The organism is Micromonospora sp. NPDC050276 (assembly GCF_044459545.1).
Lineage (GTDB): Bacteria > Actinomycetota > Actinomycetes > Mycobacteriales > Micromonosporaceae > Micromonospora.
Genome location: NZ_JBITJA010000002.1, coordinates 114,782 through 345,467, shown reverse-complemented (window position 1 = coordinate 345,467; position 230,686 = coordinate 114,782). Strand labels below are relative to the sequence as shown.

Sequence of the window (230,686 nt, the reverse complement as noted above, 5' to 3'; positions counted from 1 at the left end):
GTGCTCGCGCACATCCGTTCGCGCCGCGGCCCCGCCGACCGCAGGATGGGCGCATGTCAATGACCCTCGCCGTGCCGGTGACCGTCTCCATCGCCCGCCGCGTCGACCCCGGCCGGGCCAGCGAGATGGTGGCCTGGATGCGGGCCGGCACCGCGCTGGCCGAGGCGTTCCCCGGGTTCCTGGGCGCCGGCTGGGTGCAGAGCGGCCCCGGGTCGCCGGAGTGGCACATGCTGTACCGCTTCGCCGACGCCGAGACGCTGCGCCAGTGGGAGGAGTCGCCCCAGCGACACTGGTGGCTCAGTTCGGCGCAGGGCATCGTCGAGCACACCCGCATCGAGCGGCGGACCGGGATCGAGGGCTGGTTCGACAGGCCGCTGGAGCACTCGGTGGACCCGGTGGAGCCGGCCGGGCCCGCGTCGCCGCCCAGGTGGAAGCAGGCGGTGACCATCTGGCTGGCGTTCTTCCCGCTGAGCCTGACCGCCACCCTGCTGACCAGTCACTTCCTCGACGCGGTGCCGCTGGCGGCCCGGGTGCTGCTGATGACGCTGTGCCTGACCCCGCTGATGACCTATCTGGTGCTGCCCCGGATCACCCGGGCGTTGCACTGGTGGCTGCACGGCCAGCCGGCGCCCTGGCGGGGCCTATAGCACTCTGAGGGCGCTGGCGTCGGCGCTCTGCCACATACCCGACAGCAACTTCCCGGCAAACCAGGTCCTGCGCATAGAGTTACCGCGCTGTCGCTCTGTGCTGCGGAAACGGGAGACGTCATGCCTCGACGCTGGGTCGCCGCCCTGGCCTGTCTCGCGGCGCTGGTCGCGCTGGCCTGTGAGGGCGGCAACTCCGCGACACCCCGCCCCACCACCAGCGCCCCGCCATCGAGCGGGCCCGGCGGCATCGCCGCGCTCGGCGACTCGATCAGCACCGGCTTCGCCTCCTGCCTGGTGCTCACCTCCTGCGAACGCAACTCCTGGTCGACCGGGGACGGGCTGCGGGTGCAGAGCCACTACCGGCGGCTGCTCGAGCAGAATTCGGCGATCCGCGACCGCAGGTACAACCACGCCCGTCCCGGCGCCCGCGCGGACGCTCTCGCTGGTCAGGCCCAGGCGGCGGTACGCGATCGCCCCGACTACGTCACGGTGCTGATCGGCGCCAACGACGTCTGCCGGGGCGGGGTGGACGCGATGACGCCAGTGGCGCAGTTCCGGGCCGATGTCGACCGAGGGCTGCAGGTCCTGCGGACCGGCCGGCCGAAGGCCCGGGTGCTGGTGGTGAGCATTCCCGACCTGTACCGGCTCTGGGAGGTCGGGCACGACGACGCTCGGGCGACCCGGGCGTGGCGGCGGGGCATCTGCCCGGCCCTGCTGGCCGAGGCCACCTCGGACGCGCCGGCCGACCGGGCGCGCCGGGCCGCCGTCCGGGACCGGATCGACGCGTACAACGCCGAGTTGAAGGCCGCCTGCCGGGCGTACGGGTCACGGTGCCGGCACGACGGCGGCGCGTTGCACAAGGTCCGGTTCACCCTGGACCTGCTCAACCCGCTGGACTGGTTCCACCCCAACGCCACCGGCCAGGGCCGCATCGCCGAGGTGACCTGGCGCTCCTCCGGCCTGGCCAGCTGAGTTGCTGGGCGGGCCGGACCAGGACCCACTAGTGTGCGGACCCCGGACCGGTCGTCATGGCTGGCGTGGCTCTGGGACGGTGCTGCCGCGGGAACGGTAGAGGGCCCGGGACCGCTGGGCGAGATCCTTTGTGGCTGACGAGTTGGCCCAGGTGCCGAGCACGATGGCGGCACCGGGGACGATCTTGGCGACCATCCGCTTGGCGGCGCGGACGCCCGCCATCTGGGCCAGCCGGATGCCGAGTTGCAGCATGACCCGACCGAGCGGACGCTGGCCGCCGAGGCCGAAGAGCGCGTCGGCGCGTTCCCGGCCGGCGGCCACGCCGAGCGCCAGCCGGGCGCTCTCGGCGACCTTGTGCACCCGCTGGAGCACCAGCAGGTCGGTGGCTCGATCGTGGTGCAGGGGATCGACGTCGTACGCGGCGGCGATGTGCAGCACCATCCGCGCCTGGGTCCAGGCCAGCACGCCCACGTCGATCACCGCGCCGGGCAGCCCGGCCGCGCCGGAGACCGCGCCGGAGAGCCGGGCCAGATTGACGAACTTACGGGCCGCCTGGTCGGCCAGCACATCGGCGGAAACCCCGGGCTGCTCGGCCCGGGCGCGGCTGACCCACTGCGCGGCTTCGGGCCCGAGGCGGCGCACCGCCTCCAGGGCAAGGTGCTCCGGGGCGTACTGCGGGTCGTCCCGCATCCGGTCCCAAAGCCGGGCCGGCGGACCCTCGGGGGCGTCCACCGGCCCGGCCGGCAGGTCGACGGACGGCTCAGGAGTAGGGACGGCGGGCTGGCCGCCGGTGGGCGGGGTGTCGGTCACCAGGTCTCCCCAGGGGTGGGAACGGTGGACAGGGCGGCCGATGCGGCGATCAGCGTCGGCGGTTGGACAGCCGCGCCGCCAACCCCTTCAGCTTCTGCTGGTTGCCCGGCTTGGCCATCTCTCGACGACCTCGCTCGACCAACTGCTGCCCCTTCGGCGATCTCAGGAACGTGGTGATCCGCTGCATCAGTGACATGGCGTCCTCCTGTCGTTGATCCCGTAGTCATGTGTACCCCGAACCCGCAACACATGTACCCGGGATGCGACAGCCTCAACCCTGACCGTCCATTGTGGTCGGTAGGTTACCGCCCCGCCGGCACGATGGCGTCGACGACCCGGGTGGCCCGCCACTCGTGCTGCTGGTAGTGCTCGGGGTACGCGGAGACCTGCACCGCCTGAGCGGCATCGGTGAGCCGCATCTGCTGCCAGCCGGGCACCTGCTCCAGCGCGGTGAGGAACTGCCGGGTGGCGAACTCGGGGTCCATCAGTCGTCCCACCGGACCCCAGCCGCTGCTGGAACGCTGCTGGAACAACCCGACCGAGTCATGGTCCCAACCGACGCCCTGGTGCGGATAGTCCTGCGACTCGGGCAGCACGCCGCTGGCCACGTTGTAGAGGTTGCTCTCCTGCATGGCGGTGGCCACCGCGATCACCAGGCCCCGGCGCGGCACCCCCATCTTGCGGCCGGTGCGGACGATAACCTCGGCGTTCTCCATCTGGTCCTCGTCCAGTCCGGCGACGGGGGCCGGATCGGTCGGACGGGTCGGGGCGACCTTGCGGGCCGGCGCCGTGGTGTCCGGGTCGGCGGGGCTCGCCGTGGGGGCGGCGGACGTGCTCGGGGCAGCCGTGCGGTCGAGGGCACGGGAGGCCCGCTGCTGCTCGGCGCGCTGCGCCAGCTCGGAGTTGGAGAGCGATCCACTCCGGGTCGCCGCGTCGGCGCCCTCGTTGCGCACCTGGGCGACGGCGGCCAGACCGAGGCAGCACACCACACCGGTGGCTAGCGCGACCTGCGCCCGGCGTCGACCGGTCAGGTCCCGGGCGTACGCCCGGAGCCGGCTCGCGGCGGTTGTCCGTTCGGTTGAGGTGCCATCCTCCGTTTCGGCAGTGGGGCTGCTCGGGGCGTACGGGTCGTCGAGGGTGCCGTCGTCACGCATCAGCCGAGGCTAGGCAGATGAAAACCCCGATCACGCACAGTGATCACGTGGTCCTCGCCACAGATCGGACCCCATCTGGTGGACGACCCGGGCCGGTCGACCCGCCCGGGGAACGCACCTCGCGTACCGGATGAAGCCGGCGGCGCACGCGGACCGGGATGATCGACCACAGGGTCGGACATTCGACAGCCGAGACTGACATGATCGACAAACTCGGCCTTTGGTCCGAATCGCCCATGGGCCGATCGGCCAAGCGGACCGACCTGGCGGCGTAAACAGACGATTAGTCCGGTCACGCCCACCACCCGGCCAACGGATCGCCCGGCGCAGGAATGCACCAGGATGGCGGGTACGTTGCCCGAACGGGTGCCCTCCGTCGCGACGGCGCCCCGCAGGCACATTTCAGGGAGGTCCGCACCGGTGCTCGACCCACACGAGCTCTACCAGCTCACCGACGATCTGCCCGACCTCGGGCAGCCGGTCCTGATCCAGGCCCTCACCGGGTTCGTGGACGCCGGAAACGCCAGCCGGCTGGCGCGTGAGCAGCTGCTCACCTCGCTGGAGGGTCGGCCGATCGCCACCTTCGACGTCGACCAGCTCTTCGACTACCGATCGCGACGACCGGTGATGACCTTCGTCGAGGACCACTGGGAGAGCGTCGACTCGCCCAAGCTGGAGCTGCACCTGCTGCACGACGACGACGAGACCCCGTTCCTGCTGCTCACCGGCCCCGAACCGGACCTACAGTGGGAGCGTTTCGTGGCCGCCGTCGCCGGGCTCGCCGCCCGACTGGACGTCCGGCTCACCGTGGGGCTCAACTCGATCCCGATGGCGGTCCCGCACACCCGCCCGACCGGGGTCACCGCGCACGCCACCCGCCCCGAGCTGATCGGCGGCTACGAGCCCTGGCTGCAACGTGTCCAGGTGCCCGGCAGCGTCGGTCATCTGCTGGAGTTCCGCCTCGGCGAGCAGGGTCGCGACGCGCTGGGCTTCGCCGCCCACGTGCCGCACTACGTGGCGCAGACCGAATACCCGGCCGCCGCCGAGGTGCTGCTCACCTCGGTGTCGCGCAGCACCGGGCTGCTGCTGCCCGGCGACGGGCTGCGCTCGGCCGCCGAGATGGTCCGGGTCGAGATCGACCGGCAGGTCGCGCAGACCGAGGACGCCGCGGCCCTGGTCCAGGCCCTGGAGGAGCAGTACGACGCGTTCGCCCGAGGTCGGGGCGAGAAGAGCCTGCTCGCCCCGGACGCCGGCCCGCTGCCCACGGCCGACGAACTCGGCGCGGAACTGGAACGGTTCCTCGCCGAACAGACCCGTCCCGGCGACACCCCGGGCAGCTGACCCGGCGTCGCGGGGGCGGATACGGCAGGCTGGGGGCATGCGCCTGGCGACCTGGAACGTCAACTCGGTGAAGGCCCGGCTACCCCGGCTGCTGCAGTGGCTGGCCGACACCGGGCCGGACGTCGTCTGCCTGCAGGAGACCAAGTGCCCGGACGGCGCGTTCCCGGCCACCGAGGTGGGCGAGTTGGGCTACACCGTGGCCAGCCACAGCGACGGCCGGTGGAACGGGGTGGCCATCCTGTCCCGGGTCGGGCTGGACGACGTCCGGGTCGGGTTCACCGACGAGCCCGGTTTTCCCGAGCCGGAGGCCCGGGCCATCTCCGCCACCTGCGCCGGGGTGCGGGTCTGGTCGGTGTACGTGCCCAACGGCCGCACACCCGACGACCCGCACTACGCGTACAAGTTGGCCTGGTTCGCGGCGCTGCGCGACGCGCTGGAGACCGAGCTGGTCGGCGGGCTGCCGCTGGCGGTCTGCGGTGACTTCAACGTCGCCCCGACCGACGCCGACGTCTGGGACCCGGTGCTCTTCACCCACTCCACGCACGTCACCCCGGCCGAGCGGGCGGCCCTCGCGGCGCTGCGCGACCTGGGCCTCAGCGACGTGGTCCCCACCCCGATGAAGGGCCCGCACCCCTTCACCTACTGGGACTACCGGGCCGGCATGTTCCACCAGAACAAGGGCATGAGAATCGACCTGGTGTACGCGTCCGCACCGTTCGCCCGGGCGGTCCGCGCCGCGTACGTGGACCGCGAGGCCCGCAAGGGCAAAGGCCCCTCCGACCACGCCCCGATCGTGGTCGACGCGGACCTGGTCCCGGCGGTCGAGGCGTTCTGAGTGGCTAGGGTGGGCAGATGGCAGTCGTGAAGATCAACGCAATCGAGGTCCCGCCCGGTGGCGGCGCGGAGTTGGAGAAGCGGTTCGCCGCGCGGGCCGGCACGGTGGAGAACTCCCCCGGTTTCCTCGGCTTCGAGCTGCTCCGCCCGGTTGGCGGCGAGACCCGCTACTTCGTCTATACGAGGTGGGAGAGCGAGGAGGCCTACCAGGCCTGGGCTGCCGGCCCGTCGCGCGCCGCCCACGCCAGCGCCCCCGGCGAGAAGCCACGACCCCCGGTCTCCACCGGTGCCAGCCTGCTCGAGTTCGAGGTGGCGCTGCACGTCCCCCAGCCGTAGGGCCGGCACCGCCGGCAATCGGGCCAGGGCGGAGGGTTTCCGTTGATAGCGTCGAAGCGGCCCGAGCGGTAGCCGGGGCACCAGTACGCCCCCGCCCGCCGACGCCGGCCGCTCGCGGCGGCCGGTCCCAGGAAGGCGCGGGGGTTCCGGCATGTTCGACGGGTTCGAGGAATTCGATATCGACACGCCCGGCGCGACGATCCACGGACGCCGAGGCGGAAGCGGTCCACCCGTTCTGCTGCTGCACGGCATCCCCGAGACGCATCTCATGTGGCACCGGGTCGCGCCCCGGCTCGCCGAGAACTTCACCGTCGTCGCCACCGACCTGCGCGGCTGGGGCGAGAGTGGGAAACCGCCGAGCACCGCGGATCACGAGCCGTACGGCATGCGGGCCATCGCCCGCGACCAGATCACGGTGATGCGGAGTCTGGGCCACGAGCGGTTCGGACTCGTTGGCCACGATCGTGGGGCCCGCTGCGCGTACCGTCTCGCGTTGGACGAACCGGACGCCGTCACCCGGCTGGCGGTGATGGACGTGGTGCCCATCGGCGACGTCTACAACCGCGCCGACCGGACGTTCAGCCTCTCCTACTGGGTCTGGTCGTTCCTGGCCGCACCGGCACCGGTGCCTGAGCAGTTCATCAAGGCGGCGCCGGCGGTGCTCGTCGACTTCATGCTCGACACCTGGCCCGAGGTGAAGGATGCCTTCCCCGCCGAGGTACGGGCGGCGTACGTCAAGCAGTTCAGCGACCCGGCCACGGCGCACGCGATCTGCGAGGAGTTCCGGGCCGCCGCGACCCTGGATTACCAGCAGGACGAGGCCGATCGAGGACGTCGGAAGATCGCCTGCCCGGTGCTGTTCCTGTGGAGCCAACACGGCCAGGTCGCGAAGCTCTACGACGACCCGCTGGCGATCTGGCGGGAGTGGGCCGACGATGTTCGTGGCGAGCCCGTGCCGGTGGGGCACTTCATTCCGGAAGAGGCACCCGAGCAGACCGCGCGCCGACTCCTCGACTTCCTGAGCTGACACCGGGCCGACCTGCGAGCCCTGAGGCCGCGCAACCGCCCTCCAAGCCACCCACCCAGCGCTTGATCGACTCGGGTTCTTTGATGTCGGGGTGTCTGGGCGACTCGGTCACCCCGACTTCCGTGAAGGCGAGTGGATCGAGCGCCTCAGCGCGCGGTTACTGCTTGCGGGAGGACTGGAGGGTGGCGAAGGCGATGACGTTGTCGGCGTAGCCGGTACGGCCGCCGATGAACTGCCCGCCGCAGGTGATCAACCGCAGCCCCGGCGGCCCGTCGTGGCCGTAGATCCGCTCGGCGGGCAACTGGTCCTTCGGAAAGTGCTCGACGGTGTCGACCCGGAACACCACCACCGACTCATCCGCCCGGGCCACCTCGATCAGGTCGCCGGGATGCAGCTTGCCCAGGTCATAGAAGACCGACGGGCCGCTCTTCGTGTCCACATGTCCGACGATCACCGCCGGCCCGGGCTCACCGGGCGTGGGCCCCCGGTCGTACCAGCCGGTCTCGTTGTGCCGTTCCAACGGCGGTACGGCGATCGAGCCGTCCCGTGCCTGCCCGACGGGCGCCACCGGCGCGGTCACCTTGATCGCCGGCACCGAGAGGCGCACCGGGCGACTGGCCGACAAGCCAACCGACTCACTGCGGGCCGGCCGGTCACCGCCGGTCGGAACCAGATCGAACGGGCCCACCGAGCGGCCCAGCCCCGCCCCGGTGGCGAAGACCCCGGCCAGCACCAGCACCACGGCCAACGGTACCGACCAGGGGCTGCGGCCGGACGGACGACTACGCCGAGGGGCGACGGCGGTCGGCGGACGCGCGGCCACCGACGGGCGCTCCGGATCAGGCGCGCGGTCGGACCCCGGCCAACCGTCGTCCACGGGCGGACGCGCGTCGTCGGGCGGCGAGGCGGGGCGGCCGGCGAACGGTTGTCGAGCACCGTCGGGCGGCGAGGCGGGACGGCCGGCGAACGGTTGTCGAGCACCGTCGGGCGGCGAGGCGGGACGGCCGGCGAACGGCTGGCGGGGACCGGTCGGCGGCGGCGTGGGACGGAAGATCTCCATGGCGGCCTCAGCGACGCGCGGTTCGGGGACGGCGCAGCGCCACCACGGCGAGGATCAGCCCGGTGACGGTCAGTGCCGCGCCGGCGGGCAGCAGCAGCTTGCCGGTCATCCCGCCGGAGCTACCACCGAAGCCGGTCGCCGGACCACGGCTGGGCTGGACGGGGACTTTCTTGACCACCTGGAGCATGGTCGAGGCGGTCTCGCCGTCGCGGCACTCCAGCTTGACCCGGTAGTTGCCGGGGCGGGTGCGCTCGCGGACCATCGGCGCGGCGGTGAGCACCCCGCCCTGCGGCTGCACGCCGACCGCCCCGAAGGCGTCGGAGACCACGGTGGCGCCCACCGAGTTGTCCCGACAACTGGCCCGGATGCCGACCAGATAGCCGGGCTGCACCGTGCTGGGGCTGACCTCGACGAAGATGTCCACCGGCGACGGCGGTTGAGGCGCCCCACCGGGCGGCCCTTCGGGCTGCGGCGCGGGCGCGGCGGCAGCGGGCTGCCGCACGGCAAGCGCGCCAGCGACAGGAGCGCCGAGTACCGCAGCGACAGGCTCGGACACCGCGCGCGCGGGAGAGGCGGCAAGCGAGGGAGCGGCACCGAGCGCCGGAGGCGCAGCGAGCAGAGGGCCGGCGAGCAGGGTCAACACGGAAATGATCACGCCGCCTCGGGTCACTGTCACGATGCCCCCTCTCGACGCCGTGCGGCAGGGTCGGACAGCGGAGCACCCGACCTGCCGTACCAATGGGATCCTCTCATTTCCGGTCGCACATCACATCCGATCCGCCGGCAGCGTCGCGTACGCTCGGGTCGCTGTGACCGCCACCGACCATGACCCCGCCGTCCCGCCCGCGAGCCGGACGATCCGCACGTTCCACCCCCGCCGGGGTCGGATGAGCGACCGGCAGACCGACGCGCTGGGCCGGCTCTGGCCCGCGTACGGCCTGGATGTGCCGGACGGGCCGGTCGTGCCCGTCGACCTGGCCGACCTGTTCGGCCGCCGGGCGCCGGTGGTGCTGGAGATCGGCTCGGGCATGGGCGACACCACCGCTGCGATGGCCGCCGCCGACCCGGATCGAGATTATCTGGCGGTCGAGGTGCACACGCCGGGAATCGCCAACCTGCTCGACCTGGTGGATCGCGGTGGCCTGCGCAACGTGCGGGTGGCGCAGGGCGACGCGTTGTCACTGGTCAACGGCTTGCCCGAGGATGTGCTGGACGCCGTGCACGTCTTCTTCCCGGACCCGTGGCCGAAGTCCCGCCACCACAAGCGGCGGATCATCCAGCCGTCCCACGTGGCGCTGCTGCGTTCCCGGCTGCGGCCCGGCGGCGTGCTGCACTGCGCGACCGACTGGGCCGAGTACGCCGAGGCGATGCGGGAGACCCTGGAGGCGGACCCGGAGCTGGTGGACGCGTACGGCGGTTTCGCGTCGCGTCCGGCGCACCGGCCGGTGACGAAGTTCGAGCGGCGGGCGATCACAGCCGGTCGGCCGGTCGCGGATCTGCTGTACCGCCGCCGGTGACCGGCGAAACACCCGAACTGGAACGCCGCGGGGCGTTCGGGACGCCCGAGCGGGGGTCCGGCGGAGGTCGGGTTGGCGTAGCGGGGCATGATCCAGGCACCATGGACGGGATATGACGCTCACCGCCGCGCTGCCGACAAGCGCCGACCCCGACACCCTCTTCGACGCGTTCGCCGGCTGGGCGAAGGAACGCGGCCTCGACCTCTACCCCCATCAGGAAGAGGCGGTCATCGAGATCGTCTCCGGCGCCAACCTGATCATGAACACGCCGACCGGCTCGGGTAAGAGCCTGGTGGCGATCGCCGCGCACTTCGCGGCCCTCGCCGACAGCCGGACGACCTTCTACACGGCGCCGATCAAGGCGTTGGTGTCGGAGAAGTTCTTCGCGCTCTGCGAGGTCTTCGGCGCCGAGAACGTCGGCATGCTCACCGGTGACGCCAGCGTCAACGCCGACGCCCCGATCATCTGCTGCACGGCGGAGATCCTGGCCAACCTGGCGTTGCGCGAGGGCACGAAGGCCGACGTCGGCCAGGTGATCATGGACGAGTTCCACTTCTACGCCGAGCCCGACCGGGGCTGGGCGTGGCAGGTGCCGATCATCGAGCTGCCGCAGGCCCAGTTCATCCTGATGTCCGCCACCCTGGGGGACACCACCCGCTTCGTCGACGACCTGACCCGGCGCACCGGGCGGCCGACCGCCGTCGTGCGCTCGGCGGAGCGGCCGGTCCCGCTCATCTTCTCGTACGCGATGACGCCGCTGCACGAGACACTTGAGGAGCTGCTGGAGACCAAGCAGGCCCCGGTGTACGTGGTGCACTTCACCCAGGCCGCCGCGCTGGAACGCGCCCAGGCGCTGACCAGCGTCAACGTCTGCACCCGCGCCGAGAAGGACATGATCGCCGAGGCGATCGGCGGTTTCCGGTTCACCGCCGGTTTCGGCAAGACGCTCTCCCGGCTGGTCCGGCACGGCATCGGCGTGCACCACGCCGGCATGCTGCCCAAGTACCGCCGCCTGGTGGAGACCCTCGCCCAGGCTGGCCTGCTCAAGGTCATCTGCGGCACCGACACCCTGGGCGTCGGCATCAACGTGCCGATCCGCACCGTGCTGTTCACCGGCCTGTCCAAGTACGACGGGGTCCGAACCCGGCTGCTGAAGAACCGGGAGTTCCACCAGATCGCCGGGCGGGCGGGTCGGGCCGGCTACGACACCATCGGGCGGGTCGTGGTGCAGGCCCCGGAGCACGTCATCGACAACGAGAAGGCACTCGCCAAGGCCGGCGACGATCCGAAGAAGCGGCGCAAGGTGGTCCGCAAGAAGCCGCCGGAGGGTTCGATCGGCTGGGGCCAGCCCACCTTCGACCGGCTGGTCGACGCCGAGCCCGAGCCGCTGACCTCCAGCTTCCAGGTCAGCCACTCGATGCTGCTCAACGTCATCGGCCGGCCCGGGGACGCGTTCACCGCGATGCGGCACCTGCTCACCGACAACCACGAGGAGCCGGCCGCGCAACGCCGGCACATCCGCCGGGCGATCGCCATCTACCGGGCGCTGCGTGCCGGCGGGGTCGTCGAGGAGCTGCCCGAGCCGGACGAGACCGGCCGGCGGATCCGGCTCACCGTCGACCTCCAGCTCGACTTCGCCCTCAACCAGCCGCTGTCCCCCCTCGCCCTGGCCACCATCGAGCTGCTCGACGCCGAGTCCCCGTCGTACGCCCTCGACGTGTTGAGCGTGATCGAGTCGATCCTCGACGACCCCCGGCAGATCCTCTCCGCGCAGCAGTTCAAGGCGCGCGGCGAGGCGGTCGCCGCGATGAAGGCCGAGGGCATCGAGTACGAGGCGCGCCTCGAACTACTCGAGGAGGTGACCCACCCGAAGCCCCTGGCCGAGCTGCTGGAGGCCGCGTACGAGATGTACCGGCAGGGGCACCCCTGGGTCGCCGACCACCAGCTCTCCCCCAAGGCCGTCGTGCGCGACATGTACGAGCGGGCGATGACCTTCACCGAGTACGTGCAGTTCTACGGACTGACCCGCTCGGAGGGTCTGGTCCTGCGCTACCTGGCCGACGCGTACAAGACGCTGCGGCAGACCGTGCCCGAGGACGCCAAGACCGAGGAGCTGATCGACCTCATCGAGTGGTTGGGCGAACTGGTCCGCCAGGTCGACTCCAGTCTCATCGACGAGTGGGAGCGGCTGCGCAACCCGTCCGACGTGGCCGAGGTGGCCCAGGCGCACGCCGCCCTGACGGATCGGCCACCGGCGGTGACCCGCAACGCGCGGGCGTTCCGGGTGCTGGTGCGCAACGCGCTGTTCCGTCGCGTCGAGCTGGCCGCACTACGCCGCTGGGACCTGCTCGCCGAGTTGGACGCCGAGGACGGCTGGGACTACGACGCGTGGGCCGACGCCCTGGGGCCGTACTTCGAGGCGTACGACTCGATCGGGGTCGGGCCGGACGCCCGCGGTCCGGCGCTGCTCATGATCGAGCAGGGCCGGGAGCGGTGGACCGTACGGCAGATCTTCGACGACCCGGACGGTGACCACGACTGGGGCATCAGCGCCGAGATCGACCTGGCGGCCTCGGACGAGGTCGGCGCCGCGGTCGTGCGGATCACCGACGTCGGCCAGCTCTAGCGACCATCTCGACCAGGGGGTCGCCGGTACGCCGGCGGCCCCCTTTGTCGTGTCTTCCACGCCCCCGTTTTCGCTGGGCGATGTCAGACCCGTCGATTAGAATGTATGTACTAATCGAGTTCCTGACCTGCAGGATTACGATCGGGAGGACGCCCGTGACCGCGCCCGCCTCCACGCCCCTCACCCCCTACGCCACACTGCTCGGTTTCACCCGCTACGTCGACCGCACCGGCCCCACCAAGGCGACCTTCGTGGGCGGGCTGCGCAAGCAGCGCGCCAGCCGGTCCGGCTTCAACCCGCACGGCCAGTTCGTCAAGGCGCTCAAGGCCGACATCGCCTTCCACACCGGCGGCACCCACCTCGCCGGGGTGGCCGACATCGTCAAGCCCCGATGGCGTCCGCTCTACCAGGCGCTCGCCCCCGGCGCCACGACCTGGCTGCACTCCCTCGGCGAGCCGGCCGCCGTCGATCTCGCCCAGACCCGCGACGCCCTGGCCATGCTGGGCGACCTCCCCGTCAAGATCAACCCCCACTTCGGGGTACGCCACGCCGACGGCCGCGCAGAAGCGGTCCGCCTGCACTTCGACGAGGCCCCACCCAGCGAGGAGTCGGTGCTCGCCACGCTGCACCTGATGGCCCGACACATGGACGCGGTGCTGCCCCACGCCGAGCCGGTCCTGGTCGACGTCCGACGTGGTCAGGCCCACCGCATGCCCACCGACGCCAAGCCCGAGCAGATCGAACGATGGCTCTCCGGCGAAGCCGCCGCCTTCCGCGCCATCTGGTCCACCGCCGCCTGAGACACGCCGCCGCCCGAGCACCCTGCCGCCGCTGACCGGTCCGGCTCGGCGCTCGGGCGGCGGCCTGATATTCGAGGTAGCCCGCTACCGAGACCGGGGCGCCCCTCAGCCGAGTACGCGGTCCAGCGCCGTGGCCAGCCGTGGTGCCAGGGTCGCGGCGTAGGTGGCGGTGATGTGGTTGTTGTCGCGGTACACGAGTACCCCGCCAATGACCGGCGAGCACCGCTCACGCGGGCAGATGGCCGGGTTCAGGTCCACCAGGTACACCTTGTTGTTGTCGCGGGCGGCCGCTTCGTGGGCCGGGCCGCCGCCACCCGCGAGGACCTTGTCGCGGGGTGACGCACATCGGGTCAGGTTCTTCGGATTGGCGGACACGCACTCCGCGATGTCCCTGTCGTGGTATGGGGTGTCACGCAGCACGATCACCGGAATCCCGGCGGTCGCCATGGCGGCCCACGTCCGCCGGAGGGCGTCCGCGAAGGCGGCCTGTGCTTGGCTGGTGACCCGCTCACCGTTCTGGATCATCACATAGAAGGACGTGCTCACCACCAGCACGTTCGGACGCTCGGCCCCGGTCACCTGTGCGCGCAGCTTGTCGTTCCACTCCGTGCAACTGGGGTACGGCCGGTTGTCCAAGGCGACTTCGCCGTCGATGAACGGGCAGGAGGACTTCGTGTAGCTCTTGAGGCGCCACTTCTTCGATTCGGCCACCCTCTGCAGCGCCGGAAGCCACTGGGCGGCGTGGGAATCCCCGGCGAGAGCCACGGTGAATGATGCGTTCGGGTCCCCGTACTCGCAGGCCCTGACCGCGCTGCTGCGCTGGTCCGCATGGCATCCGTCCCGCCACGCGTCGGGGCCATCCTTGCTGGCCACCAGCGGATCCGGCACGAACGGTCCGACCCGGTCGACCGGAATCCCCGCGTCGCTGCTGGCCGGCGAGCCACCCAGAACGGAAGCGCCCAGAACGGTGGGCGAGGCAGCCACGGGGACACCGCTACCGCCCGCCGTCGGCACGGCCAGGGTGGGCGGCAACGGCGAGCTCGTTGGTGGGACGGTGAGCTGGAAGGCCAGTCCCGCCAGGAGGGCCACTCCGGTGCAGGTCGCACCGAGTTGCAGTGCCCGCACAGGTTCCCAGGTGAGGGTCGGCGACATCCGGATCGGGTTCTCGATGAACCGGTAGGTGAGGGCGGCGGGCACCACTGAGATCGCCGCAACGGCGAGGCCGGTGGCGGTGCTGAGCTCCCCGAACCGAGCCTCGGCGGCGATGAGGAGCGGCCAGTGCCAGAGGTAGAGGGAGTAGGAAATGGCTCCCACGGCGCGTACCGGCCGCAGCGCCAGCAGCATGGCGGGCCCGACGCGGCCGGCGGCCAATCCTCCGGCGATGACCGCCGCCGTGCCCAGGGTGGGGGCCAACGCCACGTACCCGGGGAAGGCGGAAGCCTCCGACAGGAGCGCGGCGGACGCCACGATCGCGGCGAGGCCGCACCAGCCGAGCGCGGCCGCTACCAGCCGGGGCAGACGCTGCAGATGCCCGGCGAGCAGGGCCAGGAAGCCGCCAAGGGCCAGCTCCCACATCCGGGTGGTGGTCACGAAGTAGGCGCGAGCGGGATTGTCCTCGGTCAGCCAGACGGACCACGCGAAGGACGGCACAGCGACCAAGGTGAGGGCGAAGAGCAGGTACCCGGTGCGGGCGTACCGCCGCCGGCCGAACCATACCGCGGCGGCCAGCAGCAGTGGCCACACCAGGTAGAACTGCTCCTCGACGCCGAGGGACCAGAAATGCTGGAGGATGCTGGGCGCCCGGTTGGCCGCCAGGTAGTCGACGGACTGTTCGGCGAGCCGCCAGTTCATGGCGTACAAACCGCTGAACACCACGTCCCACCCGGTGGCCGACCACCGGGTGCGCGGCAGGAAGGCAAACGTGAGCAGCAGGCTGGCGATGAGAACCACCACCGCGGCCGGCAGGAGCCGCTTGGCGCGCCGGGCGTAGAAGCCGATCAGCGAGAGGCGGCCCGTCCGGTTCACCTCGGCGACAAGCAGTCCGGTGATCAGGTATCCGGAAATGACGAAGAAGACGTCAACACCGACGAAGCCGCCTGGCACCAGTTGCTGGCCGGCATGTCCCGCGAGCACCAGAATCACGGCGAGGGCACGCAGCCCTTCCACGTCACCCCGGAATCCAGCCCGGGGACTGGCTTCCGGTCGCACGGCCGTTTGTGTCATTCGTTCCCCACCCCATGCCTCGTTCGCGTCGCTGGCACAACTGGGCGAAGGCGTGGGTGGTTACGATCCATATCGGGCTGGTTGGCCGTATTCCGCTTCGGCGACGGTCATCCGATCGGTCGACCACGGCCCGCTCCCCCGAACTCACCGGGAATCCGGGTACCAGGGGGTGCGTGCCAGGGAGGTAGTGGCCCCAAGCGCGAGAGGGGGCCACTACCTCGGCCCGGGCACCGGGTGGGTCAGGCGGCCGGGAGGTACTTGGCCAGGTCGTCGAGGATCTTGTTGGCGGCGCCGACGCCGATGCCCGTCATCCAGACCTCGTCGGAAACCGGGTACGCCTTGCCGGCCTTGACCGCGCCCAGGTTCTTCCACAGCGTCCCGCCGGCGACCTTGGTCTGCTCGGCGGCGGCCTTGTCGCCGTACGCGGTCACGAAGATGACGTCACCGTCGACCTCGTTGATCCGCTCGGGGCTGACCAGGTCGAAGCGCTTGTCCTCCTTGTTGGCGAGCAGCTGCCGCTCGGGGCGGCCCAGGCCGGTGTCGCCGATGACGATGCCGGAGAACGAGTCCGGGCCGTACACCCGGATGTTGCCGGGCAGGAACCGCACGATGGAGACCTTGCGGGCGGCGGCGTCGCCGAGCGTCGCGCCGAAGTCCTTGGCCCGCTTCTCGTACGCGGCGAGCAGATCCTTGGCCTGCTGCTCGCGGCCGAGCGCCTTGCCGTCGAGGAGGAAGTTGTCCTTCCAGGTGATGCCCACCTTGTCGGTGAACACGGTCGGCGCGATGGCGGCCAGCTCGTCGTAGAACTTCTCCTGGCGGAACTTGCTGCCCAGGATGAGGTCCGGCTTCAGCGCGTTGATCGCCTCCAGGTCGGGCTCGGCGAGCACCCCGACCTCCTTGATGCCGGCGAGCTTGTCCGCGCCGAAGTACGTCGGCCAGCTCTTGGCCTCGCCGGCGGTGGCAGCGCCGACGGGCGTGATGCCCAGCGAGAGCGCCGTGTCGATCTTGTCGGTGTCGAGCACGACGACGCGCTTGGGCTCGGCCGGGACCTTGGTGGTGCCCATGGCGTGGGTGATCTCCCGGGTCTCCCCGGTGGTGGAGCCGGCGACCGGGTCGCTCTCACCGCAGGCGGTGAGTCCGACGCCGAGGGCGACGGCCGCGGCGAGAGCTGCGACGAGACGACGCATCAGAGTCCTTTCGAGGGGTGCGAGCCGGCGAGCGGGTTGTCCGCGTCGCCGGTGGCGGATCGGGCGTCCGGTACGGACGCCGTCGACGAAGAGAGGTCACCCGCGCCAGCGGGGGCGACAGCCGGGCCGTCCGCGCCGCCGGGCGGGGCAGCCGGAGTGCCGGCAGCCGGGGCGGAGTTGCCGCCGGTGTACGCGGGCACCACCAGCGGCGCGCCGGTCACCGGGCAGGGCACGACCACGCAGGCCAACCCAAAGACGTCGCGGACCAGGTCGGCGGTGAGGATCTCCCGGGGCGGTCCGGCGGCGACCACGGCCCCGCCACGCATCGCGACCAGGTGGTCGGCGTAGCGGGCGGCCTGGTTCAGGTCGTGCAGCACGGCGACCACCGTGCGGCCCCGTTCCGCACGTAGCCGGTGCAGGAGATCCAGCACCTCCACCTGGTGGGCCAGGTCGAGGAAGGTGGTCGGCTCGTCCAGCAGCAGGGCGTCGGTGTCCTGGGCGAGGGTCATGGCGATCCACACCCGTTGCCGCTGACCGCCGGAGAGGCTGTCCACCGGTCGGTCGGCCAGGTCGGCGACGTCGGCGAGGGCCATCGCCTGGTTCACCGCCGCGCCGTCCTCCGCCGACCACTGCCGCCACCACCGCTGGTAGGGCTGCCGGCCGCGTCCGACCAGGTCCGCCACCGTGACGCCCTCGGGCACCAGCGGGCTCTGCGGCAGGACGCCGAGGCGGCGGGCGACCTCCCGGGTCGGCAGGTCGCGGATCGCGGTGCCGTCCAGCAGCACCGTGCCACGGCGGGGGGTGAGCAACCGGGCCATCGTGCGCAGCAGGGTGGACTTGCCGCACGCGTTGGGTCCGACGATCACGGTGAACGCGTCGGTGGGCAGGTCCAGGTCGAGCCCGTCGAGCACGGTCCGCTCGTCGTAGCCGGCGACCAGGTCGCGGGTGGAGAGCATCACACGACTCCTTGAGGCGTCACGACGACCGCCGGCGGCCGCGCAGCAGCAGGAAGATCAGGTACGGGCCGCCGATCGCGGCGGTCAGCACCCCGGCGGGTAGTTGGGTGGGTGCGAACAACCGCCGGCCGGCCAGGTCGGCCAGGACCAGCAGGAGAGCGCCGAGCAGCGCCGAGCAGACCAGCGGAGGTCGTTCGGCGCGGACCAGTCGACGGGCCACCTGCGGGGCGACCAGCGCCACGAAGTCGACGGCGCCGACCTGGGCGGTAACCATCGCGGCGACGAGTACGCCGGTGCCGGCGAGGCCGATCCGACGGGCCACCGGGCGTAGCCCGACGCCCCGGGCGGTGTCGTCGTCCAGGGCGGTGCTGTTCAACGCCCAGCCGGCCCAGGCCAGCACCGGCAGCAGCACCAGCAGCGTGCCGGCGATCCAGGCGGCCTCGGTCCAGCCCTTGCCGGCCAGGGTGCCGATCAGCCAGATCTGCGCGCGCAGCCCGTCGATCGGGTCGGCGCTGAGCATGACCACCTCGGTGAGTGCCCGGAAGCCGAACGCGACCGCCACCCCGGCGAGCACGAACCGCTGCGCGGCCAGCCCGTGCCGGGCACCGAGGGCGAACAACAGCACCGCCGCGAGCAGCCCGCCCACCAGCGCGGTGGGGGCCACCAGCACCGCGGCCATGCCGCTGGTCAGGGCCACCGTGGCGGCGAGGCCGGCACCCTGGGTGATGCCGATGACGTCCGGGCTCGCGAGAGGGTTGCGGGCCACGCTCTGGATCAGCGTGCCGGCCACGCCGAAAGCGGCGCCGGCCACGGCCGCCAGCACGATCCGCGGCAGCCGAAGATCAAAGACCACGAGGTCGTACGGGGTGCCAGCCCCGGAGAGGGCGCGCAGCACGTCGGCCGGGGCGACGTACGGGGTGCCGAGCGAGAGACTGAGCACGCCGGCCAGCAGGAGCAGCACGGTCAGCGCGACGGCCACCAGCACCGCGCGGCGGCGGATCAGCAGGCTGACCGGGCCGATCCGCAGCAGCGACCGCCCGGGCAGAGGGGCACCGGGCGCGGCGGCCGCCGGACGGTGGGTGGTGGTCACGCGGTCACCACCCGGGCGCGGCGGACCAGCACGGCCAGCAGTGGTGCGCCGATCAGCGCGGTGACGATCCCGGCCGGTATCTCACCGGGCGGGGCGACGAGTCGACCGATGATGTCGGCGGCGAGCAGCAGCGCCGGCCCGAGCAGGGCGGAGACGGCGAGGGTCCAGCGATGGTCCGCGCCGACCAGGGCGCGCGCCAGGTGCGGCACGGCCAGCCCGACGAAGGCGACCGGCCCAGCGGCGGCCACCGCCGCGCCGGTCAGCAGCACGGCGGCGAGGCCACCGCCGAGGCGGACCAGGCCGATCCGGTGGCCGAGGCCCCGGGCCACGTCGTCGCCGAGGGCCAGCGCGTCCAGACCGCGGGCGACCAGAGCGGCCAGCACCAGCCCGGCGAGCACGAAGGGCAGCACCTGCGCGGTGACCGACAGGTCCCGCCCGGCCAACCCGCCGACCACCCAGAAGCGGTACTCCTCGAAGGTGCGGGCGTCGATACTGAGCAGCGCGTACACCCCGGAGGCCAGACTGGCGTCGAGCGCCGCGCCGACCAGCGCGAGGGTGACCGGGCTGGCGCCCTCGCGGGCTCGGGTGGCGATGGCGAAGACCAGCAGCCCGGCGATCAGGGCCCCGGCGATGCCGAACCAGACGTACCCGGCGAGCGTGCCGACGCCGAAGACGGAGATCGCGAGCACCACTCCGAACGACGCGCCCGCGCTGATGCCGAGGATGCGCGGCTCGGCGAGGGGGTTGCGGGTCAGCGCCTGGAACAGCACCCCCGCGACGGCGAGCGCGAGCCCGACCGCGAGGCCGAGCGCGGTACGCGGCATCCGCAGCTCACGAACAATGGTGCTGGCGTCGCCGCCGTCCGGCGCGATGAGCGCGTGCCAGACCTGGTCGACACCGAGCTGCCGGCTGCCGAGCGCGAAGCTGGCCAGCACGGTGAGCAGCAGCACCAGCGCGGCTCCGACGGTGACGGCCACCCGGCGGCCGGTGTGGGTGCCGGACCGGTTACGGGCCGGGGTCGGCCGGGTGGCGAGGGTGGTCACGAGTCTCCTGCACGTTCACGCTTAGGTTCGCCTAACCTTAACCGAGCTGCGGAAAGAGGCCTAACCAGCGTCCGTCGATGCCGTTTTGCGGATGCGCGGACGATGGCCGGGCGGACAGATGGCAGATGACGCCCAGCAGGGGAAGATTCGCACCATAGGGTGTGACCATGCGATTCGACCAGCACACGGTCGTCCTCCTGGCTCGACCGTTGGATCCGCCGGAGCTGCCACTGGACGCGGTCGACCGGTTGCGGGACGCGCACCTGGCCCACCAGGCGGGCCTCGTGGAACAGGGGCTGGTGCTCGCGGCCGGGCCGTTCCTGCACCCCGACGACGAGCAGTTGCGGGGGTTCGTGGTGCTCTCCATCGCCCCGGACGAGGCGCGCGCCCTCTACGGCAACGACCCGGCCGTTCGTGCCGGTTGCCTGGTCGCGCGGGTGACGTCGTGGCTGCTTCCCGAGGGCAACCTGCGGTTCGAGAGCGTGCCGGTGCCCCAGTCGATGCTGGAGGCGGCCTCCGGGGACTGACCCCGGTCCTTCGATCAGCCGGCCACGCCGCTCCCGGCCTCCGCGGGCAACTCCCCGAGCGGGACCACCCGCGGGTCGTCCACCGGGCCGACGATCACGCGCAGTGCCGGGAAGTAGTCCAGCAGCACCTGCCGGCACCGGTCACACGGGGCGACGATCTCGCGGCCCCGGTCGGCGACCGTGACGATCGTCTCCAGCGCGGTGACGCCCTGGGTCGCCGCCGTCGCGATCACGACCAGCTCGGCGCAGGCCGCTGCGGCGGCGTGCTGGACGTTCACGCCCGAGAAGACCCGCCCGTCGGCGGTACGGGCCGCGGACGCGACCGTGTGGTGCTGGCTGCGGCACCGCAGCTTGGCGACCGCCGTGGCGGCCTGCACCAACGCGCGGTCGGTGTCGCGCATCTCCATCCCGGCTCCCCCAGCGCTCGACGTCGCCGCCACTCTAGGTCCCGGGTGGCGGTCGGGGGACCGGAGGTCCCGGGTGGGCCGTCGAAGGGCCGGCCGCGCGGTAACCCAGGGGCGGTACGCCGCCGGGCTGCCTATCCTTGGGCACGACATGCAGAATCCAACCGCCTCCGTCGCGACCGACCCGGTTCGCGAGCTGCACCGCCGCCTCACCCCTCTGATGTTCCGCGACCAGCGCCGGCTCCAGCGGCGGCTGGACGGTGCCCGCAAGCTGCGCGACCCGCAGCGTCGGGAGGCGGCGCTGACCGAGATCACCGCCGACCTGGTCCGGGCCGAGCAGCGGCTCGCCGCCCGCCAGGCGGCGGTGCCCGTGATCACGTACCCGGCGGGGTTGCCGGTCAGTGAGCGCAAGGACGACATCGCCGCCGCCATCCGCGATCACCAGGTGGTGATCGTGGCGGGCGAGACCGGCTCCGGCAAGACCACGCAGATCCCCAAGATCTGTCTGGAGTTGGGGCGCGGGGTGCACGGCCTGATCGGGCACACCCAGCCCCGGCGGTTGGCCGCCCGGACGGTGGCCGACCGGATCGCCGACGAGCTGGGCACCGAGTTGGGCGACCTGGTCGGTTACAAGGTGCGTTTCACCGACCAGGTCGGCGAGCGGAGCCTGGTGAAGCTGATGACCGACGGCATCCTGCTGGCCGAGTTACAGACCGACCGGATGCTGCGCCAGTACGACACGCTGATCATCGACGAGGCGCACGAGCGCAGCCTCAACATCGACTTCATCCTCGGGTACCTGCGGGAGCTGCTGCCCCGACGACCCGACCTCAAGGTGATCATCACCTCGGCGACCATCGAGACGGACCGGTTCGCCCGGCACTTCGCCGGTGCACCGACCGCCGAGGAGCCCGGCGGCGCGCCCGCGCCGGTGGTCGAGGTGTCGGGGCGTACCTACCCGGTGGAGGTGCGCTACCGGCCCCTCGTCGAGTTGGCCGAGGGCGAGGAGGACGGCGACGAGGAGAACGTCCGCGACCAGATCCAGGCGATCGGCGACGCCGTCGAGGAGCTGGCCGCCGAGGGCCCCGGCGACATCCTGGTGTTCCTCAGCGGTGAGCGGGAGATCCGGGACACCGCCGATGCGCTGGGCAAGCTGGTGCAGAAGAAGCGGTCGCTGCTCGGCACCGAGATCCTGCCCCTGTACGCGCGGCTCTCCACCGCCGAGCAGCACCGGGTGTTCGCCGCGCACTCCGCGCGCCGGGTGGTGCTCGCCACCAACGTCGCGGAGACCTCGCTGACCGTGCCCGGGATCAAGTACGTGGTGGACCCGGGCACCGCCCGGATCTCCCGCTACTCCAGCCGGCTCAAGGTGCAGCGGCTGCCGATCGAGCCGATCTCCCAGGCGTCGGCCAACCAGCGCAAGGGCCGCTGCGGGCGTACGTCGGACGGCATCTGCATCCGCCTCTACGACGAGCAGGACTTCCTTTCCCGGCCCGAGTTCACCGACCCGGAGATCCTGCGGACCAACCTGGCGTCGGTCATCCTCCAGATGACGGCCATCGGGCTCGGCGACCTCGCCGCGTTCCCGTTCATCGACCCACCAGATCGCCGCAACATCACCGACGGGGTCAACCTGCTGCACGAGTTGGGCGCGTTGGACCCGACCGAGGCCGACCCGGCGAAGCGGCTCACCGCGCTGGGCCGACGGCTGGCCCAACTGCCGGTCGACCCGCGCCTGGCCCGGATGGTGGTCGAGGGCGAACGCAACGGCTGCGCCACCGAGGTGCTGGTGATCGCCGCCGCGCTGTCGATTCAGGACCCGCGCGAGCGGCCGGCGGAGAAGCAGGCCCAGGCGGACCAGGCGCACGCCCGGTTCACCGACAAGGAGTCGGACTTCGTCGCCTTCCTCAACCTGTGGCGCTACCTGCGCGAGCAGCAGCGGGAGCTGTCCTCCAGCGCGTTCCGCCGGATGTGTAAGGCGGAGTACCTGAACTACCTGCGGGTGCGTGAGTGGCAGGACATCGTCGGTCAGCTGCGGCAGGTACTGCGTACCCCGCAGGAGGGCGACCGGCGGGGTGGGCGGCCGGCGCGCGACACCGCGGGTGACGCGGACGCCGGCCGGGGTGCGAGCCGTCGTGGTGGCGCGGACCTGCCGGAGGAGATCGACACCCCGAAGGTGCACCAGTCGCTGCTGCCCGGCCTGCTGTCGCACATCGGCCTCAAGGACGCCCAGAAACACGAGTATCTGGGGGCGCGGGGCGCGAAGTTCGCGCTGTTCCCCGGGTCGGCGCTGTTCAAGAAGCCGCCGCGTTGGGTGATGGCCGCCGAGTTGGTGGAGACCTCCCGGCTGTGGGGTCGCATCGCCGGCCGGGTCGAGCCGGAGTGGGTCGAACCGCTGGCGCAGCACCTGGTCAAGCGCAGCTACAGCGAGCCGCACTGGGAGAAGAAGCAGGCCGCGGTGATGGCCTACGAGAAGGTCACCCTGTACGGCGTCCCACTGGTCAGCTCCCGCAAGGTCAACTTCGGCCGGATCGACCCGGCGCTGAGCCGGGAGTTGTTCATCCGGCACGCCCTCGTCGAGGGCGACTGGCAGACCCACCACCAGTTCTGGGCGGACAACAAGCGGCTGCTCGCCGAGATCGAGGAGCTGGAGAGCCGGGCCCGACGCCGGGACATCCTGGTCGACGACGAGACCATCTTCGGCTTCTACGACCAGCGGATCCCCGCCGACGTGTCCTCCGGCCGGCACTTCGACAGCTGGTGGAAGAAGACCCGGCGCGAGCAACCCGACCTGCTCACCTTCACCCGCGACCTGCTGGTCAACGACGGCCGACCCGGGGTGGACGAGGACGACTACCCGGACGAGTGGCAGGCCGACGGGGTGAGCCTCCCGCTGACCTACCGGTTCGAGCCGGGCACGCCGGACGACGGCGTCACCGTGGACATCCCGCTGCCGCTGCTCAACCAGGTGCCGGCGGAGAGCTTCGACTGGCAGGTGCCGGGGCTGCGCGAGGAGACGGTGATCGCGCTGATCCGCTCGCTGCCCAAGGCGATCCGGCGCAACTTCGTCCCGGTGCCGGACTACGCCCGGGCCGCCCTGGCGGCGATCACCCCCGGCGAGGAGTCACTGCTGGACGCGCTCACCCGGCAGCTGCGCCGGATGACCGGGGTGACCGTGCCGCGCGACGCCTGGGAGCCGGGCAAGCTCCCGGCGCACCTGCGGGTGACCTTCCGGGTCCTCGGCGACGACGAGAAGCCGGTCGCCGAGGGCAAGGACCTGCCGGCCCTGCAACGCCAGCTCCGCCAGGAGGTACGCCAGGTGGTGGCGGCCGCCGCGCCGGAGGTGGCCCGTACCGGGCTGCGCGAGTGGAGCATCGGCACGCTGCCGCGGACCATCGAGCAGGTCCGCGCCGGTTACGCGGTCACCGCGTACCCGGCGCTGGTCGACGAGGGCGCCACGGTCGGGGTGAAGGTGTTCGACTCCCCGGCCGAGGCGGAGGCGGCGCACTGGGCCGGCACCCGCCGGCTGCTGCGGCTCACCGTGCCGTCGCCGGCGCGTTTCCTGCAGGGGCGGCTCACCAACGAGGCGAAGCTGGCGCTGAGCCGCAACCCGCACGGCGGCGTGCAGGAGCTGATCGAGGACGCGGCCGGCGCGGCCATCGACCGGCTGATCGGCGCGGCCGGCGGGCCAGCCTGGGACGCGGACGGGTTCGCGGCCCTGCGCGAGAAGGTCCGCGCCGACCTGGTCGACACCGTCGTCGAGGTGATGGACCGGGTCCGCAAGGTCCTCGCCGCCGCGTACGCCGTCGAGCAGCGGCTCGGCGCGACCCGCAATCTCGCCGTGGTGGCGGCGCTGGCCGACATCCGCAACCAGCTCGCCGGGCTGGTGCACGCCGGTTTCATCACCGAGACCGGGTACGCGCGCCTGCCCGACCTGCTGCGCTACCTCACCGCCATCGAGCGTCGACTGGACCGGCTGGGCGGCAACCCGCAGCGGGACCGCCAGCAGCAGGACCGGATCGCGGTCGTGCAGAAGGAGTACGCCGACCTGCTCGCCGACCTGCCGCCGGCCCGGCGGCAGGAAGCGGCCGTCCGGCAGATCCGCTGGATGATCGAGGAGCTGCGGGTGAACGTCTTCGCCCAGGCGTTGGGCACCCCGTACCCCGTCTCGGAGCAGCGGATCTACCGCGCGATGGACGACGCCGAGGGCCGCTGACGCTGCTCAGAGCGGATCCACCCCGGGCGGGAGTTCGTCGTGGTCGATGGCCGACTGGATGTAGTCGAGCAGGATGCGGCGAAGCTCCCGACCGGCGTGGGTGGGTACGACGTCGCGCCGACGGGCCACCGCGATGGTTCGCCGCACCCCGGGCGGGGCGAGCGGGGTGATCCGCACGCCCGGCCGGCGGGCCAGCACGATGCCCGGCACGAGCGCGATGCCCAGGCCCGCCTCGACGAAGCTGAGCACCGCGTCCATCTCGCCGCCGTCCACCGCGAAGGTCGGCTCGAAGCCCGCCTCCCGGCACGCCTGGATGGTCGCGTCGCGCAGGTCGTAGCCCTCCCGGAACATCACCATCGGCTGGTCCCGCAGGTCGGTGATGCGCAGCTCCCCGGTCGTCGACGCGGTCGTCACCTCCCCCACCGAGGCCACCACCAGGCTCTCCCGCAGGATCGGATCGACGCGCAACCCCGGGTCGGCCCCCTGCGCCGGCATGATGATCAGGGCCAGGTCGAGGTCGCCACGGAGCAGGTCGCGCACCAGGTCCTGGGAGCCGCCCTCCTCGACGCGCAGGTCGATGCTGGGGTGCGCGTCGCGGAAGCGGCGCAACACCGGCGGGGCGAGTGAGGTGGCCAGACTGGGGGTCGCCCCGAGCCGGACCCGGCCCCGGCGTAGCCCGACCAACTCCTGGACCTCCCGGGTCGCGGTCTCCACGTCGGCGAGGATCCGGGTGGCCAACGGCAGCAGCACCTCACCCGCCGCAGTGAGCGCGATGTTGCCCCTTACCCGCTCGAACAGCGGTGCGCCGAGGTCGGCCTCCAGAGCGTGAATTTGCTTACTGAGCGAGGGCTGCGTGATGCCCACGATGTCGGCGGCTTGGGTGAAATGTCGTACTTCGGCCACCGCGACGAAGTACCGGAGCTGATGGAGCTGCATCTAAATAGCTTACGGCTATCAACACTGCGAGTTTGATGCATTGGACGACTGATCGAAGTGCTCCTAGCGTCGGTCTCGTGGTAATCACGAAAACTCGGTCGCCCATCCGCTCGAACGTCGGCCTCAAGGCCGTCATGGCGGTGACGGGCATCCTGCTGGCGCTATTCCTGATCGCCCACATGCTCGGGAACCTGAAGGTGTTCACGGGGGAAACCTCGTTCGACCACTACGCGCACTGGCTGCGCGACATCGGCAAGCCACTGCTGCCCGGCGTCTGGTTCCTGTGGATCCTGCGCACCGTGCTGGTGGTGGCGGTCGTCGCCCACATCGTGGCCGCCACCGTGCTGGCCCGACGCGCCCGCGCCGCCCGCCCGGTCAAGTACGCGCACCGCAAGAAGGTCAACGGCAGCTACGCGGCCCGCACGATGCGCTGGGGTGGAGTGATCATCCTGCTCTTCGTGATCTACCACATCCTGGACCTGACCACCGGCACGCTGAACCCGGTCGGCGACGAGAGCAAGCCGTACGGCAACGTCGTCGCCGACTTCGCGCCGGAGCGCTGGTACGTCACGCTCTTCTACACGCTCGCCATCCTCGCGGTCGGCTTCCACCTGCGCCACGGCGCGTTCAGCGCGTTCCGCAGCCTCGGCCAGCAGACGCCACGCGGTGAGCGCCGAGCGCGTACCGCGGCTCTGGTCTTCGCCGTGCTGCTCTGCGCCGGGTACCTGGTGGTCCCGTTCGCCGTACTCACCGGATTGGTGTCCTGACATGGAACTCTTCACCGAGGGCGACCCGATCGCCGACACCAAGGCTCCCGCCGGCCCGGTCGAGAAGCGTTGGGAGACCCGGCGCTTCGAGGCCAAGCTGGTCAACCCCGCCAACCGCCGCAAGCTGACGGTGATCGTGGTCGGCACCGGCCTGGCCGGCGGCTCGGCCGCGGCGACCCTGGCCGAGCAGGGCTACCACGTCAAGTCCTACTGCTACCAGGACAGCCCGCGGCGGGCGCACTCCATCGCCGCACAGGGCGGCATCAACGCGGCGAAGAACTACCGCAACGACGGCGACTCGGTGCACCGGCTGTTCTACGACACCGTCAAGGGCGGCGACTTCCGCTCCCGGGAGTCGAACGTGCACCGGCTCGCCGAGGTCTCGGTCAACATCATCGACCAGTGCGTCGCCCAGGGCGTGCCGTTCGCCCGCGAGTACGGCGGCCTGCTGGACACCCGCTCCTTCGGTGGCGCCCAGGTACAGCGCACCTTCTACGCCCGGGGCCAGACGGGCCAGCAGCTGCTGCTCGGCGCGTACCAGGCGCTCGAACGGCAGATCGGCCTGGGCAACGTGGAAATGAACGCCCGGCACGAGATGCTGGAGCTGGTCCTCATCGACGGCAAGGCCCGGGGCATCGTCGTCCGAGACCTGGTCACCGGTGAGATCAGCACCGAGATGGCCGACGCCGTGGTACTCGCCTCCGGCGGCTACGGCAACGTCTTCTACCTCTCCACCAACGCCAAGGGCTGCAACGTCACCGCCACCTGGCGCGCGCACCGCAAGGGCGCGTACTTCGCCAACCCCTGCTACACGCAGATCCACCCGACCTGCATCCCGGTCTCCGGCGACCACCAGTCGAAGCTGACCCTGATGAGCGAGTCGCTGCGCAACGACGGCCGGGTCTGGGTGCCGAAGACCAAGGGCGACGACCGCAGCCCGAAGGACATCCCGGAGGACGAGCGGGACTACTACCTGGAGCGGATCTACCCCTCCTTCGGCAACCTGGTCCCCCGCGACATCGCCTCCCGGGCCGCCAAGAACGTGTGCGACGAGGGTCGGGGCGTCGGGCCGACCAAGCTCGGCGTCTACCTCGACTTCGCCGACGCGATCGACCGGCTGGGCCGCAAGGCCATCGAGGCCAAGTACGGCAACCTCTTCGAGATGTACGAGCGGATCACCGGCGAGGACCCGTACGAGGTGCCGATGCGCATCTACCCCGCCGTGCACTACACGATGGGCGGGCTGTGGGTCGACTACGACCTCCAGTCGAACATCCCCGGCCTGTTCGTGATCGGTGAGGCCAACTTCTCCGACCACGGCGCGAACCGGCTCGGCGCCTCGGCGCTGATGCAGGGCCTCGCCGACGGCTACTTCGTGCTGCCCACCACCATCGCCAACTACCTGGCCTCCGGCCCGCTGGAGAAGGTCGACGCCAGCCACCCGGCGGCGGTCGAGGCGCGCACCGACGTCGAGGACCGCGTCCAGCGGCTGCTCGCGGTCAACGGCGACCGGACCGTGGACTCGTTCCACCGGGAACTGGGCCAGATCATGTGGGAGCACTGCGGCATGGAGCGCAGTGAGGCCGGGCTGCGCAAGGCGATCGACGAGATCCGCGCCCTGCGCGAGCAGTTCTGGCAGCGGGTCAAGGTGTCCGGCACCGGCGAGGAACTCAACCAGTCACTGGAGAAGGCCGGCCGGGTGGCCGACTTCTTCGAACTGGCCGAGCTGATGTGCATCGACGCCCTGCACCGCGAGGAGTCCTGCGGCGGCCACTTCCGGGCCGAGCACCAGACCCCCGACGGTGAGGCGCAGCGCGACGACGACCGGTTCGCGTACGTGGCGGCCTGGGAGTTCACCGCCGACGGCGAGCCCTCGGTGCTGCACAAGGAAGACCTGAAGTTCGAATACGTCCACCCCACGCAGCGGAGCTACAAGTGAACCTGACCCTGCGCATCTGGCGCCAGAAGGGCCCTGAGGACAAGGGTCGGATGGTGACCTACCCGGTCGACGACGTGTCCCCGGACATGTCGTTCCTGGAGATGCTCGACGTACTCAACGAGCGGCTGATCCTCGCCGGCGAGGACCCGGTGGCGTTCGACCACGACTGCCGCGAGGGCATCTGCGGCATGTGCGGCCTGATGATCAACGGGGACGCGCACGGGCCGCAGCGCGGCACCACCGCGTGCCAGCTGCACATGCGGCAGTTCAAGGACGGCGAGACGATCGACATCGAGCCGTGGCGGGCCAGCGCCTTCCCGGTCGTCAAGGACCTGGTCGTCAACCGCAGCGCCTTCGACAAGATCATTGCGGCCGGTGGTTACGTCACCGCGCCGACCGGCAGCGCGCCCGAGGCCCACTCCACCCCGGTGGCCAAGGCCAACGCCGACGCCGCCTTCGAGTCGGCGGCCTGCATCGGCTGCGGTGCCTGCGTGGCGGCCTGCCCGAACGGCTCCGGCATGCTCTTCACCGCCGCCAAGCTCACCCAGCTCTCACTCCTGCCGCAGGGCCAGCCGGAGCGCTACACCCGGGTGATCGGCATGGTCGACGCGCACGACGAGGCCGGCTTCGGTGGCTGCACCAACGCCGGCGAGTGCACCCCGGCCTGCCCGAAGGGCATCCCGCTGAACACCATCGGCCGCCTCAACCGCGACTACCTCACGGCCACCGCGAAGGGCGCCAACAACACCCCCGGTTCCTGACGTTCGCGCCAGACCGCCGTATCCCGCGCTTTCCAGGGGTACGGCGGTCTGGCGTTTGACGTACTGGCCGTCTGGTCCTTGGGCTTGGGCTGGGGCGGTGGGCTTTGGGCTTCGGGCTTTGGGCTTCGGGCTCTGGGCTTCGGGCTTTGGTTGCGGTGGGGCTGGGGCGACCGTCCCCGGCTCCGGGCGGTCAGGCTTGATCCCTGCGCCGGGGACGGTCGCCCCAGCCCTGACCTTGGTCACTGCTCGTCCGCAGGTTGCGCTCCTGCTGCGGTGCCGCCGACCTTGGTGATCGTGCGGGCGAGGCCCTTGTCCGGCACGCCGGCCGGGCGCTTGGCCCGCCGCTGCACCAGGTCGAACGCCGTCAGCTCCCCACCGCCGACGCGCCATGACTTCAGCCCAGGCAAACCCACCCCGCGCCCAGCCGCACGCTGCCTTGCCCCGCCTTGCCTCACCCTTTCGCCTTGCCCTTTCGCCTTGCCCTTTCGCCTTGCCCTTTCGCCTTGCCCCGCCTTGCCCCGCCTCGCCCTTTCGCCTTGCCTCACCCTCTCGCATCGCATGATCCACTCGGGTTTCAGGAAGTCGGCCGGTCGCCGGGCCGCGGATACCGCGACTTCAAGGAACGCGAGTGGATCAACTCGATCTCAGCCTGGATGATGCGCTCCCGAGCACTATAAAGGCGGTCAAGGCACGCATATCGCCGCTCGGTGCGCGGCTCGTTGGCCCGCCCGCGTCAAGACTCACGGCCCTGGGCACGGAACGCACGGGCGGACGCCGCTCGACAAGGGCTGGGGGCGACCGTGCCCGGCGGAGGGATCAAGCCTGACCGCCCGGAGCCGGGGACGGTCGCCCCCAGCCCTCACCGCAACCATCGCGCAGCGCGAACCAAGCCCAAGGCCAGCCCGAAACCATCGCGCAGCGCGAACCAAGCCCAAGAGACCCGGGACGGTCACCCCCAGCCCTCTGCCCGCACCGCAACCATCGCAAAGCCGGCAGCAGACCCGAGGCGAGCCCGAGAGACAGGGACCGAAAGACAGGGACCGAGAGTCAGGCGGCCGGTTCAAGTGTCCGAGCCCGGGTAGCAGTCTTCCGAGACGGCAGTGAGAAGGGATGAGGGACATGAAGGCGCTCACCTGGCAGGGCAAGCGAGACGTACGGGTCGAGGAGGTCCCGGACCCCCGGATCGAGGAGCCGACCGACGCGATCGTGAAGATCACCTCGACGGCGATCTGCGGGTCGGACCTGCACCTGTACGAGGTGCTCGGGCCGTACCTGAAGCCCGGTGACGTGCTGGGTCATGAGCCGATGGGCATCGTCGAGGAGGTCGGGTCGGAGGTGACCGGGCTCAAGCCGGGCGACCGGGTGGTGGTGCCGTTCAACATCGCCTGCGGCAGCTGCTGGATGTGTACCCGTCAGCTCTACGCCCAGTGCGAGACCACCCAGGTCACCAGCGAGGGCAAGGGCGCGGCCCTGTTCGGCTACACCTCGCTCTACGGTTCGGTGCCGGGCGGGCAGGCCGAGTACCTGCGCGTCCCGCAGGCCCACTTCGGGCCGATCAAGATTCCGCAGAGCGGCGCCGACGAGCGGTACCTCTACCTGTCCGACATCCTGCCCACCGCGTGGCAGGCGGTGAAGTATGCGGACACCCCGCCGGGTGGGACCTTGGCCGTCTTCGGCCTGGGCCCGGTGGGGCAGTTCTGCGCGCGGATCGGCCGTCATCTTGGCGCGGGCCGGGTGATCGGGCTGGACCTGGTGCCCGAGCGGCTGGAGCTGGCCCGCCGGCACGGCATCGAGGTGCTCGACGTCCGCGAGCTGTCCGATGTGCCGGGCGCGTTGATCGACCTGGTCGACGGGCGCGGCCCGGACGCGGTGATCGACGCGGTCGGAATGGAGGCGCACGGCTCGCCGGTGGGGAAGCTCGCGCACGCCGCCGTCGGGTTGCTGCCGGACAAGCTGGCCCAGTCGATGACCGACCGGGCCGGCATGGACCGGCTGTCCGTCCTGCATGCCGCGGTCAAGGGGGTCCGTCGTGGTGGCACCGTGTCGGTCTCCGGGGTGTACGGCGGCGAGGCCGACCCGATGCCGCTGATGGAGATGTTCGACCGGGGCATCCAGCTGCGGATGGGCCAGTGTCACGTGCGCCGGTGGACCGACGAGATTTTGCCGCTGCTGTCCGGTGACGACGACCCGCTGGGCGTGGAGGACCTGCGTACCCACCGGTTGCCGCTGGCTCGGGCGCCGCACGCGTACGAGATGTTCCAGAAGAAGGAGGACGGCTGCATCAAGGTCGTGCTCGAACCATGAGTGCGAGGAGTGTGCCGTGAGCCGGGTGGTCGTGATCGTCGGCGCGAGCAGCGGGATCGGCCGAGCGACGGCCCGGGCGTTCGCCGAGCGCGGCGACCGTCTGGTCCTCGCCGCCCGCGCCACCACGACCCTGGCTGAGGTACGCGCCGAGTGCGCCGGCGTCGACGTGCTGACCGTGCCGACCGATGTCACCGAGGCGGACGCGTTGGAAGCGCTCGCCGGTGCGGCGATCGACCGCTTCGGCCGGATCGACGTGTGGGTGCACACGGCGGCGGTGATGGCCTACGGACGCTTCGACGAGTTGCCGGAGCAGGTCTTCGACCAGGTGGTACGCACCGACCTGCTCGGTGCCGCCAGCTCGGTGCGGGTGGCGCTGCGGCGCTTCCGGGTTGCCGGGGCCGGCACGGTGATCCTCACCGGCTCCGTCCTGGGGCACATCACCGCGCCGTACATGAGCGCGTACGTGGCCAGCAAGTGGGGGTTGCAGGGTCTGGTCCGGACGGTGCAGCAGGAGCTGCGCGACAGCCCACGGATCCGACTGTGCCTGGTCAACCCGGGCAGTGTGGACACTCCCGTGTACCAGCAGGCGGCGAACTATCTGGGCCGGATCGGGCGGCCTCCACCACCGGTCGCCAGCCCGCAGCGGGTGGCCCGAGCCATTGTGGACTGCGTGGACCGGCCTCGTCGGGAAGTCTCGGTGGGCCGGCTCAACGTGGTGCTGCGCGCCGGCTTCACGGTCCTGCCGGGGTTCTACGACGGTCTGGTCGGGCCGTTGACGCGGGCGATGGGTCTCAGTGGGCGACCGGTCGCCGCGCACGACGGTTCGGTCTTCGCGCCGAACCCGACCGGCGAGGCGGTACGTGGCGGTCACCTTCCTGACCTGCGGCAACTCGTGTGTGGACCGGTGGGTGCGGTGGGCGCCGCACTGCGTCGGCGGTTCGGCTGAGCTGTTCGGGACTGTTCGGGACTGTTCGGGGGTCGTCGTGCGTCGATCAACTCGCCTAGGGTGGTGGGCCAGCAAGCGCTCCGGCGCACCACGATGGGGGAGACGATCGACCATGCGACTGAACCGCAGAACGGCACTGGGCTTGGGCACGGTGGCCACCGCCGGCACCGTGCTGGGCGCTGCCACCCCGGCGAGCGCCACCGAGGCCGCCGAGGTGTCGCCGACCACCCCCACCCGGGCCGCCCGTCGGGTCGCCTCCGTCTTCGCCAAGCACAGCGCCGAGGCCGGCGGCAACTGGCAGGCGTACGTCAGCGTCGCCGACCCGGCCGGCGCGCCGGTGGTCGCGGTGCAGGCCGACGCGGACCGGCGGATCGAGGCGTACAGCGTCAACAAGATCGCGGTCGCCACGGCGGTGCTGGACAAGGTCGACCGGGGGCTGCTCACCCTGGACCAGCAGGTCGAGGTGAGCGCGGCGATCGTCGTGCCGGGCGGTGACGGCATCTTCAGCCTGGACGGCGCGTACCCGAGCCTGGTGACCATCGGGCACGTGCTGGCCAACCTGCTGACGGTCTCGGACGACACGGCGGTGCGGCTGTGCGGGCTGGTCGCCCCGGCCGCCGAGATCAACTCCATCCTGGTCGCCAAGGGCTTCCCGAACACCCAGGTCCAGCCGGTGGCCAACCCGAACCGGTTCTTCCTCGGCACCAGCACCCCCCGGGAGACGCACGACCTGCTGCGTGCCCTGGTCGCCGGCACGCTGCTGTCCCCCGCCTCGACGACGTACCTGTTGGGCATCCTGCGCTCCCCGGTGGCGTTCACCGACGGGATTCGGCGCACGATGTCCTCCGACGACCGGGCGCGGATCGCCACCAAGGCCGGCTGGTTCGCCGACGCCCGGCACGAGGCCGGTGTGATCTTCGACCGCTCCGGTGCGGCGGTGCTCACCTACGCGCTCTTCGCCGACGGGCAGGCCAACCCGGAGGACTTCGGCGCGACCCACCCGGCGGTGCAGGCCCGGGCCGCCATGGGCCCCAAGTTCCTGGCCGCGGTGGACCGGATCGCGGGCGTGGGCACGACGTTCCGGATCACCGCCCGACGCCCCAGCAACGGCGGCTAGCGCCGGCCCTGACGCCCCTCCCGGGTCGGTTGCCGGCAGCGGCGACCGACCCGGCGGGCGACCGCCGAGGCACGGGTCGGTCCGGGTGACTACCGTGTAGGGCGGACACGTCGGAGGGACGGCAATGGCACGAGCGCGGAGCACGGACGTCGAACGGTCACTCGGGCGGCGGATGCGGGGCGCCGCTGGCCTGGCCGCGCTGGCCGGCCTGGCCTGGGCCGCCCGGGATGTGCCGGCGGCGCTGGGTGGCCGGCTCAGCGGAGCCCGGGCCGAACGCGCGGCCCGCTCGCCCCAGTTCCGCGAGGGCACCTTCCACAACCGGGCCGGCACCCGCACCATGGTCGCCGAGCCGGGCCGCAACCTGGTCCGCGAGTTGATCTTCGGCAAGCAGAAGCGGCGTCCCACCGCTGCGGTGCCGCTGCTGCGCCCCAGCGCTGGCGCGCCGGAGGCCGCCGACACCGCCGACGAGCTCAACATCGTCTGGTACGGCCACGCCTCGACCCTGATCGAGATAGAGGGCCGACGGGTGCTGCTCGACCCGGTGTGGAGTGACAGGTGCTCCCCCTCGGGCCTGGTCGGCCCGCGCCGACTGCACGAGCCGCCGGTGCGCATCGACGAGCTGCCCCCGCTGGACGCCATCGTGATCTCGCACGACCACTACGACCACCTCGACATGGCGACCGTGCGGGCGTTGCTCGTCGGGCAGTCCGCGCCGTTCCTGGTGCCGCTCGGGGTGGGCGCGCACCTGGACCGTTGGGGCGTACCCGCCGAGCGGATCATCGAGCTGGACTGGTCCGAGTCGCACCAGGTCGCCGGCCTGGAGATCACCGCCACCGCCGCCCAGCACTTCTCCGGTCGGGGGCTGCGCCGTGACGGCACGCTCTGGAGCTCATGGGTGGTGGCCGGGGCGCGCCGCAAGGTCTTCTACACCGGCGACTCCGGTTACTTCGACGGGTACGCCGAGATCGGCGCCGAGCACGGGCCGTTCGACGTGACGCTGATGCAGATCGGCGCGTACGACCGGGCCTGGCCGACGATCCACATGTTCCCGGAGGAGGCGGTCAGCGCCCACCTCGACCTGCGCGGCGGGCTGTTCGTGCCGGTGCACTGGGCCACGTTCAACCTGGCTTTGCACGACTGGTCCGAGCCGGTCGACCGGCTGTGGGCCGAGGCGAAGGCGCGTGACGTGCGGCTCGCCGTGCCCCGCCCCGGCGAGCGGGTGGTGGTCGACGAGCCGCCCGCCGTCGACGGCTGGTGGCAGGCCATCGCCTGAGTCGCCGGTTCGGAGCGGCCTGGCCGCAGGCCGGTCAGAGCACGAACGCGTCGGTCCAGAGCGCGCCGGACCGGCCGGAGAGCGCGTCCAGCATGGCCACCGCCTGCCCGTCGGTGAGCTGCGCGACGAAGTCCACGATGGCCCGCCCCCGGGCGCGACCGATCCGGTCCGGGGTACGCGGGTGCAGCTCCGCCTCGGCCAACTCGACCAGGTCGTGCAGGCGGCGGGGCAGCCGGGACTCCTCCTCCGGGTCGAGCAGCCACTCCCAGAGCGCCTCGACCAGGGTGCCCAGCAGTCGGGCCTGGCCACGCTGGTGCAGGGCCAGATCCGGCCGGGCCAGCACGAACCGGTGGTGGACGAACTTGAGCACCTGCACCTCGTGCCACTGCGCGCAGCCCAGCAGCACGTACCCGGAGCGCACCGACGGCCGGTCGGTGACCGTGATCGCCTCGACGAAGCGGGTGGACCAGCGCGCGGAGAACCGCGCCACGTACTGCTCGGCCTCGATCGAGCCGTCGAACGGCATCGCGAGCAGCCCGTCGACCAACTCCGCACGGACGTGCTCGACGGCGGCGGCGAACGCGTCGTCGTCCGCGATCCAGGCGTCCTTGCGGTGCAGCTGCCGACGCAACCGTTCGATCGCCGCCCCGGGTCGTCGGGCCGAGGTGGCCAGCGCCGCGTCGGTGATCGCCCGGAGGTGCCCGCTCTCGCGCTGCCAGGCCATCAACTCCGCGGAGACCGAACCCTGCTGGAGCACACCGACCCGGTAGAAGTCCTCCACGTCGTGGATGGCGTACGCGATGTCGTCGGCGGTGTCCATCACGGACGCCTCCACGGTCTGCTGCCAGTCCGGGATGCGGCCGGCGAACGGCTCCCGGGCCTGCCGCAGGTCGTCCAGCTCGGTCCGGTACGCGCCGAACTTCGACGAGCCGCTGTCCGGGTCGTCCGGCGGCGGGGTCGCTCCGCGCGGCGGTGGATCCATCGTGCGGGGGTGCGGGTCGGGGTGGTCCAGGCGGGTCCACGGGTACTTCAACATCGCCGCGCGGACCGCGGCGGTCAGGTCCAACCCGGTGGTGGCCGCGCCGCGGATCTCGGTGCTGGTGACGATCCGGTACGACTGCGCGTTGCCCTCGAAACCGTCGGAGAGGCCGAGGCGCTGACGGGCCAGCCGGTCCAGCACCCGCTCCCCCAGGTGCCCGAACGGCGGGTGGCCGAGGTCGTGGGCGAGCGCCGCCGCCTCCACCACGTCGGGGTCGCAGCCGCCGAGCTTGTCCAGCAGGTCACGCCACCGCTCGTCGGCGCCGAGTCGCTCGGCGACCGCGCGGGCCACCTGGGCGACCTTGAGGCTGTGGGTGAGCCGGTTGTGCACCAGCAGCCCGGAGCCGACCGGGCTGATCACCTGGGTGACACCGCCGAGCCGGGCGAAGAACGGCGAGCCGACGATCCGGTCCCGGTCGGCGCGGAACGGGTTGGCCGTGAGGTCACCGAGGGCCCGGGCGCTGCCGCCGAAGAGCCGCCGGGCACGCGGCTCCGCAGCAGATTCCATGATCGCCACGCTAGCGCAGGCCCGGCGGGACCGCCGCCGGTCACCCCGGCTGACCACGGCGGATCAGCCTCCGGCCGGGCGCGGCGACAGCGCACCGGTCGGCCCGGCAGAATGCAGACGTACCCGCCCTTTGAAGGCGGATCGAGTCGAAGGCGGATCGAGATCGTGACCCAGTCTGTTCATCAGCGGATCGCCGACGAGCTCGGCGTGGCCGAGCGTCAGGTGCGGGCGGCCGTGGAGCTGCTCGACGGCGGCGCCACCGTGCCGTTCATCGCCCGCTACCGCAAGGAGGCCACCGGCCTGCTCGACGACACCCAGCTGCGCACCCTGGAGGAGCGGCTGCGCTACCTGCGCGAGCTGGACGAGCGACGGGCCGCCGTGCTGGAGTCGATCCGTGGCCAGGGCAAGTTGGACGAGGCCCTGGAAACGCAGATCATGGCCGCCGACTCGAAGTCCCGGCTGGAGGACATCTACCTCCCGTACAAGCCGAAGCGACGGACCCGGGCGCAGATCGCCCGCGAGGCCGGGTTGGCGCCGCTGGCCGAGACGCTGCTCGCCGACCCGAGCCAGGACCCGCGCACCACCGCAGCCGCGTTCGTCGACCCGGAGAAGGGCGTCGCCGACGCCGCCGCCGCGCTGGAGGGCGCCCGGGCGATCCTCATCGAGACCTTCGCGGAGGACGCCGACCTGATCGGCACGCTGCGCGAGCAGATGTGGTCGCGGGGCCGCCTGGTTTCCCGGGTACGCGAGGGTCAGGAGGCGGCCGGCGCCAAGTTCGCCGACTACTTCGACTTCTCCGAGCCGTACCCGAAGCTGCCCTCGCACCGGATCCTGGCGATGTTCCGGGGCGAGAAGGAGGGCATGCTCGACCTGACGATGGAGCCGGAGGAGGCCGGCGAGGCGGACGCCGTGCCGACCGGCCCGAGCCGGTACGAGGCGGTCATCGCCGGCCGGTTCGGCGTGTCCGATATGGGCCGCCCGGCCGACCGCTGGCTGACCGACACGGTCCGCTGGGCGTGGCGTACCCGGATCCTCATTCACCTCGGCGCGGACCTGCGGATGCGGTTGTGGCAGGCGGCGGAGGAGGAGGCGGTGCGGGTCTTCGCCACCAACCTGCGGGACCTGCTGCTGGCTGCGCCGGCCGGCACCCGACCGACCATGGGTCTGGACCCGGGCCTGCGGACCGGCGTGAAGGTGGCCGTGGTGGACGCCACCGGCAAGGTGGTCGCCACCGACACCATCTACCCGCACGAGCCGCGTCGGCAGTGGGACGCGTCGGTGGAAACCCTCGCGCGGCTGGCCGGGGCGCACGGGGTGGAGCTGATCGCGATCGGTAACGGCACCGCTTCCCGGGAGACCGACAAGCTCGCCGGGGATCTGATCGCCCGGCACCCGCAGCTCAACCTGACCAAGGTGATGGTCTCCGAGGCCGGCGCGTCGGTCTACTCCGCCTCCGCGTACGCCTCGCAGGAGTTGCCCGGGATGGACGTGTCGCTGCGCGGCGCGGTCTCCATCGCCCGCCGCCTGCAGGACCCCCTCGCGGAGCTGGTCAAGATCGACCCACGGTCGATCGGCGTCGGTCAGTACCAGCACGACCTGTCCGAGGTGAAGCTGTCCCGGTCGCTGGACGCGGTCGTGGAGGACTGCGTCAACGCGGTCGGGGTGGACGTCAACACCGCCTCCGCGCCGCTGCTGACCCGGGTCTCCGGGATCGGCGCCGGCCTGGCCGAAAACATCGTGTTGCACCGGGACGCCAACGGGCCGTTCCGCTCGCGTACGGAGCTGAAGAAGGTGGCCCGGCTCGGGCCGAAGGCGTTCGAGCAGTGCGCCGGCTTCCTGCGCATCCCGGACGGGGACGACCCGCTGGACTCCTCCAGCGTGCACCCCGAGGCATACCCGGTGGTGCGTCGCATCCTCTCCAGCACCGGGCAGGACCTGCGCTCGGTGATCGGTAAGAGCGGCATCCTGCGCGGGCTGCGGGCCACCGACTTCGTCGACGAGCGGTTCGGCCTGCCCACGGTCACCGACATCCTCGCCGAGTTGGAGAAGCCGGGTCGGGACCCCCGCCCGGAGTTCCGCACCGCCACCTTCGTCGAAGGGGTGGAGAAGATCAGCGACCTGACGCCGGGCATGGTGCTGGAGGGCGTGGTCACCAACGTGGCCGCGTTCGGCGCGTTCGTCGACGTCGGGGTGCACCAGGACGGCCTCGTGCACGTCTCGGCGATGTCCCGGACCTTCGTGAAGGACCCCCGCGAGGTGGTGAAGTCCGGTGACGTGGTCAAGGTCCGGGTGCTCGACGTGGACGTACCCCGCAAGCGGATCTCGCTGACCCTGCGCCTGGACGACGAACTCCCCGCCAGCGGCGGTAGCGGTGGTGGCCGGACCGGCCAGGAGGGACGCGGCCCGGCGCAGCGCGCGCCGCAGGGCGGTCGTGGCGGACAGGGCGGCCAGAGCGGTCGCGGTGGTCAGGGCGGTCGTGGCAGCGGGCCGGGTGGACAGGGCGGTCGTGGCAGCGGGCAGGGTGGTCGCGGCGGGCAGCAGCGGCAGGGTGCACCGGCGCCGGCCAATGACGCGATGGCGGAAGCCCTGCGCCGCGCCGGACTGGCCTGACCCCGCTCAGCCCGTCAACCCCGCGCCGTCTCGTCGATCATGGAGTTGTGGTGGGTGACAAACCGCCCGCACAACGCCAAGCCTGGCACCAAAACTCCATGATCGACGAAGCCGAGCTGCCCTTCTCCGCCGATCTTGCACTTTCTGCTGCGACAAAAGCCAGCATTCCGCCTATCTCGACGACCGAAACTGCAAGATCGGCGCGGGGCGGCGCGGGCGGCGCGGGCGCGGGCGCGGGCGGCGCGGGCGCGGGTGGGGGCGCGGGGAAATCCGATCGCGGGGTTGCGGGGTTTGGGTGATGATCTCGCGGTGAGGATGCACGCCGACCAGGTGGACGTGAGCGTGGACGTGGTTTCCGCGCTGGTGGCCGAGCAGTTTCCGCGGTGGCGGGGCCTGCCGATCCGGCCGCTCCCCTCGACCGGCACCGTGAACGCCCTGTTCCGGCTCGGCCCCGACGTTGTGCTGCGGTTCCCGTTGCTCCCCTCGACCGATCCCGAGCTGCGTGCCGAGCTGCGACGCGAGCAGGAGTACGCCGTGCTGCTCGCCGCGCATCTGCCGGTCGCGGTGCCCGAACCGCTCGGCCTCGGCGAGCCGGGCGACGGGTACCCCGGGCCGTGGACGGCGTACCAGTTCATTCCGGGGGAGACGGCCCAGCTCGGCCGGATCGACGACCTCGACGTCTTCGCCCGGGACCTGGCCGGCGTGGTGACGGCCCTGCGCGGCATCGACACCGGCGGGCGGATCTGGCCCGGGACCGGACGCGGCGGGCCGTTGATCGCCGGGGACGCCAACGTGCGGGCCGCACTCGCGGTCAGCGGCGCGCTCACCGACACCGCCGCGCTCGCCGAGGTGTGGGACCGGTGCCGGGACGCCCGCCGGGACGACCCCGCCGACGTGTGGATCCACGGTGACCTGATGCCGGGCAACCTGCTGGTCCGCGACGGCCGGCTGGTCGCGGTCATCGATCTGGGCTCGGTCGGCGTGGGTGACCCCGCGGTGGACCTGATGCCGGCGTGGAACATGTTCGACGTGGCTTGCCGGGAGGCGTACCGACGGGCGTTGGGCGTGGACGACGCGACCTGGGAGCGGGGGCGCGGCTGGGCGCTGGAGCAGGCGATCAACGCGCTGCCGTACTACGTCGAGACCAACCCGGTGATGGCCGGCATCGCCCGGCACACGCTGCGGGCCGTACTCGACTGAACCGGCTCGCGTACCGTCGGCGTCGTGGGTGAGCGAGACGCCCGGGAGTGGCGGGATCAGCAGCGGCAGGCGGTGCGGGCGCACGCCGACGCGGACGCGCGGCGGCGGGCCGCCGAGCACGCGGAGGCGGCGGAGCTGGTGGCCTGGTTCGTGGCCGAGGCGACCCGGCGAGGGCTGCGCACCACCCGGCTGGTTGCCCGGGGTTACGACGGGCGGGGTCGCTACCGGACCAGGCTGACCGGCTGGTACGTCGACCGGGCCGAGACGCGGGCGGTGGACGTGGGTGGCCGGTTCCACCTGCTGACCGTGCCGGGCGGTCTGCGGGCCCGGCTGTTCGGCGTCGACCCGGAGCCCAGCCCGGCACCGTTGGTCGTCGGAGCCGGTGGCCGTGACGGCGAGTCGATCCCGTTGCGGACGCTGCTCACCCGACTGCTGAACGACGGGACCTGACCAGGCCCACCACCCGGCCTGCCGCATCACGAGGATGAGCGGCCCGGCCAGCACGATCGGGCGTGGGCGGGGTAGCCACCGCCGAATCCGCCGTGGGCCCGCACCGTGGCCACCGGGATCAGCCTCCGAACCGGGGCTGCCGGACCTTCTCGACGGCAACGAGAGCGGATCGAGCTGCGCGCCGCACACCGAATATGGGGAACGGTCGTTTGTCCATAGTAGCGACCCCCTATGATTGATTCATCCCGGTATGACCGGTTCAACCCAAAGGTTCGAGTGGTGAATCTCCTGCACATTCAAGAGGATCCTCAGTGGCCGGCCTGCCGCACCGTGCCATGGCCAACGCCTGCCCGCACGACGCGCGCCCGCCACCGCTCGTCAGGAACCACGCCATGACGGCCATTCCGCTCCTCGGTGGAATCGTCCTCGCACTCGTCGTCGGCACTCTGTTACAGCCGCTGATCCTTCGCCTGCTGAGGTCGGCCGCCGTTCTCGACATACCGTCGGAGCGGTCCTCGCACAGCACACCGATCCCGCGCGGCGGCGGCGTGGGAGTCGCCGCGGCGGCGGGGCTCGCACTTCTCCTGAACGAGCACGCCCGATCCATCGCCGTACCGCTGCTCTTCTTCGCGGCGATCGGGCTCCTGGAAGACCTCCGGGGTGTCCCGATCCGCAGCCGGCTGCTTCTGCAGTTGCTGGCCGGCCTGGGCACAGCCCTGGTCCTGGTGCCCGGTGGGCAGGAGTGGTATGTCCACGTGCTTCTCGTCCTCGCCCTGGCGGCCTGGCTGACCTCGTATGTGAACGCCTTCAACTTCATGGACGGCATCAACGGCATCTCGGCCGTGCACGCGATCCTCGGCGGAGCGGTGTACGCCGTGCTCGGCGTACTCACGGACCTTCCGCTACTGACCGCGGCCGGCAGCCTGATCGCCGCCGCGTCCCTGACATTCCTGCCCTGGAACGCCTGGGTCGCGAAGGTCTTTCTCGGTGATGTCGGGTCGTACGCCCTGGGCGGTGCGCTCAGCACGATCGCCGCCTACGCCATCGTTCGCGGCACGCCGCCGGAGGCAGCCGTGGCGCCACTCGCGCTGTATGTCGCCGACACGGGCTGGACGCTCCTGCGCCGCATCAATAAGGGCGAAGCCTGGTACCGCCCGCACCGCAACCATGCCTATCAGCGGCTGACGGACGGCGGGTGGTCACATCAGCGGGTCACCGCGACGACCGCCATCGTCAGCGCGGCCGTGGCCGGCTGTCTGGTCACCGCTTCCTTCAGCGGACCACTCGCCCGGGTCGCATTGGACGCTGCGGCCGTCGCCATCCTCGCCGCCTACCTCGCTGCCCCCGCCTGGCGCACCGCCCAACGGGCCCAGCCCTCGCCGGAAGGAAGAACGATTCATGCCAGAACTGTCAGCTCAACGAGCCGGTGACCCGACCGACCGGAATCGGCCGGTCAAGAGGGTCGCGGTGCTCGGCAGCAGCGGCTTCGTCGGCCGCGCGGTTGTCGCCGAGCTGGGCAACCGGGGAGCCGAGGTCCAGCTCGTCGCCGCACCGCGCTTGTCGTGGCCGCTCGCCGAGGCGCTCCGAAGCGATTCGGTGCCGGCGGATCTCCAGCGGGACGTCGTCGACGCCCTCGCCGCCCAGCTCGACGGCGCTCACATCGTGATCAACACAGCGGGGCTACCGAACGGGTCCGCCCCGGACAGCGCGCAGTTGTACGGCGGAAACGCACTGCTTCCCACCCTGGTCGCCCGAGCCAGCGCGCTGGTCGACGCCGACCGGCTGGTCCACGTCAGTTCGGCCGCGGCGCAGGGAGCGATGGATCTCGACGAAACATCGCGCACGATGCCCTTCTCGCCGTACTCCCGCTCGAAGGCGATCGGTGAGCGCCTGCTGCGGCGCGAGGACTGCATCGACGCGGTCATCTATCGGTCGACCTGGGTCCACGACGTGGATCGGCCGAACACCCGGGCGCTCATCCGGCTCGCGCAGTCGCGGATGAGCTGCGTCGCCGGGGACGGCACCGCGCCGACGCCCCAGGTCCTCATCGGCGATGTCGCTGCGGCGATCGCCCACCTCGGGCTCGTCGACGGCCCGGTGCCGCCCATCGTGCTCCAGCCCCACAACGGCATGACGACAGGGCTCCTGCTCCGCCTTCTCGGTGGCCGCGAGCCACTGCACCTCCCAGCACGGGTGGCGCGGTACGCGACGCGCTGCCTCACCGCGTACGGGCGGACGAGTCTGAACGCCAATGCGCACGCCCGTCGGGTGGACATGCTCCTGTTCGGCAAGCGACAGACGCCGGGCTGGCTCGCCGACCAAGGGCTGGCGCCCGAGCTGCGCCCCGAGGCATGGGAGCGGCTGAGAACGGCCGGCACCCAGCCGGCACCCGCCTCGGCACCGAACGCTGACGCTGTGGCGCGGCCCCGAACAGGTGACGCGCAATCGGTCGAGACGAGCGGAGCGGACGCGGACAACCGGTCTCTGACCAAGTAACTCCGCCCCCAACAGGAAGGCTCTCCATGACTCTCGCCCCCGGGTCAGGCTCGACTGGCCTGATCGGTTCCTTGGCTGCTCCGGCTGCGGTGGCAGCGCGGTGAGAATCGGGATCATCACCCAGTGGTACGACCCGGAGGGTGGCTCCGCCGTACTTCCGGGGATCATCAGCCGGTCGCTCGTCGCGCTCGGGCACGAGGTGCACGTGCTCACCGGCTTCCCGAACTATCCGTCCGGCCGGCTGTCTCCGGGCTACCGGCTGCGCCCATACCGTTTCGAGATGATGAGCGGCGTCTCGGTGCACCGGGTGCCGTTGGTGCCCAGTCACGACCGGTCGGCGGTCAGACGGGCTGCCAACTATCTCAGCTTCGCGGCCTCCGCCGCGACCCGGCTGGACCTGCTCCGCAAGGTCGACGTGTGGCTGGTCTACTCGTCGCCGGCGACAGTGACGCTGCCCGCGATGGTGGCCCGTTGGATGCACGGACGCCCGTACGTGATTCTCATGGAGGATCTCTGGCCAGACACTCTGGCGGAGAGCGACTACGTCCGCCCTGGCCGTCGCACCGACCTGATCGTCCAGTTGCTCAACAGGTTCTGCGACGCGGCGCACCGGGGCGCGTCGTCGGTGGCGGTCATCGCCCCGGGCATGGCCGACATCCTGAGCAGCCGCGGAGTCCCCCGGGACAAGCTCTCGGTCGTCTACAACTGGGTCGACGAACGCCTCTTCCGCCCGCGAACACCTGATCCCCAGTTGGCAGCGACCCTCGGGCTGGAGGGCTTCGTCGTCATGTACGCCGGAAGCATGGGAAACCTCCAGGGGCTCGATGTCGCCGTCGACGCGCTGGAGCATCTCGCCGACATCCCGGACCTGACGCTCGTGTTCGCCGGCAGCGGCGTGGAAGAGCGCCGGCTACGCGAGTCGGCCGCACGATACGCCCCCGGCCGGGTGGTCTTCCTCGGCCAGCAGCCGATCGAGCGGATGGTCGAACTCATGCCCCTCGGGGACGTCCAGTTGATCTCCCTGCGCGATCAGCCCTTCCTCCGGTCGATCATGCCCAGCAAGGTGCAGAGCACCCTGGCGTGCGGCCGCCCCATCGTGGCCGCCCTGGCGGGTGACGCGGCCCGTCTCGTCGACGAGTCCGGCGCCGGGTTCGTCGCACCTCCCGGCGACCCCTACGCGCTGGCCGACGCGATCCGTCGGATGTACGAGTTGGGCGCCGAGAAACGTGAAGAGCTGGGCCGCAGCGGACGGCAGTTCTACCTGGAACGACTCTCGGAGCGGGTCGGCAGCGTGGCCCTCGCGAGGCATCTGGAGAAGGCGGTCCGGGACCACGTTCCGGCCGATCGGTGAGCACCGTGCCGCCGGCGGCGGTTCTGACCGGGAGAGCGGCCCGGCGCACTGGGCGGCCAATAGGATAGCCGGACGTTTGGCTCAGATAACCCGAAAACGGCCAGCAGTGCCTCTTCACCCTGTAACAAGGACAAGGAGCGCAAAGCTCCTTCTGCCTGGCGGCAGAAGTAGTCGTAAGACGGGACAGGGAGCCAGTACATGCCCCAGGACACGGAGCACACGGAGCGGACAGACCAGCGGACGCGGCGGGCCAGGGCCCGTCGCCGCGCGGTCGGATTTCTCGCTGCCGACACCACCGCCTGGGTCGGCGGTGCAGTCGCGGCCGCTTGGACCCGGTTCGAGTTCCAGCTTCCTCCGGGCCAGCTCGGCCGAGCCGCAGCGGTCGGAGCGGCCGCGGCGGTCATCCACGTGGCAGTGTCGGCGTTGCGCCGGCTCTACTCCGGACGACACCCACTGGGCAGCCTCCAGGAGGTTCAGGGCCTCGCCGGCACCACCATCACCACGGCCGCCATCATCCTGCTCGGCCTGCTGCCGTCCAGCGACCGGCCGGTTCCGGCGAGTACCCCGGTAGTCGGCGGTGCGCTCGCCCTGCTGCTCATGCTCGGCACCCGGTTCGCGTACCGGCACCGGCGCGACCTCGCCATGCGCCCCGATGTCCGGTCGTCGACGCCGGTGCTGCTGTTCGGGATGGGTGACGCGGGTCAAGGGCTGCTCCGCGCCATGCTCAGCGACCCGCGCGGCCGGTACCTGCCGGTCGGCGCGCTCGACGACGACCCGGACAAGCGTGACCTGCGCATCGGCCGGGTACGCGTGCTGGGCGGTCGCCACGATGTCGCCGCCTCGGTCCGGCGTACCGGCGCCACCACCGTCATCTTCTCGGTGGCCAACGCGGAGGCCGCGCTGATCCGCCAGATCCGTGAGGCCACCCTCGCGGCCGGCGCGGTCTTCAAGGTGCTGCCCCCGGTGCGGGACCTGGTCGACCACCGAATCACCGTCACCGACGTCCGGGACGTGCAGGTCAGCGACCTGCTCGGGCGCCGGCAGGTGGTCGGCGACCTTCCGCTGGGCACCAACAGTCTGACCGGCCGACGAATCCTGGTCACCGGCGCCGGCGGGTCGATCGGCTCCGAGCTCTGCCGTCAGGTGATGAAGGCCAACCCGGGCGAGCTGATGATGCTGGACCGGGACGAGTCGGCCCTGCACGGCCTGCAGATGTCACTCGCCGGACGGGCCATGCTGGACGGCCCCGAGCTGATCCTCGCCGACCTGCGCGACGACGAGGGCATCCGGCGGATCATCCGGGAACGCCGTCCGGAGATCATCTTTCATGCGGCGGCACTCAAACACCTGACCCTGCTGCAGCGGCACCCGGGCGAGGCGGTCAAGACCAACGTCTGGGGCACCCTCTCGGTGCTGGACGCCTGCCAGGATGTGGCGAAGTTCGTCAACATCTCGACCGACAAGGCAGCCGACCCGATCAGCGTCCTCGGCTACTCGAAACGGATCACCGAGCGACTGACCGCGCACGCCGCGTCCCGGTTCCCGGGGACCTTCCTCAGTGTTCGCTTCGGCAACGTACTGAGCAGCCGTGGCTCGGTGGTGACGGCCTTCCAGCGGCAGATCGAGGCCGGGAAGCCCCTGACCGTCACCCACCCGGACGTCACCCGCTACCTGATGACCATCCAGGAGGCCGTCCACCTCGTGCTCCAGGCCACCGAGATCGGGCAGGACGGGGAGGCGCTGGTGCTCGACATGGGCGAACCGGTCCGGATCGTCGACCTGGCCCGACAGATGGCCGACCAGGCGTCCAGCTCCGTTCCGATCGTCTACACCGGCCTTCGGCCCGGCGAGAAGCTGCACGAGGACCTTCTCGGCACCGGCGAGGTGGACACCCGGCCGTTCCATCCGCTGGTGTCGCACGTACCCGTCCCGCCGCTCGACCCGATGGAGGCCAGCGGGCTCGACCCGTACGACGACGCGGCGAAGATCGTCGAGCACCTCGCGCTGCTCTGCGCTCAGCCGGTCGGTCCGGTGGTGAAGGGCCCGCGGGCCGTACCCCTGCAGTCGCACTGATCGACCCCGCCGCCTCGGCGGCGACGAACGGGGTGACGCCGCGCGGCGTCACCCCGTTCGGTTCGCGCGCGAGCACACAGACAGACACCGGGGCTGGCGACCGCAGGTTCGTGGTCGCCAGCCCCGGTGTCGACGCTGGTCAGCGGCGGATGCCCGCCCAGTCGTGGTGTCGGCGCACGGTGGAGAGGATGAAATCCACCACCCGTCGGGAGGTGTCGGGCACCTGGTAGTCGACCGGGCAGGGCACGCCCTGCGCGGCGACCTGCGCCACCGTCACCTCGACCGCCTCGACCACGCCATGCGGGTCAAGGCCGGTCATGATGATGCCGCCGGCGTCGAGCGCCTCGGGGCGTTCGATCGACTCGCGCAGCGTTACCGCGGGGAAGTTGAGGATGGCGGCCTCCTCGCTGATCGTGCCGCTGTCCGACAGGGTGCAGTACGCCTTGGTCTGCAGGTGGACGTAGTCGAGCAGCCCGAACGGGTCGTGGAAGGCGATGCCGTCCAGTGCGGTGGCGTCCGGGGCCAGCGCCTCCAGCCGCTTACGGGTGCGCGGGTGGGTGGAGACCAGCACCGGGAAGCCCCACCGGTCGCGAACCGCGACCAGGCAGTCCAGTAACCGCTGGAGCCGGTCGGGGCGGTCCACGTTCTCCTCCCGGTGCGCGCTGACCAGGAAGTACCGGTCCCGGTCGAGTTCCAGTTGACGCAGGATGGTCGAGCTGGCGATCGGCGCCCGGTAGTGCTCCAGCACCTCCCGCATGGGCGAGCCGGTGTGCAGGATCCGGCGCGGGTGCAGGCCCTCGGCGAGCAGGTTGCGCCGGGCGTGCTCGGTGTAGACGAGGTTGAAGTCGGCCACGTGATCGACCAGCCGCCGGTTGGTCTCCTCCGGCACGTTCAGGTCGAAACACCGGTTGCCGGCCTCCATGTGGTAGACCGGCACGCGCATCCGGCGGGCCATCAGCGCGGCGATGCAGCTGTTGGTGTCGCCGAGTACCAGGACCGCGTCGGGTCGCTCCTGCGCGATCGCGGCCTCCATGCCGACGAGCACCCCGCCGAGGACCCGCCCCAGCGATGAGGTGTCGACGCGGAGGAATCGGTCCGGCTCCCGCATGCGCAACTCTTTGAAGAACACCTCCGACAGGGCGCTGTCCCAGTTCTGCCCCGTGTGCACCAGCGTGTGATCCACCGTGTCGTCGAGTCGAGCGATCACCCGGGAGAGCCTGATGATCTCGGGTCGGGTGCCGACCACAGTCATGATCCGGGTCATGCCCGTCCTCCCTCTGCTGCCGCCAGCGGCGCCGACCGGGCCGTCTCCACCGGTTCGGCCCAGGTGTCCGGCCGGTCCGGGTCGAAGAGCTCGTTGGCCCAGAACATCGTCACCAGTTCGTCCGCACCGGTGTTCACCAGCTTGTGCACCCACATGGTGGGCATGTCGATGAGCGCTGGCTCGGTGCCGCTCACCGGGAACCGCAGCACCTCACGGTCGCCGACCCGGCGCAGGCTGATCTCGGCCGAGCCGCGCAGCACCACGAACCGCTCCACCTTCGCCAGGTGGAAGTGTTCTCCCCGGGTGATCCCCGGACGGGTGGTGGAGCAGAACGTCTGCCCCGCCCCGCCGTGTGCCTTGACCGTCTCGACCAGTTCGCCACGGGCGTCGGCCCGCCGAGGCAGGGTGATCGGGTAGTGCGCCGGAAAGCAGTGCGACCGGTAGGTGTTGAACAGCCGCACCTCGTGCCGGCTCAGCAGGGACGGGATCTCCCCGGTCCGGTACGTGGCGGCCATCCCGGTGAGCCGGTCCGCCAGCGCCTGGACGCCGATGCGCAGCGCCGGCATGGTCGGATCCCACGATCCACCGTTGGGCGCGCCGATGAGACGGGCGGCAGCGTCGGTGACGTGCACCAGGCTCAGCTCACGGTCGGCGTGCACCTCGGGCCGCCCACCCTCGGCGAGCAGCCGGCAGAAGGTCGCCACCGCCGAGTTGTAGTACGGCCGGCCATGCTCGCCGTACAGGTTCGGCAGCAACACGTCGTCGAGGTCGACCCCGGTGTCCGCCAGCACCCGCGCCGCGGCGGCCTTGGCGTCGCCGTACGGTGTGCCGTTGCCGGCCTGCACCGAATTGGCGTAGACCACCCGCGCCGGCGGGTTCGCGCAGTGCTTGAGCCCATCGGCGAGCTGGGTGGCGAGCTGGACATTGCCGGCGGCGACCTCGGCCGGCTCCCCCCGGTTGACACCGGCCAGGTGCAGCAGCCGATCGTGACCGGCAACCTTCGCCGCGATCACCCCCGGATCGGCCAGGTCGACCCGGCTGAGCATGGTCGGCTCCGGCCACCCCAGCGCGCGCAGTAGCACCCGGACGTGCCAGCCGAGGAAGCCGCCGCCGCCGGTGACGGCGAGCCTCAGCACGCCAACACCGGATCCCGCAGGGCCAGCTCCGCCCGCACCTCGGGCAGCGTCTTCAGCAACTCGACGATCTCGGGTACGCCGAGCTGCGGCGCGTTCGACGAGTTGAAGTCCTCGGTCAGCCCGTCGCCGAACTCACCTTCGGAGACGTAGAGCGCGTAGTTGAGGTCGCGACCGTCGAGCGGCACCCGGAGGAAGTCCCCGAAGTCCTCGGCCTGGGCGAGTTCCTCCCGGCTGGCCAGCGTCTCGGCCTGCTTCTCGCCGTGCCGTATGCCGATCACATCGAGCTTGGCGGGCACGTCGAAGAGCTGACACACCGCCTCGGCCAGGTCTCCGACGGTGCAGGCCGCAGCCTTACGAATGAAGATGTCGCCGGGTCGCGCGTGCTGGAACGCGTGCTCGACCAGCTCGACGGAGTCGGCCAACGACATCACGAAGCGGGTCATTCCCGGGTCGGTCACGGTGGGCGCCCGGCCCGCCTTGATCTGCTCGATGAAGAGCGGAATCACGGACCCACGCGAGTACATGACATTGCCGTACCGCACGCAGGAGACCGTGGTGGCGCTGTTTGGGTTGTTCCGGGCGTGCGCCTGGACGACCTTCTCCATCATCGCCTTGCTCATGCCCATCGCGTTCACCGGGTAGACGGCCTTGTCGGTGCTGAGGACCACCACCGAGCCGACACCGTTACGCTCGGCGGCCTCAACGACATTGCTGCTGCCCAGCACGTTCGTCCGTACTGCCTCGAGTGGGAAGAACTCGCACGACGGCACCTGCTTGAGGGCGGCCGCGTGGAAGATGTAGTCGATGCCGCGGCTGGCGTTGAGCACCGAGTCGTAGTCCCGGATGTCTCCGACGTAGTAGCGGACCCGCTCGTCGCCGAGCAGCCGACGCATCGCATCCTGCTTGGCCTCATCCCGGCTGAGCACCCGAACCTCGCCGACGCCGCGGGCGAGAAGCCGGCGGACCATGGTCTGGCCGAAGGAACCGGTGCCGCCGGTGATGAGCACGCGGCGTCCGGTGGTCAAGTTGCTCACTGACGCTCCGTTCGTTCGTGGTGGCTCGCGTAGGCCGTGCTGGTCGAGGCCGTAGTGCGGCCACAACTGCCGCAACGAGCGAAACCCCGCTGGAGAAACGCCCACAAACGGGACTAACAGCACAACAGGTAAGTCAGTTCCCGACCGTCTCGGCGAATGCCGGGACGGTCACTCGCTGGGCTGGTGTAGCGCGGTCATCGGGCACGCGCCGTCGGCTGGGGACGGCGGGCAGCGGCCGGCCGGCGTTGGTCAAACAGGTGGTTCGGCGCCGCCTGCCCCGAGACCCGCCAGCCGATCACCAGGATCACCGCGGCCAGCACCAGCAGGCGAGCACCGCCACGCACCACGTAGGTGAAGCTGCCCACCCAGAGGAGGTCGAACAGACCGACCGCAGTGACGATCGCACCGGCGTAGGCGCCAATGGCGTGCGGCGTGGTGAGCGGGCTAGATGAGGCCCAGGCCAGCAGCCTGTCGATCAGTCGGACGGCAAGGCCGATCACCGGGACCATCAACCCCAGCCCCAGCAGACCGAAGTTGTACAACCATTCCCCGTGCGTGAGCGCTGCCGCGGAGTGCCCTGTGCCAACCAACTCGGGTGACAGGAACGTGACGAGGTCGGCGCCGAAGCCGATCGGTTTGCCTTCCCACACGGCGCGGGGCACGAGACCGACCGCCGCGTTGGCGAATGTCTCCCCCCAGCCCCGGGGCAGCAGCCCAGCCTCCTCCAGACGCAGGAGCTGGGCGAACGAGCGAAGCGGACTGATCGCGGACCCGAATCCATCCTGGTCGACAGTGAACGGTGAGCCCTGCGAGGCGGTGGCACGGAGCCCGGCGAGGAACAGCAGTGCCGGGGTTGCCCCACCGAGGATGAGGAGCTTTGTGTACCGCCGCTGGTCACGGTGGGCCGACATCACCAGCAGCGCGAGCGCCAAGGTGCCGACGACAATCCGTCCGAAGCCGGTGAAGAGGTAGGTGAAGTAGACAGCAAAAGCGATGAGGAGAACCACGCCCCAGAGGAACCGATGGCGCGCCACCGGCCCCCGCAACAGGCCAACGGCGAGGAGCACGACGCCAACAAAGCCGACCGGGTTGGCCACCGGCATCGAGTCCGGTGCGACTGCCGCCATGGCCACGGCGAGCACCAGCAGGAGCAGGCCCGACTTCACCGCCCATCCGGCCGTCCTGCCGTCTGCCTGCCCGGCACTCGTCGGCAGGCGATGCGGCACACCGCCGCTCCAGAACAACAACCACGTCACCACCTGGACGAAGTAGCAGATGGCGACGGCGGTGAAGAGCGGGATGCCGGGATCGAGCGTCCATGCCTTAACCGTCTGATAGAGACCGCTGAAGCCAACGAAGAATGCGAAGGCGAGGTTGTAGAGCCCCACCGCCGTGATCCGGCGACCGCCGTCTCGCCAGAAGACCCACGCGCCGAAGAGGGTCGCCAGGAGACTCATCGCGAGGTTTCCGTCCCGGTCCCACGCGGCCGAGGGGTTCTGTTGGACAAGCAGGCACGCCAGGCCCAACCCGAGCCAGGCCAGACCGAGGGCACAGCGCCAAAGACCGCTGGTCGGGCTCCGCAGGCGATCGTCGGGCACCCCCCGCGCATGCCGCGGGTAGGCGCCTCGATTCCCACCTGCCATCGCTCGCACCCCTGCCACTGACTCCATGAGAGCGGAGCATATATTCGGATATCCATTTCGGCCGCTTGTCTCACGAATTTCTGGTCGGACTCCGTCACATCACGTCGGGCCGATAGCGGCGCCGTCACCGATCCACACCGCTCATCGTTAGCCGAACGTGGCTGACACCTTCGACATCCTGCGCGACGACAGCGCCCCGACAGCCGCGAACACCATTCACAATTCTCCCGCGACTGTTTCCGACCCGCGTGACATCACACATTCCACAGACTCAGACCCGGTGCCGCCGTTCCGCGTACTGTTGACGTGCGACTTCTTCGAACCGGGGTTCCGGGCCGGCGGACCGGTCCGATCCGTTGCCCAACTGCTCGACACCACATCGCCGGCGATCGACGTGACGATGGTGACGAGAGACCGCGACCTCGGCTCGACAGAGCCGTATCCCGGCCTGTCGGGTCGCTGGGCACACCGAGGTCCGGCCCGCATCTACTACCTTGATCCGGGCCGACTCCACCAGTGGTACGCGATGCTGAGAACGCTCCGATCGAGCACATTCGACCTTCTCTACGTCAACAGCCTTTGGGCACTGTCGTCGATTTTGCCGATTCTCGCGGCGCAAACACGCATCATCCAGGTCGACCGGATACTCCTCGCGCCAAGAGGCGAGCTGGCGGCGAGCGCACTTGGAGTCAAGAGCCGGAAGAAGCGCCTGTTCCTCCGCGTTTGGCAGCCCATCCTCAAACGGCTCGAGGTCTACTGGCACGCCACCAACCCGCACGAAGCGCAGCTGATCGGAGAGCTCTTTCCCTGGGCCCGGATCGAGACGCGACGCAACGAGGTGTCACTTCCGCCAGAGCCGATCCCGCCCGAACGGCTCGGCGATTCTCCGCGTCTCGTATTCATTGGTCGCATCAACCCGATCAAGAATCTGGCGAAGGTGATCGAAGCCCTCGCGCTGGTGACGCGGCCGGTGACGTTCGATGTCTACGGTCCAGTTGAGGACAGGTCCTACTGGGCCGACTGCCAACTGCTTGCCCAGCGGCTACCGGCGTCCGTGACGTTCTCCTACCGGGGAGAGCTCGCGCCGGAAGCGGTCCGGTCCACCTTCGCCCGGTACGACACGTTCGTCTTCCCCACCCAGGGGGAGAACTTCGGCCACGTCATCGCCGAGAGCCTCTCCGCGTCATGCCCGGTGATCTGTTCGGACGAGACCCCGTGGAGCCCGGTGCTTCGGGCAGGCGGTGGCGCCGTCCTGACGGATGCCACGGTGGAGACGCTGGCTCACCAGATTGACCAGTTCGTCCAGCGCAGCCAGGAGGAACGACTCGCGGCACGCCGGGCGGCGGGGCAGGCCTATCGGTCCTGGCGGGCCGAGACGGCAGGGCCGAACATCCTCGACCGGATCAGGTTGACAGTCGCGGAACGCTGACCCCCGGGCGGTGCCCAGCCGCCGTGAAAGGACCACGATTGACTGAACGGTCGACCTCGGAGCAGACGCTCGCCGAGCCTCTCCGCTCCCAGGGAAGCCGCCGGCCGGGGGTGCGGTCCAACACCGTCGTGGCGTCGGTGTCCAGCCTGGTGAGCGGCCTGTTGAACGCCGGGATACTCGCCTACAGCGCGCGGCAGGGCCAGACCGCCGAAATCGCGGCGTACAGCGTGATGACGGCCGCGCTGACCTGGGTGGCCAACCTGGTCATGGGTGGATCGTCCCTGTTGTATGTGTCCGGCAATGACGAGGAACGCCGCGCGGCGCACAGTCAGCGACTCCTGGTGGCAGTGCCTGCCATGGCCACCGCCACCCTGCTGATCGCCGCGCTCTACGTCGATCAGGGATACGGCGGGGCGGCCCTGATCAGCGCCGGCGGCGTGATGATCTTCAACAGCCTGGCCGACCTGCGCTTCGGCGACCTCGCCCGACAGATGCGCTTCATCGCGGCCTCGGCCGCGATAACCGGCACCCGCCTGCTGTCCATGGCGCTGCTGGTCGCGGGCGCCCCGTTGACGACCGCACTGCTGGTTGGCGCCGCCGCCTACCTGTTCAGCACGGAGATGCTGGCCTGTCGGGGCGCGGACGCCCCTCCGGCGATGTGGAGAGGGCTGTCGCTGCGGGCCGCCGGACGCGCCTTTCGGTTGAGCCGGCCGCTGTTCACCTACAGTCTCGCCGAGGCGTTCACCGGCCGCGCCAGCACGATCGCTCTCTCATTGGTGGCGAGCCCTCAGGTGGTGGGCTGCTATGGCGCCCTGGTCAACATCTATCAGGCACTGGTCGCCGTGACGTTCAGCGGACTCCGGGTGCCCATGGCGCTCCGGACGCGACGGCGACACAATCTCGGTCCCAGGATGGCGATCAGCCGGGACAGCGAGATGATCGCCGTCATCGGTGCGACCGTCATCGCCGCCGGGGTCATCGCCGCCGCGCCGTGGCTCACGGCCAGCCTGCTCACCCTGCCGATACCTGAATCGGCGCTCTGGCTGCAACTGTTGGCGCTCGCCCTACCGTTCACCACCGTGAATCGCGCCTACACGCTCAACCGCATCGGCGACGGAAACTACGCCGCCGCCACCCGTCTCGCCCTGTCGATCGGTTTGCTCCTGGGCGGCGCGCTGCTCATCCAGGCGGCGACACTTGGACCGACGGGTGCCGCCGCCGCCACTACCGTCGCGGAAATGCTGGTCGCGGGGATCCTCGTGCTGGCCGCGGTATCGCGTCGATATCGACGGCGCGGATCTCATCGACGCAAGCCGATCGCCGCTGAACAGGAGCGCCACACCGCACCACCGGTCGACCTCATCGGCAGGTGAAGGCCGCAGCGCCCCCGTGGCTCAGGAAACGAACAGGGCGTGCTTGCCGGCGCGAGTGCGAGCCTGCTCGGCAACCTGGTGGAACGTTATCGACTCTGCGCGAAGGTCAGGGTGGTCCTTCCGCAACTCCCGGGCGAAGTACAGGCTCACCGCTTCGAGATCAAGCTCGTGGTCTGCCTGCACGTAGATGTGCAGGGCGTCAGGTCGCTCCTGGCGGAACTGAACACCGACGATTCCCGGAAGGGTCTTGAGGATGTGCACCGGCAGGATCGGCGACAGGTCAAGGGTCCCGCGCGCGGAGCCGACCTGCACGATCTCCTGCCGTCGGCCGAGGATCGAGCGGAGTTCGAGTGCGTTGCCATCGACGACGTCAGTTGCTTCGACCTGGTCCCCGATGGCGTAGTTGACCAGCGGGAACAGACGGTCGTCGAGGGTCGTGACCATGAGCGAAGCATCGTCGGCGACGAGGCAGATGTAGCTGTCCCAGATGACCCGGATCGACCTCGCCTGCTCACGGGACATCGCGATCAAGCCGGTCTCCGCTGCGCCGTACTCGATGACGGCCGTTACCCCGAAGACCCGTTCGATCATCGCGATATCCGCGTCACTGGCCGTCTCCGCGGTCAGGATCACGGCACGCAACCGGCTCATGTCTCCCAGGTCCAGCGTGTTGCGCTCGATGTAGCGGGCGACCTTGAAGATTGCCGAGGTGTATCCGACCAGCAACACGGGTTGCCGCGACCGGATCGCCTCGTAGTGCCCTTGAAGCGCAGGATCACTGAGGTCGTAGGCGTTCAACCGGGTGATGTTCACCAGGTGGTCGGCGACGTCACGCTTCAACCGAGCGATCCGGCTGGCCAGCCCGTCGCCGAAGAGGTGCGAGTGCCCCCAGAGCAGGACCTGCGGCTCGAACGGTTGGATTCCCCGCCACGCTCGCCCGAGATAGTTGTTCGCCCAGCGGTCGGTCGACTCGCCCCGCCCCCGAGGAAACTTGGTGGGCTGGCCGGTGCTCCCGCCGGTGCTGTATGCCTGCTTCGTCGAACCACCCGCGAAGACCTCGGCGGAGCGGCTGATCAACAGCTCCTTGTCGAGCGTCGGAAAGTAGCGCAGGTCCGACGGCCGAGAAATGCCGGTGGGCAGGCCGTGTTCCTTTCGCCAGGACCGGTAGAACGGCACCCGGGTCAGGCAGTACGCCCACATCTTGTTGAAGCGTTCGACCTGGATCCGCTCGATCTCCGCGCGAGACAGGGGCTTGTCGTAGAGGGCGACCTTCCGTTCGAGACGCCGGCGGCGTTCCGCGAACAGCCACCCGTGCTCCATCAGCCCACGCACGTCAAGTCTCCTCCTTGCTCGCTTATCAGCACCCTTTCAACGATGCGACAAAATGCCAGTTACGAGTCGAGCCATCCGCCCATCACACGCGGCACCGACATCGACACGGTCAGCAACCTCTCCCCCATCGAACTATTGACATCGATAACGCCGCACCGAAGGCTCGCGCCTACAGGTCCTTCACCCAAGGAGGCGCGATGAGACCGAGACGACTGGCGATCGCCAGCGTGGTCACCCTGCTCGGCGCACTGGCACTCACCCCACCGGCCAGCGCACGGCCACCATCTGATCCGGGCGCCCGCGACGGCCTGGAGGTCTACGTCGGCACGGTCGACGCGAAACAGCGAGATCAACTGCGCGCGGCGGGGGTCGATCTCGGCCACGACGCGAAGACGGACTCGGCCGGCCGCACGACAGTCGAGACGGTGCTCAGTCGCCGGCAGGCGAAGCGGCTGACCGACCAGGGCGTCCCGCTGTCGGTGAAGAAGGTTCGCGGCAAGGACGCGTCGCAGGCGTTGCGGGAGCAGGCCGCGGCCGGCTGGACCGCGTTCCGCCCCTATGGCGCAGCGGGTGGCCTCCGGGACGAGCTGAACGCCACTGCGGCCCGGTATCCCAAGCTGACCAAGGTGGAGACGATCGGTCGCAGCCAGCAGGGGCAGCCGATCCTCGCCGTGAAGGTCACCAAGAACGCGCGAACCGTCGAGGATGGCAAGCGGCCGGCTGTGCTCTATGCCGGCGCGCAGCACGCCCGCGAGTGGATCACACCGGAGATGACCCGGCGGCTGATGCACCACGTCCTGGACAGCTACGGCAGCGACCGGGAGATCACCCGCCTCCTGGACACGACCGAGTTGTGGTTCCTGCCCGTGGCCAACCCGGACGGCTACGACTTCACCTTCACCCCCGGCAACCGGTTGTGGCGTAAGAACCTGCGGGACAACAACGGTGACGGGCAGATCAGCTCCGGCGACGGCGTCGACCTCAACCGAAACTTCAGCTACAAGTGGGGGTACGACAACGAGGGCTCCTCACCGGAGCCGAACAGCGAAACCTACCGGGGCCCGGGCCCCAACTCCGAGCCGGAGACCAAGGCCCTGGATCGGCTGTTCAAGCGGGTCGGGTTCGAGTTCTTCGTCAACTACCACTCGGCGGCCGAGCTGCTGCTCTACGGCGTCGGCTGGCAGGTGAGCACTCCCACCCCAGACGACGTGATCTACGAGGCGATGGCCGGCGACGACGCGCACCCGGCGGTGCCCGGCTACGACCCGGACATCTCCGCCGAGCTGTACACCACCAACGGTGACACCGACAGCCACGCCACCGTCCGGTACGGCACGCTGGGCTTCACCCCGGAGATGTCCACCTGCGAGGCCGCCTCGGCGGTCGACCCCGACGACCAATGGCGGCCGGAGGACTGCGTCAGCGGCTTCATCTTCCCCGACGACGAGGCGCTGATCGCCGGCGAGGTGGGCAAGAACCTGCCGTTCGCGCTGGCCGTGGCCAAGTCGGCGGCGGACCCGGACGAGCCGGTCTCGGTGGTCGGCCGCACCACTCCGGACTTCGTGGTGGACGCCTTCGACACCTCGTACGGGCGCACCCAGCAGGTCGCCTCGATCACCCGTCGCGCCCTGAAGAACGTGCGGATGCACTACACGGTCAACGGCGGGCGGCCGAAGACGGTCGCGGTCCGCGAGTGGCGCGGCGGCGAGCGGTACGGCGACACGCACAACGACTACTACGCCGAACTACGGGGCACGGTCACCGGCACCAGGCCGGGCGACCGGGTGGAGGTCTGGTTCACCGGGAACAAGCCGCGTACCGGGGTGGTGGCGAGTGAACACTTCACCTACCGGGTGCACAGCGACGTGGGTGGTGACGTGCTGGTCCTCGCGATGGAGGACGTCACCGGCCTCAGCCCGGCGCAGACCGGCACCACCGCGAAGTACGCCGACGAGGTCGCCGCGTCGCTGAGCGCCGCCGGGCGCAGCAGCGACGTGTACGACTTCGACGCCATGGGCCGCACGGCGCCACATCCGCTCGGCGTGCTGTCGCACTACAAGGCGGTGGTCTGGGAGACCGGCGACGACGTGATCCTGCGCTCCCCCGGTCAGGTGCCCGGCACGACGGCCAGAGCGGCGCTGGACACCGAGCTGGCCGTTCGGGACTACCTGAACGAGGGCGGCAAGCTGCTGGTCAGCGGCCAGTACGCGCTGTTCGCGCAGGGTGCCAACGGGTCGTACGTCTATCACCCGGACGCGCCACCGGAGTGCACCGACGCCGAGGACGCCAGCTGCCTGCCGTTGTTGAACGACTTCCAGCAGTACTGGCTGGGGGCGCACACCTACGTCAGCGACGGCGGCACCTCCCCGGAGGGCGAGCCGTTCCCGGTCGCCGGGAACGACGCGCCGTTCACCGGCTTCAGCGGGCAACTCAACGCGCCCGGCTCGGCGGAGAACCAGGCGCACACCGCGTCGTTCCTGACCACGTCGAGCTTCCTGCCGCCGGACGAGTTCCCGCAGTTCGCCAGCTCCGCGCCGGTGGGCTGGACCCGACCGGGCGGCGCGCCGTTCGACCCGCGTACGGGCGAGTGGTACCTGCACAGCGGGCAGGCCGACGAGTCGTACAAGCGGCTCACCCGCACGGTGGACCTCAGCGGGGCGACCAGCGGAGAGCTGCGCTTCTTCACCTCGTACGAGATCGAGCAGAACTGGGACTTCCTCTTCGTCGAGGCGCACGAGGTGGGCAGCGACGACTGGACGACCCTGCCGGACGTCAACGGCAAGACCGGCACGGTCACCGGGGACAGCTGCGCCGAAGGTTGGGTGGAGCAGTTGCACCCGTTCCTCGCGCACTACCAGGGCGCGGACTGCTCCCCCACCGGGAGCACCGGCAGCTGGAACGCGGCTACCGGGTCGTCGGGAGGCTGGAAGGAGTTCGCGGTCGATCTGTCGGGCTACGCCGGTAAGCAGGTCGAGGTGTCGATCACGTACGCCTCGGACTGGGGCACCCAGGGTCTCGGTGTCTTCCTGGACGACGCCCGGGTGCTGGTTGACGGGTCGACCGTGGCGGAGACCTCGTTCGAGTCGGCCGACCTGGGTGGTTGGACGGTGGCCGGCCCACCGCCCGGCTCCGCTGGCAACGCCAACGACTGGTCGCGCAGCCAGCAGGCGTTCGAGGAGGGCTCGGTGGTGGTCACCGAGGACACGGTGTATCTGGGCTTCGGGTTGGAGGGTCTGCCTCCGGCGGCCCGCGATGACCTGGTCGCCCGCTCGCTGACCCACCTCACCGGGCAGCCCCGCCCCTGACGGCGGCGAGGTGCGCCGACGGTCCGCGGACCGTCGGCGCACCTTCGGTGTACGCCGGGTGCGGTCGCCGCCGATGTGGTGAGCTGTACGGGTGTCGGGGCTGGGACTTGTGCTGCACCCCACCCGGGATGTCACCGAGGTGGTCGGGATCATCGAGCGATGGGCGACGCGTCACCACAAGACGCTGGTGGTGCGCGAGGAGGACCAGCACCGCGTCCCGTCCTGCGTCGAACCGGTACCGGCGGACGAGGTGGCGGCCCGCGCCGACGCCCTGATCAGCATCGGCGGGGACGGCACCATGTTGGGTGCGCTGCGGTCCGCCGTCCTCGACCCGAAGCCCGTGCTCGGCGTACACCTGGGTCGTCTGGGGTTTCTCGTCGAAGTCGAGCCGCCGGAGTTGCCCGAGGCGCTGAGCCGGCTGCTGTCGAAGGACTTCACCGTCGAGTCGCACGCCTGCCTCGCCTGCGACGTGTGTGGCGACGACGTGGTGGCGTTCAACGACATCGCGCTGGTGCGCCAGCCCGGATCCGGCTTCGTCAACGCCACGCTCGCCATCGACGGTCAGCAGTACGGCTACTACCGGTGTGACGCCGTGGTGGTCAGCACCCCGATCGGCTCGACGGCGTACAGCTACGCCGCCGGCGGCCCGCTGGTCTCCCCCGCGGCGGACTCGATGGTGATCACGCCGTCGGCGCCGATGGCCGGCATCTCCCGATCGGTGGTGCTCTCCGCGACCGAGAAGATCCGGCTGGAGCTGGAGCCCGACTCGTCCCCGGTGGTGGTGGAGATGGACGGGTTGGTGTTCCGCGACCCGGCCACCGAGGGAGCGGTGGACATCAGCTACCGCCGCAACGCCGGCCTGGTGGTGCGCTTCGACCCGCTGCGCTACCAGGAACGCAACCAGTTGAAGATGACTCTGCTCGACCTGCCGTTCCTACCCGAGCAGCTGCGCGAACTGCTCCCCGAAGAGCTGCGCCACACCCGAGAAGAACTTTCCCCACCCTGCTAACTCCCGCCCCCCACCCTGCTCCCCCACCCACGCCGTCTCCGTTGATCATGAAGTTATTGCTGCGACACGCCGAGGTAGAGGACAATAACTTCATGATCAACGCGGGCGTTCGGGGCGGGGTGGGTGGGAGACTGTTAGGGGGTTAGGGCCTGGTCTACCAGGGCTTTGGCTTCTTCCTGGATCTTCTTGAGGTGGTCGGGGCCCCGGAAGGACTCGGCGTAGATCTTGTAGACGTCCTCGGTGCCGGAGGGGCGGGCGGCGAACCAGCCGGACTCGGTGCTGACCTTGAGGCCGCCGATCGCAGCGCCGTTGCCGGGGGCGGTGGTCAACGTCGCGGTGATCGGCTCACCGGCCAACTCGGTGGCGGTGACCTGCTCCGCGGAGAGCTTGCCGAGCACGGCCTTCTGCTCACGGGTGGCCGGTGCGTCGATCCGGGCGTACGCGGGCGCACCGAAACGCTCGGCCAGCTCGGCCCAGTGCTCGCTCGGGCTGCGCCCGGTGGTGGCCAGGATCTCGGAGGCCAGCAGGCAGAGCAGGATGCCGTCCTTGTCGGTGGTCCAGGTCGAGCCGTCGCGGCGCAGGAACGACGCCCCGGCGCTCTCCTCACCACCGAAGCCGACCGCGCCGTCCAGCAGGCCGGGCACGAACCACTTGAAGCCGACCGGTACCTCCAACAGCGGCCGACCCAGGTCGGCGGCGACCCGGTCGATCATCGACGAGGAGACCAGGGTCTTGCCCACCGCGGCGGCCGGACCCCACTCGGTGCGGGTGCGGAACAGGTGACGGATCGCCACCGCCAGGTAGTGGTTGGGGTTCATCAGACCGGCGTCCGGGGTGACGATGCCGTGCCGGTCGGCGTCGGCGTCGTTGCCGGTGGAGATCTGATAGTCGGCACGCGCGGCGATCAGCGACGCCATCGCGTTCGGCGAGGAGCAGTCCATCCGGATCTTGCCGTCGCCGTCCAGGGTCATGAACCGCCAGGTCGGGTCGACCGTCGGATTGACCACGGTCAGGTCCAGGCGGTGCCGCTCGGCGATCTCACCCCAGTACGCCACGCTCGCCCCGCCCAGCGGGTCCGCGCCGATCCGGATTCCCGCGTCGCGGATGGCGTCGACGTCGATCGCCGCCGGCAGGTCGTCGACGTAGTTGGCGAGGAAGTCGTACTCCCCGGTGGTGTCGGCGGCCCGCGCCCGCGCGTAGGTGATCCGGCGGACCTCCTTGAGCCCGGCGGCGAGGATGGTGTTGGCCCGGTCCTGGATCCACCGGGTCACGTCGGTGTCGGCCGGCCCGCCGTTGGTGGGGTTGTACTTGAAACCGCCGTCGTCGGGCGGGTTGTGCGACGGAGTGATGACGATGCCGTCGGCGAGCCCGCTGGTGCGCCCCCGGTTGTGCGTGAGGATCGCGTGCGACAGCGCCGGGGTCGGGGTGTAGCCGTCGCGGCTGTCCACCAGCACGGTGACCCCGTTTGCGGCGAGCACCTCCAGGGCATCCACCGCGGCCGGCGCGGAGAGCGCGTGGGTGTCCCGGGCGAGGAAGAGCGGCCCGTCCAGGCCCTGCTCCCGGCGGTAGTCGCAGAGCGCCTGGGTGACCGCCAGGATGTGGTCGGAGTTGAACGCGTTGCGCAGGCTGGAGCCGCGGTGGCCGGAGGTGCCGAACGAGACCTGCTGGGCCGGGTCCGCGGGATCCGGATGCTCGGCGTAGTAGGCGGTCACCAGGCGCGGCACGTCGACCAGGTCGGCGGGCTCGGCGGGCTGGCCGGCACGGGGGTGGGTCACTGCGGGATCCTCCTCGGGGAGTGCGGGTCGGTCACGGCACGACCTTCTGGCCCTTGCCGATCACCACGATGCCGTTGTCGGAGACGGTGTAGCGCTGCCGGTCCTTCTCCAGGTCGACGCCGATCTCGACGCCCTCCGGGACGAACACGTTCTTGTCCAGGATGGCCCGCCGGACCACCGCGTGCCGGCCGATCTCGACACCCTCCATCAGCACCGAGCCCTCGACGTGCGCCCAGGAGTGCACCCGCACCTTCGGCGAGACGATCGAGTTTTCCACCAGCGAGCCGGAGATCACCACACCGGGGGAGACCATCGAGCCGACCGCCCGGCCGACCCGCTCACCCCACTGGTGGACGAACTTCGCCGGCGGCCACGGCGGCTGCTCGGTGTAGATCGGCCAGTCGAAGTTGTACATGTTGAAGACGGGGTGCACATTGATCAGATCCATGTGCGCGTCGTAGAACGAGTCGAGCGTTCCCACGTCGCGCCAGTAGCCGCGGTCGCGGTCGGTGCTACCCGGTACCTCGTTGTCGCGGAAGTCGTAGACGTTCGCCTCGCCCCGCTCGACGAGCATGGGGATGATGCTGCCGCCCATGTCGTGCTTGCTGGTCTTGTCTTCGGCGTCGCGCTCGACCGCCTCGCAGAGCGCCCGGGTGGTGAAGACGTAGTTGCCCATCGAGGCGTAGATCTCGTCCGGTGCGTCCGGCAGACCGACCGCGTCGGTGGGCTTCTCGCGGAACGCCCGGATCTTCCGGCCGTCCTCGCCGACCTCGATGACGCCGAACTGGTCGGCGGTCGACAGCGGCTGGCGGATGCCGGCGACGGTCACCGCGGCGCCGGAGGCGATGTGGTCCTCCACCATCTGCCGCGGGTCCATCCGGTAGATGTGGTCGGCGCCGAAGACGATCACGTAGTCGGGCTGCTCGTCGTTGATCAGGTTGAAGCTCTGGTAGATGGCGTCGGCCGAGCCGGCGAACCACCACGGGCCGCGACGTTGCTGCGCGGGCACCGGGGTGACGTAGTTGCCGAGCAGCGTGGACATCCGCCACGTCTTGGTGATGTGTCGGTCGAGGGAGTGGGACTTGTACTGGGTCAGCACGACGATCTTGAGATAGCCGGCGTTGGCCAGGTTGGAGAGGACGAAGTCGACCATGCGGTACATCCCGCCGAACGGGACGGCCGGCTTGGCCCGGTCCGTGGTGAGTGGCATCAGGCGCTTGCCCTCCCCACCCGCCAGGACGATCGCGAGCACCTTGGCAGCCATGCCCCGACGCTATCCACCCGCGTCCCACTTCACCACTCGTACAGGGACTCTTCTGCACTAGGGTGCGGGGTCATGACGGAACCCACCCCGCTGCGCGTCGACCTGCTCACCCGCGAGTACCCGCCGGAGGTCTACGGCGGCGCGGGCGTGCACGTCGAGTACCTGGCCCGGGAGTTGCGCCGCCTCGCCGACGTACGCGTGCACTGCTTCGGCCTGCCCCGCACCGAGCCGGGCGTCACCGCGTACGCCGAACCGCCCGGCCTGACCGGCGCGAACGCCGCGCTGCGCACGATGGGCGTGGACCTGGAGATGGCCGCGGGCACGGCCGGCGCCGACGTGGTGCACAGCCACACCTGGTACGCGAACCTGGCCGGTCACACCGCGAAGCTGCTGCACGGGGTGCCGCACGTGGTGACCGCGCACAGCCTGGAACCGCTGCGGCCGTGGAAGGCCGAGCAGCTCGGCGGCGGTTACGCGCTCTCCTCCTGGATCGAGCGCACCGCGATGGAGGCCGCCGACGCGGTGATCGCGGTCAGCGGGGGGATGCGCACCGATGTGCTCACCGCCTACCCGCGGATCAACCCCGACCGGGTCCGGGTGGTCTACAACGGCATCGACACCATTCAGTACGCCCCGGACCAGGGCACCGACGTGCTCGACCGGCTCGGCATCGACCCGTCCCGCCCCAGCGTGGTCTACGTGGGCAGGATCACTCGGCAGAAGGGCCTGCCCTACCTGCTGCGGGCCGCCCGGGAGTTGCCGGCGGACACCCAGCTCGTGCTGCTCGCCGGTGCGCCGGACACCGCCGAGATCGCCGCCGAGGTCCAGGAGCTGGTCGCCGAGCTGCGGGCCAACCGCTCCGGGGTGGTCTGGGTGGCCGAGATGCTGCCCAAGCCCGAGGTGATCCAGGTGCTCACCCACGCCACCGTCTTCGTCTGCCCGTCGGTCTACGAGCCGATGGGCATCGTCAACCTGGAGGCGATGGCCTGCGAGACGGCAGTGGTGGCGACCGCCACCGGCGGGATCCCCGAGGTCGTCGCCGACGACGAGACGGGCCTGCTGGTGCCGATCGAGCAGGCGAGTGACGGGTCCGGCCGACCGCTGGCCCCGGAGAAGTTCGTCGCCGACCTGGCGGCGACGATCAACGCGCTGCTCGCCGACCCGGCGCGCACCGGGCGGTTCGGCCTGGCCGGCCGTCGGCGCGCGGTGCAGCACTTCTCCTGGGACGCCATCGCCCGGCAGACCCTGGAGGTCTACCGCTCCGTCGGCGCGGCCTGAGCGAGGCCCACACATGCGGTACGACGAACTCGAAGCGGCGATCCTTGCGTTGGTCGTCGCGGCCGGTGAGGCCGAGCTGCGCGTTTTCGGCCTCGAGACAGTCACTCGGCTGGTCGGCAGCGAACTGCTCGACGGCACCGTGGACGACGAGCTGACCGAGGACGCGTGGGCGGCGCTGGCCGCCGCCCGGGAGAACGTCCGGACGGCCGACGCGACGGAACTCCGCGCCCAGTTGGAGCGGATCGATGCGGGCGTCCTCACCGACGGCGACCTGGATCAGGGCATCCTGATCGTCCTCACCGCGCTCGAACACTGGACCACTTACCTGGAGGAGAACCAGCGCGGCGAGCTGTACGAGCTGGCCATCCGCTCGATCGAAGAGGTCGACTTCCAGGTCTCGGCCGACCTGGACGACGTCCTCGCCACCCCGGAGATGGCCGCCGAGTACGCGCGGATCCAGCTTCTGCTCACCACCGGGCTCAGATCGCCGTCCCCGGCGGAGACGTGAGCAACGACGGCCGGGAAGTCCGGCCTAGATCCACTCGGGTTTCAGGAAACCGGCGTGTCCGAGTCGCGTCGATACCGCGCCTTCAGTGAGCGCGTGTGGATCTCCACGGTGGCCGGGCCAAGACCCCACGCCGGTGACGCCCTGAGGCAGCAGCTTCCCCGAAAGTGCGCGGATCTTGCCGTGCGTTGCCAGGGGTGGGGCGGACCGGCGGGCTTGGCCGCGCGCGAACGGATCTCGCGCAGTAGGTTGGCGGGGTGACTGGACGGTTCCCGATCGAAGACGTCTCCCCCGTCGTCTCGTGCGGGCGATACCCGGCCAAGGCGGTGGTCGGCGAGCCGGTTCCGGTGTCGGCCCGCGCCTACCGGGAGGGGCACGACGCGCTGGGCTGCAACGTGGTGTGGGCCGGGCCGGACGGCACCCGCCGGCCGTTCACCCGGATGCGCCCCGGCGACCCCGGCCAGGACCGCTGGCACGCCACCATCGCACCGGACGCCGTCGGCTCGTGGACCTTCTTCGTCGAGGCGTTCCAGGACCCGTATCTGACCTGGCAGAACGCGGTGACCAAGAAGATCGTTGCCGGGCAGGGGCCGGAGGACCTGGCCAACGACCTGGCCGAGGGCGCGCGAGTGCTCGCCGCCGCCGGTGAACTGGTGCCGGCCGCCGACCGGCCCCGGGTCGCCGACGCGCTCACCGCGCTTGTCGACACCGACCTGCCGCTGCCGCAGCGGGTCGATCCGGCGCTGGCCCTGGCCGACCTGCTCTGGGAGCACCCGGTGCGCGAGTTGGTCACCGCCGGTGACACGTACTCCCTCTGGGTGGACCGCAAGCGCGCGCTCTACTCGGCCTGGTACGAGTTCTTCCCCCGCTCCGAAGGAGCGGTGGGGGGCCGGTCCGGCACCTTCGCCACCGCCACCGACCGGCTGCCGGGTGTGGCCGCGATGGGCTTCGACGTGCTCTACCTGCCGCCCATCCACCCGATCGGCCGGATCAACCGCAAGGGCCGCAACAACGCGCTCACCGCCGGGCCGACCGACGTGGGCTCGCCGTGGGCGATCGGCGCCGCCGAGGGCGGCCACGACACGATCCACCCCGATCTGGGTACGCCGGCGGACTTCCGGGCCTTCATCCAGGCGGCGGCGGCGCAGGGCCTGGAGGTGGCGATGGACCTGGCGTTGCAGTGCGCGCCGGATCACCCGTGGGTCACCGAGCACCCGGAGTGGTTCACCACCCGGGCCGACGGCACCATCGCGTACGCGGAGAACCCGCCGAAGAAGTACCAGGACATCTACCCGGTCAACTTCGACAACGACCCGGAGGGCATCCGGGCCGAGGTGTTGCGGGTGGTGCTGCACTGGGTCGGCGAGGGCATCCGGATCTTCCGGGTGGACAACCCGCACACCAAGCCGTTCGACTTCTGGCACTGGTTGATCGCCGAGGTCAAGGCGGTCGATGAGGACGTGCTGTTCCTGGCCGAGGCGTTCACCCGGCCGGCCATCATGCACGGCCTTGGCAAGATCGGCTTCACCCAGTCGTACACCTATTTCACCTGGCGCACGACGGCCGCCGAGATGCGGGCGTACTGCGAGGAGTTGATCGAGGCGGCCGACTACATGCGGCCGAACTTCTGGCCGAACACGCCGGACATCCTGCACGAGTCGTTGCAGCACGGCGGGCCGCCCATGTTCAAGATCCGAGCGGTGCTGGCCGCGCTGCTCTCGCCCTCCTGGGGCCTCTACGCCGGCTACGAGCTGTTCGAGCACGTGGCCCGGCCGGGCGCGGAGGAATACCTGGACAACGAGAAGTACGAGCTGCGCCCCCGGGACTGGGCCGGCGCCGAGGCGCAGGGCCGCTCGCTGGCGCCGTTCCTGGCCACCCTCAATCGGGTACGCCGCGACAACCCGGCCCTGCACCAGCTGCGCAACCTGCGCTTCCACGACATCGACAACCCGGCGCTGCTCTGCTGGTCGAAGCACGACCCGCAGACCGGCAACACGGTCATCGTGATCTGCTCGTTCGACCCGCGCGTCGTGCAGTGGGGCAACACCACGCTCGACATGCCGTCGCTCGGCTTCGACTGGCACGAGCGGTTCACCGTGTACGACGAGCTGACCGGTACCAGCTACGACTGGGGTCAGCGCAACGCGGTACGGCTCGACCCGTACCTGCAACCCGCGCACGTGTTGACCGTGCGCCGCCCGACCCCGCCGAGCGTGCCGCAGCCGGCGGGCGCCGAGCCGGCGGACCTCACCGTCGCCGACGTGCCGGACGATCTCTCCGGCGGCACCGCACCGACCGTTCCGGTGCCGACTCCGCCCCGCCGGTCGGCCCCCGTGCCGACCCCTCCGCGCCGGCCGGCCGCCCGGCCGACCGCCCCCGCACCGACCGACGCCGCCCCGAAGGACGCCCGATGGACCAGCTGATCTCCGGCGCGACGCACGACCCGCACGCGCTGCTCGGCGCGCACCCCGCCGACTCCTCGACGACGATCCGCACGATGCGTCGGGGCGCCGGCGACGCCGTGCTGCTCGTCGGCGACGAGCGGTACCCGATGAAGCGGGTGCACGACGTGGGTGTCTTCGAGGCCCAGGTCGAGGGCACCGTGCTCGACTATCGGGTGGAGGTCGACGGCACTGCGCACGACGACCCGTACCGCTACCCGCCGACCCTCGGCGAGCTGGACCTGCACCTGATCCGCGAGGGCCGGCACGAGCGGCTGTGGGAGGCGCTCGGCGCCCGGGTCTTCGACGAGGGCGTCGCGTTCAGCGTCTGGGCACCCAACGCCCGCGGCGTCCGGGTGGTCGGCGACTTCACCGGCTGGGCCCCCGACGACGGCTGGCCGATGCGGTCGCTCGGCGCCAGCGGGGTGTGGGAGCTGTTCGTCCCCAACGCCCGGGTGGGGGCCCGTTACAAGTACCGGGTGCTCGGTGCCGACGGGCAGTGGCGGGACAAGGCCGACCCCCTGGCCGCGTACGCGGAGGTGCCGCCGGCCACCGCCTCGGTGGTGCACCACTCGACGTACCGGTGGAACGACGCGGACTGGCTGGCCCGGCGGGCCGAGCGGCAGCCGCACCAGGAGCCGATGAGCGTCTACGAGGTGCACCTCGGCTCGTGGCGGCCCGGTCTGGGCTACCGCGAACTCGCCGACCAGCTCACCGCGTACGTCACCGAGCTGGGCTTCACGCACGTGGAGTTCCTGCCGGTGATGGAGCACCCGTTCGGCGGTTCCTGGGGCTACCAGGTGACCGGCTACTACGCGCCGACCTCCCGGTTCGGCGACCCGGACGAGTTCCGCCACCTCGTCGACCGGCTGCACGCGGCCGGCATCGGCGTACTCCTGGACTGGGTGCCCGCGCACTTCCCCAAGGATGAGTGGGCCCTCGCGCGCTTCGACGGCACCCCGCTCTACGAGCACTCCGACCCGCGACGCGGCGAGCACCCCGACTGGGGCACGTACGTCTTCGACTTCGGCCGCAACGAGGTGCGTAACTTCCTGGTGGCCAACGCGCTCTACTGGTGCGACCAGTTCCACGTCGACGGGCTGCGGGTCGACGCGGTCGCCTCGATGCTCTACCTGGACTACTCCCGCGAGCACGGGCAGTGGGCCCCCAACCGGTACGGCGGTCGGGAGAACCTGGAGGCCATCGCGTTCCTGCAGGAGGTGAACGCGACCGTCTACAAGCACCACGCCGGCGTCGTCATGATCGCCGAGGAGTCCACCGCCTGGCCGGGGGTCACCCGCTCCACGGCCGACGGCGGGCTGGGCTTCGGGTTCAAGTGGAACATGGGCTGGATGCACGACACCCTGCTCTACACCTCGAAGGACCCGATCTACCGTCAGCACCACCACCACCAGCTCACCTTCTCGCTGGCGTACGCCTGGAGCGAGAACTACGTGCTGCCGATCAGCCACGACGAGGTGGTGCACGGCAAGGGCTCGCTCGCCGGCAAGATGCCCGGCGACACCTGGCAGCGGCTGGCGAACGTGCGGGCGCTGCTGGCGTACATGTGGGCGCACCCCGGTAAGCAGTTGCTCTTCATGGGCTCCGAGCTGGCCGACGACCGGGAGTGGAGCGAGGAGCGCGGCCTCGACTGGTATCTCCTGCACGACCCGGCCCGCGCCGGCGTGCAGCGGCTCGTCGGTGACCTCAACCGGGTCTACCGGGACACCCCGGCGCTCTGGTCACAGGACATTGAGCCGGCCGGCTTCCGCTGGATCGCCGGTGACGACGTCGCCAACAACACCGTGTCGTTCGTCCGGATCGCCCCGGACGGCTCCACGCTGGTCTGCGTGGCGAACTTCTCCGCCCTGCCGCTGCACGACTACCGAATCGGCCTACCGGCCGGCGGCACCTGGACCGAGGTGCTCAACACCGACGCCCACCACTACGGCGGCTCCGGGGTGGGCAACCTCGGCGAGGTGCACGCCGAGGACGTGCCGTGGCACGGCATGGTGGCGTCAGCGGCTCTCCAGGTGCCGCCGCTGGGCGTCGTCTGGCTGCGCCAGGGCTGAGGCGGGATCACGGCGACGAACTGCGCGGGGTCCGCCCGCCCCTTTCCCCGCGATCTTGCACTTCCTGTCCCGACATAAAGGGGCATTCGGCGCAAATCGACGACCGAAACTGCAAGATCGGCGGGGGCGCGGGGTGGGGTGGGGCCGGTCAGACCAGGCCGGCGTCGCGGAGCAGTTGCCACAGGCCGGCGCCGTCCGGCGCGGACAGCCACTTCTGCCCCACCGGCCCCGACGACGGGCGGCCGGCCGGGGTGGGCAGGCTACCGGCCAGCACCGACTGGGTCGGGGAGAGCCGGCGGATCGCCACCCCGGCGACGTTCTCCGGGTGGGCGGCGGCGAACTCCCGGTAGATCTCCTGGTCGTGCTGGCCGTCGTCGCCGACCAGCAGCCAGCGCACGTCGGGGAACTCCCGGGCCAGCCGGGCCAGGGTGACCCGCTTGTGTTCCATGCCGCTGCGGAACCAGCGGTCGGCGGTCGGGCCCCAGTCGGTGAGCAGCAGCGGCCCGGCCGGGTAGAGGTGTCGGGACAGGAAGCGGGTCAGCGTGGGCGCCACGTTCCACGCGCCGGTGGAGAGGTAGAAGACCGGCGCCCCGGGGTGCGCGGTGACCAACCGTTCGTAGAGCACCGCCATGCCGGGCACGGCCGCACGGGCGTGCTCGTCGAGCACGAACGTGTTCCACGCGGCGAGCAACGGCCGGGGCAGCGCGGTGACCATCACCGTGTCGTCGATGTCGGAGAGGATGCCGAACTTGACGTCCGGGTCGAGGATGCGCACCGGCGCGTCGACCGGCTCGGCGTCCGGGACGCTGAGCCGGACCGTGCCCCAACCGGGCGGCAGGTCCGCCTCGACCAGCGTGTCGACGAAGCCGCTGCGGTCGGCCTGCGTCTCGTGGCGCACCCCGCCGGCCTCGATGGTCACCGTGACGTGCTTGTTGGGCAGGGTGGTGAAGCTGCGCCAGCCGCGAACCTTGTCCAACCGGCCCCGCTGGCGGGTGTCCGGACGGCCCAACAGCACCCGGCACATCACCCGTACCCAGCCCGGCGCGCCGTAGCCGGTGTACGCGACGATGTTGACCCGCCAGCCGGTGCGCCGCAGCCGACGCTGGACGAGCTGGTGCACGGCGTCCTCGATGCGCGCAGCCCGGTGCAGGTTCGGAACGGCCAGTTGGCCGGCGGGAGTGGGTGGCACGCGCCAACCCTGCCACACGTCGACATCCACGGCCACGCGAGCCAGCCCCACCTGCGCCGAGACAGCCAGCCCCGGCTGCGCCGATCCACCTCGGCGGCCCGGCCGGACGTGAAACACTCCGGTCGGGACGACGACGGGGGCGTTGGTCGTGTCGCATCCAGAGCAGCACCGTGGGCGATGGCGCCCGCGACTCGACCGGCCGGCGCTCGTCGCGCTCGTGTTCGGGCTCGCCGGCGTCGGCTACCGGCTGGTCCTGACGCTGTTCACGGTGCCGGTGTCGAACAGTGACGAGGCGACCTTCGGCCTCGCCGCGCTGCACATCAGTCAGGGTCGGGAACGCCCGGTCTTCCTCTATGGCCAGCACTACATGGGGATGCTGGAGTCGTACCTGGCCGCTCCCCTGGTGGCGCTGGCCGGGCCGAGCTGGCCGGTGCTGCGGTTGCCGATCCTCGCGCTGTACGCGGTCTTCCTCTACCTGATCTACCGGTTGACCCGCCGGCTCTGCACGCCGTGGTTCGCGGCCTTCGTGGTGGGCCTGCTGGCGCTCGGGCCGGAGCGGGTGGTGCGCGACCAGCTCACTGTCGTCGGTGGGCGGCCGGAGGTGAAGCCGGCGGTGCTGCTGATGCTGCTGATCACCGTGGGGTTGGCCGCCGGCACCGTGCACCGCCGACGGCTCGCGATCGGCCTGTTCGGGCTGCTCGTCGGGCTGGCCGCCTGGTCGGACTGGCTGATCCTGCCGTACCTCGCGGTGGCCGGGCTGGTCCTGGTGTGGGCGGTGCGGCGGGAGCTGCTCGGCTGGGCCGGTCTGCTGCTGGTGGCGGGGGTGGTCGTCGGCGTGGCCCCGATGATCGTCGACAACCTGCGGGCCGGGCCCGGTGAGGACTCGTTGTCGGTGTTCCGGGAGGTCAGCACCAAGGCCGGGCCGCTACCGCCGTGGTCGGACCGGATCCGGGGCGGCCTGTTGGAGGGGGTGCCACTGGCGCACGGGCTCTGCCCGGTGGACGGCTGCGGACGCTGGCAACAGTGGTTCGGCGTGCTGTATCCGGTGCTGCTGGTGGCCGCCGGGGCGCTCGCGGTGCTCGCGTACCGTCGCGCGGCCCCGGTGCCGGGCGGGGAGCTGGTCGAACGCGCCGGTGTCGCGTCTACGGGTGCAGAGCAAAGGCCCGGAGGGTTGCGTGCCGAGCGGGTCGGGCCGGTCGTGCAGCTCGCGCTGATCGCCGGCGCCGCGCTGACCCTGCTGTCGTACGTGCGCAGCCCGCTCGCCGCGACCAGCCCACTGGACAACGCCCGCTACCTGTCGGTGCTGCAACTGTCGCTGCCGGCGGTGCTCTGGCCGCTCTGGGTAGCGGCGCTGACCGCCTGGCGGGGCACCAGCAGCAGGCTGGGGCGGTTGACCGGCGCGCTGTCCACCGCCGTGCTGGCCGCGTTGACCGTGGCCACGCTGGTGACCACCGTGCTCTTCGCGGCCACCGGCACCGCCGCGTCGCGGACCGAGGAGCGCCAGGCGCGGGAGCTGGCCGCCGCGCTGCGCGCCGACGGACCCCATGAGGTGTACGGAGACTACTGGACCTGCAATCGGTTGATCTTCAACACGAACGAGTCGGTGGTCTGCGGGGTGCTCGACGGTGACCTGTCCCCGGGGCAGAACCGCTACCGGCCGTACTGGCGGCAGGTGGGCCGGGCCGAGCGGCCGGGCTACGTGGTGGAGGTCGACTCGCCGATGGATCGTCGGCTGCGCCGGCTGCTCGCCGACCGGGCCGACGCCGCGCTGGTGCGGGAGGTCGGCGGCTATCGCGTGTACCACCCGGACACCCCGGTGCGGCCCTGGCGGTAGGGCCTGGTCGTACGCTGGCCGGGCCGGCGCGCGGGGCGCCGTCGTTCCGCCCGTCGAGGAGACCCATGCTCATCCTGCTGCCGCCCTCGGAGGGGAAGGCCGACGCCGGCACCGGACGGCGCTGGGCCCCGGACCGGCACTCGCTGCCCGAGCTGAACCCGGCCCGCGAGCGGGTGCTGGACGCCCTGGTGGCGTTGAGCGCCGACCCGGACCAGGAGGCCGCGCGGGCGGCGCTCGGGCTCAGCGAGGGTCAGCGGGGCGAGCTGCGGCGCAACGCCCGGCTGCGGGAGGCGGCCACCGCACCGGCCGAGCGGCTCTACACCGGGGTGCTCTACGAGGCGTTGGACCTGGCCTCGTTGCCGGTCGGGGCGCAACGGGCGGCCCGCCGGGCGATCCTGATCAGCTCCGGGCTGTGGGGCGCGGTCCGCCTGACCGACCGGATCCCCCCGTACCGCTGCCCGATCGGCGCTCGCCTGCCCGACGTCGGGGCGCTGTCGGCGTACTGGCGTCGGGAGCTGACTCCGGCGGTGGACGCCGCCGCCGGCCGCGGCCCGGTGCTGGACCTGCGCTCCGGCGCGTACGCGGCCACCTGGACGCCGCGCGGAGAGCTGGCCGAGCGGACGGTCACCGTGCGGGTGCTGCACGAGCGGGAGGTCGACGGCGTGCCGGTCCGCTCGGTGGTCAGCCACTTCAACAAGGCGACCAAGGGGCGGCTGGTCCGGGACCTGCTGGTCGCGGGCGCCCGGCCGCGCACCGCCGCCGAGCTGGTGGGGACGCTGCGGGAGTTGAAGCACACCGTGCTGGAGCAGGTCACCGCGCCCGGTCGGGTGCGGCAGGTGGATGTGGTGGTCACCGACCTGTAGCGCTGGGGCAGCCGCAAGATTTGCTCAAGGCTGGGCCGGACCGGTTCCGTAACGGCGACGCAGGGGCCACGGTAGGAAAACCCAGACTCCGACAAGGGAGCCGCCGTTGACTCGCCAGCCCGCCCTGCTCGACCGGCCCCGCTCCCCGACGCCACCATCCCCGCTGGACTGGCTGACGCTGGGCGACGCGTTCGAGGCTGCCTGCCTGCTGCGCTGCACACCGCCGCCGACCGCCGCCCGGCCGCACGCGGGTTCTGCCGCGCCCACCCCGGGGGTCGAGTTCAACCGGGAGGATGCCGCGCAGCGGATGCGGCAACTGCTCGCCCGGTTGGACATCCCGGTGACCCACGAGGTGGCCGTCGGCGGCCTGCGCCGCCGCTACGAACTGCACCGGCTCTGGGTGCCTCGGGAGCACCAGGGCGCGTACACCCGGATGTTGGACGCGGGCTGGTGGCAGGGGCGGCGCGAGCTGCTCGGCGGGCCCCTGCCCGGTGCCTCGCCGGCGCGCCGGCGGCTGGTGACCCGACTGGCGGAGGCGGCGTGGCGTTCGGCGCTGTTGGCCGCCGGGCGGCACGTCCGCCGGCACATCCTCGGCGTACGGCTCACCGACCGCGAATTGGCGGCGGTGCTGATTCGGGGCGCCGCCGTGCTCGACGTGCCGGCCCGGCTCCGCCCGGGCACCGGCTGCTTCCTGGTCAGCGTTTCCGACGGCCCGGACCGGCAGCGGATCCTGAGCAGCGCGGCGCTGGAGCCGGCACGCGGCCCAGCGGCAGCGCGCGGCCCGGCCGGGTCGCCGACGCGGGGTGCGGTCGTGGCGCCGGCAGGTCGCGCGGCCTGCTGAACGGGGCGCTGACCAGGCCCGCCCGGTACGGGCTTGCGCGGACCAGTCCGACGGCGCACAGTGCACCGGGTGAGTCGTACCTCGTCCGGCCGGCCCGGCCTGCGCCGCGCCGGACCGGCCGCCCTGTTGACGGTGCTGCTGATCGCGAACCTGGCCGTCGCCAGCTGCCGGGACACCCCGACCGAGCCGACGTCGATCCGGATCGCCACCGGCAGCCCCACCGCGGTCTACTACGCGTTCGGGCAGTCCCTGGCGGCCATCCTCAACCGGGAACTCCCCGGCGTCCGGGCCAGCGTGGTGATCACCGCCGCCTCGGCGGAGAACGTTCAGCTCGTCGGGTCCGGCGGGGCCGAGCTGGGTTTCACCCAGGCCGACGTGCTGCCCACCGGGCCGGTGGGCAGCCCGACGGTCAACGCGGTCGCCCGGGTGTACGACGACCAACTGCACCTGGTCACCACGAGCGGCGGCCCGGTCCGCACGGTCGCCGACCTGCGGGGCCGGCGCGTGTCGGTCGGCGCGGCCGGATCGGGCACCGAGATCACCGCGACCCGCCTGCTGGAGGTGGCCCGTCTCGGTGGCGACGAGGTGCGCCGCGAGCGGCTCGGTCTGGACGACTCGGTGGCCGCACTGCGGACCGGGCGGATCGACGCGTTCTTCTTCTCCGGTGGGTTGCCGGTGCGGGGGATCGAGGAATTGGCCGAGGACAGCGCCATTCGGATCGTGGACCTCAGCGAGTGGACCGAGCCGTTGCGCTCCCGCTACGGGCAGGTCTACGTCTCCCGGGACATCCCCCGCTCGGTGTACGGGGTCGACGCGGTGACCACGGTGGCCGACCCGAACTACCTGATCGTCCGGGCCAACCTGCCGGAGTCGTTGGTCCGCGAGGTGACCCGGCTGCTGATGGAACGCCGGGCCGAGCTGGCCGCCGCCCATCCGGCGGCGGGACGGATGAGCCCGCGCTCGGCGATCGTCACCGCGCCGCTGTCACTGCACCCGGGAGCCGCCGCCTGGTACCGCGCGGCCAAACCGTGACGGCCGGGCCTCACCGCGCCGGGGAGGGCCGTAGGTCGGCGGCCGGTTCCTCCTCCGCCGGATCCACCGACACGGCTGGCGTCGGGAACCACAGGGCGGCGACCAGCCCCCGCGACTCCCCCGGACGCATGGTGAGCCGCCCGTCCGACGCATCCACCAGCACCGCGGCGATGGTCAGGCCGAGGCCCGCGCCGTCCACGTTCTGCGCGTCCGGCGCCCGCCAGAACCGCTCGGTCGCCTGGCCGAGCTGGCTCTCGGTCATGCCGGGACCGGAGTCGCGTACCTCCAGCGCCACCCCACCGTCGCGGCGGGCCACGGTCACCGTCACCGCCCCGCCCGCCCCGCTGAACTTCACCGCGTTGTCGATGAGCGCGTCCAGCGCCTGGTCGACGGCGGTCGGCACGGTCTGGGCGTACGCCGGGGCATCGGTGGTGGCCAGCCGCAACGCGACCGACCGGTGCCGGGCCAGCGGCGCCCACGCGGCCACCCGGGAGGCGGCCACCGCGGCGGCGTCCACGGTGACGCGCTCGTTCTCCTCCCGTTCGGCCCGGGCGAGGGTGAGCAGGGCGTCGAGCACCAACGCGAGACGGTCGGTCTCCTCCAACGCCAGCCGATGCTCGGAGCGACCGTCCGGGTCGGTGAGGCTGGGCCCCAACTCCTCCACCCGCAGCCGCAGCGCGGTGAGCGGATTGCGCAGTTGGTGGCTGGCGTGGGCGACGAAGGCGCGCTGCCGGTCCATCACGTCGGAGACCACGTCGGCCATGTGGTTGAAGCTGGCCGCGAGGCGGCGCAGCTCCGGCGGGCCCAGCCGGTGCTGCACCCGGGCGCCCCGGTCGCCCTCGGCGATCTCGTGGGTGACCGCGTCCAGTTCGGTGACCGGGCGCAACACCCAACCGGCCAGCCCGAACGCGGTGAGCACGCAGGCCAGCACGGCGAGCAGACCGGCCAGGGCGAGCAGCAGCCACCACGCCAGCACAGCCCGGCGGATCGGGCCGGACGGGGTCACGATCACCACCGCGCCGAGCACCTCACCTCCGTCGTTGATCGGCACCGCCACCACCACCGGATCGGTCGTCCAGGGCCAGACCGACTCGGGAGCGCTGCTCTGCTGCCCGGACAGCGCGATGTCCAGCACCGTCGCCGTCCCCGTGCCGGGCTGCCACCTCGGCGACGAGACCGACGTGTTCCGGTCCCGGTCGACGATCGCGGCGCCGATCGCGTACAGGTCGTCGTAGCTGGTCAGCTCCGACTCGATCGGGCCCGGCCCACCGTCGCGCAGCGCCGGACCGGCCAGCGAGGCGAACCGGGTGGCGTCGGCGAGCCGGTCGGCACGCACCCGTTCGGTCTCGCGGCTGGCCATGGTGGCGGCCAGCGGGGTCTCCAACGCGATGAGAACGAGAACCATCAGCAGCAGGTAGCTGATCACCAGTCGACGGCGCACGTCAGCTCCTCACGCGTCGCGCAGCCGGTAGCCGACGCCGCGGACGGTCTCCACCAGGCGGGCGTCACCGAGCTTGCCGCGCAGCGACCCGACGTGCACCTCGACCGTGTGCCGATCGGCCCAGGTGGTGCCCCAGGCGTCCAGCAGGATGCGATCGCGGGGCACCGCCACCCCGGGCTGACGGGCCAGCGAGAGGAGCACGTCGAACTCCTTGCGGGTCAACGTGACCGCGCGGCCGTCCACGGTCACCGTCCGCGCGGCCACGTCGATGCGGACCGACCCGGCCTCGATGAGGTGCCGCTGGGGCGCGGCGTTCGCGGCGCGGCGCAGCACCGCCTCGATGCGCGCCTGCAACTCCACCATCGAGAACGGCTTGACGACGTAGTCGTCCGCACCGAGGCGCAGACCCAGCACCCGATCACGTTCCTCACCCCGGGCGGTCACCGCGATGATGCCGAGCTGACTGCTGCGCCGACGCAGCTCCCGGCACAGGTCGGTGCCGTCCCCGTCGGGCAGCGTCAGGTCGAGCAGCACCAGGTCACACGGGGCGGCGGAGAGCGCGGCGGCGACGGTGGCCGCGTGCTCGACCTCGTACCCACGGCGGGTGAGGGCGGAGGACAGCGCAGCGGCCACCCGGCGGTCGTCCTCCACCAGCAGGATCCGCACCTGTGCCCCCGTCCCTCGCAGCGCTGTTCTGCGAATGGTGGCAGAAGCACGCGCGCATCGGGAGGCCGCCCGCCCGCGCTGGGCGGGCTACCGGCCGCAGCCGCAGGTCACAGGCCGAAGACGTCGTCGGCGGTGGCGTCCCGAACGCCGTCGGTGAACCCACGGAAGCCTGGGTCCTCGTGGCTGGCCGGCACGCTGGTGACGGTGACCCCGCTGGCCTGGGTGACCGCGTCGACCAGGGGCGGATAGTCGATCTCGGCGTCCTGGAAGGCGTCATCGTCCGCCTCGGCCAGGTTGATCACGTGCTGTACGTCGTCGGACGGGGTGTCCGGGTCCTCGGCCCACTCGCCACCGGCCCGGTAGCACTCGTCGTACAGCGCGCGCTGGCTGTCGGTCCAGTCATCGTCGTAGCTCTGCATCGCCCATCCCTCCGCGGCCCTTGACCTGAGCATGCCCGGCGAGAGGCGACGGGCGCGGCGGTACCGGCGAAAACCGGGCGAGTGCGCCGACGGGAGCCCCGTAGGCTGCCGTGGTGATCTACAAACTGCTGTCGAGCGCCGAATGGGACGACGCCCTCGCCGTCGGTGCCTTCGCCGGCTCCGCCGTGGACCGGCAGGACGGCTTCATCCACCTCTCCGGCGCCGACCAGGTGGTGGAGACGGCCCGGCGGCACTTCACCGGAACGACCGGATTGACCCTGCTCAGCGTCGACGAGGAGCGACTGGGTGACACACTGCGCTGGGAGCCGTCGCGGGGCGGGCAGCTCTTCCCGCACGTGTACGGCCCGCTGCCGGTCGCCGCGGTGGTGGCGGCGTGGGCGTTACCGGCGGACCTTCCGGCCGCCGACGCGGTGGCCGCCCTGCTGGGCTGACACCCGGTCCGGGGCGAACGGGTCGTGCCCGGTCCGACGAGGTCGGACCGGGCACGGATGCAGCAGTAGTTGGGTTCAGCGGCGGCAGAGCCGGTCGATCTCCTCCTGGAACCGGTCCATCGGGTTCGCCTCGGCGGGGCCGAGCAGGTACGTCTTCAGCTCCCGGCGGGCCTCGGCCATCGGGTCGTCACCGGCCCGGGTGACCGTCACGATCTTCTCCAGTTCGCCGCAGTCCTTGGAGAGCAGGTACGCGGCCCGAGCCGTCGGGTACTCCCGGCGGAAGTCGTCCTCGGACAGGCCTGCCGGGTTGGCCACCACGTACGGGCGCTGGCTCTGCACGAAGTCGGACACCACACTGGACACGTCGCTGATCAGCAGGTCGGTCTGGTTGAAGCAGTCGAACAGTGCCGGCGTACGGCCGGTGACCACCAGGTGCGCCGTGCCGTCCAGCGACGACGCGTCCGGGTCGCCGCCAGCGGCGCGGATCGCCGCGACGACCCGGTCGTGCACGGCCTTGGCCGCCTTGGACCGCGACCCGGTGAGCGGGTGCGGCTTGTAGATCAGACGGATCCGGGGATTCGTGGCGAGCAGCCCCTTGACGATCCGCTCACCCATCAGCACCAGCGAGGTGTGGTACGGGTCGTCGTCGAGCCAGCCCTCCCAGGTGGGCGCGTAGAGCACGGTGAACGGTCGGTCCACCGACTCGGCGCCGAAGGTGTGCACCCCGGCGAGCTGCGGCCGGCCGATCTCGACGATGTCCGAGTCGAGCACCCCCACTCCGGCCCGCGCGTAGCGCTCGCGGCCGGCCAGGCCGGCGACCCAGACCTCGTCGTACACCTTGCTGTAGGGGTTGACGCTGGCCTGCTTGTCGCTGTCGCCGTGCCCGACGAAGACGTGCTTCGTGCCGGGCTCGCGGAGCATGTGGATGTTCGCGCCGACGTTGGCGGAGTAGAGCGCCGCGCGGATGCCACCCAGGTCGAGGTTCATGAAGTCGACACCGGCCGGTACGCAGATCACCGGCAGCCGGGTGTCGGCCAGCTCCAGGAACGCCTCCCGGCTGCGCATCAGCACCACCGCGCGCTGCTGGAGCGCCTCGGTCGGGGCCAGCCACATGTTCGCCTGGTAGACATCCTTGGCCGGGCCGGCGAAGTAGAGCGCCACCTCGGGCCGGTAGTTGTCCAGCCAACGCTGGACCGCCGGCAGCAGGGGGCTCTGCCCCGCGCCCCGACCCCGCAGCCAGGTCAGCGCGATGATGGCGCCGACCAGACCGGTCGCCACCACCGCCACCGCGGCGGCGGCGAAGTACGGCGTCGGATCGTGCTGCACCGCGGCGGCCACCGCGGCCGGCACCAGCAGCAGGTTGAGCAGGGGCATCCGGTCACCGGCGACCGCTGCCGCCCAGGCGGGCGGCTGGGGGGCGCTGGACAGCGGACCCAGCTCGATGTTGCGCACCATGGCGGAGAGCGGGTTACGACGCTCGATCATGGTGGAGAGCGCCCCGGCGAATACCGACACGACCCACACCGCGGCCGGCAGCACCAGCAGCAGGGTCAGCTCGCCGCCGCTGAGCCGCACCTCGGCAACGACCAGCAACACGGCGGCGAGGTCGCGGGTGAGCTGCCGGTACGACCAGTGCAGGCCCACCTTCTCCAACAGCAGCTGCGATGGCGGTGACCAGCGGGCGACGGCGAACTCACCGAAGATGGCGGCCAAGCCGGCGACGGCGAACAGGCCGACCCAGCCGAATACACCACCGACGAGCATGACCAGGTAGGCCAGTACCAGTAGCGCACTGTGGGCGGCCACTCCGAGGCGTCCTGTCAACGTGCCGAACAAAGAGTTCGCTCCCTACGAGATTTCGTTGCGGGCGGTGCCCGTGATGGACCGACGTCACTCCCCCGTCGCGCAGCGGCTCAGTCGCGGCCGGCTGCGTGTGACTGCGACCTTAACGCGAGGGGACAGCTCGGTGTCGCTCGGGTATCCGGCACCATTTCGGGCAAAGCTCCGGTCCGGGACGCGCCCGACCCCATCACGGGGTCGGGCGTACGGTGCGGGAAGAACGCTCAGTCGCCCCGCCGGAAGCAGGTCATCGCGCCGGGGGCCTTGCGCTTGGCGAACTCCTGATAGCCCAGCTGGGGCGCGGTGTCGCGGGCGTACCGGTTGCCGTTGTAGACGCAGATGGTGCCCACGTCCAGACGGTCCAGAGCCGGTGTCAGCTCGGCCGGTGCCGGGCTGGCGGTGCCGTCGGCGAAGCCGGCGAGCAGCAGCCGGTCCTTGGCGAACTGCGAGTCGAGGTCGTACTCGACGAGGTAGAAGTCGCGGGGCAGGACGACCCGTACCTCACTGGTGACGATCGGCGTGGTGCGCATGATCGTCTTCGGGGCGAGCAGCAGACCTTCCGGGCGGTCCAGCCCCTTGATCCAGAACGCGATCGCCTGACGCTGCTGCGGAAGCTTCCAGGTGGGACGGTCGTGCACCTCGACCCAACTCTTCGACGACCACATCGGGGTGGCGAACAGCGCGAACGCGGCGACCAGCAGCACCGCGATCCCGCCGGCCGCCGCGCGGCGCAGCGCCGGACTCGGCGCCGGCACGCGCACCGTGCAGAGCAGACCGATCAGCGTCGGCAGGGCGAGCAGCCACGGCACCCGCCAGAGCACCACCGAGATGCCACTCAACGCGCTGAGCACCTCCAGCACGCCGGGCACGAACATCACGCTCAACGCCAGGGTGGCACCGGCGGCGAGCAGCGCGGGCGTGCGCCGACGGGCGAGCAGTGGACCGCACCACAGCGCCAGACCGCTGATCACGCCGACCACACCGAACAGCAGGGTCCGCCGGTAGGTGGACGCCGCGTCGAAGAAGGCGTCGTCCGCGCCGGTCGCGGTCATCCCGCCGAGCACCAGGCGGGAGACCAGCAACGAGCCGATCGGGTACGCGAGGGCGGCGACCGCCGCGACGATGGCCGCCTTCCACCGACCGACCAGCAGCATGGCGAAGCCGGCGGCGCCGACCAGCATCGGCAGGATGATCGCCGCGGTGTTCGTGAGGCCGATCGCGGTGATCGAGAGCGCCACGATGAGCAGCAGGCTGCGCCGCGACCGGGTGTCGAACCACTCGGTCAGGTAGAGCCACATCAGCGGGATGACCGCCGAGACGAACATGCCCTTGCCCTCGTGCAGCCGGGGAAGGTGGAACGTGCCCAGGGCGGCGTCCCCGCCCGCGACGAGGTACAGGTACGCGATCGCCACGGTGAAGGCGAGCATCGGACGGCGCGGGGCCCACCGGTGCGTCAACCGCCACAGCGCCAACGCCGCGAGCACCGCCATGATCGGCAGCAGCACGTACCAGAGGGCGGAGCCGGCGTGGATGCCGACGACGTTGGCGAACGCGCCGTCGAAGACCTCGATCGACGGGATCGGCGGCTGCGAGCCCATGGGCGGCAGCACGTTCTCGGAGAAGAGGAAGTCGTTGAGCGGGATCAGGTCACGCTCGGCGATCCACACCGACTTGCCGACGTAGTAGACGTCGTCCGGGGTGTTGCGGGCCATGAAGAACGAGGAGATTCCGACCAGCACCGAGACGACCAGCGCGTACGCCGACTGCGTCGCGGTGGGCATCGGGGCGGCCGGGGTGGACGCCGGGCCGCCCAGCCAGACCTGGCGCACCAGCAGGATCCCGCCGACCGCCGCGAGCAGGCCGGCCACGGCCGGGATCCACCACGAGACGCTGACGCCGGTCCCGGCCAGACCCGCGGAGACGGCCGCCACGGCGGCGGCGGCCAGCACCCCGGTCAGCAGGCGACGGTCGACGGCGGCCGGTGTCGCCGGTGCTCGGTCGGCCGGCGCGCTGCCCGGTTCGGTGTCCGCCGGGCCGGCGGCGAAGCGGCGGCGGGCGCGCAGCAGGGCCACGACCGCGAGCACCACACAGGCCACCAGCCAGATCCGGAAGGTCACCGAGGGACGCAGATCCCCTAGGAAGGCCAGGTGGTAGAGCACGGTGAAGAGCGCGAACGCGAGCACGGCACCGTCGGTGAGCAGCGCCGGGGCGAGGGCCACCAGCGCGCGTACCCGGGACAGCCCGGCGCGGCCGGCGCCGGGCCGGGCTGCCGGCTCGGACTTCGGCCTCGGATCCGGTTCGGCGGGCGCTACGGCGATGCTGTCGACGTTGGCCACGGGCGTCCTTACTCGTCAGGCGGATGAGGGGTGTCGGCACGGTGACGGCCGGGTGTCAAGGGGGCAGCGTAGCGGAATCGGACACGGCGACCGCTGCTACCAGCCGCCGAGTGTCGGGCGCTGGTCAACCCGATATCGGGGCCGCCCGGGGGCGCGGCAGCACGCTGTCGGCGCCGAGTCCGGCGGCCACGGACTCGACCAGGTTGTCGAGGTACCCGTCGGTGAGCGGAAGCCGGGCGATGGCGAGCCGCCAGTAGAGCGGGCCGACGATGAGGTCGATGGCGGCGTCCAGCTCGGTGTCGGCGGGCAGTTCGCCACGCTGCACCGCTCGGGCGACCAGACGACCGCCGATCTCCTGCTGCCGGGCGTGCAGCACCTCACGCAGGGTCGTGTCGATGCTGGGGTTGCGGGCGGCCTCGGCCAGCAGGTCCGGGATGATCTGCGACGCCAGCGGGTGCCGCAGCGCGTGCGCCACCGCCTGGAACAGCAGGGCGAGATCACCGCGCAGCGTGCCGGTGTCCAGTGCGGGCAGCTTGCCGTGCGCCGCCGCGGCGACGATCTCCAGCACCAGGTCGAGCTTCGAGCTCCACCGACGGTAGATCGCCGTCTTGCTGACGCCGGCCCGCCGCGCCACCGCCTCGATGGAGAGCCGGCCGTAACCGACCGCGGCGAGCTCCTGCATCAGCGCGCGCCGGATCGCCGTGGTGATCTCGTCGCGCAGCACCGCCGCTCCGGCCGGGGCCCGCCTCTTCTCGGTCGTCATCGAGGGCTCTTATCGCAGGTCACGCCGGACAGCGTAGCGCAACGACGGTACGGTTGCGTCCCGACGTGTTTCGGACTACTGTCCACGCAGCGACGAGGCGGCGCCCCGCGCATATTTCCCACTAGGATTCGATCGTCGCGAGCAACCCCGTCTGCACGAAAGATCGGAGCGCCATTTCCATGGCCACCACCGCGCTGGTCGACCCCGACACGGGCCTGACCCAGGCGCAGCTGGCCGCTCGGCACGGGCTACGGGTCGCCGGTGAGCGACCCAGCCTCGTCGAGTACAGCCGCCGACTATGGGCCTACCGGCACTTCATCGCCGCGTACGCCAATGCCAAGCTCGTCGCCTCGTACAGCAACGCCAAGCTGGGTCAGCTCTGGCAGGTGCTCACCCCGCTGACCAACGCGGCGGTCTACTACCTGATCTTCGGGGTGGTGCTGGCACAGAACAGCATCCCGAACTTCATCGCCTACCTGACGACCGGGCTGTTCATCTTCAACTTCACCCAGAGCGCGGTCCTGGCCGGCACCCAGTCGATCAGCAGCAACCTGGGGCTGATCCGGGCGCTGCACTTCCCCCGGGCCAGCCTGCCGCTGTCGACGACGATGACCCAGTTCCAGCAACTGCTGGCGTCGATGGTGGTGCTGATCGGCATCGTGCTGGTCACCGGCGAGCCGCTCACCTGGGAGTGGTTGCTGCTGATCCCGGCCCTGCTGCTGCAGGCGGGGTTCAACGCGGGTGTGGTGCTGCTGGTGGCCCGCCTGGGCTCCAAGTCGAGCGACCTGAAGCAGGTCATGCCGTTCATCATGCGCACCTGGATGTACGGCTCCGGTGTCCTCTACAGCGTCAGCCTCTTCGAGCGGCTGCCCGGCTGGGCCACGACGCTGGTCCAGTACAACCCGCTGCTGGTCTACATCGAGCTGGCGCGGTACACGCTGCTCGAGGAGGCACCGCTGCTCAACGAGTCGCTGACCCAGCTCTGGCTGGTCGGCGCCGGTTGGGCGCTGGTGGCCGGCATCGGCGGTTTCATCTACTTCTGGCGCGGCGAACAGGAGTACGGCCGTGGTTGAGCACTTCGACGCCGCCACCGCGGCGAGCGCGACGATGACCCGGACGCAGGAGCGCATCCCGACCGTGGTCGTGGACGACGCGCACATCATCTACCGGGTGCACCAGGGCGCCGCCGGTGGCACCACGCCGGTGGCCGCGCTGCGCCGACTGGTCAAGCGCACCCACGCGCCGAACGTCCGGGAGGTGCACGCGGTCAAGGGCGTCTCCTTCACCGCGTACCGGGGCGAGGCGATCGGGCTGATCGGCAGCAACGGCTCCGGCAAGTCCACCATCCTGCGGGCCATCGCCGGCCTGCTGCCGGTCAACCGGGGCGCCATCCACACCCAGGGCCAGCCGTCGCTGCTGGGCGTGAACGCCGCCCTGCTCAACGACCTCTCCGGGGAGCGCAACGTCGTCCTCGGGTGCCTGGCCATGGGCATGCACCCCGACGAGGTGGACAAGCAGGCCGCCGGGATCATCGACTTCTCCGGGATCAACGAGCGGGGTGACTTCGCCAGTCTGCCGATGCGGACGTACTCGTCCGGCATGGCGGCCCGGCTGCGGTTCTCCATCGCCGCCGCCAAGAAGCACGACGTGCTGCTCATCGACGAGGCGCTCGCCACCGGCGACAAGGGCTTCCGCAAGCGCAGCGAACAGCGGGTGCGGGAGCTGCGCGAGGGCGCGGGAACGGTGTTCCTGGTCAGCCACCAGCTCTCCTCCGTACGGGACACCTGCGAACGGACGATCTGGCTGGAATCGGGCGTCATCCGGATGGATGGCCCCACCGACGAGGTCATCCGGGCTTACGAGGCGTACGCGAACAGCAAGTAGAGTTCCGGCGAACGTCCGGCATCGACACGGCACCTGAGGACCGCGTCGCCCACGTTGGGGCGACGCGGTCCGCGCGTTAAGGTTCATTCCGTCGCCGCTCGGGCGGAACCTTCCGTTAACGCATCCCTGAGAGTGAGGATCCGGCAATGACGCAGGACCAGACCACTGGCCCGGACGCCGAAGCGGAGACCCCGACGCCGTGGCGGCCCGCGCGGACAGTGGCGGTGGTCCTGGCCGGCGGCACCGGGACCCGGCTGGGCCTGGGCATCCCGAAGCAGCTGCTGAAGATCGCCGGTAAGCCGATCATCGAACACACCCTGGCGGTCTTCGAGGCGGCACCGGAGATCGACGAGATCATCGTGCTGATGGCGACCGGCCACGTCGAGGACGCCCAGCAGATCGTCGAGAAGGCCGGCCTGCGCAAGGTCACCAAGGTGATCGAGGGTGGCGACACCCGCAACGCCACCACCCGGATCGCCCTGGACGCGGTCGGCCCGGAGGACTGCAACATCCTCTTCCACGACGCGGTGCGCCCGCTGCTCAGCGGCCGGATCGTGCGCGAGTGCGTGAACGCGCTCTGGACCTACGAGGCCGTGGACGTGGCCATCCCCTCCGCGGACACGATCATCCAGGTCGACGACAACGACTGCATCACCGACATCCCGGTGCGCTCCCGCCTGCGCCGGGGCCAGACCCCGCAGGCGTTCCGCTCCCCCACCATCCGGGAGGCCTACCGGATCGCCGAGGACGACCCGGACTTCGCCGCCACCGACGACTGCGGCGTGGTGCTGCGTTACCTGCCCGGCACCCCGATCAAGGTGATCGACGGCTCGGACGAGAACATCAAGGTCACCCACCCGGTCGACGTGCACCTCGCGGACAAGCTCTTCCAGCTCGCCGCTGCGCAGGCGCCCCGGCTGACCGACCACCGCAGCTACAGCGAGGAGCTGACCGGCCGCACCATCGTCGTGTTCGGCGGCAGCTACGGCATCGGCCACGAGCTGACCGAGCTGGCCCGACGCTACGGCGCCCAGGTCTTCCCGTTCAGCCGCTCGAGCACCGGCACCCACGTGGAGCGGGCCGAGGACGTCGAGGCCGCGCTGACGACCGCCTTCGAGGCCACCGGCCGGATCGACCACGTGGTGGTCACCGCCGGCATCCTGGAGAAGGGCGCCCTCGCCGAGATGGACGAGGAGACCATGGACCGGCTGCTCCAGGTCAACTTCGTCGGCCCGGTGACCATCGCCCGCCAGGCCCTTCCGTACCTTCAGCAGACCAAGGGCCAGCTGCTGCTCTACACCTCCAGCTCGTACACCCGGGGCCGGGCCCGCTATGCGCTCTACTCCGCCACCAAGGCCGCCCTGGTCAACCTCACCCAGGCGCTCGCCGACGAGTGGGCCGACGTCGGTGTCCGCGTCAACTGCATCAACCCGGAGCGCACCGCCACCCCGATGCGGACGCGGGCCTTCGGCGAGGAGCCGGAGCACACCCTGCTCGCCGCAGAGGCCGTCGCGCAGTCGTCGCTGGACGTGCTGATCTCCGACCTGACCGGTCAGGTGATCGACGTACGCCGGGCACCCGGCGACGGGTCCACGCCGAGCGTGCCGGCCCAGTCCGGGCCGGGTCGGGTCGAGGTGCCGGCCGGCGCGCCGTCCCCGAACTGACGCCGACGGCTGCGGAACCACGAACGGAGCGACATGCGCGGCGACCTGGTCCGAAAGCTGGCCGCCCGGTGCCTAACCACCGGATTGGCCGTGCTGGCCTTTGTCGTGCTGACCCTCAGCGGCGCCACCGGCTGGGGGTTGGCGCTGGCCGTCGCCGCGCTGGCCGCCGCGGCCGCCGAACAGCGGATCCGGCCCAGCGCCGACCTGGTGGCGGAAACGACGTTGATCGCCGCCGCGATCCTGGTCGGTTACTCCCGGCGGCTGGACGACGGGCTCGACCTCGCGTTGGTCGCCACCGCACTGGTCCTGCTGGGGCTCGTGCTGCTGGTGGGGCCGCTGCGCACCGCCGGCAACCTGGAGATCCGGGCGGCCAACCTGCCGGTACGCGCCTGGACGCCGCTGATCGCCGACCGGCTCGGCACGGCCCTACTCGGGTTGCTCGCCGCCGTGGCGCTCGCCGCCGCGCTCGCCCTGCCGGCCGGCGTGGCGCTGGCCGCCAGCCTGCTGGTCGGCGGGTGCGCCGGTGTGGTCGCACTGGACCTGGCCCGGCGGCGGTTCCGACCGAAAGCCGGCGGCGGGCCGGTGGCCGGTGCGCTGCGCCGACACCAGCCGGAGTTCCTGCTCTACTTCTCCGCGCCTCCCGGGTCGGAGTACCAGGTCACCATGTGGCTGCCGTATCTGGAACGGATCGGCCGGCCGTTCCTGGTGCTGGTGCGCGAGCCGGAGTTCCTGGGCCCGATCGCGGCGGCCACCGACGCGCCGGTGGTCTACTGCCCCACCCTGCGGGCGATGGACGAGGCGTTGGTGCCGAGCCTGCGGGTGGCGTTCTACGTCAACCATGGGGCGAAGAACAGCCACTGCATCCGCTTCACCCAGCTCACCCACATCCAGCTGCACCACGGCGACAGCGACAAGGCACCGAGCGCCAACCCGGTGTCGGGGATCTTCGACCGGATCTTCGTGGCCGGACAGGCCGCGATCGACCGGTACGCCCGCGCCGGGGTGCGGATCCCGGCGGACAAGTTCGTGGTGGTGGGTCGCCCGCAGGTCGAGTCGATCCAGGTACGGTCCGAACCGGCACCGGGGATGGCGCACCCGACGGTGCTGTACACCCCGACCTGGACCGGGCACCACGCCGACGCCGACTACTGCTCCCTGCCGGTGGCCGAGGGGCTGCTGCGTCGACTGCTGGAGCGCGGCGCGACGGTGATCCTGCGGGCCCACCCGTACACCGCGCAGAACCCGGCCTCGGCACGCCAGTTGGGCCGGCTGACCGAGGTACTCGTCGCCGACCGGGCCCGCACCGGTCGCCAGCACGTCGTCGGTGCGGCGGCTCGCGAGCTGAGCCTGACCGAGTGCGTGAACCGGTCGGACGCGCTGGTCTCCGACGTGTCCGGAGTGATCTCGGACTACCTCTACTCCGGCAAACCGTACGCGGTCACCGACATGGGCGACGAGGGCGACCAATTCATCGAGCGGTTCCCGCTGGCCGCGTCGGGTTACGTGCTGCGGCGGGATCTGTCCAACGTGGACGATGTGCTGACCGCGCTGCTGGACACGGACCCGCTGGCCGCGGAGCGCTGGGCCACCCGCCGCCGCTACCTGGGTGACTTCCCGGCCGACTCGTACGCGGAGGCGTTCCTGACCGCCGCCCGCCGGGAGCTCGCGCCCGCGCAGACACTGACCGCGTCCGCACCGGCATAACGTGCTCAGCGGTACGGGTCGAGCAACTCCAGCACCACCGCCGGATCCTCCACGTGCGCGTTGTGCCCGAGACCGGGCAGCGTGGCGACGGGTACGCCGTACTCCTTGAGCTGCTCGTCGGTGACCATCGGATCGTTCTCCCCGCGCGCCAGCAGCACCGGCACGTCGGTCGCCGCCAGCAGCCCGGTCAGGTCGGGCTCGCCGACGGCGAACGCGGTCGGGTCCATGGCGAGCCGCCAGCGGCCGTCGACCTGGCGCAGCCCGGCGTCCACGACCGGGTGGTCCGGCGGAACCAGGCCGGCGAGTCCGGAGACGCGCAAATAGCGGCGAGCCGCCTCGGTGCGGCTGGCGAACCAGCTCACCGGGCGGGCGGCGACCTCGGCGGCGCGGGTCAGCTCCGCGGGCGACCAGATCGCCTTGATGCCCAACCCGACCACCGCGTCCACCGGGGCTCCGGCGTCGCGGGCGGCCAACGCCAGGCCGACCACGCCACCCAGTGAGTGCCCGAGCACGACGAGCCGGTCGTCGGGGGCGAGGGCCTGCGCGATCCGCTGGGCGAAACCCGCGAAGGAGTACGACGGCAGCGGTGGCGCCCAGCCGTGGCCGGCGAGGTCCGGTGCCAGCCACCGCCCGGGCCAGTGCTGCTCAAGGTGCGGCGCCCAGGGCAACCACACGTCACCGGTCGCCCCCATGCCGTGCAGCAGCAACAGGACCGGCCTACGGCCGCCGTGACCACCCGAATTCTCCACCACGGCCGCAGTCTCCCACGGTTCACGGCCTGGTACGAGAGCCGTCATCCGCGCCACCGCCGAGACCTGGAGATCCACTGTAGAGTTCGCGCCCGGACTCGGCGGCGAAGACACCGCGGGCGCCGGCTCCTTGTGGGAGACGGCGCCCGCGGCGGTCAGCGTGCCTGGCTGGGTCAGGCGGAGTAGCCCCGGCTGGTGATCCAGTTGGCCAGGTCGATGGTGGTGATCCAGTACGACGGGTCGGCCGGGTTCGCCGAGTCGGCGATCCGCACGGTGCGACCGTTGTCCTTGTAGCCCACCACGGCGATGTAGTGCCCGCCGCCGTAGGAGTGCCAGCCGCCGTCGGTGTCGGTGGCGTCCCCGACGACGTTGGCCACCACGCCCCGGCCGTCGGTGATGGCCTTCACGACGTCGGCCTGGAGCTGGTCCATCTGCGCCGGGCTGGGCGCGCCGGGGAACATCCGGGTGCGGTACGGGGAGCCCTTCACCTCGGCGTTGAGCACCCGGGTGGTGTCCGCGGCCGAGTTGGTGCCCATCTCGGTGGTGCCGAGTTCGGCGCCGAGCTCCTCCTGGGTGCGGTCGATGCCGGCGGCGCTGAGCGCGTTGCGGGTGGCCGCCGGGCCGCAGTTGTAGTAGGTGTTCTGCGCCTCGTAGTCGTAGTCGAGCACCTTCGTCGCCGGCGGCTTCGGCCGCTCCGCCTTGCGGGTGAGGTCCGGGTTGCTGCTGGCCTTGGCGGCGGGCGAGGCGGCGCTGGTGGCCGGGGCGGCCGTGGTCGGCGCGGCGCTGGCCGAGGGGGACGCGTCCCGAACCTCGCCGCGGGAGGCGGCGACGTCGCTGCGCATCTCGGCGACCGTGGTCACGGTGCGCTGGCCGGCCGGGGCGTCATCGGCCGTGGTGAGCAGGGCGCCGGTGGTCGTGGCGATCGCGAGGGCCGCGGCGGAGGCGGCAACGATCTGATACGGGCGCTCGGTGGCGAGGCGGCGGAGCTGACGCTGCAGGGTGTGCTTCACGGGGTCCTCCACGGATCGGGGGGGAGAGCGGCACACCGGGGCCGGACCGGTATCCGGGCAGGCGCCAGCGCGCGGACCGTTGGTCCGCGGATGGTGAACCGCTCAGGGGAACGCCCGGCGCGGCCGGGCGGGAAAGGCGATGACCCGGGGGGTCAGCTCACCGTCACTGGACGAATGAGCGGGTGCACCGCCACGCCGTGGAGGCGAGGGAACAACCGAGGGGTGGAAAGGTGCTGCACGAGGGGTTGACTCCTTCCAACACCGCCTACCGGGTTAGCTGACGGATTCGGGCGGGAAGATCGCCCTACCGCGGGCCGTGGCTCGCGGATTCACCCCAGACTTACTGATGGGTCCCCGGCTCGTTGATCACGATTAAGCGGGTCGACGCGGCGTCGCCTCTTGCGATCGGTTACCGCATCGGACGGCACGACACTACTGGCGTCCGTGCGCCCTGCCAAGCCAGGTTCACCTGCGTAAACCCGAATTGGCGCGACAATTTCTGCGCGTTTTGCCGATGATGTGACTCGATGGGACAACCGGTTACGGTGACGCCTGCGGGCGACAACCGGACAGGCCGCAGAGAACGCGGCCACAATCACGGGAACAATGACGCCGCTCGCGCCGGACGTCCGATTTCACCAAGTCGTGACCGGCCTCACATCACGGATCGGGCTCAACCCACCCGGGCCGGGCGCCACCGTGCCACGACGGCGGGACGCAACGCCCCGGCCACCTTCCGGCCAGTGGGCACCGGGGTCGGGCGCAGCCGGGCTGCCGCCGCGTACGCCTCCTCGGCGAGGGTGCGCCGCGACTCGGCGGCCAGCTCCGCGTCGCGCCAGGCGGCCCGCTCACGGCTCGCGGCCACCTGGTAGTCGGCCAGCCGCGCGTCCCGGATCACCCGGCTGATCAACACCTCCTGCTGCACCGGGTGGAGGCGGGGATCCCAGCCGTGCCGGTGTCCGAACACGTCGCCAAGCTGTGCCATGGTCAGGTCACCCCGCCAGTACGCGGCCATCGCCGCGCGGTGCAGATAGCGCTCCCGGGCGGCGTACTCGGCGGGGGTGTGCGGGGTCTGCGGGGTGGGCAGCGCCCCGGCACCCGCGAAGCGACGCGCGGCGGCGTCCGCCTCGTCGTACCCGATCCAGGCCCGCTCCACCTGCTCCTGAGCGGTCAGCCAGGCGGCGCGTCGCCGCCGGGCGGTGGTGGCCGCGCCGGCCGCGGCGACGGCCACCTCCTCGGCGTAGCGGCGCAGGTCCACGGCCTCGGCAGCGGCCACCTCCCGAGCGGTGGGCGCGGTCGGGAGCGGGTCGTCCGTGCACCGGTCTCGGTCGGGGCGGGCCACCAGCACGGTGAGCAGGCCCAGGGTCAGCAGGATCAGGGTGGACCAGATGGCGGCGGCCTGCGGCACCTCGGTCACGAACTGGTAGAAGACGACGGTCTCCATGGTCGGCACCTCGAAAGGAGAGCAGTGCGATGGGAGCCGCACCGGCCAGCGGGCCACGGTGGGCCACGGGTCGGCGGGGTGCGGAGTGGGTGGGTCGACAGCGTGCGGCGACGGGACGATCGTCCCGGTGGCTCAGCGCCCGGGTGGGGCCCGAGGCGCCGGACGGCTCGCGGCGTCGCCGAGGGGCAGCCGGTCAGACTCGGTCGCACCGAGCGGCAGCGCCCCGGCCACGATGGTGCCCTGGTCGGCGAGGTGCGCCGCCGACGCGTCGACCGACGGTGCCGGAGCGGACCGCTCGGCGGACCGCTGTGGGATGACCGGGGCCGACCGGGCCGCACCTCGCACCTCGATCTGCCGGCAGGACGCCGCCACCGACCCGGCGGCGACGAGGGCCGGCACCGCGCTCGGGGTGGGGACCGGGCTCGGGGTGGGTGCGGCGGCCGTGGCCGGGCCCGCGCCGAGCGCCAGGGCCGCGACGACGGCGAGGCTGGTCAGCATCCGGGTCGCCCAGCGCGCCACCCACCACAGGGGACAGGTGAACGCGACCGGAAGCACGTCCCCACGCTACCGTCGCACCGACCCGGGCGCACCGACCACGGGCGTGTCGGAACACGCCGCGCCGACCCCGTTGACCAGGGTGGACGCTGTCAGCGCGAGTCGACGTACGGTGATCGACCGGCGGTCCGACCGACCTCGTCGGCGGGGCCGGCCTCGGCCTTTGTGTCCCGTGCGTCGTCGTTGCCGGCGCCCCGCGAGCCGGCCGTGCGTTGCCGGGGGACGGACGCCGGGCGGACCGGTCGGCGCGGCGCGAGCCGGCGCATCATCGGGGTCTCCACGAAGCGGTGCAGCAGCCCGGCGAGGGTCAGATTCACCAGCAGGAAGCCGAGCACCACGGCCGGGCCGCGCCAGCCCGGGAAGCCGGTCCCCCAGTCCCCGCTCCAGCGCAGCACGCTCGTCATCACCAACACGTGGACCAGGTAGAAGGCGAACGAGACCTCACCGAGCCACACCAGCGGCCGGGACCGCCACGGTGAGCGCCGACCCCGCACGTCCGCGTCCGCGGCGGCGGTGATCACCAGCAGGTACGCGACGGCGAGCAGGGTGGTCCACAGCTCGGCGCGGATCCACTGCGCGGCCGCCACCCAGGCGGCCAGGAAGATCCCGCTGGCCACGGCCAGGCCGGGACCTCGCCAGAGGCCCCGGCGCATCAGCTCGGCCGCCACCGCGCCCAACCAGAACTCCAGTGACCGTACCGGTGGGAAGATCTGGGTGAACCACCACCGACTCACCTCCGGCACCAGCTCCTGGGCCGGCCAGAGCGCGAGGATCAGCAGCGGCAACGCGACGATCAGCGCCCAGAGCAGCTTCGGCCGGGCCCGGCGCAGCAGCGGCAGCGCCAGTGGCAGGCAGAGGTAGAAGAAGAACTCGCAGGACAGCGACCAGCTGACGGTGTTGATGCTGTAGAACCAGCCCGGCCGGGGATCCCAGGCCTGCAACAGCAACACGTTCTCCAGCGCGGCCGCCGGTAGCACCGGGTCGGCGAACCACCAGGCGACCACCAACGCCGCCGCCCACAACACCAGGTGGTTCGGGTAGATCTTGGCGATTCGTCGCCGCCAGAAGGTACGCCGCGAGTCCCCCGCACGGGCCGACCAGACCAGCACGAAACCGCTGAGGATGAAGAAGAACTGCACCCCGGAGAGGCCGAGGGTGAACAACGCGTCGACCACGGCCTGGTAGTCCGGCTCCGCGATGATCCGCATCGTCCCCGCGTGGAAACCGAAGACCAGCAGGGCGGCGATCCAGCGCAGCCCGGTCAGCGAGGGCAGCCGGGGCGGGGCGGGTGCGGGCCGGGCGGCCGACACCGCGGCGGTACTCGTCATGCCGGGATCCCGACGCTCGGCAGGGTCACCAGCACGGTTGTATCCTCCTCGGCGCGGCGTCGGGCGGCGCGACGGCGACGCCCGCGACGGCCCAGCAGGGCCGCCCGAGGCACCCTACCGGGTCGTTAACCTTCCGCTCGGCGGGAGTTCAGCGACTCCACCACCGGCGGCAACGTCAGGTTCCGGGGCCGGCCACCCGGGTCGTCGAAGGTGGCGGGCGTGGTCAATGAGCCGACGCACGCGCCGCTGCTGAGCATCGTCGTGCCCGTGTACGGCGTCGAGGCGTACCTGTACCAGTGCCTCGAGTCGATTCGGGCCGACATCCCGGCGGGCGAGTCGGCCGCGGTCGAGTTAATCGCCGTCGACGACGCCTCCCCGGACGGCTGCGGCGACATGCTCCGCTCGTACGCGGTCGGCCGCTCCGGCGTCCGCGTGGTGCACCTGAGCAGCAACGTGGGTCTGGGGCTGGCCCGCAATGCCGGGCTCGACGTGGCCAGCGGCCGGTACGTCTGGTTCGTCGACAGCGACGACTGGTTGCCCACCGGCACGATCGCGGCGGTGCTGGACCGGCTGCGCCAGCACGAGCCCGATGTGCTGATGCTGGACCACCTGCGCGTGCACGAGGACGGCCGACGGGAGGTCGACGCGAGCAGTCACCTGCTGCGCGGGATTCCCGGCGTGACCCGCCTCGCCGACCAGCCGCAGCTGTTGCGGGTGCAGCACACCGCCTGGAACAAGGTGGTCCGCCGGGACTTCATGGACGAGCTGGGCCTGCGGTTCTTTCCCGGCTGGTACGAGGACATCCCGTTCAGCCACCCGCTGCTGATCGGGGCCGAGAAGATCTCCGTGCTGGACCGGCTCTGCTACCTGTACCGGCAGGGCCGCCAGGGCGCGATCACCTCCACCCGCAGCGGCCGGCACTTCGACGCCTTCGCCCAGTACGAGCGGTTGATGGACTGGGTCGCGCGCAAGCACCCCGATGAGCGGTTGCAGGCCGAGCTGTTCGAGCTGATGATCAGCCACTACCTGGTGGTGGTGGGCAACGACGGCCGGCTGCACCCCCACCTGCGGCGGGATTTCTTCCACCGGGCCGCCGCGCACTACCGTCGGTACCTGCCCGCAGCGGGCTACCCGCTGCCCCCGGGCGTGGCCGGGCTCAAGCACCGCCTCGTCGGGCGGGACGACTGGTTGGCGTACTCGGCGCTGCGCCAGGCCCACCGGGTCGCTGGTCGGTTGCGTCGGCCCGGCCCGGTGGGCGGCGTCGAGACCGGTTCGCTCGCCGCCGACGAGGACCCGAATCGAGCGGCGGACGCCGCGACGATGCCCGACGGCGGGCTCCTGCCGAAGCGGCGCGACGCGTTGGCCGGTGGCCGCCTGCCGTGATCGACCCCACCGCACACCACGCCGGGAGCCGGGTCGGCTCCCGGCGCCCTGGTTTTCCAGGTCGTCCGCCCGCCGGGTGGACGACGACAGCACCACCGCACCCCGGTGCGGACGTACCTGAGCAGAGGTCGGAATGACGGCGACAATCAAGATCGGACCACACGCGGTCGGTGCCGGCGAGCGACCGTTCGTGGTCGCCGAGATGTCCGGAAACCACAACGGCGATCTGTCCCGGGCGCTGGCCATCGTCGACGCGGTGGCCGACAGCGGGGCGCACGCGCTCAAGCTCCAGACGTACCGGCCGGACACGATCACCATCGACGTCGACACCCCGGCGTTCCGGATCTCCAGCGGTCACGAGCTGTGGGGCGGGGAGAACCTGTACCGCCTCTACGAGCGCGCGCACACCCCGTACGAGTGGCACGCCCCTATCTTCGAGCGGGCCCGCGAGCGTGGCCTGACCGTCTTCTCGTCGCCGTTCGACGCGACCGCCGTGGAGCTGCTGGAGTCGCTGGACGCGCCCGCGTACAAGATCGCCTCGTCGGAGCTGGTCGACCTGCCGCTGATCCGGCTGGTGGCCAGCACCGGCAAGCCGATGGTGATCTCCACCGGCATGGCGACGGTCGCCGAGATCGACGCCGCGGTACGCACCGCACGCGACGGCGGCGCGGCGGGCATCGTGCTGCTGGCCTGCACCGCGTCCTACCCGGCGCCGCCGGCCGACAGCAACCTGCGCCGGCTGCCGGTGCTGGCCGGCGCGTTCGACGTACCGGTCGGGCTCTCCGACCACACGCCCGGCATCGGGGTGGCGGTCGCCTCGGTGGCGCTCGGCGCCTGCTTCATCGAGAAGCACGTGACGCTGGACCGCGCCGACGGCGGCGTGGACTCGGACTTCTCCCTGAACCCGGCGGAACTCACGGCCCTGGTCGCCGAGTCGGGTCGCGCGTACGCGGCACTGGGCGGCACCGCGATCGGCCCGACCCCCGCCGAGCAGGAGGGGCTGCGGTTCCGCCGGTCGCTCTTCGTGGTCGAGGACGTCCGGGCCGGCGACCCGGTGACCGCGCAGAACGTCCGCTCGATCCGGCCGGCCGGCGGCCTGGCCCCGGTGGAGATCGACCGGGTCCTGGGCCGCACCTTCGCCACCGACGTCCCCCGCGGCACCCCGCTGAGCTGGAACCTCATCTAGCCCCCGCCCCGCCCCCGGCCCCGCCCCCGCCCTCGGCGATCTTGCACTTGCTGTCCCGACGAAAGGCGTACAAGCCGCGTTTCGGCGTCAGCAAGTGCAAGATCGCGGGGGTGGGAGGGTTGGGGCGAAGCCGACGGTGACCACCAGGTCGGCTATCCAGAGGGTTCGCCAGACCGCTGATCCGTCGGCCGGCGTACCCAGGCCGTGGCGACGCCACCAGGCCGCCACCGGCACGTCGGTCAACTTGCAGCAACACTCGGCCCGGGTCCACCGCGCCCAGAAGTCCTGCACGCCGAATCGCCGGGCCAGTGCCGGAGGCACCGGAGCGTTCGCGCGTTCCGCGTCGATCGCCACCCGCCACCCGGGCGTCGGCGGGCCGTACCAGCCGACGCAGCGGCCGTCGTCGAGGTGGCTGCGGGTCACCGCGTCGGCCAGCTCGGCGGGGACGCCGATGCGCAGGTGCCGCTCGGCGGCGACGAGCAGCCCCGGCACCGGGCGCGGCCGGACCATCCGGTCCAGGTCAGATGGAGGCGGCACCGTCCACCACGATGACCTGGCCGTTGATGTTGGTGTGCTCCCGCAGCAGCATCCGCACCACCGGTGTGACCTCCACCGGCTCGGTCAGGTGACCGGTCGGGGTGCGGCGCACGATCTGGTCGAGCTGGGTCGGGCCGAGCACGGCGGACATCTCCGAGGCGAAGAAGCCGGGCGCGACCGAGTTGACCAGCATCCGCCCGCCCAGCTCCCGGGCCAGCGAACGCGTGGCGGCGTCCATGCCGCCCTTGGTGGCCGAGTACGCGACGAGGCCCGGAAAGCCGCGCTGCCCGCAGATCGAGGTGATGTTGACGATCCGCCCGCGCAGCCCCTTGGCGAGCATCCGGCGGATCACCAGCCGGGTCAGTTGCAGCGGGGCGGTCAGGTTGGTCTCGATGATCCGGGCGATGTCGTCGGTGGCGGTGTGCGCGTGCAGGGAGTCCTGCCCCATGGCGGCGTTGTTGACGATGCCGTCGATCGGGCCGAGGTGCTGCTCCACCTCGCGGACGAAGCTCTGCGCGGCGCGCAGGTCGGTGACGTCCACCGAGCCGACGTGCACCCGGTCGGGGTGCTCGGCGGCGAGCTTCTCCAGCTCCGGGGTGATGGTACGGGCGAACGCGGCCACCCGTACGCCCGCGTCGAGCAGGTCGGTGACGATGGCCAGGCCCAGCCCACGGGAACCACCGGAGACGAGGACCACGGAGCTGGGCGGGACGAGCTGGGTGTCGGCGGGCTCAGACATCGCTCTTCAGGGTCTCCTTGACGGGAATGTCGGTCAGGATGCGAATGCGGCGCGGCACCGCGTGCTCGGGAAGCCGGTCGGCACACCAGCGGACCAGTGCGGCCTCGTCCGGCACACCGGTCGCGGCCGGCGTAGAGGCCGAGGCCGAGTTAGCGGCCGGGGTCGGGTCCGGAATGGGCGGCTCGGCGGGGGTGAGGACCACCTCGGCGACCACCATCCGTCCGAGCACCGGGGCGCGGCGGCCGGTCACCCGCGCCCAGGCCACCGCCGGGTGCTCGGCCAGCACGCCGCGGACCACGCCGGCGGAGACCTTGCTGCCGCCGACGTTGATCTCGTCGGAGTCCAGTCGGCCGGTGATCAACACCCGGCCGTCGAGCACCTGCACCCGGTCTCCGGTGCGGATCGGGCCGGCCAGGCCGGCGCCGTGGTACGGAGAGGTGACCACCAACTCGTCGTCGCGGACGGAGAGCGTCGGTCGGCCCGGGGTTTCCCGGTCCAGCCAGTCGACCGGAAACCCGGCCCGCCCGTCGTGCACCACAATGGACGCCCCCACCTCGGAGGACGCGTAGATCCAGGAGATCCGGGCGGTCGGGAAGACCTCCCGCAGCTGGTCCAGGATCGCCTGGTCCACCGGCTCTCCGCCGAGGGTGATCTGACGCAGCGGCACCCGGGCCAGCGCCTCCGCGTCGCGGTAGAGGGTGCGGCGCCAGAAGGTCGGGGTGCCGGACGCCGCGTCGACCCCATGCGCCGCCGCGACGGTGGGCCAGTCGTCCAGTTCGTCGGGCTCGACCACCACCAGGTGCTGACCGCGCTGGGTCAACGACAGGGTCACCACCTGCCACCAGGCGTACGTGCCGGGGGCGTACGGGCACAGCCAGGTCCGGTCGGGCTGGTCGGCCCGCACGGTGGTCAGCGTGTCGAGGGTGTGCCCGACCCGCTTCGGCCGCCCGGTCGAGCCCGAGGTCAGCAGCCAGAGCCGACCGGGCTCGGCGGCGCGCGGCCGGACCGGCGCGGTGGGGTGCACGCCGTCGTCGTCGAGGACGCTGACGGTGAACCCGGCCTCCAGCAGCTCCATGCGCATCGCCGCGTCGACCCGACTCGAGGTGCTGAGCAGCAGCTCGGTGCCGCGCGCGGCGTGCTGCCGCGCGGCGGTGAGCGCATGCAGCGCGGAGCGGGCAAGCACCGCCGCTGGATCGGGCAGTGTGGGCGTCGGCAGCGAACGCCAGGTCAGCTCGGCGCCACCGACGACGAGCCGGTTGTCGACACCGGCCGGCTCCGGGTGCGCGGCGGCCGGGTCGCGCGACGTCGCGACGGTCACTGGTGCTGAAGCTCGACGAGGAAGTCGAGCACGTCCCCAACCGTCGCGATGCGACGCAGGCCGGGGGCGTCGAAGTTGAGCTCCTCCCCCGTCTCGTCCTCCACCCGCAGGGCCAACTCGGAGAAGTCGAGCGACCGGAAGCCGATCTCCCGCAACTGCGCCGCGTCGTCCGCGGGCAGCTCCTTGTCCTGGTTCTTGAGCACCTGAGCCATGAGGTCGCGGATCTGCGCGCGACTCAATTCGTTCATGCGCCGCAGTCTACAACCCAACGAATGGATATCTGATTTCCCGGTCGGCCCGGGTAAGGTGCCGAGACCCGACGAGTTCAGCTAGGAAAGCGAGACGCACGTGCTGCGCGAAGCGACGGCGGACGACGTTCATCTGATGTTGTCCTGGCGTAATCAGGAACCCAATCGGCAGGTCAGCAAGACCAGTCACGAGATCACCACCGAGGAGCACGCCCGGTGGTGGTCGGCGGTCCGCGACGACCCGTCCCGACGGGTGCTGGTGTACGTCCACGACGACCTGCCCTGCGGTGTGGTCACCTTCTTCGACCTGCGGCTGGACGGTCCTCGTACCGGTGCGTGGGGCTTCTATCTGGACGCCGACGGGCTGGCCGGGCGGGGCGAGACACTGCCCGCCTGGCTGGGGGTCATGCGCGAGGCCGTCGAGTACGCCTTCGACGGGCTGCACCTGGACCGACTCGACGGCGAGGTGCTCGGCCACAATACCGTCGTACGACAGATGAACCGGCGTTTCCGATTCGTCGAGGGCACCCCGAGACAGGAGCTGTCAGACGGTCGGGAAATCACCGTCATCCCGATTTCCCTGGCGCGCGCGGACCGCCGCCAACGCTGATTGTCGGACATTTTTCCGCAGTGGACCGAAACCATTAACCGGCCGTGCTCCCGGTGGACATCCGCCGTTCACGAATGGCGGTGTCCACCGGGGCGTGGCGGGTCAGCCCCGCCGCCAGGCCGCCCAGTGCTGCGCCGGGTTGCCGCCGAGTCGGACGAAACCGTACGCCGCGCCGTCCCAGTCGTCAGCCTGCCCGGGTGCCCAGCGAACGAACACCACCTGCGCCGCGGCAGGCGGCTGCTCGTCGAACCACCGGACATCGGTCCAGGTCACCTGGTGGCTGAGGTTGAACCGGAGAATGAAGGGCACGCCGGTCGAGGCCCACACCCGCTCACCGGGGCGTACGCCGACGTCGGCCACCTGGGGCGTCGGCGTGGCGATCGCTACGAACGTCCGCACGATCCGTTGCTCGATCACCTGCATCGTGACGAGGTTGACCACCACGAGGGCACCGAGGATCGGCAGCCGCAGCCGGGGCATCCGGGCCGCGACGACGAGCAGCAGACAGCCGACGATGCCGACCAGCGTCCCGGTCACCGGCCGCAACTCCCGCCACCCCCCGGTCAACACCATCAACTCCGGGGCGCTGTAACCGCCGTAGCGCAGCGAGTGGCCCTGACTGGCCACGTACGCGAGCCGGACGGCGATGACCGTGCCGCCGGCGACCAGCAGGGCCACCGCCACGGCCACCCGACGCACCGCCACCCGGTGGACGGCGCTGAGCAGCACCCCCAGCCCGACCAGCAGCCAGAACGGCGCCAGCATCTGCACGTAGCGGCCGTAGATCGCGTCCAGTGGCTTGCCGGTGACGCCGGCCAGGATCACCGACGATCCGCCGGCGACCCCGACGGTCACCACCAGCCCCACGCCCATCGTCCAGCGGACGGCGTCGCCGTAGCGCGGGCGCCACAGCTCGCGGACGGCGGCGGCCCAGGCCACCCCCGCCAGCCCGAAGGTGATCACCACGAGGTACCAGAGTTGGGTGGTGACAGCCGCGCCGGCGCGGACCACGCCCCGGAAGGAGGCGACCGCCTCGATCGTGCTGCCGCCCGGGGTGTCGCCCAGCAGGTAGACCGCGCTGCCGAGGTGGCGGATGACGGCCTCGTTGACCAGCGCCAGGGCAAGCACCGGCAGCAGCGCCGCGAGCACCACGGGCGGGTTGATCCGGCGGCGGACGAACAGCAGCAGGACCAGCCCGGCGTGCACCGCCACGATCACCAGGCCGCGGGAGTGCAGCAGATGGAAGCAGCCGACCAGCAGGCCGACGGTGGCGGCGGCGAGCGCGCCGGGCCGGGCGACCCAGCGGTGCACGGCGAGCAGCCAGGCGACCACCAGCGGCGCCAACACCGCGTCGATCATGGCGACGCCCGCGTAGAAGACGGTGGCCGGCAGCGTCGCCGCCACGACCGCGCCGAGCAGTGCGTAGGACCGACGCAGGGCGAACAGCCGGCGGCCGAACAGGTACGCCAGCGGCAGCAGCGTGGAGTTCACCATCGCGTTGATCAGTTGGACCAGCCGGTAGCTGTCGGCGAAGTCCCGGTCCCCGAGGAATGCCGGCGAGATCAGCATCGGGTAGCCGACCCGGCGCAGCAGATCGTTCTCGCTGCTGAAGCCGCCCGGCCCACCGGCCAGCGCGCGGGCGGTGTTGAGGTAGCTGTCCTCGTCGGTGTGCGCGATCGGCAGCACGATGTGCCGGGACAACCACATCCGCCAGGCCACGCTGAGCACCCAACCGACGACCAGCAGCAGCGGCACCAGCCAGCGCCGGGCGGGCGGGCCGCTCGGCGTCTCGGCCACCGCCACCGGTCGGTCGATCACGTCACTACCGGGTGCCATCAACGCCTCCAGAATGCTGGCCGACCGGGCCCGCGTGGATCCGACGGGCCGGTCGACCCACGTCGGTGGCGATCGGGGCGGCCCGCTCGCACCGAGCGGAAGTGAAGGTCGGGTGAACGGCGGGAGCCGGCCGCGCGCAGGCCGCCGGGTCGTTCGCGCGGTCACTGTAACGGCCCGGTCCGGCCAGGTCAGCCCACATCCTGGCCGGTCGGAAGTGTTCGCCTACGCGGTGTCCGGCATTCACGGGAGCAGGGGTTGTGGTTCACCCACGAGCGCCGACCCGTTAACCCGCCCTGGCTAGCGTGTCACCCCGGTCGGCCGGCCCAGGGCCGCTCGTTCATCCACGAACACGGGAGCACCGCATTGAGTGAGTTGAATGGATCGTCCATTCTGATCACCGGGGGAACTGGTTCCTTCGGCAGGACGTTCCTCCGGCACATCCTCAACGAGGCCGACCCCGCCCGCGTGGTGGTGTTCTCCCGTGACGAGCTCAAGCAGTACGAGCTGCGCCAGCAGCTCGGCGACGACCCGCGGCTGCGGTGGTTCATCGGTGACATCCGGGACCGGCACCGCCTCACCCGGGCCATGCACGGCGTGGACCACGTGGTGCACGCTGCCGCGCTCAAGCAGGTGGACACCGCGGAGTACAACCCCTCGGAGTTCATCGCCACCAACATCACCGGCTCCCAGCACGTCGTCGACGCGGCGATCGAGGCCGGCGTCAAGAAGGTCATCGCGCTCTCCACCGACAAGGCGTCCAGCCCGATCAACCTGTACGGCGCGACGAAGCTGGTCGGCGACAAGCTGTTCGTCTCGGCCAACCACTACGCCGCCCAGCACCCCACCCGGTTCGCCGTGGTGCGCTACGGCAACGTGGTGGGCAGCCGCGGCTCGGTCGTCCCGCTGTTCCGCCGGCTGGCCGCCGAGGGCAAGAGCCTGCCGATCACCGACAAGCGGATGACCCGCTTCTGGATCACGCTCGACCAGGCCGTGCAGTTCGTCATGGACTCGTTCGACCAGATGCAGGGCGGTGAGCTGTTCGTGCCGCGGATCCCGAGCATGCGCATCCTCGACCTGGTCGAGGCCGTGGCCCCGGACGCCACCACCCACGAGATCGGGATCCGGCCGGGCGAGAAGCTGCACGAGGAGATGATCGCGCCCGACGACAGCCGGCGGACGCTGCGCGCCGACGGCCGGTTCATCGTCCAGCCGACCATCGCCACCTGGGGCTACCAGCCGCCGGTCGACTGCGACCCGGTGCCGGACGGCTTCGCCTACCAGTCGGACACCAACGACGAGTGGCTCACCGTCGAGCAGTTGCGCGACATGCTCGGCATCACCGCATGACGGGGATGCTCCCGTACGGTCGGCAGTCGATCAGCGAGGACGACATCGCGGCCGTCGCCGACGTGCTGCGCGGCGACTGGCTCACCACCGGGCCCCAGGTCGACGCCTTCGAGGCGGACCTGGCCCGGTGGACCGGCGGGGTCGGCGTCGCGGCCGTCTCCAACGGCACGGCGGCGCTGCACGTGGCGTACGCGGCGGCCGGGGTGGGACCGGGCGACGAGGTGGTCGTCCCGCCGATGACGTTCGTGGCGACCGCGAGCAGCGCGGTCGCCCTCGGCGCGAAGATCGTGTTCGCCGACGTCGACGACGAGACGTTCTGCCTCGACCCGGCGGCGGCCGCCGCCGCGGTCACCTCGCGGACGAAGGTCGTCGCGGCGGTCGACTACGCCGGCCACCCCGCCGACTACGACGCGCTGCGCAAGTCGGTCGAGGGCAGCGACGCGCTGCTGCTCGCCGACGCGGCGCACTCCATCGGCGGGACGTACCACGGCCGACCGGTGGGTTCACTCGCCGACCTGACCACGTTCTCGTTCTTCCCCACCAAGAACCTGACCACCGCCGAGGGCGGCGGCGTCGCGGCGCTGGACCCGGAGATCCTGAAGCGGGCCCGCCGGTTCCGCGGCGTCGGCGTGGTCCGCGAGCGTGACGACCTGCGCTTCCCGGACGAGGGCGGCTGGCACCAGGAGGTGCACGAGTTCGGGCTGAACTACCGCCTGCCGGATGTGCTCTGCGCCCTGGGCCGCAGTCAACTGCGCCGGCTTGCCGAGTTCAAGGCGAGACGGACCGCCCTGGTCGCCCGGTACGACGAGGCGCTGGCCGACCTGGACGGCGTGCTGCTGCCGAACCGCAAGTCGTGGGCCGACCCGGCCTGGCACCTCTACCCGATCCGGGTGCTCGACGGACGTCGCCGCGAGGTGTACGACCGGATGCGGGCCGCCGGCATCGGCGTGCAGGTCAACTACGTTCCGGTGCACTGGCACCCGGCCTTCGCCGACCTGGGTTACCGGCGCGGGTCCTGCCCGGTGGCCGAGTCGTTCTACTCCCAGCAGCTGTCGCTGCCGCTCTACCCGGGGCTCAGCGACGCCGACCAGGATCGCGTCATCGACGCGCTGACCGCGGCGGTGCGGGTCGGCGCGGTACGTTCCGCCGCCTGATGGGGATCTGATGCACCACGCCAACCACTTCTACGGCCACGCCCACGTGCTGGCCCGGTACGCCGGGCTCGGCGACCGGCACCCACCACGGATCAACGGGTACGTGCAGCACGGCTGGAACATCGGCGACGGGCTGGCCCCCGGCCACCCGTACGCCGAGCGCACCCCCAGCCTGCTCTGGTCGGAACAGACCCGCCGCCGGGCCTGGTCGGTGGGGCGACGCAACGTCGTCGTCATCGGCGCGCCGTTCAGCTACCTGCTGGCCATGCGACCCGAGGAACCACCGGCCGAGGAGCGGGAGGGCACCATCTGGTACCCGTTCCACGGCTGGGAGGGCCAGCACGTCAAGGGCGACCACCGGAAACTGATCGCGCTCATCCAGGACACCGAGCCCGGCCCGGTCACGGTCTGCCTCTACTGGCACGAGTACCGGATGCGCAACGTGCGCCGGCTCTACGAGCGTGCCGGGTTCCGGGTGATCTGCCACGGCTACCGGGGACACTGGTGGAAGGACACCGACCCGGAGTTCCTCGACCGGCAGCTCACCGAGCTGCGCCGCCACCGCCGGGTAGCATCCAACCGGTTGACCAGTGCGATCTTCTACGGCATCGCGGCGGGGTGCGAGCCGGCGGTCTACGGCGACCCGATGATCCTGTCCAACGAGGACCCGACCTTCGGCGGCACCGCTCGGATCCGGCGGCAGTGGCCGGAGCTGCACGGCACCACGGTCGACCTGCCCACCGCGGTGGAGATCGCCCGCGCCGAGCTGGGCACCGACCACCGCTGCACACCGGCCGAGCTGCGCGAGTTGCTCGGTTGGGCGAACCTTCCGGAAGAAGAAGAGGACGACCGTGACGACTGAGACGGCACCCGCCGACCGGATCACCCTGCCGGGCGGCGAGATGCTGGCCTGGTCGGACCTGCCGCAGGAACGGTTGGCCGACGGCGGGCCCCTCGCCGCGCTGGCCGCACGACTGGTGCCGCGCGGCTCCCGGGTCCTGGTGGCCGGTCCACACGACCCGGCTCTGCTCGACCAGCTCAGCCATGCCGAGGTGACCTGTCTGCTGCGCAGCCACCCGGACGCGGTGGCGCTGGCCCACCGGGCCGCCCGGGTGGTGGTGGGTGGCCCGGCCGGGCTGCCCGACGACGAGACGTACGACGTGGTGATCGCGCCCGCCGGGCTGGATCCGGTGGAGTCGGTGGAGGGCACCCGGCTCGGCTGGGACGGGGTGCTGGCCCGACTCGTCGCGGCGCTGCGACCGGGCGGCGCGTTGCTGCTGCGCCTGGACAACCCGCTCGGCCTGCACCGGCTGGTCGACACCACCCCCTGGTACGCACTCCGGGACGATGCCGCCTGGGTGATCGGCGGCGTGCTGGACCGCGCCCACCCGGCCAACCGGGACCAGCTGCGCGAGCGGCTCGGCGCGGCGGGGCTGCGGCCGGTCGCCTGCTGGGCCGCGTACCCCGATGTCAGCACCCCGACGGCGCTGCTCGACGCCGACCACCTCGACCGGGACACGGGCTCCGGCCTGTTCGACGCGGTGCTGCACGGCGCCTGCGCCGGCGGTTTCACCAGCGCCACCGTGCTCCAGGACCCGGCCCGGCTGGCGGTGGACGCGCTGCACGCCGGGCGCGCCGCCGACCTCGCACCGGGCTGGCTGACGCTCGCTCGCCGGCCCGCCGACGCCGCGGACCCGACCACGCCGACCGCGGACGGGGACCTGCCGGTGGCTCTGGTGCAGACCGGCCGCCCCGGGATCGGCGTACAGGAGGTGCTGCACGGCCCCTCCGGTTGGCGCTGGGGCCTCGCCCCGACCGCCGGCGCGAAGACGCCGGCCGTCGCGCCGTTCGCCAGCCGCGAGGCCGCCTACCGGGACGCGGACGCGTTGTCCGGTCCGGTGCCGTCCGGCCGGCTGCTGCGTACCCTGCTGCTCGACGCGGCCCTGCGCCGCGACCTGGCGACCCTGCGCGCGCTGCTGCACGGGTACGCGGGTTGGCTCGCCGACCAGGCCGACACCGATGGTCGGATCGCGGGCGCGGCGGCGCTGGCCGGCACCGACAACGTGGTGGTCGACGACGAACGGTACGCGATACTCGACCCGAGCTGGCGGGCCACCGCCGCGCTGCCCGCCGACGTGGTGCTCGCCCGTGGGCTGTGGCGCTTCGCGGCGACCCTGCTCACCGGCGGGTACGCCCACCCGTGGTCGTCCACCCTCGACGTCGCGGGCCTGACCGTGGTGCTCGGCGGCCTCGCCGGCCACGACCTCGACCGGGCGACCGTCAAAGAGGCGGTGGAGGCCGAGGCGGCCATCGCCGCCGCCCTGCACGGGCTGGACGCCGACGGCAGGACCGACCTCGCCGCCGAGCTGCACGCCGTCGCGCCGACCGACCCGCCGGTCGGCGGGCACAGCTACCAGCAGCTGCGCGAGGCGTGGCTGCGCCAACGCGAGGAACTCACCCGGCTGGCCGCGCTGACCGCGTGGACCGAGGAACTACTCACCTCGCGGGAACGGGCGCTGCGCCGGGCGGAGGCGACGATCGGCCTGCTCAGCGGGTCGATCAGCTACCGGGTGGGCCGTCTCGCCATCACCCCGGCCCGGCTGGCCAAGCGAGGCGCCCGCGCCGCCAAACGCCGGGCCACCGCAGCGCTCGCCCCCAAGCAGGAGGAGCAGCAGTGACCGGCGTACCGGTGCCCGAGGTCTCCCCCGCGCACGCCGCCGGGCCACGGATCGTCGGCATCGTGCAGGCACGCATGGGTTCGTCCCGGCTGCCCGGCAAGGTGCTCCGCCCACTCGCCGGACGTTCCGTGCTGGGCCGGGTGGTGCGCGCCGCCCGGGACAGCGGCGTCCTGGCCGACCTGGTGGTCGCCACCAGCACCGACGCGGTGGACGACGCGGTGGTCGCCGAATGCGAACGGCTGGACGTGCCGTGCCACCGCGGGCCGGTCGACGACGTGCTGGAGCGGTTCGTGGGGGCCCTCGCGGCGCACCCGGGCGACGCCGTCATGCGGTTCACCGCCGACTGCCCGCTGCTCGACCCGGAGATCATCACTCTGGTCGCGTCGGTGTACCGGGCGGTCCCCGGACTGGACTACGCGAGCACGTCGATCGCCCGGACCCTGCCCCGCGGGCTGGACGTGGAGATCATCCGGGCGGAGACGCTCCGCACCCTGGGCCGGCTCGCCACCGACCACCACCGGGTGCACGTGACCTCGTACGCGTACAGCCATCCGGAGCTGTTCCGGGTGCTCGGTGTGACGCTCACCCCGGACCGCTCGGCGCTGCGGCTGACCCTGGACACCGAGCAGGACTGGGCCCTGGTCAGCGCGATCATCGACCACTTCGGTGATGTCAGCGTGCCGATCGCCAAGCTCGCCGACTGGCTGGACGGCCAGCCCCGGCTGCGCGCGCTCAACGCCGACGTACGACAGAAGCAGCTGGAGGAGTCCTGAGCACCCTGAGGGTCGGGTTGCGTTGCGACGCCGGGCCACGGCGCGGCGTCGGCCACCTCGTCCGCTGCCTGGCGCTCGCCGAGGAATTCCTCGCCCGGGGCGCCGACGTCGCGGTGTTCGGCACCGTCGAACGACTCGGCTGGGCCACCGCCGAGCTGGCCGCGCGGGGCATCCCACTGCTCCCCGGCCCGGACTCGGCGGCCGAACTGGTCGAGGCAGCCCTCCGTCACGAGCTGGACGTGATGGTCCTCGACTCCTACGACCTGGACCCGGCCGGGGCGGGCGCCCTGCGCGCGGCCGGCGTGTACACCCTCGCCGTCGTCGACGGGGACAGCCGAGGCCAGGTCGCGGACCTCTACCTCGACCAGAACTTCGGCGCCGAGCTGCCGGGACCGGGTTCGGGAGCGCAGCTGCCGGGCCGGCTGCTCGCCGGCAGCGGGTACGCGTTGCTGCGCGACACCGTGATCGGCGCCCGGCCGCCGGTCGCCCCGCCCGCCGCGGCGGTCAGCCGCCCCCGGGTGCTGGCCTTCTTCGGGGGCACCGACGCGGTTGGCGCGGCCCCGGTCCTGACTCGGGTGCTGGTGGCCACCGGCCACCCGATGGATCTCACGGTCATCGTCGGCCGACCGGAGATGGAGGCGGAGATCGAGGACGTCACCCCCGGGCGGGGGCAGATCATCCGACCGGTCCCGCCCACCACCTCGCTACCGGCACTGATCGCCGAAGCCGACCTGGTGGTCAGCGCCGCCGGCACGTCCACCTGGGAACTCTGCTGCCTCGGCGCTCCCAGCGCACTGGTCTGCGTGGTGGACAACCAACGTGAGTCGTACAACCGGGTGGTGCGGCACGGCCTGGCCGCCGGCCTCGGCGAGTTGCCGGAGCTGACCGCAGCCGGGGTGGCCGGACGAGCCGCCCGTGCGACGGCGGCGCGGACCCTGCACGGACTGCTCAGCTCGCCGCAGCGACGCGCGACGCTCGCCGCTCGCGCCTGGTCCACGGTTGACGGGCAGGGCCGGGCACGGGTCGTGGACGCGGTGTTCGACGCCGTTCGCGCCACCGCCGTCGCCGGCTGACCGCCGCCGACCAAGGTCACGTTCGCAGCTAGCACGGGTGTACGAAAGTGCTGCTAGGGTGGCCTCATGACGCAGGCCGCCTATCAGCCGTCGATGCTCGACCTGACCGACGCCGGGCCGACCCTGGGGCCGCTGCCCGGACAGATCCGCCGGCACCAACTCAGCCGGGGCGCCTGGGTCGACCACCTCCCCGGCTGGGTGCGCGGCTCCGACGCGGTCCTCGACACCCTGCTCACCGAGGTGCCCTGGCGCGCCGAACGGCGCACCATGTATGACACCGAGGTCGACGTGCCCCGCCTGCTCTGCTGGTACGACGGCGCGAGGCAACTCCCCCACCCGGTGCTCACCGCCGCACGGGCCGCGCTGACCGAGCACTACGCGCCCGAGTTGGGCGAGCCCTTCGTCACCGCCGGCATGTGCCTCTACCGCTCCGGTCGCGACAGCGTGGCCTGGCACGGCGACACCATCGGCCGCTCGGCGCACACCGACACGGTCGTCGCGATCGTCTCCTTCGGAGCACCCCGACCGCTGCTGCTGCGTCCGCGCGGCGGCGGTGACAGCCTGCGCTTCCCGGTCGGCCACGGTGACCTGATCGTCATGGGCGGCTCCTGCCAACGCACCTGGGAACACGCCATCCCCAAAACCACCCGCCCCGTGGGCCCCCGGGTAAGCGTCCAGTTCCGCCCCCACAACGTCGCCTGACCCTGGGGCCGCACTAGGACGGAATCAGACGTTCGAGGCGGCTGCGGACCTCCTCGGCTGCGGGGTCGCCCACGTCCTCGTAGATCCGCGCGGCCAGGCGCCAAGCGGCAGCGGCAGCGTTCCGGTCACCCATCCCTTCCCGGGTGTCCCCGAGTCGGATGAGGGTCTCAGCTTCGTGATACCGGTCCGCGGAGTCGCGAAAGAGTTCGATTGCCTGCTCGTAGCAGTCGACCGCGCGGTCGCGTTCGCCGAGGCGGTCGTAGGCGAAGCCGAGGCTGTCCAGCGTCGCGGCCTGACCGTTGCGGTCGTCGGTCCGTCGCTGCTGGTCGAGTGCCTCGGTGCAGCTGGCAATGGCCTGGACATAATCGCCGGTGGTGGCGAGCAGCCAACCGATCGCGTTGAGCGTCCGGGCTTCGCCCGCGTGATTGCCGACCAGCCGATAGAGCCGCAGCGCCTCGCGACCGTGTGCGAGCGCCTCGTCGAGCCGGCCGTCCAGGTAGCAGAGTTCGCAGTAGTTGTGCAGCGTCTGAGCCTGGCCGATTGGGTCGCCGAGACGTTCGTGTAGCTCAAGCGCGCGCTTGAGCCGGTACTCGGCCGTTGTGCGGTCGCCCAGTCGGGTCAGCGCACGGGAGACTAACCGGTTGGCGACGGCCTGACCGGCGAGGTCGTCGATCTTCTCCGCAGCCCCCAGCGCGACCTCTTGGATGGCGAGCTGGTCCTGCCAGAGACCGCGCGGCGCCACGAAGGTGGTCAGCGCCCACGCGATCTGCCAGGCGTACGTTTCGAAGCCGTTCTCGGCGGCCTGTCGGACCACCCGCACCAACACCCGATGCTCCGCCGTGAACCAGGCGAGCGCGCCGTCGTGATCGGTCACCGGCCGCCTGGCGGGCACGGGCAGCGGCGGCACCGGCTCGATCGGGGGCCACTGCGGCTGGAGTAGCCGGGCGGCCGGATAGGCGGCGTGCAGGTAGTGGTCGTACAGGCGCTGTCGGGCTGCGACGTGTTCGTCGCCGCGCTCCGACGACTGTGCGAGCTCGGCCGCGTAGGCGCGCAACAGATCGTGGAAGGCGAACCGGCCGGGCGCGTGCTCCGCCAGCAGATGGAGCCGGGTCAGTTCCCGCAGGATCGGCGTAACGGCCGCGGCCGGCACACCGGCGAGCGCCGAGGCCGCGGCGGCGGTCAGGTCCGGGCCCGGATGCAGCCCCAGCAGGGTGAACAGCCGGGCCGCGTCCGCACCGAGGGCGAGGAACGACCACGAGAAGACGCGCCGGACGTCGCCGTCGGCCAACGCGTCCAGCCTCGCCTCGGCCGAGTGCAGTTCGGCGGCGATCGCGCTGAGCGGAAACGTGGGATGGGTCGCGACGCGTGCCGCCACTATCGACAGTGCCAGCGGAAGCCGGCCTGCGGCTTCGATGATGTTGGCCACCGCCGCCGAGTCGGAGGCGAGCCGGCTGCCCCCGAGACGTCTGGCGAGCAGGCTCATCGACTCCTCGGCCGTGAGCACGTCCAGTGTCAACGGCGTGGCACACTCGGCGGCGATCAGGCCGCCGAGCCGGTCACGGCTGGTGACCACGACCATGCAGCGGCCCGCACCGGGCAGCAAGGCGCGCACCTGGGCGGAGTCGCGAGCGTTGTCGAGCACCAGGAGCATCCGGCGGGAGGCCAGCAGGCTGCGGTAGAGACCAGTCCGGGCCTCCATGTCGGAGGGTATCCGGGTGTGGGACACGCCGAGCGCTTCGAGGAAGCCGGACAGGGCGTCGGGCGGGGACACCACGCCGGCTTCGTCGTAGCCGCGAAGATTCACATAGAGCTGGCCATCCGGGAACCGGTCGGCAACCCGGTGCGCCCAGTGCAACGCCAGGGCCGTCTTGCCGACTCCGGCCATGCCGGACACCACAGAGATGGCCACGCCCGTCGGCCCCTCGGCTCCGCCGTGCAGAAGCCCGTCGAGGCCCGCCAGCTCGACGCTGCGTCCGACGAACTCTGGCACCGCACGCGGCAGTTGCTCGGGGCGGTGAATGAGCCGCCCCACTGCCGTGTCCGGCGCCGGCCGGTCCGGCCCCGTTGGCGGTTGCGCCGCCAGTCCGGGCCGGTGATGCAGGATGTCGTCGTACAGCGTGACGAGCTCGGGTGCGGGATCGAGGCCGGTCTCCTCCGCTAGCGTCTGTCGGGCCTGCCGGAAAGCATCTAGTGCGCCGGCCACATCTCCGATGCGGTACAGGCCCACCATCAGCTGGCCCCACGCCCGCTGCCGCAGCGGGTGCCGGTCGAGCAGGCCGCGCAACCGGTGCACGACGTCGGCCGACGCGCCGAGGGCCAGCACCGCCTCGGCGTAGTCCTCCTCGACGAGCAGCCGGCGCTCCTCCAACTGCGCCACCCGCCGAGCCAGCGTCGAGCGCAGCGGCAGGTCCGACAGCGGTGCACCACGCCACAGGCGCACCGCGGCGGAGAGTTCGGCCTCGGCCCGGTCCAGATCGGAAGCGGCGAGCGCCTCACGGCCCCGCGCGGCCGCGGCGTCGAACAGGTCCAGGTCCCGTTCGCCTGGGCCCACCCGCAGCAGGTAGCCGCCGGCCGCCGCGGTTATCCCATCCCAGGTCGCCCCACCGCCCAGCGACCGCCGCAACCCGCGCACATAGGTGCGCAGGTTCGCAGCGGCCGACGCCGGCTCTTCGTCGCCCCACAGCATCGCGGCCAACTCGTTGGTACCGACGACCTCATTCGGGCGCAGCAGCAGGGTCGCCAGCAGGAGACGCTGCTTCACCGAGCCCAGCGGAACCGACCGGCCGTCGTGGTACACCCGGAACGGGCCAAGGAGTTCGAAACGCAACCAGGCACCTCACATGTGGGCACTGCCATGCGTCGCCACGCGTACAACACCCGGATAACGCGGGCAAGTAGGTGATCTATACGCCAGTTGTGCGGCGGTTGTACCGGCCCCACCGTACCGTTCTACCGTCCGCACCGCCCCATCCACGAGCACCCAACCGCCAGGCCCTGGCTGCCCGACGATGGCGCGAAGCCAAACGGCACTGATTGTCCACACCCTGCGCGCGGCCACCCTCGCCTCGTCCTGCTGGGGCACGAGTGCGTGACCGGCCACCGAACGGCCGACGTGGCCGGCTTGTCCCCTTGTCATCGTTCCGACAACCTGACTCCGATTGGATTAAAGCCAATGAATTCCAGGATTGGTGCGCTACTGACGGCTGTCGCACTGGTGTTCGCAGCAATGGTCGTGACCGCAGGTCCGGCCTCCGCCGCCACGGCCCCATGCCGCCAGTACCGCTACGGCTACGGCGGAACCGGCAACTGCGTCAAGGCCATCCAGGGAATCGCGAACGTCATCTCGATCACCAACGCGGCCCGGTCCGAGGCGGGTCCGGTCGCCCGGGATGGCATTTACGGCTCCCAGACGGAGGCCGCGATCATCAAGATCCAGCGCGCGGCCGGCGTCGGTGCCGACGGATGGGTCGGCCCGCAGACCTGGGCCGTGCTCTGCTACTACGGGGCGTTCTGGGGACACGACATGCAGGCCAAGGCCGACTACCGCTGGGCGAAGTCGTACGCCTGCTGATCCGCCCGCTGGCACGACACCCCAGCACCAACCCGGAGAAGCCCGGCCCCACCACCGTTGCCCCGAATGATTCCCAACCGAAGGAGATGCATGTCCTCGCTCCACTCCATCCGCCGCGCACTCAAAAGAGCTGCTGTCCCCGCCGTCGGCGCGGTGTTGGCCATCGGCATCAACGTCACCATCGCCACGCCGGCCGCGGCCAGCGGCTCCTACACGGGCCGGGCGTACGTCTACGGCAGCGGCGCGGTGTCTGACGACTTCGATGACGAAGGCGTCACCAACGTCACCACGCACCGCAATTCGAACGTCGCCTGTCTCTGGCAGACCATTCTCTGGGCAAATGGCTACCTGCCCTCGTCCGGGATCGACGGCGTCTTCGGCGACCAGACTGATGCCGCGACCAGGAACTTCCAGCGCGACAAGGGCCTCTCAGCGGATGGCTCCGCAGGCCGGAACAGCTGGACGAAGGCCGGCGACAAGCTGGTGCAGCACGACAACCAGAACGGGTGGCTGTACGTGGTGTACCACGGGGCGACGGGTTCCAGGAGCCCGTACGGCTCGCACCAATTCGTCCTGCAGCGTTCGCCCGACGGAAACTACCGGTTCTACCCGCCTCAGGGCAGCGGCCCCTACTGGGCCGCCTACAACTCGCGCACCTGCTGACCCGTCCAGGACCACGACGTGGCGGATGCCGGGCCGGCCCGTGCGCCATCCGGAAGAAGTTCAACGGCTACACCGGTGCCATCGACGGCATCGCCGGACCGGGAACCAAGGCGGCGTTCTGGCGCAAGGCCTACTCCAACCCGGCGGTCTGACCGGCTGAACATCGCGAGTGGCCCCAGTCGGTGACCAGCGACTCGCAAGGTAGGTCCGGACGCGGGGGGTGTCCGGAGCTACCTTGCGGTTCTGCCGCCTGATCGCCATTGCTCCAGCGGCGACCGGGCGCGTCGATGAAAGGGTGCGACGTAGTCCCGGGGTCGCGACGCCGAGTGCGATCAGGCGTCCAGGGACTCCATCGCCAAGATCCGCACAGTTTCACGGGAACAACTTCCCCGAAGTTGTGCGGATCTTGGGGCCGGGCACGTCCGGCTGGCCGGGTCAGTCGCGTTCGATGAGGTGGCCTACCACGGTCGGGCCCAGCATCACCGCGAAGCCGCTGCCGTCACGACGGGGGTCGGCCGCGGGTAGCTCCACCGGGTCGCCGGTGGCGGTCGCGCCGACCGGTCGCGGGCCCACCCAGGCAACGGCCACGTCCGTCTCACCCTTGAGGAAGCGGTGCGCGCGCACGCCGCCGGTCGCCCTCCCCTTCGCCGGGTACGCCTTGAACGGCGTCACCTTGACCGTCGCCCCGGTGGAGGTGACCACCATCGGCTCGCCATGCCCCGGGTCGTCGGTGCGTACCGCGCCGAAGAACGCCACCCGCGCCCCGGCCGGCAAGTTGATGCCGGCCATACCACCGCCCTTGAGGCCCTGCGGCCGGACCAACCCGGCGGGGAAGCGCAGCAGCGACGCCTCCGAGGTGACGAAGGTCAGCGTCTCGGTGCCGTCGGTCAGCCAGGTCGCCCCGACCACCTCGTCACCGTCGCGCAGACCGATCACCTCGAACTCGTCGGAGCGCACCGGCCACTCCGGTGCGCAGATCTTCACCGCGCCCTGTCGGGTGCCCAGCGCCAGCCCCGGGGAGCCCTCCGCCTGCCCGCCCAGCGGGGCCAGGCCGACGACGGTCTCCCCCGCCGCCAACGGCACCAGCTCGGCCGCGGACATGCCGCCACGCAGCGACACCGTGCCCGCCTGCTCGGGCAGCACCGGCAACGGCAGGACGTCGACCTTGAATGCCCGACCGGCGCTGGTCAGCAGCAACACCCGGCCACGGGCGGTGGAGTGCACGATGGCGCGTACCGTGTCGTGCTTGACCCGGCCGTTGCGCCGACGCCCCTCGGCGCTCTCCTCCGACTCGGCCGCGGTCCGGGCGACCAACCCGGTCGCGGAGAGGATCACCTGGCACGGGTCGTCGGCGACCTCCAACGGGCCGGCCGGCGCGGACGCGGCCAGCACCTCCTTCAGGTCACCGTCGACAAGCGTCGTACGCCGTTCGGTGCCGAACTGCTTGACCACGGCCGCCAGCTCGTCGGAGACCACCTTCCGGAGCACCCGCTCGTCGTCGAGGATCGTGCTCAGCTCGGCGATCTCGGCGCGCAGCCGCTCCTGCTCGGCCTCCAGCTCGATCCGGTCGAACTTGGTCAACCGGCGCAGCGGAGTGTCCAGGATGTAGGTGGCCTGGATGTCGGAGAGGCCGAACCGGCTCATCAGCCCGTCCTTCGCGGCCTGCGCGTCGTCGCTGCCCCGGATCAGCCGGACCACCTCGTCGATGTCGAGCAGCGCGATCAGCAGACCGTCGACCAGGTGCAGCCGCTCCTGCCGCTTGCGCCGGCGGTACGAGGTGCGCCGGGTGACCACCTCGTACCGGTGCGCCAGGAAGACCTCCAGCAGTGCCTTCAACCCCAGCGTGCGCGGTTGCCCGTCGACCAGGACCAGGTTGTTGACGCCGAACGACTGCTCCAGCGGGGTCAGCCGGTAGAGGTCGGCGAGCAGTGCCTGCGGGTTCACCCCGACCTTGCACTCCACGACGAGCCGGGTGCCACTCTCCCGGTCGGTGAGGTCCTTGACGTCGGCGATGCCGGTCAGCCGCTTGGTCTTGGTGACCTCGTTGGTGATCGCCGCGATGACCTTCTCCGCGCCGACGCCGTAGGGCAGCTCGACCACGGTGATCGCCTGACGACCCCGGCTGCCCTCGATCGGGCCGATCTCCACCTTGCCACGCATCCGCACCACGCCACGCCCGGTCTCGTACGCGCGGCGGACCTCGTCCAGGCCGAGCAGCACGCCACCGGTGGGCAGGTCGGGGCCGGGGACGTACTCCATGAGTTTGTCCAGGGTGGCGTCCGGGTGGTTGATCAGCCAGCGGGCCGCGGAGACGACCTCGGCCAGGTTGTGCGGGATCATGTTGGTGGCCATCCCGACCGCGATCCCGGACGCGCCGTTGACCAGCAGATTGGGGAATGCGGCCGGCAGCACGGTCGGCTGGGTCAGCGACCCGTCGTAGTTGGGCTCGACGTCGACGGTGTCCTCGCCCAGCTCACCGACGAGCAGCATGGCCTCGCGGGACATCCGCGCCTCGGTGTTGTGGTTGACGAAACCGCCAGCGAGGAAGGAGTGATCCTCGGAGGTCACCCGGACCGAGTAGACCTCTGACGGCTCGCAAGGCGTCACCTCGGTGACACGCTCGAACCGGTAGCCAGAGTCCATGATCGGGAGGATGGTCGCCAGGAGTTCCGGCTCTTTGATGCGATCGATGATGCGGAGGCGCTCAGTCTCCCACCGCTCGATGCGATCGAAGTTGTGCGTCGTCAACCACTTGCGTCCGCTGCCACGACGGTCGAAGTCCAAGCCGTCACGCACGTAAGCGGCAACGAAGGGAACGTGGTCCTTGCTCAGCCGATGCGGACGCAACGGCGCGTGTCGCAGAACCTTGTTCAGCTTTGCCTGTTTGGTGCGGAGGAAGCCCACCCGGTTGGCGAACGCCTTGATGTTTCGCAGACCGGAAATCACCAAGCGGTGCTCGACCGAGCCGCTGGGGCGTGTGTAACGGCGCCAGCAGGCGACGACGCCGAATTCGGTGAGCAGCTCCTGGACCTCCCTGGTGAGCCGCTCGCTGTAACTCGTGTACTGGATGGTGAAGCTGCTCTTGGCCACCCGCACCCCGCCGTCCCCTTCGAAAAGGGCCATGAGGAAGGCGCGCTTGACGCCCCAGCCACCGTTCCAGACGAATTGCGGAATGAACTTGTCCCGAGCTTGATGCCCGATGAACTCCGCCATCGGGCTTGCCCGGAAAGCGTCCATACCGCCGGCATGGATCTGGACATCGATTTCCTGGATGCGCTTGCGGTCGCGACGGGTCTCCCGCTCGCTGACGTAACGCTGACCACCAACCACTTGGTCATACGCGTGCAGGACCTCGTCGAAGAAGTGCTTGTCGGTGTTGTTGAACCCGGCCCTTGTCTCACTCGCGAAACCCTCGGACGCCCACGCGCCGCCGAGAATGCCCAGCGAGTATTCCCGAGCGGTCGGAATGACCTGGGCCCAGGCGTTGCGTGCCACACAGACGATCGAGCCGACCGCAAGCTCGTCAAGCCGTCGCCATTGGAAGATGGGAACGCCCATGGGCGACTCAAGACAGAGCACCAGGTGATTCTCGCTGCCTCGAAGCGAAAAGCCGGCCTCGGTGCCGATCCGGACCGTCGGATGGACGCCGGAGTTGAACACCCTGTCGACCTGGACAGCCTTACCGTCCTTGTCGAGCACCTCGAAGTCGACTTCGGCTTCGCTGTCCGCAGGGAGGCTCACCAGGTCAGCGATTCGAGGGCTGGTGCCGTCGGCAAGTCGAAGGCGGGTGTCTCCGATGACGCAGTATCTCGACGCAGCCGGGCCATCGTCCGGCGACCCAAAGTTTCCATGCCCGTCGATGAGCGGCACGTTGAGGGAGAAGTCCTGGGCGAGGCGGACCATCGCGTCGTAGATCGCCGTGTCGCCGTGCGGATGGTACTTTCCCATTGTATCCCCGACAATTCGGGCAGACTTCACGTGCCCACGGTCGGGGCGGTAGCCCTGCTCGTACATCGACCAGAGGATGCGCCGGTGCACGGGCTTGAGGCCGTCGCGGGCGTCGGGCAGGGCGCGGGAGTGGATGACCGAGAACGCGTACTCCAGGTAGGAGTCGGAGACCTCGGTGACCAGCGGGTTGTCGAAGACCCGCGCGCCGGCCTGGTCGAACGAGGAGAGGTCGACCTTGTTTTCCTTACGGCGTGCCATAACTCAGCTTTCCCCTAGAGCGCGACAGGTGCTCATGCGTCGATCGCCTCCCGGTCGACCCGGTCGGCGGAGTCGATCAGCCAGTTGCGGCGTGGCTCGACCTTCTCGCCCATCAGCAGTTCGAGGATGCGTTCGGCGGCGTCCACGTCGTCGAGGGTGATCCGGCGGACGGCCCGGGTCGCCGGGTTCATCGTGGTGTCCCACAACTCGTCGGCGTCCATCTCACCGAGACCCTTGAAGCGCGGGATGGGCGTGACGATCTGCTTGCCGGCCTTCTCCAGCTTGTGGACCGTCGCCTCCATCTCGGCCTGGGTGTAGGTGTAGGTGGTCTGCGGGCTGCGCCCCTTGGTGGTGATCTTGTGCAGGGGTGGCATCGCGGCGTAGAGCCGACCGGCCTCGATCAGCGGACGCATGTACCGGGCGAAGAGGGTGATCAGCAGGGTACGGATGTGCGCACCGTCCACGTCGGCGTCGGCCATGATCAGCACACGGCCGTAGCGCAGCGCGGAGAGGTCGAAGGTGCGCCCCGAGCCGGCGCCGAGGACCTGCACGATGGCCGCGCACTCGGCATTGTCCAGAACCTGCTGGAGGTTGGCCTTCTGCACGTTGAGGATCTTGCCGCGGATCGGCAGCAGCGCCTGGTATTCCGAGGAGCGGGCCATTCGGCTGGTCCCGAGGGCGCTGTCGCCCTCGACGATGAACAGCTCGCTGCGGTCGATGCCGGTGGCCCGGCAGTCGACCAGCTTCGGCGGCATGGACGCGCCCTCCAGGGCGGTCTTGCGCCGGGCGGCGTCCTTCTGTTGCTTCTGGGTGAGTCGCACCCGAGCCGCGTCGACGATCTTCTGCAGGACGGTGCGCGCCTCGGCCTTGGTGCGCCGGTCCTCCAGCCAGGCCTTGACGTGCGCGTCGACCAGGGACTGGAGAACCTTGGTGATGCCGGTGGTGGAGAGCTCGTCCTTGGTCTGCGAGGTGAACTGCGGCTCGGGGATCCGCACGTGCACCACCGCGGTCATCCCCTCCAGGACGTCGTCCAGGGTGGGCGGCTCCTCCTTGGCCTTGAGCAGACCGCGGGTGTTGCGGATCGCGTCGGCGAGCGCGCGGACGAGGGCACGCTCGAACCCCTTGCGGTGGGTGCCGCCGTGCGCGTTGCGGATGGTGTTGGTGAAGCACTCGACGGTGCGCTCGTAACCGGTGCCCCACCGGAACGCCACCTCGACCTCGGCGCGGCGCTGCACATTGGACTGCATGACGCCGTTGGCGTCGGCGGCGTTCTCCCGGTAGGTGCCCTCGCCGTTGACCAGCAGGATGCCGGAGACCGGCCGGTCGCCGGCCGGGGCGAGGAACTCCACCATGTCACTGAGGCCGTTGGGGTAGTGGAACCGCTCCTCGGCGGGCGTCTCGCCGGTCAGGTCGCGCAGCAGGTAGGTCACGCCGGGGACCAGGAACGCGGTGTTGCGCAGCTTCATCCGGACGGCGTCGACGTCGAGCGCCGCGCCCGTCTCGAAGTAGCGGGCGTCGTGCCACCAGCGGATCGAGGTGCCGGTGCGCTGGCCGCGCTTCATGGCGCCGATCACCTGGAGCCCGGGGCCGGCGGTGAAGGGCGCGTCCGGCCCGTCGCCGTCGAAGATGCCCGGGACGCCGTGCCGGAACGACATCGTGTGAATCTTGCCGGCGCGGCGGACGGTCACGTCGAAGCGGCGGGAGAGCGCGTTGACCGCCGACGCGCCGACGCCGTGCAGACCGCCGGAGGTCTTGTAGCCGGAGCCGCCGAACTTGCCGCCGGCGTGCAGCCGGGTCAGCACCAGCTCCACGCCGGAGATGCCGGACTTGGCGTGCACGTCGGTGGGGATGCCCCGGCCGTCGTCGTCGACCTGCACCGAGCCGTCGGCGTGCAGGATCACCTCGACGTGGCTGGCGTGACCGGCGACACCCTCGTCGGTGGAGTTGTCGAGGATCTCGTTGACGAGGTGACCCACGCCACGGCTGTCAGTGGAACCGATGTACATGCCGGGCCGCTTGCGGACAGCGTCCAGCCCCTCAAGGTGGGTGAGGTCATCGGCCCCGTACAGGGTGTCAGGCTCTGCGGTCAACTGGTCGTACTCCCCGGTCTCGGCGGTGTGCTGCCGGTCACCGGCGACATCAGCCGGCGTGGCGCGCCGCAGCGAGCCTAGCCCGAGGCTAGGACAACTACCGGAGGACCTACGCGACCCGCCGCGCGCGGCCCGTCGGACGTGAGCCAACGAACAGCTGGCGGGTGATCACGGGACCACGCAGAGACAGCGTGACCGGTACGCTGACGCATGATCGCGGCCGGTTGAGCGCGGGGTGGTGCTGGAGCGTACGCCGATCCGGGTCGTGGAGATCAGGGAGGCGGCCGAGGTGGACGAGACGACACGCGACGCCCTGCGGCGCTCCCTCCGTTCGGCGCAGCCGTGGCTCACCCCGTTCGGCAGCGTACGCAACCTGCTCTCGGGAGAGATGAGCGTGCTGCGCTGGGTGCAGTGGCTGTGCGTACTGCTGATCTGGGGTGTCGGTCTGAACGCCCTTGGCGCGGCCGTGCTGCACCGCGGCGACGACGCGACCACCCGATAGACCCGGGCGCCGACGGGCGCGTGTCTTTCATCGAACGAATCTGTTACGGGCCATTGACGCCCGTCGCACAGGGGTGATCTGATCGCGCTCTCAGAGGATCTTTCATCTTTCGATGGATGGGGGCCCCATGCCCAGGTTCCGGCGTACCGCGCTCGCCGCGGGACTAACGATCGCCATGGCCGCGCTGTCGACCGCCGTCGCGCTGCCCGCACCCGCGTCCGCCGCGCTGCCCACCGCAGCGGTGGCACTCGGAGACAGCTTCATCAGTGGCGAGGGCGCCGGGGCGTACACCCCGGTGGTCGACGTCAACGGGGTCAGCCAGGGCTTCCCCGGGTGGACGGCGGCGAACAACAACGCGTTCTTCTGCCACCGGTCGGCGAACGCCTCGCTCAACCAGGCCAACCTGCCGGGCATCCAGAACCGGTTCAACCTGGCCTGTTCCGGCGGCCAGCCCCACGACATCGCCAACGCCTCGCTGGCGCGGGCCAACGGTCGTGCCGTGACCGCGCAGCTCGACCAGTTGCGTGCCGTCGCGCAGACCCAGGACATCGACCTGGTGCTGATCGGCTTGGGTTCCAACAACAGCTCGTTCACCTTCGGCAGCGTCGCGGAGAAGTGCGCCAACCGGTTCATCGCCGACGCCTGGACCGGCTGGTGGGAGTTCTGGGCGTACCTGAACGGGCCGGTCGAGCAGAAGCCGTGCGGCGACGCCGATCTGGCCACCGCCGCGCAGCTCAGCGCCGCAACGGCGGAGACCACCGCCGCCGTACGCCAGATCCTGACCACTCTCGACCAGGTGGACGCGGACGGACAGCACCGGGTGGTGTTCCAGGACTACACGAACCCGCTGCCGCTGGACCTGAACCAGCAGTTCCACGCGGAGGACGGCCGCGACGACACCCGGGACAAGTTCCGTGACCTGGGTGCCGAGCGGTACGCGGCCGGCTGCCCGATCCACCGGGCCAGCCTGGCGCCGGGGCACCGCTTCTCCCAGGGGCTGGGCACCATCGTGAAGTCCACGAGGGACACCCTGGCCGCCGAGTTCCCGGCCGACGACCTGGTGTACCTGAACGTGCAGCAGGCCTTCAACGGCGCCCGGCTCTGCGAGCAGGCGAGCAGCCCGAGCGGCGCGTTGGCTACCCCGATCCGGCTTCAGGACGGCGCGACCGGCACCTTCGTCACCAGCCTCGCCGGCAAGGACAAGATCGCCATCCAGCGGATCGCCAACACCTGCGTCAGCTACTTCCAGACCTGCCAGGAGTCGTGGCACCCGAACGCCACCGGCCACCAGGTCCTCGGCCAGTGCCTGAGCGGCGCAGCCGCCACCAGTGCCCGGTCGGTGGCCTGCGTGCGCGCCAGCAACGGGGCGATCACGGTCTCCTGACCACAGCACCTTTCGGAGGGCTCCGCCATCGGGCGGAGCCCTCCGTCGTGTCCGGCGGCCTCCTGCTACCCGCCGGTAACCTCAGGCCGTAGGCTGGGCCGATGAACGGGGATCCGGAGTACGCGCAGGAGTTCGTCGACGTCGACGGTGGCCGGCTGGGGGTGCAGGTCTATCCGGAGCCGACCGGGACGACGACCGCGCCCATGGTGGTGATCTGGCCCGCGATGGGCGTCCGGGCCCGGTACTACCGGCCCTTCGCCACCGCGCTGCGCGCCGCCGGGCTGGCCGTGGTCGTGGCCGACCTGCGCGGCACCGGGGCGAGCACGCCCGCGCCGAGCCGGGCCGACCGGCACGGGTACGCCGAACTGGCCGACGATGTCGGCGCCGTGCTGGGCGCCCTCAAGCCACGGCTGGACGGGCGCACCCGACTGCTGCTCGGGCACTCGCTCGGCGGGCAGGCGGCGCTGCTGCACCTCGCCCTCCACGGCGGCGGCGAGGTGGACGGGTTGGCACTGATCGCGGTCGGCATCCCGTACTGGCGGAGCTATCCGGGCCGGCGCGGCCTCGGGGTGCTGCCGTACACCCAGGGGATCGCCGCCACCGCGGCGCTGCTCGGGGTCTGGCCGGGCTGGGGCTTCGGCGGTCGGCAGGCGCGCGGCGTGATCCGCGACTGGGCCCACACCGCGCGGACCGGCCGATTCCCCCAGCTCAACGGCACGGACACCGAGTCGGCAATCCGCGCGGTGCGGACCCCGGTGCTGGCCGTCAGCGTCGACGATGACCAGTACACCCCGCACGAGACCATGGACCACCTCTGCGCGAAGCTCGACGGCGCACCGGTGACCCGGCAACGGTTCACCGTGGCGGAGGCGGGCGCGACGCTGGACCACTTCACCTGGGTCCGCGCCAGCGCCCCACTGGCGCGGCGGATCGCCGGGTTCGCCGGCGACCTGCCGCCCCGCTGAGCCGTAGCGCCCCGATCAGCGGGCGACGGTCGGTTCACTCGTCCTGATCCAACGGCACCAGCTCACCGTCGCGCTCCACCTGAATCTCCGCGTGCTCCTTGCGGGGCGCGACCTCCGCGGTGTTGCGGTGTGGGTCGTTGTCGGGGTGCATGAGCACCGCGTCGGTCTTGGGGGTCTTCTCCCGGCTCTCGTCCGGCTGCGACATCGCGTTCCCCTCTCGTGGGCATCGTTCGGGATCTACCCGCCACCGGGCGAATGACTCCTGCCAGCGGCGAGCCCGACCCCCCAACGGCACGAACGTCCGGTAGCTACCCGCGACGGCGCGGATCGGGCCGCCCGGGGCTGGGTTAGCCGCCCGAGCGGCGGGTAAGCCGCAGCGCCCGACACGGCGGAAGGGGATCACATGTCCGAACGGCATACCGCACTGCGCTCGATGCACGATCTGGGCCTGGCGGCCTGGTTTGGCGGCTCCCTCATGGGTGCCTTCGGCGTCAACGGCGCAGCGGCGAAAATCAGCGACTCGACCCAGCGGCTCCCGGTCGCCTCGGCCGGCTGGTCGAAATGGACCCCGGTCAACGCGGCCGCGATCGGCGCCCACCTGGCCGGCGCCGTCGGCGAGTTGGTGACCGAGAGCCCACGGGTGGCAGCCCAGTCCGGCGTGGGCCGGGCCAGCGCCATCAAGACGGCGTTGACGATCGGCGCGCTGGCGGTCACCGGCTACAGCCGGTTGGTCGGCATGCGGTTGGAGAAGGCGGGTGGCCCGTCGGTGAGTGGCGCCACCGAGCCGAACCACCAGACCCCGGCCAGCGTGGCCTCCTCACAGCGGCAGATGAAGCTGCTCCAGTGGGCCATTCCGGCGCTGACCGGGACCCTGGTCGTGGTCACCGCGTACATGGGTGAGCAGCAGAAGCCCGGCCAGGTGTTCCGGGGGATGCTCGGTCGCGCCGGTGGCATGAAGGGCGCCTCGAAGAGCATGATCAAGATGGCGGGAATGAGCAACGGCAAGCGGCCGATGGCGATGGCCGGCCGCTGAACGTCGGGCCGGCCGGCGTCCCGCCGCCACCTCGACGGCGGGGCGCTGGCCGGCCCCGCGCGCTCAGTGCTGTGACGACGAACCGCCGGCAGCGGCGGACCGACGAGCGGGGTGGCCATGACGGCGCACAAGGGACGCAGCGGTGACAACGACCGGCAGGAACCGGAGGCGACCAAGCCGTGGGGCACCGGCGACGGCTTCGACGCCGACGCGCCCTGGGGCGCGGCCGACGATTCACCGATGGACGAGGGCAGCGAGGAGACCGCGGTGCCCGAGGGACGACGCGGCGAGCGACGAGCGGGCGCCCCGGCGGGCCGGTCGGACCCGGCGGGTCGGCACGGCTTCGGCTCGGTCGAACCGACCCGTACCACGATGGCCGGACCGGGCGCCCCGCCCGACCCCGCCCCCAGCGGCCGGACCTTTCCCGACGACGCGGACATCGGTGAGTCGACCCAGGACGCCCTGCGCAGCCGGGGACGGCGTTCCTGAGCCCACGCCCGGCCGGGGGGACAGACGGGCGACCGTCAGCCGGTCGGCGTGACGCGCGCCGAGACCGGCCCATCGTCGATCATCGTCTCGGCCAGCAACTGCGCCAGCCGGGTGGCGTCGCGCTGGGCCTGCCCGGCGCAGCAGTTGTTGAACAGCACGTGCAACTCGTCGGGGAGACCGGCGAACTCGGCCAGCAGCCTGGCCCAGTGCCGCAGCTCGTCCTCGGCGTACGCGTACCGGAACTTGTCCTGCTTGTCGCCCTCACCCCACGCGTCGCTGTGACCGTGAAACCGGACGATCGCCGGCTCCGCCGTCATGGTCAGGATCGGTGGCACCGACGACGGATGCCCCTGCGGCATGTCCACGCAGACCAGGGACAGGTCGTGGGCGCGAAGCAGGTCCAGAGTGTCCGCCGCAGCGGCGTCGGCGAACCAGGAGCCGTGCCGTAGCTCCACACCGATCCGCCACGGCCGGCAGCGCTGCGCCACCTCGACGATCCGGCGTTCGGCCGCCTGGCTGCGGGCCAGCCACGGCGGAAACTGCAGCATCACCACACCCAGCTTGCCCGCCGCCGCGATCGGGTCGAGGGCCGCGCGGAACCGGGCCCACAGCTCGTCGTACGTCCGCTCCGGCAGGTCACGGCGGCGGATCCGGCTCGGGCCGGCCGTCGGACGCAGGTCCCGGGGCAGCACGGTGACCGGGGTCGGATGGCCGGTGAAGAGGCTGAACGCCTTGACGTCGAAGGTGAAGTCGTCCGGGGTGGCGTCCACCCAGCCCTGGGTGGTCTCCGGCACCGGAATGGCGTAGTAGGACGTGTCCACTTCGACCAAAGGGAACCGGCCGGCATAGAAGCCCAGCCGACGGGCCGGGGTGCTGGCCGAGCGTGGGTACCACCCGGAGCGCAGTAGCGACTGGTCCGCCCAGGACGACGTGCCCACCCTAATCACACCCATGTCATTAAGTGGACCGCTGTCGGCGGGGATCGGCAACCGCTGGGCGGGGCTCCCGTCGACCTGGTGTGGTGCCCGGGAAGTGTCGGTACCACGTCCTACGGTGACACCGGTGGACATCGACGAAGGGTGGCAGGCATGACCAGCACTGGGCAGCTCACCGGTGAGCGCACCGATCTTCTGCAGACGCTCCGCCGGCACCGCGGTTTCCTGCTGCGGACCGTCGACGGGCTCACCGACGAGCAGGCGGCCGCCCGCCCCACCGTCAGTGGCCTCTGCCTCGGGGGTCTGATCAAGCACGTGACCGGTGTCGAGCACCGGTGGATGCTCTTCGCCGTGGGCGGCGCGGAGGCGATGGCCCGCGAGGAGGTCGACTGGGTCGGTCAGTTCCAGATGGTGCCGGGCGAGACCCTCGCCGGGCTGGTCGAGCGCTTCCAGGCGGTGGCCGCCGAGACCGACGAGTTGGTCGCCACCCTCGACCTGGACGCGGCGCACCCGTTGCCGCAGGCGCCCTGGTTCGAGCCGGGGGCGAGTTGGACGGTCCGCCGGGTGCTGCTGCACCTGATCGCCGAGACGTCCCAGCACGCCGGGCACGCCGACATCCTGCGCGAGTCGATCGACGGCGCCAAGACCATGGGCTGACCCGGCGCCCGCTGTCGTCGAAGGCGGGTGGAACGCTGGTCCCCGGCTTCAGCGCAGCCGGGGGCTGCGCCGGCACTCGCTGCTCCGGTCGCTCGCGTAGGCGTCGGAGTGGCCCCAACGCCCTGGGATGTCCAGCAGCTCCAGTCGACCGAAGCCCTCCGGCACGGCCGGGTTCACCAGCAGGTTGTCGCCGGTGGGCCGCAGCCCCAGCACGGTGCTGAGCAGCATCAGCAGCCCTCCCGACGACCACGCCTGAGGGCGTCCGCCCGACGCCAACTGGACGGGATACTTCGTCAGGCTGCGCTCGTAGCCGGCGATCACCTCCGGCACCGCCCCGGGGAGGGTATGCGCCATGTCGAAGATGCCGGCGGCGATCCGGGCCGCCTGTGCGTCGTAGCGGTAGCGGCGCAACCCGGCGGCGATCAGCGCGTTGTCCGACGGCCACACCGCGCCCAGGTGTGCGCCCACCGGGTTGTACGCACGCTGCCCGGTGGCGTAGGTGCGCACGCCCCAACCGCTGAACAGCCGCGGCCCGACGAGGTGCTCGGCGACTGCCTCCGCGCGGTCGTCCGTGACGATCCCGCTCCACAGCAGATGCCCGATGTTGGACGTCAGCGCGTCGACCGGTTCGCCGTACGGGTCGAGCGCCAACGCGTAGTACTCCTGGTGCGGCAGCCAGAAGTCCCGGTTGAAGCGGGCCTTCAGCGACGCCGCCTCCCGTTCCAACCGATCCGCGTACCCGGGGTCGCCCCAGAACTCCCGGGCCAGCCGGGCACCACGCCGCTTCGCGTCGTACGCGTAGCCCTGCAACTCACAGGTGGCACGGGGAAAGGCGGGTTGCCGACCGTGGGCGTCGACGATGGCGTCCGGGGAGTCCTTCCAACACTGGTTGACCGTGCCGTCGCGCTCGTTGCGGCGCTGGTAGCGCAGGTAGCCGTCCCCGGTCATGTCGCCGTACTCGTCGATCCAGTCCAGCGCCATTCGGGCCGGGTGACGCAACTCACGCACCAGGTCCGCGTCACCGGACCAGCGCTCGTACTCGTCGAGCAGGACGACGAAGAGCGGCGTGGTGTCGGCCGCGCCGTAGTACAGCGCGTGCGACCGGTCGCCGAACGCCGCCGTCTCCCCGTAGCGGAGATGGGCCAGGATCTTGCCCGGCTCCTCGTCCAGCGCGTCGTCGAGGTGGCCACCCTGCGTCAGGGCCAACATCCGCAGCGTCGCGGGGGCCAGTTCGGGGGTGAACGCCATCGTCTGCAGACAGGTGACGATGCTGTCCCGTCCGCGCAGTCCCATCGCCCAGGGCAGCCCCGCGATCGGCACCCGGTTCCGGTAGGACAGCGGCTTGTACCGCAGTGCCGCCAGGTCGTCCAGGTTGCTGCGGTACGTCTCCTCCAGCCCCGTGCGCTCGGCCACCAACTGCGGCGCCCGGTCCAGCCAGTCCGCCAGGTCCTCGCGCATCCCCTGCCGCACGGTCCGCTGGTGCGAGTCGAGGTCGGCGCGCAGGTCACGGCCGCACTCGCCGCCCATCGTCAGGGTGACGTGCAGGTCGGTCTCCCACTTCCCGTCGGGGGCGATCCGGATTCGAAACGTCATCCCTTCCTCGTCCACCTCGGCGGGCTCGGTGCTGCGCACGGTGGTCTGGCGGGCGAACCGCTCCCGCTGGTAGCGCAGCACGAGTTGGCTGCTCGCCGAGTCGGCGGCGACTCCGACGGACCGCTGCCCGGGCTGCCCGACCTCACTGATGTCGGTGAAGTCGCTGGCCATCTCCATCCGCACGGTGAACTCGGCGGGCTTCGACGAGTGGTTCAGCACGGTGATCTTCTCGTGGAAACAGTCGTGCACCGAGCGGTGCCTGATGATCGACACATCGGCGTCGACGTAGTGGCTCGCCGCACCGGGGACCAGGAAGAACCGGGTCTCGAAGTACGTCATGTCGTCGCGGGAGAGCGCGTTGATCCGCTCACCGTCGATCCGGAGCACCCAGTGGGACAGAAACCGGGTGTCGTACGCGAAGAGACCGATCGGCGCCTGCGGTTCGGCCTCGATGTCGCCCTGGGCGTCGCTGACCGCGAACACGTTTCCGGCGATGACGTGCACCAGTTCCTGTTTCATGACCGCTCGTCCCGTGCGGGAGTGTGGGTCCGGCCGACCAGCGCGGCACGGCCCAGCTCTCGGGGATGACGCGCCCCGGTCGGCCCGGAGAAGATCCGCCGCAGCGGCATCAGCAGTCGCATGTCGCCTTGCACGGTCAGCTCGTTGCGCAGCAGGCTCCCACCCGGATGCAACTCACCCCGGGCCATCCGGTCGAAGATCGCCCGGTCCGCCCGTATCACCAGATCGGCGTCGTCGGCCGAGCGGCTCACCCCGACGTGTTGGTCGGCGATGGTCAGGTACCAGTGATCGGTGCAGCCGCCGCTGCGGACGTCCAGCCGCACCGTGCCCGTGGTGGTCTCCGGCAGCTCGGGACGCCGACCGGCGTCCAGCTGTTGCAGGTACTGATCCACTGTCGCGCCCATCAGGTCTCCTCCTCACGCTTCCCCGCAGGATCACCCGTGCCGGGGTGAGCCCGGTTCACCCGAACCGGGTGAGGTGCCGTGCGGCGCGCGCGGACGTCGGCCCGATGGTCAGTCGGCCTCGATCAGGCCGCGCACGTAGGCGGCCTGGCCCACGTGTTGCAGGTCGTCCTCGGCGATGCTGACCAACCGGACGCCGAGGGTGACCGGCGGATCCCACGCCTCGTCGACCACCCGGTCCAGGTCCGCCGGGCTGAGGCCAGCCAGGAACGATCCGGTACGCGTCGCGACCGCCTCGTAGTAGTCGATCAACGCCTGCGCGCTCTCCGGCCGCACCGCCGCGACCTGCGCGGCCGAATGCCCGTAGCCCGTGTCATCGGGATCGGCGGTGAGCCCGAACCGCCCGGCCCAGTCGCCGCTCACCCAGAGCTGGTCGGTGTCGAGCAGGTCGGCGACGTGGTGGTCCTGCACCCGGGTGAGGTGCCAGACCAGCCAGCCGATCGAGTTGGCGCCCGGTCCGGGCTGGTGGCGCAGTTGGTCCGGGCTGAGGCCGTCGACCGCCGCCCGGACGAGGTCGGGCAGTCGGTCGTACGCCTCGGTCAGCAGGTCACTCACGTTCACGGATACGCCTTCCTGATCGGTTTCCGACCAGGTACCGCCGGACGCGGGCGGGCAAACCTCGGCCACTACGGTGATCGAATGGTCGCCGCGGTGGAGTTGTACCTGGACCCGGACGCCACTCGGCGGATCCGGGTGCTCTGGGACGCGCTGGAGGCCGAGGGTGTGCAGAGCATGCGCTCGCTGCTGGAGCAGCGCCACCGTCCGCACGTCTCGCTCATGGTGGCGCCCCGCTTCGACCCGGAGCAGGTCGCCAAGGCACTACAGGGGACGGTGGTGGCCGCCCCGTTGCGGCTCGACTTCCAGCACGCCGGCCAGTTCGTCGGTCGGGTGCTCTGGCTCGGTCCGGCGCCCACCCCGGAGTTGCTGGCGCACCACCGGCTGGTGCACGACCGGCTCGCCGCCGCCGGCATCCCCCTCGCCGAGCACTACCAGCCGGGGCGCTGGGTGCCGCACTGCACGCTCTCCATGCGGGTGCCGAACGTGCTGATGGCCGCCGCGGTACGCCGGTGCCTGGAGGTGTTGCCACTGGCCGCGACCGTGGTCGGCGCCGCGCTCACCGACCACGCGCGCGGCATCGCCCATCCGCTGCCTTGACCGCGCCTCGACCGTCGATGCGTAATGTCCGGTTTGGCGGGCGTCAGTCGGAAACCCGAAAACAAGCGGTGCGGATACGGCCGGGCGTGGGATGGTTCGGGTGGCTGTCGTACCGGTGGCGAGCTGCTCACCTGCGGTTCGCCCGGCCGGTGGCGCGGGGTTCACCCCGCGCCGCCCACGGCGGCTTCGACGAGGAGAGGCAGGGCCCATGCAGGCTCAGCGCAGGCCACCGCGCACGGAGCGGAGGCAGACCCGGGACGACCGGACCGGCGGCGGGATGACCGGGGCGGCCACGCCACTGACGATCTGGGCGGCCGCCGTACTGCTCGGCCGGATCGGTGCCGGCGACGACGATGTCGAGGACGAACGGCACATCCTGCGCGGCATCGAGTGAGGCCGGCCGCGCGGTTCAGAGCCAACCGCGCCGCTTGAAGATCACATAGAGGGTGCCGCACACCAACAGCATCAACAGCAGCGCGAACAGGTAGCCGAAGCGCCAGTTCAGCTCCGGCATGTGTACGAAGTTCATGCCGTACACGGTGCCGATAAGCGTGGGAGCGAAGAGGATCGCCGCCCAGGAGGAGACCTTCTTCAGCTCCTCGTTCTGGGTGTAGCTGGCCGCGGTGAGGCTGCGCATCTCCTCGTTCTGCTGCTGGGAGACGAGGGTGGCGTTGACGGTGAGGATGTTCTGCAACAGGTGCCGGAAGCCGTCCACCCGCTCCACCACCTGGGTCAGGTGGTCGGTCACGTCACGCAGGTAGCGGTGAAGCTCCTCGTCGGTGCTGGCGCCGCCGGCGCCGTCGGCCAGCGCGTCGAGCACGCTGAGCAGGGGCCGGGCGGCCCGCTGGAACTGGATGACCTCGCGGCTAAGGCCGTAGATGCGCCGGCTGGCGTTCGGGTCGCCGCCGAACACCTGAGTCTCGATCTCGTCGATGTCGTTCTCCAACCCGGCCACCACCGGCGCGTACCCGTCGACGACCTGGTCGAGGATCGCGTACAGGACCGCCTCCGGGCCCCGAGCGAGCATCTGCGCCTCGCTCTCCATCCGCCGCCGCACGGCGGTCAGGTCCGGTGCCTCACCGTGCCGGACGGTGACCACGAAGCCCGGCCCGATGAAGAGGTGCAGCTCGGAGAACTCCACCTCCTCGCGAAGGTCGTCGTAGCGGGCGGCGCGCAGCACCACGAACAGGGTGTGGCCGTAGCGTTCCAGCTTGGGCCGCTGGTGGGCGTTGATCGCGTCCTCGACTGCCAGGTCGTGCAGCCGAAACTCGCGGGCCAGCGAGGTGATCTGGTCGGTGTCGGGCCGGTACAACCCGATCCAGGCCATCGCGTCGTCCTGCTCCTGCAGGCAGCGGTACGTCTCGGCGAGGCCGGACGGAGAGGCGAACCGGCGCCCTCGGATGTACACCGCGCTGTCCACCAGGCCGCCGTGCGACGGGGCGGGCGGCTCCGTGGGCGGCGGCACGCCCACCCTCGTCTCGTACTCGTCGAGTTGGCGGCCGAAGCCACCCCCCGGGCGGAAGCGACGGCCGCCGACCATGCCCTGTCCCCTCCCCCCGGTGCCGTCCGGTCCAGCCCGGGGCGCTGCTTCCCCCCTGTCCTGGGCCCGAAACCGGGCGGGGCGTCGGCCGGGTTCCGCGCACCGGCGGACGGGAGCGACCCGACGGGCGGATACTGCCGACCGCACGTGCACGCCGGTTGAGCGGGGAGCGGCCAGCCCGTCGCGGACGGTGAGCGTGGTCATAACGACTGGACGATCCACCCGTGCCTGCTGCTAGCCTCGGCGCAGGTCATGAGCGCCAGCGCGAAGCCCCGGCTCGCTGGCCGGCAACCCTCCTCCGCGGTGGGGTGCCCCGGGTGAGGACCAGGCACCGGCACGAGTCGGTGCAAGCGTGGCCTGGCACCCAGGTCAGCACAGACCCGGGAGAACCATGCGCATCCTCAGCACCGCCCCACCGACCGTCGTCGTGGACGTCCACGCCGGTTGGCCCTCGCCCGCACTGACCCGGCGACGGCACGTGGACATGATGCGAATGTGCAGCGCCGCCTGTCGTCGCGGCATCGCGCTCTAGCACTCCCCTTCCCGAACTCCTTTCCACCGGTACGCCCATCGGGCGCGCCGTCGGCGGCGCACGCCCGTGCGCGGCCGGTACACCACCCTTCGGAGACACCCGTGCGATTCCTTCCTGCCCTGACCCGTGCCGCCGCCCTGGGCGCGGCCACCATCCTGGCCGCCACCGCCCTCACCGCCTGCGGCGACGACAGCTCGTCCGACGCCACCGCCAACCCGTACGGGCTGGGGCAGCCGGGCGTGCTGCGGGCCGGCACCCTGACCGACGCCCCGCCGAACGTCTACCTCAAGGACGGCAAGTTCACCGGCTTCGACAACGACCTGCTGACCGCCGTGGCCGGCAAGCTCGGCCTCAAGGTGGAGTTCGTCGGCACCGACTTCTCCGCGTTGCTCAGCCAGGTCAACAACCACAAGTTCGACGTCGGCAGCTCCTCGATCACCATCACCGAGGCGCGCAAGAAGACCGTGGACTTCGGCAACGGGTACGACTTCGGCTACTTCGGCCTGGACGTCCCGGCCGGCTCGCCGATCACCAGCTTCGACCAGCTCACCGGGAAGCGGGTCGTGGTGGTGCAGGGCACCGTCCAGGACGACTACGCCACCGGCAAGCAGCTCAACCCGGTGCGGGTGCCGGACTACAACGGCGCGATCAACCAGCTGAAGGCGGGTACCGCCGACGCGTGGATCGCCCCGGCGGAGATCGGCGAGAAGTCGGCCGCCGACAGCAACGGCAAGATCACCGTGGCGGCCAAGCAGCTCAGCCCCGCACCGACCGCCTACGCCGTGGCCAAGGGCAGCGACAAGCTGCGCGAGGCGCTGAACAAGGGCCTCGACGAGGTCATCGCCGATGGCACCTGGAGCCGGTTGCAGGCGCAGTACTACCCGGGCCGGCCGATCCCGGCGGACTTCACGCCGGGCAGCGGCACGGTGCCGGTCCCGTCGGCGTCGGCCGCCCCGTCGGCGTCGGCTTCCGCGTCGGCCGCCCCGTCGGCGTCGGCTTCGGCCGCGTCCTGAGCCGGTGACGAGCGAGCAGGGCGGTAGGGGAGGCGACCGATGGATCCGTTGAGCACGCTGTGGGAGACCTTCTTCGACGTCGACGCCATGCGCGAGGCGCTGCCCGAGATGCTGACCGTCGGGTTGCCCAACACGCTGATCCTGGCGGTCTCCGCCGCCCTGCTCGGCTCGGTCCTCGGCCTGCTGCTGGCCGTGGCCGGGATCTCCCGTAGCCGCTGGTTGCGCTGGCCGGCGCGGGTCTACACCGACGTGTTCCGGGGGCTGCCGGCCGCGGCGACGATCCTGCTGATCGGCGTCGGACTGGCCCCGCTGGGCATGCAGGTCTGGGGGCCGGATCCCTACCCGTTGGGCATCCTGGCGCTGTCCCTCATCGCCGCCGCGTACCTGGGTGAGATCTTCCGCTCGGGCATCCAGTCGGTGGAGGCCGCGCAGTTGGAGGGTGCCCGTGCCCTCGGCTTCTCCTGGGCCGACGCGATGCGGCTGGTGATCATTCCGCAGGGTATCCGGCGGGTGCTGCCGGCCTGGGTGAACCAGCTCATCGCGCTGATCAAGGACTCCAGCCTGGTGTACTTCCTCGGCCTGGTGGCCAGCCAGCGGGAACTGTTCCGAATCGGGCAGGACTACGCGGCCACCACCGGCAACGAGTCGGCGTTGCTGCTGGCGGGCCTCTTCTACCTGGCCCTCACCGTCCCGCTGACGCACGTCGTCAACTGGATCGACCGGCGGCTGCGCAACGGTCGGCCGGTAACCGCGTCGACCGAAGAGGACGACGACGACACCGCGTTGTACGCCGCCACGCAAGGAGACCGGCGATGACCACTGCCACGACGACCTCGGTCAGCCTCGACGTACGCGACGTGCACCTCGCCTTCGGACCGAACCGGGTGCTGCGCGGCGTCGACCTCGCCGTGCCGCGGGGTGCGACGGCCTGCGTCATCGGCCCGTCCGGGTCGGGCAAGTCCACCCTGCTGCGCACCATCAACCGGCTGATCGAGCCGGACCACGGCGACGTGCTGCTGGATGGGCGCAGCGTGCTGGGCGACGACCCGGACGCGCTGCGGCAGCGGGTCGGTATGGTGTTTCAGCAGTTCAACCTCTTTCCGCACATGAGCGTGCTGCGCAACGTCACGCTGGCGCTGCGCCGGCTGCGCAGGCTCGGCGAGGACGAGGCGGACGCGGTCGCCCGCGCCCAGTTGGAGCTGGTGGGGTTGGCCGGCAAGGCGAATTCCCGACCGGCGCAGCTCTCCGGTGGCCAGCAGCAGCGGGTGGCGATCGCCCGGGCGTTGGCGCTGCGGCCCGAGGTGATGCTCTTCGACGAGGCGACCTCGGCGCTCGACCCGGAGCTGGTCAAGGGTGTCCTCGGGTTGATGGCCGACCTGTCCGCCGCCGGGATGACCATGGTGGTGGTGACCCACGAGATGGGCTTCGCCCGGCAGGTCGCCGACACCGTCGCCTTCATGGACCGGGGTGTGGTGCTGGAGGCCGGCCCGCCCGAGGCGATCTTCGAGCGGGCCGAGCATCCCCGGCTTCGCCGGTTCCTCGATCAGGTGCTCTGAGCGCGGTCAGGCACCCCGCCGGGGCCGTACCGCCTGCCAGAGGAGTCGGTAGAACTCGCCGTAGGTGCGTTGTACGTGCTGGCCGTACCGTCGGGTCTCCTCGTGCCGGGCCGGTAGCTGGTTGATCGGCACGCTCATCGCCGCGTGGTGCTCGATGTGCAGGTTGTTGCCGTTGGTGAACCAGGTGCTCAGCCAGCTGCCCCGGATCGAGCGGGTGTTGCGCAGCACGTCGGTCGTGTCGGTGTCGCAGAGCAGGTGCTCGGGCAGCTCGACGAGGAAGTGCATCGGCACCGCCACCAGCAGCGGCAGCACCCACAGCCGCAGCGGATAACCGCCGTGCCCGGCCAGCGCCAGCCCGACGGCGGCCAGCACCACGCCGCCCAGCAGCAGGTGCTCGGTGACGATCCGCCGCCGCATGGCCGGGGCGATCTCGCCGTGGGCGTAGCGCCAGCGGCCGGTGGCCGCGCGCAACACGTCCAGCCCCACCCCGACGAGTCGGGGGTAGTCGAGCAGGCCGCGCACCAGCATCCCGACGGTCAGCGGCTGGCGGGTGTCGAAGCCGAAGAACTCGGTGTCCTGTGGGGTTCCCAGGTAGCGGTGGTGCTGCAGGTGCCGCACCCGGTAGTGCGAGTAGACCACGAGCAGCGGCACACCCAGCGGCACGCCGACCAGCCGGTGCGGCAGCGCACGGCGGAACGCGGAGTGGTGCAGGCACTGGTGCTGCAACTCCACGGCATGGGTGTACATCGCGGCCAGCAGCAGCACGCCCGCCGCGGTCGCCACCGGCTCGGCGCGCAGCGCCAGGGCCGCGCCGGCCGCGGTGAGCACGGCGAGCACGGCGAGTTTGCCGACGAAGATCCGCTCGTCGGTGCCGGTGACCCGGGTACGACGGAAGAGCAGGGCGGGCCCGGCGGCCGCGATGACGGGCGGTCGGGTCGGTGCGGTGATCGTCATCCGAGGCTCCTGGAGAGGGTGACCGGCTCAGCGGCCGCTGAGCAGCACGACGTGGGTGCCGGCGGACAGCCCGCCGGGCGTTTCGGCGCAGGCCAGCAGACCAGCAAGGGCGACCGCGCCGGCCGCCGTGGGGTACGCGCCGTAGCCGGCGAGCAGGTCCCGGGCACGCTGGAGCTGGTCGTCGTCGACGCCGTGCACCGCGCCGCCGGTGTCGGCGATCGCGGCCATCGCCTCCGGGCCCTGTAGCGCGTGCCAGTTGACCAAGGGCTGGTTGTGGTCGGTGGTGGTCACGCCGTCGGACGGCAGCATCCGGTACGGGCCCGGCCAACTGGTGACCACCGGGTTGTTGCCGGCCGAGCAGACGCCCTGCACGACGGTCGGCCAGCCCAACTCCCGCAGCCGGCGGTGCACCGCGATGACGGTGGTGCCATTGCCGACCGGGATCCAGAACTGCTCTGGCGGTTCGTTCAGGGCCTCCCGCAGCGCGGCGACGACCACGCCGTGTCCGGCGAACACCGACTCGACGTACGGGCCGTCCACGTTGCCGTCGACGGCGCCCGGCGCCCCGGCGAGCCGGCGGGACTCCTCGACGGCGTCCTCATAGCTGCCGGGGACCAGGTGCACCCGGGCTCCGGCGGCACGCATGAACTCCCCGCCGTCGCTCCAACCCGCGGGCAGCACGACGGTGCAGGTCATGCCGGCCGCGCGGCAGGCCATCGCCATCGCCCGGCCGTAGTTGCCGCAGGTGGCGACGACCACCTCGGTACGCCCTTCGGCGGCGGCACGGGCCACCACCGCGCGAGCGGCCGGCTCCTTGTGGCTGCCGGAGGCGTACCGGGTCTCGTCCTTGACCAGGATCCGGGCGCCGGGCACCAGGCCGGTCGCGTCGATCAGGGGGGTGCCGAAGGCGTCGGTGGGCGCGTCGACCGGCGCCAGGCTGACCGTGGACATGCTGCTCCTAGGGTGAGGGGGTGGTCGGGGTCAGGACCGTGCGGCGGTGAGCTGGGCGTCGGCGAGGCGCTGAAGGTCATCGCGGTCGCCGATCTCGGCGGGCGGCAGGGCGTCGGGCAGGTCATCCTCGATCAGCCGCAGCGTCGGGTTGAGCCAGCCCCGGATCGCCCAGCCGAGCTGGAGCAGACCGCTGAGCACGACGAGCAGGGCCAGGCCGCGACCCGGCCCGGTGCCGATGACCGCGCCGACCGTGCCGGCCAGCGCGCCGCCGGGCTCCAACAGCGGCTGGACGTAGTGGTCGGCAAGCGGCCCGACCACGAGGTAGCCCAGCGGCATGGTCAGCATCATCACGGTGATGAAGATCGACAGGACGCGGCCCTGGAGATCGAAGCCCACCTTGGTCTGGATGAGCGCGATCCAGTGCCCGTCGATCAGGGACTCGGCGAAGGTGAGGGCGAACATGCCGACCACCGCGAAGACCGGGCTGGCGCCGATGCCCACCACGGCCATCGCGAGGCTGGCCACCCCCATGAAGAGGATCATGCCGGTGGCCCGCCGTGGGGTGCCGCCCCACAGCCCCATGGTGAGGCTGCCCAGCAGGCCGCCAACGCCGCCCGCGGACAGTGCCAGGCCCAGCGCCACCGGGGACTGCTCGATCAGCAGCATCGGGGTGATCACCGCGAAACCCAGGGTGTAGAAGGCGTGGTCGATGACGAAGAACCGCAGCGCGGCCCGCAGGCCGGGCCGGCGGGCGACGTAACGCCAGCCGTTGGCCACCTCCGTGCGGAACGGCTCCTCCCGGCGGCGGAACATCCGGTCCGGGAAACGGACCAACAGCAGGGTGACAACGCCGACGCAGAACGTCGACACGTCGATGAGGATCACACCCCGGATGCCGAGCACACCGATCAGGCCGGCGCCGAGCATCGGGGCGAAGACCAGGCCGACACCCACCCCGAGCTGGCTGATGCCGTTGGCGTGCCCCAGGTAACGCTTGGGCACGAGCTGGGCCACTGCCGCCAGGTAGGCCGGCCGCTGGAACGCGCCGGCCAGCGAGGTGATCGAGACCGCCAGGTAGATCTGCCACAGCCGCAGCCCCCCACCGACGGTGACGAGCAGCACCAGCGCCACCATGGCCGCCGCCGCGACGGCGTCACTGACCAGCATCACCCGTCGCCGGTCCCACCGGTCGGCGACCGCGCCGGCGATCGGTCCGGCGAGGATGCCGGGCAGCATGCCGACGGCGCTGACCACCGCGAAGTCGGTGATCGCACCGGTCTGTTGGTAGACCCAGATGCTCAGCACCAGCGTGCTGAGCCCGCTGCCGACCATCGAGACGAACTGTCCGAACGCCACCACCGCGAAGCGCGCGAGGCTGGGCACCGGTCCGCGCGGCGGCGCCGCGACGGCCGGCATGGGCGCGGCGGTTGGTGGGGGCGCGGCGCCCGGCATGGGCGCGGCGATTGGTGTGGGCGCGGCGTCCGTCGTCGCGGCCGACCGCGCGGCGAGCGCGACCAGCACCTCGGCCAGTCCCACGGCGTGGGTACGCACGAAGAAGTGCCCGGCCCTGGGCAGCACGGCCAGTTCGACCCGCTCGGCCACGTGCGTCCACTCCTGGTGGCGTTCCTGGTACAACTCGGTGACCCGGTCGCGCTCGCCGATCACGCTGAGCACCGGCGCGCGCAGCCTGGTGTGGTCCGGGTCCCGGTACGCGGCGGTGTAGTACTCCTCCGCGTCGCGGGCGTCGTGCCGGACGTTGCGCAGCACGAACGCCTCGTCGGCCGGGTCGTCCACGTCGGTGAACCCACCCCGCGCCCGTAGGTACGACAGGTACTCCCGGTCGGAGGTGAACCGGTCGGTCGGCACCAGCCGGTAGAACCAGTCGAACAACCGGCCAGGCAGCCGGGCGGTGGGGAAGCTCGCGCCCAGCCCCACCCCGCGCAGTTCCACGCCCTCCTCCTCGGCCCGCCGGGCGATCTGCAGGGTCACCGCGGTGCCCAGGCAGTGCCCGTAGAGCAGCACCGGGCCGGTGATCTCACGCAGCTCGGCGAGCACCCGCTCGGCCACCTCGGCCCCGGGTAGCAACGCCTCGTCCGGGCGGCTGCGGTCGTGGCCGGGCAGCTCCACGGCGTACAGGGCCCAGTCGGCGGGCAGCGCGTCGGCCAGCGGCTGGTAGGAGATCGCGCTGCCGCCGGAGTACGGCACCGCGACGACGGTCACCCCGCCGGCGGACCGGTCCGCGTCGGCCGGGGTGAGCCGGTGCAGCAGGCCGTCGTGCCGAATGGCGCCGGCTGATCGCTCGTCGAGCAGGGCGGCCAGTGCGCGCACGGTGGGTTGCTGGTACAGCTCGACCAAAGCCAGTCCGGCGTCGATCCGGCGGACCAACCGCAGCGCGGCGAACGAGTCACCGCCGAGGGCGAAGAAGCTGTCGTCGATGCCGACCGTGTCGCGGCCCAGCTCGGCGCACCAGGCGTCGGCGATCCGCCGCTCGGTGTCGGTGCGCGGCGGCGTGCCGGCAGCGTCGGTGCCGAGCTCCGGTGGGGCGGGCAGGGCCCGCCGGTCGAGCTTGCCGTTGGGGGTCAGCGGCAGCGCGGGCAGCGTCAACAGCCGGGCCGGCACCATGTGCGCCGGCAGGCTGGCCGCCGCCGCGTCGCGAACCGCCCGCTCGTCGAGCGTGACGCCGGGCCGGGGCACCAGGTAGGCGACCAGCCGGGCCAGCCCGGTGGGTCCCTCGTGGACGGCCGCCGCGCAGGCCAGCACGTCGGGCAGCGCGGCGATGGTCGCCTCGATCTCGCCCAGCTCGACCCGGTAGCCGTTGACCTTGACCTGGTCGTCGAGGCGGCCGAGGAAGTCCACGGTGCCGTCGCGCCGGAATCGCGCGCCGTCGCCGGTGCGGTACATCCGGGCTGGCGCGCCCGGGTCGGCCGGGGCGTACGGGTCGGCGACGAAACGGTCGGCCGTCAGCTCGGGCCGGTCGTGGTAGCCGGTGGCCACCCCCACACCGCCCAGGTACAGCTCACCGACCACACCCACCGGTACGGGCTGGCGGTGGGTGTCGAGCACGTACACCCGGTTGTTGGGAAACGGCCGTCCGATCGGCAGCGGGGCGTCGTCGGGCAGCGTGTCGACGTCCCCGTCGAAGTAGACGTTGTCGACGCTGACCTCGGTGACGCCGTACGCGTTGACCACCCGGCCGCCCGGCCCGACCAGGTCGCGGGCCTGCCGGTACTCGCGCACGTGCCACTTCTCGCCGCCACCGATGAGCAGGCGGACGAAGTCCAGTCGCTCTCCCGCCTCGGCCACGTGGGCGAGCAGGGTACGCAGCACCGCCGGCACCAGCTCGGTGCACTCGACCCGTTCGGTGCGCATCAGCGCGTACAGGGCGGCGGGATCGAGCAGCACCTCGCGGGGCACCACCACGAGTCGACCGCCGGTGCAGTGCGCTCGCAGCGTCTCCCCGACGAACATGTCGAACGAGAAGCTCGCCGCCTGCTGGTAGGTCCAGCCTGGCTCCAGGTGGTAAGCCCGCTGCCACATCGCCGCGGCGTGCACCAGGTTGTGGTGGCTGACCACCACGCCCTTGGCCTGTCCCGTGGAGCCGGAGGTGTAGATGACGTACGCCGGATCGGCGCCGGAGGTGACCAGGGTGAGGTCGCCGTCGTCGGCGGCGGCGATCCGCTCGGCGTCCCGGTCCAGGGTGACCACCCGCAGCGGCGCCTCGCCGGTCGGCGCGGTGGCCAGGTCCACCCGGGTCACCAGCACGGCGGCCCGACTGTCGTCGATCATGTAACGCAGCCGGTCGGCCGGGTACGCCGGGTCCAGCGGCACGTACGCGCCACCGGCCTTGAGCACCGCCCACATGGCGACGAACAGCTCGATGCCCCGGTCCAGGCAGATCGCCACCCGACTGCCGGGCAGCACCCCGTCGGCGCGCAGCACCCGGGCCAGCCGGTTGGCCCGGCGGTTCAGCTCGCCGTAGCTGACCGTCTCGTCGCGCCAGGTCAGCGCGGGCGCTTGCGGACTGTCCGCCACGCACCGCTCGAAGAGCTGGTGCAGGGCGGTGGCGGCCGGCAGCGGCGCGGCGCTGTCGTTCCAGTCGTGCAGGATCACCTCGGCCTCGGCGCTGGTCAGCATCGGCAGCCGGCTGACCGGGGTGTCGGGCGTCGCGGCGGCGGCGTCCAACAGGGTGAGCAAGTGGTTCAGCAGCGCGTCGACGCGCTCGGCGTCGAACAGTTCGGTGGCGTAGTCGATGCTGAGCACCGGGCCGTCCACCGGAAAGTCCAGCCCGACGGCGAGGTCCACCATGGTCGCGGCGGGCGCGACCTCGCCCGCGTACCGCAGGTCGCTCGCGGTGGGCACCGGCGTGTTGTGCACGGTGAGCATGACCCCGGTGAGCCGGTTGCGGTTGGCCGACGCAGGCCGACCGGTCGCCGCGATGATGTGCGGCAGTGGCAGGTCCTGGTGGTCCAGGTCGGCCAGGACGGCCGCGCGGGCCCGGCCCAGCAGTTCACTGAAGGTCGGCTCACCGCTGACGTCGCCGCGCATCGGCAGGATGTTCAGGGCCGCGCCGATCACCCTCTCCGACCCGGACTGATTCCGGCCGGCGACCGGCGCCAGGACGGTCACGTCGGTGCGCCCGGTGTAGCGCGACAGCACGGTCTGCAACCCGGCGAGCAGCACCATGAACAGGCTGGCCTGGTGGGTCCGCCCGGACGCGCGCAGCGCGTCGAGCAGCGCCGGGTCGACCGGCCGGGACACCCGGCCGGACGCGAACGACCGCACCGCCGGGCGGGGCCGGTCCGTGGGCAGCTCCAGATTGAGGTCCGCGCCGGTGAAGCGCTCACGCCAGTAGGCGGCCAACGCCGGGTCGGCGGCGCCGGCGACGCGCAGCCCGGCCAGGTCGGCCAGCGCCGTGGCGTCGGCCGTCTCCCCGGCGGTGTCGGGATCACCGATCCGTGCGGTGTGGTGCGCGTACCGCTCGGCCAGTTCGTCGCCGAACAGGCCGGCGGACCAGCCGTCGAAGACCAGGTGGTGCACGACGAGCAGCAACTCGTCGGCCAACCCGTCACGGATCAGCACGGCACGCGCCAACGGCCCGGCGGCCAGGTCGAACGGCTCCCGCACGGCCCGGTCGCGGACCTCGGCGGCGCGCCGCGCGCGCTGCGCGGCCTCGACCTCGCCCAGATCCACCTCGGTCAGTGGCAGCCGCCCGGTCGGCTCGACGCACAGTCGGGGCTCGCCGTCGACCAGCGGGACCCGGGACCGCAGCGCCGGGTGCCGCCGGACCAGGTCGTCCAGGCTCGCGGCGAGCAGGTCGGCGCGGACCGCGCCGGGCAGCCGATAGCGGATGCCCAGCGTGTGCGCCGGCAGGTCGGCGCAGACCTGCTCGGCGATCCAGAAGTCTTGCTGCAGGCCGGTGAGCGGTAGCAGCACCGCGCCGTCCGCGTCGGCGGTGGCGGCGACGGCGGGAGGCGGGTCCGCCGGGGCCGCGGCGCTGGTCAGGGTACGGATCAGGGTGGCGAGCCGGGCCGGCGTGGGCGCGGCGTAGAGCTGGGTGAGCGTCAGCTCCGCCCCGTGGTCGTGGCGGACCGCGCCGAGCAGCCGGATCGCGTCGAGCGAGTCCGCACCGAGGGTGAACAGGTCATCGTCCGGACCGACCGCCGGCACACCGAGCAGTTCGGTCCAGCGGGCGGCCAGGGCCGTCGACACCGGGTCGTCCGTGTCCCCGGCGGACCTGCCTGAGCTGGTGGCTTCGGCCGTGGCGGGCAGCGGCAGCCGAGCCAGCGCCGCGCGGTCCACCTTGCCCTGCGCCGTGAGCGGGAACGCGCGGTGCCCGAGGACCGCCGCCGGCACCAGGTGGGCGGGTAGGTCTGCGCCGAGCCGGCGGCGCACGGTGCCGGCGTCGACCGTCGTGGCCGAGGTCAGCAGGTGCCCGACCAGTCGGGGCTGCCCGGTGCCCTGGTCGACGACCACCACCGCGTCGGTGACCCCGGGCAGCCGGCGCAGCGCCGTCTCGATCTCGCCCAGCTCGACCCGGAACCCGCGGATCTTCACCTGGTTGTCCAGGCGGCCCAGGTAGGCCAACTGGCCGTCGGGCAGCTCCCGGACCCGGTCCCCGGTGGCGTACGTGATCCGCCCGTCGGGACCGAGTGGGAAACGCTCGGCGGTCAGGTCCGGGCGGTTCAGGTAGCCGGTGGCCACCCCCGGACCGCTGATGCGCAGCTCGCCGGGCTCACCGACGGCCACCGGACGGTCGTCCTCGCCGACGACGGCGCAGCTCACCCCCGACAGTGGACGGCCGATCGGGACCGGCCCGTCGCCCGACCAGCCGGTCAGGTCGGCGCAGGTGGCGACGACGGTGGCCTCGGTCGGCCCGTACGTGTTGAACAGCCGAACCCCGGCACCCACCCGGGCGTGCCAGCGGGTGATCGCGCTGGCCTGCGCGGCCTCCCCGCCGATGATCACCAGCCGGATTCCGGCCGGCAGCTCGGCCTCGCCACGGTCGATGGCGGCCACCAACTCGTGCCAGTACGCGGTGGGCAGGTCCAACACCGTGATCTCATGCCGGTCGCAGTGGTCGAGGAACCGGCGGGGGCTGCTGATGGCGTCCTCGTCGCGGATCACCACGGTCGCGCCGGCGGCCAACGGCGGGAAGATCTCCTCGACGCTGGCATCGAAGCTGAGCGAGGCGAACTGGAGCACCCGGTCGTCGGGGGCCAGGTCGTAACGCTCGCGGGCCGCCCGGCAGAAGTGCTCCAACGCCCGCCGGGGCACGCTCACTCCCTTCGGGCGGCCGGTGGAGCCGGACGTGAAGATGACGTACGCCGGGTCCTCGGGGTCGGGCACCGCGACGGTGGCCGGCCCGGCGGACGCGTCCACCGGCTCCGCGTCGAGGGCCAACCGCGGCGTCCCGGCCGGCAGGTCCGCCCCGCCGTGGCCGGTGAGCACCAACACGGGCCGGGCGTCGGTGACCATCAGCGCCAGCCGTGCCGGCGGGTACGTCGGGTCCAACGGCAGGTAGCCGGCGCCGGCGCGGATCACGGCCAGCATCGCCACGATCGCCTCGCGTCCCCGGGGCAGGCAGATCCCGACCAGTTCACCCGGGCCGACTCCGTGCCCCCGCAACACCGATGCCAGCGCGTCGATTCGCCGGAGAAGTTCCGCGTAACCGAGCACACCGGCGTCGTCGCGCAGCGCCGGTCGGCCGGGTGACCGACGGGCCTGCCGCTCGATCTGGTCGAGCACTCCGCTGGGCGGGTCCGCCGCCGGCCCAGGCTGGGTGACGGCGACGGTTCGACCCGGCTCGGGCGACCTGACGGTGGGGGTGACGGACACGGATCTCTCCTCGACCTTCGATCCGCCCGGCGGACGGCGCGGACACCGTACGAAGATCGACCTGCCCTCCGGGCCACCGGAGGACGAACATTTGATCATCATCAGGATCGACCGAGGACGGTCGCGTCGGCGCAGGTCAGCAACATGGGAGCGGGGGCGGCAAGCCCGTGACCTGCGGCCGGCCGGGAGCCGGCGGCGGCGCGGACCGACATCCCCCGTTCAACCGCCGTTCGCTGCCGCCGGCTCGGCCCACCCGGATGCCGGCAGCGCCCGCTCAGTCGTTGGACCCACGCCCCAGCAGTCGGATCTCCTCGTTGTCCAGGGCGGCCTGGAGCTCCTGCAGCACCAGGTCGTCGATCTCCCGGCTGTCGCGCAGCCGGGTGACCTCCCGACGCTTGTGGGCGAGGACCCCGAGGCGCAGCCGGCGTTCCAGGCGGCGCTCGGCCGCGCTACCTCCACCCTCCTCCTCGACGTCCGCCAGGTGCCGTCGATACTCGGACTCCAGCCTCTGCACCACCTCCTGCCGGGCACCGATCTCGGCGGCTACCTGGGGAAGGGCCGCCAGGCCCGCCTCGGTGGCTCGCCGCCGGGCGTGCCGGGTCTCGTCCACGCGTTCCGGGTCACCGGTCAGGCCGGCCCAGCGGACCACCAGCGGGAGGGTGGTGCCCTGAAGCAGCATGATCAGCACGATCACCAGCGCGGTGACGAAGATGATCAGATCGCGTTCGACCACCGGTCGGCCATCGACAGTCATCGTCGGGACGGCCAGCGCGGCGGCGAGCGACACCGCTCCCCGGAAACCCGACCAGCCGGCGACGGTCCCCAGCCGCCAGCTGGACGGTCCTCCGCCGTCGTTCGCCATCCGGCGGCGTCGCAGCCGCGCCGACTGCGCGGTGAGGTAGATGAAGACCAGGCGCGTGCAGATCACGACCAGGGTGACCACCAGCACGATCAGCAGAGCACGCTGGGGCGAAATGCTGGTGATGCTGCGGACCGCCCGGGGGATCTGCGTGCCGAGCAGGACGAACAACCCGCCGTTGATCAGGAAGGTGGACAGGTCCCAGAACGCGTACGCCAACACTCGGGACCGGGCGCGGATCACCCGGGGGCCGGCGTAGGCCAGCACCAGTCCGGCGACCACCACCGCCAACACCCCGCTGGCGTGCACCGAGTCGGCGAGCAGGAAGGCGCCGAACGGCGTCAGTACGCTCAGCGCGCCCTCGCGCAGCGGGTCGTCGAGCCGCTTGCGAATCAGCACCACGGCGGCCCCCACCAGCAGGCCGGCGAGCACGCCGCCGACACTGGCCCCGACGAACTCCTCGCCGATGCCCAGCACGCCCGGTTCGGCGCTCCGGCTGAGCAGGCCCACGGTCACCGCGAAGATCACCAGGGCGGTGCCGTCGTTGATCAGGCTCTCCGCGTGCAGGGTGGTGAGCAGCTTCCGGGGCAGCCGTTTGGCCAACCCGGTGACCGCGGCCGCGTCGGTCGGCGCGAGAACCGCGCCGAGCACCCAGGCGGCGGCGGGGTTCACCCCGAACGCCTGCGCGGCGAACGACACCGTGACCATGGTGAGCACCACCAGCACCACGGCGAGCAACCCGATCACCGGCAGGTTGGCCCGGATCTCCCGCAGGCTGATGGTGAGGCTCTCCCGGTACAGGATCGCCGGCAGGAAGATCAGCAGGACCAGGTCCGGTTCCAGGGTGACCTCGGACAGCGGCGGCGTGAGCCCGAGCAGCACCCCCAACGCGATGAGCAGCACCGGCGGGGCGACCCGGTACCGACCGCCGAGAGTGGTGCCGACGAGGACGGTGACGCCGAGCGCCACGATCAGGATGAGCGCTTCCACGCGTACCCCCTCGGACCATGCCGACGGCAAACTCGTCGGTGGTTTCCATCTGACCGCACCGGCCGTGTGATTCCGGCGGAAACCGGCAAGTCGCCGGGGCGGCGGCTGACGGTCAGGTCGCGCGGGCCCGGGCGATCAGCGCGGCAGCCGTACGCCGGTGACCGGCCGCTTCCTCGTCCCGGCGCAGCGCGGTGGCCAGGTCGGCGAGGTGCCCGGCCACCGGGCCGACGGTGAGCACCCCGCTGCCGGCGGCCAGTTCGTCGGCGGCCGGCAACAGTTCGCCGTAGACCCGATCCATCGTGGCCCGGTCGTCGAGGGCACACGCCGCCCGGCCGAGGAGGCAGAGCCGCACCTCGCGCAGCAGGTCGTGCGGCCCGTCCGGAACGGCCCGCAGGGCGGTCGCGGCCGCGTCCCGGTCGTCGGCGGCGAGCAGCGCCAACGGCCGAACCCACGGCTCGTGCGGGCCCCAGTCCAGATCGGCCCACTCGCCGCTGGGCCCGACGACCGATCGGTCGGCAGTGCCCGGCCGGCGGAACAGCCGGTCGGCAGCGCCGGCCCGATCGTCGCCGATGGTGTCGGCCAGCCGCAGGCCGAGCAGGGCGAGCGGGAGCAGGCCTCGGGTCAACCCGGGCATGCCGTCGGCGCTCACGCCCTCGGCAGCCGCCCGGTACGCCTGCGCCGCCGCGGTCGACTCGCCGTCCAGCGCGAGGCGCAGTGCGGCGTACCAGCGGGTGAAGACGCCGACCAACGGCAGCTCGTACCGTTCGGCGAGGCGGTCGGCGGCACGAGCGTGTGCGTCGGCGCCAGGCCGGTCGGCCAACGCGCAGTCGGCCTGGAGCCGGACGAGGTGACCAAGCACCTCGAAGGTCACCAGGTGGTGCCGGACGGCCAGGTCGACCAGGTCGGCGCCGATCCGGGCCCGCGCGTCGGCCATACCGACGCGGTGGAAGGCGTGCATGAAGCGGGCGTTGAGCGCGAAGGCCAGCAGCCCGGGATCGCCGACGCTCCGGGCGATCGCCTCGGCCTCGTCGGCGGCACGACGGCCACGATCGGTGGTGGTGCCGCGCAGTTCCAGCGCGAGGGTGCTCAGCAGCCGGCTGCGCTGCGCCGCACCGGCCGGGCCGAGCGCGGTCAGGGCGTGTTCGGCGGCCCGGACGATGTGTGCGGAGAGCTGGTCGTCGTCGTTGCGCGTCCAGACGGCGGGCACGTCGAAGCCGGCCAGCACCTCCTGGATCAGCAGGGGATCGCCGACGGACTCGGCCTCGCTGATCGCCTCGGCGCGCCGCCGACGTGCCTCGGGCAGGCGGCCCGTCACGGCCAGCGCGCGGCCCAGGCCGAGCAGCGCGGTCAACCGCTCGCGCGGCTCGTCCCCACCGGCGCGGTCGTACGCGTCGATCGCCTGCCCCCACAACCGGGCCGCCTCGTGCGGGTTACCGCCCCGTTCGGCTCGTTCGGCGGCCATCCGGGCGTACGTCGAGGCCCGAGCGGCCGCGACCGGTCCCCCGGCGCGCAGCAGGTGGTACGCGAGGGCCGCGGGTTCGACGGGCTCCCGCTGTCGCAGCACCTCGGCGACGGCCGCGTGCCAGGCGGCGCGACGCGGCGCGGACAGGTCGGCGTAGAGCGTGTCGCGGACCAGGATGTGCGTGAAGCGCAACCGGCCGTCGGACTCCCGCTCGCTGAGGAACCCGGCCGCCAGGGCCCGGTCCACGGCGTCCAGCAGCGCCGTCGGGTCACCGGCCAACGTGCCCAGCACGTCCGGGTCGAGGTCTCGGCCGAGCACGGCCGCCTGCCGCAGCACGGTCCGGGTCGATGCGGGCAGCTGTGCCAATCGGTGCCGGATCACGTCCCGTACCCCGGGCGGCACGGCGGCCAGCGCCTCCTCCCCGGCAGCCGCGTACAACTGGGCCAGTTCGCGGACGAAGAACGGGTTGCCGCCGCTGCGCTGGTGGATCACCCGGGCGGTGGCCGGGGTCAGCTCCGCCCCGACGATGGCGCGGGCCAGCTCGCCGGTCGCCGGCGCGGGCAGGCCGGTCAGATATTCCCGGACCGGCTCCAGCCCGGCGACGCGGGCCAGGGTGGCGGTCAGCTCCGGGCTGATGTCGGTGGCTCGGTAGGTGCCGAGGATCAGCACCGGCCCGCTGGCCGGTTGCGGGCCGGTGAGCAGCGCGGTCAACAGGTCCAGGGTGTCACCGTCGGCGCGGTGCAGGTCGTCGAGGACCAGGAGGACCGGTCCCCGGTCGGCGACCGCCGAGATCAGCGACGCCACCGCGCGGTGCCGACGAAACTGGGTCTCGGCGGGACCCGCCGAACCGGTGGCCGGCTCGGCGGCGTCGGCGGGCCCGGCGAGCGCGTCGGTGATCTGGGTCCACGGCCACGCTGGCGGGGCGCCCTCGTACTCCGGGCTGCGTCCCCATGCCGTGGTCCAGCCCTCGGCGGCGAGTCGCTGGGTCAGGGCCTCCGCCAACGCCGTCTTGCCGGCGCCGGGGTCGCCGCTGAGCAGGGCGAGGGTGGGCCGGTGGCGTCGGGACGCGGCCTCGGCGGCTCGCCGCAGCCGGTCCAACTCGGCGTCGCGGCCGACGAACGGTCGCTGCCCCGACACCCCCGACTCGACGGGCCTCCCGAGCCCGCCGAGGCCGGGGTTGGCGGCCCGTTCGAGGGGCGGGGTGAGGTGCGGTGCCTGGGCCAGGATGTCGGCTTCCAGCCGCCGCAGCTCGGGCCCCGGCTCCACGCCCAGCTCGGTCACCAGGACGGTGCGGGCCTCCCGCAGCGCGGCCAGCGCGTCACCCTGCCGACCGGCGCGGTACCGGGCGACCGCGAGCAGCCGCCAGGCGTCCTCGCGCAGCGGATAGCTGGCCAGGAGCGCGGGTAGGTCCGCGGCGGCCTCGTCCGGCCGGCCCAACGCCAGCAGCGCCTCCGCCCTCCGTTGCACGGCGAGCATCCGCAGCTCGTTCAGTCGGTTGATCTCCGCGACCGCCCAGGGCTCGTTGGCGCAGTCGGCGTACGCGGGCCCGCGCCAGAGCGCGAGCGCCGCCTCCAGCGCGGTCAGGGCCGGCGCGGGACGTCCGGCCGCCAGCAGCGGGGCCGCCTCCCCGACGGCCGCCTCGAACTGTCCGGCGTCCACCGCGTCCGGCGCGGTCCTCAGCACGTACCCGGGCGGCTCGGTGACCAGGATCCGGGGCGGCTGGCGGGGCGGCCGGTCGGGCTCCAGGGCCCGGCGCAGGTCGGCGACGAAGGTCCGGATCGCGCCCACCGCACCGTCCGGCGCGACCTCCCACAGGTCGTCGACGAGACGGTCCACCGGCACGACCCGACCGTGGGCGATCAACAACCGGCCCAGCACCAGGCGCTGCCGGTGTCCGCGCAGCGGAACCGGGCCTCGCTCGGTCGCGGCGGTCACCGGCCCGAGTACGCCGAAGGTCACCGCGACGGGCGCCGTCAGCTGCCTGGTCATGGCACCCAATCTAGGCGCGTCACCCGGCCGGCACTGATCCGACGCTGACCGTCCGCTGATCACCAGCGGGCAGGCTCGACGAGGTACGACCGGCGACGGGTCACCGCCCCCGCCGGCACTGCTCACCAGGAAGGTTCCCCGTGGACCCCAGGATCAACGGATTCGACTACCGGCGGGTCACCGTCGCCGACGGTGTGACGCTCAACGCCGCCGTCGGCGGTTCCGGGCCGGCCATCGTGCTGCTGCACGGCTTTCCGCAGACCCACCTCATGTGGCGGCACGTCGCGGCCGACCTGGCCGCCGACCACACGGTCATCTGCCCCGACCTTCGCGGCTACGGCGACAGCGACAAACCCGTCGACACCGACGGCGACGGGTACGCCAAGCGCACCATGGCCGCCGACGTCGTGGCGCTGGCCGGCGCGCTCGGCCACGACCGGTTCGCGTTGGCCGGGCACGACCGGGGTGCCCTGGTCGCGTTCCGCGCCGGCCTCGATCACCCGGCCGCGATCAGCCAGCTCGCCCTGCTCGACGTGCTGCCCACCCTGGATATGTGGGACGTGCTGCACGGCACCAGCGCCGCGGTCGCGTTCCACCTGTATCTGATGGCGCAGCCACCCGGCCTGCCCGAAAAGCTGATCGCCGGCAGCCCGGACGCCTTCTTCGGTCATTTCCTGGACGTCTGGACCCGTGATCCGGCGGCCCTGCCGGCGGACGTGCGGGCCGCGTACCTGCGCGCATCCCGCGACGCCGTCCCCTCGATCGTGGCCGACTATCGGGCGTCCGCCGGGATCGACGTGGTCCACGACGCCGCTGACCGGGCGGCCGGCAACCAGCTGCGGATGCCGGTGACGGTGCTCCAGCAGGACTGGGGCGCGGCGCTGGGCTACGACGCGGCGGCGGTGTGGCGGGCCTGGGCGCCGGACCTGGACCACCAGACGGTCAGCTGCGGGCACTTCATGGCGGAGGAGGCGCCGGCCGAGGTGGTCCGGGCACTGCGCGCTCTGCTCGCCCGTTGATCGAGCGGCGACCCGGTCACCACTGGCAAGATATCCGACACTCGTCGTCACCGAGGTGGCGGAGCGGCCGGGTCGCCGCACTTCCTGCACCCACGGCGTCCAACGCGCGTGAGATGTGCTCTGAGCTGCGGTAATGCGACGTTACACCAGGTGGACGCCAACCGGTCATCGGTGATACACAGGCAGATAACGGCAGCCAACGACGTCGAGTCGCTCCCTCTTCTCGCCCAACGACCGTCCACCGGCAACGCACCAGTGGGCTTCGCCGCGCGGACCGCCGCTCGACAGTCGCGACCCACCGAACGGCACTGGTCCACCGGCCGTTGTCGGACGCCGGTTCTCGACCAAGGAGTTGCCGTGGGAAACCTTCGGATCCGATGCCGCCACCAACCGTACGAGATCACCGTTTTGGCCGTGGCACCTCTCTGCGGCATTTTGATGATGACCCTCAATGTCCGGCCGATGTCGGTTCAGGCGTCCATGCCGGCGCCCATCCAGGTCGCCTGGGAGCTGGGTCTGATCGTGGTGGGCGTGGGTGGGCTACTGGGCGTCCTGTGGCCTGGCCGACTCTCCACCGGGCTCGGCCTCGAACTCGCCTCGGTGCTGGTGCTCGGCACCATCACCGGCATGTACGCGGTGGCCGTGCTGATCATGTCGGGCCGGAACGCCATCGTCACGATCTCGTTCGTGACGGCGGTGACGGTCGGGTCGCTATGGCGGGCCGCGCAGATCGCCATCGATCTGCGCCGCCTGGCGCGAGCCTGCGCCGTTGTCCCCTACGAAGAGCTCCCGGCAGGTGTCACGTGAATACTCCACCCGCGCCGGCCGCACCGCAGTGGGTGCAGGTGGCGCTCAGTGTGCTCGGCATCCTCGGCGGAGGCACCGGCCTGGCCGCGATCGCCACCGTGGTGGTGCAACGGGGCAAGTTCCGGGCCGATGCCGCCGACACCCTCACCGAGGCCGCCCTGACGCTCGTGCAGCCGTTGCAGACCCGGATCACCCAGTTGGAGGTCGAGGCGCTCAGTGCCCGGTCCGAGCTGGGCACGCTCCGCGAGCAGGTCAACCAGTTGCAGTTCGTCGTTCGGGTGCTCACTCGGACACTGGACCGCTGGCGTGCCGCGATCCGTGCCCCCGACGCCACCCTGCGGAAGGTCCGAGCGACGGTGGCGGAGACCGACCGGATCCCCGACATGGATCGGTGACCGGCGTTCGCCGCCGGGCCGGGCCGGGGAGCCTCAGCCGACGTCCCGGAGGCGCTCGGTGAGTTGACGCACCGCCGCCCGGAAATCGGGGTCGGTCTCGCCCGGATGGTGCCCCCGTAGCGGCGGCGCGGTCCGCTCGCCCGGCGCCGGCAGCAGGTCCGGTGGGTCCCGCAACCGCCGGTCGACCCGATTCGCTGGATCGGCGGGATCCGGTGGTGGATCGCCGGGCCGGTGGGCGGCGAAGACCCACCCGCCGATCGGATCGGTGTCCCGCCAGAGGTTGATCCACCGCCACTCGACGCGCTCCCCCACCGCACGCAGCACCTCCTCGTTGAGGTAGGCCGGAAAGAGCCGGGCGTACAGGCGGTCCAGCGGTGACCCATAGGTGAGCAGCGCGACCCGCTGACGCGCCTGCGGGGGCAGCCGCAGCACCGCGAGGGCCAGCAGCACCGAGCCGTGGCTGTGTCCGCAGAGCAGCACTCCGGTGTGTCGTGCGGCCAGTTGGCTGATCCGGTCGGCCAGCTCCGGCACCGCCCGGTCGGCGTAGCTCGCGGGCGCGAACGGGTGGGCGGCTCGGGGCCAGAAGGTGCCCAGGTCCCACAGGATCCCGACGTGCCGGCGGAACCACGCGGTCCGATAGGCGAACACTCCCCCGGTCAACAGCGTGAGGAGCAACGCGGCAAGGAGGTAGGTGCTCCCGGTGAGCCCCATCTGGACGGCTCCGGACGGGAGCCCGAGCAGCTGACGCGCCAGCTCCTCCGGCTCCCGCCCGCTACGTCCCACCAGACTCGTGGCCAGTCCGACCACCGCGAGCGCCGCGTACGTGGCGGCCAGCAGGCCCAGCCACTCGGTGAACCGCGCCCGGGCGACGGTCTTCGTCGTCAGCCGCAGCCGACCGACCGCCTCCGGCGGCACGACCGGGAAGTCGCGGGTGGTGATCGCCGCCGCCGCACGCCGCCGACGCCGCCGCGACACGAGGGTCATCGCGCCGCACAACAGCACCGCCGCGACCACGTGCAGGAAAAAGGCCAGCAGCGTCCAGCGATACGGTAACGGTGGCCCTCCGTCACCGCGGTACCCACCGAGCAACTCCCCCGTCTGGTAGACGAGGCCGGCGGAGAGCGCGCCGGCCAGGCCGACCGCGAGGGCGGCGAGGACCGCGGCGCCCAGGCCACCCGGCAGCGCGGACCGGCCGCCCACCCGACCGCGGCGCCCCAGCACTACCCCGCTGAGCAGCACCAGCAACACCATCTGGCCGAGCAGCGCGCCACCCGCGATTGCGCCGTAGCCGGGAAGCCCGGCCGCCGGCGACCAGCCACGCCGGTCGCCCGCCACGACGACGAGGGTCGCCACGCTCAGGCCGACCGCCACCACGCCCGCCGTGCGGGCGGTCCAGGTGGCCGTTCGCGCGGTCGCCGCCCGGTCGATCAGCCCCGGGGCGGCGAGCAGACCGATGCACGCGAGCAGCACCGCCGCGCTGAGCGCCAGCAGCAGCGTCGTCGAGAAGGTCGCGCCGCCGGCGCGACGGGCCGTGAGCAGCACGACATTGAGTACGGCGAACGCGGCGGCGACGTGGATCGCGCGCAGCCGGTGCACCAGCGGCTCCACTGCCCACAGTGGATTGTCTGCCGGCCCGGGCCGACGGACGCCGAGTAGGCGCAGGACCACTATGGCGGCGATCGGCAGGAGCGCCAGCACGGCCAGCCGCTGCCCGACATGCCGGCCGTCGAGCCCGGCTATCGTGTCAAAGGGCGCACGGCAGCGGGTGGCGCCGAGGCACCGCCAGGCGAGCAGGTCGAGGGCGACCCCGGCGCTGGACACCACGTACAGCACGGTGAGGTTGAGCGCGATGAGCCGACACAGCACGGTGACCCCGGCGGCGCTGCGGCGATTCGTCGGCCGCATCCACACCGCCACGTTGCTGAGCATGAACGGCAGCAGGAAGACCATGGCGAGGGTCCGACCGACCGTGCCCGAGGGCAGATCACCCCAGCGGTACGCCTCCAGCGTCACCCCGGCCGGGCCGACGCCGTCCGACCGGGCGGCGCGATGGAAGCCCCCGCTGCCGTCGCCGGCGACCTGCCGGACCTGCCCCTGATCGAGGATGACCGTGGGATCCGTCCCGGACACGCCGTGCACCCGCAACTCCACCACGTCGGGTCGGCGCGGTTGGTCGGCGTGGTCCGGTGCCCCCTCAGGCATCCGGCTGCTCCCCGTGCCGCCGCTGGTCGGACGCGTCGCGCTCGCCGGACCGGCGGCTGAACCGCCACAGTCCCGGCATAGCGTCGAAAAGGACGATCAGCAGCAACACCCCGGTGATGACTGCGCTGTTGACGAGCTGTGGGAGCCGCACGGTGGCCAGCCCACCCACGATGATGGCCGGTACCCCGATCAGGCGCGCCCAGGGCCGGCTGCCGTCGACCACCGCCGCGAGCAGGATTCGGGCGGTCAGGGCCAGCGCGGGGCCGATGACGCCCACGACCAACTGCCCCGCGTCGTGCGCGCCCGGATCCTCGATTGTCATCTCCATGGCGACGGAGGTGGCCAGCACCCCGGCGATCATGACGAAGTGCAGGTAGCCCGCCAGCAGCGTCAACTTGCTGCCGGGTGGTCCCTCCGCCTCGATTCGGGCGCCCAGCCGCCCGCCGGCGGGCACCAGATAGAGCCGGGCGAGGGCAGCTGCGGTCACGAACGCCAGGGCGAAGGCCACCGTGCTGTCCCGGTCCAGGCCGGACTCGCTGTAGGTGATGCCGGAGATCAGGATCAGCTCGCCCACGGCGATGATGAAGATCTGTTGGTACCGCTCGGACAGGTGTCTGCCGTTCACCTGGAGCTCCGGCCAGGTGCTCCGGCCGAGTCGCGGGAACGGCCAGCGCAGGCGTGCCAGGGAGTACTCCATGATGAGGGCCAGGGCCCAGAGCACCTCCCGGGCCGGGGCGACGGCCGCCCCGACCACCCAGAGCACGCCGGAGATCGCGAACCAGATCGCCACCCGCAGGCTGCGCACCTGTAGCGGGTGCCCGCGCAGGGCGGGGATCAGGATCGTCGCCCGGCCCAGATGGATGGCCACGTAGGCGACGGCGAACACCAGGGCGTGCCCGTCGAACGCGGTGGGTACGGCCGCGGCCATCAGCAGGCCGCCGAACATCGTCCAGAGCAGCAGGGTGACGATCAGCGGGGCGCGCGGGTCGAACCAGTCCGCCGACCAGGCGGTCACGAACCACACCCACCAGAGCGCCGCCAGCATCAGCAACACCTGGAAGGCACCGTTGAGGCTGGGATCGTCGAGCAACGCCCGGGACAACCGAGTCAGCGCGAAGATGAACGCCAGGTCGAAGAAGAGCTCCAGGAACGACACCTTGCCCGGGTTCTCCCGCCGCAGCAGCAGCCGTCCCGGAAGCCCGCCCGCCATCGCCATCCTTCCCCGGCCCGCAGCTGCCGCCGCCGCCCCAGTCGTACCACCCGGGCTGCCGGGCCCGGGTCGGTTCCGCCGAGTCCGGCCCTCGTCAGCGGCCGGTGCTGACGCCGCGCTCGGAGATCAGGTCGGTCGCCACGGTCCAGAGCCGCTCGGCGTTAGCCGGGTCGACGGCGTACGCGGCCACACCGCTGTAGTCGGCGGGCCGCTCGGTGACGATCGGAGCCTCGCGCAGTCCTCGAAGTAGCGACCGCCGATGCCGTCCAGCAACCCACAGGTGGGCGAGTTGGCGCTGCGCTACGAGACGTTGACGATCAGCGGCACCACCCAGTCACTGGTCGTCTACCACGCCGAGCCGGGCAGCCCGTCGGCGCGCTCGCTCGCCCGCCTGGCCCGCCGGGCGGGCACCCCGGCCGACCGGGGCACGTCGCGCTAGCCCGGACGGGACCGGCTACCGGTTGGCCGCCCGCTCGGCGACCACCACCGAGATCCCGTCCAGGACGCGTTGCAGACCGAACTCGAACGCGTACTCCGGGCCGTACGCGGCGCCGTGCTGCTGGCCGGCCGCGGTGCCGATCCGGGAGGCGAGGGGGTACGCGCCGGCCGTCATGAACGTCTCCAGCCAGGGCGCGTGCGACTGCCACCACTGCCCGTCGGTCAGGCCGGTCTCGCGCTCCAGGTCGACCACCTCGGAGGCGGCCCGCGCGGCGCTCTTCACGTGACCCAGCACGAGGGTGAGCACCGCGTCGATCTCGACGTCGGTGAGCCCGATGTCGACGACCGCGCTGAGCTCGTAGTCGTACTTGGCCATCAGGTGCGGGCCGAGCACCGGTCGGGTCGTCTCGGCCCGCAGCATCCAGGGATGCCGCTGGTAGAGCGCCAGATTGTCGCGGGCGACCCGCTCCAGCCGGGTCCGCCAGTCGCCCTCGACGACGGGTCGCGGCATCTCGCCGTACGCCGTGTCGACCATGACGGCGACGAGTTCGGCCTTGCCCGGCACGTAGGTGTAGACCGACATCGTGCCGGCCCCCAGCGCCTCACCGACCCGGCGCATGGTCAGCGCGTCGAGACCCTCGGCGTCGGCGAGGTCGATCGCGGCGCGGACGATCCGGTCGACGCTGAGCGCCGGACCCGCGCTGCGGCTGGTCGGCTCCCGGGTGCGCCAGAGAATGGCCAGGCTACGGGCCGGGTCCGCGCTCGCCTTGCGCTCACTCGCCATGGTGCGGCCATCCTAACAACGCGGCCGTACGCCGTACGCCCGCGCGCCGGCCGGTCAGAGCGCCTCGCGTTCGTCCGACAACGTCGGGCCGGCGGCGGCCGGTACCAGGTGTCGTACCTCCGGTTCGCCGTCGGTCAGCTCCCGGGCCCGCGCCTCGGCCGCCCGGTCCTCGCCGGTCAACCGGCCGCCGTGCTGACGCAGGTGCTCGCCCCAGGACGGCACCAGATACACCTCGACGAACTGGTCCGTCGTCTCGGCAGGGCGGAACAGCCCCCAGCGCATCGCACCGGTCCGCTGCCGCGCGCCGCGCACCAGGTCCATCGCCGCCAGGAACGGTTGGGCCTGCTCCGGCCGGACGGTGTACTGGACCGTCACCAGCACCGGCCCCACCCCCGGGTCCGGTTCGTGCGCCAGGTGCAGCTGCGGCCAGTAGGACGCCGGTTCGCGGTTCACCGAGCGCAGGTCCGGCAACGGCCAGATCCGACTCGTCACGGTGCCGACAAGCATCAGCGCCGCCGCCACGAGGTAGGCGGGTTCCAGCCCGGCCATGTCGGCCACCAACCCCCACACGAGCGCGCCGACCGCCTGCCCCCCGGCGAAGCACACCTGGTAAACGGCCAGACCGCGGGCCCGTACCCAGCTGGGCAGGAAGAGCTGCATCTCGGCGTTGACGTTGGCCAGCACCGTCACCCAGGCCATCCCGGCGGGCAGCAGGGCGAGCAGCACCAGCGGCACCGCCCGCACGGTGCCGACCACGGTCAGTGCCACGGTGAACACCGCCCCGGCGATCAGCAGGAGCTGGTTGGCCGACAGCCTGGTGCGGATCACGGCCAGCAGCACGCCACCGGCGATGGCGCCCACGCCGAGGGCGGCCAGCAGCACCCCGTACCCGCCGGAGCCCAGCCCCAGCCGCCGGCTCGCGACCAACGGCAGCAACGCCCACAGCGCGCTGGCCGGGACCACGAAGACCAGCGCACGGCGCAACAGCCGGCGTACGGTCGGCGAGTGGCGGACGTAGCGGCTGCCGGCGCGCAACGCGGCGGTGAACCGCTCGGGCACCTCGACCGCACGGGCGTTGCCGGGCCGCCAGCGCCACAACGCGTACGCGAAGATCGCGAACGCGACGGCGTTGATGCCGAAGACCGGGGCGACGCCGGTGCGGGCGATCAGCACGCCGGCCACCGCGGGCCCGACCGCCCTTGCCACGTTCACGCTTATCGAACCGAGCGCGGACGCCGACCGCAGCTGCTCCTGCGGCACCAGCTCCGGGATCACCGCCGCCCAGGCCGGCAGGGTGAGCGCCTGCCCGACCCCGAACGCGAAGGTGAGCGTGAGCAGCAACGCTGGCGGCATCCGGTTGGTCAACGTGAGCAGGGTCAGCGCCACCGCCACCGCCACCAGGAACAGCTGCACGGCGATCAGCAGGTGCCGGCGGTCGAAGCTGTCGGCCAGCACCCCGGCGGGCAAGGCGAGCAGCAGTACCGGCAGCAGACTGGCGGTCTGCACCAACGCGACCAGGGTGGAGGCATTGGAGTGATGGATCAGGAGCCACTGCGCGCCGACGGTCTGCATCCAGGTGCCGACGTTGGCGGCGAGCAGGGCCAGCCACAGGTTGCGGTAGACCGCCGTACGCAGCGGCGCCCACGCCGAGGCCGGACGGTCGGCGGGTCCGGCTGCGGCCGTCACCACCGCCCGTCCGCGCGCAGCACGCGCTCACCGGAGACGTAGAGGTCGTCGGGTTCGAGCAGCAGCAGCCGAACGACCTCGGTGGCGACCTGTTCGGGCATGGCGTACACCTCGTCCAGGAACTCGGCGCCCACCCGTTCCTGCAGCCGCGTCGGCATCGGCCCGGGATGCAGCTGCATCACCTTGACCCGGTTGCTGTGCTGGGCCTCGGCCAGCGAATCGACCAGGCTGTTGCCGTAGCTCTTGGTGGCCCGGTAGACGGGGATGCCGGGCCGGGGGGCCGCCAGCGCCAGCGCGCCGATGTACACGACGTTTCCGTGGCCCTGCCGGTGCAGGTGCTGCACCGCCTCCCGCAGCAGGTAGGTGATGCCCAGAACGTTGATCTCCACGGACCGGCGGATGTGCTCCACCGACAGGTCCCCCAGATCGCCGCCCGCCCACATCGACGCGCAGGCCGCCACCCCGTCGATCGTGCCGTAGCGCCGCACCACCTCGGCGAAGGAGTCGCGGACCTGCTCGTAGGAGGAGATGTCGCAGACCGTGCCGTCGCAACCCAGCTCGTCGGTCGCGGCGGCGACCTCGGCCGGCACGTCGCCGAACACCACCACGTGGTGCTCGGCGACCAGCAGTCGGGCCACCGCGAGGCCGAGACCGCTGGTCCCGCCGACCACCACGAAGGTTTTGGCACCCATGTCTCTCCAGCCGCCGCCAGCACAGCTCACGCGGAACGCGTGACGGCGCGTTCTTCCCGTTTCCGGAGCCCGCACACCCGGTCGGCCGGTAGTGCTGGGCATACCCCGAAGAGTGGATCTGGGCGGCTGGGGCACCCGGTCGCTCCCGATTAGCGTCTGCTGCATGACCACGGAACACCCTTCGCACCTGGCCGAGGCGCTGCGCCGCCGCCGCTGGCTGCTCTCCGCGTGGCCCTGGCGGGCGCTGGCCTACCTGGTGACCACCGTCCCGATCGCCGGCGTGCTCGGTGTCGGGCTGCTCGTCATCGGCGGACCCCTGCTGCCCGCCGTCAACGCGCTGCGGATGCACGACCGACCGCCGAGCATCGCGCTGATGCTGTTCCTGATTACCGGCAGCATCGTCCTGCTGGCGTTGGCCCCGATCCTGAGCTTCGCGGTGGCCGCCGTCGAGCGGTGGCGGGTCCGGCTCGTCGACAACCGTCCGCTGCCCTCGTCGCCGTGGCCGGGCCTGGCCGCCCGGTATCGCAGCACGGCGACCTGGCGGGAGGTGGCGTACCTGTTCTGGCTGGGCGGGTTCACGCCGGTCGCCTACTGGGTGTTCCTGGTCCTGGTGCTGCTCGACCTCGGGATGATCTCCAGCCCCTGGCTGGCCGGCGACGCCAACGAACCGATCGTGCTCTGGCAGCCGATCGACAGCACCGACGAAGCCATTCCGTACGCGATCGTGGGAGTGCTGCTGATCCCGGTGCTCTGCTACGCCGCCGGTCTGCTCGCCGCCGTCCAGGCGGCCGTGGCCCGCTGGTTGCTGGCCCACCCGGTGGACGCGGCGGCGCTGCGCGAGGTCACCCGCTCCCGCACCCGACTGGTCGGCGCGTACGAGGCCGAACGCCGCCGCATCGAGCGCGACCTGCACGACGGGGCACAACCCCGGCTCACCAGCCTCACCCTCCAGCTGGGGCTGGCCCGGCTGGACGTACCCGAGGACTCCCCCGCCTCCCGCCCCCTCGCCGTGGCCCACGACCAGGCCCGGGGCCTGATGGTGATGCTGCGGCAGTTGGTGCACGGCATCCGTCCGCAGAGCCTCACCGATCTGGGCCTGGCCGGCGCCGTACGCGAACTGGCCGACGCCGCCACCATCCCGGTCAGCGTGCACGCCGACCTGCACGGCGAGTTGCCGGAGATCGTGGAGACCACCGCGTACTTCGTGGTGTCCGAGGCGCTGGGCAACGTCGCCCGGCACGCCCAGGCGACCCGCGCCGACGTACGCCTCGCCTGGGCCGGCGGTGACCTCGTCGTGGAGGTGTCCGACGACGGCCACGGCGGCGCCGACCCGGCCCGGGGCACCGGCCTGACCGGCCTCGCCGACCGGGTCGCCGCCGTGGACGGCCGGCTGCTGCTGTCCAGTCCACCTGGCGGGCCTACCCTGGTCCGGGTGGAGCTGCCATGTCGTCGGTGACCCGGGTGGTGCTCGCCGAGGACGAGGTGTTGCTGCGCGAGGGTCTGGTCGCGTTGCTGACCCGCTTCGACTTCGCGGTGTGCGCGGCCGTCGGGTCCGCCCCCGAGCTGCTGACGGCGGCCCGCGACCACCAACCGGACCTGGTGCTGACGGACATCCGGATGCCGCCGGGTCGCCGCGACGACGGGCTACGCGCGGCCGTCGCGCTACGCGCCGAGCGACCGCACCTCCCGGTCGTGGTGCTCAGCCAGTACGTGCAGACCGGGTACGCGGCGGCGCTGCTGGACAGCGGCGACGGTCAACGGGTGGGTTACCTGCTCAAGGACCGGGTCGCCGAGGTCACCGAGTTCGTCGACACGCTGCGCCGGGTCACCGCCGGCGGCACCGCCATCGACCCGGACGTGGTCCGGCAACTTCTGCACCGCCCACGCGACCCGCTCGCCGCGCTGTCCTCCCGGGAACGCGAGGTGCTGGCACTGCTCGCCGAGGGACGGTCCAACGCCTCGATCGCCGGCCGACTGCACGTCAGCGAGGCGGCGGTCGGCAAGCACGTCGGCAACATCCTGCTGAAGCTCGACCTGCCCCCCAGCGACGACACCAACCGCCGGGTGCTCGCGGTCCTCACCTACCTGCGGGCGGATCCGGTGAGCTGACCAGCGCCGGGCCGAAATCGGGCCCGGCCGCCCCGGGCGTAGATTCTCTTCAGCGGTACCGGCGCCACGCAGGGCGCGGACCAGGGAGACGGGGGCACGGCATGGCGGAGGCGCTGCGGGTTGGTCTGCTGGGGTACGGGTTGGCGGGCCGGGTGTTCCACGCACCGCTGATCGCCGCGACCCCCGGGCTGCGGCTCGACGCCATCGTGACCCGCGACCCGCAGCGGCGCGAGCAGGCGCGACAGCACTTCCCGGACGCCCGCCTGGTCGACGACGCCGACGAGCTGTGGCGTACGCCGGACGCGCTGGACCTGGTCGTGGTGGCGACGCCGAACCGGCAGCACGTGCCGATGGCGCGCGCGGCGCTCGCCGCCGGCCTGCCGGTCGTCGTCGACAAGCCGCTCTCTCCGACCGCCGCGGAAGGCCGCGCGCTGGTCGACGAGGCGACCGAGCGTGGGGTGCCGCTGACGGTCTTCCAGAACCGGCGCTGGGATGGCGACTTCCTGACCGTGCGCCGCCTGGTCGAGCAGGGCGAGTTGGGGCAGGTGTTGCGCTTCGAGTCCCGGTTCGAGCGGTTCCGTCCGACGATCAAGCCGGGCTGGCGGGAGCTGGCCGGTCCGGAGGAGGCCGGCGGTGCGCTCTTCGACCTCGGCGCCCACCTCGTCGACCAGGCGGTGCAGCTGTTCGGCCGGGTCGACCGCGTCTACGCGGAGGTGGACCGTCGCCGTGCGGGCGCGGCCGTCGACGACGACGCCTTCGTGGCGCTGACCCACGCCAACGGGGTGCGCTCACACCTGTGGATGGGCGCGGTGACCGCCCAGTTGGGGCCGCGCCTGCGGGTGCTGGGCGACCGGGCCGGCTACACCAGCTACGGCCTCGACGTGCAGGAGGCGGCGCTGCACGACGGCGGCCGACCGGGCCAGCCGGGCTGGGGCGAGGTCCCGCCGGACCGCTACGGCCTGCTCGGCGTCGACGGTGACCTGCGGCCGGTGCCGACCGAGCCCGGCGCGTACCAGAGCTTCTACGCCCAGGTGGCGGCGGCGCTGCGCGACGGCGCACCGCTGCCGGTGGACCCACGGGACTCAGTCGACACGGTCGAGCTGATCGAGCTGGCGCACCGGTCGGCGGCCGAGGGCGTGGTGCTGCCGGTCCCGACCGCCTGACCGCGGCCGGACACCCAGCCCGGTCGGCCCGTCCTGCAACCGGGCTGCCGAGGTGCGCGCGAAAACCGGTGGAACGGCGCCACAGTGCGCCGTTATCGTGCTGCGCAACCTGGTCGTCTAGGCAAGGACGGGCCGTTGTACACCCTGTGAGACCTCCCCAGAGCTGATGTGTCGCGCGTCGCGCATGTGCGCCGCGCTCCTTTTTGCTGCGGACTTCTCACTGAAACCGGCGTACTTCTGTGCTCATACATTGGGCCGTCGTGCCCACCTGCCTGCCCATCGTCAACCGCCGTTGCCACGCCTGCGCGTCCGAACGCCTTCGGGCGAGCGGTAAGTTCCGGGTCAACGCCAACCACAAGCTCCTCGACGTCTGGCTTCTCGCGCTCTGCACGGCGTGCGGGGAGACGGCGAAGCTCACCGTCCTGGAGCGGGTGACGGTGCGCTCCGTCCGACCCGAGTTGCTGGACCGGCTGCATAACAATCACCCTGGCCTGACCGCTGAGTTGCTGCAGGATCCGGCCGTGCAGCGCCGTAATCGATTCGACCTCGACTGGACCGACGCCTGGCGCCTCGACACCGGCGGGTCGGACCACCTGGACCGCGACGTGATCGACGTGGCGGTCCGCTTCGCGGCGCGGATTCCGGTCCGGCCGGTACGACTGATCGCTGACGGTTGCGGTCTGTCGCGGGGCGAGGTCGATCGACTGATCACGGAGGGGAAGGTCGTCTCGGCGATCCGGTTGAGCGGCAAGCTCTCCGGCGACTTCACCTTCACGCTCAAGCGCTGACCCGCCCCGGGCCCGTCCGGCAGGACGCCGGGCGGGCCCCCTGCGACATGGGCGACCTCCATGGGGCGCGACCGGCAGACCTCCGACTACCCGACCTGAGGGCGGAGACACGGATCTGCCGCTATCCCTTGATCAAGTGATGAAAAATAGCTGGATCGGCCTACCAGGACCTATTTCTCATCACTTGACCTAGCAAACCCGGGGCAGCCGGTCGGCGGAGGCGCGTTGGCGAGCTTACGGAGTTTTGCCGGCTGCACGAATATCTCCCGGCGGACGATGGCCAGCCCGCGGCTGTCCACCTGGTACCCGTCGAGCCACGCCCAACCGTCGTAGGTGACAAACGGCAGGATTCGGATCAACCGGAACCTGATGGGCACCCCGAACTGTGGGCTCGCGGACCGGTCGACCAGGAGGAGGTCGGCCGCCCGGAGCCTCACCTGCGGCGTTCCCGCCAGGTCGCCAAGCGCTTGGCCGCCTCGGTCAGCCTGGGACAAGTCCCGTCCGGCTGACATCGGCTGCAGACGTCGCGGTGATGGAGGTCGATCACGTAGCCAGCCATGATCACAAGGAACGGCGGCTCGGGCCGATACTGCTCCACAGGCGGCAGCTCGGTCGGCTGTTGCGGCAGACCAGGGAGCAGGCGGGGATCGGCTTGGAGGCCGCCGCGTCCGACCTTGAGTGGTCGCGCGCCAAGATGTACCGGATCGAGTCCGGGCAGACCCCCGTACGAGCGTTGGACGTGGACCAGATGTGCCGCCTCTATGGGGTCGCCTCCGACATGACCGAAGTCCTTGTGAGCCTTGCTCGGGAGTCCAAGAGCAAGGGTTGGTACCACGCCTACGGCGAGATCATCCCGAGGTGGTTCGAGCTGTACGTGGGACTGGAATCGGCGGCCAGCCGGATACGGACCTATGAACATGCCCTTGTTCCCGGCCTGTTGCAGACGCCGCAGTACGCGGCTGAGGTAGGACGGAGTCGGCCCGAGAATTCCGACGAGGAGGTGGCCAAGCTGGTCGAGCTACGGATCGAGCGTCAGCGGATCTTGACTAGGAAGAGACCGGCCGCCCCCACAGTGGACGTGATTCTGGAGGAGGCACTACTACACCGAACCGTTCCCGGCATGGCCGACCAGATAACTCGACTCATCGAGGCCGGCGACACACCCAACGTGTCCATCAGGCTTCTGCCACTCGGCAGCAGACTGAGTCAGGCAGCGGTGGCTGGCAGCTTCGTCATCCTCGATTTCCCGACCAGCGGTGCGAGGTCCGCAGAGCCGACAACGGTCTACAGCGAAGGTTTGTCCGGTGCCCTTTATCTGGACCGGATCGAAGAGGTCAAGGCGTACGCCGCCGTCTGGAAGACGCTCACGTCTGAGGCGCTGAGCGAGTCGAAGTCCCGCGAGCTCATGCAGAACATCAAGGAGAAACACCATGACTGACCTGACCCGTGCCAGTTGGCGCAAGAGCACCCGCAGCAGCGCCCAGGGAAACTGCGTCGAGGTCGCCGACAACCTGCCCGACGTGATCGGAGTTCGGGACAGCAAGGACGCGTCCGGCCCAGCGCTGCGCTTCGTACCCGAGCAGTGGAGCGCCTTCGTGGAGGCGGCCCGTACCAATCGGCTGAGCCGAAACCGACCCTAAACAGGTTGGCGAGTGGCAGCCGATAGTTTGGCGGACCGTTGTACCGAGCGCCGGGCCGGTCGGCGTGCGCGCCGGGCTGGAGGAGCCCGGGAGCGTTGCCGACCCGGCCCGGTGCCGGATCAGCGCTGCTTCAGCTCGCGCCAGGATGGGTGGGTGCCGCGCCAGGCGTCGGCGAGGATGGCCGCCGAGGCCCGGCTGGGGCACTGCTGCACCCGCTCACGACCCGACGCCCCACCGATCTGGGCGCGGACCTCCCAACCCTGCCCATCAGTACGGATGTACACGTCCCTGCGCCCGCGCGGGGTCGTGTCTCCGTTCCACCAGTGCTCCTCCACCTTCATTCGCCGACCGTATAGCAATTCCCGCGCGGAGGGTACGGCGCAGGTAGGTCCGGACCAGGGCAAGTGCGACAACTCAGGCGCATTTCGGCCCAACCGTTGACGGTTCGAAACCATAACGGGCGGTTCTCCCGCCCCTGACTTGCGAATCAGAACCCCCACTCTGCCCCCACCCCGCAACCCCCACCCCCGACCCCTGTTGATCAAGAGGTTTGCGTCACGAATCGCGCTCCCGATGACGCAAACCTCTTGATCAACACAGGAACACCGGGGGGCCGGGGTCAGGGTTGGGTTGTTAGGAGGTAGTCGTCGGCCTCGGGGCTCCAGCGCAAGTCGAGCACGCCGGCGGTGGCGGCGGCCTTGCAGAACTGCAGGAAGCTGCGGTAGCCGAGCTTCTTCTCGCTGAAGTCGGGCCGAGCCCGGCGCACCTGGTTCTTCAACCCGGACAACGCCACCGGGTTGCCGCCACTGCCCAGGTCCGCCACGACGCCGCGGAGCAGGCCGAACGCCACCTCGCGGTCGCCATGCTCGGGCAGCGAGACCTCGGGGTCGCCCTTCGCGGGGCCCTCGGCCAACTCGATCACGTTGCGCTCGGCGAGGTGGCGCAACAGTTCGCCGAAGGTGCGGAAGCCGTAGTCGGACTCGCTGAACGTCGGATCCTTGCGCAGCAGGGTGCGCTTGAGCCGGGAGGCGGTGACCTCACCGTTGGCGCTGCCCTGCAAGCCGGCCACCGTCTGGGCGACCTGCACGGCGAGCGCGTCCACGTCCCGGCCGGGCTCCTCCCCCGCCGGCCGGCGGTCCGCCTCCGGCTCGTGTTCCCGTTCCAGCTCGGGCGGTCGCTGCTCGGTGCCGGCCTGTCGGGTGGTGGGACGCGCGCGACCGCCACGGGTCGGTGGGATGTCCACCCCCTCCAACCGGTCGTAGTAGAGGAACTCGTCGCACGCCGGGGGAAGCAGCGCCGACGTGGACCCCTCGACCCCGACGCCGATAACCCGCTTGTTCAGCTCGCGCAGCTTGTGCACCAGCGGGGTGAAGTCGCTGTCGCCGCTACAGATCACGAAGGTGGAGATGTAGTCGCGTTCGAACGCCAACTCGATCGCGTCGACGGCCATCTTGATGTCCGCGGCGTTCTTGCGGGACGCGCCCATTCGCTGCGGGATCTCGATCAGCTCGACGTGCGAACGGGTCAGCATCCGGCGGTCCTCGTCGAAGTAGGACCAGTCGGCGTACGCCCGGCGGACCACCACCCGGCCACGCTCGGCCAGCGCGTCGGCGATGGGCCGGAAGTCGAAGGCCGCGCCGCCGCGATGGTCGCGCGCGCCCAGCGCGAGGTTTTCGTAGTCGAGAAAAAGGGCGATCCGGTCTTCTTGATCCACGCCGCTCAGCCTACGCCGGGCGTGAGCTGGTCGGGTCGGGCGACGCGCGACACCTCAACTCGACGACCGTCCATTTCTTGCGGCCTGATAGTCGTTTATTTTCGTTGTTCGATAGGTGTCTTGCAGTGCGATGTCTGGTGCTGCATCATGACGATCAATGTCGGGCGTCGGGGGAGCGCCGGGCGGACCTCCACCACCACCCACCCAGGAGGGTCACCGATGTTTCGCAGCCTGATGCCGGCGCGGGGACGCCCCGGCCGGCCCAGCGGCACCGCCGTCGCGCTCGCGGCCGGGCTCGCCGTGCTGGTCGCCGCGCCCACCGTGGCCGCCGCCAGTCCATCCACGTCCGCTGGCGCGCAGCCGGTGGTCACCCGGGCCGCCCTCGACCCGGCGCTGGTCGCCGGACGCGGCGCGGACGTCGACTTCGTCGAGCAGGAGGCGGAGAACGCCCGCACCACCGGCGAGATCATCGGTCCCGACCGGTCCGCCTACACGCTGCCCGCCGAAGCTTCCGGCCGTCGGGCGGTCCGGCTCACCCCCGGGGAGTACGTGGAGTTCGTCCTGCCCAGCGCGGCGAACGGGATCACCGTGCGGTACAGCATCCCGGATGCGCCCCAGGGTGGTGGGATCACCGCGCCGCTGAAGGTCGCGGTCAACGGCAAGCACCTGCGCACCATGACGCTCACGTCGCAGTTCTCGTGGCTCTACAACCAGTACCCGTTCACCAACGACCCGCAGGCCGGGCTGCTGCACCCGGACTGGTGGATCACCGAGTGCCAGTGCGTGCCGGCGGCCACCACGCCGTACCCGAGCATCAGCACGCCGTTTCGGCCCACCCACTTCTACGACGAGCAGCGGCTGCTACTCGGACGCACCTACCGGGCCGGCGACAAGGTCCGGCTCACCGCGCCGCCCGGTAGCGCCGCCGCCTGGACCGTCATCGACCTGCTCGACTCCGAGTTGGTCGCGCCGCCGCACGTCCGACTGCTCGCGGCGAACGTACTCGCCTTCGGCGCCGACCCGACCGGCCGGCGGGACTCCGCCGACGCACTGGACCGGGCCATCGCCTTCGCCCGGCGCGCCCACCTCACGGTGTACCTCCCGCCGGGCACCTACCAGGTCAACCGGCACATCATCGTGGACGACGTGACGATCGAGGGCGCCGGCAACTGGTACACGATCATCAAGGGTCGCGAGGTGGCGCTGCCGACGCCCGCGCCGGACGGCTCGGTGCACACCGGCGTCGGGTTCTACGGTCGGGACGCCGCCGACGGCGGAAGCCGCAACGTGCACCTCTCCGGCTTCGCCATCGAGGGCGACGTGCGGGAGCGCATCGACACCGATCAGGTCAACGCGATCGGCGGGGCGATGAGCGACTCCACCATCGACGGGCTCCACCTGCGCCACACCAAGGTGGGCCTGTGGTTCGACGGCCCGATGCGCAACGTCCGGGTCACCAACAACATCATCGTCGACCAGATCGCCGACGCGCTCAACTTCCACACCGGCGTGACCGACTCCCTGGTGGCGCACAACTTCGTCCGCAACACCGGCGACGACGGCCTGGCGATGTGGTCGGAGAAGACGGCCAACGCGCGGAACACGTTCGACCACAACACCGTGCAGTCACCGACGCTGGCCAACGGCATCGCCATCTACGGCGGCACCGACACCGCCGTCTCGCACAACCTGGTGGCCGATCCGGTACGCGAGGGCAGCGGTCTGCACGCCGGTTCCCGCTTCGGCGCGGAACCGTTCACCGGGCACCTGCGGTTCACCAACAACACCACCGCCCGCGCCGGCACGTACGAGCTGAACTGGAACATCGGGCTGGGCGCGATCTGGATCTTCGCGCTGGATCGCAGTATCGACGCGGGCATCGAGGTGACCGGCGACGCGTACCTGGACAACACGTACAACGCGATCATGCTGGTCAGCGACTGGCCGGTGAAGGACCTCTACTCGATCTCCGACGTGCGCTTCCGGGATGTCCGGGTCGACGGCACCGGCACCTCGGTGGTCAGCGCCCGCGCGGCCGGGTCCGCCTCGTTCGCCAACGTGGACGCCCGCAACGTGGGCGCGGTCGGCGTCAACAACTGCGGATCGTTCCACTTCACCCCGGCCGGTTCGGAGTTCACCCTGACCGACCTCGGCGGCAACGACGGCGGGTGGCTGGCACCGTGGCTGCTGCCCAACACCATCACCTGCGACGACCGGCCACCCGTGTCGCCGCCCCCGCCACCGGCGCAGTGGTGAAGGCGGTGGGCGGCCCGGGAGGTCGGGCCGCCCACCGCACCTCCAGCTCAGAGTGGCGTGGCGTACGCCAGCGGCACGGTCGTCGACTGACCGTCCCACCTGCCCTTCAGCGTGGCCGCGGCCGAGCCGTCGACCCCGGTGCCCGGTCGCCGGACGACGACCAGCTTGACGGTGTCGGTGTCGATGATCGTGTGGTCCTCGTCGACCACCCGTCGCACGGTGCCGACCGCGGGCAGGTCAGCGTCGACAGCGCCGTCGACGACGACGGTCACCGTCGGCTCACGCACCTCACGTCGGCCGTCGACCTCGAAGTACTGTTCCGCCTGGCCGCTGCCACTGAGGATCGCGTGGGCGAGCGCGGCGGCGTACACCGGGTCGCCGCAGCCGTCGTACACCCAGCGCCGGCCGAGCACCGAGTGCTCGGTGGTGCCGACCAGCCAGGCGTCCGCGCCGTCGAGGGGCGCGGCACGGTAGGTGAGCGGGACGTGGTGGACCGGCCCGTCGGCGGTTCCGATCAGCATCGTCTCGATGCCGACCTCGCCGGCCGGGTCGTCGAAGCGGTAGGCGCCTCGGCTCACCACCTCGGCACCGGTCGGCCCGGCGAACCAGGGTCGGCTGGGTAGCCAGGTCGCCAACAATTCGAGCTTGGTGGGGCGCAGGGTCGCCTTGTGCAGCAATGCCATGACGGGCAGCCTAGTCAGAGGCCCGCGCAGGGGTTGCCGCCGATAGTGCAACTCTCCGGTTCGCGGGCCTTCGGCCGGCTGTCGCGGACGTCGAAGCTGATCGTCCGGGAGCCGCCGGCCGCCAGGACGCCTCCGGTGAAGGTGATCGCCCGCTCGTCCTGCCGCCAGTTCGCGCCGTCGACGTCGTCGACGGTGGTCCCCTCGGCGAGGGTCACGACCACGGCCCAGTCCCCCACCGGTGCGTCCCCTGGGTTGTCGACCACGATCTCGCCCGTGTAGCCGAACAGTCGGCTGGAGTCGGTCTCGTAGCGGGCCACCACGGGCGTCGGCGGTGGGGACGGCGGAGCCGACGCGGGCGTACGCGAGGGGTTCGCCGACGGGGTCCGGCTCGGGCGGGTGGTCGGCGACGCGGTGGTACGCGACGGGCGCGCCGACGGGGTGGCCGTCGACGTGACGACGGCCTTGCCCGACGTCACGGTCGGCGACGGGGTGGCCGTCGGTGCCGGCGCGGCGGCGGGCTTCGACTCGGGCGGCAGCGTTATCCATGCCGCCGTCCCGGCCAGCAGCACGGCCCCGGCGACCACCGCGACCAGCGTGCGACGCCGACGGGGGTTGCCCCCGGCCCTGCCGCGCGGGCCGATCAGTGGCAGCTCGGCGGTCAGCCCGCCATCGCCACGACGCAGGTCGACCTGCTGAAAGGCGAGCCAGTCGAGGATGGCCGGCAGTCGGACGGTCAGCGCCTGCCGGAGCTGCTGCTCGCGTGGCTCGTGCTGGTCGGCGGACCACGCGCCGTGCGTGCTGACCTCCCGGACGTCCAGCCGACAGCCCTGCTTCGTCGCGGTGACCGTGCAGGTCAGCTCGCTGAGTCGACCGGCCTCGTCGCAGGCCAGGACGAGGAGCTGCGGCTCCTGCCGCTCGGTCACCTCGACCTCGACGTCGGCCTCGAAGCCCGGCAGGTCCGCCGTGTGCAGCAGCAGCCGGTCCGGCACCCCCTCGACCGTCTCGGCCTCGGCGAACCACTGGCCGAGCAACTCCCGATCGGTCAGTGCGAGCCAGACCCGCTCGGGCGGGTGGGACAGGTCGACCTGGGCACCGATCTCGATCACGGCGAGACTCTAACGGGTTGGCCAACCCGCCCGCCCCGCCCGCCCGAGCCGGTTGCCTGCGTCCTGCTCAGCCCCAGCGGTTCGACCGCTCCACCACTGCCGCCAGCGCGGCCCGCGCGTCCGCGCTCACCTCGGCGACCACCTGCGCCGCCGGTAGATCCCGGGCCAGCGGGTGCGCCTGCCCGGCCCACAGGTTGGCGACCGACGCGTCCCCGTCACGCCGGGCGGCGGCGAGCAGTGGGCGCGTCAGGTGCAGCAGATGGGGGTAACCGCTCGGCGCCACCGCGTCGTGCTGGCGCAGGAAATCGTTGGCCACGCCCCGTGCCCGTTTACCGGTGAACGATCGGGTCAACGCGGTCGGCGCGGCACTGGCCACCGCCGCCCGGTGCATCGGCGAGCTGCCCGCCTCCGGGCAGCGCAGGAACGCGGTGCCGAGTTGCGCGGCGGCGGCGCCGGCGGCCAGCACGGCGGCCACCCCGGGGCCGTCGGCGATGCCACCGGCGGCCACCAGTGGCCGGTCGCAGCGGGCGGCGGCCAGCCGGAGCAGCGGCAGCAGCGCGTAGTCGTCGTCGTCCGGTAGGCCGCCGCGATGCCCGCCCGCCTCGGTGCCCTGCACCACCACCGCGTCCACCCCCAGGTCGGCGGCGGCGGTCGCGGCGTCCGGGCGGGTGACCGTGGCCCACACCTCGGTGCCCCGCTCGTGCAGGGCGGCCACCGCCGCCCGGTCGGGCAGGCCGAACACGAAGGACACCACCGGGACCGGGTCCGCGAGCAGCGCGGCCAGCTTTTCCGGGTACGCGTCATCGCCGCCCACCGGCTGGCCCAGGCTCACCCCGCGCTGCGCGGCCTGCGGAGCGAGCCGGTCGGCGTACGCCTGGATGGCGGCCTCGTCGACGCCGCCGGGGTCGGGCAGGAAGACGTTGACGCCGAACGGCCGATCGGTGCGTGCGCGGACCTCGGCGACGTCAGCGACCAGTCGGGCCACGTCGATCATCCCGGCGGCGAGGAAGCCCAGCCCACCGGCGGTGCAGACGGCCGCCACGAGCGCCGGGGTGGACGGGCCGCCCGCCATCGGGGCGGCGATGATCGGGTGGCGCAACGTGGACAGCACGGACATCCCCCCATCCTGCCGCACGGGCTGGTCCGCTCACCGACGCGCGGTGTGCCTCCACCGCAGCAGACCGGCCAGCCCGAGCAGCGCCAGCAGCGTCCCGGCTCCGGCCAGCAGCGGCCAGGTCCGGCCAGCCGCGCCAGCGACCTTCCCGGCGGCCGGACCGATCGCCGTGGGCGCCGCCGGGCCAACGGACTCCGACGGAGGTGCGGCGGTGGTGGCCGTGCTGGCGGTGGCCGGATAGCGCAGGATCGTCGGGCGGGTACCGGCTGGTTGACCGGCGGACTCGGAGACGGTGAGCAACGACCGGCCGTCGCGACTGTAGGTGATCGACTCGCCCTGGGGCTCGTCCGGCAACGGGGTGATCCGCGGGCGGCCGGTGGTCAACGCGCGGACCACGTCGCCGTCGGGCACGTCGTACTCGAAGGCGTCGGCGTAGCTGCGCAGCGCCACCCGCCGTCCGTCCGGCGCGCTCGCCGCGCCGGTGATCACCCCGCGCCCGAGGAACGAGAACGGGTTGCTGGTCGTGGTCGTCGGCAGGGTCACCTGCCCGAGCGCGGTCAGCGGCGTGGTTGCGTCCGGCCGCAGCGCCGCGCTCGGCGCGTACAGGGAGACGGTGCCGCTGCCGCCCTTGGTGACGATCAGCGGCCGACCCGACGCGTCGAGCAGCAGCGCCTCCGCGTCGTGCGGACGGTCCGGATAGGTCATCCGGTGCAGCACCGGCCGCTTCGCCCCCGGCGCGAGCCGCCACACGCCAACCGTCGGTCGCGAGCGGTCGTTGTCGCCGATGTCGGCGACCCAGATGGTGCCGTCCCGGCCGATGGCCAGATCCTCGGTGTCGCGGGGCTGGGATGGGAAGGAGACGGTCCGCACCACCGCGCAGCGCCAGTCGAGGAAGAAGATCCGGCGGCGGGCCTCGTCGTCGGCACCGTCGTTGATCACGACGTACCCGTCGTCGGTGGCGACCATGCCGGATATCTCGCGGAGCCGGTCGTCGCGGACCTGGCAGACCACCGTCCCGGCCGCCGCGCCCGCCGTGGCAGCGCCGGCTGTGGCAGCGCCGGCTGTGGCAGCGCCGGCTGTGGCAGCGCCGGCTGTGGCGGCGCCGGCTGTGGCAGCGACCGGCACCAGCAGGACGGCCGGCGGTATCGCACCGGCGAGCAGAGCGGTCAGCGCCGCCCCCGCCCGAGCACACCGCCTCCAGGTCACCCGTCCGCGTACCCGCATCGCCCACCCTCCTCGCCGCGGCCGCGACCCGGCCACCCGCCCCATCCTGGCCGATCCCGGCCACCAGCGGCGGTCATCGCGGGGACGCGCCCGAGCCCCTGGTCGATGTACTGTCGCTCCGCCTGATTCTGGATCCGGGAGGGTGGCCATGTCTGTGAGCGGCACCGCGCTGGCCAACCGATTCCGACGGCGGCTGCTGCGCCGCCTCGGCCGCCCGGGCGGTGGCGCCGCGGCCGCCCTGGTGCCGCTCGCCGCGCTCATCTGTGGCCTCTTCACCGGTGCGTTGGCCAGCAGGGCCGCCTGGGAGACGTCTCGGCCGCAGCCCGACCGGGCCGAGGCCACCGCCATCCTGACCGAGGTCTTCCCCGGTCACGACCTCGGCGAGATCGACACCCCGCCCGCGCTGTTCGTCGTCTACGGGCACGCGTTGCGACTGGGGACCGTCAAGACCCTGTTGTTCGGCGACGGTGGCGAATATCAGGAGAGCGCCACCGGCGCCGCCGCCTTCGGCGCGCCACCGGTGCCCGCCGAGCAGATCGTCACGGCGGCCCGGGAGCACCTGACCGGTGCCGGCTGGCGGGTGTACGACCCGCAGGTGTCCGACCGCGTCAGTTGTGCGGACAAGTTCTGCGCCACCCCGCAGGCGGTCACCGACACCGCCCTGACCGCCCGACGTGGCGACACCATCCTGAACGCCTCGATCTCCTCGCAGACCGCCGTGGACGCCACCTACCTCTCGGTCGAGGTGCACCGCGCGCCGCCGCCCCTGGTGGTCCCCGCCGGGGTGGTCGGCACGCTGCTGGGCGCGGTGGCCGGCTGGGTGGTCTTCGGCTGGGTCAGCCGACGCACCGAGGGGCGCCGGCGTCGCGGCGTGGTGAACGCCCTGGTCGGTGTGGCCACGGTGCTGTGGTGGCTGCCGGTCCTGCTGAGCGTCCCGTTCCTGCTGCAGCACCACCTCGGCGAGCCGCACCCGGCCTGGCACCCGTTCTGGGAGTGGCTGGGCCAGCCGACCGCCTCCCTGCTCTTCCTGATCGGCGCGGTGTGCGTGCTGCTGGCGCTGGGGCTCGCCGCCGCGACCCGTCGGCGCGACACACCCGAGGCTCCGGTCGGCGGACCGCCGCCGGGCCGGGCCACGGACCGCCCAGGACCGATCTGATCCACTGAGGACCGTGGAGGGTTATCTGTCCGCCCGGACCCCGGTAGGTTCGAGGTGACCGCGGTCACGGCAGACCCGGACGGCGGTGGTCCCGGCGTCCGGCGTCGCCCGGCCGCCCGGCACACGGAAGGGGCGCAGGGTGCGGATCAGAGCGGGGTTGTGCGTCGCGGCGCTCGTCGCGGCAGGACTGACGGTCGGCACACCGGCCGCCGCCACACCGGCCGCCGCCCCGGCGGCCAGGGCCACGGTGGTGCCGATCCAGGTGACCGGCGACCCGGGCACGCGGTTCAACCTGGTGCTGCTGGGCGACGGTTACACCGAGGCGGACCTGCCCACCTTCCGGTCACACGTGGAGCGGCACCTCAACACCCTGTGGACGATCGAGCCGTTCAAGTCGTACCGCAGCTACTTCAACGTCTACGCCGTCGAGATCGTCTCGGCGGAGTCCGGGGTGGACTGCGACCCGGGTCTATCCGCGCCGCAACGCGACACCGCGCTGGGCATGGGCTTCTGGGGTGGATGCAACCCGGCCAGCGTGCAACGCCTGCTCACCGTCGACGGCTCCGCCGCGAACGCGTACGCCGATTTGGCCGTCGGCACCAACCCGGGCAACCGGCAGTTGATCGCGCTGGCCAACAGCGGCACCTACGGTGGGGCCGGCGGCAGCAACGCCACCGCCTCCGGCGGCAACGCGCTCTCCGCGCTGATCAGCCCACACGAGCTGGGGCACTCGCTCGGTGGCTTGCAGGACGAGTACGACTACTACGGCCGTGGGGTGCCCGGCGACACCTACAGCGGGCCGGAACCGGACTCGGTGCACCACACCGTGCTGACCGAGCAGCAGATGCGGGACACCCGGGCCAAGTGGTGGCGCTGGCTGGGTGAGCCGAGCGAGGCGGGCGGGACGATCGGCCGCTACGAGGGCGGTCTCTACCTCCAGCGCGGTGTGTGGCGACCGAGCCGGCACTCGATGATGAAGTCGCTGGGCTTCTACTTCGACCAGGTCGGCCGGGAGCGGATGACCGAACGGATCGCGGGCCGGGTCGGCATCGTGCAGGGCGGCACCGCCACCGATCGGGCGGTTGGGGCGGACCGACTGCTATGGGTGGACACCCTGCATCCGGTGAGCCACGCGTTGACCGTGACGTGGTCGGTGGACGGCCGGGCGGTGCCGCGCACCGGCAACGCCCGCCACCTGGACCTGCGGGCACTGCGGCTGACCCCCGGCCGGCACACGGTGACCGCCACGGTGACCGACCCGACGGAGTTCGTCCGCGATCCGGCCGTCCGCACCTCACCCGCGCTGACCCAGACCCGCACGTGGACCGTGGACACTTCGGTGCGCACCCCGCCGGTGACACCGCCGCTCGCGATCACCGCCTCCACCGCGACCGATCGACCGGTTGGCGCAAGCGACGTCGTGTACGTGCAGACCAGCCAGCCCACCGACCGGGCGCCGCGGGTGCGCTGGTCGCTCGACGGCCGACCGGTGGCCGACACCGGCACCGACCGGGACGTGGACCTGGGCGCCCTGCGCCTGTCTCGGGGCACCCATCGGCTGACAGCCCGGGTCAGCGACCCGGGGACCGGGACGGCGGTGACCCGCACCTGGACGGTCGACGCGACCCGGCCCGACGTGGCGTACGCGCTCTCCGAGCCGCTGCTCACCACGACCCGGCCCGGCCGACCCACGGAGTACGTGTACAACGGCCCGTTCACCATGGGGCTGACCGGCGCCGATGACGGCACCGGGCAGGTCACCTCCGAGTTCCGGCTCGACGGCGACGGGTGGCACAACTATTACGGTTGGCCCACCGACGCCCGCTCGCCGTTCCGGTTCACCGCCACCGGCACCGACGTGGACGGTCTGGTCTACGGCAATCTCGGCTCGGGCGGCCTGTCGGTGTCCCCGTTCGCCGAGCGGTCCCCCGGGTACGGCCGGCACACCATCGAGTACCGGGGCATCGACGCGGTCGGCAACATCGGGGCGGCACGCGCGTTCGTGGCCACGGTGATCCCGCCACCACCGGCCTGCACCGCCGTGGTCACCGGCCGACACGCCGGTCCGCTGACGGTCGCCGCCGGCGTCACCTGCCTGCGCACGGCCACCGTGACCGGCCCGGTCACCGTCGCCCCCGGTGCCTCCCTGGTCGCCGAGGGCTCCACCATCGCCGGGAGCCTGGCGGCGTCCCGCGCCAGCGCCGTCGAGTTGCTCAACACCGAGGTACGCGGCGCGGTGGCGCTGACCGGCACCGCCGACCACGTCACGCTGGTGGGGGCACGGGTGGCCGGGCCGCTGGCGCTGACCGGTACCGCATCGGCGCCCATCCTCGCCGGCGGCCAGGTCGGCGCGTTGGTCTGCTCGGGCGGCCCCGCCCCGGTCGACCTGGGGGCACCCACCACGGTGCGGAATCCGACCGCAGGCCACTGCCGCCGGACGTGACGCCGGGTCCTCCACGCGAGGCGTCTCAAGATCCGCGCAACGACGGGGAAAGTGCTGCTTCCGCCACGAGGGAGGCAGCACTTTCCCGGAAGCTGCCCAGATCTTGGCGGCGTGGCGGCCTGACTACGGCGGTGGCGGGTAGGCAGCGGCCCGGCGGCATGTCGACACCCGCCGGGTGGGAGGCTCCGATGAGCACGTACCGGGATGAACAGGGCGGCACGATCCCTCCTCCGGAGGCGGATGCCCTTGAGCAACGACAGGACGCGTTCGACGTCGGGCCGCCGGACCGGGTGTCGGGTGACGTGGACCCGGAAGCGGGCGAGGCCGACCTGGCCGAGCAGGGCGCGTTCCCGGCGGGCACCCTCGAGGAAGTGACGTCGCTGCCGGCCGACGCCAACCCCGCGGACGCCCTCGAACAGCGCCAGGAGATCCCGGCCCGCGACGAGGGCCGTCGCACCTGACCACGCCCGCTCTGACCGGCCCGGCCGGCAGTGCTGGCCAGCCGGCTCAGCCGGCAGTGCTGGCAGCCGGCTCAGCCGGCGGCGACCTGCCAGAGCAGGAACGTGTTGAGCGCGACCACCAACACGGCCACCAGGGACGCGGCGGCGGTGGTGAGGGGATGGTTGACCAGGTTGCCCATCAGGTCGCGTCGGCGGGTGAAGGCGACCACCGGGATCAGCGCGAACGGGATGCCGAAGCTGAGGATGACCTGGGACAACACGAGCGCCCGGGTCGGGTCGAGGCCGATGGCGAGCACGGCCAGAGCGGGCAGCAGGGTCACCAGCCGCCGCAGCAGCAGCGGGACCCGCCGCCGCAGGAAACCCTGCATGATCACCTCACCGGCGTAGGTGCCGACGCTGGTGGAGGCGAGCCCCGACACCAGCAACGCGACGGCGAACCCGAACGCCGCCGCGGTGCCGATGCTCTGGCCGAGCCCGGCGTGCACCCCCTCCAGGCTGTCCGCGCCACCCGGGCCACCGCCCCGGAAGCTCGCCGCGGCGATCAGCAGCATGGCGAGGTTGACCGCGCCGGCCGCGCTCAGGGCGAGCAGTACGTCGGTGCGCTGACCGCGAAACAGGATCCGACGCTCGGTGTCGTCGGCGGCGGGAATGCGGTCCCGGGTCAGCGCGGAGTGCACGTAGATGACGTGCGGCATGACGGTCGCGCCGAGGATGCCGGCGGCCAGCAGCACACTGTCCGTGCCCTGCAGGCGTGGCACCAGACCGGCCATGGCCGAGCCGGGATCGGAGCCGGAGGCGAGCAGATTGGCGGCGAAGGCCAGGACGATCACACCGAGTAGCACGGCGATGGTGATCTCGAAGGCGCGGTACCCGCGCGAGCGCAGCGCGAGCACGGCGAACGCGGCCGTGCCGATGATGATCCCGCCGGGCAGCAGGGGGATGCCGAAGAGCAGATAGAGGGCGACCGCCCCACCGATCACCTCGGCCAGGTCGGTGGCCATGGCAACCAACTCGGCCTGCACCCACATCATCCGGTTCACCGGCCGGGGCAGGCGCTCCCGGCACAGCTCGGGCAGGCTGCGCCCGGTGGCCAGACCCAGCTTGGCGGTGAGCGTCTGCACCAGCATCGCCATCAGGTTGGCCACCACCACGACCCAGACCAGCAGGTAGCCGTAGCGGGCACCGGCGGCGGAGTTGGTGGCGAAGTTGCCCGGGTCGACGTAGGCGACGGCGGCGACGAACGCCGGGCCGAGCAGGATCAGCCGCCCGCGCACCCGACCCCGGGCGCGAGCAGCCTGTAGTGGAGTCGCCCTCGACGTCGTCAGTTCGTTGGTGACCATCGCACACCTCCCGTCCACGCGGATTGCCACCGGTCCCTTCCCGTCGCACTGACCCGTCGGTGCCAACTCCTGGCCTACCGGTGCCACCACGGCCGGGGGCGTCGCGCCGCAACGGACTTGACAGCCGGTGACTCTCCCACGAAGCTGTCTATTAGTCCTACTGTCGTAGGACAACAGGAAGGATCATCGGGAGTGATCGAGTTCGTACTGGACAGCCGGTCGAAGGTGAACACCTACATGCAGCTCGTGCAGCAGGTGAAACAGGCACTGCGGGTGGGTCTGCTGACACCAGGCGACCAGTTGCCGAAGGTTCGGGACGTCGCGCAATCCCTGGCGATCAACCCGAACACGGTGCTGAAGGCGTACCGGGAGTTGGAGATCGAGGGCCTGGTCGGTGGCCGACCCGGGGTGGGCACGTTCGTCCAGCGCACCCTGGCCGGCGCGTCCCTGCCCAACCAGGCTGAGCTGCGCGACGACCTGGTCGCCTGGCTGCACCGGGCGCAAGCTGCCGGCCTCACGGCCGAGGACGTCATCGCCCTGGTGGAGACGACGCTGCGCGCCACCCTCGCCGACGACGCCCCGCAGAAGGAGCCCGCATGAGCGCAACGAGAGGACAAGGAATGGACGTGGTTTTGGAAGCCGACCGGCTCGGCAAGCGGTACGGCAGCACCTGGGCGTTACGGGACTGCTCACTGCACCTACCGGCCGGTCGGATCGCCGCGCTGGTCGGGCCGAATGGCGCGGGCAAGAGCACGCTGTTGCACCTGGCCGTCGGCCTGCTGAAGCCCGACGCGGGCGCGGTCCGGGTGTTCGGCCGGTCGCCGTACGGCGACACCGAGGGCCTGGCCGACATCGGGTTCGTCGCCCAGGACACCCCGCTGTACCGGGACTTCACCGCCGCCGAACTGGTCACCGCCGGCGGCAAGCTGAACAAGCGGTGGGACGCGGCGTTGGCCCGTACCCGGTTGGCGCAGCTCGGCATTCCACCGGACAAGCCGGTCGGCAAACTCTCCGGCGGTCAACGGGCCCAGGTGGCGCTGGCGCTCGCGCTGGCCAAGCAGCCCCGGCTGCTGCTGCTCGACGAACCGGTCGCCAGCCTCGACCCCCTGGCCCGGCGGGAGTTCCTCCAGTCGCTGATGGGCAGCGTCGCGGAATCCGGCACCACCGTCCTGCTCTCCTCGCACCTGCTGGCCGACCTGGAACGGGTCTGCGACTACCTGATCGTGCTCAACGCCTCCCAGGTGCAGCTCACCGGCGCGGTCGACGACCTGGTCGCCGAGCACCGCCAACTGGTCGGTCCCCGGCACGACGGCGGCGCTATCGGGGGCGTCGCCGCCGTGGTCCGGGCCAGCCATACCGACCGGCAGTCCACGTTGCTGGTCCGCACCGACGGGCCGGTCACCGATCCGGCCTGGGCGGTCCGCGACGTCAGCCTGGAGGACGTCGTGTTGGCCTACCTGGCCGACGGCACCACGCAGAGCAGTCACAGCGAGTGGGGGGTAGCAGCATGATCTGGTTGACCTGGCGGCAACACCGCAAGCAGGCGCTCTACACCCTGCTGGGGCTCGCGGCACTGGCCGCTCTGCTGGTGCCGATCGGCCTGTCGATGCGGCACACCTTCGCCGACCTCGGGCTGGCGGACTGCGCACGCCAGCTCGCGGACACCAACGTGGCGCCGGCGACCCGGGAGGCCTGCGACGCGGGTTTCCGCCGCTTCGGGAACCAGTACGGCAGCCTGAACCTGGTGGCCGTGCTGCTGATCACCCTGCCGGCACTGGTCGGCCTCTTCTGGGGTGCACCGCTGGTCGCCCGCGAGGTGGAGCACGGCACGCACCGGTTCGTCTGGACCCAGGGCGTCGGCCGGACCCGCTGGGCCCTGGTGAAGTTCGGGCTGGTGGGCGGGGCCGTGCTGGTCCTCGCGGCGATCTACGGGCTGGGCATGTCGTGGTGGGTCGACCCGCTCACCCAGGCCGCGGACGAGGGCCGGCTCGGCATGATCGTCTTCGACCTGCAGGGCATCGTCCCGATCGGCTACACCCTCTTCGCCGTCGCGCTCGGCGTCTTCGCCGGCACCGTCTGGAAGCGGATGCTGCCCGCCATGGGCATCACCCTCGCCGGGTTCATCGGCGTACGGGCGGCGGTGGAGATCCTGGCCCGGCCGCACTACCAGGCCGCTCGCACCAAGACCTTCCCGATCGAGGCGGAAGGGCCACCGAAGATAGACCGGGGAGACTGGGTCCTCACCCAGGGCGTCCGGAACCCCGACGGGACGATGATCGCGGAGGACACCCAGATCCAGTGCCCGCCGGGTGGGAAGGGGCCGACCGGTCGGGTCTGCGGGGCCGAGTTGGGCCTCGAACCGGGCGCGTACAACTGGCAGCTGTACCAGCCGGCGGACCGGTTCTGGCTGTTCCAGGGCATCGAGACGGGCATCTTCGTCGCCCTGGCCCTGCTCCTGCTCTATCTCGCGGTGCGCCGGATCCGCCGGATCGCGTAGCCGGGCAACGGGTGATCGCCGGGGCCACGGGGGCTCGGCGATCACCCGTCAACGCACGCCCTCGACGCTCAGCTTGAGCCAGGACGCGAGGTCGTGCAGCTCCTCGTGCACGGCCCGGGTCACCTCCGGGGTGAAGGGCACGTCCTCGTGGATGGCGTGCACGGTGAGCGCGCCCCGCCGACGCTCGGCCGTGGCGTCCACCTTTCCGACCAGCCGATCGCCGTGCAGGATCGGCAACGCGAAGTAGCCCCACCGTCGACTCGCCCTTGGCTTGTACATCTCCAGCACGTACTCGTACTCGAAGAGGTCCGCGAGGCGGACCCGGTCGTGCACCAGCCGGTCGAACGGCGACAGCAGCGCCGTACGCCCGGTGAACGGTTGCCCGAGCGCGGCCGGGTCCACCCGCCACACCCCGGCGACGCCCTCGATCACCGCTGGCTCACCGGCGTCACCGACCTCGGCCGGCTCGCCGGGAACGACCACCGCCTTCGCCCGAGCGATGCCCAGCGCCCGCAGCCGACGCTCGTCGCGGAGCCGACGCGCCTGCTCCAGCTCGACGGCGGGGGTGCCGGCCGGGTAGACCCGCTCCGCCACGTCCCACAACCGCTGTCGGCCCCGGCGGCCGGCGATCGCGACCTCGCCACGCAGGACCAGCAGCTCCAGCATCTGGGTGACGTTGCGGTTGTTGGTCCAGCCCGACGACGGCCAGGGCACCGCGCAGGTGTCGGGGATGTCGCGGGAGAGCAGCGGCCCGGACCGGCCGAGCAGGTCGAGCACGTCCCGCCGGAACGAGTCGTTGGCGCGCAGCCACTCGCGGTGGCGCTCATGACCGGGCGACCCCGCCATCGACGCGAGAAAGAGCCCCAGATCGTCCATCGGTCGCACCATGGCCTGGTGCTCGAAGAGCGTCCGGTCCTGTTCGAGGGCCTGGCGCAGCTGCGCTGGCTGGTATGACGAGCCGAGCCGACTCCAGCAGACGAGGTCGGCGCTGGGCGCGATGGCGGCGGTCGGGTCGATCTGCACCAGGGTCAGCTGGCGGACCATCGTCAGCAGGTCGGGCGGGCGCGGGGCAGCCAGCAGCTGGGCCCGGATGGCGATCCGCCGCGCCTGGGCCCGATCGAGTCGGTGCACATCCACGCCGCCGACCCTAACGGCGACCACCGACATGACGCTGAGCGGCAGCCGGGGGCGCAAGGACGCGCGACGGTGGGCCGGCGGACAGTCGCGCGACTACCGGGAATCGGCGGCCCCGACCTGGCCCGCGACGCCGACGTTCAGCGGGTCGGCCAGGAGTTTGTCGAAGGCCAGCTCGGCGGCGCCGATCAGGACGGCGTCGCGGCCGAGCGCAGCCGCGCGCAGCCGCAGGTGCGCACGGGAGGCGGGCAGTGGCATGGTGTCCAGCCGCTCGCGGACCACGTCCGCTCCGGCGGTGAAGATGTCGCGTAACGAGCCACCGAACACGACGGCGTCCGGGTTGACCACGTTGACCAGGTTGGCCACGCCGAAGCCGAGCCAGTCCGCCACCTGCTCGACCGCCCTCCGGGCGGTCGGGTCGCCATCCGCCGCCGCGCGCAGCACCTCGGCCACCGCGGCGCGATCGCTCGGATCACGGCCCGCGTGCCGCAGCAACGCGGCTTCGGATATCTCGGTCTCCCAGCAGCCGCGGGAACCGCAGCCGCAGGGCAGGCCGTTGGGGTTGACGACCATGTGGCCGACCTTGCCGCTGTGCCCCCGGTGGCCGATCAGCAGTCGGCCACCGACGATGATGCCAGCGCTGATGCCCAGGTCGCCGTGCAGGTAGATGACGTCGTCGATGCCCACCGCGACGCCCCGGACGTGCTCGGCCAGGCCGGCGATGTCGGCCAGGTCGCCGGCCACGAAGCTGGGCCCGGCGCTGAACTCCGCCTCCAGTGCGGCGCCCAGCGTCTCGTCGACGCTGGCGATCCGGATCCTCCCGTCCGGGTCCCGGGTGGTGTCGGTGACCGCGGCGGCCCCGCCGACCAGCAGCGCGTCGACGGCCACCGAGCGTTCCATGTCTCGGACCAGGTCGGCGAGGGGACCGGCGGCGTCGAGCGCCGACATGCCGGTGGGTCGAGGGATCTCCCGCAGATCGAGGATCTGCCCACCAAGGCCGACCCGGGCGGCGCGCAGCCGATCCGCGTCGATGCTCAACGCGTGGGTGTAGACCCGGTCGGAGCGGGGACTGACCACCAGTGAGGGTCGGCCTGCGCGGCGGGTGGTGGTCGGTGCCTCCTCGGTGACCAGGCCGCTGGTGACCAGGTCGGCCGCGAGGGCACCGATGGTGCTTCGGTTGAGACCGAGCCGGCTGGTCAGTTCGGCCCGGGACGTCGGTCCGTGCAGGTGGACGTAGCGCAGCACAGCGCCGAGGTTCTGCCGCCGGATCTCCTCCTGGCTGGCGCCGGGGGGCGACGGCAGCGGGGATTCGGTGTTGCGGCCGACGCCGGCTGGCCTGGCCCGGACTGGTGTCGCCACGGTCAGACCTCCTTCCGGGTCGATGCCGGTTGGCGCGGGGGTGCAGGGACGACGATGGGTCCCGGAAGAGGAGACCCGGGACCCATCGGCGTTGCTACCTATCGTGCGGTGACTACTTGGTGAGCGGCGCGAGCTTCGGGTCGTTGGCGTACGCCTCAGCCGCGTTCGCCTTGGTGACGGCGACCGGCGGGAGCAGGAACGTGTCGACGACCTTGCTGCCGTTGTTGTAGGACTTGGTGTCGTTCACCTGCGGCTTGTCGCCGGCCTGGAGAGCCTTGACCATGTTGATGGTCTCCTTCACCAGGTTGCGGGTGTCCTTGTTGATCGTCATGTACTGCTCGCCCTTGACGATCGACTTGACCGACTCCACCTCGGAGTCCTGGCCGGTGACGACCGGGATCGGCTTGCCAGCACCCTTGACCGAGGTCAGGATGGCGCGGGCCAGGGTGTCGTTCGGGGAGAGGACGCCGTCCAGCTCCTTGTTGCCGTAGGTCGAGGTCAGCAGCTGGTCCATGCGGGCCTGCGCACCCTCGGCCTTCCAGCCCTGGATGGCGGTCTGCTTGACGTCCTTCTGACCCGAGGCGACAACGACGTTGCCCTTGTCGATCTCCGGCTTGAGCACGTCCATCGCGCCGTTGAAGAAGACACCGGCGTTGTTGTCGTCCGGCGAGCCGGAGAACAGCTCGATGTTGTACGGGCCGTTCGGCTTCTTGGCCTTCATGCCGTCCAGCAGGGCCTGGCCCTGGAGCTGGCCGACCTTGAAGTTGTCGAACGCGACGTAGTAGTCGAGGTCCGGCGTGTTGGTGATGAGCCGGTCGTACGCGATCACCTTGGCACCGGCGGCGTGCGCCGCGGCGACCTGGGTCGACAGCTGCGCGGCGTCGGTCGCGCCGATGACGATGACCTTGGCGCCCTTGGTGGTCATGGCGGTGATCTGGGCCTGCTGGTCGGCGACCGTGGTCGACGCGCCGGCGTACTGCACGTCAGCCTGGAAACCGGCCTCCTTGAGACCGTTGGTGAACAGGTCACCGGCGAGGACCCAGTTCTCCGAGGTCTTGGCCGGCAGGGCCACACCGATCAGGGAGTTCGCGGGGAAGCCCTTGGCGGCCTCGCCGCCGGAGCCGGAGTCGCCGTCGCGGCCGGAGCCGCAGCCGGCGAGGGCCAGCATGGCGGCGGCGCTGATGGCCACCACCGACGTGCCGAAGAATTTACGCATGGTGAGGACTTGCCTTTCTGGATGTGTAACCGGGTGGTGAGGTCGGTGACCGTCAGCCGGACACCGCTGCCTTGGCGGGCTCGCGCTCCGCGTCCGGCGGTGAGGCGGGTGGGACGGAGTCGTCGCGGCGGAACGGCCGCATCAGGCTCCCGATGATGGAGAAGCGCCCCTGGCTCTTGTTGTAGACGTCGATCGCGACGGCCAGCAGCAGGACCAGACCCTTGATGATCTGGACCCGGTCGGTGCCGACGCCCATCAGCTGGAGGCCGTTGTTGAGCACGGCCATGACGAGACCACCGACGATCGAACCGCTGATGGTGCCGATACCGCCGGAGACGGCCGCGCCACCGATGAAGACCGCGGCGATGGCGTCCAACTCCCAGCCGTTGCCGTCCTGCGGGCCGGAGGCCGCCGAACGGGCCACGAAGATCATGCCGGCCAGGGCGGCCAGGACGGACATGTTCATCATGACGAAGAAGTTGACCCGCTTGAGCTTCACGCCGGACAGCTCGGCCGCCCGGGAGTTGCCGCCCACCGCGTAGATGTGGCGGCCACCGGCCGTGTTGCGGGTGTAGAAGGAGTACGCGATCACCAGGACCAGCAGGATGATGCCGGAGATCGGGAAGCTGGTGCCGACGCGACCGCTGGCGAAGCGCAGCGAGGCGAAGGCGATGACCCCGACCATGATGGCCATCCGCAGAAGCGAGATCCACATCGGCGCCGGGTCGGCGTCCATGGCCCGACGGGTGTTGCGGGCCTGGATCTCGCGCCACACCACCGCCACCGCCGCGGCCAGGCCGAGCAACAGCGTGGCGTTGTTGTAGCCGGTGTTCGGCCCGAACTCGGGCAGGAAGCCGGAGCCGATCTCCCGGAAGCCCTCGGGCACCGGGATGGTGTTGGCGTTACCGATGTACTGGTTGCCACCCCGGAACAGCAGCATGCCGGCCAGAGTGACGATGAACGCCGGCACCCCGATGTACGCCACCCAGAAACCCTGCCAGGCGCCGATGATCGCGCCGATCGCGAGACCGAACAGGATGGCGACGGGCCAGGGCAGGTCCCACTCGGTCATCGACTTGGCGACCAGGATGCCCGCGAAGGCGGCGACGGAGCCGACCGAGAGGTCGATGTGCCCGGCCACGATCACCATGAGCATGCCGATGGCCAGGATCAGAATGTACGAGTTCTGCTGGAACAGCGCGATCAGGTTGTCCGACCGCAGGGTGAGGCCGTCGGTCAGGATCTGGAACAGGACGACGATCGCCACCAGGGTGAAGATCATCCCGAACTGGCGAGCGTTGGAGGTGGTACCTCCGAACAGGTTCTTCTGAAGGTCCTTCAATCGGCTCATCGTGTCAGCATCTTCTTCGTCGAGGTCATCTGCTTCATGAGGTTTTCCGGGGTGGCGTCGGCCCGGGCGATCTCGCCCGTGATGGCGCCTTCGAACACGGTGTAGATGCGGTCGCAGAGCCCGATCAGCTCAGGCAACTCCGAGGAGATGACGACGACGCCCTTCCCCTGGTCGGCGAGCCGCTGGATGATGCCGTAGATCTCGTACTTGGCGCCCACGTCGATGCCGCGGGTCGGCTCGTCGAGGATCAGCAGGTCCGGGTCGGTGAACATCCACTTGGCCAGGACGACCTTCTGCTGGTTGCCGCCGGAGAGCTTGGAGACGCTCTCGTCGACCGTCGGGGCCTTGGTCCGCAACTCCTTGCGGTACGCCTCGGCCGCCTGGTACTCCTCGACCTCGCTCAGCACACCGTGGTGCGAGATCTTGGACAGCTTGGCCGCCACCGTCGACGACTTGATGTCGTCGAGCAGGTTGAGGCCGATCGCCTTGCGGTCCTCGCTGACGTACGCGAGACCGTTGTCGATGGCGTCCGCCACCGACTTCAGGACGATCTCCTTGCCGTCCTTGATGATCGTGCCCGACTCGTACACCCCGTAGGAGCGGCCGAAGACACTCATCGCGAGTTCCGTGCGGCCCGCGCCCATGAGACCGGCGAAGCCGACGATCTCGCCGCGGCGCACCACGAAGCTCTCGTTCTTGCAGACCTGTCGCTCGGCGGAGATCGGGTGCCGGACGTTCCAGTTGCGGACCTCGAAGAAGACGTCGCCGATCTTCGGGGTGTGGTCCGGGAACCGGCTGCTCAGCTCGCGGCCGACCATGCCCCGCACGATCCGGTCCTCGTCGACCCCGTCCGCCTTGACGTCGAGGGTCTCCACGGTCCGGCCGTCGCGCAGGATGGTGATCTGGTCGGCGATCGCCTCGATCTCGTTCAGCTTGTGCGAGATCATGATCGAGGTGATGCCACGCGACCGGAAGCCACGCAGCAGGTCCAGCAGGTGCCGGGAGTCGGCCTCGTTCAGCGCGGCCGTCGGCTCGTCCAGGATGAGCAGCTTCACGTCCTTGGCGAACGCCTTGGCGATCTCGACGAGCTGCTGCTTGCCGACCCCGATGTCCTTGATCAGGGTGTCCGGGTCCTCTTCCAGACCGACCCGGGCCATCAGGTCCAGCGCCATCCGGTTCGCGGCCTTCCAGTCGATCGCGCCCCGCTTGCGCGGTTCGTTGCCGAGGAAGATGTTCTCGGCGATCGACATCCCTGGAATGAGCGCGAGCTCCTGGTGGATGATCACGATGCCGGCGTTCTCACTGGCCCGGATGTCGGAGAACTTGCTCTCCGACCCCTGGTAGATGATCTTGCCGTCGTAGGTGCCGTGCGGGTACACCCCGCTGAGCACCTTCATCAGGGTGGACTTGCCCGCGCCGTTCTCGCCGCAGATGGCATGGATCTCGCCGGCGCGAACCACCAGGTTGACGTCGGAGAGGGCCTTGACTCCGGGAAACTCCTTGGTGATGGAGCGCATCTCAAGGAGGATGGGCACGTCGCTCATCGCTCGTACCACCTCGCCAACGTCATCGGTTGCCTCCGGAAGGTTGAACCTTCACTTGGTTTTGTTGTTGACGGCAACGTATTGCGGCCGGAGGGCCATCCGCAAGGCGAGAGACTGTTGAAAAAGTAACAATCCGGCAATATAGACGTAGCGCAGTATTCGCTCGTCACAGCTACCTCAGCAGCCCCTCCCGGCACCTTCGCCTGCCGGTGGCAACGTTGTCAAATGAAGGACGACCCGGCGATCGACTCCCGCCATCCTCCACAGGCCCGCCACCAGGCACGATCCAGCCATCCGCCAGAGCAGGGCGCCAGCCGGCGTACTTCGCACCATTGAACGATCTTGATTGCGCCGCGGCGCCGATGTTGGTCCCACGACAGCACGACGGCCTCCGGTCGACGGTGTGACCCACGCCTCTGCCCACGGGCCGGATCGACGATGATCGTCTCGTCAGGCTCACGACCAGGAAGCGGACCTGCGACTTAAGGTCCCTTAAGGGCGAATCGGGGCGGTCCGCCCCTACCGCGCCGGCGGTGGCGGCTGGTCAGGACGGCCGCAACACCGCCTTGATCACCCCGGCTTCCCGGCGGTCGAACCGGCGGTAGAGCTCGGGTGCGTCGGCGAGGGTGCCGTGGTGGGTGACGATCCTGCTGGGCCGGGCTCGGCCCGCGACCACCAGGTCCCGCAGCAGGACGGTGTAACGGCGGTCGTGGGTACGGCCGAACCGGACCGTGACCCCCTTGCTGAACAGCGCACCCCACGGCGCGACCAGGTTCTCGTGACCGTCGGCGCCCGGGCCGGGGTGTGGGTCCTGGTCCGGGAACACCCCGGCGACCGCGATCGCACCGGCGGCGTTGACCAACCGGGACGCGTCGGAGATGACCTGGTTCGGGCACTCCTGGTCGGGCTGCTCCCGATTGCGGGCCTGGAAACCGACCGCGTCGATGACCTTGTCGACCCCGCCCAACTTCGCCTCGCCGAGCGGCAACCCGTGCCGGGCCCGATCGGCGCGGATCTGCTCGACCGGGTCGCCCTGACGGAAGTCGATCGGTACGGCGCCGATCTCACCGGCCTTGTCAAGCCGGGCGTCGACGCCGTCGACCGAGTACACGACGCTGGCGCCCCGAAGCAGCGCCGAGTACGCGCCGAGCAGGCCGATGGCGCCGGCGCCGAACACCGCCACGGTGTCACCGGGTGCGACCTCGGCGAGGGTGGCGGCGTGCCACCCGGTGACGAACGCGTCGGCGAGCAGCACGAAGTCGTCCTCGTACGCGTCCCCCGGCTCGCCGGGCACGGGTACGCAGTTGGCGTCGGCCCACGGCACGCGCAGCAGATCGGCCTGCGCGCCCCGGTACGGACCCATTCCGGCGTACCCGTAGGCCGCACCCGGCCCCTCGGCCCGGGCCCGCAGGCAGGCCGCCGAGAGCCCTCGGGCGCACATCACGCACGTTCCGCAGAACAGGTGCGTGGGGATCACCACCCGGGTGCCCGGCCGCACGGTCTGCACCGCACTGCCCACCGCTTGCACCACGCCCAGCGGTTCGTGACCGAGCACCATGCCGGGCTGGGCGCTGGTCCGCCCGTCGTACATGTGCAGGTCGGTGCCACAGAGGGCGGTGGAGGTGATGCGCACGAGCGCGTCGGTCTCCGCCTCCAGCGTCGCGTCGGGCACCTCCCGCACGGCGACGGTCCGGACGTCGGCGTAGACGACGGCTCTCATCCCGGCTCTCCTGTTCGGCGTTGGAACGGCCGGTCTTCCCCCGGTCGAGCCGTTCATGCCCGCAGAGCCCGCGCGGCGGCGGCCGATGATCCACCGGCCGCCGCCACGGGCCCCTCTCCCACGCCGAGGCGCCGGATGCGTCTACTCGGACGCCTGGACGCTCTGCTGCTGGCGGAACTGGTCGACCGGCAGGCCGCCACGACCCCAGTTCTCGGTCTCGACCTCGTCGATCACCACGAAGGTCGACGTCAACGGTTTGTTCAGGACGTCGCGCAGGAGCTCGCTCACCCCCTTGATGAGGGCGGCCTTCTCCTCGGCGGTCGCCGCGGACGCGCCCGCCGTGCTGCCCTCGCGGGTGATCTGGATGGTCACGATCGGCATCGTCTGCCCTTTCTTCGCTGTGGGTGGTGTCAGTGGCCGGCGTTCTGACCGCCGTCGACGTGCAGGATCTCGCCGGTGACGAACGGGGCGGACTCGAGGTAGAGGACCGCGTCGACCACGTCGCTGGTCTCGCCCATCCGGCCGACCGGGTGCAGGCCCGCGAGCCCCTGGTGCGTCTCGACCGGGTGCATCGGGGTCTTGATGATGCCGGGCGCGACGGCGTTGACCCGTACGCCGCGAGTCGCGTACTCGATGGCCAGGGACTTGGTGGCGGAACTGAGTCCACCCTTGGTCAGGGACGCGAGCGCCGACGGAACGTTCGAGTTGGGTTGGTCGACGAAGCTGGTCGTGATGCTGACGATGTGCCCCGCACCCCCGGTCACCAGGTGCGGCAGGGCGCGTCGGGTGAGGTGGAAGAACCCGGCGAGGTTCACGCCGGTGACCAGGTCGAACTCCTCGTCGGTGTAGTCGGTGAACGGCTTGGCGACGAAGACGCCGGCGTTGTTCACCAGGGTATCGATCCGCCCGAAACGGTCCAGCGCGGCACGTACCACCCGCTGCGCCGTGTCGGCCTCGGCGATGTCGCCCCGGACGGTGACGATTTCCGGGTCGTCGGACGCCCCGATCGAGCGAGAGGTCGCCACGACGCCGTATCCGAGCTTGCGATAGGCGTCCACGAGGTCGGCGCCGATGCCCTGGGAGGCGCCCGTGATCACTACGACCTTCGGGGTCTGACTGCTGTTCATGAGGAAACCACTTCCACTAGACGACTGGTCTACTAAAACCTAGCCGACCGGTCGTGTATCTTCAAAGCATGGGACGGACCAGTGACGCGAAGAACAAGATCCTCGACGCGGCTGCCACGCTGATCGAGCAGCGTGGCTACACGGCGCTCGGCGTGGCCGAGATCTGCGCGGTGGCGGGCGTGCCCAAGGGCAGCTTCTACTACTTCTTCGAGTCCAAGCAGGCACTCGCCCGCACCGTCATCGACGAGCACTGGGCCACCCAGCGCCGCCAGTGGGAGCAGTTGCTCGGCAGCGAACGCGACCCGCTACAGCGGCTGCGGGACCTGTTCGAGGCCACCGAGGAGGTCCAGCGCGCCGGCCAACAGAAGGCCGGCGTGGTCGCCGGCTGCCTGTTCGGCAACCTCGCCCTCGAACTCAGCAACCAGGCCGAGGAGATCCGCGGTCGGCTTCAGGAGATCTTCGAGGAGCAGATCACCCTCATCGATCGGGTCGTCATCGAGGCGAAGGAGCGCGGCCTGGCCGGCTCATCGGTCGACAGCCGGGAGGCGGCCCGGTCCATCGTCGCCCAGATCGAGGGGCGGGTCCTGCTCGCGAAGCTGCTCAACGATCCGAGCCAGCTGGAGACGCTGTGGCGCAACTGCCTTGATCTCCTCCAGGTTCCGGCGCAGGCGCGGACCACGGCCGACTGAACGGACGACAGTCGCTGAGCGTCCACTCCGGGCGTACCGAGCGACCGCTCAGCAACATCGGCGAGGCACGATATTCAGGCGGACCACTCCCCGAGGATGATCCGCGCGGTCAGCGTGCAGGGCGACTGGCACCGGCCGATGGACGACGAGTCGGCGTTCGAGGACGGCACGCTCAACTTCCTGAGCATCCCGACGTGGAGTTCGGGTTGCGCTGGCTCGACTCGATCGGCGTGGATCTCGTGCATGCCCGAGTCGGTCTGCTCACCGAATGGTTGCTGGAACGGCTGACCGCTCTGCGGTACGACACCGGCGGGCCACTGGTCCAGGTGTACGGGTACCTCGCCGCGCTGCATCTGCCGACGGGCGGCGCGGTCCGCGTCTCGTTCGGACTGGCTTCCACGGCGACCGACGCGGAGCGCTTCGCCGCCTTCGCCCAGTCGACCTACCTCAGCCGTGACGTCGGTGCCGAGTCACCGCTGCCGCCTCGACTGCGCTGCTGACCTGCCCGGTCGCGCAGCCCTGCCGCCTGGCTAGCTGACCTGGGCCACCGGCGCCGGGCGGTGCTTGATCTCCTCCATGAACGGGAACCGGGCGGTCAGCTCGGCGACCGTCAGGCCGGCCCGCCAGGCGGCGGCCACCTGGGCGACCTGCACCAGGTCCATGACGTCACCGCGCGCGAGGACCTCTCCCGAGACGCGAACGTCGATCATGAAGTATCGGGCCTGCGAGCCCAGCCCCACGCAGACCACGCCTTCGTCGGAGTGCAGCTCGGCGCAGGTGAACCGGGCCCGCCCCTGCTCCGGGGCGGCGACCCGGCCGACATCGAGCCCGTGGCGGGTAGCGGTCTCGATGAGCGCGGGGGCCAGGCCACCCCGCTCGACCAGATCCGGGTAGAGGCGCACACCCAGCGCCGTCGACGCCTCGCTCATGACTGACTCCCACTTCCTTGTGACAGAGACCAGCAGCGCGCAGGTTACGGGAACGTTTCCGGCACGCCTCGTCATCCTGTCCCGGGTGGACGCCCCACGGCAATAGGAAGGGTCGATTCGACCGCTATCGAGTAACGCCCGGCCGCGCCGAACTTCGTCGATGGGCCGGCGCCGTCCATCTCGGAGCCATCGATCGATGTCGTGCTGACGACCGGGGTCGGCGCTCCGCCGCTCACTGGGCAGCATCGGGCGGTAACGGACGGGCGTGATATTGGAAACACTCTTGACAGAAAGGCATGATATCGACATGCTTCGCTTTAGAGAGCGCTCTCTACCCTGGTAACCCGCCTCCACCACCCCCACGCTGAGGAGCCTCCCGTGTTCACAGCCCGGCCCAGCCTCCGCTCCCGCCCCCTCGTACTCCTGGCGGTCGCCCTCATGGCGACCGCGGCGGCGCTCGTCCTCCCGGTGCACCCCGACCGGGCCGAGGCCGCCATCGGCCCGATCAGCTGGCAGGACGAGTTCAACTCCCCGGCCGGCACGCCCGTCGACCAGAACAAATGGCGATTCGACATCGGCGGCGGCGGCTGGGGGAACAACGAGCGGCAGTACTACACGAACAGCACCAGCAACGCCGTTCACGACGGCCAGGGCAACCTGGTGATCACCGCCCGTCGGGACAACCCGGCCAACTACCAGTGCCACTACGGGCGCTGTGAGTACACGTCGGCGCGGCTGCTGACGGCGGCCACCTTCACCCAGACGTACGGGCGCTTCGAGGCACGCATCAAGATCCCGCGTGGTCAGGGCATCTGGCCGGCCTTCTGGATGCTCGGCACCGGCGGCGGGTGGCCCGACGCGGGCGAGATCGACATCATGGAGAACATCGGCCGGGAGCCCAACACCGTCTACGGCACCGTGCACGGGCCCGGCTACTCCGGGGGCGGCGGTATCACCGGCAGCCGCACCCTCGGGTCGCCGCTCGCCGACGGCTTCCACACCTACCGGGTGGACTGGGAACCGAACGTGATCACCTGGTACCTCGACGGGGTGCAGTACCACCGGGTGGATCCCGCCCGCCTCGGCGGCAACCGCTGGGTGTTCGACCACCCCTTCTTCATGATCCTCAACGTGGCGGTCGGCGGTAACTGGCCCGGTTACCCGGACGGCTCGACGCAGTTCCCGCAGCAGATGCTCGTCGACTACGTACGGGTGTCCGGTTACACCTCGGGCGGGGGCGACCCGGCTCCCGGCACCAGTCGGATCAGGGGAGCGCAGAGCGGTCGCTGCATCGACATCCCCGGTGCCAACCCGGTCGAGGGCGCGAAGCTCCAGATCTGGGACTGCAACACCACCGCGGCCCAGAGCTGGACCTTCGCCTCCGACGGGACCATCCGCGCGATGGGCAAGTGCATGGACCCGGCCTGGGCCGGCACCGCCAACGGCACCGAGGTCAACCTGGTCAGCTGCAACGGCAACACCGCACAGCGCTTCACCCTCAACGCCGCCGGCGACCTGGTCAACGTCAACGCCAACAAGTGCGTGGACGTACGGGAAGCCAACCCCAACAACGGCGGCAAGCTGCACCTGTGGGACTGCATCGGCGCCGCCAACCAGAAGTGGTCTCGCATCTGACGACGCGGACACGAGTGAGTGGGCCGTCCGAGAACACCTCGGGCGGTCCACCGCCATGCGCACCCCGCTCACCCGGTTGAACCGAATCGGCGCGATGAGCGGAGAGCCAGGCTCCCGCCCACTATGGTCGGATTGGTCCCAAATACGGCAGTTCCGGGAGTGAGCTCATGTCGCACCACCTCGACACCCCCCTCGCCGCCCAGGGCGGCCAGCTGTACATCGACGACCTGTACGTGTTCAACGGGGACCGCGCCACGGTGTTCGTCATGAACGTCAACAGCTCGGTGACCAAGGCGGACATCAAGCGCGGCTTCCACGCCGAGGCCCGCTACGAGATCAAGATCCACATCAACGGCGCGGAGGTGGAGGACCTGGCCTACCGATTCGCCTTCGGCGAGCCGGACGGCGACGCTCGGCAGGCCCTCCAGCTGTACGAGCTCACCGGAGCGGACGCCCGCGACGACGCCGCGATGGGCACCCCCATCGCCGAGGGGCGAACCGGCGAGGTGACCACCGGCAGCAACGTCCGGATCTGGGCCGGGCGGATCACCGACCCCTTCTTCATCGACCTCGACGAACTCGCCACCATCAACGGCGCGGTCAAGAACGGATCGAAGGTGGACCGCTCAGCGTGGCGGGTCGACCAGGCGAAGAACAGCTTCGCCGGCACGACCGTCGAGTCGATCGTCCTTGAGGTCTCCCACGACGAGCCACTGCTGCGCGACGGCACCGAGATCGGCGTGTGGTGTCGCACCATGCTGGCCACCGACGCGGGCGGCTGGCGCCAGATCAACCGCGCTGGCCACCCCATGATGTGGCCGATCTTCTGGCCACACGACACCGACTTCTCGAACCCGGCCAACTTCCGGCACCCCGGCAGTGACCTCACCGAGGGCGGCGAGGAGATCGCGAGCGCGGTAGCCGGGGTCGTCAAGGCGAACGGCACCGCGCCGGACCCGCAGGCGTACGGCTGGAACGTCGCCCGGCAGCTCTACCCCGACCTGCTGTCGTACAAGGTCGGCACGGCCGCGAACTTCGGTTTTGCGGTCCGCAATGGCCGCACCATGGCGGACAACGCACCCGAGGTGATGTTCTCCCTGATTCTCAACACCGGCACGACGTCCGGCCTCACCTCGGACGTCACGAAGGCCGCCCGCGCCGCCACGTTCCCGTACGTGGTGCCGGCCTGAATCTGCCCAAAGGGCTTGGTGGCCAGAGCGCCGCCGAGCCCAAAACGCCCATATTTCCCCGGACGTGGCAGCTCAGACACCCGTACGCATGAGGAATGACCTCCTCAGCCAGGCCGAGGAGGCCAGTCCAGAAAACGAAAGCTGTCAGCCCTCGATGTCGCGGGGGTCACGACTGCGGGGGTAGGTGTTCTTCTCCCCGATCGTGCCGTCCTGCTTCTTGATCACGTGCTCGACACCACGGTCGGCCGCCATCTCGCGACCCTGGGCCTGCGCGTCGGCCTTCACGTCATGCGTGCTGGTGGCCCGCTCGTGACCCTCCGGCTTGTTCTTCCACTGCCCGTCCTCGTGGTACGTGTCGACGTCACCCTTGGCCATGGCCGACCCCTCCCTGCGTCTGAACTGTCCCCCGAATCAGTGCCCCACGACGCGCCGGGCAAACCGCAGTCCTCAGGAGACGGCCGGGCAGTTGTTGCTCGTCCGCCGGAGGATCTGTTCGCGTTCGTCGGTGGTGATGCCCGACGGCGTGCCGTCGAAGTGGGTCTCGACCTTCTCCCAGCCGCGTCGCTGTTCGTAGTGCAGGTGTGGTGCGCCGGAGTTGCCGGTGCTGCCGAGCCGCCCGATCTGGTCACCCTGGGCGACCTTCTGCCCGACCGTGACCAGTGGCGGTTCGAGCAGGTGCAGGTACTGCGTCTCCCACTTGCCGCCGTGGTCGATCTTGACCCAGTAGCCGCCGCCGCGCCCTCGTGGGCCGTCCGGGTTCTCCGGGGTGCGCCCACCCAGCGACCCGTTGATGCCCGCCACCGTGACCGTGCCGGCGTACGACGCGAGCACCGGCCGCCCCCACGCCTCGCCCTCGGTGGGGAAGAAGTCGACGTCGTAGTCGTCGTGGCCGGGGTAGGTGCTGAGCTGCCACGTCTCGCCGCAGGTCACCGGCATCTGGAAGAGCGGGCGCGGCCCGGCCGGTCGCAGCATCGGCACGACGACGACCGCGACGCCCAGGACGACCGCCACCGCGACGAGCGCGAGGAGCATGCGGAGGGTGCGGCTTCGCGGGCGGCGGTGGGAACGGGCTCGGGTGGGGCGGCCAGTCGTCACCGGCCCGAGCATGGCAGATCCCGACAACATCCCGACTCCGGGCCACACACCGCCGAGGAGACATTGCAGTCGCATCGCGAACGAGCTACGGTTTGATGCAATGCAGTTGTATTGCAAAGAGAGTGGGCTGCCATGCACGTGATCGCGTTGTCCGAGGTGACCGCCGCCATGACCGACCTGGTCGGCGGGAAGGCGGCCGGGCTGGGCGAGCTGATCCGGCGCGGCGAGCAGGTGCCCGACGGCTTCTGTGTCACCACCGAGGCGCACCGGCTCGGCGTCATCCCCACGGCCGAGGTCGTCGACGCGTACGAGCGGCTCGGGGCGGGCCCGGTGGCGGTGCGCTCCAGCGCCACCGCCGAGGACCTGCCGGACGCCAGCTTCGCCGGGCAGCAGGACACCGTCCTCAACGTCACGGGCAACACCGAGCTGATCGCCGCCATCGAGAAGTGCTGGGATTCGCTGCACAGCGACCGCGCGACCGCCTACCGCGACGCCCGCGAGATCGATCATCGGACGGTGCGGATGGCCGTCGTCGTGCAGCGCATGGTCACCCCCGTGGTGGCCGGCGTGCTGTTCACCGCGAACCCGCTCACCGGGCGCCGCGACGAGATGGCCGTCGACGCCGCTGCGGGCCTCGGCACGACCGTGGTGGACGGCGCCGCCACCGTCGACCACTACGTCCTCGACGAGGTCACGCGCGACGACGCCGGATGCCTGACGTCCGCGCAGCTGGACCGCCTACGCGCCACCGGCGAGCGGTTGCAGACCCACTTCGGCCGCCCACAGGACGTCGAGTGGGCCATCGACGCGGACGACGTCCTGTGGCTGCTCCAGTCCCGGCCGATCACCAGCCTGTTCCCCCTCCCGCCGCCCACCGACAAGCCCCTCCCCCGCGTCTACCTGGAGTTCGGGCACGTGCAGGGCATGCTGCAACCGGTCACCCCGATGGGCATGTCGACCCTGCGGAGGCAGATCGCCGCGATGCTCGCCGCGCTCGGCGTGCGGGTCGAGATCGTCGACATCGGTGGCCGCCTCTACGGTGACCTGACCGACCTGGCACGGGACAGGTCGTCCCGCAAACGACTGGTAAAGCTCCTCGCCGTCGACTTCGGGCCGCGCGCCCAGGCGGTGATGCAACACGTGCTGGCGGACCCCCGGTTCGCCCCGAGCAGCGGCGGCACCCGGCGCGACGGGGGGCCGGGGGCCGCGTCGCTGCGGACGGCCGGCCGCGCGGTGGTGGGGATCCTGCGGGCGCTGGCCCGTCCCGAGGCCGCACGGATCCGGATGTTCGAGGCGATCGAGCAGCTCAGAGTACGGTCAGCCGCCCCCGCCGACCTGCGCACCACCGCCGACCGGCTGCGCTTCGTGCAGAAGGTGGAGGACGCCGACGACAGTGCCGACGCGATCATGTGGCCGATCGTCGCCGGGATGCTCGCCGCCGCGCTGCCGACCGCCCTGCTCAAGGGCGTCGCCGGCCCGGACGAGATCCACGCCGTGCTGGGCGGCATGCCGCACAACGTCACCATCGAGATGGACCTTGCCCTGTGGCGACTCGCCCAGGGCGCGGGCGATCACCGCCAGCTTCTCCTCGACACCCCGCCAGCCGAGTTGGCCGCGCGCTACCTGCGAGGGACGCTGCCCGACATCGGCATGGCGGCCTTCCTGGACGCCTACGGTCACCGGGGCGCCGCCGAAGTCGACCTCGGGGTGCCCCGCTGGGCGGAGGACCCCACACCGGTCTTCGCCGCGGTCGCCAACTACCTGCGGGTCACCGATCCCGGGCAGGGCCCCGACCAACGCTTCCAACGGGCCGCCGCGGCAGCGGAGCACGCGCTGCGGGAGCTGACCACGCGGGCCCGACGTCGGCGGCCGGTGCGGGGGACGCTCGCCGGTTTCCTGCTGCGCCGGGCGCGGTCGTTGGCCGGCCTACGCGAGGCCGGCAAGTTCGCCGGGCTGTACCCGCTGCGCGAGGCCCGCCGCCAACTGCTGCTCATCGGCGCCGACCTGCACGGCTCCGGGTTGCTGGACCAGCCCGACGACATCATGTTCCTGACCCTCGACGAGGTGCACACCGTCGTACACCAGGGTGTCGACCTGCGCGGCACAGTCACCGCCCGACGGGCGGTGCACCGCCGGGAGCTGCGGCGTCGGACGGCGCCGGTGGCGCTGCTCTCCGACGGCACCGATGTCGAGACCATCCTGCCGGCGGTGCCGGCCAGCGACGGGACCCTGGCCGGCGTGGGCGCGTCGGCGGGCCGGGTGACCGGCCCTGCCCGGGTCGTGCACGACCCGGGCACCGCACACGTCGAGCCCGGCGACGTCCTGGTCGCCGCGACCACGGACCCCGGCTGGACCCCGCTGTTCCTCACCGCGGCGGCGCTGGTCACCGAGACCGGCGCGATCATGGCGCACGGCCCGACGGTCGCCCGGGAGTACGGCATCCCCGCCGTCATCTGCGTGCCGGACGCCACCCGGACCATCTCCACCGGGCAGCTCGTCACCGTGGACGGCAACGCCGGAACCATCACCGTCCACTGACCGTCGCCCCGAACGAAAAGACCGTCGGACCCCGAGCGAAAAGGACGACAATGACCGACACGAAGGCGCCGACCCGGGCGCGGGTGGGCCCGCTGCTGCGTCGGGCGGCCGAAGCCGAGGCCGCGATGTGGCGCAGCCTGTACCTGTGGGCCCGACGCCGTCCCCTGCCGCTGGGGCCCGGTGACGAGCCGTTCGGCTACCTCGGCGTGGTCAAGCCGATCCTCGGCATCTTCATCGGCCTGTCCGTCGTGGAGATCCCGATCTTCGACATCGTGGTCACCCACGTGGTGCCGTGGCGGCCCGCCCGCTGGATCGTACTGGGCCTCGGCATCTGGGGTGTGCTCTGGATGATCGGCCTGTTCGCCAGCATGACCATCCACCCCCACGTCGTCGGCGACCGGGGGCTGCGCGTGCGGCTCAGCTCCGGCATCGACCTCTGGATCCCGTGGACGGACGTCGAGGCCCTGCGCAAGCGTTACCGCTCGCTCCCGTCGAGCCGGTCCGTGCAGGTCGAGCAGGAGGGCGAGCGTCGGGTGGTGTCCATCGCGGTCGGCAGCCAGACGAGCATCGACGTCCTGCTCCGCCGGCCGCTGATCTTCGATCTGTCGAAGACCGGGTCCACCCCGATGAACGAGCTGCGACTGTACGCCGACGACCCGGACGGCCTGCTGCGCAGCGCGCGGGGCACCTCCGCGAACGACACCGTCAGCCGGTAACCTCCGCCGCCGCGGAGGTGTCCGGGTCACCCACTGTGAAACGATCGAGGCCATGCCCAAGAAGGTCGATCACCAGGAGCGACGCACCCTCATCGCGGACGCGCTGATGCGGGTCGCCGCGGACCAGGGCCTGGAGGCGGTCAGCCTCCGACACGTGGCGACCGAGGCCGGCGTGTCCGCCGGCATGGTCCAGCACTACTTCCGGACCAAGGACGAGATGATGGCGTTCGCGTTGAGCGTGGTGCGGGAGCGCAGCCAGATCCGGATCACCGAGGCGGTGGCCCGGCTGGGCGAGAACCCGTCGCCTCGGCTGCTGCTGCGGACGATGCTCGCCGCGCTGCTGCCGCTCGACGAACGCACCCGCGACGACGGGCGGGTGGCGCTCGCGTTCCTCGCCTACACGGCGGTACGACCGTCGACCGCACCCCGCCTGCACGAGGACACCGCGCAGTTCACCGGCTTCATCGCCAGCCTCCTGCCCGACCGTCACGGTGCCGCCGCCGCGGCCGGCCTGCTGGCGCTGATGGAAGGGCTCGGGCTCTACCTGCTGGGCGGGCAGTACACCGCCGACCAGGCGCTGGGCGCGCTGGACGCCCACCTCGACCTGCTCTTCGGCTGATCTCGTCGGAGCTGGGCGTTGGCCCGCAGAAGCGGTGCGAAACAGACCAGGATGAGCGGATGAGTCGCGTCCACCGGTCCCGGCCGGTGCTGGTCGAGGAGGCGCACCATGCCACCACCTTCGAGATCTTCTTCGACCTGGTGCTGGTCTTCGCGCTCACGCGGCTCATCGGCTTCATGGCGGAGACGCTGGGGCCGCTCACCCTCTACCAGGGCCTGCTGCTCCTGCTCTGGTTCTGGTACGCGTGGAGCTGCTACGCGTGGCTGGGCAATCAGGTCCGCGCCGACAGCGGCCCCGTACTGGCCGGAATGCTCGCGGCGATGGCCGCGATCTTCGTGGCCGCGCTGGTGATCCCGGAGGCCTGGCAGCACCACGACGGCGCGCTGAGCCCGCCACTCACCCTGGCCGTCGCCTACATCGTGGTCCGAGGGCTGCACCTCGGCCTGATGACCTACGCCTCGTCCGGCAACCCGCAGTACCGCCGGCAGACCCTGCGCTTCGCCGTGTCCACCACGACCGCCTGGGTCCCGCTGCTGGTGGGAGCCATCCTCGGCGGGACCGCGCAGACCGTGCTGTGGACCGTGGCGTTCCTCGTCGACTACGGCGGCGGCCGGCTCGTCACCGCGACGAGCTTCGGGGAGGTTCGCAGCGGGGCCCACTTCGCCGAACGCCACGGTCTGGTGCTGATCATCGTGCTCGGTGAATCCCTGTTGTCGGCCGGGGCCGGTGCGGGCCTGGCCATGATCGCCTGGCCGGTGCTGCTGGCCGCGGTCTTCGGCTTCGCGGCGACCGTGTGCCTGTGGTGGCTCTACTTCGTGGGCGTCGCGCCGGCCGCCGCGAAGGTGCTGACCGAGGCCTCGCCGGGCTCCCGGCGTCGCCAGCAGTTGGCGTCGGACGCGTACACCCTGGCACACCTGCCGCTGGTCGCCGGGGTGGTCTACTTCGCGCTGGGCCTCCACCTGATCCTCGCGAGCCTGGCCGATCAGCCGGGCCACCCCAGCGGGGAGCCGATGGGGTGGCCGGCAACGACCGTGCTCTACGGCGGGGCTGCGCTCCATCTCGTCGGCCGTCTGCTGTTCCTCCGGTTGACCGTCCGCGACGCGCCCGGTCAGCTCGCCGCGATCGGCCTCGTCCTCGCGTTGATGCCGGTGGCCCGGATCCTGCCCCCGCTGGCCGCCCTCGGCCTGCTGGTGACCTTCCTCGCCGCCCTGGTGCTGTACGAGCGACTGAGCCGGGCCGACCGGGCCCGACGGCTCAGTGGGCCGTGACGCCCGCCCTCGCCTTCAACCGGCGCAGCTCGTCGGCGGACATCAGCCAGGTGGAGTTCGTCGTGCCCAGACCGAGGAGCACCTGGTCGAAGGTGTTGCCGTCGTTGTCGTCGGTGTAGCACACGCTCACCTCGCCCCACGGCGACGCGGCCAGGGCGAAGTGCTCCTGACGACCCGTCGTGGTCTGGCTCAACGCCTGGGCCGCCAGCCGTCCGGTGAACGTGCCGTCCGGGTTGAGGCCACGGGCCCAGACGTCCGGGTTGGTGCCCGAGACCGTCCAACCCACCACCGTGTTGTCCTGGTCGTCGATGCCGACGCCCGGGGCGATGGCACCGGTGCCGCTGGAGATCTGGACCTCGTCGTGCCGGGCCGTGCCGGTCGCGGTGAACGATCGGGCCCAGACACCCCGGGTGCCGGTGTGGTCGGATTCCCACCCGACGGTGAAGTCACCGGCGAAGTTCGCCGCGACCGAGGCGCGCCGCTGCTGCCCACCGCTCTGCGCGTTGGCCGTCCGCCGCGACAGCACCACCGCACCGTTGGAGCGGGCCAGCCGGGTCAACCCGATGTTGTACGAGCCGTTCGCGTCGGCGTCCTCGTCCCAGACCACCAGCGCCTCGCCGGAAGCGGACACCGCCACGTCGGGGCGGTGATGCGTGCCCGTGGTCTGCGAGGCCGTCACCTCGTACGCCTTGGTGGTGGCCGCGGTGAAGGCGGCGGCCTTGACGGTGGCGGGAGCGGTCCCCTGCACGTCCTCCCAGACCACTGTGAAGCCGACGGCGGCGGCGTTGCTGGGCGCGCCGTCCGGGTCGACCGCGACCTTCGGCCAGATCTGCTGCCCGGCGTCGCTGGCGTTGGCCTGGCCCGAGCCGAGCACCGCGCCGGCCGGCGACACCACCCGGTACTGGATGTTGTAGACGCCGTTGCCGTCGCCGTCGGCGGCCCAGACCACCACGGCGTTGCCCCGGTCGTCGAGCCCCACGTCGGGGCTGATGTGCCGCCAGGCGGCTCCGCTGGTGCCCCCGGTGGAGAGCTTCAGCTCGTACGCGGAGGTGCCGTCGCGGAACAGCCGCAGGTAGATCTCGCTGTGGGTGTCGTCCTCCGGGGCGGTGCTGTCCCGGTCGTCCTCCCACACCACGGCGACGTGACCGTTGCGGTTCATGGCGATGGCGGGCAGGTCCTGGTCGCCGGTGGCGACGCTGTTCGCGGTGGTCCAGGTGACCGCCTCGGCGGTCATCGCGGTCGGAGCTGGCACCACGTTCGGCACCAGCAGGGAGGCGGTGAGCAGTGCGCTGATCGCGGTCATGGTGGCTCTCTCCCTTAGCCGGCCTGCAGGCCGGGCTGGCCGTCGAGGATGACGAACGAGCGCACGGTGGAGGCCGCCGCGCCGTGCTCGGTCACCGAGTTCACCGCGCGGAAGTCCGCGCGGACCTGGCTGCGGCTGATCGTGGTGCGGACGTAGCCGCGCCGGTCCGAGTAGAACTTCAGGTGCGGGTTGGCCGCCGCGTTCGGGACGGTGGTGCTGCCGCTGCCGTTGCCGGTCGAGCTGATCGAGGTGCAGACCAGTTCGGTGCCGATGGTGGCCGAGGAGGGGTTGGCGTAGTCGGCCTTGAGGTCGTTGGCCCACGACCGGTGCACGTCGCCGGTGAGCACCAACGGGTTGCGCACCCCGCGCTGCTGCCAGCCGGTCTGGATCCGGCTGCGGGAGGCCCGGTAGCCGTCCCAGGCGTCCATGCTCGCCGCCCCGTTCGCGTCCAACTGCTGGGCGAAGAAGACCTGCTGGCCGAGGATGTCCCAGGTGCCGTAGCGCTGGGCCAACCCGTCGAGCAGCCACGCCTCCTGGGTCGCGCCGGTCAGCGACCGGGAGGCCAGGTCCGCGTCGGCACAGACCTTCCAGCCGTCGCCGCACGCCTGGTCGTCACGAAACTGCCGGGTGTCGAGCATGTGGAAGGTGGCGAGCTGTCCCCACCGGACGCGCCGGTACAGCGGGATGCTGTTGCCGTTGGCGGCGGACGCCGGTCGCAGCGGCATGTTCTCGTAGTAGGCCCGGTACGCGGCGGTCCGTCGGGCGGTCCACTGTGCGGCGGTCAGCGTCGGACTGCTGTCGTTGCGGACCATGTTGGCGTAGTTGTTCTCCACCTCGTGGTCGTCCGGCACCACCAGCCAGGGCGCCGCCGCGTGGGCCGCCTGCAGGTCCGGGTCGGACTTGTAGAGCGCGTAACGGCGGCGGTAGTCGGCCAGCGACACGATCTCGGCGCCGACGTGCTGGCGCACCGTGGACGTGCCGACGCCGCCCTCGTAGATGTAGTCGCCGAGGTGCAGGATCAGCCCGGGGTTGTCCTCGGCCATCCGCCGGTACGCGGTGTAGTAGCCGGCCTCGTAGTGAGCGCAGGAGGCAAAGGCCATCACCAGGTCGCGGCCGAAGGAACTGGGGGCCGGCGCGGTCCGCGTCCGACCGACCGGCGAGATCTGGCCCTGGGCCCGGAACCGGTAGTAGTAGTCCGAGTCGGCCGCGAGCCCGCCCGCGATGGCGTGCACCGAGTGCGCGTCGGCGTAGCGGGCGACCACCGAGCCGGAGGCGACCAGCGAGGTGAACCGGTCGGTGGTGGACACCTGCCACTCCACGGTCACGTCCGCGTTGGCCATGCCGCCCTGCCCGTCGGCGTTGAGCGGGGATGGTGCCAGGCGGGTCCAGAGGACCACGCTGTCGGGCGCCGGATCACCGGACGCCACACCGAGTTTGAAGGGGTACGGCACCGCGGCGCGGGCACCCTGGCGGGGTGTCACCGCGACGCCGGCGGTCACGAGTCCACCGAGGACGAAGAAGCGACGGCTCAGCCTTGTCATGGTCAACAGCCTCGAGAACGTCGATGAACGGCGATGGGTTCGGGGCGGAATCCGACGTGACCGGATGCTGTCCGCGCCAAGGCGTTCAGGTGTCCTGGCCGCCCGGGGTCGGGGTCGGACCGTCAGGTGAGCGGGGACGGCGACTCGGCGCCGGGGATCACCAGGGTCGACGTGCCCGACCCGTCCGCCGCAACGGTCCAGACGTCCGGCTGGCCGTCGTCCCCGCGCAGCGTGTAGGCCAGCGTCCCGGTGTCCAGCCACGCGGCCTGGTCATCCACGCTACGGGTCTCGGCGGTCGCGGTGACCCGCATGGTGCCCAGGTCGAGGACCGACAGCCGCCAGCCCTTCGTCGGGTCGGCGTCGACCGCCTCCTTGAACGCGAGCCGGGTGCCGTCCGGCGACAGCGACGGGCACTCGACGTTCTCCTTCAGCGTCTCGACCGTACGGGCGGCGAGGTCCCCCCGGACGAGGTATCTCCTACCTCCGGTCGCCATGGTCGCGTAGAAGCGGTTGTCGTCGGCGGTGAAGGTGACGCCCCAGTAGTTGACGTCCGGGTTGCGGTAGGCACGACCGTCCCGGGTGATCGCGAAACCTTCGAGCGAGGCCACCGTGGCACCGGTGCGGGTGTCCAGGATCCCGGTGCGGGTGGAGAAGCCACTGGAGGTGTACGAGTCGCCACCGACGAACGTCGTCCAGGAAACCATCCGGCCGGAGGCGGAGACCCGGGCCCGGTTCGGCAGACCCGGCACGCTGACCGCCCGGGTCTGCCGCAGCGCGGCGTCGAGCACGACAACCTGATACGACCACGCGGTCTCCGGCTTCAGGCAGACCCCGGTGCCGGCCGCGGCGTACACCCGGAGGCATTCCAGACCGGCGACGGTGCGTGGTCCGGCGGGATCGGTCATGGCGACGGTGGAGACGTGCCGGTCGGTGATCGCCAGCAGGCGCGGCCCGGGCGTCAGGGTGACCGCCTGCCCGCCGCCGGCGGGTGGCGGCGTCCGGGGCGCTTGCGCGGCCGTGGCGGCGTAGCCGGCCGCCACGGCGCCCAACAGCACGGCCGAGGCGACCACCACGGCGAGCTTCGCTCGGATCGACATCGCGGTCATCGGGGCACCTTCCGGGTGGTGAGTCGGGCCGGGGCGGCCAGCAGCAGCAGCAGCGTGCCGGCCAGGACGGCGGCGACGGCGACGGCCGCCGCGCGGATCGCGTTCTCCGGCCCCCACGCCTGCCAGGCCAGACCGAACAGCACCGAGGAGACGAGGTACGCCAGGGCCTGCCCGGTCTGCACCAACGCGATTCCGGTGGTCCGCAGTCGCGCCGGCAGCACCGGGCCGGCGAGCGCGATGAGCACGCCGTCGGTGGCCGCGTAGAAGGCGCCGTACAGCGTCAGCGTCACGGCGATCAGCGGCCATCCGTCGACCGGGCCGGCCAGCAGCAGGTACGTCGCCCCGAGCGCGGTGTAGCCGCCGATCACGACGGGCAGCCGGCCGATCCGGTCGGCGAGTACGCCGAGCGGGGCGGCGAGCACCAGGTAGGCAAGGCTGGTCCCCACCGCGAGCAGCGGGAACCAGCGCAGCCCGAGGTCCGTCCGGTGTTGCAGCAGCAGGTAGACGAAGCCGTCGCCGATGGTGGCCAGGCCGAGCAGTGCGGCGGCCAGCACCAGCCGACGGGCGGGTCCGCTGCGGAGCAGACCGAACGCCTCGACGACGGAGACCTTCGGGTCGTTCGGGCCGTTCGCCGCCTCGCCGACCGCTGCCTCGCCGACCGCTGCCTCGCCGTTGGGCCGTTCCCGGACGAAGAGCACGAGCACCACGACGGCGAGGGCGGCGATGCAGAAGCTGGTGACGAAGACCGCGTCGTACGACTGCCCGACGACCAGCAGGACCGCGAACGCGGCGAGCGGCCCGAGGAACGCGCCGGCGCTGTCCATCGCCCGGTGCACCCCGAACGCCCGGCCCAGTGCATCGGGCGGGGTGGAGAGGGTGATCAGCGCGTCGCGCGGCGCGCTCCGCACACCCTTGCCGAGCCGGTCGACGGCGATGACCGCGCCGATCGCCGGTATCGACCGGCCGGCCAGCAGCAGGCCGAGCTTCGCGACCGCCGAGAGCGCGTACCCGACGCCGGCGATCAGCTTGCGCCGTCGGAACCGGTCGGCGGCGAAACCACCGACGACCCGCAGCAGCGCGGTGGCGCCGGTGTGGACGCCGTCGAGCACGCCGAAGGCCAGCGGGCTGAGGTGCAGGCCCAGCACCAGATAGAGCGGCAGGACCGCGGTCACCATCTCCGCCGACACGTCGGTGATCAGACTGACTGTGCCGAGCGCGACGACGTTGCCGCTGACCAACGCGAACCGCCGGCGTCGGGGCCCCGACTCGGGTGGGTCGGCGACCGGTCGGGAGACGGTCGACAGGTACACGAGCATCTCCTCGGATCGACGGCGGGCGGGCAGCCATCGTCCGTACTCAGTGCAGCGGGCACAACGGATCGCCCATGGCATCCGGGCGAGGTACGGGTGAACGGGTCCCCAACACCGATGTGTTCGCCTGCCGGGACGCACTGTTCATCCGCCCGTCGCCCCCCGGCTCATCGACCTTCCTACATTCCTTGCGCTCTTCCAACGAGGTAAGGAGTCCTGGATGGACATTCGATTCCCCCGTCCGTCGGTGACGTTGGGGGTGGTCACGGTGATCGTCGCCGCGACCGCCGCCGTCGTCGTGACCGGCGCTGGCGCGGCGTCGGCGGCGAGCGTGACGTTCACGCCGGTCGCCGACACCTACGTCCAGAGCGACGCGGCCTCCACCAACTACGGCACGTCCACTCAGGTCGTGGTCGACAACTCGCCCGTGCGGCGCTCGTTCCTGCGCTTCACCGTGAGCGGTGTCAGCGGCACGGTGACCAGCGCCAAGCTGCGGCTGCGCACGATCAGCGGCAACGACGGCAGCGACGCTGGCGGCACGTTCCGGCGGATGTCCAACACGACGTGGTCGGAGACCGGCACCACCTGGAACAACCAGCCGGCCATCGACGGTGCCACGCTGGGCTCGATCGGCGCGGTCAGCGGCAACGCCTGGTACGAGCTGGACGTCACGGCCGCGGTCACCGGCAACGGCACGTACAGCTTCGGCGCGACCTCGACCAGCGGTGACGGCGCCTACTACGACACCCGCGAGAGTGGCGCCGACGCCCCGCAACTGGTGGTCACCACCGGGACCACCACGCCACCCCCGTCCGGGGACCCGGTCCTCGTCGGGGCCGGCGACATCGCCGACTCGGGCTCCGGCGACAGCGCCACCGCGGCGTTGCTCGACAACACCCCGGGGACGGTCTTCACCACCGGCGACAACGTCTACGACAGTGGCACCGCGTCGCAGTTCAACAGCTACTACGAGCCCACCTGGGGTCGGCACAAGTCCCGTACCCGCCCGTCGCCGGGCAACCACGACTACAACACGTCGGGCGCGACCGGCTACTACAACTACTTCGGTACGTCCGCCGGCCCGAGCGGTCGCGGCTACTACTCGTTCGACCTCGGCAACTGGCACATCGTGTCGCTGAACTCGAACATCAGCATGTCGGCCGGCTCGACGCAGGAGCAGTGGCTGCGTGCCGACCTGGCCGCCAGCAGCAAGCCGTGCACGCTCGCGTACTGGCACCACCCGCTGTTCACGTCCAGCTCCAACCACGCGCCGTCGACGTCGACCCGTCCGCTGTACCAGGCGCTCTACGACTACAACGCCGATGTCGTGGTGTGGGGGCACAACCACGTGTACGAGCGGTTCGCGCCGATGAACCCGGCCGGTGGCGCCGACTCCAGCCGGGGCCTGCGCAGCTTCGTCGCCGGGATGGGCGGTGCCGGTCACTACAGCTTCGGCACCATCCAGCCCAACAGCGAGGCGCGGAACAGTTCGGCGTGGGGTCTGCTGAAGTTCACGCTGCACTCCAACAGCTACGACTGGCAGTTCCTGCCGGTCGCCGGCCAGTCCTACACCGACACCGGCACCGGCACCTGCCACTAACTCCCGCCCCCACCCCACCCCACCCCACCCCACCCCACCCCACCGATCTTGCACTTTCTGCCCCGACTTATGCCGCATAAGCTGCGGATCGTCGACACAAAGTGCAAGATCGCGGAGTTGGTCTCACGTAGATGGCCCCTGACCGCGGAGCGGTCAGGGGCCATCTACGTGCTGTCCAGGCGTCAGCGGGCCGTGCCGGCCCGGCGCTTGTTGTAGACGTCGAAGGCGACCGCGACGAGCAGGACGAGGCCCTTCACCACCGACTGGGTCGACTGGTCGATGCCCATCAGCTGCATGCCGTTGCTCATCACCGCCATGATCAGACCGCCGACCATCGCGCCCACCACGGTGCCCACGCCGCCGGTGACGGCCGCGCCGCCGATGAAGGCCGCGGCGATCGCGTCCAACTCGAACATGTTGCCGGCGGCCGGCTGGGCGCCGTTGGACCGCGACGAGTAGATGACGCCGGCCACCGCCGCCAGGAAGCCCATGTTGACGAACATCCAGAAGTTGACCGTGCGGACCTTCACCCCGGACAACGCCGCCGCCGACAGGTTGCCGCCGATCGCGTAGACCTGGCGACCGAAGACGGTACGCCGGGTGAGCAGGCCGTAGACCAGCACGAGGAAGGCCAGGATGATCAACACGATCGGCAGCCCACGGGCGTGCGCCAGCTGCCAGGCGAAGTACATGAGCACCGCGCCGACCAGCACGACCCGGGCGACGAACAGCGGGAACGACTCGACGGGCTGCTGGTAGCGGATGCGCGCCACCCGGGTGCGGAAACCGCTGACCGCGTACCCGGCCACGGCGATGGCACCGATCAGCAGCGTGAAGGCGTCATAGCCCTGCCCACCGAGCAGGCCGTTGAGGAAGCCCGCCGCGACCTGCTGGTACTCGGACGGGAACGGCGACAGCGAGATGTTGTCGAGCACCCGCAGGGTGAGACCCCGGAACAGCAGCATGCCGGCCAGGGTCACGATGAAGGCCGGAATGCCGGCGTACGCCACCCAGAACCCGTGCCAGGCGCCGACCGCGAGACCGACGACCAGCGCCGCCAGGATGCCGATCCACCAGGGATGCCCCTGCTGGATCACCAGGACGGCAGATACCGCTCCGGTCAGCGCGACCACCGAGCCGACCGACAGGTCGATGTGGCCGCCGATGATCAGGATGACCATGCCGATCGCGAGGACCAGGATGTAGGAGTACTGGAGGACGATGTTGGTGATGTTGCCCGGGCTCAGCAACACCCCGTCGGTGAGGACCGCGAAGAGCGCGACGATGACGACCAGGGCGACGTAGATCCCGCTCTGGCGCAGATTGTTCAACACCAGCGCCCGCAGGTCGTTCGTCCCGCTGTGCAGGGCCGCGGCGGGCGGGCTGTCCGGGGGCGTCGGGCGCTCCGTCGAAGGGGTCTTGATGCTGGTCATCCGACGAGCTCCTTGTCCTTGGTCATCAGCTCCATGAGGCTCTCCTGAGTCGCCTCGGCCACCGGCATCTCGCCGGTGATCCGGCCGGCGGCGAGGGTGTAGATGCGGTCGCACATTCCGAGCAGCTCCGGCAGCTCGGAGGAGATGACGATCACCGCCTTACCGGCGGCCACCAGCCGGTTGATGATCGTGTAAATCTCGTACTTGGCGCCGACGTCGATGCCGCGGGTGGGCTCGTCGAGGATCAGCACGTCCGGGTCGGTGAACAGCCACTTCGACAGCACGACCTTCTGCTGGTTGCCGCCGGAGAGCTTGCCGACCACCGCCATGACGCTGGGCGTGCGGATGTTCATCTCCTTGCGGCTGGTCTCGGCAACCTTGATCTCCTCGTTGCCGTTCACCCAGCCCAGGCGGGACAGCTTGTCCAACGCGGCGGCGGACACGTTGCGCCGTACGTCGTCGATGAGGTTGAGGCCGTAGTGCTTGCGGTCCTCGGTGACGTAGGCGATGCCGTTGTCGATCGCCTCGGCGACCGTGCGCGCCTGCACCTCCCGCCCGTGGACGAAGAGTCGGCCCCGGATGTCGCGCCCGTAGGACCGCCCGAACACGCTCATGGCCAGCTCGGTCCGCCCGGCGCCCATCAGACCGGCGATGCCGACGACCTCGCCGGCGCGGACGGACAGGCCAACGCCCTCGACGACCATCCGGTCCTGGACCGGGTGCCGCACCGTCCAGTCCTCGATGCGGAGGACCTCGTCACCGGGGGACGACTCGCGGTCGGGGTAGAAGCTGTCCAGGTCGCGCCCGACCATGCCCCGGATGATCCGCTGCTGGCTCACGTCGCCGGACTTCATGTCGAGGGTCTCCACCGCGCGCCCGTCGCGGATGACGGTGGTCGAGTCGGCGATGGCGGTGATCTCGTTGAGCTTGTGCGAGATCATGATGCAGGTGATGCCCTGCTCCTTGAGGGCCCGCAACAGGTCGAGTAGGTGCGCCGAGTCGATGTCGTTGAGCGCGGCGGTCGGCTCGTCCAGAATGAGCAGGCGCACCTTCTTCGACAGCGCCTTGGCGATCTCCACCAGCTGCTGCTTGCCGACGCCGAGCTGGATGACCGGGGTGACCGGGTTCTCGTGCAGGCCGACGGATGCCAGCAGCTTGCCGGCTTCGGCGTTGGCCAGGTTCCAGTCGATGAGGCCGCTGCGGCCGCGCCGCTCGTTGCCGAGGAAGATGTTCTCCGCGATCGACAGGTACGGCACCAGGGCGAGCTCCTGGTGGATGATGACGATGCCGTTGGCCTCGCTGTCGCGGATGCCACGGAACTGCATCGGCTTGCCGTCGAAGAGGATCTCGCCGTCGTAGGAGCCGGACGGGTAGACGCCGGACAGCACCTTCATCAGGGTTGACTTGCCGGCGCCGTTCTCACCACAGATGGCGTGGATCTCCCCGCGGCGCACTGCGAGGGTGACGTCCTCCAGCGCGGTCACGCCGGGGAAGGTCTTGGTGATGCGACGCATCTCGAGGATGGTGTCGTCCATGGTCACTGTCCTCCGTCAGGTCTGGACGTGGCACGCCCAGGCGTCGGGCCCGGCGGGTGTCCGCCGGGCCCGACGAGTGGCTTACTTCTTGGCCTGACCGGCGGCGACCTCTTCCGCCGTCCAGTAGCCGGAGTCGATCAGCGTCGCCTTGATGTCGTCCTTGTAGACGGTCGCGATCGGCAGCAGGTAAGCCGGGACGACCTTGACACCGTTGTTGTACGTCTGGGTGTCGTTGGCCTGCGGCTGCTTCTTCTGCAGGAACGCCTCGGAGGCGTTGACGGCCTGCTCGGCGAGCAGTCGGGTGTCCTTGAAGACAGTGGAGTTCTGCACGCCGTCGTTGATCAGCTTGATCGAGGCGATCTCCGCGTCCTGGCCGGTCACCACCGGGAGCTTCTTCGCGCCGCTGCCGTAGCCGGCGTTCTGCAGGGCGGTGATGATGCCGCGGGAGATGCCGTCGTACGGCGACAGCACCCCGTCGACCTTGGAGCCGTCGTTGTACGCCGAGGTGAGCAGGTTCTCCATCCGCTTCTGCGCGGTCTCCTGCTGCCAGCGCAGGATGGCGACCTGCTCGGGGGTGGTCTGCTTGGACTTGACCTTCAGCGTGCCGTTGTCGATGAACGGCTTCAGGGTGTCCATCGCGCCGCCGAAGAAGTACTGGGTGTTGTTGTCATCCAGCGACCCGGCGAAGAGCTCGACGTTGAACGGCCCCTTGGCCGTGCCCTTCGAGCCGTCCTTGTTCAGCAGGCCGAGGCCGACGAGCAGCGCGGTGCCCTGGGCGACGCCAACCTTGTAGTTGTCGAAGCTGACGTAGAAGTCGACGTCCTTGCTACCGCGGATCAGCCGGTCGTAGGAGATGACCGGGATCTTCGCGGCCGCGGCCGCCTGCAGTTGGCTGTTCAGCGCCGTACCGTCGATCGCCGCGATGACCAGGACGTCCGCGCCCTGAGTGATCATCTGGTCGACCTGCTGCGACTGCGTGGGGATGTCATCGCCAGCGTACTGGAGGTCGACCTTGTAACCCTTGGCCTCCAGCTTGGACTTCACCGCGTTGCCGTCGGCGATCCACCGCTCCGAGGTCTGGGTCGGCATCGACACACCGATGGTCAAATCGCTGGGCTTCTCGTCGCCGGTCTTGTCACCGCTGCCCGCACCCCCGCCACTGCACGCCGCCATACTCAGCGCCAGTGCCGCGCCGCCGAGAGCAACCAGGAATTTCCTGCCCACGGGCTTCTCCTCTCCGGACTCCCCCGTCGACTGCCGGGGCCAACTGTCATCTTTCGGGTAGTGTTAGCGCTCACATAGATTGCGTCAACACCTGATCCGAAATACCGGTGTCACGGTCTCGTAACGGAGCATCCAGGCGAGCGTAGCCATGCGGACGATCCGCCGAAAGGCCGGACACGGGCGCCGCACAGAGCGGTGCCCGCGGACGACAGGTGTCGTCCGCGGGCACCAGTAGTACCGGATCGGACCGGTTCCCGCGACCCGGGGCGGTCAGCGGGCTCGATCGGCTACCGCTGCGACCACCGCTGGTTCGCCGCAGCCGTGCAGGTCCAGAGGATCACCGTGGTGCCGTTGGCCGTGCCGTTGTTGTTGACGTCCAGACAGAGCCCGGACTGGACGCCGCTGATCGTGCCGTTGGCGTTGATGGTCCACTGCTGGTTGGCCCCGCCGTTGCAGTCCCAGATCTGCACCTTGGCGCCCGCCGTGGCGTTGAGCGGAGCGTCCAGGCACTTGCCGAGCGACTGCAGGGTCTGACCGTTCCTGGTCCAGCGCTGGTTGGCGGCGCCGTTGCAGTCCCAGATGACCGGCTGGGTGCCGTTGGTCGTGCTGCTGTTCGGCACGTCCAGGCAGCGGCCGGAGGCGGCGCTGGCGTACGCACTCGAGGTGCTCGGCGGCGGCGTCGTCGGAGGAGTGGTGCCGCCACCGCTGACCCGGTACACCACCGTGCCGTGGGCCGGAACGCTGGCGCTGATGGTCCCGCTGCTGGAGCTGGTGCCACCGGTCCACGCGTCCACCAGCGTGAACGACGAGCCGGACTTGCCGATGGCCGCGGCCGTGGTCGAGATCGTCGTCGTCGAGCCGCCCTGGTTGAACAGAGCGACGGCGACGTCACCGTTGGCGAGCCGCTTGGCCAGCACCCGACGCGTGCCGTCGAACGACACCTGCGCCCCCTGCAACCCGAGCGAGTCCTGGTTGATGGCGATCAGGTTGGCGTTCTTGAGGATGGTCTGCGTCGCGGCGTTCATGTTCCGTACGTCGTTGCCGGCGATCAGCGGAGACGCCATGACCGCCCACATCGCGAAGTGGCTGCGCATCTCCGTGTCGTTCATGCCGCCGCGGCCGACCTCCATCATGTCCGGGTCGTTGAAGCCACCCGGCCTCGCGTACGACGCCAGCGGAACGGTCACGTTGATGATGTTCTGGATGCCCATCGGGTAGCCGTTGGTCTGACCGGTGTCCCACGCGTTGGTGATGTCCTCGGTGGTGCGCCACATGTTCGCCACGTCGCCCCAGTTGCGCTGCGGGCCGGTCTTGGCGTGGATGCTGTTGGGGTTGATGCTGTAGACGATCGGTCGGCCGGTGGCGGCCAGCGCGTCACGCATCTTGGCGAAGGTGGCCACCTGGTCGTTGATGCTGCCCTCCGGCGAACACCAGTCGTACTTGAGGAAGTCGACACCCCAGGCGGCGAACTGGCGTGCGTCCTGCACCTCGTGACCCCGACTGCCGGTCGCGCCCGGGTAGGAGCCGAAGTACTGGGCGCAGGTCTTGTCGACCGGCACCTGGTAGAGACCGAACTTCAGCCCCCGGGCGTGTATGTAGTCACCGAGGGCCTTCATTCCGCTGGGGAACCGGGTCGGGTCACCCTGGATGTTGCCGGAGCTGTCCCGGTTGGGGTTGAACCAGCAGTCGTCGACCACGACGTACTGGTAACCCAGGTCGCGCATCCCGCTGCTGACGAGCGCATCGGCTGTCTGCCGGATCAGCGCCTCGTTGATGTTGCAGCCGAACGAGTTCCACGAATTCCAACCCATGGGGGGCGTACGTGCCACCCCGTTGTCCAGTGCCTGCGCCGCCGGGGCGCGAAGGCCGACCAGGGCGCCGGCGAGCAGTAAGCCGGCCGCCAGCACGCTCCCCCAGCGACGACCTCGGGTGCTGCGGTTCATCGAGCCTCCTTGTCGGTGGCGCCCGCCCGTGACTACGATCTTTGGTCGATGGGCCGATAGTTGGACGCCAATTTTTGTTAGCGTTAACAGAGACGCCCATCATGTTACGGCGACATTTCATGAGGTTCAATACCTTCCCGCCAATGCATCGTTCGACATCGATAGCCGTGTCGCACGGCCCATCGAGTCGCGTCTTATCGACCGGGACGCCGAGAATTGCCGCCGGCTGCCGCGTGCGCACAGCGTTCACCGCGACGGCGGTGGAACCGTCCCGGTGCCGCACCGAGGCGGCCCCTGGTCGTCTTGCCGTCAGCGCGGCGGTGGGGCGACGCTCTCGCGGGCGACCAGGGCCGGGGCGATGGTCTGCCGCAGCGCCCCACCGGTGCCCGACTCGATCTGGGACAGCAACATCTGCAGGCTGGCCCGCGCCACCGCGTCGAAGTCCGGTCGGACGGTGGTCAGCGGCGGAATGAAGTAGGCCGCCTCCGGCACGTCGTCGAAGCCGACCACACTGATGTCGTCCGGCACGCGCCGACCGAACTCGTGCAACGCCCGCAGCACGCCCAACGCGAGATGGTCGTTGGCGGTGAAGACGGCGGTGACCTCGGGCATCCGCGCCAGCATCTGCCCGCACCGGTAACCCGAAGCCGCGGACCAGTCCCCCGGCATCGGCGGCGGCGGAACCAGCCCGGCGGCCAGCAGCGCCTGTCGCCAGCCGTCGATCCGACCGACGCTGTCGAACCAGTCGGACGGCCCGGAGACGTGCCAGACGGTGCGATGCCCGACGTCGAGCAGATGTTGCGTCGCCGCCCGAGCGCCCGCCACCTGGTCGACCGTCACCAACGGCACCGGCCGGTTCGGGTCACCGTCGACCGTGACCAGTGGGACGTCCTTGGGCAGGCGTTCCAGCGCCTCACCGGCCGACTCGACCGGGGCGATGACCACGATGCCGGCAACCCGGTGCGACAGATGCCGCTCGACGGCCGCCGAGATGGAACGGTGGTCCAGGTTTCGAACGCTGCCGACACTGACCGCAAAACCCTCTTCGGCGGCGGTCTGCTCCAACGCCGCCAGCAACGACGCCGGCCCGTAGAGCGTCGTGTTCTGCGCGACCACACCGATGACCTGCGATCGGCCGGTGACCAGCGCGCGTGCCGCGCCATTGGGGCGATAGCCGAGTTCGGCGATCGCCGCGCGCACCCGCAGCCGGGTCTGCTCACGGACGTTGGGGTGCCCGTTGAGCACCCGCGACACCGTCTGATGGGAGACACCGGCGAGACGAGCAACGTCCGTCATCGCGGGACCGTGGACGGCCATTTCACTCCCCCCGCTACATCTCCGGCCCGCAGCCCGTCGACATCGACTGGAGCGGCCCGGCCCGATCCCCCTCGCTCAGTCACCACGCCGGTGCTGAATCCCAGGTGACCAGCGCTGGATCGCCGACAGTCTACGCCAGCAACGGCTTGGAACACGGCACGCCGGTGTGGGGACTGTGCGACGTGCCGGAGCCGCACCCCGGAGGACACCGCCATCCGGTGCGGGGCACCGTCCCGCGACGGCCCGCCGGCCCGCCCCACGCCCCCGGACAGAGCGTGGAGCAGGGCCGGCGGGGACCTGACCCGATGGCGCGGACCAGGCGGGCCGGACGGGCCGTCCGGCCCGCGCCACCGGTCAGGCCGATCGTCGTGTGACTGGTGTCACGGCGTCGTCAGATCGAACCGACGCACGGTGACCGCGCCACCGAGCGCCTGGGTCGCGTGGTTGAAGATGGCGAAGCGGTAGCCCATGAAGAACTGCCAGTTGTTCGCCAGCGTCAGGGCGTTGCCGAACGAGGTGAAGTTGACCCCGTCGGTGCTGTACGAGAAGCGGGCCTGTCGGCCGGATCCGGGTCTGATGTCGGCGTTGGCCCGCAACCAGATCCGGCCCCCGGAGACGGCGGTGCTCGCCACCTCGCTGCCGGTGCTCGTGGTGTTCCAGTTACCGTCCATCGTCAGGCCGTTCTGCATGACCAGCCGGGTGGACCCGTTGTCCCGTCGGACTCCGATCCAGGCCGACGAGTTGCGCAGCACCGCCAGGCCGGTGCGATCACCGTCGCGCATGGTGGAGTAGTCCAATTCGATGGTGGCGGTCGAGGTGGGGCCCTGGATCCGGTGGGTCAACGTGTTGCGCGCCTTGTACAGGTCGCCCGTGACGGTGGCGGCCTGTAGGTTCAGCCCGTTGTTGACCGACCACTTGCTGTTGTCGGGGTTGTGGTTCCACTCCCACTGCGGGCCGAGGGTGGTGCCGGCGAACGTGTCGGTGCCGGTGAGCGGCTTGACCGCCCGGGGCGGCGCGGGCAGGTTCGGCTTCGGGTAGGAGCTGCCCCAGGTGCCGTTGACCGTCTGCAGCACCGGCCAGCCGTCGCCGGTCCAGGTGATCGGAGCCATGGCCGGCATCCGACCACCGGGGTACGCGTCGACGAAGGACATGTAGTACCAGTCGCCGTTCTGGGTCTGCACCAGCCCACCCTGGTGCGGCACACCGCCGCCGGAGATCGGACCGGGCAGGTTGAGCAGCACCTGACGCTGCTCGTACGGGCCGAACGGGCCGTTGGTCGACTTCAGCACGTACTGGCCGTTGGCCGGGCGGGTGAGCCAGATGTAGTAGGCGCCGTTGCGCTTGTAGAAGCGGGCCCCTTCCAGGGTCCCGATGCTCGACGGTGTCTGGTACACCTGCTGGGCGCGAACCTGGGACTTCCCGTCCGCGGACAGCTGCGCCACGCTGATGGTGCCGTTGCCGTACGCCACGTACATGGTGTCGTTGTCGTCGATCAGCATCCCGGCGTCGTAGTAGCAGTTGGGGATGGTGGTGTGCTTGCTCCAGGCGCCGTCGACGGCGGACGCGGTGTAGATGTGGGTCTGCGCGAAGTCGATGCACCCGGCCCAGTAGTACGTCCGGTTGCTCGGCCGGTAGTTCAACGTCGAGGCCCAGATCCCGTCGACGTACGCGTGACCGCCGCTCATGTCGTACTTCGACCCGAAGTCGAGCCGGGGCACGGAGTGACCGGCGAACTCCCAGTTGACCAGGTCGTAGGAGCGCAGGACCGGCGCACCCGGCGAGTAGTGCATGGTGGACGCCGACATGTAGTAGGCGTTGTCCACCCGGATGATGTCCACGTCGGCGAAGTCCTGCCAGACCACCGGGTTCGAGTACGTACTGCCCGACGGCGGCGGGTTGCTGCCCCCGATCTGGACGAGCTGCCACTGCTGGTTGTTGCCGCCCCAGTCGTCGTACTGCACGATGTTGCCGCCGTCGGCGGTCGAGGCGCCCTGCACCTCCATCACCTTGTTGCTGTTGCGGTTGATCAGCCGCACGTAGCCACCGGCCGAGTCCGCCAACCGGAACTGCTGGTTGGTGCCGTTGCCGTCCGCCCACTGCACGATCGACGCGCCGTTGGCGGTCGAGAAGTTGTAGACGTCGAGCACCTTGCCCGAGTGCCGTGACTTCAGCCGGTAGTAGCCACCACCGGAGTCCACGAACTGCCACTGTTGCCAAGCACCGTCGTTACGCGCCCACTGGGTGATACGCGCACCGTCGTTCGTCGCCTGGTTGTAGACGTCCAGCGCCTTACCGCTGTTGCGGTTCACCAGCACGTAGTACGCGTTGGTGTCGACCGTCGCCGCCGACGCGGCGGTCGGCGCGACAGCCGCCAGCGCGCCGCCGACCACCACCGCGACCGCGGCGGCGACGAGCCGCCACAGCCGACCACGCCCCCGCGCTGGTGTTGTCCAGGGAACCCGACCGATGGCAACCATGATCCTCCTCTGACGATGCGAACCGAACGGTCTGGGTCGGCATCCGCGGCACCGGGCGGTGTGCCGAGCTGGCCTGATCGCCGAATGTGATCGTTAACATCACTCATCGTGGTTCGCGACACTGAACTGCCACGCACGGGGAGAGAAATGATCGCGGCCGGGCCAGCCACAGACATCGACCGTCTTGGTTATAGACTGTGAGCGATAACACGGCCTTAGTCAAGACGTAACCCAATCGGCTCGCGGTCGTGCTAGGTGGGAACGCAGACGGGTGGCCCGCCCCTGCCCGAGGGATGTCAGGCAGGGACGGGCCACCCGTCCTGGACGCGGCTGGGCCGCTCGAATCAGAAGCCGCGGGCCAACCGGTAGTAGGCCTGGTTCCAGCGGAGCTCGTCGGCGAAGCGGCGCGGCTGCGTCTCGGCGTCGATGACGACGAGTTCGGTGCGGCTCATCTCCGCCAGGTCGTGCAGCTCCTCCACTCCCACCGCCTGCGACAGCACCGTGTGGTGCGGCGCGCCCGCGGTGATCCACGCCTCGGCCGAAACCGGCAGGTCGGGTCGCGGACGCCAGACGGCACGGGCGACCGGCAGCCGGCGCAGCGGTTGCGGCGGAGACACCACATCGATCTCGTTGGCCACCAGCCGGAAGCGCTCCCCCATGTCGGCCAGGCCGAGCACCACCGCCGGGCCGGGCGCGGCGTCGAACACCAGCCGGACCGGGTCCTCCCGGCCACCGATGCTCAGCGGGTGGATCTCCACGTTGGGCACGTCGGACGCGATGGTCGGGCAGACCTCCAGCATGTGGGCGCCGAGCACCAGCTCGTTGCCCGGGGTGAGGTCGTAGGTGTAGTCCTCCATGAACGACGTGCCGCCGCTCACCCCCACCGACATGGCCTTGAGGGTGCGGACCAGGACCGAGGTCTTCCAGTCGCCCTCGCCACCGAAGCCGTAGCCGTCGGCCATCAGCCGCTGCACGGCGATGCCCGGCAGCTGACGCAGCCCACCGAGGTCCTCGAAGTTCGTGGTGAAGGCCCGGAACCCGCCCGCGTCCAGGAAGGCGCGCATGCCCAGCTCCAGGCGCGCGGCGTAGCGCAGCGAGTCGTGCTGCTCACCGCCGGGCAGCAGCTCGCCGACGATGCGGTAGGTGTCCTCGTACTCCTTGACCAGGTCGTCCACCTGCGCGTCGGTGACCTCACCGACCACCTCGACCAGGTCGTTCACGCCGTAGGTGTTGACCGAGACCCCGAACCGCAGCTCCGCCTCGACCTTGTCGCCCTCGGTCACCGCGACGTCGCGCATGTTGTCACCGAAGCGGGCCAGCCGCAGCGACCGCATCGCCGACCAGCCCAGCGCGGCACGTGCCCACGCCCCGACCCGAGCCGTCACCCGCGGGTCGCTGACGTGCCCGGCCACCGTCTTGCGGGCCACCCCGAGACGCGTCTGGATGTACCCGAACTCACGGTCGCCGTGGGCGGCCTGGTTCAGGTTCATGAAGTCCATGTCGATGTCGTTCCACGGCAGCAGCACGTTGGCCTGGGTGTGCAGGTGCAGCAGCGGCGTCTGCAACGCGTCCAGACCGGAGATCCACATTTTGGCCGGTGAGAACGTGTGCATCCAGGCGATGACCCCGACGGCACCCTGAGCGGCGGCGTCCCGGCAGACCTGCAGGATCTCGCCGCTGTTGGTCAGAACGGGCTTCCAGACCACGCGGGCGGGAATCTGCGGCGAGTCGTCGAGCGCGGCCGCGATCTGACGGGACTGCTCGGCCACCTGGCGGAGCGTCTCCTCGCCGTACATGCCTTGGCTGCCGGTGAGGAACCAGATCTCGGGTTCGGTGTGTGGTGCCATGGAGTTGCCTTCCGCGAGAGGGGCGGTCACTTGTAACGGATTCCGATGAGACGCTGCAGGAGGATGAACGCGAAGAGCAGACCGCCAATCACGATCTTGGTCCACCAGGAGTTGAGGCTCCCATCGAAGGTGATGAGGGTCTGGATCACGCCGAGCACCAGCACGCCGAGCACCGTGCCGAAGACGTAGCCCGCACCGCCGGTGAGCACCGTGCCACCGATGACGACGGCGGCGATGACGTCCAACTCCATCCCCACGGCGATCAGCGGCGCGCCGGAGAGAGTGTAGAAGGACAGCAGGATCCCGCCGATGGCCGAGCACAGGCCACTGATGGTGTAGACGGCGATCCGGGTCCGCCCCACCGGCAGACCCATCAGCAGCGCCGACTGCGGGTTACCGCCGATGGCGTACACGTTGCGTCCCAGCCGGGTGTAGCCCAGCGTGTACGCGGCGATGGCGACCACCACGAAGGCGATCAGCACGCTGATCGACACGAAGTTGCCCCGGGGATCGCCGATCCGCTCCTGCGACATCGAGGTCCAGAACCCATCGGTGATCGGGATCGACGCGCCGGAGATAAACGTGCACATGCCCCGGGCGAAGAACATCCCGGCGAGCGTGACGATGAACGGCTGGATCTCGAAGAAGTGGATGACGCAACCCATCAGCAGGCCGAGCGTCGGGCCGATGAGCAGGGCGATGACGAGCACCAGTGCCGCCGGCATGCCGTCCCGCAGCAGCGCGGCCGACACCATCGCCGTCATGGCGACCACCGACCCGACCGACAGGTCGATGCCACCGGTGAGGATCACGAAGGTCATGCCCACCGCGACCACGAGCAGGAAGCCGTTGTCGATGAAGACGTTGAAGATGACCTGCACGTTGGAGAACGCCGTGTACTGCGAGACACCGATGCCGTACATCACCAGCAGCAGGGCGAGCGTCGCCAGCACCGGTATCTGCTTCCTCGGCAACCGGAACCGGGTACGACCGGCGGTAAGCGTTCCAGTGGTCATGCCGGCACCTGCTCCTTCGGCTTGTCGGCGATGGTGGCGGGCGGCGGGGCGTTGCGCCTACGTCGGCTGAACCGGGCCCGGAAGGCCGGTGCCTGGATGAGGCAGACGGCGATGACGACGACCGCTTTGAACAGCAGCGAGGTCTGCGGTGAGATGTCCATGGCGTACACCGTGGTGGTCAGGGTCTGGATGATCAGCGCGCCGATGATCGTGCCGCTGAGGAAGAACCGGCCGCCCGCGAGGGACGTACCGCCGATGACGACCGCGAGGATCGCGTCCAGTTCGACCCAGAGACCGGCGGCGTTGCCGTCGGCGCTGGAGACGTTGGCCGTCATCATGAAACCGGCGACCGCGGCGCAGGCGGCGCTGATCACGTACGCGAGGAAGATGACCCGGGTGGACCGGATGCCGGCGAGCCGGCTGGCCACGGCGTTGCCACCGACCGACTCGATTATCATGCCGAGCGCCGTGCGCCGGGTGAACGCGGCGACGAGCAGGGCGGCGGCGAGAGCGATGAAGATGGCCAACGGCAGCGTCAACGCGTGACCCAGACCGATCGCCCGGTACGGCTCGGAGTTGATGGTAATGATCTGACCCTCGGTGATCAGCTGGGCGAGACCCCGGCCGGCGACCATCAGGATCAGGGTGGCGATGATCGGCTGGATGCCGATCACGGCCACCAGCACCCCGTTCCAGGCGCCCAGCACCAGCGAGATCCCCATCGCCATGGCGAGGGCGGTCACCACCGCACCGAGGCTGTTCTGATCGGGTTGCTTGCTGATGTACATGCAGGCGATCGCACCGCTGATCGCGCAGAGCGAGCCGACCGACAGGTCGATGCCGCCGGTCGAGATGACCAGGGTCATGCCCAGTGCGACGAGGATCAGCGGTGCGCTCAGCCGCAGGATGTCGATCGGCGTGCCGTACAGGTGCCCGTCCTTGAGCTCGATGGACAGGAACCCGGGCCGGTAGATCGTGTTCGCGGCGAGCATGACGAACAGCACGGCGGCGGGCCAGAACAGCCGGTGACCGATCATCGTCCGATAGCGGCTCGTGGTGTCGTTCATCGGTCTGCCTCCTCCCGGTGGGATCCGCTGGCGATGGTCTGCATGATGCGGTCAGCGTCGAGGTCCTCGTCGTTGGCGAGCTGCGCGACCATCTGCCGGTCCCGCATCACGGCGACCTTGTGGCTGAGGCGCAGCACCTCCTCCAGCTCGGCGGAGATGAACAGCACCGCCATCCCACCGTCGGACAGCTGCGTCACCAGCTTCTGGATCTCGGTCTTCGCGCCGATGTCGATGCCCCGGGTCGGCTCGTCCAGGATCAGCAGGCGCGGCTCGGTGATCAGCCACCGGGCGAGGAGCACCTTCTGCTGGTTGCCGCCGGAGAGGTTGCGTACCGGCACCTCCGGATCCGCCGGACGGATGTTGAGGGCCTTGACGTACTTGTCGACCAGCTCATCCTGGCGACGACGCGGAACGGGCCGCAGCCAGCCGCGGGCCGCCTGCATGGCGAGGATCATGTTCTCGCGGACCGACAGGTCGGCGACGATGCCCTCCGCGCGGCGGTTCTCCGAGCAGAAGCCGACGCCCTGGTCGATGGCCTGGGCGGGAGTGCGCAGGCTGCTCGCCGTGCCGTCGACCGCGACCTGACCACCGTCGGCCCGGTCGGCCCCGAACAACAACCGGGCGACCTCGGTACGCCCCGAGCCCAGCAGGCCGGCCAGGCCGACCACCTCGCCGGCGTGGATGGTGAGGCTGAACGGCTCGACCGCGCCCGACCGACCGAGGTTCGACACCGCCACCAGGGGGGTGCCCTCCTCCAGCTCGGCCAGGTCCCGTCGGGAGTGTTCCTCGATGCCCTCCAGGACGTCGAGCTCCTTGCCGATCATCTTCTCCACCAGGGAGAGCTGGGGCAGCTCGGCGGTGAGGTACTCGCCGACGAGCCCGCCGTTGCGCAGCACGGTGATCCGGTCGGCGATCTCGTAGACCTGGTCGAGGAAGTGGGTCACGAACAGGATGGCGATGCCCTCGTCGCGCAGCTGCCGCATGATGCGGAACAGTTGCGCCACCTCGCCGGCGTCGAGGCTGGACGTCGGCTCGTCCAGGATCAGCACCCGGGCCTGGATGTCGATCGCCCGGGCGATGGCGACCATCTGCTGGATCGCCAGGGAGTACGAGCCGAGCGGCGCGCTGACGTCGAGGTCGAGGTCGAGGCGGGCCAGCAGGGCTCGGGCCCGGCGGCGAACCTCACCCCAGCGGACCGCCCCGAACAGGCGAGGCTCGCGGCCGATGAAGATGTTCTCCGCCACCGAGAGATTGGTGCAGAGATTGACCTCCTGGAACACGGTGCTCACGCCGGCCGCGGTCGCCTGCATCGGCCCGGTGAACGACACGGGCTCGTCGCCGAGGGTGATCGCGCCATCGTCGGTGTCGTAGACGCCGGTGAGCACCTTGATGAGGGTCGACTTGCCGGCGCCGTTCTCGCCCATCAGGGCGTGCACCTCGCCGGGAAAGAGCCGGAAGTTGACGTCGTGGAGTGCACGCACCCCGGGGAAGGACTTGCTGATCCCGGTCATCGTCAGGACCGGACGGCTATCCGTCATCCCATCAGACCTCTTCTGGGTTGTCGACACGGAAGGGCCGCTACGCTCCCGCGACGCCCGCCCGGTCGTCCCTGGGGATCGCTCGGGCGGGCGGGATGCGGGGGTCGTCGCGGGCCAAGCCCGGTCCGTTTCGGGTAGGGAAGCGACGCGGCGGGGCCGCCACGCGTACGTGGCGACCCCGTCGTCGATCAGTACTTACGGTTGGGCAGAGCTTCCTTGGCCTGCTCCTGGGTGAAGGTGGTCTCCTCGGTCTCGATCCGAGCAGGCACCTCCTCGCCCGCGTGGACCTTCTTGGCCAGGTCCATCAGCTGCGGGCCGAGCAGCGGGCTGCACTCCGCGATGAAGTTGAACTTCCCGTCGGCGAGAGCCTGCATGCCGTCCTTGACGGCGTCGACCGTGATGATGGTGATGTCCTTGCCGGGCACCTTGCCGGCGGCGGTGATCGCCTCGAGCGCGCCCAGGCCCATGTCGTCGTTGTGCGCGAACAAAACGTCGATCTTCGGGTTGGCCTTGAGGAACTGCTCCATGACCTGCTTGCCGCCGGCCCGGGTGAAGTCACCCGGCTGGGACGCGATGATCTTCAGGTTCGGGTTGACGGCGATCGCCTCGCCGAAGCCCTTCTTCCGATCGTTCGCCGGCGCCGCGCCGGTGTTGCCCTGCAGCTCGACGATGTTCACCGGGCCCGTGGCGCTCTTCTTCTGCTCGACCAGCCACTCACCGGCGAGCCGGCCCTCCTTGACGAAGTCCGAGCCGAGGAACGTCTTGTACAGCGTCTTGTCGGCCGAGTCCACCGAGCGGTCGGTCAGGATGACCGGGATGCCGGCGTCCTTGGCCTCCTTGAGCACGGTGTCCCATCCGGACTCCACCACCGGCGAGAAGGCGATCACGTCGACCTTCTGCTGGATGTAGTTGCGGATCGCCTTGATCTGGTTTTCCTGCTTCTGCTGGGCGTCGTCGAACTTCAGCTCGATCCCGGCCGCGGCGGCGGACTCCTTGATCGAGGTGGTGTTCGCGGTACGCCACCCGCTCTCCGCCCCGACCTGGGAGAAGCCCATCGTGATCTTGCCGTCGTCCTTGGCACCGCCGCCGGTGTCGCTGTTGCCGCAGGCCGCCACGCCGCCGACCAGCAGCACGCTGGCGAGGACAGCGGCAGCGCGCCACGGAGCGGACTGCGTTCGCATCTTTCCCATCGAATCTCCTTGGCTGGATGTGGTGGGTAACCGCGCCAACCGCCGAGGTGCGAAAGGCGGCGTACGCGGGTGGTGCGTGCTGGTGCGTCGTGGTGCAGACCGACGGGGTCCGGATGGTCAGTGCAGGGTCAGGAACCCGCCGGTGCGACTGGTTGTTGGCCGTAGACGTTCTGGTAGCGGTCGTAGAGGGAGTCGATGTCCGCCTGTGCCATCGGAACCGGCTGTCCGAGGGTGCGGGCCAGGTGCGCGGTACGCGCCACGTCCTCGCACATGACCGCGGCCTTGACCGCCGCGCGGGCGTCGCGGCCGATGGTGAAGACGCCGTGGTTGCGCATCAACACCGCCGGCGAACGGTGCCCGGCGAGTGTGGCGACGATGCCCTTGCCGATGTCGTCGCCGCCGATCAGCGCGAACGGGCCGATCGGGATCTCACCGCCGAACTCGTCGGCCTGCGCGGTGAGGTGGCAGGGGATCGACTCCCCGCACGCGGCCCAGGCGGTGGCGTACGAGCTGTGCGTGTGCACGACCCCGCCGACCTCGGGCATCGCCCGGTAGACATAGGCGTGGGCGGCGGTATCGCTGGACGGGGCGAAGTCGCCCTCGACGAGGACACCATCGAGGTCGCACACCACCATCGTGTCTGCGGTGAGGTCGTCGTAGCTCACCCCGCTCGGCTTGATCACCATGAGGTCCTGGCCGGGGACCCGCGCGGAGACGTTGCCGGACGTCCAGGCGACCAGGTTGTACCGGGTCAGCTCGGCGTGCAGGCGGGCGACGGTCTCGCGCAGCTCGCTGATCTGTCGGGTCACCTCGGCGTTCACGCCACCACCTCCAGCGGGGCCTCGTGCGTGGTCGTGGCGGCCTCGACCGCCGCGTTGCGGATCGCCCGCAGGCGGAGCATGACGTCGTTTCCGCCGCGACCGAAGTGGTCGTGCAGCGCCCGGTATTCGGCGTAGAGGGCGTCGTAGGCGCGCGCCCGCTCGGGATCGGGTCGGTAGACGGCCTCGTGCACCCGACCCATCGCCCGCGACGCTTCGTGGATCGAGGGAAACTCACCGGCGGCGACGGCGGCGTGGATCGCCGAGCCCAGGGCCGGCCCCTGCGCCGAGGCGATGATGTTCAGCGGTCGTTTGGTCACGTCGGCGTAGATCTGCATCAGCAGCTCGTTGGAGGTGAGGCCACCGGCGATCACCAGGTCGTTCACCGGGACTCCGGCGTCGACGAACGCCTCGATGATCATCCGGGTGCCGTACGCGGTGGACTCCAGCAGCGCCCGGTAGATGTCCTGTGGCCGGGTGGCCAGGGTCATTCCGACGATCATCCCGCTGAGGTCGTGGTTGACCAGCAGGGAACGGTTGCCGTTCCACCAGTCCAGGGCGATCAGGCCGTGCCCGCCGACGGGCTGGCTCGCGGCCAGCTCGGTGAGGCGTTCGTGCGAGTCGATGCCGGCCGGTGCGGCGTGCTTGACGAACCAGCCGAAGATGTCACCGACGCCGCTCTGGCCGGCCTCGTACCCCCACGCGCCGGGGCTGATGCCGCCGTCCACCACACCGCACATGCCGGCCACCTCGGCGACCTCCGCGCCGTTGACGACGTGGCAGGTCGAGGTGCCCATGATCGCGACGAGTCGGCCGGGCTCCACCGCCTGCGCGGACGCCGCGGTGACGTGCGCGTCGACGTTGCCGACGGCGACCGCGATTCCCTCCGGCAGACCGGTCCATGCCGCGGCCTGGGCGGTGAGCACGCCGGCTCGGGCACCGAGGGGCAGCAACGGGCCGTCCAGCTTGGCCACGAAGTCGCCGAAGTCGGGGTTGAGCGCGGTCAGGAAGCTCTCGGAGGGGTAGTGGCCGTCCTGCAGGATGCCCTTGTATCCGGCCGTGCAGACATTGCGGGTCTCGGCGCCGCAGAGCTGCCAGACGATCCAGTCGGCCGCCTCGATGAAGCGCTCCGCCCGGTCGTAGACCTCCGGGTCCTCCTCCAGGATCTGCAGGCCCTTGGCGTACTGCCACTCGGCGGAGATCTTGCCGCCGTACCGGCCGATCCACGGCTCGGCCCGCTCGTGGGCCAACGCGTTGATCCGGTCGGCGTGCGGCTGTGCGGCGTGGTGCTTCCACAGCTTGACCCAGGCGTGCGGCCGGTCGCGCAACTCGGGCGTCTCGCACAGCGGGGTGCCGTCGGCGAGCGTCGGTAGCACGGTGCAGGCGGTGAAGTCGATGCCGATGCCGACCACCGCCGCCGGGTCCACCCCCGCGGCGGACACCGCCGCCGGGACGGCGTACCGCAGCACGTCGCGGTAGTCCTGCGGGTTCTGCAGGGCCCAGTCCGGGGGTAGCGCTCGGCCGCCCGGAAGCGCCGTGCTGATCACGCCATCGCCGTACTCGTGCACCGCGGTCCCCAATTCGGCACCGTCGCCGACACGGACCACCAGAGCTCGCCCGGACAGGGTGCCGTAGTCGACACCGACGACGTACCGGTCGTCAGCTCCGTCCACACGGTTCATGTTCACCTCCACCGTTAACGGGGATAGTGTTAACGCTCACATCCAGCCTCGTCAAGACATCTAGCCGCAACAGCTCCGTAACGGAACGCGGAAGGCGGACCGACTCGGGAGGGTCAATAGCGGACCGGTGCAAAGCGCGCTATTCCGACACCACCCGCGTTACCCAGGCCCCGAAAGGGGGCGACGCGCGGCGCGGCTACCGACGGACACCCGCCGCCAGGACCCGCGACCCGGCCCGACGCGTCACACACCACGAGACGATCGCCCAGTGCCGACCCCGGGTCGCCCACCTGTCGCCCGGCAGCGATGGCAGCGATAACATCGCCGGGGCATCGCCCCGACGTACTCAGATCCGCCGCGCGGCCGTCGGCGGCCGTGCGGGCTCATGGCTGGGCGCCCCGGAGGGTGATCCGCCCGGCGGGTGACCGGCCGTGGCACCCTTGTTATCGATAACATTCAACGTCTCGGCGTGCTCGCGCCGCCCCGGTGCGCCCACGCGTCGAACGGGTGCCGGAAGTCATCCGGTTCAGCCGGCCTCACAGGTCACCGAAGGTGCTCCGGACCAACTGATCCGCGTCCTCCTGACTCAGTCCGGAGGCCACCAGAAGGTCACTGACGGTCGTCCGAACCTGTGCCACCACGACCGCACCGGAGAAGCCGACACCGTCCCGGTAGGCGTGCCCGGCCACCCGGACCGCCCGCAGCGCCTGCTCCCGCGCTCGCTTCGGCTCCGCGCCGGCGGCGAACTGCCGCTTCAGCAGGCGGACGGCCTCGGCGAGATCGGCGACCGCCGCCGGCAGTGACTCCGGCACCGGCTCGTCGTCCTCGATCAGCGTCACCGACCGCCGGATCAGGGTGCCGCTGTTGCGCATCGCCCGGTCGATCGGCTCCGCCGCCTGTGCGTAACGGGCCACCGGCCCGTGCCGCTGGTGCCAGTACACCGGTGAGAGGGTGCTGGCCTCCCGGGCGCCCTGGGTCGCCTTGACGAACCCCTTCAACCGGCCCGCGCTCTGGCGCAGCTCATCCCGGGCGGTACGGGCCCGATCGGCGTCCCGCGCGGTCAACGCCTCGGCGGTGGCGTCGAGCTGGGCCACCAGGAGATCCAACGCCGGCCGGGCGGCCCGGTTGAGCACCCGCAGCGGGTTCAGCGGCAGCAACACGGCGGTGACCAGCAGCGCCACCCCTCCCCCGATCAGCGCGTCCACGAATCGGGGGACCTCCAGATCACGCACGGACGGGCTGAGCGTGGCGATGAGCACCGCCGTCGCGCCGGCCTGGATCACCACCGCGGCGCTGCCGGCGAGAAACAGCGCCACGACGATCGCCAACACGACGATCAGGGCGAGCTGCCACCACCCGGTGCCGATCACCAGGAGCAGCAGGTCGCCGATCAGCACCCCGACGGTGACCCCGATGATCAGCTCGATGGTGCGACGCAACCGTTGACCGACGGACGCCGCGAGCGTCGAGACGGCGGAGATCGGCGCGAAGACCGGCTGCGACACATGCAGCAGCGAGTGCGCCACGAACCAGGACAGTCCTGCGGCCAGGCCGGCCTGCAGGGCGAGACCGCCGATGGCCCGTACCCGATGGATCCGCTCACGCCACGCGGCCAGCAAACGGTCCCGGAGCCGGACAACGGTCGAAGGGTCCGCGTCCGCTCCACGCCGACCGGCAGCGACCATGGCGGCACCTACCCCACCACGACCGGATCAATCCTTCCGCTGGCCGGATGGTCGACACTAGCCCCTGCCGGAGCGGTAGGGGCCTACGTCCGCCGCGATTGAGCGCGTCCGGTTCGGGTAGACCGGGCTCTGCCGTCATCGCGGCGGCCCGGCGCGTGACGGCGGGGCTGGGTCGCGGGACAAGGGCGGCGAGACGCCTCGGGGGGACGTCGGATGGGTCAGCGCGGTTGAGCGGGCCGGACAGCTCCGGTGCCGTCGTGGAGCTACGGGTGCACGGAGTCTCCGGCGCGAGCGTCGCACAGGTGCTGGACCTGCGACAGACCGGGCAGGTCGCCGGTGACCGCAGCGGCGGCTTCTACCGGGCGCGCCCCCGGTGCTCGGACACCGCCGCTGTGCGCGGGGTGACGCTGGAGGCGTACCGCTGGGGTGACCTGCCCTCCGGGACCGTGGCCCGCACCCTGGCGGTGGCCTTCCTGCTCCCCTTCATGCTGGTCAACGTCGCGATCTGGATGCGTCCGGCGAATCCTGGCTCGGCGACCGTGGTCAAGTCCCTGTGCCGGCTGCTGGCGCTGACGCTCACCGTGCTGTACGTGCTCGCCATCGCCGGCGTCGCTCTGGATCTGCTCGGCTGGAAGTGCCTCGCCTCGCCCGACTGCCTGGCCGGCCGCAGTTGGTTGTCCTGGCTGGGTGGACGACCGGTCGGGCTACGGCTGGCGGTGCTCGCACTGGTCCCGGCCGCGGCGGTCGGCCTGATCTGGCGGGTCAGCTGCCGCCCGGGACGAACGTTCGAGGCGTTCCGCGCGCCCGATCAGGACGTCTCCGGGTCTCGACTCGGCACCATCGGTCAGTGGGACGCCGAGCCGCTGGTGGGCCGGTTGCGCGCCATCCACGTTGCTGCGGCCTTCGCGACGCTGGACCTCGCCCTGCTCCTGGCCCGAGGCGCGAGTGGCGCCTCGGCGGCCACGACCGCGCTCACGGCGATCACGGTCGTGATCCTGACATGCTGCGTGGGGCTGCTCTGCACGCCGCCGCTGATCGACCGGGCCGCCGGCGACCGACGGCTCGACGGGGTCACCCGAACGCTCCGGACCGCTGCCATCATCCTGACCGTCGGCGTGGTCGTTCACGTCCTGACCAGCCCACAGCCGTGGCCGGAGGGACACGGGCTCCCCGGCTACGACACGACCCTGGCGGGGCTGTTCGTCGCCCAGACGACGCTGTTGGCCGCCCTGGGCGTGGTGCTGGTCTGGCACCGGCGCGGGGAGCGCGGTGCCACCCCGCTGTTCGGGCTGGGCGCTCTCGTGGTCGTGGCCACCGGGATCAGCACGGCGGTGGCCTACTCCGCCGAACTGGTCTACCGGGTGGCGGACTTCCTGGACCGCGATGTACCGACCGGAGAGGGCATCGCCTCCGGTCCGCCCCGGGCCTACACCTGGGCGATCTACGGCTTCTTCCGCGCCCTGCTGGTCACGCTGATCGTGGCCGGGCTCGTCGTCCTGATCTCCCGCCGAGGTCGGCGCCGGGCCGCGGCGACGATCGTCGCGCGCGACTTTCCGAACGCGCCGGCCGAGGCAGGACCCCGACTGCGGCAGGTGCGAGACGCGATAGCCCGCGCCCGCCTCACCGAGAAACTGGTGCCGCTGGCCGTGCTCTACGGCTGTCTCGCCGGACTCGCCACGGCCACCACCACCATCGGCCTGCTGGGGCAGTTCCCGAGCGACGTCATCGAACGGAACGCGAGGTTGCCGGCGGACGCGGTCACGTTCGGCATCGCGTTCGGTAGCTGGGGGATCGCGGCGGTCATCATCGGCCTGATCATCAGCGGCATCTTCGCGTACCGGACCGAGTCGTACCGCCGGCACATCGGCGTCCTCTGGGACCTCGGCACCTTCTGGCCTCGGGCCGCCCACCCGTTCGCACCACCCTGCTACTCCGAACGGGCCGTGCCGGAACTGACCCGCCGGATCACCTACCTCGTCGAGCGCGGGGATGCCGTGCTACTCAGCGGGCACAGCCACGGCTCGGTCCTGCTCGCCGCCACGGTGCTCCAGTTGCCGCCGCAGGTCGGCGACCGGGTCGCCCTGCTCACCCACGGATCACCGCTGCGCCGCCTCTACGCCCGGCTCTTCCCCGCGTACGTCGACGACGCGGCACTACACGAGATCGGCCGTCGGGTGGGCTGGCGCTGGGTGAACCTATGGCGCGACACCGACCCCGTCGGCGGCTGGATCTTCTCCCCGCATCCGTCACCCGCGCCGGCCACCGCCGGCGACCCGGCCGCGGGGGTGGATCGCCGACAGCGTGATCCCCGCGACGTGCTGACTCCCCCGGGCGACAGCGTCGCTCCGCCCATCCACGGGCACTGGCCGGACGAGTCCGACGAGCCGTTCACCGAGGTGGTCCGGGAGTTGGTGCAGCGGCTCGATGGGCGGGCCGAGCCGCCCGGGGCGCCGAGATAGCGCGCTGGCTCACTGTCCCCGGCTCGCCCGCATCCGCCAGTCGTCCAGGCCGGTGCCGGCGATGCGGGCGCCGTCGGCCGGGACGAGCGAGCGTTCGCCCAGCTTGGCGCCGAAGTACCGGGCGTCGGGGTCGGCCACCACCGAACGAGGGTCCTGCTGGTCCGCGAGCAGGGATCGACCCAGTTCGTCGAGGCGGAACTGCTCCGGGCCCGCGACCTCGACCACGGAGTTCGTCGGCGCGCCGAGCGCGACCTCGGCCACCGCGGCCGCGACGTCGTCCGCGGCCATCGGCTGGATGAGCACCGGCGCGAGGCGCACGGTATCGCCATCCGTGGCGGCGTCGATGATGCCCTGCAGGAACTCGAAGAACTGGGTGGCGTGCACCACCGAGTACGGGATTCCGGACGCGACGATGAGCTTCTCCTGGGCGACCTTCGCGCGCATGTACCCGCTGTCCGGGATCCGGTCGCACCCCACGATGGAGAGCGCCACGTAGTGCGTCAACCCGGCGTCCGACGCGGCGGCGAGGAGGGTTCGGGTGGACGTCTCGAAGAACTCCAGCACGGCGGCGTCCTCGAACGACGGCGAGTTCGACACGTCGACGACCACCTCGGCACCGGCGAGCGCGTCGGCCACTCCCTCGCCGGTCAGGGTGTTCACCCCGGTCTTCGGCGATGCCGGCACCACCTGGTGGCCCTGGGCGCCGAGGCGCTCCACCAGCTTGGAGCCGATGAGGCCGCTGCCCCCGATGACGACGATCTTCATGGTCGAACCCGATCCTGTCTGCACTGGGTTGAATCGTGCTGCCAATCAGTAAGACGGAAAGCGGGCGCGGATGCAGGACAATCGCCGGAGAACAGTTCTTCGGAGATCACGCCATCTGTGGAGGTCGACGTGGCCACGGTGTCCCACCCGGTTTTCGCCTGGGTGTACGAACGGCTCAGCGTCGCCATGGACCGCGCCGGCACGGCGGCGTTCCGACGGGACCTGGTCGCCGGCCTGTCCGGCCGGGTGATCGAAATCGGCGCCGGCAACGGGCGGATGTTCTCGCACTATCCGCCGGCGGTGACCCAGGTCCTCGCGGTCGAACCGGAACGGCGTCTGCGGACCGCCGCCGAGCGCGCCGCGGCGGACGCGC

General features: G+C 71.2%; 188 protein-coding genes, 3 pseudogenes and 2 riboswitches (1 of these 193 only partly in view). Of the genes and pseudogenes, 95 read left to right on the top strand and 96 right to left on the bottom strand.

Going from position 1 to position 230,686, the window contains the following annotated elements:
- The first annotated feature begins 53 nt into the window (after nucleotides 1–53).
- Nucleotides 54–647: an antibiotic biosynthesis monooxygenase gene (locus ACIBF8_RS04755; RefSeq protein WP_396781016.1), complete on the top strand. Its 594-nt coding sequence runs from the start codon at nucleotides 54–56 to the stop codon at nucleotides 645–647.
- A gap of 120 nt (nucleotides 648–767) precedes the next feature.
- Entirely contained in the window at nucleotides 768–1,619 is an 852-nt protein-coding gene (locus tag ACIBF8_RS04750) for a GDSL-type esterase/lipase family protein (RefSeq protein ID WP_396781015.1), read from the top strand.
- 54 nt (nucleotides 1,620–1,673) lie between these two features.
- Here ACIBF8_RS04750 and ACIBF8_RS04745 read toward each other — a convergent pair whose 3' ends face one another.
- From ACIBF8_RS04745 to ACIBF8_RS04735, 3 genes are all read right to left on the bottom strand, one after another.
- Nucleotides 1,674–2,429 (bottom strand): EcsC family protein, encoded by a 756-nt coding sequence (locus tag ACIBF8_RS04745; protein ID WP_396781014.1) that lies wholly within the window; start codon nucleotides 2,427–2,429, stop codon nucleotides 1,674–1,676.
- Nucleotides 2,430–2,478: 49 nt separating this feature from the next.
- Nucleotides 2,479–2,625: a hypothetical protein gene (locus ACIBF8_RS04740; RefSeq protein ID WP_167457721.1), complete on the bottom strand. Its 147-nt coding sequence runs from the start codon at nucleotides 2,623–2,625 to the stop codon at nucleotides 2,479–2,481.
- A gap of 106 nt (nucleotides 2,626–2,731) precedes the next feature.
- Nucleotides 2,732–3,583: a peptidase M23 gene (locus ACIBF8_RS04735; RefSeq protein ID WP_396781013.1), complete on the bottom strand. Its 852-nt coding sequence runs from the start codon at nucleotides 3,581–3,583 to the stop codon at nucleotides 2,732–2,734.
- Nucleotides 3,584–4,003: 420 nt separating this feature from the next.
- Here ACIBF8_RS04735 and ACIBF8_RS04730 point away from each other — a divergent pair, with 420 nt between their 5' ends.
- The 4 genes from ACIBF8_RS04730 to ACIBF8_RS04715 all read left to right on the top strand — a co-directional run bounded on the left by ACIBF8_RS04730 (nucleotide 4,004) and on the right by ACIBF8_RS04715 (nucleotide 7,121).
- Entirely contained in the window at nucleotides 4,004–4,924 is a 921-nt protein-coding gene (locus tag ACIBF8_RS04730; protein WP_396781012.1) for a proteasome assembly chaperone family protein, read from the top strand.
- Nucleotides 4,925–4,961: 37 nt separating this feature from the next.
- Nucleotides 4,962–5,759, top strand: a complete 798-nt coding sequence (locus tag ACIBF8_RS04725; protein WP_396781011.1) for an exodeoxyribonuclease III — start codon at nucleotides 4,962–4,964, stop codon at nucleotides 5,757–5,759.
- A 17-nt stretch (nucleotides 5,760–5,776) separates the two neighbouring features.
- Nucleotides 5,777–6,094 carry an antibiotic biosynthesis monooxygenase family protein gene (locus ACIBF8_RS04720; protein ID WP_396781010.1) on the top strand — a complete coding sequence of 106 codons (318 nt, stop codon included), beginning with the start codon at nucleotides 5,777–5,779 and terminating at the stop codon, nucleotides 6,092–6,094.
- Nucleotides 6,095–6,245: 151 nt separating this feature from the next.
- Nucleotides 6,246–7,121: an alpha/beta fold hydrolase gene (locus tag ACIBF8_RS04715; protein ID WP_396781009.1), complete on the top strand. Its 876-nt coding sequence runs from the start codon at nucleotides 6,246–6,248 to the stop codon at nucleotides 7,119–7,121.
- A 157-nt stretch (nucleotides 7,122–7,278) separates the two neighbouring features.
- On the opposite strand, the gene ACIBF8_RS04710 is transcribed toward ACIBF8_RS04715, so the two are convergent.
- Together ACIBF8_RS04710 and ACIBF8_RS04705 are read right to left on the bottom strand one after the other, a co-directional pair.
- Entirely contained in the window at nucleotides 7,279–7,944 is a 666-nt protein-coding gene (locus ACIBF8_RS04710) for a class F sortase (RefSeq protein ID WP_396781249.1), read from the bottom strand.
- A gap of 244 nt (nucleotides 7,945–8,188) precedes the next feature.
- Nucleotides 8,189–8,860: a hypothetical protein gene (locus ACIBF8_RS04705; RefSeq protein WP_396781248.1), complete on the bottom strand. Its 672-nt coding sequence runs from the start codon at nucleotides 8,858–8,860 to the stop codon at nucleotides 8,189–8,191.
- A 130-nt stretch (nucleotides 8,861–8,990) separates the two neighbouring features.
- Here ACIBF8_RS04705 and trmB point away from each other — a divergent pair, with 130 nt between their 5' ends.
- From trmB to ACIBF8_RS04690, 3 genes are all read left to right on the top strand, one after another.
- Complete coding sequence (trmB, locus tag ACIBF8_RS04700) at nucleotides 8,991–9,698, top strand: tRNA (guanosine(46)-N7)-methyltransferase TrmB (protein WP_396781008.1); 708 nt, start codon at nucleotides 8,991–8,993, stop codon at nucleotides 9,696–9,698.
- 112 nt (nucleotides 9,699–9,810) lie between these two features.
- On the top strand, nucleotides 9,811–12,324 hold the full coding sequence (locus ACIBF8_RS04695; protein WP_396781007.1) for a DEAD/DEAH box helicase: 2,514 nt from the start codon (nucleotides 9,811–9,813) through the stop codon (nucleotides 12,322–12,324).
- Between the two features lie 155 nt (nucleotides 12,325–12,479).
- Nucleotides 12,480–13,124 carry a hypothetical protein gene (locus ACIBF8_RS04690; RefSeq protein WP_396781006.1) on the top strand — a complete coding sequence of 215 codons (645 nt, stop codon included), beginning with the start codon at nucleotides 12,480–12,482 and terminating at the stop codon, nucleotides 13,122–13,124.
- Nucleotides 13,125–13,229: 105 nt separating this feature from the next.
- Here the strand turns inward: ACIBF8_RS04690 and ACIBF8_RS04685 are convergent, their stop codons facing one another.
- The 5 genes from ACIBF8_RS04685 to ACIBF8_RS04665 form a co-directional block, all read right to left on the bottom strand.
- A complete protein-coding gene (locus ACIBF8_RS04685) occupies nucleotides 13,230–15,347 on the bottom strand; it encodes an acyltransferase family protein (RefSeq protein WP_396781005.1) in 2,118 nt (705 codons plus the stop codon).
- A gap of 239 nt (nucleotides 15,348–15,586) precedes the next feature.
- Nucleotides 15,587–16,534, bottom strand: coding sequence for an ABC transporter substrate-binding protein (locus tag ACIBF8_RS04680; protein WP_396781004.1), 948 nt, complete (start codon nucleotides 16,532–16,534; stop codon nucleotides 15,587–15,589).
- Nucleotides 16,534–17,490 (bottom strand): ABC transporter ATP-binding protein, encoded by a 957-nt coding sequence (locus tag ACIBF8_RS04675; RefSeq protein WP_396781003.1) that lies wholly within the window; start codon nucleotides 17,488–17,490, stop codon nucleotides 16,534–16,536. The genes ACIBF8_RS04680 and ACIBF8_RS04675 overlap by 1 nt, the downstream gene beginning before the upstream one ends.
- 19 nt (nucleotides 17,491–17,509) lie before the next feature.
- A complete protein-coding gene (locus ACIBF8_RS04670; RefSeq protein ID WP_396781002.1) occupies nucleotides 17,510–18,580 on the bottom strand; it encodes a FecCD family ABC transporter permease in 1,071 nt (356 codons plus the stop codon).
- A complete protein-coding gene (locus ACIBF8_RS04665) occupies nucleotides 18,577–19,623 on the bottom strand; it encodes a FecCD family ABC transporter permease (RefSeq protein WP_396781001.1) in 1,047 nt (348 codons plus the stop codon). Before ACIBF8_RS04665 ends, ACIBF8_RS04670 begins: the two co-directional genes overlap by 4 nt.
- 167 nt (nucleotides 19,624–19,790) lie before the next feature.
- Here ACIBF8_RS04665 and ACIBF8_RS04660 point away from each other — a divergent pair, with 167 nt between their 5' ends.
- Nucleotides 19,791–20,150, top strand: coding sequence for a YciI family protein (locus ACIBF8_RS04660; RefSeq protein WP_396781000.1), 360 nt, complete (start codon nucleotides 19,791–19,793; stop codon nucleotides 20,148–20,150).
- A 14-nt stretch (nucleotides 20,151–20,164) separates the two neighbouring features.
- Here ACIBF8_RS04660 and ACIBF8_RS04655 read toward each other — a convergent pair whose 3' ends face one another.
- Nucleotides 20,165–20,557, bottom strand: a complete 393-nt coding sequence (locus ACIBF8_RS04655) for a cytidine deaminase (protein ID WP_396780999.1) — start codon at nucleotides 20,555–20,557, stop codon at nucleotides 20,165–20,167.
- A 148-nt stretch (nucleotides 20,558–20,705) separates the two neighbouring features.
- Here ACIBF8_RS04655 and hrpA point away from each other — a divergent pair, with 148 nt between their 5' ends.
- A complete protein-coding gene (hrpA, locus tag ACIBF8_RS04650) occupies nucleotides 20,706–24,770 on the top strand; it encodes an ATP-dependent RNA helicase HrpA (protein WP_396780998.1) in 4,065 nt (1,354 codons plus the stop codon).
- Between the two features lie 6 nt (nucleotides 24,771–24,776).
- Here the strand turns inward: hrpA and ACIBF8_RS04645 are convergent, their stop codons facing one another.
- Nucleotides 24,777–25,706 (bottom strand): LysR family transcriptional regulator, encoded by a 930-nt coding sequence (locus ACIBF8_RS04645; protein WP_396780997.1) that lies wholly within the window; start codon nucleotides 25,704–25,706, stop codon nucleotides 24,777–24,779.
- Nucleotides 25,707–25,741: 35 nt separating this feature from the next.
- Here ACIBF8_RS04645 and ACIBF8_RS04640 point away from each other — a divergent pair, with 35 nt between their 5' ends.
- The 3 genes from ACIBF8_RS04640 to ACIBF8_RS04630 are packed head-to-tail and all read left to right on the top strand — an operon-like array spanning nucleotide 25,742 to nucleotide 29,173.
- Nucleotides 25,742–26,473, top strand: coding sequence for a succinate dehydrogenase cytochrome b subunit (locus ACIBF8_RS04640; RefSeq protein ID WP_396780996.1), 732 nt, complete (start codon nucleotides 25,742–25,744; stop codon nucleotides 26,471–26,473).
- Nucleotide 26,474: 1 nt separating this feature from the next.
- Complete coding sequence (locus ACIBF8_RS04635; RefSeq protein WP_396780995.1) at nucleotides 26,475–28,412, top strand: fumarate reductase/succinate dehydrogenase flavoprotein subunit; 1,938 nt, start codon at nucleotides 26,475–26,477, stop codon at nucleotides 28,410–28,412.
- On the top strand, nucleotides 28,409–29,173 hold the full coding sequence (locus ACIBF8_RS04630; protein ID WP_282307401.1) for a succinate dehydrogenase/fumarate reductase iron-sulfur subunit: 765 nt from the start codon (nucleotides 28,409–28,411) through the stop codon (nucleotides 29,171–29,173). Before ACIBF8_RS04635 ends, ACIBF8_RS04630 begins: the two co-directional genes overlap by 4 nt.
- A gap of 239 nt (nucleotides 29,174–29,412) precedes the next feature.
- Here the strand turns inward: ACIBF8_RS04630 and ACIBF8_RS04625 are convergent, their stop codons facing one another.
- A complete protein-coding gene (locus tag ACIBF8_RS04625) occupies nucleotides 29,413–29,580 on the bottom strand; it encodes a hypothetical protein (protein WP_396781262.1) in 168 nt (55 codons plus the stop codon).
- A 712-nt stretch (nucleotides 29,581–30,292) separates the two neighbouring features.
- Between ACIBF8_RS04625 and ACIBF8_RS04620 the strand changes: the two genes are divergently transcribed.
- From ACIBF8_RS04620 to ACIBF8_RS04605, 4 genes are all read left to right on the top strand, one after another.
- Nucleotides 30,293–31,477, top strand: a complete 1,185-nt coding sequence (locus ACIBF8_RS04620) for a zinc-dependent alcohol dehydrogenase (RefSeq protein ID WP_396781247.1) — start codon at nucleotides 30,293–30,295, stop codon at nucleotides 31,475–31,477.
- 16 nt (nucleotides 31,478–31,493) lie between these two features.
- Nucleotides 31,494–32,423: an SDR family NAD(P)-dependent oxidoreductase gene (locus ACIBF8_RS04615; protein ID WP_396780994.1), complete on the top strand. Its 930-nt coding sequence runs from the start codon at nucleotides 31,494–31,496 to the stop codon at nucleotides 32,421–32,423.
- A 112-nt stretch (nucleotides 32,424–32,535) separates the two neighbouring features.
- Nucleotides 32,536–33,540 carry a serine hydrolase gene (locus ACIBF8_RS04610; protein ID WP_396780993.1) on the top strand — a complete coding sequence of 335 codons (1,005 nt, stop codon included), beginning with the start codon at nucleotides 32,536–32,538 and terminating at the stop codon, nucleotides 33,538–33,540.
- A 124-nt stretch (nucleotides 33,541–33,664) separates the two neighbouring features.
- On the top strand, nucleotides 33,665–34,813 hold the full coding sequence (locus ACIBF8_RS04605) for an MBL fold metallo-hydrolase (protein WP_396780992.1): 1,149 nt from the start codon (nucleotides 33,665–33,667) through the stop codon (nucleotides 34,811–34,813).
- A gap of 34 nt (nucleotides 34,814–34,847) precedes the next feature.
- Here the strand turns inward: ACIBF8_RS04605 and ACIBF8_RS04600 are convergent, their stop codons facing one another.
- Complete coding sequence (locus ACIBF8_RS04600) at nucleotides 34,848–36,359, bottom strand: deoxyguanosinetriphosphate triphosphohydrolase family protein (protein ID WP_396780991.1); 1,512 nt, start codon at nucleotides 36,357–36,359, stop codon at nucleotides 34,848–34,850.
- Nucleotides 36,360–36,470: 111 nt separating this feature from the next.
- Between ACIBF8_RS04600 and ACIBF8_RS04595 the strand changes: the two genes are divergently transcribed.
- The 8 genes from ACIBF8_RS04595 to ACIBF8_RS04560 all read left to right on the top strand — a co-directional run bounded on the left by ACIBF8_RS04595 (nucleotide 36,471) and on the right by ACIBF8_RS04560 (nucleotide 46,539).
- Nucleotides 36,471–38,969 (top strand): Tex family protein, encoded by a 2,499-nt coding sequence (locus tag ACIBF8_RS04595; RefSeq protein WP_396780990.1) that lies wholly within the window; start codon nucleotides 36,471–36,473, stop codon nucleotides 38,967–38,969.
- A gap of 98 nt (nucleotides 38,970–39,067) precedes the next feature.
- Nucleotides 39,068–39,268 carry a hypothetical protein gene (locus tag ACIBF8_RS04590; RefSeq protein ID WP_396780989.1) on the top strand — a complete coding sequence of 67 codons (201 nt, stop codon included), beginning with the start codon at nucleotides 39,068–39,070 and terminating at the stop codon, nucleotides 39,266–39,268.
- A gap of 16 nt (nucleotides 39,269–39,284) precedes the next feature.
- Nucleotides 39,285–40,169, top strand: a complete 885-nt coding sequence (locus ACIBF8_RS04585) for an aminoglycoside phosphotransferase family protein (protein ID WP_396781246.1) — start codon at nucleotides 39,285–39,287, stop codon at nucleotides 40,167–40,169.
- A 24-nt stretch (nucleotides 40,170–40,193) separates the two neighbouring features.
- Nucleotides 40,194–40,619, top strand: coding sequence for a hypothetical protein (locus ACIBF8_RS04580; protein ID WP_396780988.1), 426 nt, complete (start codon nucleotides 40,194–40,196; stop codon nucleotides 40,617–40,619).
- Nucleotides 40,620–41,011: 392 nt separating this feature from the next.
- Entirely contained in the window at nucleotides 41,012–42,049 is a 1,038-nt protein-coding gene (locus tag ACIBF8_RS04575; protein WP_396780987.1) for a hypothetical protein, read from the top strand.
- A complete protein-coding gene (locus ACIBF8_RS04570; RefSeq protein ID WP_396780986.1) occupies nucleotides 42,018–43,115 on the top strand; it encodes an NAD-dependent epimerase/dehydratase family protein in 1,098 nt (365 codons plus the stop codon). Before ACIBF8_RS04575 ends, ACIBF8_RS04570 begins: the two co-directional genes overlap by 32 nt.
- Nucleotides 43,116–43,215: 100 nt before the next feature.
- A complete protein-coding gene (locus ACIBF8_RS04565) occupies nucleotides 43,216–44,466 on the top strand; it encodes a glycosyltransferase family 4 protein (protein WP_396780985.1) in 1,251 nt (416 codons plus the stop codon).
- A gap of 198 nt (nucleotides 44,467–44,664) precedes the next feature.
- Nucleotides 44,665–46,539, top strand: coding sequence for a polysaccharide biosynthesis protein (locus ACIBF8_RS04560; RefSeq protein ID WP_396780984.1), 1,875 nt, complete (start codon nucleotides 44,665–44,667; stop codon nucleotides 46,537–46,539).
- A 139-nt stretch (nucleotides 46,540–46,678) separates the two neighbouring features.
- On the opposite strand, the gene wecB is transcribed toward ACIBF8_RS04560, so the two are convergent.
- From wecB to ACIBF8_RS04540, 4 genes are all read right to left on the bottom strand, one after another.
- Nucleotides 46,679–47,803: a non-hydrolyzing UDP-N-acetylglucosamine 2-epimerase gene (wecB, locus tag ACIBF8_RS04555; RefSeq protein WP_396780983.1), complete on the bottom strand. Its 1,125-nt coding sequence runs from the start codon at nucleotides 47,801–47,803 to the stop codon at nucleotides 46,679–46,681.
- Nucleotides 47,800–48,939, bottom strand: a complete 1,140-nt coding sequence (locus ACIBF8_RS04550) for a capsular biosynthesis protein (protein ID WP_396780982.1) — start codon at nucleotides 48,937–48,939, stop codon at nucleotides 47,800–47,802. The genes wecB and ACIBF8_RS04550 overlap by 4 nt, the downstream gene beginning before the upstream one ends.
- A complete protein-coding gene (locus ACIBF8_RS04545; protein ID WP_396780981.1) occupies nucleotides 48,933–49,973 on the bottom strand; it encodes an SDR family NAD(P)-dependent oxidoreductase in 1,041 nt (346 codons plus the stop codon). The genes ACIBF8_RS04550 and ACIBF8_RS04545 overlap by 7 nt, the downstream gene beginning before the upstream one ends.
- A gap of 194 nt (nucleotides 49,974–50,167) precedes the next feature.
- A complete protein-coding gene (locus ACIBF8_RS04540) occupies nucleotides 50,168–51,361 on the bottom strand; it encodes a hypothetical protein (RefSeq protein WP_396780980.1) in 1,194 nt (397 codons plus the stop codon).
- A 412-nt stretch (nucleotides 51,362–51,773) separates the two neighbouring features.
- Here ACIBF8_RS04540 and ACIBF8_RS04535 point away from each other — a divergent pair, with 412 nt between their 5' ends.
- Nucleotides 51,774–53,045 carry a glycosyltransferase gene (locus ACIBF8_RS04535; protein WP_396780979.1) on the top strand — a complete coding sequence of 424 codons (1,272 nt, stop codon included), beginning with the start codon at nucleotides 51,774–51,776 and terminating at the stop codon, nucleotides 53,043–53,045.
- A gap of 38 nt (nucleotides 53,046–53,083) precedes the next feature.
- Nucleotides 53,084–54,418: a hypothetical protein gene (locus ACIBF8_RS04530; RefSeq protein ID WP_396780978.1), complete on the top strand. Its 1,335-nt coding sequence runs from the start codon at nucleotides 53,084–53,086 to the stop codon at nucleotides 54,416–54,418.
- A gap of 21 nt (nucleotides 54,419–54,439) precedes the next feature.
- On the opposite strand, the gene ACIBF8_RS04525 is transcribed toward ACIBF8_RS04530, so the two are convergent.
- Nucleotides 54,440–55,750, bottom strand: a complete 1,311-nt coding sequence (locus tag ACIBF8_RS04525) for a hypothetical protein (RefSeq protein WP_396780977.1) — start codon at nucleotides 55,748–55,750, stop codon at nucleotides 54,440–54,442.
- Nucleotides 55,751–55,947: 197 nt separating this feature from the next.
- On the opposite strand from ACIBF8_RS04525, the gene ACIBF8_RS04520 reads away from it, so the two are divergent.
- Complete coding sequence (locus tag ACIBF8_RS04520) at nucleotides 55,948–59,055, top strand: M14 family zinc carboxypeptidase (RefSeq protein WP_396780976.1); 3,108 nt, start codon at nucleotides 55,948–55,950, stop codon at nucleotides 59,053–59,055.
- A 100-nt stretch (nucleotides 59,056–59,155) separates the two neighbouring features.
- Nucleotides 59,156–60,064, top strand: coding sequence for an NAD(+)/NADH kinase (locus tag ACIBF8_RS04515; RefSeq protein WP_396781245.1), 909 nt, complete (start codon nucleotides 59,156–59,158; stop codon nucleotides 60,062–60,064).
- A 134-nt stretch (nucleotides 60,065–60,198) separates the two neighbouring features.
- Here the strand turns inward: ACIBF8_RS04515 and pgm are convergent, their stop codons facing one another.
- Nucleotides 60,199–61,839 (bottom strand): phosphoglucomutase (alpha-D-glucose-1,6-bisphosphate-dependent), encoded by a 1,641-nt coding sequence (gene pgm, locus ACIBF8_RS04510; protein ID WP_396780975.1) that lies wholly within the window; start codon nucleotides 61,837–61,839, stop codon nucleotides 60,199–60,201.
- 31 nt (nucleotides 61,840–61,870) lie between these two features.
- Entirely contained in the window at nucleotides 61,871–63,103 is a 1,233-nt protein-coding gene (gene glgC, locus ACIBF8_RS04505) for a glucose-1-phosphate adenylyltransferase (protein ID WP_396780974.1), read from the bottom strand.
- A 72-nt stretch (nucleotides 63,104–63,175) separates the two neighbouring features.
- On the opposite strand from glgC, the gene glgA reads away from it, so the two are divergent.
- From glgA to glgB, 4 genes are all read left to right on the top strand, one after another.
- Nucleotides 63,176–64,381, top strand: a complete 1,206-nt coding sequence (glgA, locus tag ACIBF8_RS04500; protein ID WP_396780973.1) for a glycogen synthase — start codon at nucleotides 63,176–63,178, stop codon at nucleotides 64,379–64,381.
- A gap of 13 nt (nucleotides 64,382–64,394) precedes the next feature.
- A complete protein-coding gene (locus ACIBF8_RS04495) occupies nucleotides 64,395–64,889 on the top strand; it encodes a hypothetical protein (protein ID WP_396780972.1) in 495 nt (164 codons plus the stop codon).
- 254 nt (nucleotides 64,890–65,143) lie between these two features.
- Nucleotides 65,144–67,309, top strand: a complete 2,166-nt coding sequence (locus ACIBF8_RS04490) for a maltotransferase domain-containing protein (RefSeq protein ID WP_396780971.1) — start codon at nucleotides 65,144–65,146, stop codon at nucleotides 67,307–67,309.
- Nucleotides 67,297–69,399 carry a 1,4-alpha-glucan branching protein GlgB gene (gene glgB, locus ACIBF8_RS04485; RefSeq protein WP_396780970.1) on the top strand — a complete coding sequence of 701 codons (2,103 nt, stop codon included), beginning with the start codon at nucleotides 67,297–67,299 and terminating at the stop codon, nucleotides 69,397–69,399. The genes ACIBF8_RS04490 and glgB overlap by 13 nt, the downstream gene beginning before the upstream one ends.
- Before the next feature lie 148 nt (nucleotides 69,400–69,547).
- On the opposite strand, the gene ACIBF8_RS04480 is transcribed toward glgB, so the two are convergent.
- A complete protein-coding gene (locus ACIBF8_RS04480; protein ID WP_396780969.1) occupies nucleotides 69,548–70,588 on the bottom strand; it encodes an App1 family protein in 1,041 nt (346 codons plus the stop codon).
- A gap of 142 nt (nucleotides 70,589–70,730) precedes the next feature.
- On the opposite strand from ACIBF8_RS04480, the gene ACIBF8_RS04475 reads away from it, so the two are divergent.
- The 4 genes from ACIBF8_RS04475 (at nucleotide 70,731) to ACIBF8_RS04460 (ending at nucleotide 75,158) form a co-directional block, all read left to right on the top strand.
- Nucleotides 70,731–72,422, top strand: a complete 1,692-nt coding sequence (locus ACIBF8_RS04475; protein WP_396780968.1) for an ArnT family glycosyltransferase — start codon at nucleotides 70,731–70,733, stop codon at nucleotides 72,420–72,422.
- Between the two features lie 65 nt (nucleotides 72,423–72,487).
- Complete coding sequence (gene yaaA / locus ACIBF8_RS04470; protein ID WP_396780967.1) at nucleotides 72,488–73,285, top strand: peroxide stress protein YaaA; 798 nt, start codon at nucleotides 72,488–72,490, stop codon at nucleotides 73,283–73,285.
- A gap of 106 nt (nucleotides 73,286–73,391) precedes the next feature.
- Nucleotides 73,392–74,126 (top strand): hypothetical protein, encoded by a 735-nt coding sequence (locus tag ACIBF8_RS04465; protein WP_396780966.1) that lies wholly within the window; start codon nucleotides 73,392–73,394, stop codon nucleotides 74,124–74,126.
- A gap of 132 nt (nucleotides 74,127–74,258) precedes the next feature.
- Complete coding sequence (locus ACIBF8_RS04460; RefSeq protein ID WP_396781244.1) at nucleotides 74,259–75,158, top strand: TAXI family TRAP transporter solute-binding subunit; 900 nt, start codon at nucleotides 74,259–74,261, stop codon at nucleotides 75,156–75,158.
- 10 nt (nucleotides 75,159–75,168) lie between these two features.
- Here ACIBF8_RS04460 and ACIBF8_RS04455 read toward each other — a convergent pair whose 3' ends face one another.
- The 3 genes from ACIBF8_RS04455 to ACIBF8_RS04445 all read right to left on the bottom strand — a co-directional run bounded on the left by ACIBF8_RS04455 (nucleotide 75,169) and on the right by ACIBF8_RS04445 (nucleotide 77,684).
- The gene (locus ACIBF8_RS04455; RefSeq protein ID WP_396780965.1) at nucleotides 75,169–76,599 is read right to left on the bottom strand and encodes a sensor histidine kinase; all 1,431 of its coding nucleotides are present in this window, start codon (nucleotides 76,597–76,599) and stop codon (nucleotides 75,169–75,171) included.
- 9 nt (nucleotides 76,600–76,608) lie between these two features.
- Nucleotides 76,609–77,265, bottom strand: a complete 657-nt coding sequence (locus tag ACIBF8_RS04450) for a response regulator transcription factor (RefSeq protein ID WP_396780964.1) — start codon at nucleotides 77,263–77,265, stop codon at nucleotides 76,609–76,611.
- A gap of 107 nt (nucleotides 77,266–77,372) precedes the next feature.
- Nucleotides 77,373–77,684: a hypothetical protein gene (locus tag ACIBF8_RS04445; protein WP_110561958.1), complete on the bottom strand. Its 312-nt coding sequence runs from the start codon at nucleotides 77,682–77,684 to the stop codon at nucleotides 77,373–77,375.
- Nucleotides 77,685–77,797: 113 nt separating this feature from the next.
- On the opposite strand from ACIBF8_RS04445, the gene ACIBF8_RS04440 reads away from it, so the two are divergent.
- Nucleotides 77,798–78,136: a DUF952 domain-containing protein gene (locus ACIBF8_RS04440; RefSeq protein ID WP_396780963.1), complete on the top strand. Its 339-nt coding sequence runs from the start codon at nucleotides 77,798–77,800 to the stop codon at nucleotides 78,134–78,136.
- Nucleotides 78,137–78,211: 75 nt separating this feature from the next.
- Here the strand turns inward: ACIBF8_RS04440 and ACIBF8_RS04435 are convergent, their stop codons facing one another.
- The 3 genes from ACIBF8_RS04435 to ACIBF8_RS04425 form a co-directional block, all read right to left on the bottom strand.
- The gene (locus ACIBF8_RS04435; RefSeq protein ID WP_396780962.1) at nucleotides 78,212–79,972 is read right to left on the bottom strand and encodes a CDP-glycerol glycerophosphotransferase family protein; all 1,761 of its coding nucleotides are present in this window, start codon (nucleotides 79,970–79,972) and stop codon (nucleotides 78,212–78,214) included.
- 227 nt (nucleotides 79,973–80,199) lie between these two features.
- Nucleotides 80,200–82,311: a DUF6077 domain-containing protein gene (locus ACIBF8_RS04430; RefSeq protein ID WP_396780961.1), complete on the bottom strand. Its 2,112-nt coding sequence runs from the start codon at nucleotides 82,309–82,311 to the stop codon at nucleotides 80,200–80,202.
- A gap of 124 nt (nucleotides 82,312–82,435) precedes the next feature.
- A complete protein-coding gene (locus tag ACIBF8_RS04425; RefSeq protein WP_396780960.1) occupies nucleotides 82,436–83,074 on the bottom strand; it encodes a TetR/AcrR family transcriptional regulator in 639 nt (212 codons plus the stop codon).
- 179 nt (nucleotides 83,075–83,253) lie between these two features.
- On the opposite strand from ACIBF8_RS04425, the gene ACIBF8_RS04420 reads away from it, so the two are divergent.
- From ACIBF8_RS04420 to ACIBF8_RS04405, 4 genes are all read left to right on the top strand, one after another.
- A complete protein-coding gene (locus tag ACIBF8_RS04420) occupies nucleotides 83,254–84,147 on the top strand; it encodes an ABC transporter permease (protein WP_396780959.1) in 894 nt (297 codons plus the stop codon).
- Nucleotides 84,148–84,181: 34 nt separating this feature from the next.
- On the top strand, nucleotides 84,182–84,958 hold the full coding sequence (locus ACIBF8_RS04415) for an ABC transporter ATP-binding protein (RefSeq protein WP_396781243.1): 777 nt from the start codon (nucleotides 84,182–84,184) through the stop codon (nucleotides 84,956–84,958).
- Nucleotides 84,959–85,104: 146 nt separating this feature from the next.
- Complete coding sequence (locus ACIBF8_RS04410; RefSeq protein WP_396780958.1) at nucleotides 85,105–86,622, top strand: D-ribitol-5-phosphate cytidylyltransferase; 1,518 nt, start codon at nucleotides 85,105–85,107, stop codon at nucleotides 86,620–86,622.
- Nucleotides 86,623–86,655: 33 nt separating this feature from the next.
- Nucleotides 86,656–88,326: a CDP-glycerol glycerophosphotransferase family protein gene (locus tag ACIBF8_RS04405; RefSeq protein WP_396780957.1), complete on the top strand. Its 1,671-nt coding sequence runs from the start codon at nucleotides 86,656–86,658 to the stop codon at nucleotides 88,324–88,326.
- Between the two features lie 5 nt (nucleotides 88,327–88,331).
- Here ACIBF8_RS04405 and ACIBF8_RS04400 read toward each other — a convergent pair whose 3' ends face one another.
- The 5 genes from ACIBF8_RS04400 to ACIBF8_RS04380 form a co-directional block, all read right to left on the bottom strand.
- Complete coding sequence (locus ACIBF8_RS04400) at nucleotides 88,332–89,078, bottom strand: alpha/beta fold hydrolase (RefSeq protein ID WP_396780956.1); 747 nt, start codon at nucleotides 89,076–89,078, stop codon at nucleotides 88,332–88,334.
- 170 nt (nucleotides 89,079–89,248) lie between these two features.
- A complete protein-coding gene (locus ACIBF8_RS04395; RefSeq protein WP_396780955.1) occupies nucleotides 89,249–90,097 on the bottom strand; it encodes a C39 family peptidase in 849 nt (282 codons plus the stop codon).
- Nucleotides 90,098–90,332: 235 nt separating this feature from the next.
- Nucleotides 90,333–90,474: riboswitch (cyclic di-AMP (ydaO/yuaA leader) on the bottom strand.
- A 284-nt stretch (nucleotides 90,475–90,758) separates the two neighbouring features.
- Nucleotides 90,759–91,529: a hypothetical protein gene (locus tag ACIBF8_RS04390; RefSeq protein ID WP_396780954.1), complete on the bottom strand. Its 771-nt coding sequence runs from the start codon at nucleotides 91,527–91,529 to the stop codon at nucleotides 90,759–90,761.
- Nucleotides 91,530–91,661: 132 nt separating this feature from the next.
- A complete protein-coding gene (locus tag ACIBF8_RS04385; RefSeq protein WP_396780953.1) occupies nucleotides 91,662–92,084 on the bottom strand; it encodes a hypothetical protein in 423 nt (140 codons plus the stop codon).
- 92 nt (nucleotides 92,085–92,176) lie between these two features.
- Entirely contained in the window at nucleotides 92,177–93,412 is a 1,236-nt protein-coding gene (locus tag ACIBF8_RS04380) for an acyltransferase family protein (RefSeq protein WP_396780952.1), read from the bottom strand.
- A 219-nt stretch (nucleotides 93,413–93,631) separates the two neighbouring features.
- On the opposite strand from ACIBF8_RS04380, the gene ACIBF8_RS04375 reads away from it, so the two are divergent.
- Nucleotides 93,632–94,795 (top strand): glycosyltransferase family 2 protein, encoded by a 1,164-nt coding sequence (locus ACIBF8_RS04375; protein ID WP_396780950.1) that lies wholly within the window; start codon nucleotides 93,632–93,634, stop codon nucleotides 94,793–94,795.
- 133 nt (nucleotides 94,796–94,928) lie between these two features.
- Nucleotides 94,929–95,981, top strand: a complete 1,053-nt coding sequence (pseI, locus tag ACIBF8_RS04370) for a pseudaminic acid synthase (protein WP_396780949.1) — start codon at nucleotides 94,929–94,931, stop codon at nucleotides 95,979–95,981.
- Between the two features lie 87 nt (nucleotides 95,982–96,068).
- Here pseI and ACIBF8_RS04365 read toward each other — a convergent pair whose 3' ends face one another.
- Genes ACIBF8_RS04365 through ACIBF8_RS04350 form a run of 4 tightly spaced genes read right to left on the bottom strand, consistent with a single transcriptional unit; the run spans nucleotide 96,069 to nucleotide 98,823 of the window.
- Complete coding sequence (locus ACIBF8_RS04365) at nucleotides 96,069–96,518, bottom strand: hypothetical protein (protein WP_396780948.1); 450 nt, start codon at nucleotides 96,516–96,518, stop codon at nucleotides 96,069–96,071.
- Complete coding sequence (locus tag ACIBF8_RS04360; protein ID WP_396780947.1) at nucleotides 96,502–97,257, bottom strand: SDR family NAD(P)-dependent oxidoreductase; 756 nt, start codon at nucleotides 97,255–97,257, stop codon at nucleotides 96,502–96,504. The genes ACIBF8_RS04365 and ACIBF8_RS04360 overlap by 17 nt, the downstream gene beginning before the upstream one ends.
- Complete coding sequence (locus ACIBF8_RS04355; protein WP_396780946.1) at nucleotides 97,250–98,575, bottom strand: AMP-binding protein; 1,326 nt, start codon at nucleotides 98,573–98,575, stop codon at nucleotides 97,250–97,252. The genes ACIBF8_RS04360 and ACIBF8_RS04355 overlap by 8 nt, the downstream gene beginning before the upstream one ends.
- Nucleotides 98,572–98,823 (bottom strand): acyl carrier protein, encoded by a 252-nt coding sequence (locus ACIBF8_RS04350; RefSeq protein ID WP_091401397.1) that lies wholly within the window; start codon nucleotides 98,821–98,823, stop codon nucleotides 98,572–98,574. The genes ACIBF8_RS04355 and ACIBF8_RS04350 overlap by 4 nt, the downstream gene beginning before the upstream one ends.
- A gap of 100 nt (nucleotides 98,824–98,923) precedes the next feature.
- Between ACIBF8_RS04350 and ACIBF8_RS04345 the strand changes: the two genes are divergently transcribed.
- Entirely contained in the window at nucleotides 98,924–99,433 is a 510-nt protein-coding gene (locus tag ACIBF8_RS04345) for a GNAT family N-acetyltransferase (RefSeq protein WP_396780945.1), read from the top strand.
- 102 nt (nucleotides 99,434–99,535) lie between these two features.
- Here ACIBF8_RS04345 and ACIBF8_RS04340 read toward each other — a convergent pair whose 3' ends face one another.
- Nucleotides 99,536–101,269 (bottom strand): hypothetical protein, encoded by a 1,734-nt coding sequence (locus tag ACIBF8_RS04340; RefSeq protein ID WP_396780944.1) that lies wholly within the window; start codon nucleotides 101,267–101,269, stop codon nucleotides 99,536–99,538.
- Nucleotides 101,270–101,632: 363 nt separating this feature from the next.
- Between ACIBF8_RS04340 and pseB the strand changes: the two genes are divergently transcribed.
- The 7 genes from pseB to ACIBF8_RS04305 all read left to right on the top strand — a co-directional run bounded on the left by pseB (nucleotide 101,633) and on the right by ACIBF8_RS04305 (nucleotide 108,996).
- On the top strand, nucleotides 101,633–102,616 hold the full coding sequence (gene pseB, locus ACIBF8_RS04335; RefSeq protein WP_396780943.1) for a UDP-N-acetylglucosamine 4,6-dehydratase (inverting): 984 nt from the start codon (nucleotides 101,633–101,635) through the stop codon (nucleotides 102,614–102,616).
- Complete coding sequence (locus ACIBF8_RS04330; RefSeq protein ID WP_396780942.1) at nucleotides 102,613–103,770, top strand: DegT/DnrJ/EryC1/StrS family aminotransferase; 1,158 nt, start codon at nucleotides 102,613–102,615, stop codon at nucleotides 103,768–103,770. Before pseB ends, ACIBF8_RS04330 begins: the two co-directional genes overlap by 4 nt.
- Nucleotides 103,771–103,780: 10 nt before the next feature.
- Entirely contained in the window at nucleotides 103,781–104,632 is an 852-nt protein-coding gene (locus tag ACIBF8_RS04325) for a hypothetical protein (RefSeq protein WP_396780941.1), read from the top strand.
- Nucleotides 104,622–106,448, top strand: coding sequence for a class I SAM-dependent methyltransferase (locus tag ACIBF8_RS04320; protein ID WP_396780940.1), 1,827 nt, complete (start codon nucleotides 104,622–104,624; stop codon nucleotides 106,446–106,448). Before ACIBF8_RS04325 ends, ACIBF8_RS04320 begins: the two co-directional genes overlap by 11 nt.
- On the top strand, nucleotides 106,445–107,221 hold the full coding sequence (locus ACIBF8_RS04315) for a cytidylyltransferase domain-containing protein (RefSeq protein WP_396780939.1): 777 nt from the start codon (nucleotides 106,445–106,447) through the stop codon (nucleotides 107,219–107,221). The genes ACIBF8_RS04320 and ACIBF8_RS04315 overlap by 4 nt, the downstream gene beginning before the upstream one ends.
- Nucleotides 107,218–108,294, top strand: a complete 1,077-nt coding sequence (locus ACIBF8_RS04310; protein WP_396781242.1) for a PseG/SpsG family protein — start codon at nucleotides 107,218–107,220, stop codon at nucleotides 108,292–108,294. The genes ACIBF8_RS04315 and ACIBF8_RS04310 overlap by 4 nt, the downstream gene beginning before the upstream one ends.
- A gap of 66 nt (nucleotides 108,295–108,360) precedes the next feature.
- The gene (locus ACIBF8_RS04305) at nucleotides 108,361–108,996 is read left to right on the top strand and encodes an alpha-ketoglutarate-dependent dioxygenase AlkB (RefSeq protein ID WP_396780938.1); all 636 of its coding nucleotides are present in this window, start codon (nucleotides 108,361–108,363) and stop codon (nucleotides 108,994–108,996) included.
- Between the two features lie 13 nt (nucleotides 108,997–109,009).
- Here the strand turns inward: ACIBF8_RS04305 and ACIBF8_RS04300 are convergent, their stop codons facing one another.
- Nucleotides 109,010–111,823, bottom strand: coding sequence for a BTAD domain-containing putative transcriptional regulator (locus ACIBF8_RS04300; protein ID WP_396780937.1), 2,814 nt, complete (start codon nucleotides 111,821–111,823; stop codon nucleotides 109,010–109,012).
- A 405-nt stretch (nucleotides 111,824–112,228) separates the two neighbouring features.
- Here ACIBF8_RS04300 and ACIBF8_RS04295 point away from each other — a divergent pair, with 405 nt between their 5' ends.
- Together ACIBF8_RS04295 and ACIBF8_RS04290 are read left to right on the top strand one after the other, a co-directional pair.
- On the top strand, nucleotides 112,229–112,567 hold the full coding sequence (locus ACIBF8_RS04295; RefSeq protein ID WP_396780936.1) for a peptidoglycan-binding protein: 339 nt from the start codon (nucleotides 112,229–112,231) through the stop codon (nucleotides 112,565–112,567).
- A 90-nt stretch (nucleotides 112,568–112,657) separates the two neighbouring features.
- Nucleotides 112,658–113,230, top strand: a complete 573-nt coding sequence (locus tag ACIBF8_RS04290; protein WP_396780934.1) for a peptidoglycan-binding protein — start codon at nucleotides 112,658–112,660, stop codon at nucleotides 113,228–113,230.
- 435 nt (nucleotides 113,231–113,665) lie between these two features.
- Here ACIBF8_RS04290 and ACIBF8_RS04285 read toward each other — a convergent pair.
- The 4 genes and pseudogenes from ACIBF8_RS04285 to ACIBF8_RS04270 form a co-directional block, all read right to left on the bottom strand.
- Nucleotides 113,666–115,747 (bottom strand): annotated as a pseudogene (locus ACIBF8_RS04285) (DNA gyrase subunit A); the annotation flags it as partial.
- A 393-nt stretch (nucleotides 115,748–116,140) separates the two neighbouring features.
- A pseudogene (locus ACIBF8_RS04280) lies at nucleotides 116,141–116,443 on the bottom strand (LAGLIDADG family homing endonuclease); the annotation flags it as partial.
- Nucleotides 116,444–117,034: 591 nt separating this feature from the next.
- Nucleotides 117,035–117,436: pseudogene (locus tag ACIBF8_RS04275) on the bottom strand (DNA gyrase subunit A); the annotation flags it as partial.
- Nucleotides 117,437–117,468: 32 nt separating this feature from the next.
- Nucleotides 117,469–119,526 (bottom strand): type IIA DNA topoisomerase subunit B, encoded by a 2,058-nt coding sequence (locus ACIBF8_RS04270; protein ID WP_396780932.1) that lies wholly within the window; start codon nucleotides 119,524–119,526, stop codon nucleotides 117,469–117,471.
- A gap of 235 nt (nucleotides 119,527–119,761) precedes the next feature.
- On the opposite strand from ACIBF8_RS04270, the gene ACIBF8_RS04265 reads away from it, so the two are divergent.
- The 3 genes from ACIBF8_RS04265 to ACIBF8_RS04255 all read left to right on the top strand — a co-directional run bounded on the left by ACIBF8_RS04265 (nucleotide 119,762) and on the right by ACIBF8_RS04255 (nucleotide 122,377).
- A complete protein-coding gene (locus ACIBF8_RS04265; RefSeq protein WP_396780931.1) occupies nucleotides 119,762–120,028 on the top strand; it encodes a hypothetical protein in 267 nt (88 codons plus the stop codon).
- Nucleotides 120,029–120,155: 127 nt separating this feature from the next.
- The gene (locus tag ACIBF8_RS04260) at nucleotides 120,156–121,412 is read left to right on the top strand and encodes a hypothetical protein (protein ID WP_396780930.1); all 1,257 of its coding nucleotides are present in this window, start codon (nucleotides 120,156–120,158) and stop codon (nucleotides 121,410–121,412) included.
- Nucleotides 121,413–121,513: 101 nt separating this feature from the next.
- The gene (locus ACIBF8_RS04255) at nucleotides 121,514–122,377 is read left to right on the top strand and encodes an alpha/beta fold hydrolase (protein WP_396780929.1); all 864 of its coding nucleotides are present in this window, start codon (nucleotides 121,514–121,516) and stop codon (nucleotides 122,375–122,377) included.
- Nucleotides 122,378–122,411: 34 nt separating this feature from the next.
- Here the strand turns inward: ACIBF8_RS04255 and ACIBF8_RS04250 are convergent, their stop codons facing one another.
- Nucleotides 122,412–122,582, bottom strand: a complete 171-nt coding sequence (locus ACIBF8_RS04250; protein ID WP_158629581.1) for a hypothetical protein — start codon at nucleotides 122,580–122,582, stop codon at nucleotides 122,412–122,414.
- 198 nt (nucleotides 122,583–122,780) lie between these two features.
- On the opposite strand from ACIBF8_RS04250, the gene ACIBF8_RS04245 reads away from it, so the two are divergent.
- Nucleotides 122,781–123,410: a hypothetical protein gene (locus tag ACIBF8_RS04245; protein ID WP_210857746.1), complete on the top strand. Its 630-nt coding sequence runs from the start codon at nucleotides 122,781–122,783 to the stop codon at nucleotides 123,408–123,410.
- 117 nt (nucleotides 123,411–123,527) lie between these two features.
- Complete coding sequence (locus ACIBF8_RS04240; protein ID WP_396780928.1) at nucleotides 123,528–123,899, top strand: hypothetical protein; 372 nt, start codon at nucleotides 123,528–123,530, stop codon at nucleotides 123,897–123,899.
- Between the two features lie 35 nt (nucleotides 123,900–123,934).
- Here ACIBF8_RS04240 and ACIBF8_RS04235 read toward each other — a convergent pair whose 3' ends face one another.
- Entirely contained in the window at nucleotides 123,935–124,852 is a 918-nt protein-coding gene (locus tag ACIBF8_RS04235) for a DUF72 domain-containing protein (RefSeq protein WP_396780927.1), read from the bottom strand.
- A gap of 135 nt (nucleotides 124,853–124,987) precedes the next feature.
- Between ACIBF8_RS04235 and ACIBF8_RS04230 the strand changes: the two genes are divergently transcribed.
- On the top strand, nucleotides 124,988–125,491 hold the full coding sequence (locus ACIBF8_RS04230) for a DinB family protein (protein WP_396780926.1): 504 nt from the start codon (nucleotides 124,988–124,990) through the stop codon (nucleotides 125,489–125,491).
- 48 nt (nucleotides 125,492–125,539) lie between these two features.
- On the opposite strand, the gene ACIBF8_RS04225 is transcribed toward ACIBF8_RS04230, so the two are convergent.
- The 3 genes from ACIBF8_RS04225 to ACIBF8_RS04215 form a co-directional block, all read right to left on the bottom strand.
- Nucleotides 125,540–127,603, bottom strand: coding sequence for a glycogen debranching N-terminal domain-containing protein (locus ACIBF8_RS04225; RefSeq protein ID WP_396780925.1), 2,064 nt, complete (start codon nucleotides 127,601–127,603; stop codon nucleotides 125,540–125,542).
- Nucleotides 127,600–128,007 (bottom strand): SCP2 sterol-binding domain-containing protein, encoded by a 408-nt coding sequence (locus ACIBF8_RS04220; RefSeq protein ID WP_396780924.1) that lies wholly within the window; start codon nucleotides 128,005–128,007, stop codon nucleotides 127,600–127,602. The genes ACIBF8_RS04225 and ACIBF8_RS04220 overlap by 4 nt, the downstream gene beginning before the upstream one ends.
- Nucleotides 128,008–128,115: 108 nt before the next feature.
- Nucleotides 128,116–128,625: a DinB family protein gene (locus ACIBF8_RS04215; protein ID WP_396780923.1), complete on the bottom strand. Its 510-nt coding sequence runs from the start codon at nucleotides 128,623–128,625 to the stop codon at nucleotides 128,116–128,118.
- 78 nt (nucleotides 128,626–128,703) lie between these two features.
- Between ACIBF8_RS04215 and ACIBF8_RS04210 the strand changes: the two genes are divergently transcribed.
- Both ACIBF8_RS04210 and ACIBF8_RS04205 read left to right on the top strand, forming a co-directional pair.
- Nucleotides 128,704–129,219: a 2'-5' RNA ligase family protein gene (locus ACIBF8_RS04210; RefSeq protein WP_396780922.1), complete on the top strand. Its 516-nt coding sequence runs from the start codon at nucleotides 128,704–128,706 to the stop codon at nucleotides 129,217–129,219.
- A 208-nt stretch (nucleotides 129,220–129,427) separates the two neighbouring features.
- Complete coding sequence (locus ACIBF8_RS04205) at nucleotides 129,428–129,613, top strand: hypothetical protein (RefSeq protein WP_210784088.1); 186 nt, start codon at nucleotides 129,428–129,430, stop codon at nucleotides 129,611–129,613.
- Between the two features lie 15 nt (nucleotides 129,614–129,628).
- Here ACIBF8_RS04205 and corA read toward each other — a convergent pair whose 3' ends face one another.
- Complete coding sequence (gene corA / locus ACIBF8_RS04200) at nucleotides 129,629–130,759, bottom strand: magnesium/cobalt transporter CorA (protein WP_396780920.1); 1,131 nt, start codon at nucleotides 130,757–130,759, stop codon at nucleotides 129,629–129,631.
- Nucleotides 130,760–131,007: 248 nt separating this feature from the next.
- A riboswitch (SAM riboswitch) is annotated at nucleotides 131,008–131,118 on the top strand.
- Between the two features lie 32 nt (nucleotides 131,119–131,150).
- Here corA and ACIBF8_RS04195 point away from each other — a divergent pair.
- From ACIBF8_RS04195 to ACIBF8_RS04180, 4 genes are all read left to right on the top strand, one after another.
- Nucleotides 131,151–131,291, top strand: coding sequence for a hypothetical protein (locus ACIBF8_RS04195; RefSeq protein ID WP_396780919.1), 141 nt, complete (start codon nucleotides 131,151–131,153; stop codon nucleotides 131,289–131,291).
- A 101-nt stretch (nucleotides 131,292–131,392) separates the two neighbouring features.
- Complete coding sequence (locus tag ACIBF8_RS04190) at nucleotides 131,393–132,304, top strand: ABC transporter substrate-binding protein (RefSeq protein ID WP_396780918.1); 912 nt, start codon at nucleotides 131,393–131,395, stop codon at nucleotides 132,302–132,304.
- 39 nt (nucleotides 132,305–132,343) lie between these two features.
- Complete coding sequence (locus ACIBF8_RS04185) at nucleotides 132,344–133,120, top strand: amino acid ABC transporter permease (RefSeq protein ID WP_396780916.1); 777 nt, start codon at nucleotides 132,344–132,346, stop codon at nucleotides 133,118–133,120.
- The gene (locus ACIBF8_RS04180) at nucleotides 133,117–133,860 is read left to right on the top strand and encodes an amino acid ABC transporter ATP-binding protein (protein WP_396780914.1); all 744 of its coding nucleotides are present in this window, start codon (nucleotides 133,117–133,119) and stop codon (nucleotides 133,858–133,860) included. Before ACIBF8_RS04185 ends, ACIBF8_RS04180 begins: the two co-directional genes overlap by 4 nt.
- Before the next feature lie 6 nt (nucleotides 133,861–133,866).
- Here ACIBF8_RS04180 and ACIBF8_RS04175 read toward each other — a convergent pair whose 3' ends face one another.
- From ACIBF8_RS04175 to ACIBF8_RS04155, 5 genes are all read right to left on the bottom strand, one after another.
- On the bottom strand, nucleotides 133,867–134,814 hold the full coding sequence (locus tag ACIBF8_RS04175; RefSeq protein ID WP_396780912.1) for a fatty acid desaturase family protein: 948 nt from the start codon (nucleotides 134,812–134,814) through the stop codon (nucleotides 133,867–133,869).
- 27 nt (nucleotides 134,815–134,841) lie between these two features.
- Entirely contained in the window at nucleotides 134,842–135,765 is a 924-nt protein-coding gene (locus tag ACIBF8_RS04170) for a pyridoxal-phosphate dependent enzyme (RefSeq protein WP_396780910.1), read from the bottom strand.
- Nucleotides 135,766–135,795: 30 nt separating this feature from the next.
- On the bottom strand, nucleotides 135,796–143,100 hold the full coding sequence (locus tag ACIBF8_RS04165) for an amino acid adenylation domain-containing protein (protein ID WP_396780909.1): 7,305 nt from the start codon (nucleotides 143,098–143,100) through the stop codon (nucleotides 135,796–135,798).
- A gap of 274 nt (nucleotides 143,101–143,374) precedes the next feature.
- Nucleotides 143,375–144,949 carry a Na+/H+ antiporter gene (locus tag ACIBF8_RS04160; protein WP_396780908.1) on the bottom strand — a complete coding sequence of 525 codons (1,575 nt, stop codon included), beginning with the start codon at nucleotides 144,947–144,949 and terminating at the stop codon, nucleotides 143,375–143,377.
- Between the two features lie 112 nt (nucleotides 144,950–145,061).
- Complete coding sequence (locus tag ACIBF8_RS04155; protein WP_396780907.1) at nucleotides 145,062–148,400, bottom strand: BTAD domain-containing putative transcriptional regulator; 3,339 nt, start codon at nucleotides 148,398–148,400, stop codon at nucleotides 145,062–145,064.
- Between the two features lie 140 nt (nucleotides 148,401–148,540).
- On the opposite strand from ACIBF8_RS04155, the gene ACIBF8_RS04150 reads away from it, so the two are divergent.
- The 3 genes from ACIBF8_RS04150 (at nucleotide 148,541) to ACIBF8_RS04140 (ending at nucleotide 150,621) form a co-directional block, all read left to right on the top strand.
- On the top strand, nucleotides 148,541–149,419 hold the full coding sequence (locus ACIBF8_RS04150; protein WP_396780905.1) for an alpha/beta fold hydrolase: 879 nt from the start codon (nucleotides 148,541–148,543) through the stop codon (nucleotides 149,417–149,419).
- A 150-nt stretch (nucleotides 149,420–149,569) separates the two neighbouring features.
- A complete protein-coding gene (locus tag ACIBF8_RS04145; RefSeq protein ID WP_396780903.1) occupies nucleotides 149,570–150,226 on the top strand; it encodes a hypothetical protein in 657 nt (218 codons plus the stop codon).
- Nucleotides 150,223–150,621, top strand: a complete 399-nt coding sequence (locus ACIBF8_RS04140) for a hypothetical protein (RefSeq protein ID WP_396780902.1) — start codon at nucleotides 150,223–150,225, stop codon at nucleotides 150,619–150,621. The genes ACIBF8_RS04145 and ACIBF8_RS04140 overlap by 4 nt, the downstream gene beginning before the upstream one ends.
- Before the next feature lie 33 nt (nucleotides 150,622–150,654).
- Here the strand turns inward: ACIBF8_RS04140 and ACIBF8_RS04135 are convergent, their stop codons facing one another.
- Both ACIBF8_RS04135 and ACIBF8_RS04130 read right to left on the bottom strand, forming a co-directional pair.
- Nucleotides 150,655–152,823 carry a hypothetical protein gene (locus ACIBF8_RS04135; protein WP_396780901.1) on the bottom strand — a complete coding sequence of 723 codons (2,169 nt, stop codon included), beginning with the start codon at nucleotides 152,821–152,823 and terminating at the stop codon, nucleotides 150,655–150,657.
- Complete coding sequence (locus ACIBF8_RS04130; protein ID WP_396780900.1) at nucleotides 152,816–154,033, bottom strand: low temperature requirement protein A; 1,218 nt, start codon at nucleotides 154,031–154,033, stop codon at nucleotides 152,816–152,818. The genes ACIBF8_RS04135 and ACIBF8_RS04130 overlap by 8 nt, the downstream gene beginning before the upstream one ends.
- Nucleotides 154,034–154,292: 259 nt before the next feature.
- Here ACIBF8_RS04130 and ACIBF8_RS04125 point away from each other — a divergent pair, with 259 nt between their 5' ends.
- Nucleotides 154,293–154,472, top strand: coding sequence for a hypothetical protein (locus tag ACIBF8_RS04125; RefSeq protein ID WP_396780899.1), 180 nt, complete (start codon nucleotides 154,293–154,295; stop codon nucleotides 154,470–154,472).
- A gap of 15 nt (nucleotides 154,473–154,487) precedes the next feature.
- Here the strand turns inward: ACIBF8_RS04125 and ACIBF8_RS04120 are convergent, their stop codons facing one another.
- Genes ACIBF8_RS04120 through ACIBF8_RS04110 form a run of 3 tightly spaced genes read right to left on the bottom strand, consistent with a single transcriptional unit; the run spans nucleotide 154,488 to nucleotide 157,633 of the window.
- Entirely contained in the window at nucleotides 154,488–155,255 is a 768-nt protein-coding gene (locus ACIBF8_RS04120) for a TetR/AcrR family transcriptional regulator (RefSeq protein ID WP_396780898.1), read from the bottom strand.
- Between the two features lie 54 nt (nucleotides 155,256–155,309).
- Nucleotides 155,310–156,944, bottom strand: coding sequence for an MFS transporter (locus ACIBF8_RS04115; protein ID WP_396780896.1), 1,635 nt, complete (start codon nucleotides 156,942–156,944; stop codon nucleotides 155,310–155,312).
- A complete protein-coding gene (locus ACIBF8_RS04110) occupies nucleotides 156,938–157,633 on the bottom strand; it encodes an SDR family NAD(P)-dependent oxidoreductase (protein WP_396780895.1) in 696 nt (231 codons plus the stop codon). Before ACIBF8_RS04110 ends, ACIBF8_RS04115 begins: the two co-directional genes overlap by 7 nt.
- A 163-nt stretch (nucleotides 157,634–157,796) precedes the next feature.
- On the opposite strand from ACIBF8_RS04110, the gene ACIBF8_RS04105 reads away from it, so the two are divergent.
- From ACIBF8_RS04105 to ACIBF8_RS04080, 6 genes are all read left to right on the top strand, one after another.
- Entirely contained in the window at nucleotides 157,797–159,089 is a 1,293-nt protein-coding gene (locus tag ACIBF8_RS04105) for a sensor domain-containing protein (protein ID WP_396780893.1), read from the top strand.
- Complete coding sequence (locus ACIBF8_RS04100; protein ID WP_396780892.1) at nucleotides 159,077–159,742, top strand: response regulator; 666 nt, start codon at nucleotides 159,077–159,079, stop codon at nucleotides 159,740–159,742. The genes ACIBF8_RS04105 and ACIBF8_RS04100 overlap by 13 nt, the downstream gene beginning before the upstream one ends.
- A 101-nt stretch (nucleotides 159,743–159,843) precedes the next feature.
- A complete protein-coding gene (locus ACIBF8_RS04095; RefSeq protein ID WP_396780890.1) occupies nucleotides 159,844–160,905 on the top strand; it encodes a Gfo/Idh/MocA family oxidoreductase in 1,062 nt (353 codons plus the stop codon).
- A 260-nt stretch (nucleotides 160,906–161,165) separates the two neighbouring features.
- Complete coding sequence (locus tag ACIBF8_RS04090; protein WP_396780889.1) at nucleotides 161,166–161,693, top strand: DUF1062 domain-containing protein; 528 nt, start codon at nucleotides 161,166–161,168, stop codon at nucleotides 161,691–161,693.
- Nucleotides 161,694–162,225: 532 nt separating this feature from the next.
- Nucleotides 162,226–163,131, top strand: a complete 906-nt coding sequence (locus ACIBF8_RS04085) for a helix-turn-helix domain-containing protein (RefSeq protein ID WP_396780888.1) — start codon at nucleotides 162,226–162,228, stop codon at nucleotides 163,129–163,131.
- Complete coding sequence (locus tag ACIBF8_RS04080) at nucleotides 163,124–163,333, top strand: DUF397 domain-containing protein (RefSeq protein ID WP_396780887.1); 210 nt, start codon at nucleotides 163,124–163,126, stop codon at nucleotides 163,331–163,333. Before ACIBF8_RS04085 ends, ACIBF8_RS04080 begins: the two co-directional genes overlap by 8 nt.
- 119 nt (nucleotides 163,334–163,452) lie before the next feature.
- Here ACIBF8_RS04080 and ACIBF8_RS04075 read toward each other — a convergent pair whose 3' ends face one another.
- A complete protein-coding gene (locus ACIBF8_RS04075; protein WP_030335934.1) occupies nucleotides 163,453–163,674 on the bottom strand; it encodes a hypothetical protein in 222 nt (73 codons plus the stop codon).
- A gap of 278 nt (nucleotides 163,675–163,952) precedes the next feature.
- Entirely contained in the window at nucleotides 163,953–165,047 is a 1,095-nt protein-coding gene (locus ACIBF8_RS04070) for an NYN domain-containing protein (RefSeq protein ID WP_396780886.1), read from the bottom strand.
- A gap of 219 nt (nucleotides 165,048–165,266) precedes the next feature.
- Here ACIBF8_RS04070 and ACIBF8_RS04065 point away from each other — a divergent pair, with 219 nt between their 5' ends.
- Entirely contained in the window at nucleotides 165,267–167,303 is a 2,037-nt protein-coding gene (locus ACIBF8_RS04065) for a glycosyl hydrolase family 28-related protein (protein WP_396780885.1), read from the top strand.
- A gap of 47 nt (nucleotides 167,304–167,350) precedes the next feature.
- Here the strand turns inward: ACIBF8_RS04065 and ACIBF8_RS04060 are convergent, their stop codons facing one another.
- The 4 genes from ACIBF8_RS04060 to ACIBF8_RS04045 form a co-directional block, all read right to left on the bottom strand.
- Nucleotides 167,351–167,986, bottom strand: a complete 636-nt coding sequence (locus ACIBF8_RS04060) for a hypothetical protein (RefSeq protein WP_396780884.1) — start codon at nucleotides 167,984–167,986, stop codon at nucleotides 167,351–167,353.
- Between the two features lie 14 nt (nucleotides 167,987–168,000).
- The gene (locus ACIBF8_RS04055) at nucleotides 168,001–169,092 is read right to left on the bottom strand and encodes an SRPBCC domain-containing protein (RefSeq protein WP_396780883.1); all 1,092 of its coding nucleotides are present in this window, start codon (nucleotides 169,090–169,092) and stop codon (nucleotides 168,001–168,003) included.
- A gap of 67 nt (nucleotides 169,093–169,159) precedes the next feature.
- On the bottom strand, nucleotides 169,160–170,209 hold the full coding sequence (locus ACIBF8_RS04050; RefSeq protein ID WP_396780882.1) for an NAD(P)H-dependent flavin oxidoreductase: 1,050 nt from the start codon (nucleotides 170,207–170,209) through the stop codon (nucleotides 169,160–169,162).
- 30 nt (nucleotides 170,210–170,239) lie between these two features.
- Nucleotides 170,240–171,430, bottom strand: a complete 1,191-nt coding sequence (locus tag ACIBF8_RS04045; protein WP_396780880.1) for a hypothetical protein — start codon at nucleotides 171,428–171,430, stop codon at nucleotides 170,240–170,242.
- 148 nt (nucleotides 171,431–171,578) lie between these two features.
- Here ACIBF8_RS04045 and ACIBF8_RS04040 point away from each other — a divergent pair, with 148 nt between their 5' ends.
- The 3 genes from ACIBF8_RS04040 (at nucleotide 171,579) to ACIBF8_RS04030 (ending at nucleotide 175,490) form a co-directional block, all read left to right on the top strand.
- A complete protein-coding gene (locus ACIBF8_RS04040) occupies nucleotides 171,579–172,586 on the top strand; it encodes a hypothetical protein (RefSeq protein WP_396780878.1) in 1,008 nt (335 codons plus the stop codon).
- A 139-nt stretch (nucleotides 172,587–172,725) separates the two neighbouring features.
- Nucleotides 172,726–175,029 carry a M64 family metallopeptidase gene (locus ACIBF8_RS04035; protein WP_396780876.1) on the top strand — a complete coding sequence of 768 codons (2,304 nt, stop codon included), beginning with the start codon at nucleotides 172,726–172,728 and terminating at the stop codon, nucleotides 175,027–175,029.
- 188 nt (nucleotides 175,030–175,217) lie between these two features.
- Nucleotides 175,218–175,490 (top strand): hypothetical protein, encoded by a 273-nt coding sequence (locus ACIBF8_RS04030; protein WP_396780875.1) that lies wholly within the window; start codon nucleotides 175,218–175,220, stop codon nucleotides 175,488–175,490.
- Nucleotides 175,491–175,561: 71 nt separating this feature from the next.
- Here the strand turns inward: ACIBF8_RS04030 and ACIBF8_RS04025 are convergent, their stop codons facing one another.
- On the bottom strand, nucleotides 175,562–176,830 hold the full coding sequence (locus tag ACIBF8_RS04025) for an Nramp family divalent metal transporter (RefSeq protein WP_396780873.1): 1,269 nt from the start codon (nucleotides 176,828–176,830) through the stop codon (nucleotides 175,562–175,564).
- 192 nt (nucleotides 176,831–177,022) lie between these two features.
- On the opposite strand from ACIBF8_RS04025, the gene ACIBF8_RS04020 reads away from it, so the two are divergent.
- From ACIBF8_RS04020 to ACIBF8_RS04010, 3 genes are read left to right on the top strand one after another with little or no spacing between them, the layout of a single operon-like run.
- Nucleotides 177,023–177,430 carry a GntR family transcriptional regulator gene (locus ACIBF8_RS04020; RefSeq protein WP_030335957.1) on the top strand — a complete coding sequence of 136 codons (408 nt, stop codon included), beginning with the start codon at nucleotides 177,023–177,025 and terminating at the stop codon, nucleotides 177,428–177,430.
- Nucleotides 177,431–177,450: 20 nt separating this feature from the next.
- A complete protein-coding gene (locus ACIBF8_RS04015; protein ID WP_396781241.1) occupies nucleotides 177,451–178,341 on the top strand; it encodes an ABC transporter ATP-binding protein in 891 nt (296 codons plus the stop codon).
- Entirely contained in the window at nucleotides 178,338–179,327 is a 990-nt protein-coding gene (locus ACIBF8_RS04010; protein ID WP_396780871.1) for an ABC transporter permease, read from the top strand. The genes ACIBF8_RS04015 and ACIBF8_RS04010 overlap by 4 nt, the downstream gene beginning before the upstream one ends.
- Nucleotides 179,328–179,375: 48 nt before the next feature.
- Here the strand turns inward: ACIBF8_RS04010 and ACIBF8_RS04005 are convergent, their stop codons facing one another.
- The 8 genes from ACIBF8_RS04005 to ACIBF8_RS03970 form a co-directional block, all read right to left on the bottom strand.
- The gene (locus tag ACIBF8_RS04005) at nucleotides 179,376–180,464 is read right to left on the bottom strand and encodes a DNA glycosylase AlkZ-like family protein (protein WP_396780870.1); all 1,089 of its coding nucleotides are present in this window, start codon (nucleotides 180,462–180,464) and stop codon (nucleotides 179,376–179,378) included.
- Nucleotides 180,465–180,557: 93 nt separating this feature from the next.
- Entirely contained in the window at nucleotides 180,558–181,820 is a 1,263-nt protein-coding gene (locus ACIBF8_RS04000; protein WP_396780869.1) for an ROK family protein, read from the bottom strand.
- Nucleotides 181,821–181,932: 112 nt separating this feature from the next.
- Entirely contained in the window at nucleotides 181,933–183,036 is a 1,104-nt protein-coding gene (locus ACIBF8_RS03995) for a substrate-binding domain-containing protein (RefSeq protein ID WP_396780867.1), read from the bottom strand.
- 52 nt (nucleotides 183,037–183,088) lie between these two features.
- The gene (gene mmsB / locus ACIBF8_RS03990) at nucleotides 183,089–184,387 is read right to left on the bottom strand and encodes a multiple monosaccharide ABC transporter permease (protein ID WP_396780865.1); all 1,299 of its coding nucleotides are present in this window, start codon (nucleotides 184,385–184,387) and stop codon (nucleotides 183,089–183,091) included.
- Complete coding sequence (mmsA, locus tag ACIBF8_RS03985) at nucleotides 184,384–185,931, bottom strand: multiple monosaccharide ABC transporter ATP-binding protein (protein WP_396780864.1); 1,548 nt, start codon at nucleotides 185,929–185,931, stop codon at nucleotides 184,384–184,386. The genes mmsB (ACIBF8_RS03990) and mmsA (ACIBF8_RS03985) overlap by 4 nt, the downstream gene beginning before the upstream one ends.
- Nucleotides 185,932–186,475: 544 nt before the next feature.
- A complete protein-coding gene (locus tag ACIBF8_RS03980) occupies nucleotides 186,476–187,651 on the bottom strand; it encodes an alcohol dehydrogenase catalytic domain-containing protein (protein ID WP_396780863.1) in 1,176 nt (391 codons plus the stop codon).
- Between the two features lie 141 nt (nucleotides 187,652–187,792).
- Nucleotides 187,793–188,032, bottom strand: coding sequence for a 4-oxalocrotonate tautomerase family protein (locus tag ACIBF8_RS03975; RefSeq protein ID WP_396780862.1), 240 nt, complete (start codon nucleotides 188,030–188,032; stop codon nucleotides 187,793–187,795).
- A gap of 29 nt (nucleotides 188,033–188,061) precedes the next feature.
- The gene (locus tag ACIBF8_RS03970; RefSeq protein WP_396780860.1) at nucleotides 188,062–188,778 is read right to left on the bottom strand and encodes an SDR family NAD(P)-dependent oxidoreductase; all 717 of its coding nucleotides are present in this window, start codon (nucleotides 188,776–188,778) and stop codon (nucleotides 188,062–188,064) included.
- 68 nt (nucleotides 188,779–188,846) lie between these two features.
- On the opposite strand from ACIBF8_RS03970, the gene ACIBF8_RS03965 reads away from it, so the two are divergent.
- Nucleotides 188,847–189,467 (top strand): TetR family transcriptional regulator C-terminal domain-containing protein, encoded by a 621-nt coding sequence (locus ACIBF8_RS03965; protein ID WP_396780858.1) that lies wholly within the window; start codon nucleotides 188,847–188,849, stop codon nucleotides 189,465–189,467.
- A gap of 194 nt (nucleotides 189,468–189,661) precedes the next feature.
- On the top strand, nucleotides 189,662–189,967 hold the full coding sequence (locus tag ACIBF8_RS03960; RefSeq protein WP_396780856.1) for a hypothetical protein: 306 nt from the start codon (nucleotides 189,662–189,664) through the stop codon (nucleotides 189,965–189,967).
- Nucleotides 189,968–189,997: 30 nt separating this feature from the next.
- Here ACIBF8_RS03960 and ACIBF8_RS03955 read toward each other — a convergent pair whose 3' ends face one another.
- On the bottom strand, nucleotides 189,998–190,396 hold the full coding sequence (locus tag ACIBF8_RS03955; protein WP_396780854.1) for a hypothetical protein: 399 nt from the start codon (nucleotides 190,394–190,396) through the stop codon (nucleotides 189,998–190,000).
- Nucleotides 190,397–190,774: 378 nt separating this feature from the next.
- Between ACIBF8_RS03955 and ACIBF8_RS03950 the strand changes: the two genes are divergently transcribed.
- Together ACIBF8_RS03950 and ACIBF8_RS03945 are read left to right on the top strand one after the other, a co-directional pair.
- Nucleotides 190,775–192,031, top strand: a complete 1,257-nt coding sequence (locus ACIBF8_RS03950; protein ID WP_396780853.1) for a family 16 glycosylhydrolase — start codon at nucleotides 190,775–190,777, stop codon at nucleotides 192,029–192,031.
- 167 nt (nucleotides 192,032–192,198) lie between these two features.
- Nucleotides 192,199–193,221: a DUF4331 family protein gene (locus ACIBF8_RS03945; protein WP_396780852.1), complete on the top strand. Its 1,023-nt coding sequence runs from the start codon at nucleotides 192,199–192,201 to the stop codon at nucleotides 193,219–193,221.
- 144 nt (nucleotides 193,222–193,365) lie between these two features.
- Here the strand turns inward: ACIBF8_RS03945 and ACIBF8_RS03940 are convergent, their stop codons facing one another.
- Both ACIBF8_RS03940 and ACIBF8_RS03935 read right to left on the bottom strand, forming a co-directional pair.
- Entirely contained in the window at nucleotides 193,366–193,596 is a 231-nt protein-coding gene (locus ACIBF8_RS03940) for a DUF2188 domain-containing protein (RefSeq protein WP_354942245.1), read from the bottom strand.
- A gap of 72 nt (nucleotides 193,597–193,668) precedes the next feature.
- On the bottom strand, nucleotides 193,669–194,328 hold the full coding sequence (locus ACIBF8_RS03935) for a M23 family metallopeptidase (protein ID WP_396780851.1): 660 nt from the start codon (nucleotides 194,326–194,328) through the stop codon (nucleotides 193,669–193,671).
- Nucleotides 194,329–194,448: 120 nt separating this feature from the next.
- Between ACIBF8_RS03935 and ACIBF8_RS03930 the strand changes: the two genes are divergently transcribed.
- Genes ACIBF8_RS03930 through ACIBF8_RS03915 form a run of 4 tightly spaced genes read left to right on the top strand, consistent with a single transcriptional unit; the run spans nucleotide 194,449 to nucleotide 199,457 of the window.
- The gene (locus ACIBF8_RS03930; protein WP_396780849.1) at nucleotides 194,449–196,854 is read left to right on the top strand and encodes a PEP/pyruvate-binding domain-containing protein; all 2,406 of its coding nucleotides are present in this window, start codon (nucleotides 194,449–194,451) and stop codon (nucleotides 196,852–196,854) included.
- 50 nt (nucleotides 196,855–196,904) lie between these two features.
- Nucleotides 196,905–197,570 (top strand): hypothetical protein, encoded by a 666-nt coding sequence (locus ACIBF8_RS03925; RefSeq protein WP_396780847.1) that lies wholly within the window; start codon nucleotides 196,905–196,907, stop codon nucleotides 197,568–197,570.
- Nucleotides 197,571–197,622: 52 nt separating this feature from the next.
- On the top strand, nucleotides 197,623–198,189 hold the full coding sequence (locus ACIBF8_RS03920) for a TetR/AcrR family transcriptional regulator (RefSeq protein WP_396780846.1): 567 nt from the start codon (nucleotides 197,623–197,625) through the stop codon (nucleotides 198,187–198,189).
- A gap of 59 nt (nucleotides 198,190–198,248) precedes the next feature.
- The gene (locus ACIBF8_RS03915) at nucleotides 198,249–199,457 is read left to right on the top strand and encodes a low temperature requirement protein A (RefSeq protein WP_396780844.1); all 1,209 of its coding nucleotides are present in this window, start codon (nucleotides 198,249–198,251) and stop codon (nucleotides 199,455–199,457) included.
- On the opposite strand, the gene ACIBF8_RS03910 is transcribed toward ACIBF8_RS03915, so the two are convergent.
- The 4 genes from ACIBF8_RS03910 to ACIBF8_RS03895 form a co-directional block, all read right to left on the bottom strand.
- The gene (locus ACIBF8_RS03910) at nucleotides 199,444–200,760 is read right to left on the bottom strand and encodes a hypothetical protein (RefSeq protein ID WP_396780843.1); all 1,317 of its coding nucleotides are present in this window, start codon (nucleotides 200,758–200,760) and stop codon (nucleotides 199,444–199,446) included. The genes ACIBF8_RS03915 and ACIBF8_RS03910 overlap by 14 nt on opposite strands.
- A gap of 14 nt (nucleotides 200,761–200,774) precedes the next feature.
- On the bottom strand, nucleotides 200,775–202,301 hold the full coding sequence (locus tag ACIBF8_RS03905; protein ID WP_396780842.1) for an alkaline phosphatase D family protein: 1,527 nt from the start codon (nucleotides 202,299–202,301) through the stop codon (nucleotides 200,775–200,777).
- Between the two features lie 122 nt (nucleotides 202,302–202,423).
- Nucleotides 202,424–203,407 carry a hypothetical protein gene (locus ACIBF8_RS03900; RefSeq protein WP_396780841.1) on the bottom strand — a complete coding sequence of 328 codons (984 nt, stop codon included), beginning with the start codon at nucleotides 203,405–203,407 and terminating at the stop codon, nucleotides 202,424–202,426.
- On the bottom strand, nucleotides 203,404–204,717 hold the full coding sequence (locus ACIBF8_RS03895) for an MFS transporter (RefSeq protein WP_396780840.1): 1,314 nt from the start codon (nucleotides 204,715–204,717) through the stop codon (nucleotides 203,404–203,406). Before ACIBF8_RS03895 ends, ACIBF8_RS03900 begins: the two co-directional genes overlap by 4 nt.
- A gap of 220 nt (nucleotides 204,718–204,937) precedes the next feature.
- On the opposite strand from ACIBF8_RS03895, the gene ACIBF8_RS03890 reads away from it, so the two are divergent.
- Complete coding sequence (locus ACIBF8_RS03890) at nucleotides 204,938–206,317, top strand: DNRLRE domain-containing protein (protein WP_396780838.1); 1,380 nt, start codon at nucleotides 204,938–204,940, stop codon at nucleotides 206,315–206,317.
- Nucleotides 206,318–206,499: 182 nt separating this feature from the next.
- Here ACIBF8_RS03890 and mmsB (ACIBF8_RS03885) read toward each other — a convergent pair whose 3' ends face one another.
- The 14 genes from mmsB (ACIBF8_RS03885) to ACIBF8_RS03820 form a co-directional block, all read right to left on the bottom strand.
- Complete coding sequence (mmsB, locus tag ACIBF8_RS03885) at nucleotides 206,500–207,750, bottom strand: multiple monosaccharide ABC transporter permease (RefSeq protein WP_396780836.1); 1,251 nt, start codon at nucleotides 207,748–207,750, stop codon at nucleotides 206,500–206,502.
- On the bottom strand, nucleotides 207,747–209,285 hold the full coding sequence (gene mmsA / locus ACIBF8_RS03880; RefSeq protein ID WP_396780834.1) for a multiple monosaccharide ABC transporter ATP-binding protein: 1,539 nt from the start codon (nucleotides 209,283–209,285) through the stop codon (nucleotides 207,747–207,749). Before mmsA (ACIBF8_RS03880) ends, mmsB (ACIBF8_RS03885) begins: the two co-directional genes overlap by 4 nt.
- A gap of 81 nt (nucleotides 209,286–209,366) precedes the next feature.
- Nucleotides 209,367–210,509 carry a multiple monosaccharide ABC transporter substrate-binding protein gene (chvE, locus tag ACIBF8_RS03875; protein ID WP_396780833.1) on the bottom strand — a complete coding sequence of 381 codons (1,143 nt, stop codon included), beginning with the start codon at nucleotides 210,507–210,509 and terminating at the stop codon, nucleotides 209,367–209,369.
- 287 nt (nucleotides 210,510–210,796) lie between these two features.
- Nucleotides 210,797–212,452 (bottom strand): glycoside hydrolase family 27 protein, encoded by a 1,656-nt coding sequence (locus ACIBF8_RS03870; protein ID WP_396780832.1) that lies wholly within the window; start codon nucleotides 212,450–212,452, stop codon nucleotides 210,797–210,799.
- A 309-nt stretch (nucleotides 212,453–212,761) separates the two neighbouring features.
- A complete protein-coding gene (locus ACIBF8_RS03865) occupies nucleotides 212,762–213,748 on the bottom strand; it encodes a LacI family DNA-binding transcriptional regulator (RefSeq protein ID WP_396780830.1) in 987 nt (328 codons plus the stop codon).
- Nucleotides 213,749–214,149: 401 nt separating this feature from the next.
- Nucleotides 214,150–216,246, bottom strand: coding sequence for an RICIN domain-containing protein (locus tag ACIBF8_RS03860; RefSeq protein WP_396780829.1), 2,097 nt, complete (start codon nucleotides 216,244–216,246; stop codon nucleotides 214,150–214,152).
- Between the two features lie 344 nt (nucleotides 216,247–216,590).
- On the bottom strand, nucleotides 216,591–218,093 hold the full coding sequence (gene araA, locus ACIBF8_RS03855; RefSeq protein WP_396780827.1) for an L-arabinose isomerase: 1,503 nt from the start codon (nucleotides 218,091–218,093) through the stop codon (nucleotides 216,591–216,593).
- A 26-nt stretch (nucleotides 218,094–218,119) separates the two neighbouring features.
- Entirely contained in the window at nucleotides 218,120–219,109 is a 990-nt protein-coding gene (gene yjfF / locus ACIBF8_RS03850) for a galactofuranose ABC transporter, permease protein YjfF (RefSeq protein ID WP_396780826.1), read from the bottom strand.
- Nucleotides 219,106–220,176: an ABC transporter permease gene (locus ACIBF8_RS03845; RefSeq protein WP_396780825.1), complete on the bottom strand. Its 1,071-nt coding sequence runs from the start codon at nucleotides 220,174–220,176 to the stop codon at nucleotides 219,106–219,108. Before ACIBF8_RS03845 ends, yjfF begins: the two co-directional genes overlap by 4 nt.
- The gene (locus tag ACIBF8_RS03840; RefSeq protein WP_396780824.1) at nucleotides 220,173–221,714 is read right to left on the bottom strand and encodes a sugar ABC transporter ATP-binding protein; all 1,542 of its coding nucleotides are present in this window, start codon (nucleotides 221,712–221,714) and stop codon (nucleotides 220,173–220,175) included. The genes ACIBF8_RS03845 and ACIBF8_RS03840 overlap by 4 nt, the downstream gene beginning before the upstream one ends.
- Before the next feature lie 188 nt (nucleotides 221,715–221,902).
- Nucleotides 221,903–222,904, bottom strand: coding sequence for an ABC transporter substrate-binding protein (locus ACIBF8_RS03835; protein ID WP_396780823.1), 1,002 nt, complete (start codon nucleotides 222,902–222,904; stop codon nucleotides 221,903–221,905).
- Nucleotides 222,905–223,032: 128 nt separating this feature from the next.
- A complete protein-coding gene (locus ACIBF8_RS03830) occupies nucleotides 223,033–223,725 on the bottom strand; it encodes an L-ribulose-5-phosphate 4-epimerase (RefSeq protein ID WP_396780822.1) in 693 nt (230 codons plus the stop codon).
- Nucleotides 223,722–225,404, bottom strand: coding sequence for a ribulokinase (gene araB / locus ACIBF8_RS03825; protein WP_396780820.1), 1,683 nt, complete (start codon nucleotides 225,402–225,404; stop codon nucleotides 223,722–223,724). The genes ACIBF8_RS03830 and araB overlap by 4 nt, the downstream gene beginning before the upstream one ends.
- Before the next feature lie 536 nt (nucleotides 225,405–225,940).
- Nucleotides 225,941–227,089 (bottom strand): FUSC family protein, encoded by a 1,149-nt coding sequence (locus tag ACIBF8_RS03820; RefSeq protein ID WP_396780819.1) that lies wholly within the window; start codon nucleotides 227,087–227,089, stop codon nucleotides 225,941–225,943.
- 227 nt (nucleotides 227,090–227,316) lie between these two features.
- Between ACIBF8_RS03820 and ACIBF8_RS03815 the strand changes: the two genes are divergently transcribed.
- Nucleotides 227,317–229,548, top strand: coding sequence for a hypothetical protein (locus tag ACIBF8_RS03815; RefSeq protein ID WP_396780818.1), 2,232 nt, complete (start codon nucleotides 227,317–227,319; stop codon nucleotides 229,546–229,548).
- Between the two features lie 9 nt (nucleotides 229,549–229,557).
- Here ACIBF8_RS03815 and ACIBF8_RS03810 read toward each other — a convergent pair whose 3' ends face one another.
- Nucleotides 229,558–230,313, bottom strand: coding sequence for an SDR family oxidoreductase (locus ACIBF8_RS03810; RefSeq protein ID WP_396780816.1), 756 nt, complete (start codon nucleotides 230,311–230,313; stop codon nucleotides 229,558–229,560).
- A 129-nt stretch (nucleotides 230,314–230,442) separates the two neighbouring features.
- Between ACIBF8_RS03810 and ACIBF8_RS03805 the strand changes: the two genes are divergently transcribed.
- Nucleotides 230,443–230,686: the beginning of a class I SAM-dependent methyltransferase gene (locus ACIBF8_RS03805; RefSeq protein ID WP_396780815.1), read on the top strand. Its footprint extends 410 nt past the window's final position; 244 of the gene's 654 nt are visible here — the first part of the coding sequence; it begins with the start codon at nucleotides 230,443–230,445; the stop codon falls past the right edge of the window.

Bases quoted from the DNA above. Each gene is read 5' to 3' on its own strand.
- ACIBF8_RS04755 (WP_396781016.1), top strand. From the start codon at position 54: ATGTCAATGACCCTCGCCGTGCCGGTGACCGTCTCCATCGCCCGCCGC.
- ACIBF8_RS04750 (WP_396781015.1), top strand. From the start codon at position 768: ATGCCTCGACGCTGGGTCGCCGCCCTGGCCTGTCTCGCGGCGCTGGTC.
- ACIBF8_RS04740 (WP_167457721.1), bottom strand. From the start codon at position 2,625: ATGTCACTGATGCAGCGGATCACCACGTTCCTGAGATCGCCGAAGGGG.
- ACIBF8_RS04735 (WP_396781013.1), bottom strand. From the start codon at position 3,583: ATGCGTGACGACGGCACCCTCGACGACCCGTACGCCCCGAGCAGCCCC.
- ACIBF8_RS04725 (WP_396781011.1), top strand. From the start codon at position 4,962: ATGCGCCTGGCGACCTGGAACGTCAACTCGGTGAAGGCCCGGCTACCC.
- ACIBF8_RS04720 (WP_396781010.1), top strand. From the start codon at position 5,777: ATGGCAGTCGTGAAGATCAACGCAATCGAGGTCCCGCCCGGTGGCGGC.
- ACIBF8_RS04715 (WP_396781009.1), top strand. From the start codon at position 6,246: ATGTTCGACGGGTTCGAGGAATTCGATATCGACACGCCCGGCGCGACG.
- ACIBF8_RS04695 (WP_396781007.1), top strand. From the start codon at position 9,811: ATGACGCTCACCGCCGCGCTGCCGACAAGCGCCGACCCCGACACCCTC.
- ACIBF8_RS04685 (WP_396781005.1), bottom strand. From the start codon at position 15,347: ATGACACAAACGGCCGTGCGACCGGAAGCCAGTCCCCGGGCTGGATTC.
- ACIBF8_RS04680 (WP_396781004.1), bottom strand. From the start codon at position 16,534: ATGCGTCGTCTCGTCGCAGCTCTCGCCGCGGCCGTCGCCCTCGGCGTC.
- ACIBF8_RS04675 (WP_396781003.1), bottom strand. From the start codon at position 17,490: ATGCTCTCCACCCGCGACCTGGTCGCCGGCTACGACGAGCGGACCGTG.
- ACIBF8_RS04660 (WP_396781000.1), top strand. From the start codon at position 19,791: ATGCGATTCGACCAGCACACGGTCGTCCTCCTGGCTCGACCGTTGGAT.
- ACIBF8_RS04655 (WP_396780999.1), bottom strand. From the start codon at position 20,557: ATGGAGATGCGCGACACCGACCGCGCGTTGGTGCAGGCCGCCACGGCG.
- hrpA (WP_396780998.1), top strand. From the start codon at position 20,706: ATGCAGAATCCAACCGCCTCCGTCGCGACCGACCCGGTTCGCGAGCTG.
- ACIBF8_RS04645 (WP_396780997.1), bottom strand. From the start codon at position 25,706: ATGCAGCTCCATCAGCTCCGGTACTTCGTCGCGGTGGCCGAAGTACGA.
- ACIBF8_RS04640 (WP_396780996.1), top strand. From the start codon at position 25,742: ATGCATTGGACGACTGATCGAAGTGCTCCTAGCGTCGGTCTCGTGGTA.
- ACIBF8_RS04635 (WP_396780995.1), top strand. From the start codon at position 26,475: ATGGAACTCTTCACCGAGGGCGACCCGATCGCCGACACCAAGGCTCCC.
- ACIBF8_RS04620 (WP_396781247.1), top strand. From the start codon at position 30,293: ATGAAGGCGCTCACCTGGCAGGGCAAGCGAGACGTACGGGTCGAGGAG.
- ACIBF8_RS04610 (WP_396780993.1), top strand. From the start codon at position 32,536: ATGCGACTGAACCGCAGAACGGCACTGGGCTTGGGCACGGTGGCCACC.
- ACIBF8_RS04605 (WP_396780992.1), top strand. From the start codon at position 33,665: ATGGCACGAGCGCGGAGCACGGACGTCGAACGGTCACTCGGGCGGCGG.
- ACIBF8_RS04600 (WP_396780991.1), bottom strand. From the start codon at position 36,359: ATGGAATCTGCTGCGGAGCCGCGTGCCCGGCGGCTCTTCGGCGGCAGC.
- ACIBF8_RS04595 (WP_396780990.1), top strand. From the start codon at position 36,471: ATGCAGACGTACCCGCCCTTTGAAGGCGGATCGAGTCGAAGGCGGATC.
- ACIBF8_RS04590 (WP_396780989.1), top strand. From the start codon at position 39,068: ATGATCGACGAAGCCGAGCTGCCCTTCTCCGCCGATCTTGCACTTTCT.
- ACIBF8_RS04585 (WP_396781246.1), top strand. From the start codon at position 39,285: ATGCACGCCGACCAGGTGGACGTGAGCGTGGACGTGGTTTCCGCGCTG.
- ACIBF8_RS04575 (WP_396780987.1), top strand. From the start codon at position 41,012: ATGACGGCCATTCCGCTCCTCGGTGGAATCGTCCTCGCACTCGTCGTC.
- ACIBF8_RS04570 (WP_396780986.1), top strand. From the start codon at position 42,018: ATGCCAGAACTGTCAGCTCAACGAGCCGGTGACCCGACCGACCGGAAT.
- ACIBF8_RS04560 (WP_396780984.1), top strand. From the start codon at position 44,665: ATGCCCCAGGACACGGAGCACACGGAGCGGACAGACCAGCGGACGCGG.
- wecB (WP_396780983.1), bottom strand. From the start codon at position 47,803: ATGACCCGGATCATGACTGTGGTCGGCACCCGACCCGAGATCATCAGG.
- ACIBF8_RS04520 (WP_396780976.1), top strand. From the start codon at position 55,948: ATGAGACCGAGACGACTGGCGATCGCCAGCGTGGTCACCCTGCTCGGC.
- glgC (WP_396780974.1), bottom strand. From the start codon at position 63,103: ATGGCTGCCAAGGTGCTCGCGATCGTCCTGGCGGGTGGGGAGGGCAAG.
- glgA (WP_396780973.1), top strand. From the start codon at position 63,176: ATGACGGAACCCACCCCGCTGCGCGTCGACCTGCTCACCCGCGAGTAC.
- ACIBF8_RS04495 (WP_396780972.1), top strand. From the start codon at position 64,395: ATGCGGTACGACGAACTCGAAGCGGCGATCCTTGCGTTGGTCGTCGCG.
- glgB (WP_396780970.1), top strand. From the start codon at position 67,297: ATGGACCAGCTGATCTCCGGCGCGACGCACGACCCGCACGCGCTGCTC.
- yaaA (WP_396780967.1), top strand. From the start codon at position 72,488: ATGCTCATCCTGCTGCCGCCCTCGGAGGGGAAGGCCGACGCCGGCACC.
- ACIBF8_RS04445 (WP_110561958.1), bottom strand. From the start codon at position 77,684: ATGCAGAGCTACGACGATGACTGGACCGACAGCCAGCGCGCGCTGTAC.
- ACIBF8_RS04425 (WP_396780960.1), bottom strand. From the start codon at position 83,074: ATGACGACCGAGAAGAGGCGGGCCCCGGCCGGAGCGGCGGTGCTGCGC.
- ACIBF8_RS04420 (WP_396780959.1), top strand. From the start codon at position 83,254: ATGGCCACCACCGCGCTGGTCGACCCCGACACGGGCCTGACCCAGGCG.
- ACIBF8_RS04415 (WP_396781243.1), top strand. From the start codon at position 84,182: ATGACCCGGACGCAGGAGCGCATCCCGACCGTGGTCGTGGACGACGCG.
- ACIBF8_RS04410 (WP_396780958.1), top strand. From the start codon at position 85,105: ATGACGCAGGACCAGACCACTGGCCCGGACGCCGAAGCGGAGACCCCG.
- ACIBF8_RS04405 (WP_396780957.1), top strand. From the start codon at position 86,656: ATGCGCGGCGACCTGGTCCGAAAGCTGGCCGCCCGGTGCCTAACCACC.
- ACIBF8_RS04390 (WP_396780954.1), bottom strand. From the start codon at position 91,529: ATGGAGACCGTCGTCTTCTACCAGTTCGTGACCGAGGTGCCGCAGGCC.
- ACIBF8_RS04380 (WP_396780952.1), bottom strand. From the start codon at position 93,412: ATGACGAGTACCGCCGCGGTGTCGGCCGCCCGGCCCGCACCCGCCCCG.
- pseI (WP_396780949.1), top strand. From the start codon at position 94,929: ATGACGGCGACAATCAAGATCGGACCACACGCGGTCGGTGCCGGCGAG.
- ACIBF8_RS04360 (WP_396780947.1), bottom strand. From the start codon at position 97,257: ATGTCTGAGCCCGCCGACACCCAGCTCGTCCCGCCCAGCTCCGTGGTC.
- ACIBF8_RS04350 (WP_091401397.1), bottom strand. From the start codon at position 98,823: ATGAACGAATTGAGTCGCGCGCAGATCCGCGACCTCATGGCTCAGGTG.
- ACIBF8_RS04340 (WP_396780944.1), bottom strand. From the start codon at position 101,269: ATGGCACCCGGTAGTGACGTGATCGACCGACCGGTGGCGGTGGCCGAG.
- ACIBF8_RS04330 (WP_396780942.1), top strand. From the start codon at position 102,613: ATGACGGGGATGCTCCCGTACGGTCGGCAGTCGATCAGCGAGGACGAC.
- ACIBF8_RS04325 (WP_396780941.1), top strand. From the start codon at position 103,781: ATGCACCACGCCAACCACTTCTACGGCCACGCCCACGTGCTGGCCCGG.
- ACIBF8_RS04305 (WP_396780938.1), top strand. From the start codon at position 108,361: ATGACGCAGGCCGCCTATCAGCCGTCGATGCTCGACCTGACCGACGCC.
- ACIBF8_RS04290 (WP_396780934.1), top strand. From the start codon at position 112,658: ATGTCCTCGCTCCACTCCATCCGCCGCGCACTCAAAAGAGCTGCTGTC.
- ACIBF8_RS04260 (WP_396780930.1), top strand. From the start codon at position 120,156: ATGCCCAGGTTCCGGCGTACCGCGCTCGCCGCGGGACTAACGATCGCC.
- ACIBF8_RS04255 (WP_396780929.1), top strand. From the start codon at position 121,514: ATGAACGGGGATCCGGAGTACGCGCAGGAGTTCGTCGACGTCGACGGT.
- ACIBF8_RS04250 (WP_158629581.1), bottom strand. From the start codon at position 122,582: ATGTCGCAGCCGGACGAGAGCCGGGAGAAGACCCCCAAGACCGACGCG.
- ACIBF8_RS04245 (WP_210857746.1), top strand. From the start codon at position 122,781: ATGTCCGAACGGCATACCGCACTGCGCTCGATGCACGATCTGGGCCTG.
- ACIBF8_RS04240 (WP_396780928.1), top strand. From the start codon at position 123,528: ATGACGGCGCACAAGGGACGCAGCGGTGACAACGACCGGCAGGAACCG.
- ACIBF8_RS04235 (WP_396780927.1), bottom strand. From the start codon at position 124,852: ATGGGTGTGATTAGGGTGGGCACGTCGTCCTGGGCGGACCAGTCGCTA.
- ACIBF8_RS04230 (WP_396780926.1), top strand. From the start codon at position 124,988: ATGACCAGCACTGGGCAGCTCACCGGTGAGCGCACCGATCTTCTGCAG.
- ACIBF8_RS04225 (WP_396780925.1), bottom strand. From the start codon at position 127,603: ATGAAACAGGAACTGGTGCACGTCATCGCCGGAAACGTGTTCGCGGTC.
- ACIBF8_RS04220 (WP_396780924.1), bottom strand. From the start codon at position 128,007: ATGGGCGCGACAGTGGATCAGTACCTGCAACAGCTGGACGCCGGTCGG.
- ACIBF8_RS04210 (WP_396780922.1), top strand. From the start codon at position 128,704: ATGGTCGCCGCGGTGGAGTTGTACCTGGACCCGGACGCCACTCGGCGG.
- ACIBF8_RS04205 (WP_210784088.1), top strand. From the start codon at position 129,428: ATGCAGGCTCAGCGCAGGCCACCGCGCACGGAGCGGAGGCAGACCCGG.
- corA (WP_396780920.1), bottom strand. From the start codon at position 130,759: ATGGTCGGCGGCCGTCGCTTCCGCCCGGGGGGTGGCTTCGGCCGCCAA.
- ACIBF8_RS04195 (WP_396780919.1), top strand. From the start codon at position 131,151: ATGCGCATCCTCAGCACCGCCCCACCGACCGTCGTCGTGGACGTCCAC.
- ACIBF8_RS04185 (WP_396780916.1), top strand. From the start codon at position 132,344: ATGGATCCGTTGAGCACGCTGTGGGAGACCTTCTTCGACGTCGACGCC.
- ACIBF8_RS04180 (WP_396780914.1), top strand. From the start codon at position 133,117: ATGACCACTGCCACGACGACCTCGGTCAGCCTCGACGTACGCGACGTG.
- ACIBF8_RS04175 (WP_396780912.1), bottom strand. From the start codon at position 134,814: ATGACGATCACCGCACCGACCCGACCGCCCGTCATCGCGGCCGCCGGG.
- ACIBF8_RS04170 (WP_396780910.1), bottom strand. From the start codon at position 135,765: ATGTCCACGGTCAGCCTGGCGCCGGTCGACGCGCCCACCGACGCCTTC.
- ACIBF8_RS04155 (WP_396780907.1), bottom strand. From the start codon at position 148,400: ATGACCAGGCAGCTGACGGCGCCCGTCGCGGTGACCTTCGGCGTACTC.
- ACIBF8_RS04135 (WP_396780901.1), bottom strand. From the start codon at position 152,823: ATGCCTGAGGGGGCACCGGACCACGCCGACCAACCGCGCCGACCCGAC.
- ACIBF8_RS04130 (WP_396780900.1), bottom strand. From the start codon at position 154,033: ATGGCGGGCGGGCTTCCGGGACGGCTGCTGCTGCGGCGGGAGAACCCG.
- ACIBF8_RS04125 (WP_396780899.1), top strand. From the start codon at position 154,293: ATGCCGTCCAGCAACCCACAGGTGGGCGAGTTGGCGCTGCGCTACGAG.
- ACIBF8_RS04120 (WP_396780898.1), bottom strand. From the start codon at position 155,255: ATGGCGAGTGAGCGCAAGGCGAGCGCGGACCCGGCCCGTAGCCTGGCC.
- ACIBF8_RS04110 (WP_396780895.1), bottom strand. From the start codon at position 157,633: ATGGGTGCCAAAACCTTCGTGGTGGTCGGCGGGACCAGCGGTCTCGGC.
- ACIBF8_RS04105 (WP_396780893.1), top strand. From the start codon at position 157,797: ATGACCACGGAACACCCTTCGCACCTGGCCGAGGCGCTGCGCCGCCGC.
- ACIBF8_RS04100 (WP_396780892.1), top strand. From the start codon at position 159,077: ATGTCGTCGGTGACCCGGGTGGTGCTCGCCGAGGACGAGGTGTTGCTG.
- ACIBF8_RS04095 (WP_396780890.1), top strand. From the start codon at position 159,844: ATGGCGGAGGCGCTGCGGGTTGGTCTGCTGGGGTACGGGTTGGCGGGC.
- ACIBF8_RS04085 (WP_396780888.1), top strand. From the start codon at position 162,226: ATGGAGGTCGATCACGTAGCCAGCCATGATCACAAGGAACGGCGGCTC.
- ACIBF8_RS04080 (WP_396780887.1), top strand. From the start codon at position 163,124: ATGACTGACCTGACCCGTGCCAGTTGGCGCAAGAGCACCCGCAGCAGC.
- ACIBF8_RS04075 (WP_030335934.1), bottom strand. From the start codon at position 163,674: ATGAAGGTGGAGGAGCACTGGTGGAACGGAGACACGACCCCGCGCGGG.
- ACIBF8_RS04065 (WP_396780885.1), top strand. From the start codon at position 165,267: ATGTTTCGCAGCCTGATGCCGGCGCGGGGACGCCCCGGCCGGCCCAGC.
- ACIBF8_RS04060 (WP_396780884.1), bottom strand. From the start codon at position 167,986: ATGGCATTGCTGCACAAGGCGACCCTGCGCCCCACCAAGCTCGAATTG.
- ACIBF8_RS04050 (WP_396780882.1), bottom strand. From the start codon at position 170,209: ATGTCCGTGCTGTCCACGTTGCGCCACCCGATCATCGCCGCCCCGATG.
- ACIBF8_RS04045 (WP_396780880.1), bottom strand. From the start codon at position 171,430: ATGCGGGTACGCGGACGGGTGACCTGGAGGCGGTGTGCTCGGGCGGGG.
- ACIBF8_RS04040 (WP_396780878.1), top strand. From the start codon at position 171,579: ATGTCTGTGAGCGGCACCGCGCTGGCCAACCGATTCCGACGGCGGCTG.
- ACIBF8_RS04030 (WP_396780875.1), top strand. From the start codon at position 175,218: ATGAGCACGTACCGGGATGAACAGGGCGGCACGATCCCTCCTCCGGAG.
- ACIBF8_RS04025 (WP_396780873.1), bottom strand. From the start codon at position 176,830: ATGGTCACCAACGAACTGACGACGTCGAGGGCGACTCCACTACAGGCT.
- ACIBF8_RS04015 (WP_396781241.1), top strand. From the start codon at position 177,451: ATGGACGTGGTTTTGGAAGCCGACCGGCTCGGCAAGCGGTACGGCAGC.
- ACIBF8_RS04010 (WP_396780871.1), top strand. From the start codon at position 178,338: ATGATCTGGTTGACCTGGCGGCAACACCGCAAGCAGGCGCTCTACACC.
- ACIBF8_RS03995 (WP_396780867.1), bottom strand. From the start codon at position 183,036: ATGCGTAAATTCTTCGGCACGTCGGTGGTGGCCATCAGCGCCGCCGCC.
- mmsB (WP_396780865.1), bottom strand. From the start codon at position 184,387: ATGAGCCGATTGAAGGACCTTCAGAAGAACCTGTTCGGAGGTACCACC.
- mmsA (WP_396780864.1), bottom strand. From the start codon at position 185,931: ATGAGCGACGTGCCCATCCTCCTTGAGATGCGCTCCATCACCAAGGAG.
- ACIBF8_RS03980 (WP_396780863.1), bottom strand. From the start codon at position 187,651: ATGAGAGCCGTCGTCTACGCCGACGTCCGGACCGTCGCCGTGCGGGAG.
- ACIBF8_RS03975 (WP_396780862.1), bottom strand. From the start codon at position 188,032: ATGCCGATCGTGACCATCCAGATCACCCGCGAGGGCAGCACGGCGGGC.
- ACIBF8_RS03970 (WP_396780860.1), bottom strand. From the start codon at position 188,778: ATGAACAGCAGTCAGACCCCGAAGGTCGTAGTGATCACGGGCGCCTCC.
- ACIBF8_RS03965 (WP_396780858.1), top strand. From the start codon at position 188,847: ATGGGACGGACCAGTGACGCGAAGAACAAGATCCTCGACGCGGCTGCC.
- ACIBF8_RS03955 (WP_396780854.1), bottom strand. From the start codon at position 190,396: ATGAGCGAGGCGTCGACGGCGCTGGGTGTGCGCCTCTACCCGGATCTG.
- ACIBF8_RS03945 (WP_396780852.1), top strand. From the start codon at position 192,199: ATGTCGCACCACCTCGACACCCCCCTCGCCGCCCAGGGCGGCCAGCTG.
- ACIBF8_RS03940 (WP_354942245.1), bottom strand. From the start codon at position 193,596: ATGGCCAAGGGTGACGTCGACACGTACCACGAGGACGGGCAGTGGAAG.
- ACIBF8_RS03935 (WP_396780851.1), bottom strand. From the start codon at position 194,328: ATGCTCGGGCCGGTGACGACTGGCCGCCCCACCCGAGCCCGTTCCCAC.
- ACIBF8_RS03930 (WP_396780849.1), top strand. From the start codon at position 194,449: ATGCACGTGATCGCGTTGTCCGAGGTGACCGCCGCCATGACCGACCTG.
- ACIBF8_RS03925 (WP_396780847.1), top strand. From the start codon at position 196,905: ATGACCGACACGAAGGCGCCGACCCGGGCGCGGGTGGGCCCGCTGCTG.
- ACIBF8_RS03920 (WP_396780846.1), top strand. From the start codon at position 197,623: ATGCCCAAGAAGGTCGATCACCAGGAGCGACGCACCCTCATCGCGGAC.
- ACIBF8_RS03915 (WP_396780844.1), top strand. From the start codon at position 198,249: ATGAGTCGCGTCCACCGGTCCCGGCCGGTGCTGGTCGAGGAGGCGCAC.
- ACIBF8_RS03910 (WP_396780843.1), bottom strand. From the start codon at position 200,760: ATGACCGCGATCAGCGCACTGCTCACCGCCTCCCTGCTGGTGCCGAAC.
- ACIBF8_RS03905 (WP_396780842.1), bottom strand. From the start codon at position 202,301: ATGACAAGGCTGAGCCGTCGCTTCTTCGTCCTCGGTGGACTCGTGACC.
- ACIBF8_RS03900 (WP_396780841.1), bottom strand. From the start codon at position 203,407: ATGACCGCGATGTCGATCCGAGCGAAGCTCGCCGTGGTGGTCGCCTCG.
- ACIBF8_RS03890 (WP_396780838.1), top strand. From the start codon at position 204,938: ATGGACATTCGATTCCCCCGTCCGTCGGTGACGTTGGGGGTGGTCACG.
- mmsB (WP_396780836.1), bottom strand. From the start codon at position 207,750: ATGACCAGCATCAAGACCCCTTCGACGGAGCGCCCGACGCCCCCGGAC.
- mmsA (WP_396780834.1), bottom strand. From the start codon at position 209,285: ATGGACGACACCATCCTCGAGATGCGTCGCATCACCAAGACCTTCCCC.
- ACIBF8_RS03870 (WP_396780832.1), bottom strand. From the start codon at position 212,452: ATGAACCGCAGCACCCGAGGTCGTCGCTGGGGGAGCGTGCTGGCGGCC.
- ACIBF8_RS03865 (WP_396780830.1), bottom strand. From the start codon at position 213,748: ATGACGGACGTTGCTCGTCTCGCCGGTGTCTCCCATCAGACGGTGTCG.
- ACIBF8_RS03860 (WP_396780829.1), bottom strand. From the start codon at position 216,246: ATGGTTGCCATCGGTCGGGTTCCCTGGACAACACCAGCGCGGGGGCGT.
- araA (WP_396780827.1), bottom strand. From the start codon at position 218,093: ATGGCACCACACACCGAACCCGAGATCTGGTTCCTCACCGGCAGCCAA.
- yjfF (WP_396780826.1), bottom strand. From the start codon at position 219,109: ATGACCACTGGAACGCTTACCGCCGGTCGTACCCGGTTCCGGTTGCCG.
- ACIBF8_RS03845 (WP_396780825.1), bottom strand. From the start codon at position 220,176: ATGAACGACACCACGAGCCGCTATCGGACGATGATCGGTCACCGGCTG.
- ACIBF8_RS03840 (WP_396780824.1), bottom strand. From the start codon at position 221,714: ATGACGGATAGCCGTCCGGTCCTGACGATGACCGGGATCAGCAAGTCC.
- ACIBF8_RS03835 (WP_396780823.1), bottom strand. From the start codon at position 222,904: ATGGGAAAGATGCGAACGCAGTCCGCTCCGTGGCGCGCTGCCGCTGTC.
- araB (WP_396780820.1), bottom strand. From the start codon at position 225,404: ATGAACCGTGTGGACGGAGCTGACGACCGGTACGTCGTCGGTGTCGAC.
- ACIBF8_RS03820 (WP_396780819.1), bottom strand. From the start codon at position 227,089: ATGGTCGCTGCCGGTCGGCGTGGAGCGGACGCGGACCCTTCGACCGTT.
- ACIBF8_RS03810 (WP_396780816.1), bottom strand. From the start codon at position 230,313: ATGAAGATCGTCGTCATCGGGGGCAGCGGCCTCATCGGCTCCAAGCTG.